The organism is Citrobacter sp. HN-141 (assembly GCF_033341895.1).
Lineage (GTDB): Bacteria > Pseudomonadota > Gammaproteobacteria > Enterobacterales > Enterobacteriaceae > Citrobacter.
In genome coordinates, this window is the sequence record NZ_JAWPBF010000009.1 from 1 (window position 1) to 225,989 (window position 225,989).

Below are 225,989 nucleotides of genomic sequence, written 5' to 3' on the forward strand. Positions count from 1 at the left end.
AATCGGTGGAGCTGCATGACAAAGTCATCGGGCATTATCTGAACATAAAACACTACCAATAAGTTGGAGTCATTACCGGCTGATGCCCTCACATCAAATCACTGAGCTCCCCGCTGACACCAGTACGCTGGTCTGGAACGGTGAATACCTCTTCCAGGCGGGGCGATTCTCCACAGAAATGCAGTACCAGCACCTCGTTTTCGAGGAGTTTGCTCGCACCGTACAACCTGCCGTCGATCCGTTTGTCTTTTCAAACACGGCTGATATCAACCCGCAGATCTTTGCTGAATTTGCGCACGTGGTTTATCGCTTCGGGCATTCAATGCTCACAGAAACCGTAGCGCGTACCGACATTGACATGCAAAACGGTGATATCGGTCTGATTGCCGCATTTCTCAATCCAGTGGCATTTAATGAAATTAACGGTGCCACCGTGTCCGATGAACAGGCCATCGGCGCGATTGTTCGGGGTATGACGCGACAAGTCGGTAACGAGATTGATGAGTTTATTACTGACGCCTTGCGTAATAACCTGATTGGCCTGCCGCTTGATTTGGGGGCGCTTAACATTGCCCGTGGACGTGATACGGCTATGCCGTCGCTGAACCAGGCCCGTGAACAGTTCTTTGCATTAAGCGGCGATAGCCAGCTACGGCCGTATACCAGTTGGGCCGATTTCACCACATACCTGAAAAACCCGGCCTCCATAATCAACTTTATGGCCGCCTATGGTCAGCACGAACTGATCCTCAATGCCACCAGCCTGGAGGGTAAACGCGCAGCGGTTAATTTCCTGTTATTTGGTGATGCCAACAACGCTCCACCAGCAGACGCAATGGATTTCTTCAACAGTACCGGCGCATGGGCCAGCAAAGAAACGGGTCTGAATAAGGTCGATTTCTGGATTGGAGGGCTTGCTGAACGCAAAAATGAATTTGGCGGCATGCTCGGATCAACCTTCAATTTTGTCTTCGAAACACAGATGGAAATGTTGCAGGACGGCGACCGTTTCTACTATTTGAGTCGGGTACAAGGATTGAATTTACTGAACGAACTGGAAGCCAACTCGTTTTCTGCCCTGGTTATGCGCAACAGCGATCTCGGTGAAGAGGGTTCCTCTCACCTGCCTGCTAACCTGTTTCAGACCCCAGACCATATATTCGAAGTAAACCACGTGCTGCAAACGGAAATCGACCCTAAATGGGGAAATCCGCTGAAAGATCTGCTCTCGCCGTTGCTGGTACGACGCGATCCTGGGGCGGATGTGGACGGTGACGGTTTCGCCGATGGTGGTTATCTGAAATATACCGGCGATGGTCATGTGGTGCTTGGCGGTACCGCAGGGAACGATACGCTCATCGGAGGGAAAGGTATCGACAGCTTGTGGGGAGATGGTGGTGATGACCGTCTGGACGGCGGCGATGAAGCGGATGTGGTCCACGGTGGTGATGGCGATGACATCATTACGGACACCGGTACACCCGTAGGCGATGCTGACTTCCTCCATGGTGATGCCGGGCACGATGTGATCTTCTCCGGTAACGGAAACGATCTGGTCTTTGGCGGCACGGGCAGTGACTTCGTCGTGGTCGGTGAAGATGCCCAGGAGGTTTTCGCTGGGCAGGACAACGACTTTGCACTTGGGGGATCGGGTGGTGATTTCCTGATGGGTAATGAGGGCGATGACTGGCTGGAAGGTGGTGATGGGTTTGACACACTCGCGGGTGATAACTCTGAGCTGTTCTTCAACAGCACCATTATTGGTCACGATGTCCTGAACGGTCAGGGTAACGATACGGACTACGATGGCGAAGCCGGTGATGACATCATGGTTCAGGGCGCGGGTATCCAGCGTAATAATGGTATGGCCGGTTTCGACTGGGCGATCCATAAAGGCGATCCTAATGGCGCTAACTCTGACCTGGGTATCCCGATTTTCGTCAACCAGCAGGAGTTTATTCTGCGCGACCGTTTTGACCTGGTCGAAGGTCTGTCTGGCTGGAAACACAATGATATCCTGACCGGGACGGAACAACCGATCGGTACTGCACCGGTTCAGGGTGTCCCCCTCTCTAATAATCTGACCCAGGAAGGTGCCGACAGAATTGACGGTCTGCAGGCTATTCTCGGTGTCGCGCGTTCAGCCAATCCGGATGCGGTGTTACTCAATCCGGACGATGGCAGTGACATTTTACTCGGCGGCGGCGGTAGCGACCGCATTATGGGTAAAGCCGGCAATGACATCATTGATGGCGACGCCTGGCTGAACGTGCGTATTGCTGTTTCAGGTATGCCAGGGCTCACCAGCACCGAAAGCATGGCTGAGCTGAAATCGTACATGCTGGCAGGTACGCTGAAACCGAACCAGTTGTCGATTGTGCGCGAAATCCTGCATGAGGGCGATGGCACGGAAACTGACGTGGCAGTGTATCGCGATGTCAGTAGCAACTACGCCTTTACCCGAATGGCAGATGGTAGCCTCAGAGTCGATCACGCCACCCCCAATGCTGCATTGAACCTGAATGATGGTGTTGACCGTCTGCTGAATATCGAAAAACTGGAGTTTGGCGATGGTCAACAGCTGTGGGTCACGGCGCAACACGCGACGGGCGACCTGGCAATCAGTCGTGCAAACCCATCTGTTGGTGACCTGTTACGGGTTAACGTAGCAAATCTGCTCGATGGCAACGGTCTTGCGCCAGGTGTCGCAATCACCATGACATGGCAGGCTTTAATTAACGGACAATGGCAGGATCAGGCAACCGGCGTGGAGTTCAGCGTTCCCGGCGCTATCCAGGGCGCTCCGCTGCGTGTTGTCGCCAGTTTCAATGACCGAATGGGCGATGCCGAGACCTTAGTGTCAGCACAAACTCAGGCCGTCCTGCCACGAAATCAGGCAACAACAGGTGCGCCGGTGATTAATGACCTCACGCCAACGGAAAGTCTGACGCTGACGGCGGTGGTTTCGGGTATCGCCGACGCGGATGGCCTGAGCGGCGGAAATTTCAGCTACCAATGGAGAATGAGTTCACCGACCGGATTCGTCAACATCAACGGCGCAACATCAGCCACCTTCACGCCAGGCCAGGCTATGGTCGGCCGCACGTTGCAGGTGGTCGTCACTGTCGTAGATGATGAAGGTAACCCCCCGGTTATCCTGACGTCGACAACCACGCAGCCTGTGGGCGATCTGAACGTAGGTAATAATGGTGCCAATACGCTCATCGGTACCGCATGGAGTGACATCCTGCGCGGTGAAAACGGCAATGACACCTTACTGGGTGGCGCGGGTGATGACCTGTTAGTCGGCGGTGCGGGTAATGACTCTCTCTCCGGCCAGGCGGGACAAGATACGCTGCAAGGTGACGCGGGTAACGATACCCTGGACGGTGGTCTTGGCGCTGACAGTATGACCGGCGGCACAGGGAATGATACCTACATCGTTGATGATTTTGGTGATGTTGTGATCGAAGATCTTAACGGCGGGACGGATATTGTCCGCACGACTCTCAGCAGTTATGACCTGACCGATAACGTGGAAGAGTTGGTCTTTACCGGGAACGGTAGTTTTATCGGTACTGGTAATTCAATCGCCAACATCATCACGGGCGGTAGCGGTAATGACTATCTGTTCGGTATGGGCGGCAATGACCAGTTGTTTGGCGGTATCGGAAATGACTTCCTGGATGGCGGCGATGGCGCCGATAACCTGCAGGGTGGGAACGGTAACGACGTTATGATTGGCGGCGCGGGTGCCGATACCCTCTCTGGCGGTAATGGCGACGATATTCTCAATGGTCAGGAAGGAAACGATATCCTGGATGGCGGAACCGGAAGTGATATTTTCGCCTTCGGAGCCAACTTCGGCCAGGACCGTATCACGGGTTTCGACAGTAATCCCAATGGCGGACAGGACTTCCTTGACCTCGTTTTGCTAGGCATTAACGCGGAGAACTTTGCCAGCAGCGTCTCTATCACCGGAAATAACGGCAACACTATCGTGACCATCGGCACTGACACTATCACGTTAGTTGGCGTCAATTCGACCACCGTTAATATGGGTGATTTTTATCTGGAAATGCCGACTACCCTTGCCAGCAACAATGGCAATAGTTCATTGATCGTATAAGGAGAAGACTATGTCGCGCCAGCATACGCCAACAGAACTGAATGATGCATTAAAAGGAACGAAACCTACTTTTCTGATGCTGCTGTTTTTTAGTTGTGTGATTAATATGCTTATGCTGGCGCCGGCAATCTATATGTTGCAGGTTTACGATCGCGTACTGGTGAGTAAAAACACCACGACGCTGCTAATGCTCACCTTATTAATTGTCGGTTTGTACATTATTATTGCCATGATTGAATCCGCTCGTGCACAGGTTATGGTAAGACTGGGAAATAGGCTGGATATAAAGCTCAGCCAATTAGTTTTTAATGCGGCTTTTAGAAGAAAAATGTCCACCGGTGATAACAACCCGGCACAATCTTTAGCCGAGCTCGATCAGATCCGCCAGTTTCTCTCCGGGAACAGCTTGTTTTCATTGCTGGATATTCCGTGGACGCCGATTTATCTGTTTATTGCCTTTCTGGTACATCCCCTGTTGGGATACCTGTCTCTGGGCGGAATCACTCTATTATTCATTCTGACACTGGTTTCAGAGTTCTCCACTAAGCGCCCGATTCAACAAGCCCATGCCTTAACCATCAATAATGCCAGCAGGCTGAATAAACAGCTGCAAAACTCAGATGCTATCGAGGCGATGGGTATGCTTTCCACCCTAAAAGCAAACTGGCAGGAACAGCATAATAAAGTGCTGGCATTGCAAACACAGATCGCCGATAAAACGGCGGGGTTAAGCAGCCTGAGCCGATTTGTTCGCGTGTTGCTACAATCTGTCGCGTTGGGCGCCGGGGCGTTGCTGGTAATTGGTGGGCATATTACCCCAGGCCTGATGATCGCCGCCTCGATTATTCTTGGACGCGTCCTGAACCCGGTAGAACAAGTCATTGGCAGTTGGAAGCAGTTTGTCCAGTTTCGTAGCGCGTGGCATCAGTTATCGGAACTGCTAAAGGAGTATCCGGCCCCGCAAGATGTGCTGACCCTGCCGCGTCCGCAAGGCAACATCAGCGTTGAAGGCGTGTTTGCGACAGCTCCCGGACAACACGCCCCGTTGCTGCGTAATATCTCCTTTCAACTCGAACAAGGTGAAGTGCTGGGGATTATCGGTCCTTCTGCATCCGGAAAAACATCGCTGGCGAAAGTACTGGTCGGTGTCTGGAAGACGTTATCAGGAAAAGTCAGGTTGGACGGTGCAGATATTTGCCAGTGGGATAAAGCCCTGCTGGGGCCCTCGATAGGCTATCTGCCACAGGATGTTGAACTGTTTGACGGCACTATCGCACAGAACATTGCGCGTTTTACGAAAAATGACAGCGAACTGATCGTGGCGGCCGCACTTCTGGCGGGTGTACACGAGATGATCCTGCGCCTGCCGCAGGGGTACGATACACCGCTCGGCGCAGGTGGATACCAGTTGTCCGGCGGGCAGCGCCAGCGTATTGGGCTGGCGCGTGCTGTCTACAACAACCCCGCATTTATCGTCCTTGATGAACCGAATGCCAATCTTGATGATGCCGGGGAGTTTGCTCTCATTAAAGCCATCAACACGCTGCGAACACAGGGACAAACGACCGTGATTATATCGCACCGTCCTACTCTGCTCGGTGTGGTCAATAAAGTTTTACTGCTCAATGACGGCGCTATTCAGGAGTTCGGCACACGCGATCAGGTCTTCGCCCATCTGCGCCAGGCTAACGTGCTGAAACCAGTGGCAACACCCTCTTCATCCATCAACGAACAGCAGCGCGAGGCATGAAGATGAAAAAGAATCCCAATAACGCGGACGTCACCGGTGTGGATACCAACATCTGGTCCCCTATTGTTCGCGGTGTCGTTGTCATTGTGCTGGGGGTGGGTGGTTTCTTATTTTGGGCAGTGCAAGCCCCTTTAGATGCGGGTGTCGTTGCGGACGGTACGGTAACCGTATCCAGTAATCGAAAAACTATTCAGCATCTTAGCGGCGGTAGAGTGACGGATATTTTTATTAAAGAGGGTGACCTGGTTAAGCGAAATCAGGTGCTTGTCCGCCTGGATAAGATGCAACTCGACATGCGCTACAGCGCGTTAAACGCACAGTATATTTCCGCCAAAAGCATTGAAGATCGTTTGTTAGCAGAAAGAGATGGCCTGGAGGCAATCGTATTTAATTCCATGCTGACGCAGCAGTTTTCCGGTAATAAACGGCTGGCAGAAGTCAGGAATCTACAGGCCAAACTGTTCGATACGCGACGCAAAACGATTCAGGATGAATTGTCCATGATTCAGGAGACGCTCGAAGGCCTAGTCGGGCAAACGGATAATCTTAATAAAATAAAAGGATACCGCGATCACCAGTTCAACCTGATTAATCGTGAGTTGGGCGCGATTCGGGCGCTGAGTGAAAAAAACTATTATCCCAAGGCGCAATTACTGGTGCTGGAGCGCGAGGCGGCCGAAATATCCGGCAGTGTGTCCGAAGATATTTTGAACATTGCTAAACTCAAATCCCAGCAAAACGAATTAAAAATCAAAGCGTATCAGGTACGGCATCAGTATTTACGCGAAGTTGAGTCCGAACTAACTGAAAACCAAAAAGAAGTGGCGATGCTGGAGGATGAACTGGTTTCTACCCGCCATGAACTGGATAACACGGAGATTCGCTCCCCAATCAACGGTGTCGTTCTGGATGTCAAAGTCAGTACCGTCGGCGGTGTGATTCAGCCCGGTGAGCATCTCATGGATATCGTTGCCGCCGGACAACCGATGCAAATCGATGCCAAAATACCCGTACATGCCATTGATAAACTGGCCCCAGGTTTAACCGTTGACGTGCTGTTTCCTGCCCTGAACCATGCGCTGTTACCTTCCGTGCCTGCCCGAGTTCTGACCATCTCAGCCGATCGTTTAATTGATGAAGCGACGCAACAGCCCTATTATCTCGCCGAAGTGCAAGTTTCCGCAGAAGGAGCGCGTTTGCTGGGCGATTACAAGATTAAAGCGGGTATGCCCGCGAGCGTGACCATCAAGACCGGCGAGCGAACTTTTTTAAGCTACCTGTTTAAACCGTTGATTGCCCGTCTGGAACTGGCTTTTAAAGAGTATTGATCCATCCATTGCCGGTATGGCGTACGGCTTGTCGCGCCATACCGCTTTCTGCCGTTGCTGGCAGCTTTGCTTTCTTGTAACCTTCTTCCCGTCTCACTACTGACAAAATCTGGAACCACTGAACTGGACTTCATATGAATGCTCATATTTCTAAAGACCCCTTACATGGCGTGACGCTCGAAATGCAGGTCAATGCCTTGGTTGATCGTTATGGTTGGGCTGAACTTGGCCAACAGATAAACATCAACTGTTTTAAAAATGAACCGAGCGTTAAATCCAGTTTGAAGTTTCTGCGTCGTACGCCGTGGGCGCGGGCAGAAGTTGAAGCACTGTATCTTGATTCTCTGCATGACGTTGCATCAGAACCCACCGCTCCTGCTATTGATCCCTGGGCTAACAGCCGCAACAAGAAAAAATAAGAGCAAAATCCGATGTCAGCATCCGGTTTTTTTTCAGGTTTTTATCAGAAAAAACTGGCGACTCTCCTCGCCCGTTCCCGCAACACGCTACCGCTAACCAATGTGAAATGGTTTGCTGTACTGGTTGGCAGTATGCTGTTACTTGGCAGTTGCTCTTCACAACCGCCAGGGCCGAAGGTTACCCCTCCCCCCCCGGTCACAACCCCACAACAGAGCAAAGAGCCGGTTCGTGGTATCTGGCTGGCAACGGTTTCCCGTCTGGACTGGCCGCCGATCTCATCCGTAAACATCAGTTCGCCCGCCATCCGCATCAGCCAGCAGCAAAAAGCGCTGACGGATAAGCTGGATAATCTGCAACGTCTAGGGATCAATACCGTCTTTTTCCAGGTAAAACCGGACGGCACTGCGCTGTGGCAATCCAAAATTCTTCCCTGGTCAGACACCCTGACTGGTACCATCGGCCAGCATCCTGGTTACGATCCGTTGCAATTTATGCTCGATGAGGCGCACAAACGCGGGATGAAAGTTCATGCCTGGTTTAACCCCTACCGCGTCTCCGTCAATACGAAACCTTCAACGGTTGCAGAATTAAATCGCACGTTGTCGCAGAATCCGTCCAGTGTTTATGTCCTGCATCGCGACTGGATCCGGACATCGGGTGAACGTTTTGTACTGGACCCGGGTATTCCTGATGTGCGCGACTGGATAACCAGCATCGTGGCGGAAGTTGTTGAGAATTACCCGGTGGATGGCGTGCAGTTTGACGACTACTTCTATACCGAATCGCCGGGTTCGACGCTAAACGACAGCCAGACTTTCAGAAAGTATGGTCAGGGTTTTGATTCAAAAGCAGACTGGCGACGTCATAACACGCAACGGCTGATCGAACAGGTTTCACAGACCATCAAAAAGCTTAAGCCTGACGTGGAGTTTGGCGTCAGTCCTGCAGGCGTGTGGCGTAATCGCTCCCACGATCCGGCAGGCTCCGACACCCGAGGGGCGGCCGCGTATGATGAATCGTATGCCGATACCCGGCGCTGGGTGCAATTAGGTCTGCTGGATTACATTGCACCACAACTGTACTGGCCTTTCGCCCGTGATGCGGCGCGTTATGATGTACTGGCAAAATGGTGGGCTGGCGTGGTGAAATCCACCCATACCCGCCTGTATATAGGCGTTGCGCTGTATAAAGTGGGTGAGCCGTCACGAAAAGAACCAGACTGGACGGTACAAGGCGGTGTGCCGGAGTTGAAAAAGCAACTCGATCTGAACGAGTCCGAACCGCATATTAATGGCACTATCTTGTTTCGGGAGGACTATCTTAACCAACCGCAAACCCAGGAAGCCGTGACCTATATTCGTGAACGTTGGGGACGCTAAGTGCTGCCGGGGGCTGGTGAGCGGAGATAAACGCTGACGTAACGGATAAACTTCCCGATAAACACCCCGGCAAACACGCCACCGGTAATGATTGCCAACGCGCTCATTACCGGCTGGCGTAGAATATCGGGAGCGATAGCATTCAATACACCTTGTATATATTTGATGCCAAAGGCCAACATCATGAACGGTAATGCAGAGTAATCTGCCGGGCGATGAATGCTGCGTGGTGCGGTACTGCGTGCCAGACGGCTGGGGTTTATCAACATATAGCCCACAATCACGCCGCTAATAATACCAACCATCCACTGTAGATACGTGCTGATGGACCGATCGCGGTAAGTGACCAGATCGTAAATATCCCAAAAAAGAAAGAGCGCTGGGATCAGCGCCAGCTTTTCCAGCGTAACCGTTGCGGGTATCCTGGCTTTAATCCCCCGAAATAACAGGAAGACCAACAAGACATATACCCACACCGGTGTGTGCACCAGCATCGCTACGACAAACTCAGCCATATTCTGGCTCCTGACGTGTTAATCACGTTAAGTGTAGCCTGGTGTTGTCCGGGCGCAGACGATGCACCCGGATACTTTACGTGGGGATTAGGCCGCTGAAGGCTCCGGCAATTTGAATGAGGAAACCAGTAACGCTAATTGTTCCGCCTCTTCTTTCAGCACCTGGGTTCGTGTGGCGGCATCATCAATCAACGATGCGTTTTGCTGCACGGTGCTGTCCATTTCGGTGACGGCGAGGGTGACTTCGGAAACGCCCTTGCGCTGCTCGTCACCCGCGACACGGATTTCACCCATCAGTTGGCTAACCTGACGCACGTTGTTGACCAGCTCTTCCAGGCGCTCACCTGCATTGTGGATTTGCTGGCTGCTGCTGCCAACATGTGAAACGGACTCATCAATCAACGCTTTGATTTCCTGGGCAGCAGTGGCACTGCGCTGTGCCAGGGTACGAACTTCTGATGCGACAACCGCAAATCCTCTGCCTGCATCCCCCGCTCTGGCGGCTTCAACGGCGGCATTCAGCGCCAGAATATTGGTCTGGAATGCAATACTGTCGATGACGGCGACAATTTCCACCATTCTACCGGACGAGGCACTGACGTTATCCATTGTCGAAATCACACCCTGCATCACGTCGCCACAGCGATTCGCCGTTTGCGCAGTGTTGTCGGACAGTTCATCTGCCAGTTGCGTGTTGCTCGCATTTTGATGAACGGTCGCATTTAACTGTTCCATCGCCGCCGAGCTCTCTTCCAGCGCGGCCGCCTGCTGAGTAACCCGTGAAGACAGCTCCATGTTACTGTCGGCCAGACTGACGGCGTTATTAGCTACCACTACGCTACTGCTTCTGACGGTGATCAGAATGGCGGAAATTTTATCGACGAACAGGTTAAAGGCTTCCGCAATATCCGAAATCTCATCTTTACCGTGAACATCCAGACGTCGGGTAAGATCGCCTTCACCCTGTGCGATATCATCGAGCGCGCGACGAGTATCATCGAGACGAGAGATCAAGCGACGCACCACCAGCCATGATCCTACCAGCAACACGGTCATAATCGGGATCAGCACTTCCAGCACATCCTGCATCATGACTTTGGCGAGGCCAACGATGCGCGTTTCCGGTGTCACCAGCCCCACGACCCAGCCAGTATCCGCCATCGGGAACAACATGACGCGTGACGGGGCATTCAGTACGTTGTCGCTTTCCAGCGTGATGGTTTTTACGCCATCAGTCGCGCGAAGCGATTTCAGCCCGGCTTCTACCGGGGCCAGCCAGTGTGCGCTTTGCGCCAGATCGCTAAAGGTTTTGTATTTTGTCTGATCGGTCTGGGGGAAATAGAGGATCTGCCCCTGTTTATCAACCACAAATGCGTAGCCGCCGGTGCTGTTGCCCTGCTGCTGCATAAAGGTCGCAACGTTATCCAGACGAATATCGGTGGTGGCCACACCGGCAAACTTACCGGCTAATTGATACGGAATACTGCATGTCACCATGTTCACGCCGGAACTGACATCCTGGTAAACATCAGACCACAGGCAACTGTTTTGTGAGTGACCCTTCGCATGCTGATACCAACTTTCATTGTGATAACCGGCAGATCCTTCGGCATTATAATCATTCGAAAAATCAAGCTTGCCCTCAGCATTGCGCGCCCAAAAAAAGCTACGTTTCTCGACTCCCGGGGTAAACGCGTTTGGCTCCGGCCAGATCCCGCCGCCGGTAATAATTGAGTGGCTGTCTTCGCCAATCAGGTGTGGAACCACGCTTTGATACAAAGACTCATCATTAGGCAGTACTTCGGCCAGTCGTGACAGACTGACGGTTTCGCCCTCGATACGAGAAAGCACCGTACTCAGTTGACGGGTTAAACCTTGCCCTGTCTCTTCTATCAGGGCGGTATTGATTTCAACGACCCGTGGCTGACCACGCCAGAGCATAATTGCAACAATAACAAGGGTGGTCACCGCAAGCAGCAGGATGCCGCCAATGGTTAACCGCGTTGAAATACGAGTAGGATACCAGGCCATACAAACTCCTTCTGCAAAAGGCTAACTTTTACCCAGTATCGGCACAGGAGTTTATATCTTTATAACGTTTTCTTAAGTATTACGAAATAAATAAGTGACATTGTCACGAATAGCAAAACCCAGCACTCTGGCTGGGTTTTAATACATAGTTAATCTTATTTAGATAATTCTTTTTTGATTTCTTCTTTTATTTTGCTTAATTCACTTTGCGGATGTTTTTTGCAAAGTTCAACGGTCAGAGGCACAGCTGTAGTGATGGTTTCGTTATAGTCAACGAAGTCGCCGCCTTTGAAGTCTTCATCTTCATTCAGCACCCAGAAAGCAACCGGAGCCATAGTTTGCGGGTTCAAATCAATAAACTCCTGGCAGCTCATGCCTTTCGGAGTGACTTCAGTTTTAGCGTTATCAGTTGCTGCATTGACGCTTACACTGGTTAACAGCGCTGCGACCAGGATGCCTGCTGTAGAAAGGGAGAATTTATTCATTGTAGTACTCCATTTAAAATCCAGATAATATCTACACTTGCGCTTTAAACCGTTAATGTAGTTCGCAAAAAATAATACTCCCACCATCGAAAGAATAAAGATTACGGCCATCGATATGGCTGAAATTTATATTTCACATTACTGATTCTGATGTCTGATAAGAAATGTTGCACACAATGTGATCGTTACGACGAAATCAGCAGATTCATCCCTCACTTCCCCTACCGTTGCACCAAAACTGAACTACGCTGCACAAATGTTGATCATTAGTTAATGGAAATTTATGTTTTTTAACAAAGAACGCCGACGCAGCGCTGTCGCCGACCTGGCACGCGTCCTGCATTGTTAATCCGGTAACAGTGAAGCGGTATCTGACAAACAACTAACAGCGAGATGGTAATGACATCAAAACCTGAGTTATTTACCCGCATAGAACAGACCTTTAGCCAGTTAACGCCCAGCGAAAAGCGCGTTGCCGGTTGGTTGTTAGCGCACGCTGCACAGATCCCTTTTGAAACGGCAGACGGCATCGCAAAAGCAGCAGGAACCAGCGGCATTACCGTCGGGCGCTACCTGCGTAAACTCGGGTTTCGTAACCTGGAAGATGCGAAAGCCAGCCTGCGTGAAATCCCTGCAATCCCCTATCAGCCCTGGGGAATGAACGAGCGCCTGGACTCCTGGCACCAGCAGCAAAATCTTCCTGATCGCGTGCAACAGTCGCTGCTGCTGGAAATTGACGCCATCACCCACGTCTACCAACTGGCGCAAAGCGAGACATTTTTACGTATTGCGCAGCAATTAGCGCAGGCAGAAGCCGTTTATATTCTCGGGATCCAGTCCACCCGCGGGATCGCCAACGCCTTTTTTAGCCATCTGGAATATCTGCGCCCGAAAGTGAGTTACTCCGAAGGGCTTTCCGGTAGCTGGGTTGAGTCGCTGAACTCGGGATTTAATCAACCTTATGTGGTGATCACCGATACGCGCGCTTACTCGGCGACATCCCGACAATATTGCCGCGTTGCCGGTGAGCGCGGCATTCCTCTCGCGTTAATCACGGATGTCTGGTGCCCCTGGGCCAGAGACTATGCCATTGATTTACTTCAGGTGAAAACGGACACCGGGCACTTCTGGGATTCGCTTGCGCCGGTAAGTTGCCTGTTCAACCTATTACTCTCCGCGGTGGTCGCGCAGCTGGGCGACTCCCTCGCGGGACGCCTGCAAACTAATCGCCAGTTACAACAACAATTTGGTCAATTCGAACAATAAACAGGAAACGTGCTATGTCAGATACCCCACAACTGGTCGATTTGTCGGTGATATTCCCGTCACTGCATATCGATCTGAAATACGCTACAGCCGATAACATTACCGGCGCGCCTATCTACCAGGAAGCGCGCTGCCTGCTGCATTCCGAGGCCGTCACTGCGCTGGCCAAAAGCATCAGCATCGCGCAGCTGGCGGGTTTGTCATTGGTGGTGTATGACGCGTACCGCCCACAGCAGGCGCAGGCGATACTGTGGAATGCCTGTCCGGATCCGCAGTATGTGGTGGATGTGGCGATCGGCTCAAATCACAGCCGGGGTACGGCCATTGACGTCACGCTGATGGACGCTCGCGGTAATGTGCTCGATATGGGGGCCGGTTTTGATGAAATGCATGACCGTTCCCATGCCTGGCACCCTTCAGTTCCTCCGGCTGCGCAGCGTAATCGACTGCTGCTCAATGCCATCATGTTCGGCGGCGGTTTTGTCGGCATCAACAGCGAGTGGTGGCATTTCGAACTGCCGAATGCCGCGCGTTACCCACTGCTTGACGATCAAATAGCTTGTTACACTGTCACGTCTATAACAACACAACATCCCCTTTAATTCTGGAGCCTGGTTATGAAGACTACACCTGCGTTAACCGCGTTTTTTCGCCCCGCTCTGTTAGCCGTTGCGCTGGCGGTCGCCTTGCCTGCCGCGCAGGCCGCCGTCCCTAAAGACATGCTGGTTATCGGTAAAGCCGCCGATCCACAAACGCTCGACCCTGCGGTCACAATTGATAACAACGACTGGACGGTGACTTATCCCTCATATCAACGTTTGGTTCAGTACAAAACAGAGGGCGGCAAAGGCTCCACGGAAGTTGAAGGTGATTTGGCCAGCGGCTGGAAAGCGTCTGATGACCAAAAAGAATGGACCTTTACCCTGAAAAGCGATGCTAAATTCGCTGACGGCACGCCAGTGACCGCTGATGCAGTAAAACAATCTTTTGAGCGCCTGCTCAAGATCGGTCAAGGGCCGGCTGAGGCATTCCCGAAAGATCTGAAGGTTGATGCCATCGACAACAACACGGTGAAATTTACCCTTAGTCAGCCATTCGCGCCGTTCTTATATACGCTGGCCAATGACGGTGCCTCAATTATCAACCCGGCTATCTTAAAAGAGCATGCTGCGGATGATGCCCGTGGATTCCTGGCACAAAATACGGCCGGGTCTGGTCCCTTTATGTTGAAGAGCTGGCAAAAAGGACAACAACTGGTGCTGGTGCCCAACCCACATTATTCCGGCCCTAAACCCACGTTTAAACGCGTATCGGTCAAAATCATCGGAGAAAGCGCTTCCCGTCGTTTGCAACTGTCCCGGGGCGATATTGATATCGCCGATGCACTCCCTGTTGACCAGCTTGCTGCCCTCAAACAGGAAGGTAAAGTCAACGTGGCGGATTACCCATCCTTGCGTGTGACCTATTTATACCTGAACAACAGCAAAGCGCCGCTCAATCAGGTGGATTTGCGCCGCGCCATCTCATGGGCCACGGATTATAAGGGGATGGTGAAAGGGATACTGAGCGGTAACGGCAAGCAAATGCGTGGTCCTATTCCTGAGGGAATGTGGGGTTTTGATGACAAGGCCATGCAGTACAGCTTTGATGAAGCGAAAGCAAAAGAAGCATTAGGTAACGTTGCCAACAAACCCGAAACCCTGAGCTTCCTGTATTCCGATAACGATCCGAACTGGGAGCCGATTGCTCTCTCCACTCAGGCCAGCCTCGGCAAGTTAGGTATTAAGGTGAAACTGGAAAAACTGGCGAATGCCACCATGCGCGATCGCGTCGGTAAAGGTGACTATGACATTGCCATCGGTAACTGGAGCCCGGACTTTGCTGACCCGTACATGTTCATGAACTACTGGTTCGAGTCGGATAAGAAAGGCTTACCAGGTAACCGTTCATTCTATGAAAACAGTGAGGTCGATAAGTTGCTGCGCAGCGCGCTGGCCACCACCGACCAGGTTGCCAGAACCAATGATTACCAGCAGGCGCAAACCATCGTCATTGATGAAGCGGCCTACGTCTATTTATTCCAGAAAAACTACCAGCTGGCGATGAATAAAGACGTCAAAGGTTTTGTCTTCAACCCCATGCTGGAACAGGTCTTCAACATCGCCACCATGAGTAAATAAGCCACGTTAATGCGGAGCCGATTTGGCTCCGCAAGGGGAAGCCAATGACGTTCTGGAGCATTTTACGCCAGCGATGCTGGGGACTTATCCTGGTGGTTGCCGGTGTCTGTGTAATCACTTTTATTATTTCGCACCTGATCCCGGGCGACCCCGCACGGCTGCTGGCCGGCGATCGCGCCAGCGATGAAATTGTCGAAAATATTCGCCAACAGCTGGGATTGAATCAGCCGCTGTATATTCAGTTTTTCCGTTACGTCAGCGATATTTTTCAGGGTGATTTAGGCACCTCCATTCGCACCGGACGTCCGGTGCTGGATGAACTGCGCGTATTCTTCCCTGCCACGCTTGAATTGGCCTTCTGCTCTCTGCTGCTGGCGCTGATCATCGGTATCCCGCTGGGTATTCTGTCTGCTGTCTGGCGCAACCGTTGGCTCGACCACCTTGTCCGCCTGATGGCTATTACCGGTATTTCGACCCCGGCATTCTGGTTGGGCCTCGGCGTTATCGTGCTGTTTTATGGCCATTTGCAGATTTTACCCGGCGGCGGACGGCTTGATGACTGGCTCGATCCCCCCACGCACGTCACCGGTTTCTATCTGGTTGATGCGCTGCTGGAAGGCAACGCCGAGGTCTTTTTCAATGCCCTGCAGCACCTGATCCTGCCGTCGCTGACGCTGGCCTTTGTGCACTTAGGGATCGTTGCCCGACAGATTCGCTCCGCCATGCTGGAACAACTGAGCGAAGATTACATCCGCACCGCACGGGCCAGTGGTTTACCGGGTTGGTACATCATTTTGTGTTACGCGCTGCCGAATGCGTTGATTCCGTCAATAACCGTGCTGGGTCTGGCCCTGGGCGATCTGCTCTATGGCGCGGTACTGACCGAAACGGTCTTTGCCTGGCCAGGCATGGGCGCCTGGGTCGTGACCTCCATTCAGGCGCTCGATTTCCCGGCAGTCATGGGATTTGCCGTGGTGGTCTCTTTTGCGTATGTGCTGGTCAACCTGGTGGTGGATCTCCTTTACCTGTGGATTGACCCGCGAATCGGACGTGGAGGTGCACAGTGATGCTCACACAAGAAACACCCGCCCCATCACCAGCGACCCGCCGCCGTGTTGACTGGGCAAAGCTATTCTGGATGATGAAGAGCAGTCCGCTGACGCTGATTGGCGGCGTCATTATTGTACTGATGCTACTGTTAATGGTGCTCTCTCCGTGGATCACCCCTTACGATCCTAACGCTATCGATCTGACCGCACGCCTGTTGCCTCCGTCAGCCACCCACTGGTTTGGCACCGATGAAGTGGGTCGTGATCTGTTCAGTCGCGTCCTGGTCGGAAGTCAGCAGTCAATTGTCGCCGGTCTGGTGGTGGTTGGTATCGCTGGCGGGCTGGGCTCGCTGTTGGGATGCCTGTCTGGCGTGATGGGCGGACGTGCCGATGCGATCATCATGCGTTTGATGGATGTTATGCTGTCCATTCCTTCGCTGGTACTGACAATGGCACTGGCCGCCGCATTAGGGCCAAGCCTGTTCAACGCCATGCTGGCGATTGCGATTGTGCGTATTCCTTTCTATGTACGTCTCGCGCGCGGTCAAACGTTGGTCGTTCGTCAGTTTACTTATGTACAGGCCGCACGAACCTATGGCGCATCACGCTGGCATCTGATCAGCTGGCATATTTTACGCAATTCACTTCCCCCGCTGATTGTGCAGGCATCACTGGATATTGGCAGTGCGATCCTGATGGCCGCCACGCTCGGATTTATTGGGCTCGGCGCCCAACAACCCAGCGCTGAATGGGGCGCGATGGTGGCGATTGGTAGAAACTACGTGCTTGACCAGTGGTGGTATTGCGCATTTCCTGGTGCCGCCATTCTGATTACCGCCGTGGGCTTTAATCTCTTTGGTGATGGTATTCGCGATCTGCTGGATCCGAAAACCGGAGGAAAACAGTCATGACACAACCTGTCCTGGAGATCGAGAATTTACACCTGAGCTTCCCCGGTTATAAAGCGGATGTGCATGCGCTGAATCATGTGTCGCTACATATCAAACGGGGTGAAATTGTCGGCGTGGTCGGTGAGTCTGGCTCAGGGAAATCCGTCACGGCCATGCTCGCCATGCGTCTGTTACCCGAAGGAAGCTATCGTATCCATCAGGGGCGCCTTACGCTGTTGGGTGAAGATGTTTTAACTGCCAGCGAAAAACAAATGCGCCAGTGGCGCGGCCAGCGCGTGGCGATGATTTTCCAGGAGCCGATGACGGCGTTGAATCCAACACGACGAATCGGCCAACAAATGGTGGAGGTCATTCGTCATCATCAGGCATTGAGCCGCACGGATGCCCGACAGAAAGCCATCGCGTTACTGGAAGAAATGCAAATCCCGGATGCCCCGGAAGTGATGTCCCGCTTCCCGTTTGAGCTTTCTGGGGGGATGCGTCAGCGCGTGATGATTGCGCTCGCGTTTTCCTGCGAGCCAGACCTGATCATTGCCGATGAACCCACTACCGCGCTGGATGTCACGGTACAGCTTCAGGTACTGCGATTACTGAAGCTTAAAGCACGGGCCAGCGGTACCGCCGTGTTGTTTATCAGCCATGATATGGCCGTTGTCTCGCAATTATGTGACCGGTTATACGTTATGTATGCCGGGAGCGTGATTGAAAGCGGCCCGACGCAAACCGTTATTCAGCACCCCACGCATCCCTACTCTATTGGCCTCCTGAAATGTGCGCCTGAGCACGGTGAACCGCGTGCTTTGCTCCCCGCGATTCCGGGTACCGTACCGAATTTAACCTGTTTACCTGTCGGATGCGCATTCCGCGAGCGCTGCTTTGCCGCGGGGCCTCGCTGTGAAGAAACACCTGATTTATGCAGCCAGGGCGGTGCGGATCAACAATCCGCCTGCTGGTATCCACAACTGGAGACAACACATGTCTGATATTTTACTGGACCTGCAGGATGTTCATATCAACTTCCCCGCGCGGAAAAACTGGCTCGGCAAAGTAACAGAGCGGGTGCATGCACTCAACGGTCTGGATTTACAAATCCGCCAGGGGGAAACGCTGGGGATTGTTGGCGAATCTGGCTGCGGTAAAAGTACGCTGGCACAACTGCTGATGGGGATGCTCAAACCGAGCCAGGGGCGCTATTCTTGCGGCGGTGGCAAACAGCATAACGGTATGCAGATGGTCTTTCAGGACCCGCTTTCGTCCCTGGACCCGCGTTTGCCGGTATGGCGAATAATCACTGAGCCGGTATGGATCCAAAAGCATAGCCCTGAACGCGAACGCCGCGCCCTGGCCGAGGGTTTGGCTCGACAGGTAGGGATTCGTCCGGAATACCTCGATCGCCTGCCGCATGCCTTTTCCGGCGGGCAGCGCCAGCGTATTGCCATCGCCCGCGCGCTGTCATCGGAGCCGGATGTGATTGTCCTTGATGAGCCGACGTCGGCACTGGATATTTCGGTACAGGCGCAAATTCTCAATCTGCTGGTTGCATTGCAGGCTCGGCGGAATCTGACGTTTGTGCTGATATCGCATAACGTATCGGTCGTCCGGCATATGAGCGACCGTGTGGCGGTGATGTATCTTGGGCAAATTGTCGAGCTGGGCGATGCGCAGCAGGTTCTCTCGCATCCGGCGCATCCTTACACCCGTCTGTTGCTGGATTCGGTGCCTAAAACGGGTACGCCACTGGCTGAAGATTTAGTCCTGCGTAAAACCGAACTCCCTGGCAACAGAACACTACCGCAAGGCTGTTTTTTCCGCGACAGATGCCCGCTGGCAACCCACGGATGTGAAAAAAAACAGACATTATTGAAAAATGAAGCCGGACGGGAAGTTCGCTGTTGGCGCGCCATTGATATCTGTTGACTGCGCATTTTCAGGCGAGATACGCCTTTTTCAGCGCATCCACCAGCATTCCTGACGCGGTTGATAATTTATGGTGTGCCGAACGCAGCACCCCGATCCGCCGCTGGATCACGGGACCGTCAAGCTCTATACAGGTTGCGCCAAGTTCCGTCATTTGTGTTCGACACAGTGCGGGAACTGCGCTGCCGCCCAATCCGTTTGCCACCATACGGCCAACGGTCACCAGTTGATGGCTTTCCAGCGCTACGTCCAGCGTATGTCCGCTTTGCACCAGTTGTTCTTCCAGCATCAGCCGCACGGCAGATGGACGTTGCAGCGTAATAAAATCCAGCGTCAGCAATTCGCGCCATGCAATACGCTCTCGCCCCGCCAGCCTGGACGTTGGCGGGACGATCGCCACAAAACGATCGACACCGAGCGGCGTGAAGTGCAGTTGTCCTGAATAATCAGGCTCGAAGGCGATCCCCATCTCCACCCGTCCTTCACTCACCATTTCAATGACCTGTTCGTTTATGACATCGTGAACCGTCACGTTAATACCAGAATAGCAATCCCGAAAGGTTTTCAGTACCTGTGGCAAGACGTTTGCCGCAAACGAAGGCATGGCAGCAATGGAGATTTTACCGCGTTGCAACGTAAAGCGCTGACGCATCGCTTCTTCAGTATTCTCCCAGTCAGCAAGCAGTTGCCTCCCCATATTCAGCAGCGTTTCGCCCTCCTGTGTCAGGGTGACTTTGCGCGTCGTGCGCAGCAGTAAGGCTCCGCCCAACGAGTCCTCAAGCCCTTTAATCGCCAGACTTAACGCAGGTTGCGACATATTCAGTCGTTCACTGGCATGAGCAAAATTCAGAGTGTGAGCTACCGCTAAAAACGCGCGTAACTGTTTGATGCTCATTCCCATTTCTCATTCCTTTAACCTATTGAATACCTTTAATTAACATTAAATTGATAAAAAAACCCAATGAGTGAGTCACAAATTTAAAATTAACAAATCATTTTTCACCCCCAATGATGTCGGCAAGGACAACTGGAGGGACAAGTGTATGGCTGGACTGGATAAACGTGTCGCCACGTACCAAGAGGCGCTGGCTGGGCTGACCGACAACATGACGCTACTGGCGGGCGGTTTTGGCTTATGCGGCATTCCTGAAAACCTGATTGCCGAAGTACGCCGTCGGGAGGTTCAGGGACTGACCGTCGTTTCAAACAACTGCGGCGTGGATGGTTTTGGCCTCGGTGTGCTGCTCGAAACACGTCAGGTACGTAAAGTGGTGGCGTCCTATGTTGGCGAAAATGCGCTGTTTGAAAAGCAGGTATTGAGCGGCGAACTGGAAGCCATTCTGACCCCGCAGGGCACGCTGGCTGAGCAGTTACGTGCCGGCGGTGCGGGGATCCCGGCGTTTTTCACCGCCACGGGATACGGTACACCCGTCGCTGAAGGCAAAGAGGTACGTGAATTTGACGGCCGGCCTTACATCATGGAACAGGCTATTACGGGTGATTTTGCGCTGGTCAAAGGCTGGAAAGCCGACTGGTACGGCAACGTTATCTACCGCCACACTGCCCAGAACTTTAATCCGCTGATGGCCGCCGCCGGGCGCATTACTGTCGTGGAAGTTGAAGAAATTGTTCCTCCCGGTGAACTGGACCCTGCGGCGATTCATACCCCAGGAATTTTCGTAAACCGCATCATTCAGGGACAGTTTGAAAAACGCATTGAACAACGCACCCTGCGCCAGAAAGGAGCCTGACCATGTTAACACGTGAACAAATGGCGATGCGTGTCGCCAGGGAACTGCGCGACGGTTATTACGTCAACCTCGGGATCGGTATTCCAACCTTAGTGGCCAACTATATCCCCGAGGGTATGGACGTGATGCTGCAGTCGGAGAACGGTCTGTTGGGGATGGGCCCGTTTCCGACCGAAGACGAACTGGATGCCGACATGATCAACGCCGGGAAACAGACCGTGACGGCACGTAAAGGCGCGGCAATTTTCGATTCAGCCCAGTCTTTCGCCATGATCCGTGGAGGTCACGTTGACCTGACGGTGCTTGGCGCATTTGAGGTGGACACCAATGGCAACATTGCGTCGTGGATGATCCCCGGAAAAATGGTGAAAGGCATGGGCGGCGCAATGGACCTGGTGGCCGGGGCTGAAAACATCATTGTGGTGATGACGCATGCGTCCAAAAGCGGTGAGTCCAAGCTGCTCCCCGCCTGCACCCTGCCATTAACCGGCGTGGCCTGCATTAAACGCGTGCTTACCGACCTGGCGCTACTGGAGATCGCCAACGGCGCATTCATCCTGCGCGAACGTGCGCCGGGCATCAGCGTTGAGGAGATTGTTGCCAGGACCGCTGGAAAACTGATCGTTCCCGACACTGTGCCCGAAATGCAATTCAACTGAGGAGCTGACCATGCAGGATGTTGTTATTGTCGCGGCAACGCGCACACCCATTGGCAGTTTCCACGGGGCGCTGGCACCGCTCAGTGCCGTGGAACTGGGGGCGGTGGTGATCCGCTCTCTGTTGGAAAAAACCGCCGTCGCACCGGAGCACATTGACGAGGTGATCCTGGGACAGGTTCTGACGGCGGGCAGCGGCCAGAATCCGGCCAGACAGACAGCATTACGGGCAGGCTTGCCGGTGACGGTCCCTGCGCTAACCATCAATCTGGTATGTGGTTCAGGTCTGAAAGCGGTGCAACAGGCGGTGCAGGCTATCCGCTGTGGTGATGCGGACATCGTCATTGCCGGAGGTCAGGAAAGCATGAGCAATGCGCCCTATTTTCTCGACGGCGCACGTTCGGGCCTGCGTTTGGGGCATGCCAGTCTGAAAGACAGCGTGGTACACGACGGACTGTGGGATGCGTTTAACGACTACCACATGGGCATTACTGCTGAAAATCTGGCAGATAAGTTTGTGATCAGCCGCGAACAACAGGATGCCTTTGCGCTGCAGTCTCAGCAGAAAGCCGCAGCGGCAATTGAATCCGGTCGATTCAATGCGGAAATCACGCCGGTCAGCGTTCCACAAGGGAAAAAACCACCACGTTTGGTTGAGCGTGATGAACAGCCACGCCCGGATACTCAGGCTGAGAAACTGGCACAACTGAAACCGGCATTTCGCCCTGGTAATGGCACGGTCACCGCAGGGAATGCCTCATCAATCAACGATGGCGCGGCGGCGGTGATGCTGATGAGCGCCACCAAAGCCGCAACGCTCAACCTGCCGGTACTGGCCCGCGTCGCGGGTTACGCCGTTTCCGGTGTCGACCCGGCTTTCATGGGGATTGGCCCGGTAGAAGCCTCGCTCCAGTGTCTGAAACGCGCCGGGTGGACACTCAATGACGTTGATCTTATCGAAGCTAACGAAGCATTTGCCGCACAGGCGCTGGCGGTGGGTGAAGCCCTGAACTGGGACAGCAACAACGTTAACGTCAACGGCGGTGCGATTGCGCTGGGTCATCCTATTGGTGCCTCTGGCTGCCGCATTCTGGTGACCCTGTTACATGAAATGGCGCGCCGCAACGTCACCAAAGGGCTGGCCACATTGTGCGTCGGGGGTGGTCAGGGTGTAGCACTGGCGGTTGAGCGTTCAACAGGAGAACAGCATGCAAAATAATCACTTTAGCGTCCTCGGCGCGGGTTTAATGGGCGTCGGCATTGCCACCCATTTTGCCCGTTTTGGCCACAATATCTGGCTATTTGATACCGATAGCGACCGGATAGCTGAAATTACCGCCGTTGCCGGGAGCATTCTCGATGAGCTGATCGCGACGGACCAGTTTCATGCAGAGGAAAAAGCATCGGTTCTCGCGCGACTACACGGCACAACCTCGCTGGCGGATATCGCCGCATCGGGATTACTGATTGAAGCGATCCCGGAACGACTCGAGCTTAAGCACGCACTGTATGCACAACTGGAAGAATTAATCGCCCCAGACGCGGTGATTGCCAGTAATACCAGCGGTCTGCCGCCGGATGCGCTGGCAGAAAAACTCACCCACCCCGAACGGTTGCTGATCGCCCATTTCTGGCATCCACCCCACTTTATTCCGCTGGTCGAAATTGTGCCGGGCACGGCAACCAAACCTGAATATCTCAGCGAATTGCAGCAATTGCTGGTCGCGATGCAACTGGAAGCGGTGGTGCTCGATCGCGCCGCTCCCGGGTTTGTCGGCAACCGCCTGCAGTTCGCCCTGCTGCGTGAGGCGCTGCATATTGTCAAAAGCGGGATCGCCAGCGCGGAAGTGGTGGATCAGGTGATGCGCGCCTCCCTCGGGCGTCGCTATGCCATGCTCGGCCCGCTGGAAGCGGCAGATATGACCGGACTGTCCACCGTGCAGGACATTTGCCGCCATCTGCTCCCAACACTCGCCACCGGCAGCGACATGATGTCGCTTGTTACTGACAAGGTTGCCAACGGCGACACCGGCTTGCGCAGTGGTCAGGGCTTTTATCGCTGGGATGATTCGCGCAAGGAATACATTCAGCAACGCCGTGAACATCAACTGCGCTTTGCCCTGAAGCCATAACGTCTCTTTCTGTACCCCATTATAATAATAAGGAGTCATGATGAGTGTATTAATCGCCCTGGCCGCGCTGGGCTTGCTGATGCTGGCAGCCTATCGCGGATACAGCGTTATCCTGTTTGCCCCCATCGCGGCATTAGGTGCTGTTCTGCTTACGGAACCGAGCGCCGTCGGCCCCGCCTTCACCGGCCTGTTTATGGAAAAAATGGTCGGTTTTGTAAAGCTTTACTTCCCGGTGTTCTTGCTGGGAGCGGTGTTTGGCAAGTTAATCGAGTTATCCGGTTTTTCCCGTTCAATCGTAGCGGCTGCCATTAATATTCTCGGGCGACGCCATGCAATCCCGGTCATTGTGCTGGTATGTGCGCTCCTGACCTACGGCGGCGTGTCATTGTTCGTGGTCGCCTTTGCGGTGTATCCGTTCGCGGCTGAACTGTTCCGCCAAAGTAATATTCCCAAACGTTTGATCCCGGCAACCGTCGCGCTGGGGGCATTCTCTTTCACGATGGATGCCCTGCCGGGGACGCCGCAGATCCAGAACATCATTCCAACCAGTTTCTTTGGGACTAACGCCTGGGCCGCGCCGTGGCTGGGGCTAATTGGTTCGCTATTTATTATCTTTGTTGGCCTGGTGTATCTCGAGCGCCAGCGTCGGAAAGCGCAGGCTAAGAATGAGGGCTATGGCACTGAACTGTTAAATGAGCCGGAAACGCCGGATAACATTAACCTGCCAAACCCGATTATCGCTATTTCTCCGTTGATCCTGGTGGGGGTGTTTAACTTGCTGTTTACCCGCTGGATCCCGCAGTGGTATGGCGCGACGCACCAATTGGAGCTCCCGGGACTTGCCAAACCGATTACCACTGAAGTGGGGAAAATTACGGCTATTTGGGCCGTAGAAGCAGCATTGATATCGGGGATCCTGCTGGTGGTGCTATTCGGCTACCGCAACATCAAAGGTCGCCTGGCTGAAGGCAGCAGAACGGCGGTTGGCGGCGCTATCCTCGCGGCGATGAATACCGCATCAGAATATGGTTTTGGCGCGGTAATCGCCGCCCTGCCGGGATTCCTGGTGTTATCAAAAGCACTGGCGGCCATTCCCGATCCGTTGCTCAATGAAGCGATCAGCATTACCACCCTGGCCGGGATAACCGGCTCGGCATCCGGCGGGATGAGTATTGCGCTTGCGGCAATGTCCGATACGTTTATTGCTGCCGCACATGCCGCCAATATTCCGCTTGAAGTCTTCCACCGCGTCGCATCGATGGCGAGCGGCGGCATGGACACCCTGCCACATAACGGCGCGGTCATTACCCTGCTGGCGATTACCGGCCTCAGCCACCGTCAGGCGTACGGCGGAATTTTTGCCATCACCGTAATCAAAAGCCTGGCCGTGCTGTTTGTTATCGGCGTCTTCTACACCACCGGAATCGTTTAAGGAGAATTATCATGAATTTAACGGGTAAAACCGCTCTGGTTACTGGATCGACCAGCGGTATCGGTTTAGGTATCGCCCAGGTACTGGCACAAGCAGGAGCCACCCTGATTCTCAACGGTTTCGGTGATGTGGAGGCCGCGAAAGACGCGGTTGCGCAGTACGGCAAAACGCCAGGTTTCCATGGGGCGGATCTGAGCGATGAAGCGCAAATCGCCGATATGATGCGTTACGCTGAAAATGAGTTTGGCGGTGTGGATATTCTGGTTAACAACGCCGGGATCCAGCATGTTTCACCGGTAGAAACATTTCCGGTAGCCAAATGGAACGCGATTATCGCCATCAACCTGTCTTCCGTTTTTCACACTACGCGCCTGGCCCTGCCCGGGATGCGCAAGCGTAACTGGGGACGCATTATTAATATCGCTTCGGTGCACGGGCTGGTCGCGTCAAAAGACAAATCGGCGTATGTCGCAGCCAAGCATGGCGTGGTGGGTTTAACCAAGACGATTGCGTTGGAAACCGCACAGACCGGTGTCACCTGTAATGCACTGTGTCCCGGCTGGGTGTTGACCCCGCTGGTCCAGCAGCAGATCGACAAACGTATTGCTGAGGGTGCTGAGCCTACTGCGGCACGCGATGCCTTACTGGCAGAAAAGCAGCCGTCGCGCGAATTTGTCACGCCGGAACAGTTGGGTGAGCTGGCGCTATTTCTGTGCTCAGACGGCGCGGCGCAGGTGCGCGGCGTTGCGTGGAATATGGATGGCGGCTGGGTGGCGCAGTAATACCCACGGGTGCCGGATAAGACGCGGTCGCATCCGGCACGCCAGCACTAAGATTTCAGCTGATAATCCAGCGTAATTTCCGCTTTCAGAACCTGCGATACCGGGCATCCGGCTTTCGCTTTCTGAATAATCCCGTCAAACGTAGCGGCGTCTATCCCCGGCACGCTCACCTGGCTGTGTAACGCCACTTTGGTGATCGCAAAACCGGCATCCACCTTATCCAGAGAAACATCGGCAGTCGTATCAATAGCATCGGGTGTAAAACCGGCTTCGCCCAACATCAACGACAGTGCCATCGAGAAGCAGGCAGCATGTGCTGCGCCAATCAACTCTTCAGGGTTAGTGCCTTTGACGCCTTCAAAACGTGTATTAAATCCATACGGTTGCTGGTTAAGTACGCCACTTTCTGTCGACACGGTCCCTTTGCCGCGTTTAATGTCGCCTTCCCAGTGGGCCTGACCTTTCTTATGGATAGTCATTACCGCTCTCCTGTGTTGTCATCGGAGTAACAAGTATAGGCCTCATGGGAAAATGCATGACTCATAATGGAAAGTTCTGCATTTCCTGCTTAAGCATTGACCTTTCAGATAAAATGACCGACCATCCAAAGAGCCGTTGATTCACTCATCGGCTTTTTGTCAGGTTGTATTTCGTCCGTTCTTACGCGGGCTCGCCCTTGAAACCAGTAACAGGATTAAGGAGTTAGAATGAAATCGAACCGTCAGGCCCGTCATATTCTTGGACTGGACCACAAAATCTCCAATCAACGTAAAGTCGTGACCGAAGGCGACAAATCCAGCGTGGTCAACAATCCTACCGGAAGAAAACGCCGCGCTGACAGCAAGTAGTTTCCCGCACGACATACTGATTAACGAGATAAACACCATTGCAACCGCAGTGGTGTTTTTGCTTATAAAACCCCTTAACCCATTCACAATGCTTTATACTTCGCCCGTTTCCCTGGCAGACAGGCCACATACGATCATAAAGAGTGCCAGGGACGGTTATTCAAAAAAGAGTGAGTGACATGGAAAACGAAACTAAAAAACTGCGTTCCCTTTACATCCCTTACGCTGGCCCGGTACTGCTTGAGTTTCCCCTACTGAACAAAGGGAGTGCCTTCAGCATCGAAGAACGCCGTAACTTCAACCTGCTGGGGTTACTGCCGGAAGTTGTCGAGTCGATTGAAGAACAGGCTGAACGTGCCTGGATCCAATATCAGGGATTCAAAACAGAAATCGACAAACATATCTACCTGCGCAACATCCAGGACACCAACGAAACCCTGTTCTATCGACTGGTACATAATCATCTTGATGAGATGATGCCGGTCATCTACACCCCAACGGTGGGTGCGGCCTGTGAGCGTTTCTCCGAGATCTACCGTCGTGCACGCGGTGTGTTTATCTCGTATCAGAACCGTCACAACATGGACGATATTCTGCAAAACGTCCCGAACCACAATATCAAAGTCATCGTTGTCACCGACGGTGAACGCATCCTTGGTCTTGGCGATCAGGGTATCGGCGGCATGGGTATTCCAATCGGTAAGCTGTCTCTGTACACCGCCTGCGGTGGAATTAGTCCGGCTTACACGCTGCCCGTGGTGCTGGATGTGGGGACCAACAACCAGCAATTGCTCAACGACCCTCTGTATATGGGTTGGCGTAACCCGCGCATTACTGATGATGAGTACTACCAATTCGTCGATGAGTTCATCCAGGCCGTGAAGCATCGCTGGCCGGACGTACTGCTGCAATTCGAAGACTTCGCGCAGAAAAATGCGATGCCGCTGCTCAACCGCTATCGCGACGAAATTTGCTCTTTCAACGATGATATTCAGGGCACCGCGGCGGTCACTGTGGGAACGCTGATTGCAGCCAGCCGTGCGGCCGGCAGCCAGTTAAGCGAGCAGAACATTGTTTTCCTTGGAGCCGGTTCCGCAGGTTGCGGGATCGCCGAGCAGATCATCGCGCAAATCCAGCGTGAAGGATTGAGCGAAGAAGCCGCGCGTCAACGCGTGTTTATGGTCGATCGCTTCGGCCTGTTAACCGATAAAATGCCAAACCTGCTCTCCTTCCAGACTAAGCTGGTGCAAAAGCGCGAGAACCTGCAACACTGGGATACACAGGAAGATGTGCTGTCACTGCTCGATGTCGTTCGCAACGTCAAGCCAGACATCCTGATCGGCGTTTCCGGCCAGACGGGGTTGTTTACCGAAGAAATTATTCGTGAGATGCACAAGCACTGTCCGCGTCCGATCGTCATGCCGTTGTCTAACCCGACCTCGCGCGTTGAAGCCACGCCGCAGGATATCATTGCCTGGACCGAAGGTAATGCGCTGGTTGCCACCGGTAGCCCGTTCGCCCCGGTCGCCTGGAAAGATAAAATCTACCCGATTGCGCAGTGTAATAATGCCTATATCTTCCCGGGTATCGGCCTTGGCGTCATTGCCTCAGGCGCCAAACGCATCACCGATGAAATGCTGATGTCGGCCAGCGAAACGCTGGCACAGTATTCACCGCTGGTACTCAACGGCGAAGGGTTGGTGTTACCGGAGCTGAAAGATATTCAGACCGTCTCTCGCGCTATTGCCTTTGCCGTCGGTAAAATGGCCCAGCAGCAAGGTGTGGCGGTGAAAACCTCCGCCGAAGCCCTGCAACAGGCAATCGACGAGAATTTCTGGCAGGCGGAATACCGCGACTACCGTCGTACTTCTATCTGACGGTTTGCCCGGCGGCGATCCTGTCGCCGGGCGCTCAACGCTTGCGCTACGGTGTAAGTTGCGTTTACACTTTCACCATCGATTAACATTCGGAAAAAATAAAAGGAGGATACTTATGCTGTACTGTGAACGTTTTATCGTTTCACATGCTTTTGGCGATCGCCAGTGCTCAAGCGTTATCGGTATCGTGCTGCGATAACTTCTGCTTGAGCGAAGCTAACTTCTCAATCCCCTTCTCTCGGGCTTACCGGGTTATCGTCAGCGATGTTTGACGAGGCGTTTTCACGCCTGTAACTCTTGAGTAAGCAACAATGAGCACATTACTAACCGCACAATCCTTACACGTTGATACGGCATTCGGCACCCTGTTCGACTCTCTCTCTTTTACCCTGAAAAAAGGCGACCGTATTGGGCTAATCGGCTACAACGGCTGCGGAAAAAGCACGCTGTTAAAACTGCTTGATGGCACAATCGCCCCCACCAGTGGAACCATTGCGCAAGCGAATCACTGCCACCTCGCCCGCGTGGAGCAGCACTTGCCGGACGATATACTGCCACTTACGTTGCAGGAGGCTGTACTTGCTCAGCTTCCTGAACATGAGCGCGCCAGCCAGCAGTGGCGTGTTGAAGCGTTGCTCGCCGAAATGGGCTTTACGCCGGAAAATTTGCATCTCACGGCGCAAACGCTGAGCGGTGGACAGCACACACGCCTGCTGCTGGCGCGTGCGCTAATGCGAAACCCTGACCTGATGCTACTGGACGAGCCAGGCAACCACCTGGATTTGCCGACATTGCTGTGGCTGGAGCAGTTCTTACAGAACTGGTCTGGCAGCTTCGTGGTGGTGTCCCATGATCCACAACTGCTTGATGCCGTTACGCAGGGAACATGGATCCTGCGCGATCGCACGCTGCACGCTTTTGATCTTCCCTGCAGCGCCGCTCGTCAGGCTCTGGTTGAGAGAGATGCCAGCGATGCACTGCGCTATAAGGCGGAACAAAAGGAAATTGACCGCGTTACCGCCAGCGCCAAACGACTGGCAACCTGGGGGCGTGTCTACGACAACGAAGATTTGTCCCGCAAAGCGAAGCAGATGGAAAAGCAGGTGCAGCGCCTGAAGGATGTGCAGACGGAAGTGACTGCAGGAAGTCAGTGGACACTAACATTGCAGGGTGATGCCCTGCGTGCCGACCGTCTGCTGGAAATGACAAACCTGTCTGTCGCGCCAGCCCCTGACGCAGCGACGTTATTTTCCATCGCCGGGATCAGGATAAAAAGTGGTGACCGGGTGGCAATTGTTGGGCGTAACGGCTGCGGGAAATCATCGCTGCTACGGCTTATCTGGCAGCAGTATCAGTCGCAAATGGCATCGCGTTCACTGGTGTTGCACCCTCGCGTCACGCTGGGGTATTACGATCAGACGCTACACCAGCTCGCCGATGACGACACGTTGTTTGATGCCCTCGAACCGTTTGCTCCGCAGCCTGATGTTCGCAAGATGGCGCTGATTAGCGCGGGCTTCCCGTGGGTCCGCCATCAGCAGCGGGTCAATACCTTAAGCGGTGGAGAGCGCTCGAGGCTACTGTTTGTCGGGCTTACGCTGGCGCGTTATAGCCTGCTAATGCTCGATGAACCCACCAACCATCTGGATATGGAAGGTAAAGAAGCGCTGGCGCAGACGCTACAAAGTTTCAGCGGCGGCGTGCTGCTGGTGAGCCATGACCGTCAGCTTATCAGCCAAAGCTGTAATCGGTTCTGGTTTATCGATAATGGCGAACTTAGCGAATGGCACGATCTGGACGCGATCAACGATCGTATTCGGGAAACGTCGGAGGAGATGAGCGTTCCCAAAACGGTGGTCGAAGCAAGAGCCGAAATACGCGGTGACAGCGATGAATTACTGGCACAGCTTCTCGAGCTGGAGCAACGTCTGGCCGACGATCTCGCCCGCAAGCCGAAACATCAAAAGCCGCTGTTGCAGGCGCAATGGCGTAAGGAGATTGAGCGTCTGAACTCACAACTGGAGTAATCTCTATTGCCGGATGGCGCAAGCCTGTCCGGCCTACATCAGGCAAATGCGCGTGTAGGCCTGCCATCCGGCGATTCTTGCGTGGCGCTTTCCAGATATGCCCCTTCTCCCTTTTCCTTTTTGTGCATTCGCCGCACAATTTTAAATATCGCAATCCTAGTGTTGCGCTTAAAGGAACATTAATGGTAGTGTTCCTCTTGAAGGAACAAGGATGTTACGGATGATCATGAACTTCAGGCACAAGGGATTGCGCGATTTGTTTCTTCATGGACGAACATCAGGCGTTATGGCGAAACATGTCCGACGATTACGACACAGACTTGCCGTTATTGATGCGGCAAGCAAGGTTACAGATATCAATATGCCCGGTTATAAGCTACATCCTCTGGTGGGTGATCGTGACGGCATTTGGGCAATTGCTGTTTCAGGTAACTGGCGTATTACGTTTGAATTCGTCAATGGCGACGCGTACATACTGGACTACGAGGACTATCATTGATGAAGATGGCAAATCATCCCCGTCCTGGGGATATCATTCAGGAAGCGCTGGAAGAACTCAATGTCAGCCTGCGCGAGTTTGCCAGAGCTATGGAGATTGCGCCCTCAACGGCAAGTCGACTATTAACCGGGAAAGCAGCCCTAACGCCTGAGATGGCGATTAAACTCTCTGTAGTGATTGGCAGTTCACCCGAAATGTGGTTAAACCTGCAAAATACCTGGAGTCTGGCAGAGGCCCAAAAAAGCGTGGATATTTCACGCCTGCGTAAGCTGGCAGTACAGTGATAAAAGTAAATGCCGGATAAACTTTTGCCATCCGGCATACCATTTATTGCTGCGGTTTTTTCTCTTTCCAGGCATCCCACGCCTGTTTGATCTCTTGCTTTGCCGTAGCGGCGTCGTTGAAACCGTTTAATTCGACCTTCTTGCGCCCTTCCGGCAGATCTTTGTACACGCGGAAGAAAGATTCCAGACGTTGAACTTCAATCTTGGGCAGATCGCTCAACTCTTTGATGCCGTCATAAGTGGGGTCAATTTTGCTGGCCGGAACGGCGACAATTTTGTCGTCCTTTTCACCGCCGTCGATCATCTTCAGTACGCCAATAGCGCGCAGCTTAATCAACGTTCCCGGAGCCAGCGGTGCACGGGTATAAAAAATGACGTCCAGCGGGTCACCGTCGCCTGCCAGGGACTGGGTCAATGAGCCGTAGTTTGCCGGATAGGCAACCGGCATCGACTGGAAACGATCGGCCACGATAAAACCGGTTTTCGCATCGGTTTCATATTTGATGATCCCGCCGGCTGGGATTTCGGTCACGGCATAAAATTCTTCCGGGTTATTCTCCGGCTGCGGAAATTCGAGGATATTCTGCGCCTGTGCGGACGCACAGAGAAATACGCTGACTGCGAGTAATTTTTTCACCAGATGCATTGTCTTTTAACTCTTCTCTTATTGGAAAGACAACACCTTACGTATGCCAGATGACAGAAACATGACGTTTTTTTGGCAAAAAAATGGCGCTACATCCGCAGCGCCATTGTTGTCAGAAAGCGTCAGGTTTACTTAACCCCTTCTTCACTCTCTTTCTTTGCTTCCAGCTTTTCAACATCGCGATACCAGCGTGGGTGGTGTTTCTTCGCCCAGCGACGGCTCACTTTCCCTTCAACCATGCCTTTAATTGATCCTTTCACCCAAAATGCCATATACATATGGATAAGGATAGCGTGCATCAGAATAATGCCCGCCGCAGCGTGGATCAGCAGGCTGTAACGCACGACCTGCATCGGGAAATACTGCGCAAAGTATGGACGCCAGATAATAACGCCCGTGACCAGCAGCACAAAAATCATGCTCATGATCGACCAGAACATCATTTTCTGTCCGGCGTTGTATTTGCCCACATCCGCCACTTTGTGTTCATTGCCCTTCAGCACTTCCACAATGTTTTTCAGCCACGGAATATCTTTCTTATCCGGGATGTTGTGGTGAACAAAGCGCACAAACATGAACATCAGCGCAACGAAGATCAGCAGACCAAAGAAGGGGTGCAGAATACGCCCCATCTGCGGCGTGCCGAAGGTTTGCGTCAGCCATTGTAGGGTCGGGAAGAAAAACGAAATCCCCGACAGCGCCACCAGGAAAAAGCAGATCACCACCGTCCAGTGACAGGCGCGATCGATAAATTTCGTGCGCACAATCATTTTCGACTTACTCATGATGATCCTCCTCGTCGTCGTCCACTTCCTTATTCGGGCCGATGCCAATGTAGTGGTAAATCAGTCCGGCGAAGGTGGCGATAAATCCGGCGGCGGCCAACGGTTTCAGTGCCCCTTTCCACAGGTTGATAGAGGTATCTATCTGCGGATCTTTCGGCAAACCGTGGTACAGCTCCGGCTGGTTGGCATGATGCAGAACGTACATGACGTGCGTCCCCCCCACCCCCTCTGGGTTGTAGAGTCCGGCATGCTCGAAACCGCGTGCTTTTAGTTTCGCCACACGCTGTTCGCCCATTTCCAGCATCTCTTGTTTAGTGCCGAAATGTATCGCCCCGGTCGGACAGGTCTTCACGCAGGCAGGTTCTTGCCCAACGCTGACGCGATCCACACACAGCGTACATTTATACACGCGGTTATCCTCTTTATTGAGGCGCGGAATATTAAATGGACACCCGGCAATACAGTACCCGCAACCAATGCAATGCTCTGACTGGAAATCAACAATCCCGTTCGCGTACTGGATGATGGCTCCGGCAGACGGGCATGCCTTCAGGCAGCCCGGATCTTCACAGTGCATACAGCCGTCTTTACGAATCAGCCATTCCAGCTTGCCGTTCTGTTCGGTTTCGGTAAACCGCATGACCGTCCAGGACTTGGCGCTGAGATCGGCCGGGTTGTCATACACCCCGACGCAATGACCCACTTCATCGCGGATATCGTTCCACTCTGAGCAGGCCACCTGACAGGCTTTACAGCCTATACAGGTGGAAACGTCGATCAGTTTCGCGACTTCGGCTTTGTAATCACGGGCCTGAGGTGGCGGCGTGATGGAGTTTGTTGCGGACCTTTTGATGATGTCCTGCGTTTCCATAGACATATATTCGCCCCCTTACGCCTTCTCGATGTTAACTAAAAACGCTTTGTATTCCGGCGTTTGCGAGTTTGCATCACCGACGTTCGGCGTCAGGGTGTTGGCGATAAAGCCTTTACGCGCGACTCCTTCAAAGCCCCAGTGGATCGGGATCCCTACGGTTTCGACCTTCTGACCGTTGACGTTCAGGGTTTGCAGACGACGGGTGACCACGGCAACTGCGCGAATAAATCCGCGTTTGCTGCTGACTTTCACGTAGTCGCCGTTGCCGATACCTTTTGCTGACGCCAGCGTTTCGCTGATTTCCACAAACTGCTCTGGCTGGGCAATCGCATTCAACAATGCATGTTTGGTCCAGGTGTGGAAATGTTCGGTCAGACGATAGGTGGTCCCGACGTATGGGAAGTCCTGCTTCGTCCCCATGCGCAATGCATCCGCCTCGTACAGACGCGCTGCCGGGTTGGAGATCACGTTCGGGTGCAGCGGGTTAGTACCCAGCGGCGTTTCCATCGGCTCGTAGTGTTCCGGGAACGGCCCTTCCGCCAGCTTATCGATGGCAAACAGACGCCCCAGCCCTTCCGGCTGCATGATAAACGGATTGGTGCCACTGCCCGGCGCAGCGTTGTTGAAGTCAGGGATATCGTTCCCCGTCCACTTCGTACCGTTCCACTGGATAAGCATGCGTTTTGGATCCCACGGCTTACCCTGCGGATCCGCCGAAGCGCGGTTATACAGCACGCGACGGTTCAGCGGCCATGCCCAGGCCCAGCCCAGCGTATTACCAAGACCTGATGGGTCGGCGTTATCGCGGTTGGCCATCTGGTTGCCCTGCTCGGTCCAGCTACCGGTATAAATCCAGCAGGAGGATGACGTTGTACCGTCATCACGCAGGAGCGCAAAGCTGTTGAGCAACTGACCTTTTTTCGCCACCAGCACGCCATTGGCATCATAGAGATCTTCCAGCGCATAGCCGTTGTTCTCTTTGGCCACTTCCTCGGAATGCGGTTCGTCCGGTAGCTTATAGTTCCAGCTCATTTTCAGCACGGGCTCTACTGCTTTACCGCCTTCGGTGCGATACATTTCGCGCAGACGATGGTAAATACCGGCCAGAATTTCGCCGTCATTACGCGCTTCACCTGGTGCATCCTGACCTTTCCAGTGCCACTGCAGCCAACGGCCAGAGTTAGCAATCGAGCCGTCTTCTTCTGCAAAGCAGGTGGATGGCAGACGGAAAACTTCAGTCTGAATCGACGCCGGATCGACATCGTTGGATTCGCCGTGGTTTTGCCAGAATGTGGACGTTTCTGTGACCAGCGGATCGATAACCACCAGATACTTCAGTTTGCTGAGGCTCTGTACTACTTTGTTTTTGTCCGGGAAGGACGCCACCGGGTTAAAGCCCTGACAGATGTAACCGGTGACTTTCCCGCTATCCATCATGTTGAAGTATTTGATGACGTCGTATGACTGATCCCACTTCGGCAGCCACTCAAAGCCCCAGTCGTTTTCTTTCTGTGCCGCATCGCCGTAGAAAGATTTCATCAAACTGACGAAGAACTTCGGATAGTTGCCCCAATAGTTAACCTGGGAGGCCAGCGTCGCTTTGGGGGTATTGGCGGCCAGATAGGTTTGCAGATCAGCCTGCTTTTCTGACGGCAGCGTCAGATAACCGGGCAGGCTGGTCGATAACAGACCCAAGTCGGTTAAGCCCTGAATGTTGGAGTGACCGCGTAATGCGTTTACGCCGCCACCGGCCATCCCCATGTTGCCGAGCAGCAACTGGATCATCGCCATGGTGCGAATGTTCTGCGCCCCAACGGTATGCTGCGTCCAGCCCAGCGCGTACAGGAAGGTGGTGGTACGGTCGGCCGCACTGGTAGAGGCCAGCACTTCACACACTTTCAGGAAGTCGGCTTTTGGCGTACCGCAGATGTTTTCCACCACATCCGGCGTATAACGGGAAACGTGCTGTTTGAGCAGGTTCCACACGCAGCGGGGATGACTTAATGTTTCATCGCGTTTTGCGTAGCCATTTTCATCGAACTGGTAGTTCCAGGACGACTTATCGTACTGACGTTTTTCTGCGTCGTAGCCGCTGAACAGACCGTCTTCAAAAGCAAAATCATCCCGCACCAGCAGGCTGGCGTTGGTGTAGTGCTTAACGTATTCAGCGTTAATTTTGTTGTTTTCAATCAGGTACAGCAGCACACCGGAAAGGAACGTAATGTCCGTACCGGAACGAATCGGCGCATAGATATCCGCAACCGACGCTGTACGTGTAAAACGGGGATCGACAACAATCAGCGTAGCATCATTGTTGTTTTTAGCTTCCATCGCCCAGCGGAATCCGACTGGATGTGCTTCAGCGGCGTTACCGCCCATCACCATCACGACGTTAGCGTTTTTGATATCAACCCAGTGGTTGGTCATCGCACCGCGACCAAATGTTGGAGCAAGACTTGCTACCGTTGGTCCGTGTCAGACGCGTGCCTGGTTGTCTACCGCCAGCATGCCGAGTGAGCGCACGAATTTTTGCGTCAGCATGCCGGTTTCATTACTCGCCGCAGATGCACACAGCATCCCGGTTGAAAGCCAGCGGTTGACCGTAACGCCCTGCTCATTCTTCTCAATAAAGTTAGCGTCACGGTCTGCTTTCATCAGTTTTGCGATGCGGGAGAACGCTTCGTCCCAACTGATGCGTTGCCATTTGTCGGAGCCAGGAGCGCGATATTCCGGGTAACGTAAACGGCTTTCGCTGTGCACGTAATCCAGTAATCCTGCGCCCTTAGGACAAAGTGCCCCACGGCTCACCGGATGATCAGGATCCCCTTCGATATGATAAATCGACTCTTTGGCGTTTTTTGCTCCATCACCCAGGCTATACATTAATAGCCCGCAACCTACGGAACAGTATGTGCAGGTGTTTCGGATCTCTTTTGCGCGTAACAGCTTATAGTTTCGCGCCTGAGCCAGTGCCATTTTGGGTGCAAAACCCAGTGCGGCTACTGTAGTCCCCGCCATACCGCCCGCGCAGATTTTAAAGAATTGTCTGCGGCTGACGTCCATTGCTTTCCTCTTTTTTACAGGGGTTCGTACAAGACATCTTTCACCTTGCGCCAGCGCGGCAGTCTGAAAGATGACATGTACAACTTCGCGACGAAACTAACAGCTATATCCATATTTTTTTTGCGTCAAATCAATAACGAAACGGTTCCGCTACTAAATAGTGCAGTTTGTGTAACCTGTGTACCCACAAGGAGTTAGCTAAAAGCTAATTAGTTAGCCCGCACTGAGGTAAAAGTGCTATAAATTTCAGCTTCATTTTTGCCAGGACGACGGACAGACAAACAGCATGACAAAACAAAAAGCAACGTTAATCGGACTCATCGCCATCGTGCTGTGGAGCACGATGGTGGGGTTGATGCGTGGAGTGAGTGAAGGACTGGGGCCGGCGGGCGGCGCAGCGATGATTTTCTCATTAAGCGGAATTCTGCTGATATTTACCGTCGGATTTCCGAATATCAAAAAAATTCCGCCTCGCTATTTAATCGCGGGTAGCGTGCTTTTTGTCAGCTATGAAATGTGCCTGGCTCTGGCATTAGGTTATGCCGCTACCCGACACCAGGCAATAGAAGTAGGAATGGTCAATTATCTCTGGCCAAGTCTGACGATTTTGTTTGCTATATTATTTAATGGTCAAAAAACAAACTGGATGATAATTCCAGGATTAATTCTCGCATTGACCGGAGTCTGCTGGGTTTTAGGTGGCGAGAACGGTCTAAATCCAGGTGAAATTATCAGCAACATTGCCAGTAGCCCGCTGAGTTATTTCCTCGCATTTTTGGGTGCTTTTATCTGGGCAACGTATTGCACTGTCACTAATAAATTTGCGAAAGGGTTTAACGGTATCACCGTTTTTGTTTTACTGACGGCGACCAGTTTGTGGGTCTACTATTTTATGACGCCCCAACCAGAAATGGTTTTCAGCACACCGGTGACCATTAAGATGTTCACGGCTGCATTAACGCTAGGATTTGCCTATGCGGCCTGGAATATCGGAATTTTACACGGTAATGTCACTGTCATGGCGGTAGGGTCTTATTTCACTCCAGTGCTTTCCTCTGCACTGGCTGCCGTATTGCTCAGCGCCCCGCTGTCGTTCTCGTTCTGGCAAGGCGCAGTGATGGTCTGTGCTGGCTCGCTACTGTGCTGGCTGGCAACACGTCGGGCATAGAAATCAGGCCGGGTTTCTGGCATAGAGATAGAACCCGGTTACACTCTGGTCAGTTAACGGATAATAATTATACATTCCGCTTGCGTTTTATGTTTTTATTTGTTTAATTAAATGTTAAATAACTGGTAATTAATCAACACCCGAAAATATTTCATATTTACCTATAACCCTCCGATTGTATATATTTTACATAGGTTACTAACGATTAGTAAACCATAATCAGCACAATAGTCCCCGTTGAAAATATATCCCAACAAAAGATTACATATTAATATTAATATAATCAGCTGTATTATGTAGATCTGGATCACACAAATTCAAATATTCCGCAATATTATGAAACTTATTATTGAACTAATACCACATCGTCATTTAAAAATAGTTCGTCATTGATGAACGGCCTCGTTTAGCAATGGTTTAGGAAACACACCAAGAAAAAATTATAAGGATTATTTAGAATGAAACTTAAATTAGTTGCAGTGGCAGTGACTACCCTGTTGGCAGCAGGTGCGGTAAACGCAGCTGAGATTTATAACAAAGACGGTAACAAACTGGATCTGTACGGTAAAGTTCACGCTCAGCATTACTTCTCTGACGATACCAGCAGCGATGGTGACAAAACTTACGCGCGTCTGGGCTTCAAAGGCGAAACTCAGATCAACGACCAGCTGGTTGGTTTCGGCCAGTGGGAATATGAATTCAAAGGCAACCGTTCTGAAGATCAAGGTTCCGAAGCAGACAAAACCCGTCTGGCATTCGCTGGCCTGAAATTCGCTGAATACGGTTCTTTCGACTACGGTCGTAACTACGGCGTAGCTTACGACATCGGCGCATGGACTGACGTCCTGCCAGAATTCGGCGGTGATACCTGGACCCAGACTGACGTCTTCATGACTCAGCGTGCTACCGGCGTTGCAACTTACCGTAACACTGACTTCTTCGGTCTGGTTGAAGGTCTGAACTTTGCTGCTCAGTATCAGGGCAAAAACGACCGTAACAGCGACGTTGAAGCGAACGGCGACGGTTTCGGTCTGTCTTCTACTTATGAATACGAAGGCTTCGGCATCGGTGCGACCTATGCGAAATCTGACCGTACTGATGACCAGATGCGTAATGGCAACAACGAATTCTACGCTTCCGGTAAAAACGCAGAAGTATGGGCTGCTGGCCTGAAATATGATGCGAACAACATCTACCTGGCAACCACCTACTCTGAAACCCGCAACATGACCACCTTCGGTAAAGTTGACGGTATCGCTAACAAAGCGCAGAACTTTGAAGTTGTTGCTCAGTACCAGTTCGACTTCGGTCTGCGTCCGTCCATCGCTTACCTGAAATCCAAAGGTAAAGATCTGGGTGTTTACGGCGACCAGGATCTGGTTGAATACGTAGATCTGGGTGCGACCTACTACTTCAACAAAAACATGTCTACCTTCGTTGATTACAAAATCAACCTGCTGGACGACAACAAATTCACTTCTGACGCCCGTGTTAGCACTGACAACATCGTGGCAGTTGGTCTGAACTACCAGTTCTAATTTTGTTGTAAGTTGAATACAAAGCCAGTCCATCCAGGGCTGGCTTTTTCTCTTGATGTAGACTCGGTCATAAGGAGTATGCCGTGCAGACGTTCACTGGTCGTTGTCTTTGCGGACAGAGTCATTTTACCGTAAACGTCGAAATGCTTGATGTCTATGCCTGCCACTGCACGCTGTGCCAGAAATGGTCCGGTGGTGTCGCCATGTATCTGGAAGCCAGCGGTCATCCACTACTGTCTCCTGATTCAGCAGAACCTTCGCACTTTCCCTCATCAACGCGCGGAGAACGTTTCTTCTGTTCCGGCTGTGGATGCCCCCTGTGGTTTACGCTGACCGATAGCGATCGCTACTTTATTCCGTGGACATTGCTGGAGCTGAATGAGGTGGATCGCCGCCGTCTGATTCTGGCGGCTGAAATCTATACCGAAACACAGCCTGCGTTCTGGAGGTTGACGGGGCAATACGCTCGCCTGAGTGGAAAAGAGGTCGAAGCGATGGATTACCCCTGTCATTTAGCTCACTAGTTATTGACGGTTCACTTTTGCCAGGCTGAACCACATCCCTACCGCTAATACGATAAGCATGCTGCCAGCGCTGCTCAATGCCACGCTGTGCGACCAGGTAAATGCTTCTCTGGCAGCTGCAAGCAACGCGTCGCTAAGAGACGGCGAAAGCGAATGAGCTAATTGCACCGCCTCGCCCATTGACGATGAAGCACGTTCCAGCTCCTGCGCATTGAGGCCGGCAGGCGGTAGAATCGACGCGGAAAAACTACGGCTTAGCAAGAGACCAAAAATCGCGATCCCAAGACCGGCCCCCAGTTCATAGGCCATAGTTTCGATAGCCCCCGCAGCAGCGGCTTTTTCAGCCGGGGCTGCCGCCATAATGGCTGCCGTTGAGGCCAGTAGCGCGCTGGCGGCACTGAACCCCAGTAACGCCATTAATATCCAGGCCTGGATCTGCTGAGTGCTGAAATCCGTCATTGCCAGACCGTAGAAACTGACTGCACTCAACGCCATACCTGCCGTTGCCACGCAGCGTAATCCCAGCCGTGAAACCAACATACCGGCAATTGGGCCGCTGAAGCCACTCGCCAGCATGACCGGTAGCATAAACAGCCCCGCCTGATACGGCGTTAAACCGTGAACAAACTGTAATTCCTGGGCCATCAGCAGCTCAAACCCCACCAGGGTGATCATCGCCGTCATCGCCATGACCACGCCGCTTAAGATAATGCGATGGGTGAACAATCGCATATCAATCATCGGACGTGAGGCCGCGAGCTGAATACGCACAAATTTCCACAACAGCACTGCTCCGGTTAGCAGCGTCAATACGATAACCCCGGTCGCCATATGCCCTTTTAGCGCCGTTTTAGCACTGTAAACCAGCAGTAAAATCGCCACGATCAACATAATCGCATGGCCAAAATTTAACGACTGATCCCGGCGCCCGGTCTGGCGTGGCACGTAACGTGCGGTCAATGTCATCACCACCAGTACAATGGGCACATTGATTAAGAACACTGAGCTCCAGTAGAAATGCTCCAGCAACATACCACCGACTAAGGGACCAAATGCCGCACCGCCGGAACCGACAGCAGCCCAGACGCCAAGCGCCATATTGCGATGACGTTGTTCGGCAAAGGTGGCACGAATACCTGCCAGCGTCGCCGGAACGATCATCGCCGCACCAATGGCCAGCACGGCCCGGGTCGCGATTAGCCAACCAGCACTGTGAGCAAACGCGGCAGCCAGCGATGCCAGACCAAATAGCCCACCACCCAGCATCAGCAAACGTTTAAAGCCGATGCGATCGCCCAACGCCCCCATCGGTAACACCATACCGGCCATCACCAGAGAATAGATATCAATGATCCACAGCAGCTCGTTACCACTGGCACCCAGCGTCATACTCAGCGTGGGCGCGGCAACGTGCAGCACCGTTGCATCAATCGCAACAGGGATGTAGACCAGCACAATAATCACTAACGTTAACCACTGACGAAACATAAAACTCCCTACAAAACTGAAACTGGACACATGTCCAGCTTTAGCGATCCTACGGAAAATTGAACGCATGTCCAACTTTTTGTTAAACTGCCAATAATGTGAATATAGGGAGGTAGTATGAGCTATATGAATCGGGATGAACGTCGGGAATTGATCCTGCAGGCGGCAATGCGCGTGGCGCTTGAAGAAGGATTTTCCGCCATGACCGTTAGACGTATTGCCGCAGAGGCTCAGGTAGCGACCGGGCAACTGCATCATCATTTTACCTCTGCCGGTGAGCTCAAATCCCAGGCCTTTGTCCGCCTGATCCGCACCCTTCTTGATGCCGAACTGGTCAGTGAAAACGCATCTTACCGCGAACGACTTCATGCCATGTTGGGAAGTGAAGACGGTGGGTTCGAGCCGTATATCAAGCTGTGGCGCGAAGCGCAGATCCTCGCCGATAAGGACCCGGAAATCAAAAGCGCTTACCTGCTCACAATGCGTATGTGGCATGAAGAAACCGCCGCGATCATCACCCACGGGCAGAAAGCCGGCGAGTTCTCCTCCGCGCCTGATGCTGCCGACGTCGCCTGGCGTTTAATTGCGCTGGTTTGCGGACTGGATGGGATGTATATGCTGGGCTTTGCAGAAATGGCCGATCCGGCTTTCGATCGCCACCTGGATCGCATGATAACGCTAGAGTTATTTATTTGATGTTATACATGAATTAACAATACATCTTTTAAATTTACAATTAGTAACACTTAAGCAACGTGTTATTCCTCTGACACGCCGCGTTATTGCGCTTTTTTATCTATCCTTTCAGTCAATATTCCTAAAACTTTTCAATAATTTCTAATTAGCACCAGTGCGGAACCCCAGGCGTTTATTTATTGAACGACGTGCGCATGTGAGGAAAATATGTCATCACCAAATGAGAAGAATAATCGTTATCTTTTGACTGACTGGAAACCAGAAAACCCCGCTTTTTGGGAAAATAAAGGCAAACACATTGCGCGAAGAAACCTCTGGATATCAGTGAGTTGCTTGCTACTCGCGTTCTGCGTCTGGATGTTATTTAGTGCGGTTGCGGTAAATTTAAATAAAATTGGTTTTAATTTCACCACCGATCAGCTCTTTTTATTAACGGCATTACCCTCTCTGTCTGGCGCAATATTACGCGTCCCCTACTCCTTTATGGTACCTATATTTGGCGGCCGCCGTTGGACCGTTTTTAGTACGATAATCCTGGTTATTCCCTGCGTATGGCTCGGTTTCGCTGTGCAAAATACCGCTACCCCTTTCGGTGTATTTATCATCATTGCGCTGATGTGTGGTTTTGCCGGTGCCAATTTTGCCTCCAGTATGGGGAATATCAGTTTCTTCTTCCCGAAAGCGAAGCAAGGCAGTGCGCTGGGCGTGAATGGCGGTCTCGGTAACCTTGGCGTCAGCGTGATGCAGTTAATCGCGCCGTTAGTCATTTTCCTGCCCCTATTTACCTTTTTAGGGGTACAAGGCGTACCGCAGCCTGACGGTTCTTTATTGTCACTGGCAAACGCCGCATGGATTTGGGTTCCGCTGCTGCTGCTCTCAACGCTGGCTGCGGGCGTGGGAATGAATGACATCGCCAGTTCGAAGGCCTCAATCGCCTCTCAGCTACCGGTCCTCAAACGCTTTCATCTGTGGCTGCTAAGCCTGTTGTACCTTGCCACTTTCGGTTCGTTTATCGGCTTTTCAGCCGGTTTTGCCATGCTAGCGAAAACCCAGTTCCCCGACGTTAATATTCTGCAACTGGCGTTCTTTGGGCCGTTTATCGGCGCCCTGGCACGCTCGGCGGGCGGCGTTATCTCTGACAAGTTCGGCGGAGTACGGGTCACGTTAATCAACTTCATCTTTATGGCGCTGTTTAGTGCGCTGCTGTTTCTTACCCTCCCCGGCTCAGGAGAAGGAAATTTTGTTGCCTTCTATCTGGTGTTCATGGGCTTGTTCCTGACCGCGGGACTGGGCAGCGGGTCAACCTTCCAGATGATTGCGGTGATCTTTCGCAAAATCACCATCTACCGCGTGAAGCTGCAGGGTGGAACGGAAGAACAGGCCCAGCGTGAAGCGGTGACCGATACCGCAGCGGCACTGGGTTTTATCTCCGCCATCGGTGCCGTGGGTGGTTTCTTCATTCCAAAAGCCTTTGGTTCCTCTCTGGCGCTGACCGGTTCACCGGTTGGGGCAATGAAAATCTTTTTAGTGTTTTACATCGTCTGCGTGCTGGTGACCTGGTTGGTCTATGGCCGCAAATCGCAAAAAAAATAACAACTATTTGGCCTGCAGATCGTAGGCAGCGTCCATTAGGAGCAGGAGAAATGTCATGAGTAAACTGTTGGATCGCTTTCGCTACTTTAAACAAAAGGGCGAGACGTTTGCCGAGGGGCATGGGCAAGTAATGCACACCAACCGGGACTGGGAAGACAGCTATCGTCAACGCTGGCAGTTCGACAAAATTGTGCGGTCTACCCACGGCGTGAACTGTACCGGCTCATGCAGCTGGAAAATCTACGTTAAAAACGGACTTGTGACCTGGGAAACACAACAAACTGACTACCCGCGAACCCGCCCCGACCTGCCCAACCATGAGCCACGCGGCTGCCCGCGCGGTGCCAGCTATTCCTGGTATCTCTACAGCGCTAACCGCCTGAAATACCCGCTGGTACGTAAACGTCTGATCGAACTGTGGCGCGACGCCCTGTCCCGCCAGCCCGACCCGGTGCTGGCCTGGGAATCGATCATGAACGACCCGCAAAAATGCCAGAGCTACAAACAGGTGCGCGGGCGCGGCGGGTTTATTCGTTCCAACTGGAAAGAGCTAAACCAACTGATTGCCGCCGCCAACGTCTGGACGGTAAAAACCTATGGCCCGGACCGGGTGGCCGGATTCTCACCCATTCCCGCCATGTCGATGGTTTCGTACGCGGCGGGTACGCGTTACCTCTCGCTGCTAGGTGGAACCTGCCTGAGCTTCTATGACTGGTACTGCGATTTACCGCCGGCGTCACCCATGACCTGGGGTGAGCAGACCGACGTTCCGGAGTCAGCCGACTGGTATAACTCCAGCTATATCATTGCCTGGGGCTCAAACGTCCCACAAACCCGTACGCCAGACGCCCACTTCTTTACGGAAGTGCGTTACAAAGGCACCAAGACAATTGCCATTACGCCGGACTACTCAGAGGTCGCCAAGTTATGCGACCAGTGGCTGGCACCGAAACAAGGGACCGACAGCGCACTGGCCATGGCCATGGGGCACGTGATCCTCAAAGAATTCCACCTCGACAAACCCAGCGATTACTTCCTCAATTACTGCCGCCGCTACACCGATATGCCCATGCTGGTCCTGCTGGATGGCCGCGAAGATGGTAGTTTTGTCCCTGGTCGAATGATGCGCGCTTCAGACCTGGTTGATGGTCTGGGTGAAACCAACAACCCGGAGTGGAAAACCGTAGCGTTTAACAGCAACGGTGAACTGGTCGTGCCAAACGGTTCGATTGGCTTTCGTTGGGGTGAAAAAGGGAAATGGAACCTGGAGCCGCTGGCGGCTGGCGCGGAAACAGAACTGTCGTTGTCATTGCTCGGACAGCACGATGACGTGGCCGGTGTCGCCTTCCCTTACTTTGGCGGCAATGAAAACCCACATTTTCGCAGCGTGAAGCAGGAACCGGTGCTGATTCGACAATTGCCGGTAAAACGTCTCACCCTCGCGGATGGCAGCGTTTGCCCGGTGGTCAGCGTCTATGACCTGGTGCTGGCGAATTACGGCCTCGACCGTGGTCTGGATGACGTTCATAGCGCACAAGATTACAGCGAAGTTAAAGCCTACACCCCGGCCTGGGGCGAACAAATTACGGGTGTTCCGAGCCGTCATATCGAACAAATCGCCCGTGAGTTTGCCGATACCGCACACAAAACCCACGGTCGCTCGATGATCATCCTCGGTGCGGGTGTAAACCACTGGTACCACATGGACATGAACTACCGAGGGATGATCAACATTCTGGTGTTCTGCGGCTGTGTCGGACAAAGCGGCGGCGGCTGGGCCCACTATGTGGGTCAGGAGAAACTGCGTCCGCAAACCGGCTGGCTGCCACTGGCCTTTGCGCTGGACTGGAACCGTCCACCGCGCCAGATGAACAGCACCTCGTTTTTCTACAACCACTCCAGCCAGTGGCGTTATGAGAAAGTCACCGCGCAGGAGCTGCTCTCTCCGTTGGCCGATGCCTCGAAGTTCACCGGGCATCTGATCGACTTCAACGTCCGCGCCGAGCGGATGGGCTGGTTACCGTCTGCCCCGCAGCTCAACCTTAACCCACTCACGGTGAAAGCAAAGGCACAACAAGCGGGATTATCCCCTGCTGAATACACCGCGCAGGCGCTGAAGTCCGGAGATATCCGCTTTGCCTGCGAACAACCTGACAGCGGTAAAAACCATCCACGCAACCTCTTCGTCTGGCGTTCTAATCTGTTGGGCTCTTCCGGTAAAGGGCATGAATACATGCTCAAATATCTGCTGGGTACTGAAAGCGGGATTCAGGGTGAAGCGCTTGGCGAAACCGATGGCATTAAACCGGAAGAAGTGGAATGGCAGTCGGCGGCGATTGAAGGCAAGCTCGACCTGCTGGTGACGCTCGATTTCCGTATGTCCAGCACCTGTCTGTTCTCCGATATCGTGCTACCTACCGCCACCTGGTATGAAAAAGACGATATGAATACCTCGGATATGCATCCGTTTATTCACCCGCTGTCGGCTGCAGTCGATCCTGCCTGGGAGTCAAAAAGCGACTGGGAAATTTATAAAGGCATCGCCAAAGTGTTCTCGGAGGTGTGCGTCGGCCATCTGGGACAAGAAACCGATGTGGTACTGCAACCGCTGCAGCATGATTCCCCGGCAGAACTGGCGCAGCCGTTTGATATCCTGGACTGGCGTAAAGGCGAATGCGACCTTATTCCGGGTAAGACCGCACCCAATATCGCCGTTGTGGAGCGTGATTATCCCGCCACTTACGAACGCTTCACCTCGCTCGGGCCATTGATGGACAAGCTCGGCAACGGTGGGAAAGGCATCTCGTGGAATACCCAGGCGGAGGTCGATTTCCTCGCCAAGTTGAATTACACCAAGCGCGAAGGTCCGGCGAAAGGCCGCCCGCTGATCGACACCGCGCTGGATGCCTCGGAAGTGATCCTCGCGCTGGCGCCGGAAACCAACGGCCAGGTGGCGGTGAAGGCGTGGGAAGCGCTGGGCGCGATGACCGGTCGGGACCATACACATCTGGCGTTGAACAAAGAAGACGAAAAGATTCGTTTTCGCGACATTCAGGCGCAGCCGCGCAAAATCATCTCCAGCCCGACCTGGTCGGGTCTTGAAAGTGAGCATGTCTCCTACAACGCAGGCTACACCAACGTGCATGAGCTGATCCCATGGCGCACCCTGTCGGGTCGTCAGCAACTGTATCAGGATCACGCGTGGATGCGCGCCTTTGGCGAAAGCCTGGTGGCGTATCGTCCACCCATTGATACCCGTAGCGTCAGCGAAATGCGTGAGATACCGCCAAACGGCTTCCCGGAGAAAGCACTCAACTTCCTGACGCCGCACCAGAAATGGGGCATCCACTCTACCTACAGTGAAAACCTGCTGATGCTGACGCTGTCGCGTGGCGGGCCGATTGTCTGGATCAGTGAAACTGATGCTAAGGAGTTAGGTATTGAAGACAACGACTGGATCGAAGCTTTCAATGCAAACGGGGCACTGACCGCACGCGCGGTGGTCAGCCAGCGTGTACCGCCAGGCATGACCATGATGTACCACGCACAGGAACGAATCATGAATATACCCGGTTCCGAAGTCACCGGAATGCGCGGTGGTATTCATAACTCCGTCACCCGTGTGTGTCCGAAACCGACCCACATGATTGGCGGCTATGCGCAGTTGGCATACAGCTTCAACTATTACGGAACGGTCGGCTCTAACCGCGATGAGTTCATCATGATTAGGAAAATGAAAAATATTAACTGGCTGGATGATGAAGGTCGCGATCAGGTACAGGAGGCGAAAAAATGAAAATACGCTCACAGGTAGGCATGGTTCTGAATCTGGATAAGTGCATCGGCTGCCACACCTGCTCCGTCACCTGTAAAAACGTCTGGACCGGGCGTGAAGGGATGGAATATGCGTGGTTTAACAACGTCGAAACCAAACCCGGCATTGGTTACCCGAAAAACTGGGAGGACCAGGAAGAGTGGCAAGGCGGCTGGGTGCGCGATGTTAACGGTAAAATCAGACCGCGCCTGGGCGGCAAGATGGGGGTGATCACCAAAATTTTCGCCAACCCGGTGATCCCGCAAATCGACGATTACTACGAGCCGTTTACCTACGATTACCAGCATCTGCACAGTGCGCCGGAAGGCAAAAATCAGCCCACCGCCCGCCCGCGTTCGCTGATTGATGGTAAACGGATGGACAAAATTATCTGGGGCCCCAACTGGGAAGAATTACTTGGCGGTGAATTCTCTAAACGTGCCCGTGACCGTAACTTCGAGAAGATGCAAAAGGAGATGTACGGTCAGTTTGAAAACACCTTCATGATGTATTTGCCACGCCTGTGCGAACACTGCCTGAACCCAAGCTGTGTCGCCACCTGCCCGAGCGGCGCCATCTACAAACGTGAAGAAGATGGCATCGTGCTGATCGACCAGGATAAGTGCCGCGGCTGGCGCTTGTGCATCAGCGGTTGTCCGTATAAGAAAATCTACTTTAACTGGAAGAGCGGCAAGTCGGAAAAATGCATCTTCTGCTATCCACGTATTGAATCCGGCCAACCTACCGTGTGTTCCGAAACCTGCGTCGGGCGTATTCGCTATCTTGGCGTGCTGCTGTACGACGCCGATCGCATCGAGGAAGCGGCCAGCACCGAACATGAAACCGACCTTTATGAGCGTCAGTGCGATGTGTTCCTTAACCCGCACGATCCGGCCGTCATTGAAGAAGCGCTGAAACAGGGGATTCCGCACAACGTAATTGAAGCGGCCCAGCGTTCACCGGTTTACAAAATGGCGATGGACTGGAAACTGGCACTGCCGCTGCACCCGGAGTATCGCACCCTGCCGATGGTCTGGTATGTGCCGCCGTTGTCACCGATTCAGTCTTACGCTGATGCCGGTGGTCTGCCGCACAATGGCAACATTCTGCCCGCGGTTGAGTCACTGCGAATCCCGGTCCAGTACCTCGCCAACATGCTCAGTGCAGGTGATACCGGTCCGGTACTGCGCGCCCTGAAACGCATGATGGCGATGCGTCACTACATGCGCTCGCAAACCGTGGAAGGTGTAACCGATACCCGTGCAGTTGAGGAAGTGGGCTTAACCGTTGAACAGGTTGAGGAGATGTACCGCTATTTGGCCATTGCCAACTACGAAGACCGCTTCGTGATCCCAACCAGCCATCGTGAAATGGCGCGTGACGCTTTCCCGGAGAAAAACGGGTGCGGCTTCACCTTCGGCGACGGCTGTCACGGCTCGGACACCAAGTTCAATCTGTTTAACAGTAGTCGCATTGACGCTATCGATATCACCGAAGTACGCGATAAAGCGGAGGGTCAATAATGCAAATCCTCAAGGTTATCGGTCTGCTGATGGAATACCCGGACGCGCTGCTCTGGGAGTGCAAAGATGACGCCTTCGCGCTGGTCGCCAGCGATGCGCCCATGCTAAGCGGCTTTACCCACGAGCTGCTCAATGCCCCGTTACTGGATAAGCAAGCTGAATGGTGTGAAGTATTTGACCGTGGACGCGCCACTTCACTGCTGTTGTTCGAGCATGTGCATGCCGAATCCCGCGACCGCGGTCAGGCGATGGTCGACCTGCTGGCCCAGTACGAAAAAGTCGGGCTACAGCTCAACTGTCGCGAACTGCCGGATCACCTGCCGCTGTATCTGGAATATTTAAGCGTGCTGCCTGAAGCAGAAGCCAAAGAGGGATTGCAGAACGTTGCCCCGATACTGGCGCTGCTCGGCGGGCGGTTAAAACAGCGCGATACCCCCTGGTATCAACTGTTTGACGCCCTGCTGCTGCTTGCCGGAAGTCCGCTATCAAGTGACAGTGTCACAAAACAGGTTGGCGCTGAAACCCGCGATGATACCCGTCAGGCGCTGGATGCCGTCTGGGAAGAGGAACAGGTGAAGTTTATTGAGGATAATACGACTGCCTGTGACAGTTCACCGTTACAAAACTATCAACGACGCTTTAGCCAGGACGTGGCACCACAATATGTCGACGTCAGCGCGGGAGGCCCGAAATGATACAGTATCTGAACGTCTTTTTTTACGACATCTACCCGTATCTGTGCGGCACGGTGTTTATCCTCGGGAGTTGGTTACGCTACGACTACGGACAGTACACCTGGCGCGCCTCCTCCAGTCAGATGCTGGATAAACGCGGTATGGTGCTATGGTCAAACTTGTTCCATATCGGCATTTTGGGGATCTTCTTTGGACACCTGTTTGGCATGTTAACCCCACACTGGATGTATGCCTGGTTCCTGCCAATCGCGGTGAAACAACAGATGGCGATGATTGCCGGCGGTCTGTGTGGCGTATTGACGCTGGTAGGCGGCGCGGGTCTGCTGGTGCGCCGTCTGACGAACTCGCGTATTCGCGCAACATCCTCAACCGCAGATATTCTGATCCTGTGTATCCTGTTGATTCAGTGTATCCTCGGCCTGACCACTATCCCGTTTTCGGCACAACATCCGGACGGCAGTGAAATGCTGAAACTGGTGGGCTGGGCGCAGTCGGTCGTCACCTTCCAGGGCGGTGCGTCTGCACATCTGGATGGCGTGGCGTTGATCTTCCGGGTACACCTGGTACTGGGGATGACGATTTTCCTGCTGTTCCCGTTCACCCGTCTGGTTCACGTCTGGAGCGCGCCGGTTGAGTATTTCACTCGCCGTTACCAGATAGTACGTTCTCGCCGATAATTTTCTCTGCTGTCCGGTAGCGCGTGCGCTTACCGGGCAGCATCGCTATCCCACTTTTTGTACGTTATGATGCTTCTCCATTCCAGGAGAACGCCAATGAAACCACAGGTTTACCACGTTGATGCCTTTACCTCAGAACCCTTTCGCGGCAATTCAGCGGGAGTTGTGCTGCATGCGGATGGGTTGAGTGACGCCCAGATGCAGCTGATTGCACGTGAGCTGCGCCATTCGGAAACGGCTTTTCTACTGACCAGTGACGACAGCGATGTGCGTATTCGCTACTTCACGCCAACGGTCGAAGTGCCCATCTGTGGGCATGCTACCGTCGCCGCGCATTATGTTCGCGCCAACGTGCTGGGGCTGGGTGATACAACCGTCTGGCAAACGTCACTCGCCGGTCGCCACCGGGTTGACGTACGCACGCACGGCGCTGACTACCGCATCAGCCTGGAGCAAGGGAAACCTGTTTTTGAGGCGCCGCTGGATGGGGCAATTCGCCGTGCGATTATTAACGCGCTGCACCTAACTGAAGACGATATGCTGCCTGGGTTGCCGATTCAGGTGGCATCTACCGGGCATTCAAAAGTGATGATCCCACTGAAGCCCGAGGTGAATATTGACGCCCTTTCCCCTGACCTGCCCGCGCTGACGGCAATTAGCAAAGAGATTGGCTGTAACGGCTTCTTCCCGTTTCAACTCCGTCCGGGCGAAAACGCAACCGATGGCCGCATGTTTTCACCGGCTATCGGAATTGTGGAAGATCCGGTCACCGGCAACGCGAATGGTCCAATGGGCGCCTGGCTGGTACACCATAACCTGATGGCTCATGATGGCGAAACGTTGCATGTTCAGGGGCACCAGGGGCGTGCGCTGGGACGCGACGGCATTGTTGATGTGACGGTGACTATCCGTGATAACCAGCCAGAAAAAGTGACGATTTGCGGCTCGGCAGTGATCTTGTTTCACGCCGAATGGGCGATCGATTTTTAAATCTTCATATAGGCCGGATAAGGCGATTACGCCGCATCCGGCATTAATTCTGATGCCCCTATTTCCCCGCCTCCGGATGCGTATCAAACGCCGCCATGACCGTCGCCAGTTCCTCCTCGCTAAAGCCGTGTTTGACATCGTCAACGCCCAGTCCAAAGCGCTCCTGCAACAGCGTATACAGGCTGGCGACGTCAGGCAGATTAATCTGCTCTACCGCATGACCATCCTGATAATGAGTAAAGTGGAAATTGGTCAACGTCAGCTTGCCGCCGTCGGGTAAATGGCGACACATCAGCAGATGGTGGCGGAAATGCGACTGCGGCCAGTGTGCAGACCAGAAGTTCCCCATCAGATAATCGCTGTGATGTTGCACCACCAGATCGAATCGGTACATTGACTGCCAGTGATCATGATGGCGGAACTGCAATATCCAGTCTTCCCCCTCCTGAATCAGGCGATATTCGCCGTGTGGCGTCTTCTGCTCAATGTTAGCCTGCAGACGAATCGGCGCTGTCAGCGTTTGCCCGCCGAAGCCAACGTCAGCGATCCACTGTTCACCCTGCAATTCAACCAGTAACAGGCGATGTGTCCGCGGCGGCAGGCTGGATGGATTCGCCAATACCACGCGTCCCAGCAAACTGCGTACGGTAAAGCCGATGTCGCGTAGCGCCCGTTCAAATACACCATTTTGTTCAAAACAATAGCCCCCTCGGCGGGCCGTGACCAACTTCTCTTCAAGGGACAAATCGTCAAGCTGCATTTCACGCGGCAGCAGCACATCAAGATTTTCAAAGGGTATGGCACCGTTATGCAGTAAGTGCAGCGCTCTCAACGTTTCAATGTCGACGTTGGGTACGTCAGACCAGCCAATACGGGCAAAATAAGCGTTTAAAAAAGGCGTCATACGGGATTCCTGTTTGTTGAATGTTGTACTTATAACGCATTTTTTATTTTACGCTGTCGCTTTTGTGCGCTGTTCACCCCAATGAGGCGACAAAATCGCTAATCCCGTTACTATCTATGTTTATTGTGATGTCATTTTTATTCTGCCGAGGAGTCGCTATGAGTCATTTTCGTCCGGTTGAATTACAACACGCCAGCCGACTGCTTAATCACGGCCCCACCATTTTGATAACCAGTCGTGACGCGAATACAGAACGGCGTAATGTGATGGCGGCCGCGTGGTCAATGCCCGTGGAATTTTATCCGCCGCGGGTAGCCATTGTTGTCGACAAGACTGCCTGGTCGCGCGAACTGATCGAGCGTAGCGGTCAATTTGGTATTGTTATTCCAGGGGTTGCCGCGACGAACTGGACCTATGCCGTGGGGAGTGTTTCCGGTCGAATAGAAGATAAGTTCAACTGCTACGGCATTCCGGTGGTCAACGGCCCGGTATTGGGACTACCGCTAATAGAAGCCAAATGTCTCGCCTGGATGGAATGCCGCCTGCTTCCTGCCACAGCGGCTCAGGACAAATATGACACCCTGTTTGGCGAAGTGGTCTCGGCTGCCGCTGATGAGCGGGTATTTGTGCAAGGACGCTGGCAGTTTGATGATAGCAAACTCAATACCTTGCACCACCTTGGCGCCGGAACGTTTGTCACCAGCGGGAAACGTATAACAGCGGCTGAATAAATATCCTCCGGCATAGCCGGAGGTTTTTCTGATGTGCCTATAAGGCTCTGATACCAGCAGCGCCCTAACAGGCGCATACGATCTGACATTTGCATCAGACTTCTCTACTTACAGTCCGTAAACGGGGTCAGTTTGGATATCGAAAATTATTGTACGTTAAGGCTATTTTTTATACTCTTTGAATTTATATCCTACAGGGGCGGCAACGAAACGGGAAGGAAATAGCTAAATGGCTACACATGACTGTACTTTACTTTTTTTACATCCTTTCAGGATAAGGGATTCAGTAGCAGGGCGATGCTCTGTTGAACATTAACGATAATTTTTGATCATTCATAAATATATCACTATTATGAATAATAGTGCAGGGAATAAATTATAAAATATATAAAGGAGTAATTATGATACCGTCTTCATTAATTAAATTTACACAAAACAATCACCTTGATAATTTAAATCACCCAAAGAGCGATGTAACTCCTTTTTCAGATTACCCTGACAATCATCTTATCGATTGTTCTCCAGAAGAAGCTGCAAATTTTGCATCTCAGTATGTGTCATCTCATATAAAATGGAGCTCTGTTATTGAGAAAATGGACGAAAAAATGCCAGCATCACAAGTTATCGATATCGATAGTAGGATAAAAAAAGCTCGTGGTAATATAACAGGCTATGATGGTGAAGATTTCACGCTTGAGAAGCTATACGAAATTACTAATAACTCAGTCCGTTGTGAAGCTGGCAACTGTGGGGAGCTTTGTGCTATCGGGGCTCGTGCTTTAATGGATTTTGGTTATAAAGAAAAAGTGGAAGTCATTATAATTACCGGAAATACGAATGACGGTGCTAAGGCAAATCATGCATTCATGCTCATTCATGGTTCAGATGGAAATGATTCTTGGGTGGCAGATCCATTGACAGCACTGATGAAACCTGAGCAACGTGAGAAATTCTTAGGCGATAAATACATAGCTAGCTCAGTAAAACAAAGAGAATCTATTGATATTCTCCATCTCTACCTTGACAAAGATGGTATTATGACTTGCCCTGAATTAAATATTGCGGAGGAAGAACCCGGTATAAAACTCTTTAGTTGTTACACGCTTGAAAAAATTAACGGGGTAATTAATCTGACTCGTGTATACAAATAAGAATAACTTCAATGTAAATCCGGTGTTCTTCTTGGAATATTAGTCAAAAAGAACGCTGAGGCTATATAGATATTGTTTATATGAATCAATTGTTTTTGTCATTGGATTACTGTAGCTAAGCCGGGTGGAGTAACTGGTCTCTGGTTTTTATAGAGTTGTGCCAGCATTAATACGGGCGCAATAATCGCCCGTTCTCGTTCACATGCTGTAGCCTGGTTTTTTAATCAACGTGTCCATCTGCGGCACGATTTCCGCATCCCATACCGCTTGCCACGCGTCAGGCTCAATCTCATTGAGCGCCACGCTGACCGAGCTGTCTTTGCTTTGCAAATGACGAATAATGACATCTGTAATATCCGCCGCCAGCGCGGTTTTTTGTTCGTTAGTAAGGGCGCGAGGAAAACATTTAATATCGATGTGCGGCATTGCAGGTTCCTTATTGTTTTGGGCAAAAAAGCTATCACCTAATATGCGCCAGTTAGCAAAATTCCTCCAGACGTCTTTGGTCTACAATGATGCTCAGATGCACAACGTTACCGGCCTGGTAAACGTTGAAAGCCGATTTCGACGATCGGCTTTTTCAAAACTACCCGCGTTAATTCTTACAAACAAACCGCTCACCAAACGCAATATCTTTACGCAGTTCGCTTTGCATTGCCTCGAGTGCATCCTGCTCAATGCGGCTCAGGTCAGTTAGCGCAATAACGCGAGATACACCGTTGACGCCCAATTCAACGGGCTGGGCAAAAAAACGGGCGTATGGGCTGCCGCTTTCTACATATGCGCATTCCACAATGCCTTGTTCCCCACTCAGAGCACGGAGTAACGACAAACAAAAACGTGCGGCTGCCTGCCCCATTGATAATGTGGCCGACCCGGCTCCCGCTTTAGCTTCGACAACCCGAGTCCCGGCATTTTGGACCTGGTCTGTCAGCACACGGATCTCGTCATCGGATAATTTTATCTCCGTAAGCTGCGAGAACAACGGCAGGATCGTGGCGCCCGAATGTCCACCGATGACCGGAACCTCAACGTCCCGCACGCTGCAGCCTTTCATTTGTGCAACAAACGTATTTGCGCGAATAACATCCAACGTGGTGATGCCAAAGAGCTTGCTTTTATCGTAGACGCCAGCCTTTTGCAGGACATTAGCGGCAATCGCCACTGTGGTATTAACCGGGTTAGTAATAATACCAATACAGGCATCCGGGCATATTTTTGCGACATCACCAATAAGCTGATGAATAATATTGGCATTAATACTGAAGAGGTCAGAACGATCCATTCCCGGTTTACGGGCAATACCGGCACAGACAATAACAATATTTGCACCTTCTAACGCATGTTGAATCTGCGCGCCACAATATCCGTGAATATGCACATCGGTTGGAATATGGCTTAAATCAACAGCAATCCCTGGTGTTGCTGTTGATATATCGTAGAGTGCGAGTTCAGACCCCTCTGGCATGTGTAATTTAAGGAGTAACGACAACGCCTGCCCTATTCCTCCGGCAGCGCCAAGAAGCGTAACTTTCATATAATATCCTTTACAAGATTATCGACAGATATAATCAACCACGCGATGCTTCAGACAAACACCACGGTAAAATAATCGCTAACAACAAATAAGTAATTATTCCTGAAAATTAAAACACGCCAAGCATTGGCCAATAATACAATGCGCATAATGCATAAATCAGACAAGCAATCGCACACAGTACAATACCGACGCGCGGATAATCATTGATAGCAACCTTCCCGGTACCAAAGACCAACACACCCGGAATGGTGTTATAAAACATCAATAATGGATAAGCGCCAATAATCATCCCACCCGGTAACGCCAGCATTGCCGGTGGCAGACCTGCCGCATGGGCAATACCAATCAATACAGGCAACATTGCTGCCGCCATCGCCGTAGTGCCCACAAAGAAAATATGCATGTATTGCACGACGATAAGCACGACAATCAGCAAGGCGATGGTACTCAGCGTGGATAAACCCAGATGGTTAAAGATTAACATCGATATCCATTCTGCCGCACCGGTTTTCATCAAAATAGCCCCCATACTGACACCGCCGCCGCAAATGAACAGCACTTGCCACGACACGCCTTTATTGGCTTCCGACCAATTAATCACGCCAATTTTAGGGAAGAAGAGCAGACAAGCCCCCAGCATACAGGCCGTGGTAGAATCGACACCTATCCAATCACCGGTGACCCACAGGAAGACCACGCCGAGGAAAATCCACAACGTTTTCCACTCGGCCGCAGACATTTTTCCCATCCCGTCCAGACTGTCTTTAATCAACTGCTCTCCACCGGGGATGTGCGATTGCTCAGGCGGATAAGCAAACTGTAGGTAGATCCAGGTAATAAACGTCATCAGTAATGCTGGCGGGAATCCGACTATCAAAAAATCCAGATAGGAGATCATTGGCCCACCGGCATTATGAATAAATTCAACGGTAATGGGGTTCGGTAAATTGGCTGTCAAAATACCGCCGCTGATCGTGGAATTGGTAAACGACATGGTGAGCAGCAAATTCACTGCAAATTTTGTTCGCCCTTCTTCTTTAAATAAGGCAATTAAATTCAGACAAATGGGTAGCAGGATCGCGACCCTTGGGGTTGACGACGGAATAAAGAATGCCAGCACAATATTCGCAATGGTCACCCCCAGTGTTAAATTACGCACGCTACTGCCGGTAACTTTAAGAATTAAAAAAGTAATCCGTTCTGCTAAGCGTGTTTTGGTTAGCGCCACAGCCATAATAAATGCGCCAACCAGAAGATAAGAGGAAGATGAAGAAAATCCCGACAGTGCCATTTTTAAGCTGCATACTTTTAATAATACAGCAGCAGGAACAATCAGTAAGCTTGAAACAACAATGGGGATAGGTTCGGATAAGAACAGGATAAAAACACCCGCAAACAATACCAGCGCATGCTTCCCCTCCATGGAAAGTCCTGCCATGGGAAAGGTATAGGTAATCGCCATCGCCAGGATCGCTAACGGAATTCCCCACCGTTTCTTAAACGACAACGTTTTTATATTTTCTGCCATTATTATTAGCCTATTTGAGCAAGCCAGCCACAAACGTGGCTGGCATCTGTAGAGTTAACCCGGATAAACAGCGTCAATCGTTTCGCAGCCTTTCGCCGCGAGCGCTTTATCCACCCAACTGCGATCGGCTTTTCCGGTCTGCGCCGCAACCAGTTTTGCATGGTCGTTGGCAGAAAACTTGCGAGCTTCTTCCAGCAATTTTGCCGCATCATGTTTAGGGATCACAATGACGCCATCACTGTCTCCGACGATAATATCGCCCGGCGTAACGTGAATATTGCCGCAAGCGACAGGAACATTGACTTCGCCTGGACCTTCTTTGAATGGGCCGCCTGGGGTATGACCTGTCGCATAAACTGGAACCCCCATTGCATAGATGGTATCAAGATCACGCATTGGTCCGTCCAGCACGATGCCCGCAATGCCTTGAGATTTGGCATAGGCGACCATGATCTCGCCCATCAGCGACTGGCTGCTATCCCCTTCATTGGAGACGATCAGAATGTCGCCAGGTTTAATCATGTTCAGCGCTTTGTGCATCATCAGGTTGTCGCCAGGACGCGCTTTTACCGTCAGCGCGACACCAACCATATTTTGTTCCGCAGGTGCCGTCATGCGTCGGATGCGGCAATTCATCGCGCTCAGGCGCCCCATACAGTCGGCAATATTTGCTGCTGGTATGGTTTTGAAACCTTCGATAACATCAGCTGTAGGCAGTTCACGTTGAGTAAAGACTCTGAATCCAATAGACATTTTATTCTCCAGTACGTCGTAAATATTATTTAATCAGGTGGTTAACACACAGACTCGGGGATAACGGTTTTCCGTTAAGGAAATTAATCACGTTGTCAGCGGCATGCGCAGCCATCGCGTCTAACGCATCAGGCGTGGACCCGCCAACATGCGGGGTCATAACAACGCTGGGTTGTGAGGCAATAGCATCGCTGAGGGGCAGTGGTTCATTAACGAAAGTGTCCAGACCTGCGCCTGCAAGTTTTCCACTCTGCAAAGCAGCTACCAGCGCATTTTCATTAATCAGCGGCCCTCTGGCGGTATTAACCAGAATTGCACCATCAGGCAGTAGTGAAAGCGCCTCTTCGTTAATCAGATTTCGGGTAGCGGGAACCAGAGGACAATGTAGGCTGAGCACCTGGCTTTGGCGAAGCAACGCCGGTAAATCGTTGATAAGTGTGACCTGTTCGATTGGGCTGGCCTTGAGCATGGGATCGTAAGCGACGACCTTCATGCCCAGCGCTATACAGAATTGCGCCAGCGTTTGTCCTATTTGGCCAAAACCCACCAATCCCAAAGTGCGTCCACTTAATTGTTGGCCGTTTCCGGCGCGGCTCCAGTTCCCTGTGCGTAAATCCCGGTCATAGGATGCAATGCGCCTGGCGGCCGCCAGCATAAGCCCTAATGCCAGTTCGGCAACCGATTGTGAGTTTGTTCCCGGCGTCACGAGGACGGGAATATTACGTTCCGTCGCCGCATCGACATCAATGTTACTTACGCCTACGCCATGTTTGGTGATGACTTTTAGCGTTGGGCAAGCACGGATAGCTTCGCCCGTTAGCGTCATCGTGCGTGAAATGACGGCATCAACAGGCTCAGTGGATAAAATCGACAGGATCGCCTGCGGATCTGTTGAATCATTTACATAGATTATTTTACAGTCAGCATCTATTAGTTTTTTAACACCCTTCGGCGCCAGTTTTGGTGCCGTCATTAATACGGTAAAACGCATCCTCTTCTCCTTGCCATAGTCGGGATGGGAGATTTTTACCCCAGGACAAGGCGACGCAACAGGCAATAATATTGATAGCGGCAATAACTTTTCGTTAAATAGCGTAAAAACAAAATGCGCTTATAAACATAATAAAATACAGTTGGTTGCATTAATTCATTAGGATGTCATTACGTAATAATTCGGAACTGACAGGCGGCATGGTTCACACATTTCGCCGTATTTTCTTACTTTTTATGCAAGAGAAAACGTCATCTTTTTGCTGTCAGGTCAAAAAATAATGGCGCGTCATTCTCTACCATGCTGTGACGCTAATACCGGGCGGATGGGAAAAGGTGCTGTAGAGTCATGAATCTCAATATTCGCGATTTGACGTTTTTTTATGTTATTGCAGAAGTGGGTAGCCTCGCTCAAGCCTCAGAACGCCTTGGGCGCTCGCAACCTGCGCTGTCAAAATGCATCCAGCGTCTGGAAGAGGAAGTGGGTACACAATTATTGACCCGCAGCGGGCACGGTATAACGCTTACCGCCGCGGGCGAGTTAATGCGCGAACGGGCCAGAAAGCTCTGTTTTTTTATGGAGCAAACGGAACAGGACCTCGAAAACTATGTTCGCGGGGTGTCAGGGAAAATACGTATAGGCTGTGTACCGACTGTTGCTGAATATCTCATACCTAAACTGTGTCAGGCTTTTCTGACAGAAAACCCCCTCGCTATGCTCGAAATTGTTCCCGGAGTGAATAATTATCTTTGGGATAATCTGCAGAATTATCAGTTAGATATCATTATTGTTACTAAAACAATCAGCTATGAAAACGCCATTATCTACCCGATAATGGAGGATGCTGTGGTTTTAGTCGGCAGCTGCGAGCATCCTATTTTTACAAAAGAGTTGAAGTCAATTACGCCTCAAGATCTTGTCGAATACAAATGGTTGTTATCGGGGAAAAATACGGCCTCCCGACGCTGGATCGATCAGTTTTTTATTAGCCGGGGGCTTCCGCCACCGCGAGCCCAGATAGAAACATCATCGTTTCATCTTATGCCCAAAATCCTTGCGGCAAATAAAGAATTACTGGGCTTCATACCCCGGCGTAATTTGACCAAGGGCGGCGTGGTATATAAACAATTGAAGGAAATCCCGCTGGAAGGAACAGCAAATTCCCGTCATTTTATTCTTGGTCGACTCAAGGATCGCAGCCCCTCTCCCATCACAGAACGACTTATCAGGATGATCCGCGAACAGGGGCAAGACATGTTTTAAGCGTTCATCGCGTCAAATAATTCTGTTATTTTTCAGTACAGTACGCAGCCGCGGGATTTGACAAACCGCGTCCGCGATGGCGCTGATATTGGGCGTATTGTCCTGGAACCAGTCATGTCCAGGCCCCCAGGTGCGCAGAACGGCAATATAAACATCCAGCAACGTGAGCTGATCGCCAAACGCGTACGGTTCGGCGCTTAGCTGGTCATTCAGCCACATATAAAGCGATTTACGGTACTCAATACAGCCCTTTTTCAACTGCGCCGGGGTATCAGGAGTCCAGCGTTCGGGATAGTCAGCATACGTGAACGTGGGATAGACATTTGCCACCAGCCATATCAGCAGGCGCTGAAATTGCTGACGTTCTACATGTCCGACAGGCGGCGCCAGTTCGGGCCTGCTGTCCAGAATCATCAGCGCAATAGCCGCCGTTTCCGTCATCACATTGCCATTTTCCAGTATCAGTGTGGGCACCTGACACAGCGGATTCATTGTTTTTAGCAACGCCCGCGACGGCCCGTCGCTGTCAAAGCCGTCCACATTAATAAACGTGTAAGGGATCTCCGCCAGTGTAAGCATCACTTCACTGATGGCCGATCCCCAGCCCGGTACCCCATAGACTTTAATCATGCTGCAACCCTCAATGTTAAAACCCTAAGTGTAGAGCAGCATTCGACAATCTATGCAGCCTGGATTATTACTCTCATAATAACAATGTCGGAGACCACAACCGTCATAACGGATACGGGAGAGAATAAGAGATGCGTTCGAGTATGTTTGAATATATGAGCATTTTTGTGCAGGTTGTCGAACAAGGTGGTTTTGCCAAAGCCGCTGATGTGTTGCACCTGCACCGCCCCGCGGTGACGAAAGCAATTCAGCATCTTGAGGACGATCTGGGGACGAAACTCCTAAACCGCACGACGCGGAAGGTTACCCTGACCGAAGAAGGTGACGTATTTTACCGACGGACCAAAGCACTGCTGGGTGACGTGGATGACATCATGGCCTCTTTCTCACCAACACGGCCTCCGCGTGGAAAGCTCAGGATCAACGCGCCACTGTCGTTGGCTCACTCGATTATAGTCCCCGCGCTAAGCGACTTTCAGTCTCGCTATCCGGACGTTGAGATTGTTCTCACCTCCACTGACCGCAAAATTGATCTGCTTGCGGAGGGGATCGACTGCATGATCCGCATTGGCGAATTGCAGGACTCCTCGCTAATATCCCGACGACTTGGCGAGGTAAAAATGGTGACCTGTGCGTCCGCAGATTATCTGGCTACACGGGGCATCCCACAGACACCGGATGATTTAGCTCAGCATCAGGCACTCAACTTCTTTAGCGAACGTCATCGTGACGCGCTGGAGTGGTCCTTCATCAACGATGGGAAAACGGTATCTGTCGTGCCAGCAAGCAGAATGTGCGTAGACAACTCCGACATTCTGCTAACCGGTTGTTTATCTGGACTGGGGATCATACACGGCGTTCACGCCGTACTGGCACCCTACCTCCAGTCGGGACAACTGATTGAGGTGCTGCGTGACTATGCGGGAGAAGCTAAACCGGTGTCTGTTCTCTACCCGGACAGGCGCTATTTGGCCCCGCGCGTGCGGGTTTTTATTGACTGGCTGAGTCAGCTTTTCGTACAGCAAAAACCACGACTTCAGGGATTATTACAATTTGAGTAATAGTGAAGTTCCGTAATGGCGGTTTTTTACCCCCACCAGAACCGATACATTGTGCGGACTCAAGTCAGAACAATTTACCGAGGTCCGTTATGTCTAAAGTTGTGGTTTTCAATCAAATAGGTGGCGCTGATGTGCTGAATATTCAGGATATTCAGACCCCGGCACCGCTTGCAAACGATGTTCAGATCCGCGTTCGTGCAATAGGTATTAATCGGGCGGAAATTATGTACCGTACCGGTCAGTATATTTACCAACCCAATTTTCCTGCTCGCCTGGGCTATGAAGCCTCCGGCATTGTTGAAGCCGTCGGTGACAATGTGCACGAATTCGCACCAGGCGATCGCGTGAGCGTCATTCCGGCATTCAGCTTTCATCAGTACGGTATGTATGGCGAAATCGTCAATGCGCCTGCTCATGCGGTCGTCAAACATCCGGAAAACCTGAGCTTTGCCGAGGCCGCCGCCAGCTGGATGATGTATGTGACTGCTTTTGGCGCGCTGGTGGAGTATGCCAATATCGGGCCAGGCGATAACGTGCTGATCAATGCCGCGTCCAGCAGTGTTGGTCTGGCCGCAATTCAGATCGCCAACATGGTAGGTGCAACACCTATTGCGATGACGCGAACCCATGAGAAACGCGACGCCCTGTTGCAACTGGGTGCCGCTGAGGTCATTGCCAGTCAGGAGCAGGACCTGGTCGCAGAAATTAACCGTATAACCGATGGTAAAGGTACCCGCGTGGTCTTCGATCCGGTCGGCGGCCCCGGTGTGGCGAAAATAGCTCAGGTAATGCCTGCCGGAGGGTTATTTTTCCAGTACGGTTCGCTGGATGGTCGCGATTTGTCGATCCCGGTGATTGAGATCCTTGGCCGCCATTTGACCTTCCGCGGCTATGAGCTTTTTGAAATCACCACCGATGCTGAAAAACTGGCACGAGCTAAACATTTCATCCTTGAAGGATTGCAATCGGGGCAACTCAAGCCACTGATTGATAAAACCTTTGCGTTTGATGACATCGTTGAGGCACACCAGTACATGGAAGCCAACGGTCAGGTAGGCAAAATCGTCGTTACCCTGTAATCGCTGTGCGGCACAATCCTGTGCCGCAACGCAATTCCACGTATTTACAGAACTTTCGACAAAAACTGCTGCGTGCGCGTGTGGCGCGGATGATTTAGCACCTAATATTGTACGTTAATGCTATTTTTAACCATCAAGAAATGAGAAAACTTCTCTCTGAGCGGGTTCTCGTATCTTGATGGGCTATGCTGAGAGCGCCTCTCAAACGATCTTAAGAAGATCCTTCTGAATCTTTGACCGTAATAGTATAGGTTTTATCGAATTCACTAGATTTTTGAAACATTGCCACATTGAAAAATCCAGATACTTTAACTTTAATCACTCCTTTTTTTGTCGGTACTCCTCTGATTTGTATGCAATTATTATCATATTTGTCATTGTTGCAATGGGCTAAGTATAGCCCTGTATCACTAGGTGATATATTCCCAACAAATTCCCTATCGCCATGAGAATTTGTCAGTGTGGCAACATTCCCACCCAAAATATTTATCTGAGCATAGTAAGGTGCACCAACTAATGCATCATAAAGCTCATTTTTTTCTGGAGCAAATTCGGCGCGTAACGTGCACCCTGATAAAATGAATATGGAAAAAACACCCAATGACAATCTCATGTTATTTCAATGGCTTAAAAACCATTCCTCCAAAAAACCTAGAAACAAAAAACGAAGCATCTTTTTTATGTTTTATTTGATCGTAAACGTTACCCCATGAAAATAAATCCAAATGCATATATCCGCTGGAATCCTGTGTAGCAGGCCCATCCCAAACAATCCAGTGTGTTGGTACCGTTAAATTCGAATCGCTTCGTTTTAAAAGCCCATCATTAATCAATGTGACAACTCTATAACCCTTTTGGGCATATTCATTTAGATCTCGGATTCCCTGGATACCTGCCTGAACAGGGCCAACATTGCTAAATACTTTTTCATAACCAGCCTTTTCGAACCACTCTGTCAGCGTTTGCCACATAGTGATCCCTGCCACTGGAGAATCGAGAGTATCAAAACTCAACACAGTGTTCTCTGAATCGCTAAGCCCAGCCAATGTCATCCAGTCAAGCCCTAATATCCTGGGTTTCCCGTCACTTGTATAAAATGTACCGGAAGGATGTTTACATCCTTCCCCTGGAGAAATAGTCAGCGTACCTATTTTAGTCTTTCCATATCCCCACAATTCCCTGGCGGCCTGTGCATATACATCAGGACGGTCCATTTGAATACAATAAAAAAAAGCGGCTGGCCCGCAAGTACTTGCGGAATTTTGATCTGGAAAAGCATCTGGATAATGAATATACCTTTTGTTTATTTGTTGCTCGATTATATTTCTTTCAAAAGGATCTATGGGATTACCAACAGGATATTTTCTCGCAATAAATGGGCGTTCCGGGATAGTGATCTTAATATGTTTTGTTTCTCCCCCCTGACTCTCAGGCTTCATTGTCCCTTTTGACTCAAAATAACAGGGGTTCTCCCGCTTCACCGGAGACCATGCTTTGCCTGACGCAAATTCTTCCAGTGTATACATTTTAGTGAACGGGACAGACGTTACACAGTGCGTATGCAACATGGTTTTTCGGTAAAGTTTCATTTCCATAATATAAATTGTCGAGAGTGACTCATTTATATTTCCGGTCATGTGACTCTGTGTTTCGTAGTTACCCAGAAACCCCTGTTGCTTCACATCCACCAAGGAGTATTTCCTCCTGCTGGAGTCCATGCGATAAATGCACAGGTCATACAGTAAAGAATCAACCGGAACATTAGAGTTAATACGGGTACTGAGATGGTAAACAGCCATAATTAATCCATTATTATGTGCAGGTTAATATTTTCAGCGGATTCAGCATAATGCCACTCTGTCATCCCTTGGCTATCTGTATTCCCCGTTTCTGTATGGCCGTCCGGGAGTATGAGAACATACCGGCAATCCACCATCAGTCTGCCGTCATCATCTCTACACTTAAAACGAATACAGTTTCTGCTGCTGACATCCTGTGAGTTTTGCATCATTATCGATAATTGACTAGTGTCGCGGGTGGTTAAAGTACCCGCTCCACTGCTAGTATATTGTGTGGCTGAACCAAAAACATAGTGATTGGAGCAGCCACACAACACCCTGTCGCCAGTAGCTACATATGCTTTACCATTTTCCATCCAGTCCACTGCAGAAGCGAAAATTGGAAAATGTCCATTACATTTTCGACAAATTGCCCTGTCACCGGTTTGGGCAATAGCTCTATCACCTTCATACCAGGATGCAGAAGCAGTAATAATTTCTCCAAAACTTGTTTTATCGCCGAGACAGGCCAATGCTCTTACCATTTTCAATTCCTTAGTTAAAAAGTGTCCATACTCAATGGCATGATACATAACACATAATTTAAGCAAAGTTTTACTATGCTTTCTCACAACTTCACTAAGGGTGATATATTCCAGGCCCAAGTCATTATTCACCTGATAATAAAGTAATTTTTTGATAATTAGTCACTAAGCGTGTTACTCAAAAGGAAGACTAATTTAGGATTAACGAACGTTCATATTTTCTTTATAATTTCACTCTTTGGACGCAGTCTCAAAGAACTTTCGACAAAAACTGCTGCGTGCGCGTGTGGCGTGGATGATTTAGCACCTGTTCGCTGCTACCCTGCTCGACAATTTTGCCGTCAACCATAAACACCACCTGATCGGCCACTTCCCGGGCAAACCCGATTTCATGCGTCACCACAACCAGCGTGGTTCCCGACTGTGCCAGCGACTTAATCACGTCCAGCACTTCGCCCACCAGTTCAGGATCGAGTGCGGACGTCGGCTCATCAAATAGCATCACGCGCGGATTTAACGCCAGCGCGCGGGCAATGGCGATACGTTGCTGCTGGCCCCCGGATAAATGCCGCGACCAGGCATCGGCTTTTTGCCGCAGTCCGACAGCATCCAGCAAGGTAAATGCTCGCTCAATAGCCTCTTTGCGCGAAGCCAGTCCGTGTGCAACAGGCGCTTCAATCAGGTTTTCCAGCACCGTTAAATGCGGGAACAGGTTAAAGTTCTGAAATACGTAGCCCACATTGATGCGCTGGCGCAGGATTTCCGCCTCTTTCAGCTCATACAACCGGTCTCCCTGAAGGCGATAACCAATATAATCACCGTCAATCTGAATAAACCCCTCATCGACACGCTCCAGATGATTAATCGCCCGCAGTAGGGTTGATTTACCTGAACCGGAAGGCCCGAGAATAACCGTGACCGTACCGGGTGGGATCTCCAGCGATACGTTATCCAGCGCCTTATGGCGACCAAAATATTTGCTGACGCCGGTAATGGAAATATGACCTTCAGGCGAGTGGGACATGGATAGCCTCCTGCTGTGGAACCTGGCGGCGACGTTTAGCCGTGCGACTCACCCTGGCGGTGTTAATAGCGGATCGTCTTTCACTGCGTGCCAGCGCGCGTTCAACCAGATGCTGAATTAATGACAAAACGCTGGTGATCACCAGATACCATACGGCGCCAACCATCAGCAGCGGAATCACTTCCTGGGTGCGGTTGTAGATCATCTGGATGGTGTAGAACAGTTCCGGCATGGCCAGCACATAAACCATCGCCGTTCCTTTTGCCAGGCTGATAATTTCGTTGAATCCGGCGGGCAAAATAGTGCGCAACGCCTGTGGCAGGATAATACGCAGCGTGCGGCGCCAGGCAGGTAATCCCAGGGCGGCGGCTGCCTCATACTGACCATGATCAACCCCAAGAAACCCGCCGCGAATAATCTCAGCGGTATAAGCACTTTGCACCAGCGTCAGGCCAACAACCGCAGTGGAAAACTGTCCGAGGACATTGATAGTCTCAAAGCTGCCCCACTGGAGAGCAGTGAACGGTATGCCGATCGCCAGCGTGTCGTACAAATAGGAGAAGTTGTACAAAATGATCATCACCACAATCAGCGGGAGTGAGCGAAACAACCAGATGTATCCCCACGCCAGGCTGTTTAGTAGCCAGGATGATGAGAGTCTGGCCAGCGCCAGCAACCCGCCAAATACCACGCTCAGTAATGTCCCAATGAGCGTCAACAACAGCGTTTGCCCAAGTCCAGACAAGATAACCGGGTCGAAGAACCAGCGAGCAAACACGCCCCATTCCCAGCGCGGATTAAACGCGACAGACTGAATAATCGCCGCCAGCACAAACAGGGCAATAATCGCCCCTACGGTACGCATCGGGTAACGTGCCGGGACGACTTTGATGGTTGCAGTCGTTTTCATCTTCTCTCCTCAGGCAATTTTGGCCTGACCTGCGATAGTCAACAGTTTGGTGAAGCGTAGCCGTCCATCAAAGGGCAGCTGGCTGTACTCTTCTGGATTACGTGTGGTATCAAACTGAGGATCGTATCCCTGACTCAAATAAAGCCGGACGGCCTCTGGCTGGCGAAAGCCCGTGGTCAGATAGATACGGCTATAGCCCGCCAGTAATGCCCGGCGCTCCAGCTCCTGCACCACATGCGCTGCCAGCCCCTGCTTACGCAGGCTGCTTTTAGTCCAGATACGCTTAATTTCAGCGGTGTCTTTGTCATAGGGTTTGTAAGCCCCGGTGGCGATAATTTCACCGTCGCGCTCCAGCACCACAAAGATCCCCTGTGGGGCCAGATACCATTCGGTTAGCTCTACTTCAGCATCACGAGAAAAATAATCGCCATAGCGGGCGGCATATTCACCAAACAGGCCGTTGAGGATCGGCTGTAGCTCAATGGCTTCGGGCGAGACAACGCGGAATTGATCGCTCACATTGACCTCCTTAGTCGCCTAAACCGGCCGGATTAACTTCAGATTGCGGGATACGTTCCACCCCTTCCCCCCAGCGGTTCAGCACTTTGTCATAGTCGCCATTGCCGATCACACCGTTGAGGGCAGTTTGCACCGGCAGCACCAGGCCACTGTCTTTTTTCAGCGTAACGGCAATATGTGCGGCTTTCGGCCATCCGCCATCGACGCTGCCCACCAATTGCGTTTTACCATTGAGCGCCGCTTTCCAGGCCCCAATGACATTCGGACCAAAGTAAGCATCCGCACGACCTGACTGTAGAGCCAGCGTCTGAGCAGCATCATCTTTGGTATACACTGGCGTAAACGGTTTTAATCCTTTCTTCAAATTCTCTTCGTTCCACGCCAACAGAATGGCTTCCTGGTTCGTCCCTGAGCCGACGATAATGCGCAGCCCGGCAATATCTTCCGCCTGTTCAATTTTCGTCAGCGTGCTGCCGGTTTTGACATAAAAACCCAGGGAGTCCTTACGATAGGTGGCGAAGTCGAACTTCTCTTTGCGCGCTTTGGTCACGGTAATATTGCTGATCGCAGCATCGTATTTCCCGGACGCCACGCCCAGTGGCCAGTCTTCCCATGACGTGGGGACGACATTCAGCTCCAGCCCCAGACTATCGGCAACCAGGCGGGCAATATCGGCCTCACTGCCGATAAGTGTTTTATTATCATCGGCAAATACAGTCAGCGGCGGCTGGCTCAGTCCGGCGATAGCGACCGTAAATTTACCCGGCACAGCCAGGCGCAGATTAGCGGGTAACTGCGCAATCGCCTGTGGGTTTTTAACCGTGTGAATCGGTATTTTATTGGCTTCCAGGCTCACGCCGGTACCGTTGATGGTGACGTCATTTGCCCAGACAGTCGCGCTGAAAGCCAGTGACAGCGCAAGAAGTCGTGATTTTTTCTGCATAGCGTTTTTCTCTTATTGTGTGAATTGATTTGCAGGTGTTGCCAGCCCCAGGCTTGCGCGCAGCGTCGTGCTGGGATAGTCGTGGCGAAATAAACCGCGCGCCTGAAGCACGGGAATAACCTGGTCGACAAACCGTGGGAAGGTATCTGGCGTTCCCCCCTGAATGATGAAACCGTCGGCGGCTTTCTCCTCGAACCACTGCTGCAGCCCATCAGCCACCTGCGCCGGCGTTCCGCTAAAACGTGGACGTGGACTGGCAGCTTCCAGCGCCACCTGACGCAGGGTTAATCCCCGCTCCCGCGCATTGCGCTTGATCTCGTCAGTGGTACTACGAAAACTGTTTTCCCCGAGGGTGCCAAGATCCGGGAACGGTGCGTCCAGCGGGTACTGGCTAAAATCGTGATGTTCAAAATAGCGTCCCAGGTAATTCAGCGCGTCGGTGATCGACACCAGTGCTGCGGTCGCCTGATACTGTTGCTCTACGTCAGCGTCACTGTCGCCAACAATAATGCTGACACCCTGGAAAATATGCAGTTCATCGGCATGACGTCCGACAGCTTCAAGCTGACTTTTTACATCCTGATAAAATGCTTTGGCTTCAGACAGCGATTCCTGATGGGTGAAAACAGCGTCCGCATGCTGCGCCGCCAATTTTTTCCCATCGTCTGACGCGCCTGCCTGAAATATAATCGGACGGCCTTGTGGGGTCCGGCCAATATTTAGTGGTCCTGCTACCTGGAAATAATCACCATGGTGATTCAGGGTGTGTAATTTATGCGGATGAAAGAACTCGCCACTTGTTTTATTGCGGACAAACGCATCGTCTTCCCAGGAATCCCACAGACCTTTTACTACCTGTATATATTCAGCGGCAATGCGATAACGTTGAGCATGCTCAGGATGCTGGGCACGGGAATAGTTTTTAGCCGAACCTTCCAGTGGGGATGTCACCACATTCCATCCGGCCCTGCCCTGGCTAAGATGGTCCAGGCTGGCAAACTGTCGCGCGGTAGTAAACGGCTCGCTATAGGAGGTAGAAACCGTGCCCACCAGGCCAAGATGACGGGTGACGCTTGCCAGCGCAGATAATACCGTCAGCGGCTCAAAACGATTTAAAAAATGTGGAATAGATTTTTCATTAATATACAGTCCGTCAGCGACAAAAATAAAATCCAGCTTCCCTTTCTCCGCAATATGCGCAATCTCTTTTACAAAATCAAAATTAATACTGGCATCAGCACGCGCTGCCGGATGACGCCATGCTGACATATTCCCGGAGGCACCATGCAAAATAGTGCCCAGGCGTAGTTGCCGATTTTCAGCCATAGTAACCCCTACCCAACAGATAAATTAAAGGTGTGCGAATGCCGTTTTTGCTAAATGTGCAAAGTAGTGTGCGGCAGGTTCAATTAACCGTTCATCCGGATTAAACCCCGGATGATGTAATCCGTATTCACTGGCACTACCGATGCTAACAAACGCCCCAGGCGTATTTTGCAAATAAACGGCAAAATCCTCCCCGCCCATATGCAGGTCGGCATGATGCGTCGTGTAACCGGATTGTCTGGCTACGTTGGTCGCAATATCGGCCCAGTGCGCGTCATTGACCAGGGCCGTGGGCCCCGCGTGCCAGATAACATCAATCTGTGCGCCAAAGGCGTGGGCAAACCCAGCGGCAATATCACTGACCCGTGATTTGACCTGTTGTTGCACCTCTGCTCGATGTGTCCGGAGCGTCCCTTCCAGCTCAACGGATTCCGGTAGTACGTTCCATGTATTTCCCCCCTGAATTCGGGTGACGCTAAGCACCACCGAATCCAGCGTATTGACCTCACGGCTGGCGACGCTTTGTAATACCGTCACCAGTTGACTGGCGAGCAGGATGGCATCTTTTCCCTCGTGTGGACGCGCCGCATGCGCGCCTTTTCCGGTAATACGCAGCACAAAGCGATCCACATTGGCGTAAAACGCCCCTCCTCGGGTGGCAAAATCGCCTACCGCCAACCCGGGCTCGTTGTGCATGCCAAAGATCGCGGCCACATTTTGCAGGGCTCCGGCACGGATCAGCGTTTTAGCGCCACCAAAACTTTCTTCTGCCGGCTGAAACAAAATACGCACGCGTCCCGGTAGTGTGTTTTCCTCCTGCTTAAGCAACAGTGCAGCACCGAGCATCACGCTGGTGTGAATATCATGTCCGCAGGCATGCATCACCCCCGGCGTGACGGAGCGAAACGGCACATCGGTATTTTCTTCGATCGGTAAAGCATCGATATCCGCCCGCAGAGCGATGACATCGTCTCCCTGACCAATTTCGGCAACGACACCCGTTTTCAGATTGAACGGCAATAGCGTGACATCTGCAGCATGCAACCAGTCACGAATACGCGCGGTTGTCGCCACTTCCTGGAGGGACAGCTCCGGGTGCTGATGTAGCTCGCGACGCCAGTCGATAAGCTGTGAGGCTAATGACATCAGACAACCTCCATCGTGCTGTGGGCCTGTGCCAACAGGCGTAACGATGTCAGGCGCGCCTGACCTTCGGCCACCGGCGTATCGATAATGAATTCATCAATACCGTATTGCACCTGCCATGAACGCAGTGTGGCCACCACCTCCTGAGCGCTCCCCTGCAGTAACGCCTGCTCACGCCGGGCAATTGTTCGTGGTGCGCTGCCCGCCTGCGCGGCGAAAGCCAGCGCCTGCTCTTCGCTGGCGACGGTGACGCGTTGTCCATCCTCCAACTCGACGCCCCAGATTTGTACATCTTTCGCCAGTTGCGCTGCCATATCGCTGCTGTCAGCCACAATAACCTGCACGGCGACAATCGTTGGCCGTGAACTGTTGGCCTGCCAGAAGCTCAGCACCTCATGCAGTAACGCTTTATCGCCGTTCAGGTGCGCCGCGAAAATAAAGTTCCAGTCGGACTGTGCCGCCAGGCGTGCACTTTCTACGCTCGCGCCCAGCACAAATCTTTGCGGCGGCGCTGGCGGGAGCGGTGTCGGGAATACTGTCTGCCCGCTTTCTGTCCCGGTCAGCGTCAGCCAGGCGTTCAGTTGAGTAAGCTGGTCGGCAAAACTGCCTTTTTCTTCCTGATGCAGACCCACCTGCAGTGCCTGCGTTGACAGCGGTAAACCGCCGGGCGCTTTCCCAACCCCAAGATCGACACGTCCCGGCGCCAGTGAGGCCAGAAGATTAAAGTTTTCCGCTACCTTGTAGGGACTATAGTGTTGCAGCATGACGCCACCGGAACCCACGCGAATGCGCTGGGTTTGTCCCAGTATCCAGGCGATCACCAGTTCCGGTGAGGGGCTGGCAAGTTGCGGCGTATTGTGATGCTCAGCTATCCAAAAGCGATGATATCCCCACTCTTCTGCACGTTGTGCCAGGCGCAGCGTGCGGGCCAGCGCGGTTGCGGCAGTTTCACCTTCCCCGATGGGGCTTTTATCCAGAATACTCAGGCGGTATGACATGTTGCAGGCCTATATTTGTTAACATGTCAGTATTATTAAATTATCAAATAACCATATGGAAACATTTAATTCACATTTACTCAGCTAAAAAACAGATAACCAACCACGCAGCGATCAGGGATAACGTTCATCCCAACAGGAGTCAAACTTCCGGTTTTGAACGCGCCACTATGCAGAAAAAATGGCTTGTATTTGCATACTACAAAATATAATAGGTTTTTTATTGATACTGGAAAGGCGGCAACATCCTTTTTCGTTTGATTTATTTTTACATGCGTGTTCAGTGTTGAATTTAATTTAAGTCAGACTAAACACCTGTTTGTGTTATGCGCTTGTATTGATTGTTTCATTTTTATGAAAGAGACATGGGTTCCGCGCATTAATTTTTTTATTTTAAATACTTTCACAGAACTGATGATTAGTAGAGAATGCAGCGTTTCTTATTAAAATGGTTTAAAACAGCTTTTTAATATCCCCTGGAATTATTACGGGGATCTTTGTATGAATTATACATACCATCATGGGGCCTTTATGAAAAGTAACATGCCCGTTACACAAATTGAGCACACACTTAACGGTAAAGCGACGCTGCTATCGACGACAGATAAGGAGAGTCATATTACCTATGCAAACTCCGCGTTTATCGATGCCAGTGGTTTTAACGAAAGTCAATTAATGGGTGAACCGCATAATATTATTCGCCATCCAGATATGCCGCCAGCCGCGTTTGCTGACATGTGGTACACGTTGCAGCAGGGTGACAGCTGGACGGGAATGGTGAAAAACCGGCGTCAAAACGGTGACCACTACTGGGTACGCGCCAACGTCACGCCCGTTTGGCACAATGAAAAGTTAACGGGTTACATCTCAGTGCGTACTGTTCCTTCGCGAGACGAAATATCTCAGAGTGCGCAGCTGTATGAAAAAATAAATAATCAACAACTTAGCGGGTTCCGTCTTTTTAAGGGTATTATCATTCGCCGTGGCATATTGGCATGGACTTCAATGTTTAAATGGTTGAGCATTAGTCAACGCGTCAATTATGCCTTGGGAGTCGTTGCCCTGCTCTCTTTGTTATTAATCTTCGCTCCTGTAAATCACTTTATTCAATCCGGCGGGTTACTGGCGTTATTTCTGTTATTTGCTATTTACCTTAAGTGTCAAATTTGTCAGCCAGTTAATACACTATTGACTCAAATGAAGAAAGTCGTATCCGGACGAAAACCCGATAACTGCCATTTAAATCGCGTAGATGAAATCGGCATGTTAATGCGACTGGTTAATCAATCCGGACTTAATCTAAATTCACTGGTTGATGACGTCAGTACGCAAATATCCGGAATCCGGGCCATCAGCCAACGCGTCTCTAAAGAAGGTATCGCGCTGCATACACGTTCTGAAGAAACATCCGCAGACCTTCAGCAAACCGCTGCCGCCATTGAAGAAATTGGTAGCGCAGTGCAGCAAACTGCAGAAACGGCGGCTCACACCATGACGATGGCCGATCAAACCAGCACCAATGCCGCTGAAGGCGGCGATATTATGAAACAAACTATCGCCATGATGCAGGCGATCTCTCGTGATAATGGTCAGATTGTCGACATCATTGGCGTAATTGATAGCATCGCCTTCCAGACAAATATTCTGGCGCTCAACGCGGCTGTTGAAGCGGCGCGAGCCGGAGAGTCCGGGCGCGGTTTTGCCGTCGTGGCCGCGGAGGTGCGCAATCTTGCGCAACACTCTGCATCAGCGGCAAAAGAGATCAAACAGCTTATCGAGAAGAACGTCGCTAACGTCAATACCGGCGTAAAAATGGTTGAACAGACAGAAACGCATCTCACCGGGATGATCAGCGATGTGTTACAGATGTCGATGATGATTAAAGACATTAGTCTGGCAACGCGGGAGCAAACCCAGGCGCTGGATCTGATTAATGATTCCATTTCGCGTGTTGGGACCATGACGCACAATAATGCCGAGATGGTGGAGCGTGTCACTGACGCGACTGCCGATTTAACGCAACGCTCATCGCGATTGCAGCAGGCCGTACAGGTCTTTGGCGTGTCGGCGTAAAGCAAACAGCGCTCATTCTGCTGACGATCAGGATGAGCGCATTCCTTCACATTGCCCACCTCATCTATTTTTTACTGAATCGAGTCCACATCCCGTCAATTCAGGCTACAGAAAAAAACCACTTCCCCGTGTCCAGGCTTTGCTTCACTTATCAATTGAATGTAGGATGCTCGGCCGACACTTTTCCCGCGGTAACACAATGAAGGGTAACGCTGTTTTCGCCGCAACTACTGCGGCAAAAAGGATTTTGTAAATTAGTCAGGTTAACAGGAAACGTAATGAACACACACAACACGCAAGCCGCGGAACAACACGCGGCGAAACGACGCTGGTTGAATGCTCACGAAGAGGGGTATCACAAAGCGATGGGGAACCGGCAGGTACAAATGATCGCCATTGGCGGTGCTATTGGTACCGGGTTATTTTTAGGGGCTGGCGCACGTTTACAAATGGCCGGACCCGCTTTAGCACTGGTCTATCTGGTCTGCGGTATTTTTTCATTCTTCATTCTGCGGGCACTCGGTGAACTGGTTTTACACCGCCCTTCCAGCGGCAGCTTTGTCTCTTATGCCCGCGAATTTTTAGGTGAGAAAGCGGCCTATGTGGCTGGCTGGATGTACTTCATCAACTGGGCGATGACCGGAATCGTGGATATCACGGCCGTGGCCTTGTATATGCACTACTGGGACGCATTTGGTGATGTACCGCAATGGGTGTTTGCCCTCGGCGCATTGGCCATTGTCGGCACCATGAACATGATCGGCGTAAAGTGGTTTGCGGAGATGGAGTTCTGGTTTGCCCTGGTCAAAGTGCTGGCTATCGTTATCTTCCTGGTCGTCGGAACTGTTTTTTTGGGCACGGGAAAACCGCTGGATGGTAACGCCACGGGCTTTCATTTGATCACCGATAACGGTGGTTTTTTCCCGCATGGCCTGCTGCCAGCGCTGGTACTGGTCCAGGGTGTCGTCTTTGCATTTGCCTCTATTGAACTGGTAGGCACTGCGGCTGGCGAGTGCAAAGATCCACAAACGATGGTGCCAAAAGCGATTAACAGCGTTATCTGGCGAATTGGCCTGTTCTATGTAGGTTCAGTGGTGTTGCTGGTCATGCTGTTGCCGTGGAATGCCTATCAGGCAGGTCAAAGCCCGTTTGTTACCTTCTTTTCCAAACTCGGCGTTCACTATATTGGCAGTATTATGAATATCGTGGTGCTTACCGCCGCGCTTTCCAGCCTCAACTCGGGGTTGTACTGCACCGGTCGTATTTTGCGCTCAATGTCGATGGGCGGTTCCGCGCCAAGATTTATGGCCAAGATGAGCCGTCAACACGTACCTTATGCCGGGATACTGGCCACGCTTGTCGTGTACGTCGTCGGAGTTTTTCTCAACTATCTGGTGCCTTCGCAGGTGTTCGAGATCGTGCTTAACTTTGCCTCGCTGGGCATCATTGCATCGTGGGCATTCATTATGGTGTGCCAGATGCGTCTGCGTCGGGCCATTAAAGATGGCAAAGCAGCAGACGTTCACTTCAAACTGCCTGGTGCGCCGTTTACGTCCTGGTTAACACTGTTGTTTTTACTGGCGGTGCTGGTGTTAATGGCGTTTGACTATCCGAATGGGACCTACACTATCGCCTCATTACCGCTGATTGCCATTCTGCTGGTCGCTGGCTGGTTTGGGGTACGTAAACGCGTTGCGGAAATCCATCGTACCGCGCCGTAACGCTTTAAGGTAGGTCAGATTTCTGACCTACCCATTTGAGCGACTTAGTTTGCTTCAATTAGCTGAGCAACATCATTGCTGTTAATTTCCCGCGCATTCCCATCCTGATCGGTATAGCTGGTCATTCCCGTGTCTTTATCCAGTTTTGGTTTGCCCTGGGTGGTAATAGTTTGTCCGCTTTTCGTCGTCATGACGTAATCGGTGGTACAGCCAGCCAGCGTAAACAGCATTACGCCCGCACAAAGACAGATTAATGGCTTTTTCATGGTATTCCCGTGTTATTCAGTTAGCCGTTGAGGGCGTAGTGTAAGTCGCTGAAGTTTGTCAGGCTACCGATGGGGTGTAACGAGGCGTATCGTGGCGTATAGAGAAATGACTGGAGGGGTTGCCCCCTCCGAAGAATTACAGGGTGATACGAATAACATCGTCCGGTTGAGTCGCTTCCTGCTCGCGTGTGGATTTCTGTTTCACACTCACGTACAGGGTTTTGCCATCGGCAGAGAGCGCCAGGCTGTTTGGGAACGTCGGGGTATCGAAGGTTTTAACCACTTTATAGCTTTTCGCATCGATCACGCTGACTTTACCGGCCTGACGGTGGGTTACATAGGCTTCATTGCGTGTCGGGTTGAACAGTACGGCCAGAGATTCCGGTGCGGCAACTTTTGCCAGCACGTTACCGTTACGGGTGTCGATAACCAGCACTTCCGCCGCTTTGGAGTCAGTGACAAACGCACGATGACCGGCCGTATCCAGGCTCAGGTTAATGAAGAAGTGCTCTTTGCCATCGTCCAGCAGTTTTTTACGGCTGAGAATTTTGTTGGTGGCGGTATCGATGGTAATGAATTCGCCATCGGCATTGGCGGTATACAGGCGTTTAGCCTTGCTGTCGACAGCCAGTGCGGTGCTCATTTTACCGGTATTTTGAATCGTGTCCTGAAGTTTGACCGTCTCACCGTCCACGACCCAAATCACGCTCTCCTTACCAATTCCGCTGATGTATACCTTGTTGGTGGCGTCATCGGCGACCAGTTCACGAGGCTGCAGCGGACGGACGTCTTCAGAACGTTTACGCGCATCCAGTACCAGGCGCCCTTTCACCTCACCGGTTTTCGCATCAATCGCCGTCACCGCGCTATTCACGGTATTACCAAACCACAGCGTTTGCGTCGCGTTATTGATGGTCGCGCCAAACGGTTTGAGATCGTTATGAATAACCTGAGTTACTTCAAGCGTCACCGGATCAAGACGGTAAACTATCCCACCTTTATCCAGCTTACGACTCTGCGAGGTGGCCAGCCACAGTGCGTTTTCCTGCTGGCTGTACGCCATTTCGTAGGCGCCTTTACCTACGCCTTTGCGCAGCAGTTCTTCCGCAGCCTGCGTGCTAAATGATGATGCAACGAGCAGTGAACCTAACAGTAAAGAACCACGCAGACGCGGTGAAAACAGATGACGTAAAGACATGACGACTCCCTTTGATAAATTCAGTTGTTACTGCTTCACATAGCTTCAATGAGCAAAATCATGGTTTTGCCTTTTTAAGAATGAGAATAGTAATCATTATTTATCGCAAAGTGGAGTGTTTATTCACTTTCGGTGAAAACCTTCTTATTTTCTCCATGAATACTCGCTTGTAGCGAAATCAATATTCAAACAGATTGGCTCTACAACGCTTGCCGGATGGCGGCGTAGGCGCCATCCGGCTGTTAGCGCCTTTAGCCTCTTCGTATCACTCTTCAGCAAGACGAATTACGACCTTGCCAAAGTTTTTACCGGTCAGCAGACCGATAAAGGTCTCCGGGGCATTTTCCAGACCCTCAGTGACCTGCTCGCGATAGTGGATCTTGCCTTCCTGAACCCAACGCCCCATTTCTCGCTGAAATTCATGAATGCGGTGACCATAATCCTGACCAATGATAAAGCCCTGCAAGCGGATACGTTTTTTCAGTAACGTGGCCATAAGCAGCGGTAAACGGTCTGGGCCCGCCGGCAGTGATGTGGCGTTATAACCGCTCACCAGACCACACAGCGGAATACGGGCGGAAGTGTTGAGTAACGGCAAAACGGCGTCAAAAACTTTACCGCCGACGTTTTCATAATAGATATCGATACCCTGCGGACAGGCTTGTGCCAGTTGGCGTGCGAAATCGGGGGCATGATGATCGAGGCAGATATCAAAGCCCAACACGTCGGTAGCATGGCGACATTTCTCTGCCCCACCTGCCACACCAACAACCCGACAGCCCTTCAGCTTGCCGATCTGACCCACGGTTGCGCCAACAGGTCCGGTTGCCGCAGCAACAACCAGTGTCTCACCGGCTTTGGGCTGGCCAATATCCAGCAGCCCCATATACGCCGTAAAACCCGGCATCCCCAGCAGACCAAGCGCCCAGGAAGGATGTTCAGGGTGATCGCCTAACTTTACCAAATCAGCACCATTAGAGATGGCGAAGTCCTGCCAGCCGCTATAGCTCAGCACCCATTCACCGGGTTTAAAATCCGAATGATTCGATGCCACGACCCGACTGACCGTGCCACCCACCATCACGGCACCAATCTCAACCGGGGGCGAATAAGACGGCTCGTCGCTCATACGTCCACGCATATAGGGATCGAGCGAGAGGTAGACGTTACGCAGTAGCACCTCTCCGTCACCGGGCGTCGCGATGGCCTCTTCTTCAAGACGGAAGTTACCGGGCACCGGTGCGCCATGCGGGCGTGACGCCAGAACCCAGCGACGATTGCGTTGCATTTGTTGACCCATTGATGTTCTCCTCAGCTTTTGGCATGAATCCATCAATAGTAGACGCGCTATCTCTGTGATGCTTTCACATTAATTGCCAGCGTGGTTTAACCGCACAACCAGATAAACGCAGGACTGCGCGGTTTCATTGATAAACCGACAGTCGTTTGGCGGCCCCAACTCCAGGCAGTCCCCGGCTTTCATTTCGTGGCGTGTATCACCTTCCACAAACACCAATTCCCCCTGCTGCAACCAGATAAGCTGTCGGGCCTGCACATAAGAAGAGGCGGGCATCGGAATATCACTGCCAGCCGGTAATTCGATTTGCACCAGATCGATAGGCAGATCGCTGCGCGGAGAAACGTGGCGGCGCAAATAGTGGCTTTGCGGATCGTGCCAGACCGGCTGGTCGGCGAAACGCAGCAGTTTACCCTCCTGCATTTCGGCCCGGGCAATCAGCGTTGACATGCTGATACCAAACGCACCGGAAAGCCGTCCCAGTAGCGTCGCCGTTGGACTGCTCTCTCCGCGTTCTATTTTATGGATCATCGCCCGCGACACCCCTGCACGTTCGGCAAGTTCCGTCAGCGACCAGCCGCGAGATTCCCGCTCAATGCGAATTCTTGCACTGATCCGTTGATTTATGCTGTCTTCAATAGTATTCATATTGTAATACTATAGTGAACAACCCCTGAGGTTCAACATGTCAATTCGATTTGCCAGCAAAGACGACTGCGCCGCCATCGCAGAAATCTACAATCACGCCGTACTGCATACGGCCGCTATCTGGAACGATCAAACGGTCGATGCCGAAAACCGCATCTCCTGGTATGAAGCTCGCCAACTGATGGGGTATCCGGTGCTGGTAAGTGAAGAGAATGGCGTCGTCACGGGGTACGCCTCTTTTGGCGACTGGCGCAACTTTGACGGTTTCCGTCATACCGTCGAACATTCAGTGTACGTGCACCCGGAACATCAGGGAAAAGGACTGGGTCGCAGGCTGCTCAGCAGACTCATTGAAGAAGCGCGCGCGTGTGGCAAGCATGTCATGGTGGCAGGAATTGAGTCGCAAAATCAGGCATCGCTCCACCTGCATAGCACGCTGGGCTTCAATATTACCGCGCAGATGCCCCAGGTCGGGACTAAATTTGGTCGTTGGCTGGATCTGACTTTTATGCAGCTGCAGTTAGATGATCGCAGCGAACCGGATGCGCGTGGATGAACCAGACGCTGACCCTCTCCTTTCTGATTGCCGCAGGTATTGGTCTGGTGGTGCAAAACACGTTGATGGTGCGCATTACCCAGACGTCTTCGACAATCCTTATTGCTATGCTGCTTAACTCACTGGTCGGGATCGTCCTGTTTGTCAGCATACTGTGGTTTAAACAAGGTGCGGCGGGGTTTGGCGAACTGGTTTCCAGCGTGCGCTGGTGGACATTGATCCCGGGTTTACTGGGATCGTTCTTTGTTTTCGCCAGTATCAGCGGATACCAAAACGTAGGCGCCACCACCACCATCGCGGTGCTGGTCGCCAGCCAGCTTATTGGCGGTCTGGTGCTGGATATTCTGCGTAGCCAGGGTGTACCGCTTCGCGCGCTGGTAGGTCCGGTATGCGGTGCGATATTGCTGGTAGTGGGTGCCTGGCTGGTGGCAAGACGTTCGTTTTAAGCCTGATGGCGCTTCGCTTATCAGGCCTACGGAACGCCGGATGAGGTGTGAACACCGCCATCCGGCACGGAAATATCAAAGAATAGAGCCGCCTTTGGTCAACTGCTCACGACGCGCTTCCATATCTTCTTTATGCTGACGCCCATGATGTGCAATTGCCGTACGCAAACGTTGTTGCTGGGTGTAACGATCTTCCCGGCTCAGCGCAACATCATCGCTCAGTTCAATCAGCAATTCATTCATATGCGTAATGACGCTTTCTTCAATGGCGGCATCAACACGTGCGCTGACTTCATCCAGATGCGACATACTCCCTCCTTAACGTATTAATTTAATTTCGCTTTTGAAAAATCACTGCCCATCAGGCTAACGCTGTATCCGCTGACGTTGCTGCGTGTGGCATAGAAGGTTTTACCATTCGCCAGCGCAATCCACGGAGCCTGCTGATAGAAAATTTCCTGCGACTGCTGGTAAAGCGCGGCGCGCTCTTGCGGTTTGCTCACCAGTTTCGCCTTTTGAACCAGCGAATTATACTCTTTATCACACCAGCGCGCGGCGTTTGATCCGGTTTTAATGCTGTCGCAACCCAGCAGTACATCGGCAAAGTTATCCGGGTCACCGTTATCTGACATCCAGCCAAACAACGCAGTATCGTGCTCGCCTTTACGCATACCGGAGAGATACTCCCCCCATTCCCAGGAGACGATTTTCGCTTTCACACCAACTTTTGCCCAGTCGCTTTGAATCATCTCCGCAATACGACGAGAGTTCGGGTTATACGGACGCTGCACCGGCATTGACCACAGTGTCGCTTCAAAACCGTTTTCCAGCCCCGCTTTCTTCAGCAGTTCTTTCGCTTTCTGCGGGTCGTAATCGTAATCTTTCAGGTTTTTATTGAAGCCCAGCATATTCGGCGGGATTGGCGATTTCGCCACCGTGCCGGAACCTAAAAAGACCGCGTTAATAATGGCTTTTTTATCTGTCGCATAGTTCAGCGCCTGGCGCACCAGTACGTTATCAAACGGCTTTTTCTCCGTATTAAACGCCAGATAACCGACGTTCAGCGCTTCGACCGAATGCAACGTCAGATCCTTGTTCTTTTTGATTTCATCAAACTGCACCGGTGCTGGCGCGGGAATAATCTGGCATTCGTTGGTTTGCAGTTTCGCCAGTCGCGTCTGTACGTTTGGTGTGATGGAGAAAATCAGATGTTTCGTTGGCACTGCACCATCCCAGTAGTTCGGGTTTGCCAGATAGCGGATTTGTGAATCCTGCTTGTACTGTTGCAAGACATAAGGCCCGGTACCAATCGGCCAGTTATCGACGTTTTCCGGCGTGCCTTTTTTCAGCATCTCATCGGCATATTCTGCCGAAAGAATAGAGGCAAAATCCATCCCCCAGTCAGCAAGAAATGCAGCGTTGGGCTCGTTCAGGACAAATTGAACGTGATAATCATCAACCTTCTTAACCTCTTTGATCAGTTTGTCCAGGCCAACATCGTTGAAATATTCATAGCTACCCTGTGAAACCTTATGGTACGGATGATCGGCATCTTTCTGGCGTAATACCGAGAAAACGACGTCATCGGCATTGAAATCACGGGTAGGTTTAAAGAACTTATTACTATTGAACTTCACGCCCTGGCGCAGGGTAAATGTGTAGGTCTTGCCGTCGGGGGAAATTGTCCACTCCGTTGCCAGAGACGGGACCGGGGTATTTTTGACCGGATCGAAGTTGATCAATCGGTTGTACAACACCTGTGAACTGGCGACAAACGACGGACCTGAACTGGCAATTTGGGGGTTAAATGATTCCGGCGATGCTTCAGAGCAGTAAACAATGGTATCAGTACTGGCGGCACAGGCAGCACCTGTTGGTAAGACGGCGCTGAGTGCCAGCGCGAGCAGCGTTTTCCTTGCAATCATGGTTATAAGCCTTCTTCTTTTATTATTTACTCGTCTATCAGAGCATAGCTGGCAAAGACGCACTAATAACAAATCTCTATCAGGTTATTCTAATCGGGTGGTTTTCGCTGATTAATTCATCATCGCAGGCGAAGTAATTTACCTTAAGTCTTTTTCAAAACGTCAAGATTTTTCCCAATACTCTATGCCATGAAAATTCGCCCATTTTGGCATCTCTTCTGGCATTTGCTTGTTTTGAGAATCCGTATAATGGCTGTGTGAAGAAGTCTAAGGGGCAATTACGTGGCAAAAACTCTCTTGCGCAGCGGCAATTTGGATGACTATCAGGCCGTGGGTGGCGGTGGTCAGGCCGTGTTTGATTCAGCACTACAAATTCGTGAAACGCTTCGTCTGCGTAAACAACAGGCGATGGCGGATTGTCTGGCAATCCCACAAGTTAACGACAGTGGCGATCGGGTGGACTGGTATTCCCCGCTTGAAGGAAAGGCTGTCGCGTGGAAAGCCGCTGATGAAGATGCGCGTTTTCGGGCTCTGCGCTATCTGTCCAGTACGCTGGAGAATGCCGCGGCCCTGAGTCGGAAAAGCCTGCAATCGGGTAAAACTTCTCTGCAACTGTTTGGTTCACTACTCGACAAAGCCATCCAGTTTCCAGGTGAGAACCACGTGTTCCTGGTTGATGGCAAACCCGTCATTACGTTCTGGGGCTTCGTCAATCTGAATGAAAACACCCGTGACGATGTACTCGATTGCCTGCGTCATACCGACGTTCCCCAGGTTGTAGTGGCACCTGAACCGGAGCCGGAACCGGAAGTCGAAGAAATCCCGACGGAAATCACTTTCGCCGAGGCCGATACCCCGCTGCTGACAACGGCCATTGAGCTAGCGAAACCCGCTGAACCCGAACCACAACCCCCGGTCATCGTGAGTGAGCCAGAGATCGCGCCACCGCCAGTACAGCGTAAGCCCACGCGTCGCCTGCCGCTGTGGAGCCTGCCCGTTGCTGCGGCAGTCATTGCCGCCATTGCAGGGCCGCTATTATGGAAACAACACACGGATTCTCCCGCACCTGCAGTCGCCCTCATTGACGTGGCAAAGATAGACAGTAAACCCCTGCCAGAGCTGACACCTTCGCTGCCGCTGCATCGGGCTGAAGTTATTCCACCGGTGAAAAAAGAGAAGCCCGTAGAAGGACCGGTGGTAATTGCCGCTATCCCGAAAGATGCGTTGGTAATGGATGCCAACCAGATGAAGGCTGGTACAACACGTTTTCTTAACGGCAACTGGCGTGTTCTGGTCGATATAAAAGATCCGGTCAGTGGTAAAGCCCCGTCGCTGCGTTATCAAATTCAGGCCAATAAGGGCACTGCGCGTGTCGTGCATGGCGACAATATCGTTTGCCGCGCCGAAATTTTCTCTGGTCTGCATCAATCGGGCGAATTAATGATTAAGAGTCGTGGGAATGCCCGTTGCACGGACGGTTCGCGATACCCCATGCCCGAAATCACCTGTAAAGCAGGAACAAACGACGTCGCAGCTTGTACCGCACGTTATGACGAACACGCGGAAATCCCTTTGACGATCAAAAAGATAGGTGCCTGATTTTATGTTGGTGAATCTGTGTGATTACAAACAGAGCGTAACGCTCATCGCCAATAGCGGTGTGCAATTTCTGGATTTTGGGCTGACACCACAGGAATCTGCGCACCACGGTCGTTTTGTGCGTAAAACGGCAAACGGTCCCCTTCTGCGTCTGGATTTTGATCTGGCGTCGGGACGCTATACCCTGCCGGGCAATACCGGTGGCCAACCCGAAGTCGTGAAACCGGAAAGCACGCAGACGCTGCATTATTCTCTGGACGTTCTTGACGGTGTCTGGTTGCCGCTGCCGTTCCTGCGTTTTAACCCGCCCCGCACATTTGTTGAAGGCCCGGATAACTGGGCGCGCGTGCAGGTGCGAAAACTCGCACAACCGGACAGTGCCGGCAATACTCACCGTGTCACGGTGGCGCTGGACAGTCAGTTGACTGAAGCCCCGGCAGCATTGACGCCCAATGAGAACGATCTGCTGAATGGCACGCGATTTGCGCTGGCCTGGCACGATAATGAGATCGCAGATTTCCTCGACCAGACGTGGATTGATGGCTGGTTACGCGAGTCCTTTTTGCAGCACGTCACGCAGCAAGAAAACCGTTCAGAGCAGGAGATCCAACAAGCGCTACGCAACTTTGAATATCAGGCGCACTGGCTGAATGTGTTGACCCTGTTAGGCGAACAACTTTCCGTCCCGGAAGTGAAGCTGGTGACCCATACGCTCAGCACGCCCGCGATTCCTGTCGATCTGATTCTGGATATTGGTAATACCCATACCTGCGGCGTGTTGATTGAAGATCATGGCGATGCCAATGACGGTTTGCGTCAGACGGCTGAATTGCAGGTGCGTTCATTAAGCGAACCACAGTTCCTCAACGATCCCCTGTTCACCAGCCGACTGGAGTTTTCCGAGGCGCGCTTTGGTAAGCAACATTTCTCCGTTGAGAGCGGTCGCGATGATGCCTTTATCTGGCCGTCGATTGTCCGCGTTGGGGATGAAGCCCGTAAGCTGGCGATGCAGCGTATGGGAACGGAAGGCAGCAGTGGGATCTCCAGCCCACGTCGGTACTTATGGGATGAAACCCCCGTTTTACACGACTGGCGCTTTAGCCAGATGAACAGCAAAACGCAGCGCGAGCCGCTGGCTACCGCCTTCCCGCTGATGAATTTGATGAACGATGACGGTCAGCCGCTGTTCAGCCTGCCGCAAGATGACCGGCTGCCGGTGTTCTCACCACAATACAGCCGCAGCACGCTGATGACGCATATGTTGTGCGAGATTCTGGCCCAGGCGCTGGGACAAATTAACAGCGTAGCGACACGCCTGCGTCTCGGGTTCCCGGCCTCTCCACGCCAGTTGCGCACGCTGATCCTCACGCTGCCGTCAGCCATGCCAAAACAGGAGCGCGAGATCTTCCGTCTGCGTATGTTTGAAGCCATTGCGCTGGTCTGGAAAGCAATGGGCTGGCACCCGCAGGACGAAGATTTCACCACCCGCAAACAGCAAGAAAAAAGCGTCGTTCCCGTACCTGAGATCCAGATGGAATGGGATGAAGCCAGCTGCGGGCAGTTGGTTTGGCTGTACAACGAAGCGATTTCACACTACGACGGGCATACAGAATCGTTCTTTAACGCCCTCGCCCGTCCGGACCGCCAGCCAGAACCCGGTGAAGTTAAAGGTCGTGCACTGCGCGTCGCCTCCATCGATATTGGCGGTGGCACGACGGATATGGCCGTGGTCCATTATCAACTGGATGACGGCGTTGGGGCGAATGTCAAAATCACCCCGCATCTGCTGTTTCGTGAAGGCTTCAAGGTCGCCGGGGATGACATGTTATTGGATGTCATACAACGCTGCATACTGCCCGCCCTGCAAACCCGCTTACAACAGGCTGGCGTGACCGATGCCGCCGCCCTGCTGGCCACACTGTTTGGTGATTCCGGGAGAATCGATACGCAGGCTATTTTGCGACAACAAACCGCGTTGCAACTCTTTATGCCACTGGGTCATGCGGTGCTCAGTGCCTGGGAACAAAGCGATATTAACGATCCCGTAGCGGGCTTGCACGCCACCTTTGGCGAACTGCTTTCACAGCGCCCAACACGCAATGTGATGAACTATATCCAACAGGCTATCGATCATGCGTTACCGTCAGGTTCACCGGCTTTTGATGTGCTGAGCGTTCCGTTGCAGGTGCAGTTCAGACAGTTGCAAGAAGCGCTGCTGGCCGGGAAATTTACCCTGACATCCCCTCTGCACGCCGTTTGTGAAGCGATTTCCCACTATCGTTGCGATATTTTGTTAGTCACTGGCAGACCCGCCTGTTTGCCGGGGGTTCAGGCGCTAATCCGCCATCTGCAACCCGTTCCGGTCAACCGCATGATCTGGATGGACAGCTATCGCGTACATGAGTGGTATCCGTTCAGCCAGCAAGGGCGCATCGGCAATCCCAAATCTACCGCAGCCGTTGGCGCGATGCTGTGTAGCCTGGCGCTGGATTTACGTCTGCCGCGCTTTAACTTTAAAGCTGCGGATATCGGCGCGTACTCGACGGTCCGCTACCTCGGTGTACTGGATAATACGGTCAATACGTTACGCGATGAAAATATCTGGTATCACGACATCGATCTGGATAAACCTGGAGCAAAACTGGATACCCGTCTGCACTTCCCGCTGCGCGGCAACGTGACGCTGGGCTTTCGCCAGTTAGCAAACAGCCGCTGGCCAGCCACCCCGCTGTATACGCTGAGCATCAATTCTGCTGAGCTGGCAAAAACGATTGCCGGTGACGGTGTATTAAATGTACGGCTGCAACTGCGCGGTGGCAGCAAAGAAACGGGACCGGAATTTTTCGTTCTCAGTGATGCCTGGCTACAGGATGGCACGCCCGTTGCCGCCAATGCCTTAACGTTAAAACTGAATACACTGGCAGATCGTCGCCATAGCGGCAGCCATTACTGGATTGATAGCGGGAGTGTGTACCTGAAATGAGTAAGATGTTTAACACAGCACAAGCCGCCATCGAATGGGTGAATGACACACGCCAGCGCGCAGCACGGCTTGATGATGAGGCGGATTCCCTGCTCGCTCAGCTCACCATCGCCGCGGTTACTGAGTCTGCGCTGAACACGGCGTTTTCAGCGCGTGGCTGTGTGGGTCTGTACGGTCATTCACAGCCAGCAAAGGCCCATCTGTTGTCCGCACTGTGCAGCAACACCAGTGGGAAATTGAATATTGCTACACCGGATCGCAGCTTTGACTACTTTTCGCATATCAATCCGGGCCATGCGCCGACCAACATGGCGATCCGCTTTACGCGTGAAGACAATCCCGTTGATAGCGAGTGGCCTCTGCGTCTGCGCCTACTGAGTGAAGCAGAACTGGTACAGCTGTTTATCACACAGTTTTGCGCAATGCCTGACAGCCGCCAGGTTGAAAAATCGATTATTGAAGCCCGGTTAGAAAAATGGCAAACGCTGCGTCAGCGTCATCCGGTTCAGGGCATCACGGCACATGACGTAGCCGCTATTGGCCGTTTCTGGCGCTCTTGTGTTCCTGCGAACCAGCAGCAAATTGATGATGCGCTATGGCATCAATTTGCTACGTTGCTGCCGGCGCTGGATCTGACCACCCGCGCTCACGCCTGGGCGCTGTTGTGGGGAGAACAACCAGAGCTAACGCAGCAATGGCTGGCATTAGCGCACACTTTGCAACAAACCGGACAGGCGCACGAGCTAGCCGCGCCGCTGAGTTTGCTGGTCGATCATTTTGGCTTGCCTGCCGAAAGCTTCCTGACTCAGGTCGCATTAACCGGGAACGACGCGCAAAGCGATGTGGTGGTTCATCCTGTTGCAAACCATCAGTTGCTTAACGCGGTCAGTCTGTCGCTGGAATCGCTGGCGCTGCTGACGCGTGAACTGGTGCTGACTGTCGAAGACTCGGTGTTGGAAAACGTCGACCTGCTCGATATTCCCCTCGCACCGGATGCCCACCCCAACCCGCTGTGGCGGGCCAAATTAGGCTGGATGTTGGAATATTACCGCCAGCATCTGCAACCCGATGTTCTGCTGATCTGCAACGCGGTGTCTTCACGTTCGCAGACACCGGCCATCACGCGTAAACTGATGAGCTGGGCCAACGATACCCAACCCGTGCATGATGCGGCATTACCGGGGGTTGTGTGGGCCATTACGCCACAAGACGCTCGTTTTAGCACACAGCAAAACCTCGATGAGGCCGTGCAGCAACTAATGGGCAAGCCCGGGTTGCGCTGGGGGACATTGCAGGCACTGGATAAACACAGCCTGTTGCGCCTTGCTGAATGGCTGTCGCAAGCGACATCCGCGCAACAACGCCAGTCACGGTTAACGTCCCTGCATGAACAGCATCAACAGCGTGTTCGTGAAGCGCTGATGAGCTGGCTTAACGACAGCGAAAGCGCACCAGACGCCAGCGAGACAGTGATCCGCCAGCTTCAGGCCCAGGCAGCGAAGCATGGTGAACTCCTGGAGGGGTTACTACCACCGATGCGCTGCTTTGAGTCGTTGCTGCGCGTCCAGCAACCACGCGAAGAACAAGTCAGTGGACTCTTTAATGAAGAGATTGACCTGTTTGCCGATGTCCGGGAGCCATTGCACTCATCCGAAAGCAAAGAGACCGGGTATCAGGCGCACAAAATGTGGATCAACCATGTGCGTCAGTGGTGTCGTGATGACAATAATGCGCGCCGATTACGGCTTGAGCCGCGAACGCTGCGACAGGTAGCCGACATTCTTATCACTACCAGCTATCGGCTCGAGATGCCTCAACGGCTTCAGCAGATTATGCAGCGAGAGAATGTCTGCGGGGCGCAGTTACACGCCGATATCGGTGATTTTATTACCTGGCTCGGCTACGCCAACGTTGCAGAGGATCAGCGCCCTGCCAGCAGGGTCTTCAAGGGCGCGGCTATTTTCAGTGCGCCAGTACAACAACCGATGTCGCGCCTGACGCAACTGGATGAGCAGCCGCAGCACGGTGCAAGCCGGCACGTTTACGACTGGCTGGTTGCGTTGTACACCCGTGCGAATGAAAACGTGGGATACCAGCATCCTCTGGATGTAACCAAAGACGACAGACTGAGATTAGTCGCTCTGCTGACCCCCTGATACAGCATTGACAGAGCCATCAGAAAAGAGAAAACAGGAGTGCGACGGGAAAGCTCATCGGCCATGTCGCCCCGACTAATACCGCGCTCAGAAAGCGAATACGTTTTTTATCACGCGACAGAAACCAGGTGATAATGGCCGCAATAGCGGCCATTACCGCATAAAAAATCAACATTTTTTGGTACAGAGACATTTAGGGCATCCAGGCCAGAAGGGAAAATCGCGCGCAATATGCTCTCTTTTATGACCCACATCAAGTTTTATTCATTTATTTAAGAAAACCGCCTAAATAACAGCCCACTTTCAACATGTTCAGATTTCGTACTATTGCGGATAGCTATAAGCCGTACTATACCCAAAGGGGTTAAAACGAAAGGTGGCAAAAATGAATGTTTCCAGTAAGACTGTGGTGCTGATAAATATATTTGCTGCTGTAGGACTTTTCAGCCTGATCTCCGTAAGGTTCGGCTGGTTTGCTTGATGTGACTCTTTTTGATGAATTGCAGCGCCTGCTGGCAGAGAGAAAATCTTCTCTCTGCCATTAGTAAACGATCTTCCCACTCCGCCACAGCCCGGTAAATTATCCTTAATATGTAATACCCCTAATCCTTCTGCGGCATTATTCCCCCGTGATAACGGGTCGGTGTTGTACCTGTTAGCTGCCGAAAAAACACGATGAAAGCACTGTCGCTAACAAATTCCAGCTGTTGCGCCACCTGGCTGACTGAGTCCCCCTCCGCCAACATCTCCATCGCTTTTAACAACCTGAATTGCTGCCGCCAGGTCTGATAGTTCATCCCTGTATCTCTGATAAAAATGCGGCTGATTGTGCGTTCGCAAGCACCGACCTGGCGGGATAACTGATTCAGTCGGGGTGGTAACGCCCCCATTCGAACCCCTTCCAGCCACCGATCCAGGCGAACATCAGAGGGAAACTGCAACGTCCAGTTTTCACGACGTGCAGCCCTGATTTCTTCACAAAAAACAGTGATGAGGCTGGCCTGCTGCGTTTCTGCCATCTGCCAGGGCCAGAATGCCATCCGTTCTATGACTTCAAAAAAAAGCGGGTTCACTTCGACAACCTGTAGTGGCAAGGCGGATAACGTCGGCAGAATGGTTGAAAAATATAATGACCGATAAGCCATCACCCCTCGCATGATGGCCCGGTGAACCGTACCCGCGGGGATCCAGACCGCACGGCGAGGCGGAAGAAGACACAGGGTATTTTCCAGTTCAATGGTGATGCACCCCGCCGCCGAAAAGAGTAACTGATGGCGAAGATGACTGTGCCGACCTGAATCATGTACGCCCATATCAGAGGCAATACCGACGACTGTTTCCTTAAAACCATCCGGGTCGAAGACATCATCAGGCGCAATTTTCATCATCTGTCCGATATTTGATATATAAAGTCCTGATAATGGTAATTAGACATTTTCTATTCAGCAATAATCCCCCCAAGTTTTTTGTTTCTCTGGATATTGCTATGAATATGACTCATAGACCGCCCTTATGGCTTCTCACATTACTGATTATGTTTCCACAACTGGTGGAAACCATTTACAGCCCGGCATTGCCAAATATCGCCACGTTTTTTCAAATAAGCAGTGAACGTGCTGCTCAAACACTTTCCGTGTATTTTGTCGCCTTTGCCGTGGGGGTTGCACTGTGGGGCTGGCTTAGCGACTGCATTGGACGACGCTGGGCAATGATGGCTGGACTCCTCTGTTACGGGACGGGTTCCGTAATGGCGGTTATTGCCATTGATTTCAGCATCTTGCTGTTGGCCCGTATGGTATCAGCCATTGGCGCGGCCGCCGGGTCTGTGGTGGTGCAGACGATGTTGAGGGACAGTTATGAATCAACAACACTGTCGCGCATTTTTTCCATTATGGGCGCAGCACTGGCAATCAGCCCGGTTTTTGGTCTGGTGAGCGGAGGTTGGTTAGTCAGTCTATACGGTCATACGGGCGTTTTTACTGTGCTGGTATTGCTGGCGATACTGTTGCTAATGCTAACCGCAGCCTTATTGCCGGAAACACGACCGGAGACGACGCGCAGACCACAATTAACAGGACTGGTCTCCCGCATGGTAAGGGACAGTACACTGTGGAAAAATGCCATGCTGGTTGCACTGTTGAATACCATGCTATTCAGCTATTACAGCCTGGCCCCGTTTCTTTTCGGACAGTTAGGATGGAGTTCCAGGGCATTTGGCTGGACGGGATCCTTGCTTGCCCTCGCGTCACTGTCAGGCAGCCTGCTGAATCGCAAGCTGTTAATGATCGGTTTGTCATCGGAATATCTGGTGCGCCATGCCTGTGCTTTAGCGCTGCTGTCTGGTCTCGCAGCATGGTGGCTACAGCATTCAGTCTGGATTCTGCTGCCTGTGGTTGGGGTTGTTGTTGCCTATGGCATCGCGATCCCCAATGTGCTGAGTCAGGCTCTGCATCACTATCGTGAACAGGCCGGGGCCGCGGGGGCTCTGTTCGGATTATGCTACTACCTGTTATTGGGAATGATGTTAGGGTTAGCGGGTATCGTGCAGCAACTGGGACTGGTTCTGACTGTCTGTGCGTTCATCGCCTGGCTATGTAGCCTGTGCCGTCGTTAGAACACTCACCTAAATATTCAGGCCCCGACATTGTGCCGGGGCCTGATGGTGTACAAGTTAGCCTGACCTCGCGGATATTTCCAACTTACCGCCGTCCGATGGCGACGAGGCCAGTGCCGCGCATAGTATAGAGACACGTTGGCCGATATTTAGCTATCAGTGCCCCTTTTACCGTTCGCGGTTTATGATATTACTCATGCTTGATCATGACATGGCGAATCACCGTGTAATCCTCCAGTCCGTAGACCGACATATCCTTGCCATAGCCTGATTGTTTTTGTCCCCCATGCGGCATTTCACTCACCAGCGTGAAGTGGGTGTTGACCCAGGTACAGCCATACTGCAGGCGGGCGCTCAGTCGGTGCGCGCGACCAACATCCCGCGTCCAGACTGACGATGCCAGTCCATACTTCGAATCATTAGCCCACGCCAGGACCTGATCTTCATCATCAAAGACGGTAACACTGACCACCGGACCAAAGACTTCACGCTGCACGATAGCATCTTCCTGTTTCGCGCCCGCCAGCAACGTTGGCGCAAAATAGTAGCCTGAACCCTCCACTTTTTTGCCGCCGGTGATGACCTTGATGTGTCCGAGCGCTTTCGCGTCATCGACCGCTTTAGCCACCCTGTCAAGATGCGCCTGTGAGCTTAACGGTCCCAGTTCTGTCGTTTCATCATTCGGTGCGCCAATTTTCAGGCTGGCAACGGCGGCGCCGAGTTTTTCGACCAACGCATCATAGATGCCTTTTTGTGCGTAGATTCGACACGCCGCAGTGCAATCCTGTCCGGCGTTGTAATACCCAAAAGTCCGCACACCACTGACCACCGCATCAAGGTCGGCATCATCAAAAATAATCACCGGGGCTTTTCCGCCCAGTTCCATATGCGTGCGTTTAATCGAAGGCGCAGTATGCTGAATAATGTGTTCGCCGGTTGCAATGGAGCCGGTCAGCGAAACCATACGCACTTTTTCATGGCCGGTCAGCGGATCGCCCACCGTTTTACCCCGGCCAAACAGGACGTTAATCACGCCTGCCGGGTAAATATCTTTCGCATATTCCGCCAGTTTAAGCGCCGTCAGCGGGGTAATTTCTGAAGGTTTAATCACCACACAGTTGCCGGCGGCCAGCGCAGGAGCCAGCTTCCATGCCGCCATCATTAGCGGATAGTTCCAGGGCGCGATGGAAGCCACCACACCCAGCGGATCGCGGCGAATCATGGAAGTATGCCCTTCCAGATACTCTCCGGCGGCCTGTCCTTGCAGGGTGCGCGCAGCCCCCGCGAAGAAACGGAAAACATCCACGATGGCCGGAATTTCATCATTAAGCACACAATGTAGCGGTTTACCGCAGTTGAGCGATTCCAGCTCCGCGAAGGTCTGTGCGTTATCGGCAATGGTATCCGCCAGCTTTAACAACAGCTCCGAACGCACTTTCGGCGTGGTTTGGCCCCAGGCGGCAAACGCGTTGTCTGCCGCACGCACTGCGGCATCAACCTGCATGGCTGACGCCTCAGCAATCTCCAGAATAAGTTCACCAGTGGCAGGGTTATAAACTGGTTGCTTTTCACCTTCACCGCTGACCAGCTCACCGTTAATCAGTAATTGATGTTGCATAGCAATTTCCCATATCGTCGTTTATTTACCGTTTCCGGCGACGGTGTCGCCTTCACGCGTTAGCCACCAGGCCCCTAAAATTGGCAGTGTTGTTACCAGCATTACCAGCAATGCCACAACGTTGGTAACAGGCACATCTCGTGGACGGCCCAGTTGATTGAGCAGCCACAGAGGAAGTGTTCTTTCATGTCCGGCGGTGAACGTTGTCACGATGATTTCATCAAACGACAAGGCAAACGCCAGCATCCCCCCCGCCAGCAGTGCTGATGCCAGATTGGGCAGCACGACATAACGAAAGGTTTGCCAGCCGTTGGCGCCAAGATCCATAGACGCTTCAACCAGACTCCATGAGGTGCGGCGAAAACGCGCCACGACGTTGTTAAAGACAACCACCACGCAAAACGTCGCATGGCCCACCACGATCGTGAGAAAACCCGGCTCCAGGTTGATGGTCTTAAATGCCGTCAGCAGTGCCAGGCCGGTAATAATGCCCGGCAGCGCAATCGGCAACAGCAGCAACAGCGATATTGCGCTTTTACCGAAAAAATCCCTGCGCCACAGCGCAGCCGCCGCCAGCGTACCCAGTACCAGAGCGATTGCTGTCGACAACGCAGCGATTTTAAGTGACAACGTCACTGATTCAAGGATATCGCTACGCTGCGCCGCCACGCTAAACCAACGCAGTGTCAGCCCCTGCGGCGGAAAACTAAAAGCAGCCTCCTCTGTATTAAAAGCATAGGTGCCGATGATGAGGATGGGAAAGTGCAGAAAGAGAACCCCTCCCCATGCGGCCAGTTTGAGTAACCAGGGCGCGCGTTCAGAGTGCATCGAAAGCTCCCAGACGCTTCACGAACGCCAGGTACAGTGCAATTAAGACAATGGGCACCAGAGTGAATGCCGCCGCCATTGGCATATTGCCGATAGCCCCTTGTTGCGAATACACCATGTTGCCGATGAAATATCCCGGCGGTCCCACCAGCTGCGGCACAATAAAGTCACCCAGCGTCAGTGAGAACGTAAAGATAGAACCAGCGGCTATGCCGGGTATTGCCAGTGGGAAAACCACATAGCGGAAGGTTTGACGAGGGCGCGCGCCCAAATCAGCCGATGCCTGCAAAAGCGAGGGAGGAAGCCGTTCCAGAGCAGCCTGAACCGGCAGGATCATAAAGGGAAGCCAGATGTAGACAAAAACCAAAAAGCGCCCTAATCCCGATGTTGACAGCGTATTACCGCCGACAGCTGGCAAAGTGAGGAAAGCGGTCAACAGTGGCTCCAGCCCGAGATGGGTTAAAAACCACTGCGCCACGCCGTCTTTCGCTAACAGCAGCGTCCACGCATAGGCTTTGACGATATAGCTCGCCCACATTGGCAGCATGACGGCAATGTAAAAAAAGGCTTTCATTTTGCCACTGGTATAGCGCGCCATATACCATGCCATCGGGAACGCCAGAATGGCGCTGGCAATCGTCACCGCCACTGCCATTGTCAACGTTCGTACAATGATGTCGTAATTGGCCGGATTAAACAGCGCCTGCAGATTCGCCAGCGTCAGGTCTGGCGTCACCGACATGGTGAAATCGTCGAAGGTGTAAAAACCTTGCCACAACAGCGTCAGCAACGATCCAAAGTAGACGATACCAAACCACATCAACGGCCCGAGCAGCAGCAAAAACAGCCCAAGCCCTGGATTACGCCAGAAGAACCCCGAGATACGGTTCAGCTTTGTCGGCTGTGCGGGCGAATGTATGACGTTCATAGCCATTCACCTCTCCTCTATCAGCGGAACCATGACATCGCGTGACCACGATGCCATCACCTGCTGACCCGGCGACAGCGTCGACGGCAGCATTTCTCCCGTCAGGTTCGCCTGGCTCACCAGCAACTTTTCACCGCCAGCAAGTTTCAGCTCAAAATGCGTCGCCGCCCCCTGGTACTGCACCGCCTGAATGACACCCCGAGCCTGAACCTCGCCCGCCATATCATTTAAGCGAATGTGTTCCGGGCGCAGCGAGAACATCCCCTGTAACCCACAGACGTTTGCCGACATCGCTTCGTCAAAGACGTTTGACGTCCCCACAAAACTCGCCACAAACGGCGTGCGCGGACGCATGTAGAGTTCGCGGGGTGAATCCACCTGCTCGATACGACCATTGTTAAATACCGCCACACGATCGGACATCGACAGCGCCTCACCCTGATCGTGGGTGACAAAGATAAAGGTGATGCCGAGAGACTGCTGGAGTTTTTTCAGCTCCAGCTGCATCTGTTCACGTAGCTTGAGATCCAACGCACCGAGTGGTTCATCCAACAGTAAAACGCGAGGCTCATTGACCAACGCACGGGCAATCGCTACACGCTGACGCTGTCCACCCGAGAGTTGTGATGGCTTGCGTTCATGGACAAAGCCGAGTGCAACCTTGTCTAACGCTTCTCGCGCCCTGGCATGACGCTGCTTTTTATCAATGCCTTTCACCATCAGCCCATAAGCCACGTTATCGAGAATCGACATATGCGGGAAGAGTGCGTAATCCTGAAATACCGTGTTGACGTCCCGTTCCCAGGGCGGTAATTCACTGGCTTGCTTACCAAAAATTTTAATTGAACCGCCCGAAAGCTGCTCAAACCCTGCAATCATGCGCAAGCAGGTCGTTTTGCCGGAGCCGGATGGCCCCAGCATAGAGAAAAACTCGCCATCATTAATTGCAATACTTACCCCATCAACTGCACGAACATCCCCGTACAGACGCGAGACATTATGAAACTCCACTGCGTACGTCATAAAACCCCCAGCGGAATTAACGACCGCCCATAATGGCGATGTAATCCTGCGTCCAGCGACTGTAAGGAACGAATTTTCCACCTTCTGCGATTGGCGTTTTCCAGAAAGCAATTTTGTCGAAATAGCTATAACCGTTGGTTTCACAGCCTTTTTCACCCAGCAACGGGCTGGCTTTACAACCTTCAGGAACTACCGGCAGAGATCCAAACCAGGCAGCGACATCGCCCTGAACTTTCGGGGTTAAGGACCAGTTCATCCATTTGTAAGCACAAACAGGATGTTTCGCTTCGCTATGCAGCATGGTGGTGTCAGCCCAACCGGTGACGCCCTCTTTCGGGAAAACCGTGGCGATTGGCTGGCCTTCTGCTTTCAGGGCGTTAGCCTGATAAGGCCAGGCGCTTGATGCCACCACACCTTCGTTTTTGAAGTCACTCATTTGTACAGTGGTGTCATGCCAGTAGCGATGGATCAGTGCGTGCTGATCGCTCAGGACTTTGATGACCGCCTGATACTGTTTCTCGGTGAGCTGATAGGGATCGGTGATACCCAACTGCGGTTGAGTGGCTTTGACGAACAGCGCCGCATCGGCGATATAGATCGGGCCATCGTACGCCTGGACTCGCCCTTTGTTGCTTTTTCCGTCCTCAAGTTTTTGCTCGACGAACACCACGTTCCAGCTATCTGGCGGCGTTGGGAAAATTTTGGTGTTATACATCAGCAAGTTGGGACCCCATTGATACGGAGTACCGTAAACTTTTCCCCCGACGTTAAACCATTCCCCTTTGACTACTCGCGGATCGATAGTTTTCCAGTTTGGAATAAGCGCAGGATTTATAGGCTGGACACGTTTGCCCATAATCAGGCGCAGTGAAGCATCGCCAGACGCCGTCACCAGGTCATAGCCGCCTTTCGCCATCAGGCTGACCATTTCATCTGATGTGGCCGCTGTTTTAACATTGACGGCACAACCGGTTTCCTTCTCAAACTGCGAAACCCAGTCATATTGTTTATCGGTTTGTCCGCGTTCGATATAACCCGGCCAGGCAATAATATCCAGCCGCCCTTCCGGTTTATCTAATGATGTTGGGGGTTCGGCTGCCTGGGCTGTCATCAGCGTCATACTGAGTGCACACAAGCTACTGAGGGCAAATTGCTTGCTCATAACGTCTTACTCCTGTCGAAAAAATATTGAGCGGCAGCCTTGCCGTAAATATATGTCCTTTCCTAAAAATAGTCGGGGTGTTGAAAGCGTTCCTGCTGGCGCAAGGAAATTTAATCAGGTTGTGAGCTAACGCTCATTACGCCACGGGTTATAGCAAGGTGATTTAATCTTCTGGAGTATAGACAAGGAGTTAGGTGCCAGGGTGGCACCTGGAAGAACTATTGATATTTCGTATGGTGGCACCTGATATAAATAACATCAGGGTTTAACATTCACTATTTCTAAAATAAGAATGCGCTATTCTTTTATATTGAATAGCACATTCCGTTTTATTTCATCATCTCGCGAATTAATTTTCCAAGCTGCTTAACCGCCTGTTCTTCGCGTTCACCCCAGTGCCATGCGGTATTAAAACGAAAGAAACGTGACCATGTCCCTGAGGTTGAAAACATCTTACCTGGGGCAATGCTGATGTGGTGTGCCAGTGCCTGGGTGCTGATCTCTCCCGCATCCAGCGGTTCTGGCAGTTCGAGCCACAGAAAATAACCGCTGTCGTTATGGTGTATTTTGACCTCTGCCGGAAGATGACGCAGCAACGTTTGCCAGGCCTGCTGTTTGCGTTCCGCCAGCTGACGACGCAGCCGTCGCAAATGCGCGTCATATCGCCGGGTCGACAGGTAGTCCACCAGCGCAAGCTGCATGGGGGAACTGGTGGATAAGGTGCTCATCAACTGCAGTCGCTGAATACGACGGGCATGTTTCCCGGCTGCAACCCAACCGATGCGAAAGCCGGGGACCAGACATTTCGAGAACGATGAACAGTGCAACACCCTGTCCCCTCGATCCCAGGCTTTAGCCGGCAGCGGTTTCTCCCGGCCAAAATAGAGTTCGCTGTAAACATCATCCTCAATCAGCATCACATTGTATTTTTCCAGTAATGCGACCAGATGGGCTTTTTTCTGTGCGCTGAGCGTAAAACCCAGCGGATTTTGGCTGTTGGTCATCAGCCAGCAGGCTTTGACCGGGTACTCCTGTAGCGTCTGCTCCAGTGCGACAAGGTCGATTCCTTCCTTCACGTCGGTGGCAACGGACAACGCCTTCAGGCGCAATCGCTCCAGAGCCTGCAATGCGCCGTAAAAACACGGGTTTTCGACAATCACCCAGTCCCCCGGCTCAGTGACCGCCTGCAGGCTCAGGTTAAGCGCTTCAAGTGCGCCGGTGGTGATCACAATTTCATCCGGCGAAAGGGTCATTCCCTGTTGCGCATATCGACGAGCAATAGCATGACGCAGTTCATCATTTCCAGGCGGCAGGTTCTCGATAACACTCATGGCGGTAGCCGTTTTACTCACCTGAGCCAACGAACGATTAAGCTGCTGAAGCGGAAATAAGCGCGGATCGGGGAAAGCGGATGCAAACGGCATCACGGAAGCATCACGACTGGCCTGCAGCATGTCAAAGATGTAGGTGTTGATATCCACGGCTTCATCGCGCATGACCTGTACCTGCGGCACGGCGGCTTCGCGTTCGGGGCGCGCGGCAACATAATAGCCCGACTGCGGCCGGGCGATGATCCGCCCCTGACTCTCCAGCAGTTGGTAGGCATGCCCCACGGTCATAAAACTCATCCCGCTGCTTGCCACCTGCTCACGCAAAGAGGGCAACCGATCGCCTAGTTGCCATACGCCAGACGCGATTTGATCGCGAATTTGCTCCGCCAGTCGCTGGTACTTCTTCATTTTTCGTCCTGATATTCGGTATCGGTGACAACCTCTGTATATATCAGTCTACATAAATAACGATATTTTAAGAACTGTTATAGTTAACATTTTTACAACATCGTTAGCGAAAGCTCTTTGCCTAAGGCCCGGGCAGCTATCTGTACAGCATCAATTTTCGGGGTGTGCTTTAAGGCGAATAGACAGGTGGTGTTCACAGAGTCATCAGCACCGTCAACCACCGCAGGCCACGTATCGTCGAAGAAAAATTCAAATGCGGCGACCAGATTGCATATCAGATCGTGCGACCTATAACAGCAGCACAACTGTTATGGTTAAAAAGAACTGTTCTGTTTCTGCCCCACATTTCGCCAGAGGCTTAGAATTGCGCCAAATCAATTTTGCCTGCGGAGTTAAGCATGTTCGGTCTTGACGCGTTTCACCTGGCGAGGATCCAGTTCGCGTTTACGGTGTCCTTTCACATCATTTTTCCGGCCATTACCATCGGTCTTGCCAGCTATCTGGCGGTACTGGAAGGTCTCTGGCTGAAAACCAAAAATCCGACCTGGCGCTCGCTGTATCATTTCTGGTCGAAAATCTTCGCCGTAAACTTTGGTATGGGCGTAGTGTCCGGGCTGGTGATGGCTTATCAGTTCGGCACTAACTGGAGCGGTTTTTCCGAGTTTGCCGGGAGCATCACCGGGCCACTGCTAACCTATGAAGTGTTAACCGCCTTCTTCCTCGAAGCAGGCTTCCTCGGCGTAATGCTGTTTGGCTGGAACCGTGTGGGGCCGGGCCTGCACTTTTTCGCAACGTGCATGGTTGCGCTGGGGACAATTATTTCTACCTTCTGGATACTGGCCTCCAACAGCTGGATGCAGACGCCACAGGGCTATGAAATCGTCAATGGGCAGGTCGTTCCTGTGGACTGGTTTGCCGTTATTTTCAACCCATCATTCCCTTATCGCCTGCTGCATATGTCGGTCGCCGCCTTCCTGAGCAGTGCGCTGTTTGTCGCAGCGTCAGGGGCATGGCATTTATTACGCGGGAATAACACCCCGGCTATTCGCGCCATGTTTTCTATGGCGCTGTGGATGACGTTAATCGTCGCCCCGTTGCAGGCGTTGATTGGCGATATGCACGGGTTGAATACGCTTGAGCATCAGCCTGCCAAAATTGCCGCCATCGAGGGGCACTGGGAAAACCCACCCGGCGAACCCACTCCGTTGCTACTGTTTGGTTGGCCAGATATGGAGCAAGAGCGTACCCGCTATGGACTGGAAATTCCGGCGCTGGGAAGCCTAATCCTGACCCACAGTCTGGATAAACAGGTCCCTGCGCTAAAAGAGTTCCCTAAAGAAGACCGTCCCAATTCCACCATGGTGTTTTGGTCGTTCCGCATCATGGCGGGGCTTGGCATGCTGATGATCCTGTTGGGCACATTCGCCTTGTGGTTACGTTACAAGCAACGCCTGTATACCTCACGTCCCTTCCTGCGTTTCGCGCTGTGGATGGGGCCGTCTGGTCTGATCGCTATTCTGGCCGGTTGGGTCACCACCGAAGTTGGTCGTCAGCCGTGGGTGGTGTACGGTTTGCAGCGCACAGCGGATGCGGTTTCCGCCCATGGTGATTTGCATATGAGCATCAGCCTGCTGGCCTTCTTTGTGGTTTACAGTTCGGTCTTCGGTGTCGGCTATAGCTACATGATTCGCCTGATCCGTAAAGGGCCACAGGAAGATGATCCGACCCTTCCGCCAACCGGCACACCTGCACGGCCGCTTTCCGCTGCGGTCCTCGATTCTCAAGCTGAGGCTCATCGCTAATGGGTATTGATTTATCAGTTATCTGGTTCGTTATTATCGTGTTCGCCACGCTGATGTATATCGTGATGGACGGCTTTGATCTCGGGATCGGCATCTTATTCCCCGCCATTCAGGATGCTGATGACCGCGACGTGATGGTCAACAGCGTCGCACCGGTATGGGATGGGAATGAAACCTGGCTGGTACTGGGCGGCGCAGGATTGTTTGGCGCATTTCCTCTGGCCTATGCGGTGATTGTCGATGCGCTGACGATCCCGTTGACCCTGATGCTGATTGGCCTGATTTTTCGCGGCGTTGCCTTTGAGTTTCGTTTCAAAGCCACGCCTGCACACCGACCGTTCTGGGATAAAGCCTTTCTGGGCGGTTCAATTCTTGCCACGTTTACCCAGGGAGTGGTCGTGGGTGCGGTCCTCAATGGATTTTCCGTTACTGGCCGCAGCTACAGCGGTGGACCGTTTGACTGGCTAACGCCTTTCACGCTGTTTTGCGGGCTGGGGCTGGTCGTGGCCTACGCGCTGCTTGGCGCAACATGGCTGGTAATGAAAAGCGAAAACCCGCTACAGGATAAAATGCGCAATGTGGCAAAAAAACTGCTGCTGGCGCTGCTGGTCGTCATTTCCATTATCAGTTTGTGGACACCACTGGCACACAGTGCGATTGCCGATCGTTGGTTTAGCCTGCCAAATCTGTGGTTCCTGATGCCGGTTCCGCTGCTGGTCGCACTCATCAGCCTGTGGCTGTGGCGTTCTCTGGGCCAGCAGCATAGCCATGCCCCGCCATTTATATTGACGCTGGGTTTAATTTTCCTTGGTTTCAGCGGGCTGGGGATCAGTATCTGGCCACATATTATTCCGCCGTCGATTACCCTTTGGCAGGCCGCGGCGCCGACGCAAAGCCAGGGCTTTATGTTGGTGGGAGCGTTGCTGATTATCCCAATCATTCTGGTGTACACCTTCTGGAGCTACTACGTCTTTCGCGGCAAAGTTCAACATGGTGAGGGGTATCATTGATGGAACAATCAATCTGGAAACGTCTGATGTGGCTGGTGATCCTGTGGGGGGGAAGCGTCTTGGCTCTGGCCGCCGTCGGTATGTTCTTTCGCCTGTTGATGACTGCGGCAGGCTTTAAGTCCTGATAAACATGAATAAACGCCGGGCGGCGCCTGCACTTCCCGGCGAACTCACCGCCCTCACTTATTAAACAAACGCGCAATAGCTCTCGATTTTATGCAACAGGCGATTGCCTTTACGGCGATTAAATTATTGAATAGTCACCCGGCGAAATTATCGCCACGTCCACAGCTAACGTGCCAGAGGGTGCATGATGTTTAAGAAAGGGTTAACGGTGTTATTGCTGGCCAGCGCGCTTTTCTCCGGCCAGCTTTTCGCTACTCATCAGGGACATGAATATCTTCAGGTACAGGATGCCGATCATTTGTTACGCCACACGGCAGACAGCGATGAGCTGAGGGTGACGGCGGAAGAATCCGCCGCCGATCTACGCGAACACCATCACTGGCAAAAATCACGCAAGCCAGATACACATCTGAGTTAGCCTTTCCGCTTCGGCAGTGTTTTCATCAGCTCATCAGGGCTGACAGAAGCCACTACGCTGCCCGGCAACGGCATTTTCAGAATGTGGTGTTTCATCTTGCCGATAACGTGCATTTCGCACGGTCGGCAATCAAATTTCAGCGTCAGCACTTCATCACCATTCACCAATTGCATCGGAGTGGCTTTCCAGCTTTTGATATTCCCTTTTGCCTGTTTTGGACACAGATTGAATGCAAAACGCAGGCAGTGCTTGGTGATCATCACCGGTACATCGCCCTTTTCTTCATGCGCTTCATATGCAGCATCAATCAACTGGACGCCATAACGGTGGTAAAACTCACGCGCTTTATGGTTATAGACGTTGGACAGAAAACTCAAATGCGTCTGCGGATAGACCGGCGCCGGTTGGGCAACGGGTTTACGACTGCCCCGCTGGTAGTTTTCCAGCCGTGCGGTATCCAGCATGTCGATGGCTTCGCGGCGTAGTTGGTTGAGTTGACCATTCGGCACAAACAGCGCCCCCGGCAGATTCACCTGAATATCGCGGGCGTAGTACAGCGTCTGTCCAAGTTTTGCCAGGCCATCCTGCAAGTTACTCAACGCTTTTTCGGCGTTGTTCGCTTCTTCAAACTGGCCGTCCAGCGTATGGGTGATACTCACGCCGTCTTCACTGGTCAACGTCAGGATCAACTGTTCCTGCCAGCCGCCCAATTCAATATCAACCGCGACACGGCGTTCGCTGGATGTCTTGGTTAACGCTTGCTGCCAGTTATGATCGAGATTGCGATTGAGCGGATGGTGCGGCCGAACTTTGTGCAGGTCCGTTGGCATTTCATTCGGCCATACCCGATAACGATTATTCCCCGTTTTTTCTACCGTATTGGCACGGAATCCAACCACATCACGCTTAATCAATACGTTCAGGCCATCCCCGTTTGCCAGGGGTTCCGTCACCTCGACATCAAGATAATCCTTCGCCACCTTCAGGACTTCACCCACCGGCAAGCCAATGAATTTAGGCGAGTCGAATGCGCCGATGTCGCCCTTACGGGCATTGACAAAATAGTCAGTGCTGCCGCGGTGGAAAGTTTTCTCTGTAGATGGAGTGAAGAAATGCTTAGTGCGACCTGCAGATGAACGTGCCAGATCGCCACGTTCTTCGATGATGGCATCCAGCCTCTGCCGATAATGTGCAGTGATGTTCTTCACATAGCTCATGTCTTTGTAGCGCCCTTCAATTTTGAAGGAACGTACTCCGGCATCAATCAATGCACCGAGGTTGGCGGTCTGATCGTTATCTTTCATCGACAGCAGGTGTTTTTCATACGACACCACCCGGCCCTGATCGTCTTTCAGGGTATACGGTAGTCGGCAGGCTTGTGAACAGTCGCCGCGGTTAGCGCTGCGCCCGGTTTGCGCATGAGAGATATAGCACTGGCCTGAATAAGCAACGCATAACGCGCCGTGGATGAAAAACTCGATCGTCGCATCCGTCGCCTGATGAATCGCGTGAATCTGCTCAAGACTCAGTTCACGCGCCAGTACAATCTGCGAGAATCCGACGTCAGAAAGAAACTTCGCCTTCTCGACGCTGCGAATATCACACTGGGTGCTGGCATGCAGTTCAATCGGCGGGATATCCAGTTCCATAATCCCCATATCCTGCACAATCAGCGCATCAACGCCAGTCTGATACAAATCGGTAATTAACCGCTGAGCAGGTTCCAGCTCATCATCATGCAAAATCGTGTTCAGCGTCACAAAGATTTTCGCCCCATATCGATGAGCGAATGGCACCAGTTCAGCAATGTCTTTCAGGCTGTTACTGGCGTTGTGACGCGCACCAAAACCGGGACCGCCAATGTATACGGCATCCGCGCCGTGCAAAATGGCTTCGCGCGCAATGGCGGTATCACGAGCCGGGCTTAACAATTCAAGGTGATGAGGTTGCTGGCGCATACAGTTGTTACCATCCACAAGCGGTAAAAATGGCGGCTATTGTAGTCAGAAGCGCGGCATTTCGGAATAGTTTTCCCGATTAACCGCGTGGGTAATGGATCAGGGAATGAAAGTGAACCGTCTGTTCGCTGCTGTTACGGTAACTATGTGCAGTATCACCCGCAAAGCGGACACCCTCACCCGATTTGATGGTTCGCCACTGCCCATCAATGCACATATCCAGCAGGCCATTAATCACCACTACGTGCTCAATCACACCGGTTTCATGCGGGGTAGATTCACTCAACGCCCCCGGTGCCAGCAATATTGAAAAATGGTCAAAGCAGAGTTGTGGGTCCCATGGAAACAGCGGTGTCACTATCATTGCCTGCTGTTGGGGATCAAACGTCGCTGCGCCTGCTGACTCGGGTGGTGAAATAAACGTCGAAAACGGCACGTTCAGTCCGGTGGCAATTTTCCATAACGTCGCCACTGTTGGACTGGATTCGTTGCGTTCTATCTGCCCCAACATGGCTTTGGATACACCGGTTTCTTCTGCCAGACGCGACAGACTCCATTCCCGCTGGTGACGTAATGTCCGGAGCGTGGTAGCCAGATAGTGGGTTAAATTGTCCATTGTCGCCTTCCTCTATCTCCTGTTTCTGTCCAGCAGCTTATCACTTGTACGCTATAACGCACAGTGCTACAGTCAATGACCGTTATAACGCACGCGGAGTCGCTATGCGCACATTATCAATCCCTTTGCCCACCGTTTTATCCGGTTTTGTTGCCGTGCTGGTCGGCTATGCAAGCTCGGCAGCCATCATCTGGCAAGCGGCGATAGCCGCAGGCGCAACGACCGGACAGATTGCGGGCTGGATGACCGCACTGGGAATCGCGATGGGCGTGAGTACGCTGGCATTGTCAGTGTGGTATCGTGCCCCCATTCTGACCGCCTGGTCTACGCCCGGGGCTGCGCTGCTGGTTACGGGTCTACAAGGCGTGACCATTCAGGATGCAATCGGCGTTTTTATTGTTGCTAACGCGCTGATAGTCCTGTGTGGTGTGACGGGGTTGTTTGCACGTCTGATGCAGATAATCCCACACTCACTGGCGTCGGCAATGCTGGCCGGGATCCTGCTGCGTTTTGGTTTGCAGGCATTCAATAGCCTTAATAATGAGCTTCTCCTGTGCGGCAGCATGCTGCTGGCGTGGCTGGTGCTAAAAGTTGTCGCGCCCAGGTACGCCGTCATTGCTGCCATGCTGGTGGGTATCGCTATCGCACTGCTAAAAGGTGACATTGTCACTAATAACATTGATTTATCTCCGGTGATACCTGAATTCATTGCCCCCCACTTTTCTCTTGCACACAGTATCAGCATCGCATTGCCGTTCTTCCTGGTCACCATGGCGTCACAAAATGCCCCCGGCATTGCCACCATGAAAGCGTCAGGTTATTCCTTGCCCGTTTCACCGCTGATTATTTTCACGGGGCTGCTGGCGTTACTGTTTTCACCCTTTGGCGTCTACTCCATCTGTATTGCCGCCATCACCGCCGCAATTTGCCAAAGCCCGGATGCGCATCCTGATGCCCAGCGACGCTGGTTAGCCGCTGCCGCTGCCGGGGTGTTCTACCTTCTGGCCGGAGTGTTTGGTGGGTCGGTAACCGGATTGATGGCCGCTCTGCCGGCAAGCTGGGTCCAGATGCTGGCTGGCCTCGCCTTGCTCGGTACGATTAGCGGTAGTCTGTATCAGGCATTGCTCCATGAAGCGGAGCGAGATGCTGCCATCGTCACCTTTCTGGTTACAGCCAGCGGTTTGACCTTATTGGGGGTTGGCTCTGCGTTCTGGGGATTAATCGCCGGAGGGATATGCTATGCCGTGCTGAGATTATCGCGACGCACGTAATTGCGTTGGCGTCTTGCCCGTCACCTGCTTAAACCGGTTGCTAAAATGGCTTGCTGAACTGAATCCGCAAGCCATCGCGATATCCGACAAGCTACGTGAAGAATAACGGACCAGTTGCTGCGCCAGCGCCATACGACGCTGCATAACATACTGATGCGGGGCCATATTCATTGACTGGCGAAACATTCTGGCAAAGTGGAAATCGCTCAATGCCGCTTCGCCAGCCAAATCGCTGAGGGTCATTGGGTAGGCCAGATGCGCGTCAATATAGGCCAGCACGTTGCGCAATGTGGCTGGCGCAAGCCCACCGGTTACCGCCGGCGGCCGCCATTGAACATTGCTGTAATGTTGAATCAGATGCGTCAGCAACAGCGAAGATGCCGCGCTGAGCGTCAGGTGATTAGCCGGTTGTTGCCAGTCATTACCCAGTAAAAACTGGCGATAAACCGCCGTGATCCCCGGATCGCTGCCGAACGTATGTTCGTCCAGCGTGAAGCTGTAAGGGCTTTTGTCCCACACTTTCTCACCCACTTCCCGTAGATGCGCGTCGGTACAATAAAGATGTACAAAGGAGAGATCGTCACGAATATCCCAACTGGATTCGCTGTCTTTCGGCATCAGGCAGAAGCGATCCGGGCCGCCGCCGTTTTTCCAGCCCCCAGCCGTCTTGTGATAGCTCTCGTAGCCATCCGCGACATATAAGCTGAGTGTGTGGTGATCGCAATATTGGGTAATGGTGTCGCGTTTGTTTGACCACGCCGCCAGTTGGATACCTGAATGTAACGCAACCGATTCATGCAGCACGGCATTATGTTTGCGTAAGTTTTCAAAGGCGCCATAGGGCTGAGACATACCATCACATTCAGAATAAGTTAGCAGGCTTTCAGTCTATAACAGCCACATGTTGTTAACAGCCTCCTTTTCATGTTTGCGAGAAAAAAAGCGCAAGATTTTGCAAGTCGCCCGCAATCAGATGAAAGCCAACCCTGGCCAGTCATGACACTGTGTGCAATCAAATACAAAAATGAGAGAGATGTATGAACGCATTGTTGTACTGCCTGGTGGTCGTGATATGGGGAACGACATGGATTGCCATTTACCTGCAGCAAGGGCCGGTTGCTGCCCCGGTCTCTATCTTTTGGCGCTTTGCGGTCGCCAGCTCAGTGATGATCCTTCTCCTGCTGTTCAGCGGCAAATTGCGTAAGCTCTCCGGGCGCGACCATCTGTTTTGTCTGTTACAGGGCGGATGTGTTTTTTGCTTCAATTTCTGGTGTTTTTACACGGCAGCGGCCTGGATTAACACCGGTCTGGAATCAGTAATTTTCTCGATGGCCGTGCTGTTTAATGCGGTGAATAGTTTTGTATTTTTTGGTCAAAAACCACCGCTACGCTTTTATTTCGCCGCGGCGCTGGGGTTGACGGGTATCATCACCCTGTTCTGGCAGGATTTGGTCAATAGCGGCCTGAATCACTCGCTTCTGCTGGGTATTGGTTTAAGCGCTCTGGGAACGTTTGGTTTTTCCCTTGGCAATATGATCAGCCTGCGTCATCAGAAAAAAGGGCTGGAGGTGATGACCACCAACAGCTGGGCCATGCTGTACGGTACCTTGCTGATTGCCACCATTGCACTGGTTCGCGGTGATGACTTCACACCGCAGTGGACGTTTAGCTACCTTAGCGCACTGTTGTATCTGGCTATTTTTGGCTCTGTGATTGCCTTCGGCGCTTATTTCACACTGGTAGGACGCATCGGTCCAAGTAAGGCCGCTTACAGTACGTTGCTTTTCCCTCTGGTGGCGCTCACGCTGTCAACGCTGTATGAAGGGTATGTCTGGCAGGCTAACGCAATTGCCGGTTTAGTGCTGATTTTACTGGGAAATCTGGTGATGTTTGCACGGCCGGAAGCCTTGATGGGAAAACTGTTGTACCGTCGGCGAGTGGCATAAAAAGAACGCACCATCCGCAGATGGTGCGTTCTTCATTATTATTTTTTGTTCACATCAAACATGGAGGCATCTGTCGCCATGTCATCAACAACTTTCTTCAACGTTTCGAACGCCATTGGCGTGCTTTCGTTGTTCAGGTCTTTACCTTCACCCTGACGCACAACTTTAATCACAGGTTTATTGGTTGCCGGATCGATCAGCTCACCCTCGAAATAAAGGTGGGTATCCATGGTACGGTGACCCGTCGCCATTTGTGTTCCTGCAACGAGCAACGCAACCGGGATCACTTCATAGAATTGCAGACCTTCTTTGCTGGTCGCAACACCGGTGATCGCCCCGCGGAAAATCAGACTGCGTGGCCCTGGCGTTGCCACCAGAGGTTTACGCTTGCTGATGGCCGTTTTCATCTGCGTGTTGGTATAGTTCAACAGTTGATCAAGAACCTTCTGTCCTACCTGCGTAGTAGGTTTAGGAACCGGGTAATACGTTATCGGGTTATACACGATACTGTCATATTTGGATTCATTATAGTTCGGGTCAACCCAACGAAGTACCGGTTGTCCCGTTGCTGATTTTGTTTCCTTCAGGTCAGAATAATTTTTTAAAAACCCAGAATATTTATCCGGCTGCGTCACTTTTGACGCACAGCCCGATAATGCCAACAGACCAGTAAGCACTGCAACTTTAAATAAAGTTTGAGTACGCATGAAACGATCCCTTTAGTTTTCGCAATGATGCATAAAAAGGATAGCAAAACAGTTTCATTTTGGATGTACTAAAAATGGTAACGACCGCACAATTTTTTCTCTGCGCTCAGCACAAAAAAATGCTGAACACAGAAAGAGTTAAGCCAGACGGGATGTTCAGGCAGTTTTACGCGCCAGCATGGTGGCAAAGCGCAGTTTAATGCGGTTGCCATTTTCATCTGTACGATGAAGTTCACCCACGTCTTCATTGTATTTCAGCAGATCCCATCCACTGTAATAGTGACGTAATTCACCTGCTTTAAATGCAAACGGGAAACCGACGGTGCACGGGAAATCATCGGTATCCATTGCCGCTACGATTAAATTATATCCACCCGGTTTCGTGCAACGTTGCATATTTTCGATAAGCCCCGGGATCGTTTTCGCTTCCAGGAACATCAGCACCACGGTAGAAAGAATAAAGTCATATTCGCCATCAAAGCTGAGTGCATTCAGGTCTGCGACGTTCGAGTGCAAATTGGTCAGCCCTTCAGCCGCTTTGATGCGCTCAAGATTAGCGATGCTCATGGGGTTTTTATCCCACGCGGTGACATCATAGCCGTTTGCCGCCAGATACAGACTGTTCCGGCCATTGCCACAGCCCAGATCCAGTGTTTTACCTGGCGGGACAATGTTGGCCGCTTCAACAACCTCGGAATGGGTCCGGGTGAGATCGTATTTTTCAGTAAAGTAGTTTTCGTCGCAAAGGGTCATTATTTATCCTCAGATTTCAGTAATGCAGCACGCTCCGTGCGGATGAGCAGTTTCCCCTGCATCAGCAATGCAAACGTACGTACCAGTAATAACGCAATGATAAAATTGGTAAAAATAAACAGTGGAATCGACAGCGTATGGAAAAATCCCGATTCACTGGCATGTCCCAAATGTAGCCCTGTGGTTGCCAGTGCCGACACGCCGAACGAGAAGCTCCAGAAAGACGCATTAAACGGCTGGGACAGATACCACGGCATCAGCCTAAGCATAAACAGCAGCTGCAGCAGACCATAGCCAAACAGCATTTTCGCCAGCGTATCGCCCTCTCCGCCGTTGACGCTAAGCCATGCGCTACAGGCCACTAACGCGGGAGCCAATTGAATACCCAGCGACGTACGTAATACCGCGGGCAACTCACCAGAACTGCGTAAGCGCTGCAGGATCACCGGTTCAAGGCTAAGCCAGGAGAACACCCCTGCCCCTAAAAATACCAGTCCGGCATCGTTATAGCCGAGTGCACCGCAGGCCATCGCGCTGATAAAGTTATTGGCGACGGTTGGCAGATACAACCCCGGTGTGGTTGCTTCCTCGGGATGCGAACCTCGCCACAGGCCTGCCGTTTGCCAGGCTGCGTACGATAGCTGTATCACCACGCCAATGCTAAATAACCCGACGGCTAACGGGCGATACCAGGGAACAAAACCAATCGCGACCAGCATGGTTGTTGCCGGAAAAAGGCTGACAAAACTGCTCATCACCGGATGGCGGATTTCTGCCAGCACACTCTGGGGAAAACGCACTAAACGGGTCAGAAAAGCCAACGTTAACAGACCCCAAATAACCATCGCCAGGATGACTACCCCATCGCCAATCCAGTGGCTCACCGGCCATACCTGACTGGCGTATCGCCAGGCGAATCCCATGCCGATGGTGCCCAGTACCATGCCAAAATAACCGGCCGGAAGATTAAGGACCCGATCACTATGCTTGTTATTACTCATTTTGTTTATTTTTTAAAGTATATTTGAAATGCATTTTATGGAAATTATGGCGATTTAGCCAGTACGGAAAACTTTGCTACGTTTAACTAAGGTGTGCAACACGGAAATGAGCTATGACCAAATACCGTCTGAGCGACGAACCTCGCTCCTTCAGTTATCAGGATAATGGCAACAAAAGAAGCGTATTACTACGCCAGATAATTGCACTGATTGATTTTAATGATGTTCCGGCTGGCACGCCTGGTGGCTGGATTGATGATGAAGCCGTACTGGCGCAATGTGGTGATTGCTGGATTTACGATGAGAATGCGATGGCATTTGCGGGGGCAACCATTTCAGGAAATGCCCGTATTACGCAGGCCAGCGTGGTCAGAGAAGGCGCACAGATTGGCGGTGCCGTATGGATAGATCGGGCTGAAATTAGCCATGGCGCACAAATACGTGACAACGTCACCATTCAGGATTCTGTTGTACGTGGTGAGTGTCTTCTGTCGGGTGATGCGCGTGTTCTGGGAGGCTCCGAAGTCATCGCCGCCAAAGGGTTAACCCGTGAAAGTGACCAGCCCCTGCAAATATACGATCGCGCAACCGTAAACCATTCACGCATTGTGCATCAGGTAAAGATCTATGGCGATGCAACCATTGACTACGCCTTTATTGAACACCGCGCCGAGGTTTTTGATTATGCTCGCATCGAGGGTAATGAGGAAAATAACGTTTGGATCTGCGATTGTGCGAAGGTATACGGTAACGCCCGCATCATCGCTGGCACCGATGAAGATGCGATACCGACCCTGCGCTATAGCTCACAGGTGGCTGAGCATGCGGTGGTTGAAGGTAACTGTATTCTGAAACACCATGTGCTGGTCGGGGGGCATGCAACATTACGCGGCGGCCCGATCCTGCTGGACGGTCACATCCTGATTGAAGGCCACGCCTGTATTCTGGGGGAAGTGCTGATCGAGCATCATATTGAGATAACCGGTCAGGCCCACGTGGAAGCTTTTGATGGCGATGCAATCCATCTGCGCGGGCCAAAAGTGATCAACGGCGAACAGCGTATTACGCGCACCCCACTCGCCGGTTTATTCTGAAACGCTATCAATGATACGGGCATAGAGGTTCACATCATGATAACCATCATTGAGAAACTCCGCCTGCTTTAAACACCCTTCCAGTTGAAAACCGTTGCGCAGCGCCACCTGGTTACTTTCGAGGTTGTCCACGCGGCATTTAATAATGAACCGACGGATCTCGCCACGCTGAGCATAATGATGAATCAATGCCTGTAGCGACCGGGACATAATACCCTGCCCCTGATGACCTTCATCCAACCAGTAGCCGATGTAAGCCGCTTTATTCAGCGGTTCTATTTGGTTAAACGAGATAACGCCAACCACTTCACCTTGTTTGAAGATAAGGAACATTTTGGCGTAGCCACGCTGGTGCAACATCATATTCCCCTGCACATTCTTACGCGTATCGTCCTCAGATTCGACAAGCTGCGGCCAGTTCAGCGACCGCTGGAGCCAAACTTTATTTTTGAGCACCAGTTGGTGCAAAGGCGTGACGTGTTGTTCTTCTACTGCCCGCAGTTCCAGCGTGTCACTGACGGTAATAATTTCTGACATGTTTATCTCCTTTGCGATTGTAAACGGGGAATTTCTGACTGGCAGTAGCCGATATTAATCTGTTTATCGCCGGGGATGTCATATTTTTATGCTGTAACAGCAATCACTTAGAAACAATCTCTGGCGCGGAAGCCGTTACTCTGGATGTCCGGTTATCCCATGCATGGATAGGCCGTAATGATGACAACAACACTTTAATTCTATTGCTAAGGAGCAAGCATGGCAGCACCTTTGGGTCGTTTAGCACTTATTCCGCTTTTACTGATTACCGCCTGTCACCAACCCGCTCCCACCACGCAAGCGGGTCCAGTTCCCTTTGCCGTTAACAAACAACAGGTTGTAGATAATACCACGTTGGAAATTTCCCGTAGCGCGCTGGAATATAACATTCATAAAGTTCAACAACTGCTGGGAGACAAAACCCGGATGTGCGCCATTCTTAAAGGCGATGCGTATGGCCACGATCTCTCTCTGGTTACGCCGGTGATGATGCAAAACGGTGTGCAGTGTATTGGCATCGCCAGCAACGAGGAGATTAGCATTGTTCGCCAGTCAGGTTATACATCGCAACTAATGCGCGTTCGCAACGCGACGGAAAAAGAGATGCGCCAGGCGGCGGATTTTGATACCGAAGAGCTGATTGGTAATCTGGATATGGCTAAACGTCTGAGTGTCATTGCCCAGGAGAAAGGAAAAACGATTCGTATCCATCTGGCACTGAACTCTGGCGGTATGTCACGAAACGGTCTGGAAGTCAGCACCGCGGCAGGTCTGGAAGAGGCCCGCGCTATTTCCGCGTTACCCGGTCTGAAAATTGTTGGCATCATGTCGCATTTCCCGGAAGAAGATGCGGCGGTGGTTAAACGCGATCTGGCCCGTTTCAATACGCAATCGGCCCAGGTACTCAATATTACCGGGCTTAAGCGCGAAGATGTCACTCTGCATGTCGCGAATACTTTCGCCACCCTGACCGTTCCTGAATCCTGGCTCGACATGGTGCGTGTTGGCGGCATTTTTTACGGCGATACCATTGCCAGCACCGAATACAAACGCGTCATGACGTTTAAATCCGCAATCGCGTCGGTAAACCATTACCCCAAAGGAAATACCGTCGGGTATGACAGAACCTATACCCTTAAACGAAATTCCGTTCTTGCCAATATTCCGACGGGTTATGCAGATGGATATCGTCGTGTGTTCAGTAACGTGGGGCACGTATTGATCCACGGCCAGCGGGTTCCTGTGCTGGGTAAAACATCCATGAATACCGTGATTGTTGATGTAACCGATCTACCGCAGGTTGCCTCCGGCGATGAAGTGGTGTTATTCGGTAAACAGGGAAATGCGCAGGTGAGCGCAGAAGAAGTCGAAGAAATTAGCGGCGCGCTGTTCACTGAAATGTCGATCCTCTGGGGGGCGACAAACAAACGTGTGATGGTCGATTAACGCCTGAAACAGGAAGGGCTTCCGTTTCTCGCGGGAAGCCCTTTTACACAGTGAGCACAGTACTATTTAGCTCTCACTGACACTCTCTCTTTGCAAAATTTTGAGCAAATCTTCCTTCAGGTGGAGTTTCTGTTTCTTAAGACGAACAATGTCCAAACTGTATCCCCGACCATCCGAACCTTCCAGTCTGGAAATCTCATGATCAAGGCTGTTGTGTTTTTCGAATAAGGACAGAAAACGAGGATTCTCGGATTTCAGTCGGGAAATAAGGTCTCTGTATTCTGGAAACATACTTTCTCCCTGTTAGTGGTAAAGAATGTGTACAAGAAATACACACGATCAGCTTACCCGGTTAGGTCAGGGAAAAATGCGAACAGGATCGAGTAAATAGTGTACAGATTGTTACGGAAGAGGTTTCAGCAATGGCTCCCCGGAAGGAGAGCCATCAGAAGAGCAATTAACGCATTTCACGGTCGTCAACGTACTGACGTTTATCCGGTGCAGGCGGGAAGTACTGATACAGCCAGGTTTCACTGATAGCATCGCCCTGGCAGCGCAGGAACATGCGCATATCGACCGGGTCGGTTGAATCGGAGGTTGGATACCAGTCAAACTGGATACGATAGCCGTCGATAGGCTCCACGTAGAGAATTTCAATCTGATTCGCTTCGCCGCTGGAGAGCGTAATGACCGGTTCAATTCCCTTCGGCGCTGCCGCTTTCAGGTCTCCCCCCACGAAATCAACGGCAAAACGACGTGCCCATTTTTCTGGATAATGTTCGCCCGGAGCCCATCCTTCCGGGAAGCCACCCATACCGGTGCGGGTTGCCATCACACGGGCCAGCGGCGAACGTACCGGTGGTTGTGCGCTCCAGTACAGGCGATATTTGAATTCCAGATCGTCACCGGCTTTGATGGCTTTATCCGGCTGCCAGAAGCAGACGACGTTATCCAGCGTTTCACCCGTCGTCGGGATCTCCATCAGGCCGATGGTCCCCTTGCCCCACTGGTTTCGTGGTTCAACCCACAGGCTTGGCCGCTTGTTGTACCAACCCATGATGTCCTGGTAATGAGAGAAGTCACGATCGAGCTGCAGTAAGCCAAACCCTCTCGGGTTGTTATCGGTATAGGCATTGAACTGCAGTTTTTGCGGGTTATTCAGCGGACGGCAGATCCACTCACCATTGCCTCGCCACATAGCCAGACGGTCGGAGTCATGAATTTGCGGGTGAATGGTGTCACACATCCGGCGTTCATTGTTACCACAGCTGAACATGCTGGTCATCGGCGCAATGCCGAGTTGCTTGATGTCTTTACGCGCATAGACATGATTCTGCACATCCATGATCACCTGCGTTTTCTCACAGTGGATCACAAACTTAAACGCGCCAGTCACGCTTGGGCTATCGAGCAGTGCATAAACAGTAAATGAAGTGGCGCCCGGTTTAACCGTTTCGAACCAGAATGCGGTGAAGTCAGGAAACTCTTCTTTGCTGTCGGTATACGTATCGACCGCCAGACCACGCGCCGACAAACCGTACTGATAGGTGTCATCTACGGCGCGAAAATAGCTGGCTCCCAGGAAGGACACTACATCACGACGGGCCAGTTCAGGCGCTTTGAACACGCGGAAACCGGCAAAACCGAGGTCAGTTTGCCCTTCCAGCTGTTTGGTATCGACACCGGCATCGTTGTACTTGAAAAGCTCCGGACGGAAGTGGATCTCACGCGCCATATGCGTACTGTCATCAACCGAGAACATGCGTACGCGGCGACGGAAGCCCATTCCTACATGGAAGAACTGCGCGTCAAGCTGACGATTTTCAACGTTGTTCCACAGTGACTGTTCTGCGTCGTACTGAATACTGTTGTAAGCCTGCGGCGTCAGTTTCGCCAGCGTATCCGGCAATGCGCGCGGCGCACCGCCCCACGGCTTCTGTGCTAAATCATGGGCCATCGACTGCAGAACGGAAAAATCAAAACGTACGGTTTTTCCGTCTGCAATGTCAGACTCTGCCGCATAGGCGGCGCGGGAAAAGAGTGATGCAATACCACTGGTTCCGCACACGGCGGCCACTGCCATTGAACCTTTAATAAATCGTCTGCGATTCATGCCTGAAAGTGAGTCCTTCTGGTCGTGTAAATGGTCCCGCGCCGGTCAAAATCTGCGGCAAGAGAGTGCACATTTCTGACCGCTCACTCTAGACAAAATTCATTAATAATCCAATTGTTGGTCGCCGATTATCTGTACAAAATCGAAAATATTTTATGTCGATGAGAACAGGCCGAATCCCGTGTAAATTCCGTTAAAGCAAACCACACCGCCGTTTACTGCGCTCTTCTGCCTCCTGATACAACACAAACTCATCATATACCGCGCAGCCCAGCGCCTGTTCAAAGGCATCGCGGCTGGAATTACCGTGGCTGCGCGCCTGTGTTTCATTACCCAGATTAGACTGGAAAATCCCTGCAGCGCTCACCGGCAAGAAATCTTCGTAGGTGATGGGCTGAGCAACCAGCCAGCCCCGCTCGATGAGCGGTTGAGGATCGTCATCCGGGCGAATAGCCTGGCGATGCGCTTCGCCCGACGGCGTCAGACGATAACGGAACCAGGCCAGTCCCTGTTGGCGCAGCAGAAACTCGCTGTCCGGGAACGCCTTAAACACGTCCTGAAGATGCAGCTGGTGCGTCAGGTTATCTTTCCCGGTCCCCGCTTTACTCAACAGTTCGTCGTACAACACCCGGCCCTTTGGCGTCAGCGCCACACCACGTTGCTCAATTTCGCCAAAACGTGCTGTGTGCGTTCCACGCATTTCGCCGGCAAACAACACCGGCTCTTCCAGCGCCTTAAAGCTGGTCTGGCGCAGCAAGATGGGCACCTCGCGCCGTGGTGGGCCTTCAATGAGAATTTTCGGTGTAATACCGCACTCCGGCATCATCGACTGTACCCGATCGATATCCAGCGTGCGCGGCGTCAGGTGGTTGATATGGCAACCGGGAAAACAGACCACATCTGCAATCAGTCGATGCTCGTTATGCAAGGCATGATACGTTTGCTCGTCTACGGTGGCGTGTTGATGCCAACGGAACGTTTCCAGTGCCTCATGCACAAATTCCTGGGCTTGTGCAGGTGTGAAACTGCCCTGTGCATCAAACTCATCCAGCAATTCGTGACAACGACGTGTGAAAATATCACGCTTTGCGAGGATCTCCGCTGCCTGCTGGCGCAACACCACGTTCTCGATTAATTCGAGGCGTAATAGTGACGTAAATACCCGAAACGGGTTGCGCGAAAGCGAGGCATCGTCGATGGGGCGAAACGCCGTGGAATGGACGGGGACGCCCGCCTGGGAGAGATCGTAATAGCTGACCGGATAAATGCCCATAATGGCAAACATCCGCCGCAGTGTAGACAACTCCTGCGCCGTACCGACCCGGATAGCCCCATGTCGTTCAACATTGAGCCGCGCCAGTTCATCCGCATTGGCCAGTTTTTCATGCAGCGTCGGGTTATTTTCCAGTACCGCCAGATTCACATCAGCGACAAGTTCCAGCAACGTGCCATACTGCGGGACTTCCTGCTGGTACATTGCTGACATTGCCTGCGAAAATTGTTCCCGAATCTCATCTGCCGTGATGGTGTTCGCCATAATGTCATGCCTCCAGTGAATATTACCTGGAGTGTAGAAAACACCGCTGAGTCCGGTGGGAAGAATTTACAAACTGTGATCCCGCATAAATTCCCCCCTCCCACCAGGACAGTGAACTGCAGCTTACTGACGTGCTTTTAAATGACTTTCCAGCCATGGCAGCATCTGTTTTTTACGACTGAGCATACCTTCGACCTTGCAGGGTTGCGGTAATTCTGACAACTCAGATCCAGCAAACCACAGGCTGGTATCGCCAAGATTGATGTCCGTCAGCATCAGTACCACCAGCGCAGCCTGATTTTCCTCAGCATAGTGGGTCATCTCCTCGCGGAGATCGTCCAGCACACCGTCAACCTGGCACAGTGCATACAGCTCGAGTTGCGCCACGCAGACTTTATGCCCATGAATGGTGAACGTTTTAATGTCTTTATGCAGCAGCTCACGGGCACTCATGCCTTCGACGCTGGTTTTGGCCGACAGCAGATCACGGCTAAACGCGTCCAGATCCACACCCGTTTTTTGGGCCAGCGCCCCTACCGCCTGGCTGTCATCCGGCGTGGTAGTGGGCGAGCGAAGCGTGACAGTGTCACTTAGAATAGCCCCCAGTAGCAAAACAGCCTCAGCAGACGACAGCTGGCTGCGCTCGTCATCCGTCATCAGTTGCCACAACAGCGTCGCACTGCTGCCAACAGGCTTAACCCAAACCTCTGGAGGAAGACGAGTCACTAATCCGCCAAGTCGATGATGGTCGATGATACCGACGACATTGCTCTCAGACAGCGATTCCGGTCCTTGCGTCGGTTCGGTGAAATCGACCACCCACACATCCAGATCGGTCAGCGGAAACGTGAGTCGTTCGGGCATGTCCAGTCCTGCATGCGCAAAGATAAATTGCGTTTCGCGGTTAGGTTCCCCCGCACGCCATGCCGTCGCCTGCTGGCCGCGTAACGTAAGCCAGCGAGCTGTCATTGCCGCGGTGCAAATGGCATCGCTATCGGGGTTAAGGTGCCCTATTACATGGATCATTGGTGAGTGCCTTGTGATGATTGATGATGAAAAAGCGAACCATTGTCCGAGTATAACGACTGGCTACCTTCCCTTCCATGATCCCACCACGCGGTCACGCTGTACAAAACATAAGCAAAATAAATCAGTTGTAAGTAAAACGCGTTAAATGTTAATAATATTTTGCTATCAAGTTATCAAAAACAAACAACTTCACTTGTCACCGATACGGCTCTGTTTTTAACATCGCTTATGGAAAAAAATGTTCTGTTCAATCAGCGCATTCGCTTGCGCCATCTTCATACTTTTGTCGCCGTTGCCCAACAGGGAACGTTGGGGCGTGCGGCCGAAACCCTTAACCTGAGTCAACCAGCCCTCTCCAAAACGCTGAACGAACTGGAGCAACTGACCGGAACCCGACTCTTTGAACGCGGTCGCCTTGGCGCGCAGTTAACGTTGCCCGGCGAACAGTTTCTTACCCACGCGGTAAGAGTGCTGGATGCGCTCAATACTGCCGGACAGGCGTTAAACCAGCGAGAGGAGTCGCAGACGGATGTCGTACGAATTGGAGCCTTACCCACCGCTGCGTTGGGTATTCTTCCGGCGGTAATTGGTCCGTTCCATAAGCAGCAAATGGAGACTACGCTGCAAGTTGCCACCATGAGTAATCCCATGATTCTGGCTGGCTTAAAATCCGGGGAGATCGACCTCGGTATCGGTCGGATGGCCGATCCGGAATTAATGGTTGGTCTGAATTACGAGCTGTTGTTTCTTGAGTCGCTCAAACTGGTTGTGCGGCCGAATCATCCATTGTTGCAAGAGACCATCACGCTGAGTCGGGTAATGGAATGGCCCGTTGTGGTGTCACCCAAAGGAACTGCTCCTCGTCAGCACGCGGAGACGCTGCTGCAAAGCCAGGGTTGCAAAATGCCGCCAGGCTGCATCGAAACGCTATCTGCATCGCTTTCCCGCCAACTCACGGTTGACTACGACTATGTGTGGTTTGTGCCTTCAGGCGCAGTACGGGAAGATTTACGCCAGGCGACGCTGGTATCATTGCCGATTCCCGCCCACGGGGCGGGTGAACCTATTGGCATTCTTACCCGTGTAGACGTTCAGCTCTCCTCTGCCGCGCAAATCCTCATTGGCGCAATACGCAAAACCGTACCGTTTTGATTATTTAGGCAGACCTGTCGTTACCGACAAGTCCTGCCTACGTAAAAGTGCAGAAAAACATTCGCGGAATATATCTAATAAGCCGCACCTTTTCTTACAAGTAAATTAAGCAATACTTACTTTAGGTGGTGTTTTCAGCGAACAATATCTGTTGAAATCCCCCACCATAATCCGCAGCTCTGAAAATTTCCTTTTAAAATTCATAAAGAAATAGGAAATATTAATTTAATATATTGTACAGCACACATACACTAATCTGTTACTAACTCTCCCTAAATAAATCCTCAAAAAAGAATCACTCTTCCTCATCTACTGTTCAACTATAAACCGGAGCCATATAATCCTTACGTCATTTAACCTGTTATTAAGGAAAATAACATGAAATCTCTTACTTATTTAAGTGTAGCAGCGGCTCTGGTCGCAGGTGTGACTTTTCAGGTGCAGGCGGCTGATTCTGACGCAGCAAACATCGATTTTGTGGGAAACATTACAGCATCAACCTGTGATGTCAGCATTGATGGTGTTTCCGCATCAAAAGAAGTTCAGCTTCGTGATGTCACTGTTCAAGTAATGCAAGCAGCCGTCACTAATCCAGTGATGAAGACCAACTTCCAGATTACCGTTAAAAACTGCGCAACGGCACCGACTGGCGGTAAAGTAAAAGGGCAATTCTCAACAACAGGCAATTTTAATAGCACAACTAACGCGTTGTTAAACACTGTTGCTGCAGGTGATAAAGATGCTGGCTTCCAGGTAGAAGACACCAATACGAATACTATCATCGATTTCAACTCTGCAACGCCGCAGTCTGAAGCCAATTATGATGCCGATAACGGGGCAGTATTTGACTATACCGTTGGCTATATCTATTCAGGTTCCGGCACCCCGCAAGTTGGACAAGTTAAAGCAAATACCACCTTTACAACGACCTATCCTTAATAATTTTTAAAAGCTTAACAACCCTACTGCAATCTTATCAATTTGGGGTTGCAGTCATTAACATTAGAAACGAATAATATGATTTCAAAAAAAGCATTCATGATGATTATGTTTTCATCAGCCATTTCGTTCAGTTATTCGGCTACCGCCAGCCTGGTAATTAATGCAACTCGTGTTATTTATCTTTCTAATGCCAAAGAAGCATTAGTTAAAATGGTTAACCAGGGCCAGCAACCGTTATTAATACAGTCATGGTTAGATGATGGCCATGAAGATGGCGATCCACAAACCTTAGATATCCCTTTTATCGCTTCGCCACCAGTAAGCCGCGTCGACCCCAAACAAGGACTAACCGTACGCTTAAACTGGGATGGTCAGCCTTTGCCCTCCGACCGTGAAAGTGTTTATTGGTTTAACGCGCTTGAAATCCCCGGAAAAAACAAAGATGCAGCCAAATCAAATCAACTGCAAATTGCGCTTAAAACGCGTATCAAAGTGTTTTACCGCCCGGCCACCCTCCCCGGTTCACCTGACGAGGCCATTCAACATCTGAAATGGAGTCTGGCAAACAAGGGCAAACAAATCTGGGCGACGGCAAAAAATGACTCCCCTTACTTTGTCTCGCTGGTCGGTGCGAAGATTATCTCTGGGGGTAAAAAATACAGTATTGAACCCGATATGGTCGCCCCCTTTTCCAGCGCAAGCTATGAAGTGAAATCACTCACTACCCCGCGTTTTGAATCCGTGTCATGGACTGCTGTCAATGATTACGGTGGCAACGTTGACGCAACAGGAAAATAATAAAATTCGCGCAAGGATTGCCCTAATGTTGATGTCAAAACGCCGCCTGGCCACTTCTGTATGGGTATTGCTGGTTGTTTGTCAGACAGGATTTGCTGACGATAACTACATTGAATTCAACGATGACTTTATCTTCAGCAACGCAGGTAAAAAATCGACAATCGACGTATCACAATATGCGCGCGGCAACCCGGTGAAACCGGGTGTTTATACCGTCTCTATATGGATTAACGGTGAGCAACAACAGACTACAAAGATCCAGTTTATTGATAATCACACCCCAAACGCGTCTCCCTGTCTGACGCGTGAAGTGCTCGATGAAGCGAACGTCGATGTAAGCAAACTCCCCACGGAAAATGCAGACGAAGGTGAGTCACAATGCTACATGCTGGCAGACTATTACCCCTCATCCAGCGTGAGTTACGATCCCAACTCGCAGATTCTGATGCTCACCATTCCACAGCTGTTTCTCGTCAGCCACCCCGCGGGTTATGTTAATCCTGCACGTTGGGATGCCGGTATACCTGCTGCAATACTGAACTGGAACTTCAGCGGCTATCACAGTGAAAATGAGGGCAGCACCTCTGACAGTGGCTATCTGGGACTTGGCTATGGTCTCAATTTGGGGGCATGGCGGTTACGCTCCAGCGGCGCGCTGAACTGGACAAAAGACGATAGCGCAACCTGGGACAACTACGACCTCTATCTGGCACGCGACTTACCGTCCATCCGGGCGCAAATGGAACTGGGTCAGGTGACCTCTCGTAGCGAAGTGCTGGATAGTATCGGCATTAAAGGCGTACACCTTTATAACGACAAACGAATGGACCCCCATGATGGACGATACGTCCCGGTCATCAACGGCGTAGCGAACAGTAATGCTAAAATTACCGTACGACAGCAGTCGCGCATCATCTATGAGACCACCGTTCCCCCTGGTCCTTTTGCCCTGAAGGATTATTATTTGGCCATCAACGGTGCTGACCTCGACGTTACTGTAGAAGAGGCTGATGGCTCAAAACGCATGTTTACCGTGCCGTATGCTTCGGTCGCGCAATTGATGACTAAAGGTGAAGTCGACTGGGATTTTGCCGTTGGGACATTAGATGATGACAGCGACGATGATTCCCCGTGGGTGCTCACCACCAACGGTAATTATGGATTGAGCGATATTTTCACGCTATATGGCGGCATCCAGTCAATGGAAGAAGACTACCTGGCTGGGATGCTGGGTCTTGCTATGAACACCCGTCTTGGTGCCATCGCAGTCGATGTTATCCACTCTCGTGCGTCACTTGATGATATTGGAGTCCTGCAAGGGCAGAGTTACCGTTTAAGCTACAGTAACGTACTGGAGGCAACACGGACTAACTTCAGCTTTAGCGCCTATCGTTACAGTACCAAAGACTATCTCTCCCTTAATGACGCCATCTCTTTGCAAAATAGTATCGATAGCTATAGCGACGATCACGATACTAACCCTAACGATGCGTATCGCAACAACTACAGCCATTCTAAAAATGAGCTACAGGCTAACATCAATCAGCCCATTACCCTTAACGGCGAAGATTACGGCGCATTTTATCTCAGCGGCACCTGGACGAGTTATTGGGGTAACTCAGACAAAACGTCTCAATATTCGCTGGGCTACAGCAATACTTTCCGCTCCATTTCATGGAGTATCTCGCTGCAGCGCAGTTATAACGAATGGGGCGATGAAGATGACAGCCTGTACGTTGGGTTGAGTATTCCTTTTGGTAGCAATGCTCAGAACGATCAGCCGGCCTTCTCCAGTCTGAGCCTCAACGCCAATAGCGACTTTGGCGGCAATAACGGTTTCACCAGTACAGCCAGCGGCAACAGTAGCAATAGTAGATGGAACTACAGCCTCAGTACCACCGCTAACCAGAACAGCCAGGGAGAGGATACCTATTCCGTAAGTGGGTATTCCACCTATAACGGCGCGCATGGGGCAACCAGCGTTTCCGCTACGGTCGATAAAAAACATAATCAGCAATATTCCTTAAACAATAACGGCGGGGTGCTGTTACACAGCGGTGGATTGACGCTCTTACCGGGCAATGTCAACACACAAAGCGCCATCGCGCTTATTGAAGCGAAAGGCGCAGATGGCGCTACCACCAGCAATGGTTATGGCGAGATTGACAGCGCAGGATATGCCGTCGCTACCAGCCTGACCCCTTACGCTGAGAATACCGTCGGACTGGATCTCAGCACCATCAAGGCGGACGTTGAAGTAAAAAACACCTCGGCCGCCGTGGTGCCGCGCGATGGCGCTGTGGTGAAGGTCACCTTCGCCACCCAGCAAGGGCAATCGGTATTTGTCACTCTGAAGCGCAGCGATAACAGCTTTATTCCTCTGGGGGCCAATATTCTTAACGAACAGGGTGAATCCGTTGGCGCAATGGGTCAGGCAGGCCGCGCTTTTTTGCGCGGTATCGAACAACGAGGCAGTTTGAAGGTTATTTGGGGAAGCGATGCGGCAAGTTATTGCGATGTAACCTATCAACTCCCCGATGCACCCGCAATGATAGGTAAATCAATCCGTCTGGATACCTTAGTGTGTCAGATGCCAGAAGCTGGGAAATAGTTTATGCGCCGTGTAATGCTTATCTCTTTATTGTTATGTAGCTCATCGCTTTTCGCCGCGGATGTGACGGTGAATTTCAAAGCCAACTTACTCGCCACAACCTGTACCATTAATATTGTGGTCGGAAGTAGTAAAGCAGTGAACCAGACCATCGACTTTGGCGTATTAACATGGGCCGAAATAGAAGCACAGGGTAGCAATATTCGGAAAGATTTTTCTCTGGAATACAGTGATTGCTATATCACGAAGTCCGGAACGAAAACCGCGCAGACGTTGAACTGGATGCAAACCTTACCAAAGGCCAGCTCTTCATGGAATGGATATCCGACAGAAATGAAAGGTGGACATGTGGGCGTTGCAGGCGTGCTGTATCGTACCAGTAATCTCAATACGCCGTTGCCGCTCGGCGTAAACAATACTGAAAAAATAATCTGGAGCAGCACAGAGCGCAGCAACGGTAAGTTGCCGTTATCCCTATTTCTACGCCCAACATCTTATCCTGGCACCCCTACGACTTCGGGGATGTACAGTGCGACATTAACATTCACCACGACCTATCAGTAGGAGCCACCGTGAAATATATACCCGGAGTCTTATTATTGATATCCACGCCGTTATGGGCAGCGGTCACGACCAACACCAATGTACTCACGATAAGCGCGGAGGTGGTTAGCGGTAGCTGTAATATCAGTGCATCCGATGTTGATTTAGGCGATCTGGAGGCAAGTGCTTTCGCCAGCGGTGGCGCGTGGGCGAATCTATCCGCCACTGCGGTGGGCAATGTGGCTACAAAGTCGCTGAAGATAAGCGCACGCTGCGACTCCGGTTCCGTCGCCAAAACGCTAGTGTTGAGCTTTAAGCCGCAAAAAGCACAACTCAACGGCAACCAGATATTCCCTAATGAATATATCGGCCCTACGGGGCAGGTAACGGCGTCAACGGCGGCAGACAATGTCGGGGTGGTGGTTTTTAGCAGCGCAAATATTAATGTCCTCAATAGTGACAACACCTCGGCCGTCAACTTCACCAATTATATTGGTTCTGCCACTACCGATACCGATTATACCTTTAAAGTTCGATATCAAAGGGTGAATGCCGCAAAACCAGTTACACCAGGTGGTGTATTAAGCCAGGTACAAATTAGCGTGAGCTATAAATAATAAATACAGGGTTAGCTGATATGAAAACAGCGATTATTCGTAGAGTTTTGTCACTGTTCTTTTTGTTGCAAGTGATTATTGCATTTCCCACCTGGGCACTGGAATGCCCTCTGGATCAGAATTATGATATAAGCCTGAATGCAGGCACCATTAATATCGATAATTCAATTTTCTCACCCAATAGCAATATTGATGTAAAGCTGGCTGATATTACTGTGGGGGGGCAAGCTAAGGTGACTTGTAGTACGGGTAATGATGGTTCCGACTGGTGGGGTTGGGCAAATAATACTGCGGGGGTCCAATCTGATTCCTGGACAACCCAAGGTTTCAATTCGAGCACAACTTATACCTATAACAGAGGGTTTTGGCCTACGACGATTCCCGGCATTTACTATACCGTCTATGTGCCAGGGGGGAGTGACGGCGTATATTTACCCTCTTCTACATCCGCGACTCGAATGATGGATGTAAATATGAGCCTTAAAGAGTATATGTTCATGAACATACACGTTCAAATATGGCAGCGAGGTATAGTAACAGCGGTGGGTGATGCGAAGCCAACACAGAGTGGGTTGTTAGGAACAATTCGAGCTGGTGATGATGGTAACCCCCTGCTTAAGATCAACGTGAGTAGCAGCTCTTTTACTGTAAAATTCCAGACACCAACCTGCAATTTATCCGTCTCCCCCACCACCATCGACTTTGGCGATGTGGGTAATATAAACTACAGAAAAGGCTTCACGTTGAAAAACAGCGGTTGTGTTAATGCCTCAGGCGTTACCCTTAAACTAACCTCAACCAAAGTCATTTCGGATAATAACGGATTGGGTATTTTGGCCAATACCACGACTGGCACCTCAGCGGCGGGAGGACGGGGGGTGGCGGTTTCTTACGAGGATGGTTCACCTCGGAAATATTTGTCAGCAAATGACGCCAACTCTTCCGTCACCATCGATTTTGGCAGCATCGTAACGGCGAAAGATATTCCGATGGCGGGGCTATTCACCTGTGCTTCGGCTACCCAAGGTACCTGCGATGATTATACCCCCGGTGCGTTCACGGCCTCAGGGGTCATCAGCGCAACCTATAAGTAAGCGGGTCACCCGGTAATTCAGAGAACCGAATTACCGGATTGCTGACCTATCAGAAAGTTTCCCAATTATCCGTATTTATCGCACTTGACCGTGGTGATGAAGGTACTGGATTAACAACGGCTGCAACGCGTTTTATCGCACTTGTGCCCTGCAGGCGAAACGTGCCGACGGCTTCAGTTAAACGTGCCGCCTGCTCTTCCAGCGATGCCGCTGCAGCCGACGCTTCTTCAACCAGAGAGGCGTTTTGCTGCGTCACTTTATCCATCTCTGAAATCGCCTGACTTACCTGCACGATACCCCGGCTCTGTTCATCAGAGGCCGCTGCAATCTCCAGCATAATATCGGTGACACGTTTTACCGCATCAACGATATCCGTCATGGTATTACCCGCAGCCACAACTTCACCGGACCCTTGATCAATCAGGCGCACTGACTCACTGATCAATCCTTCAATCTCTTTCGCTGCCTGGGCGCTACGGCTTGCCAGCGTGCGAACTTCGCTGGCGACGACGGCAAATCCACGCCCTTGCTCTCCTGCCCGTGCCGCTTCCACCGCCGCATTCAGCGCCAGAATATTGGTCTGGAAGGCAATGCTGTTGATGACAGCGGTAATTTCAGAGATTTTTTTCGAGCTGGTCGAGATATTGCCCATGGTTTTCACTACGCCAGAAACCATCTGCCCACCGCGACTGGCCTTGCCGGAAGCATCTTCCGCCAGCTTGCTCGCATGGTGCGCGTTGTCCGCGTTTTGTTTCACCGTCGCAGTCAGTTCTTCCATGCTGGCTGCCGTTTGTTCAATCGCCGCGGCCTGTTCTTCAGTACGTGATGACAGATCAGTATTGCCCGCCGAGATTTCACTGGTGCCGCGATAAATTTCTTCCGCCCCCTGACGCACCGTGCCCACGGTTTTCACCAGCGAATGCTGCATCGTCTGAAGATGACGACTCAGGCGACCAATCTCACTGCGCCCGGTGGGTTCATCCCGCATGGTCAGATCGCCTGCTGAAATTTGCTCAATACGCTGGGCCGCACGCAACAGTGGATGAATCACGGTACGACGCAGGACAACAAACGTTATCACGGTTAACACCAGTGCCAGAATGAATGCGCCCAGCATAAAGGCCATGCCGATTTGGGTACGATAGTGGGCCTGCTCACTGAGGTTATTAGCCCTGGCAGTACGAATTTCTATGGCCTTCAGCAACACCTTGTTATAAGCCGTATCCAGCGGCCTGGCGTGTTCATTTTCATGGTTGATAATTGCTTCAAACATGCCGTTTCTGGCATATTTCAGCATCGGCTGCAGACCGTCGATATAAGCTTTGAAACTGGCGCTCAGTTCAGCGTCTAAGGCTTCGTCCTCCGACGTTTTCACGACGCGAGACAGATAGGCAGAAAAACCATCCTGCGATTGCTTAATGCGTTTTTCCGCCTCGGCGATATTGGCCTTCATATCATCCATTTCGGCAATGCGACTCGCTGCACCGGCGTGGATCATATTGATACGGGCTGTGCGTAGGTGATTGGAACTGTTAGATAACCCCATCCTGACCTGAATCTCATCGGTCACATCGCGCTGATCGCGATCGGCCTGCATAAGAAAATAGCTTGCCAGCCCGGAACTCAAAGCAAACAGCAGAAGGATGCCACCGAGAATGGAGGAAAACAGCGGAACCAGTCTGATTTGATGCAGAAAGCCCAGTTTATTCTGGGCTTGCATCGATATTGTATTGTCCATGACCGTCGACTCTCTTGTAGGGTTTATGCGTGAAAACACGCCCATTAGATAGTCATCGGCAATTCATAAAGTTTACTTACCGTGAAAAGCGCAAGATTCGTCACACTTTCACAACATCATTCAAAGAAATTCAGGAAAGTGCCAGCGGTGAATTCCGCTGGCCAATGAATCAGTTATCGCCAAAGTGGATAACGGTACGAATGGACTTACCCTGATGCATTAAATCAAACGCTTCGTTGATCTGCTCCAGCGGTAAGCGATGGGTAATAAACGGGTCCAACTGGATTTTCCCGCTCATCGCATCTTCAACCATTCCAGGCAGCTGTGTACGCCCTTTCACGCCGCCAAACGCCGACCCGCGCCACACACGCCCGGTCACCAACTGGAACGGACGCGTTTTGATCTCTTGCCCTGCTCCCGCCACGCCGATGATGATGCTTTCACCCCATCCTTTATGGCAGCATTCCAGCGCCGCACGCATGACATTTACGTTACCAATACATTCAAAGCTGAAGTCCACACCGCCGTCGGTAAGCTCGACAATCACATCCTGAATCGGTTTATCATAATCGGTTGGGTTGATGAAGTCGGTCGCGCCCATTTCACCCGCCAGCTTGAATTTTTCCGGGTTAGTATCAACCGCCAAAATACGTCCGGCTTTCGCCTGTGCCGCGCCCTGAATCACCGCCAGACCAATGCCGCCAAGACCAAATACGGCCATGGTATCGCCTTCTTTCACTTTCGCCGTGTTATGTACTGCCCCGATCCCGGTGGTTACGCCACAGCCCAGCAGACACACTTTATCCAGCGGCGCTTGCGGGTTAACCTTCGCCAGAGAGATCTCTGCGCAAACGGTGTATTCACTGAAGGTACTGGTCCCCATATAGTGATAGATGGGTTCGCCGTTATAAGAAAAACGCGTAGTGCCATCCGGCATCAGGCCTTTACCCTGGGTAGCACGTACGGCCTGACACAAGTTAGTTTTGCCAGACTTACAGAACTTACACTCACCACATTCTGCCGTGTACAGCGGGATCACATGGTCGCCCGCTTTCAGAGTGGTGACACCCTCACCCACTTCAACCACGATACCGCCGCCTTCATGGCCGAGTACTGCCGGAAACACACCTTCCGGATCGTCGCCAGAGAGCGTAAAAGCGTCAGTATGGCACACGCCTGTGTGGGTAATTTTAACCAGCACTTCACCTTTCTTTGGTGGTGCGACGTCGATTTCGACAATTTTTAACGGCTGGCCGGGGCCGAATGCAACTGCTGCACGTGATTTCATTTGTCTCTTCCCATTATTGCGAGGTGATGGTGTTATTTTAGATAAGCGCGCAGAAGATGGCCGATTTCAGCCATGCGCACAGCACGCTGGTCTGGGGTTGTATCCCCGCTGACCAGTTCATCTTTCAGGTGGATCTCAACCATTTCGCCCATCAGGCCATTGGATGCGCCGCGCACGGCGGCAATTTGTTGCAGGATCGCCAGACACGGCTCGCCGGACTCCAGCGCACGCTCAAGCGCATCGACCTGGCCGCGAATACGCCGCACACGGGTGAGAATGCGTTTTTTATCTTCAGGTGAATGCGGCATACGCCCTCCTAATACTATAGGGGGGTATACTATCAGAGTTTTTATATAATTGTAAAATATAAGATTTATTGAATATCAGTCGTTTAGATTAAGTTGCTCATCGCTTGCCACTCCGCCATCAACAGCACATTGCAGCGCGAAAGCCTCCAGCGACCACGCCTGCACCGTTTTACGTGTGATCTGCTAATCCCATAGACCGGACTTAACAACAAGTACGACGTGAATGCGGTTAGCGATGGGGTTTACGGAAATGAATATTTAAATATATTGCCATACATGTTAATTATTTATTCTAAATCAATATTAACAAAAATTATGTTGGTTAATTAAGTCTGACTATAAAATACAATTTTTTCAATTAATTGCTGACGTAATATTCTCTTGCCATTCGTTCTATTATTGAGGGAAGCTTATGTCATGGAATAAACACGAAGCGGTCTCGTATGCGCGAAGTCACGTACAAAAAAAAGCCAAGTCTATGTGCTCGAGCCGTTGCGGTGATTGATGCTTTACCAGGGCAAAATCCGTACGGGCACGCCTGTATTTACGATGGGTTGGGGACCAATGCACCAATAACTTAATTAACCAATCACCAAATCTAGGACTATTCTTAATTTTCTAAACAAGTAGAATTTTGGACATTTTTCAATATTGATTCTATCTGGCGTAGTGGTAATTTTCGTTCAATGAAATACTAACGAATAAGCAACGCATGACAATAATAACCAGCAAAACATTTAACCATCTAATCACTATCAATGGACTGCCGGGTTTCAAGGTACCCATCGCCCTTACCCACATCACGTCACAGGAAGCATAACTAACTGATACAAAAGAAAAGTAAACGGTAAGGTCGAGATAAAAAACCGTTTTCACTACACAGACTCTAATTCAGCACATCAGCTTTAATAATAAAAACATTGTATATGGTCTCTGTTGAAAATGCCGCTTCACGCACAGGACAAGAGAACATCAAAAAACGCCAGATAGTATTCTATCTAATTTTATTTACGTTGAAGTTCAAACAGCGCTCAACGCAATCTTAAACACTTATATATTAATGATGACATGTATGAAAACCAACTTAATTACTGCTATTACTCTCTCTTCTTTGCTATTGTCTGGAATTGCAGAAGCGGCTATCGGCACGACAACAAATGGTGTCACTACCTTTACCAAAACGCCTAATCCTGTCGGCACCATTACTATCACGGGTATTGATGGCGCAACGTACGATTTAGAAAACCTCCACGGGGCGATTGCGGGTCTTTCAGCAAATAAAGCCGATGTCACTCAGGCAAACAATATAGCTACCTTAGCAATTGCCAACCAACAGGCCATCACGCAACTCCAGCAGTCACAAGGTAATTTTGTCGATAAGCCAACCTATACTGCGGATAAAAACACCCAGGCAGCACTTGACCAACAACAGAATAACGATATCACACAAGCCATGCGGGACGCGGGGAATGCACAGAAAACCGCTGACAACAACACTAATGCCCTCAAAAACAAGGTTGATAGCAGCACGTTCAGCACCGATCAGCAGCGTCAGGATGGTGAATTACAGAAAGAAATCACCGATCGTACAGATGCTGATAACCAGCTCAGAACGGCAATCGGCACCAAAGCTGACGCAGCCCAGGTTGCCACTAACAAACAGGCCATCACAGATGAAGTGAAGACAGAAGCAACGCATTACCAGACGCTGACAGCGGGCCTGTCCCAAAAAGTTGCAGCTTCGTCGTTCGCTCAACGCTCGGCATCCGTCGATAAGTATCTGGCTGATGCCGCCGCTGAACGTGCAGCGACCAACGCGACGGTTGCGAAACACACCGACGAACTGGCCAATCATGAGCAACGCATCGAAACACTGGAGCAGAACACCAACGCTAACTTCGGTAAGCTGAAAAATGAAGTGGATCAAAACCGTAAACGCGCGTCCGCTGGCATCGCTGGTGTCGCAGCAATGGCGAATATCCCCCAGGTTATTGAGTCTCAGAGCGTCAACGTCGGCGCGGGTGTCGGTACGACGGATGGCGAAACAGCTTTGGCTGTCGGTTTCTCAGCCCGGGCATCAGAGCACGTTGTCGTTAAAGCGTCCGTTTCCAACGATACACAGCATAACTTTGTGGTTGGCGGCGGCATGTCTTATGGCTGGTAAGGAATAGGCCGTGGTCTGAACGCGTACTTATAGCGGCCACTTTTGATATCAACCACCACAGTATTTGCAGGAATTATCAGGTAAATAACGGGCCATAGCATGAAAAAGGCGGGATCTGTATCTTGCTTTTTCATGCTCCCGAAATGTCAGAGACACGCAATCGTAGATGTGGCATTACACCGTTGGAGATCCCCCACCCGCAGTAAATCACTGTATCTCGTCGTATAGCGAGGTGAGAGCATGTCTCGCTTCATTGCCCATGGTTGCTGTATCCCTTGTCCGGCAAACCAGAGCGTCCCTTTACCATTTTTAGCATTAAGCGTATCCAGAACCGTCATAAGTTTGTCGCTATTATGCCGCGGGACGTTTTCATCAAAAAGATTGAGCTGCGCCACACCGGAGCTGAAAAAATCCCCTAACATCACGCCTGCTTTTTGATAATGCCGCCCCTCTCGCCAGATGGCATCAAGGCAACGCGTCGCCGCACCAATAATATCCCGGCTGTCCTGGGTTGGCGTCAGTAGTTTTACCGACGCGTTGTTACCATAGTAAGGTTCGTTATGGGCAAATGGACTGGTTTTAATAAACGCAGAAATGAAGCGACAGAACTGGTGCTCTCCGCGCAACTTCTCCGCCGCACGTGAAGCATAGGTGCAAATAGCCTCCCGCATGGCATTATAATCCGTGAGCCGTACACCAAACGACCTTGAGCAGATGATTTCCTGCTTAACCGGCGCAAACTCATCCAGCGCCAGGCACGATTCGCCGCGCAATTCCCGTACGGTTCTTTCCAGCACCACGCTGAAATGTTTGCGGATAAAGCGAATATCGGTTTCAGCCAGGTCGCAAACCGTTTTAATGCCCATTGCATCCAGTTTCTTACCGATACGGCGACCAATGCCCCAGACTTCATCTACCGGAACGGCTGCCATCAGCTTGCGTTGGCGCTCGCTATTCGATAGATCGACCACGCTGCCCGTCTGATCCTGCCACTTTTTAGCCGCATAATTTGCCAGCTTAGCCAGTGTTTTGGTCTGAGCAATACCGACGCCCACCTTAAGATGCGTTTTCTGCAAAATAGCGTCCCTCATCTCGCAACCAAAATCAGTAAGATCTCTGCAGTTCCTCACCCCCGTCAAGTCACAGAACGCTTCATCAATACTATACCTTTCCACGCGCGGAGAGAGTTCCTCAAGGATGGACATGACTCTACTGCTCATATCCGCATACAGCTCGTAATTTGAGCTAAAACACGTCACACCGTAACGTCGGAACAACTCTTTTTGTTTGAAGTACGGCGCCCCCATTTGGATACCCAGTTTTTTGGCCTCCGCGCTGCAGGCAATAACACAGCCATCGTTATTTGAGAGAACCACCACCGGTTTATCACAGAGATCGGGCCGGAAAACGGTCTCACAGCTGGCGTAAAACGAATTTACATCGCAGAGCGCAAACATCAGCGCAGAGCCTTCACGGCATAGGTAACGACACCGAATACATTCAGTGATTCTTCACGACCGATAACGATCGGTGCATAAGCGCTGTTCATTGGAACGAGCTGTACCGTTGGACGAAGCTGCAGCCGCTTAACCGTGAACTCACCATCAACGGCAGCGATAATAATATCGCCATGTACCGCCGTCAGCGAACTGTCAACAACCAGCAAATCGCCATCATCGATCCCCCCCTCAATCATTGAATCCCCCGCGGCTTTCACGAAGTACGTGGCACTGGGATGCTGAATTAGCAATTCATTCAAATCGATGCCCCGCTCGACATAATCCGCAGCCGGGCTGGGAAACCCGCACTGAACAAGGTCACTAAACAAGGGAGCTGTATTGATTTCGCGGAGATCCGCTGGCTTGAGAAACAACATAATGACTCATCCAATATTAACTGTATTTATATACAGTAGTTTTATCTGAGCAGTTGTTCAAGCAGCTTTTTGTGGCGCTATGGCTATTCGCCTGAATTATAACGACTCGTGTCTGCACAAAAGTATCGTGACATGAAACCGGGTATAGTAGCGCCATAACATCATCAAAACGGACACACTATGACTACCGCAGGGAAAAGCAATCCGCTGGCCATTGGCGGCCTGATCGCGCTAACGCTCATCTGGAGCTATAGCTGGATTGCTATGAAACAGGTCACGCACTACATTGGTTCATTCGATTTCACCGCACTACGTTGTTCTTTTGGGGCATTGCTATTATTTATTGTCCTGATGCTACGTGGACGCGGAATGCGCCCGACCCCGTTCAGGTATACGTTGGCGATAGCCTTGTTACAAACGTGCGGCATGGTGGGATTATCACAGTGGGCGCTGGTCAGCGGCGGTGCGGGAAAAGTCGCTATTCTGAGTTATACCATGCCCTTCTGGGTGGTCATTATGGCCGCCCTTTTTCTCGGTGAACGCATGCGTCGTTTGCAGTACGTCGCTATTGCAGTGGCGGCGTTTGGCCTGGTACTGGTATTACAGCCGTGGCAACTGGACTTTTCGTCAATGAAGAGCGCGCTGCTGGCAATCCTCTCGGGCATCAGTTGGGGAGCCAGTGCAGTTGTTGCCAAACGTATGTACGCTCGTCATCCCAATATCGACCTGTTAGCACTCACCTCGTGGCAGATGCTGTATGCCGCGCTGGTGATGAGCCTGGTCGCCTGGCTGGTCCCACAGCGAACGCCTGACTGGCAGCCTGTCGTGTTCTGGGCATTAGGATACAGCGCCGTACTGGCAACAGCGCTGGCCTGGAGCTTATGGCTGTTTGTGCTGCGTAACCTGCCAGCCAGTATCGCCAGCTTAAGCACGCTGGCGGTACCGGTTTGCGGAGTACTCTTTTCCTGGTGGTTGCTCGGCGAAGAACCTGGCGTTGTCGAAGGTAGCGGGATTGTGCTGATTGTTCTGGCGCTAGCCATCATCAGCCTGAAGAAACGCGCCACGCAGGTGCAACGCGTTGAAAAAGAGATCTCTTGCGAAAAATAATCACGGAGAATAAAACACCCCGCATTACGCGGGGCGTTTGATCAGGAACGCTTACGCGGCATCATGCGCAGGAGCGTATTATCCTTCCAGAAATAGTGATGTAACAGAGCCGCAGCGGCATGCAGGCCAATGACAAAATAACCCAGGTTTGCCAGCGTTTCGTGCCATGATTTCAGCATATCGGCCAGTTCAAAATTGGCTTCTACTGCATGTGGCATAACAATGCCGAATGCAACCCACGGATTTCCCCGGTTATACATCATCACCAGGCCAATAATCGGCAGCGCAATAAACAGCAAATAGATAACCAGGTGCCCCAGATGCGCCATGCCAATCATCATCGGCTTCGGTTTTGGCTCAATCGGCGGTGCCGGATACTTAAGTCTGACCAGCAGACGCGCCACCATCAACGCTAAGATCGTGATACCACAGGAAACATGCACCATGTTGAACCCGGGACGATAGCTGCGCGGGAAAAATCCGCGAAACTCCATGGCACTGTAGGCCACAATGACCAACAAAAAGACCAGCCAGTGAATGCCAATTTGCAGGCCAGAATACTTATTCCCCATAACACTTCTCGAATAAAAACAATAATGCGTCAACATAACGGGCTTTTGTTAAAAATTCATTAAGTTTTGTTCACTCATTTTCAGTCAGTTATGTTTAACCGCAAAAACAGCTATTGCCGCGGATGCCTGACTGGACTATGCCTGGTAGGGAAAATATGTCGTACCGTCTCATCCTGACAGGAGAAAACCATGAGTAAAATTGGCATTAACGGTTTTGGTCGTATCGGTCGTCTGGTATTGCGTCGGCTACTGGAAGTCAAAAGCAGTGTGGAGGTCGTCGCTATCAATGACCTTACCTCACCGAAAATTCTCGCCTATCTGTTAAAACACGATTCAAACTACGGACCATTCCCCTGGAGCGTCGACTTTACCGAGGACGCACTGATTGTCGATGGTAAAAAAATTGCTGTTTACGCCGAAAAAGAGGCCAAAAATATTCCGTGGAAAACTACAGGTGCGGAAATTATTATCGAGTGCACCGGTTTTTATACCTCAACAGAAAAATCGCAGGCCCACCTGGATGCTGGTGCCCAAAAAGTGCTGATATCCGCCCCGGCGGGAGAGATGAAGACGATCGTCTTTAACGTGAATGACAACACGATGGATGCAAACGATCGGATTATTTCTGTCGCATCGTGCACCACTAACTGCCTGGCACCGATGGCAAAAGCGCTACACGATAATTTCGGTATTCAGCTTGGTACCATGACCACCATCCATGCCTATACCGGGACACAGTCACTGGTTGATGGGCCACGTGGTAAGGATCTGCGAGCTTCACGCGCGGCAGCAGAAAATATCATTCCTCATACCACCGGTGCGGCGAAGGCGATTGGTCTGGTGATCCCGGCCCTGAGCGGGAAATTAAAAGGCCACGCCCAGCGTGTTCCGGTAAAAACAGGCTCTGTCACTGAACTGGTGTCGATTCTGGGTAAAAAAGTCACTGCGGAAGAAGTTAACAACGCGCTGAAAAAGGCAACGCTGAACAATGCGTCATTCGGCTATACCGACGAAGAAATTGTCTCGTCAGATGTTATTGGCTCACATTTCGGTTCAGTATTTGATGCGACACAAACCGAAATCACCGAAGTGGGCGATCTGCAACTGGTAAAAACCGTGGCCTGGTACGATAACGAGTACGGTTTTGTCACCCAACTTATCCGTACGTTGGATAAATTTATCACGCTTTAGTGTTATGGCGGAGGATCGCCTCCGCCTCGTTTCATTTCCCGCTAATTCAATACGTTGTGAGTCTCTCCCCGTTTTCAATTCATTAAGTGTGCTATAGCTAACCTTTGCCACAGAGGGAGCACAGTAATGGAAGCACTGAGTCGTGAAACGTTAGAAACTATGATAGCGCAAGCCGTTGCCCACGCCGCCACCGTCTCAGTCTGGCCAATGGGTGAAGCCCCCGGAGCAAAAAACAGCGATGCGGTATTTACCCCCGAACCCAGACATACGGGAACCTCTCATTACGATCGTGCGGTAACCGGTATTCGTGCCCCAGAAATCACCGTCTACGCCCCCGCAAAACCGAATGGTGTGGGAATACTTGTCACCCCCGGCGGCTCTTATCGACGCGTGGTGCTGGACAAAGAAGGCAGCGCGCTGGCGCCCTTTTTTAATGCCCGCGGTTATACCCTGTTTGTCATGACCTATCGCATGCCGGGGGATAGTCACGAGGAAGCGTCAAACGCCCCGTTGGCCGATGCCCAACGTGCGATGCGCTACATTCGGGCTAACGCTCATGAGTGGAAAATCGATCCTGATCGTATCGGTGTCCTGGGCTTTTCCTCCGGCGGTCATGTGGCAGCCAGCCTGGGAACACGTTTTGCTGAATCAGTTTATACGCCCATCGATTGCGTAGACGAACAACCCGCCCGCCCCGCGTTCATGGCGCTGGTTTATCCGGTGATTAGCCTGCGTGAGAATATTGCTCATCCTGGCTCTCGCCTTGAATTAGTTGGTACGACCCCCGAAGAGCAGGATCTGCACCGCTATTCACTTGAAGAACGGGTTGAGAACACGACGCCACCAACATTCCTGCTGCATGCCATTGACGATCCGGCGGTGAAAGTCGAAAACAGTCTGGCATTTTTTAATGCGCTTCGCGCACAGGGGATTCCTGTTGAAATGCATCTGTTTGAACGCGGCAAACACGGCTTCGGTATTCGGGATACTCAAGGGTTACCGCTGGCCGTGTGGCCGGAAATGATGATGAACTGGATAGCCACAAAAGTGTGATGATTGTGCCGGGTGGCACACAGGATCACCCGGCTTATACTCGGCGTATCAGTATCAGGACTGCAGATAAACCACCTGCGTTTGCAGATATTCATGCAAGCCATGCTTACCGTCTGCGCCGCCAATCCCTGACTTACGCCATCCCGCATGGAACCCCTGCATTGCCTCGAAATTTTCGCGATTAATATAGGTTTCGCCAAACTTCAGCCCTTTAATCGCCTTCATCGCCGTATTCAGATTCTGCGTATAGATCGACGAAGTCAGCCCATAGTCGCTGTCATTGGCCATCGTCAGCGCCTCTTCCAGCGTATCAAACGCTACCACCGGCAGCACCGGACCAAACGTCTCCTCGTGCATAATCGCCATCTCCTGGCGCACGTCTAACAGCAACGTCGGCGGGTAGTAATAACCTTTACCGGCAACGGCCTTACCGCCTAGCACCACCCTGGCCCCCTCCTGCACTGCACGCGCCACTTTCCGTTCCACACGTTCCAGCGCAGCGGCGTTAATCAGCGGCCCCATCGCGATATCGTTACGCTCGGCCGGGTTACCAAACTGGACGGCTTTCATTGCCTCTCCCAGGCGATTCACAAACTGGTCATAGATACCTTTCTGGACATACACGCGTTCGGCACAGTTGCACACCTGACCGGTGTTAATCACCCGCGAGTCAACAATTGCCTTCACGGCCAGCTCAAGATCGGCATCATCCATGACGATTGCCGGCGCTTTACCACCCAACTCCAGACATACCTTAGTGATATTTTTCGCTGCTGCAGCCATGATTTTCTCGCCCGCCACAACGCTACCGGTCATGCTCACCATCGCTACTTTGGGGTTCCCGGCAAGTTCCTGACCGACCGTTTCACCACGTCCAAGCACCAGGTTAAATACCCCGCGCGGCAGACCAATATCATCAACAATCTTGGCAAAGGCGATCGCATTATTCGGCGTGAATTCGCTGGGTTTAATCACAATGCTATTACCCGTCAGCAAAGCTGGCGCCAGTTTGCGGGCAATCAGGAAAAACGGAAAGTTCCACGGCAGAATACCGGTTGTTACACCTAACGCACGCTTAAACAGCAGGATATTCTCACCCGGACGATCGCTTTGCAGGATCTCTCCTTCGTAACGCCGTGCCCACTCCGCCATATAATCGATGTAATCGGCGGTAAACGAGACTTCGACCTCGGCCAGCTGTTGGATCTTCCCGCCCTCTGCCACAATCAGCGCACTGATTTCACTGGCGCGTTGACGTATGCCCGCAGAAATTTTGCGTAGCCAGCTTGCACGTTCAATCGCGGGTAGCGCCTCCCATGCCGGCTGGGCCCGCTCCGCGGCATCAATCGCTTTACGTGCATCTTCAGCGCGTCCATCGGGAATACGCGAGATCAGCTCTTCAGTCGCTGGATTGACGACATCAATCCAGGCATCGTCGTGCCAGGTCACAAACTGCCCATCAATATACATAGGATGTTGTACGGGTACTGACATGCGCTTCTCCTGTGATTGATTTGTTTTTAACAAGTAAAACTATTGTTAATTAATACCAATCATGCATGGCGCATTACTGCTGGAATTGTCGTTCTGTGAGCCGCTTCATAAAAGCGTCTGGTAATGTCATGGCGAAGGGAAAAAACAGGCAGGATTTATGCCCGTTTGCGACAAAACATGCACAAACGGGCGGCAGAGATTACAGCGATCGGCTCGCCAGCAGGTCAGTCAGCGCCGTATCGTTTTGCAGATGCAGCCATGCTTCTTCAACATTCTGCGGAATATCAACATGGGCAATAAAATCACGACCGCGAGGGCCATAGCCGCTTGCATCATCGCGCAGTCTCGGCAATTCGCCGGTAATCAGTGAAAGATAGCGATCCACAGACCACAGTCCCTCCGCAGTCGGCGCGAAATCCACACCGCCGTTCTGTAGAGTCAACTCAGGGATAAAACCGGGAAAACTCAACCAGCGCGGCGCCTGCAGATCATCACGGGTTACACGCTGGAATGTCGCCATCGTGCGGCGTTGCATTGTAGGGTCCTGCACCACAATGACCGTGCGAATATTTTCTGTCGCCTGGTTCAGCAAGGCACAGCTAAAGCGTGCATTCTCACCGCAGTTTGTTGACTGGTCTTCCACCCAAATCGTCTCACCCGGAATTTGCCAGAACTGGTGCGCAATATCAGCCAGGATCGCCGCTTCTGCTCGTCCGCTGGTGCGGATGATGTTATAGCGCGGATGTTGAGCAATCGCGCTATACAGAAACGTTGTGGAATAGCCTATTCCCCCGCTAATCAGCAAGGGAATCTGGTGCTCTTTTGCTATCTGGCAGGCCGCATCGATAGTCGGGATCACCGCATTCCCCGCCAGAACCACACAGTCTGCCTGAATAGCGGCGTGGTCCACAAAATCGCTCTGCGCTAACCATTGTCCTACGGTATTTATCGCCGCAAGGGTAGGCGCGGAAAGTGTTGGAAACTGTCTCATGTTCGTGACTCCTGGTCTTTGTTCTGTAGACCGGTGTAGGCCTGAAAAGCGCCGCACCAGCAGGCACCGCTCCTTATCCGGTCTACGGCACCACCACGCGTTAGCCTGAAATCTGCTCCATCGCCTGCAGAATACGTTTATCCGAGATGGGATACGGCGTGCCAAGCTGCTGGGCAAAGTAGCTGACTCGCAGCTCTTCTATCATCCAGCGGATCTCTTTGACATCATCATCTTCACGCCGCGCAGGCGGCAGTTTATTGAACCACTGCTGCCAGGCCTGCTGCACGTTATCCACTTTCAACATCTGCGCCCGATCGCGGTGCGGATCAATCGCCAGTTTCTCCAGACGTTTTTCAATAGCCTGCAAATAACGCAACGTATCGCCCAGACGTTTGAAGCCGTTGCCGGTGACAAATCCACGGTACACCAGCCCGCCCATTTGCGATTTGATATCCGAAAGCCCCAGCGCCATGGTCATATCCACACGCCCTTTCAGACGTTTGTTGATGTTAAATACTGCCGTCAGGATCTGTTCGACCTGCTTCGCAATATCGACCACCGTGTCATTCAGCTCAGCCCGCACTTTTTCGTGCAACGCCGCAAAGCCCTCTTCCGTCCACACCGGGCCGCCGTTAGCGTCGATAAGTCTATCCACACCGCAGGAAATACAGTCGTCAATCAAATCCAGCACTTTGCCATACGGGTTAAAATACAGCCCCAGCTTCGCTTTGTTGGGCAGCTTCTCGTGTAAATATTTGATTGGTGATGGAATATTCAGCAGCAACAGACGGCGTAAACCGCACCACATCGCCTGCTGTTGCTCCAGCGGATTATCAAACAGTTTGATGGCAACGCTGTCTCGTTCATCCACCAGCGCTGGCCACGCTTTCACTTTATAGTTGCCGCGTTTTTGCTCGTAACTTTCCGGCAGTTGACCAAAGCTCCAGATGTGCAGACCGCTCTGTTCGATACCATCATCGGCCACCGCAGACAGCGTTTCCTGGACTTTACCCTTCAACGCATCTTTCAGATCCTGCAGTGAGCGTCCTTCCTGCAGCTTTTTGTTCTTATCGTCGACCACCCGGAACGTTATTTTCAGATGATCGGGCACCTGATCCCAGTGCCAGTCTTCACGGCCAACGGTGACGCCAGTCATCCGGCGCAGTTCACGCTCCAGCGAATCCAGCAGCGGCAGTTCCAGCGGCGTCACACGACCTAAAAATGCTTCCGCATAGTTCGGTGCCGGCACAAAGTTACGTCGTACCGGTTTTGGCAGTGATTTAATCAGCGCGATCACCAGTTCACGACGCAGCCCCGGGATTTGCCATTCAAAACCGCTCTCTTCAACCTGGTTTAGTAACGGCAGCGGAATATGCACGGTCACGCCATCCGCATCAGCGCCGGGTTCAAACTGGTAGCTTAACCGCAGTTTGATATTGCCCTGATGCCAGAAGTTCGGGTAATCCAGCTTGCTGATTTTCTCCGCGCCCTCTTTGATAAGCATGCTCTTTTCAAAGTTGAGCAGATCCGGTGTTTCACGGCTGACCTTCTTCCACCAGCTATCAAAATGGCGGGCGGAAACCACATCATGGCTGATGCGCTGGTCGTAAAACTCAAACAGCGTCTCATCATCGACCAAAATATCGCGACGACGTGATTTATGCTCCAGCTCTTCCACTTCCGCACGCAGCTTGAGGTTGTCACGGAAAAACGCATGCCGCGTCTGCCAGTCACCTTCCACCAATGCATGGCGAATAAACAGTTCACGCGATAGTGCAGGATCGATCTGGCTGTAGTTCACCTTACGGGCGGCAACAATCGGTAAGCCGTAAACAGTGACTTTTTCTGTCGCCATCACCGCCCCCTGGGCACGCTCCCAATGCGGTTCACTGTACGAACGTTTCATCAGATGCTGGGCAACCGGCTCCACCCACTCGGGATCGATTCGCGCGGCAATGCGCCCCCACAAACGGCTGGTTTCCACCAACTCTGCAACCATTGTCCACTTCGGCGGTTTTTTGAATAAACCGGAACCTGGGAAGATCGAGAAACGGGCATTACGCGCACCGGTAAATTCCTGTTTATCCGCATCTTTCATCCCGATATGCGACAGTAATCCGGTCAGCAACGCAACGTGGATTTCCCGATACTCAGCAGGTTCGCTATTGACCGGAATACCTAACTCTTTCACAACCTGACGCAGCTGCGTGTAGATATCCTGCCATTCGCGCACGCGCAGATAGTTAAGGAAATCAACCTTACACTGACGGCGGAACTGGTTCGACGACAGCGCCTTTTGTTGCTCGCCGAGGTAATTCCACAAATTTACAAATGCAAGGAAATCAGACTCTTTGTCGTGAAAGCGGCGGTGTTTCTCGTCGGAAGCCTGTTGCTTATCCATAGGACGTTCACGCGGGTCCTGAATGGACAGCGCCGAGGTAATGATCATCGCCTCACGGACGCAGCCATGTTTCTGCGCTTCCAGCACCATACGCGCCAGACGTGGGTCCACTGGCAATTGCGACAACTGACGGCCCAACGGCGTCAGTTTGTAAGCGGTTTGCTGCTCGTCGGTGGTAATCGCCCCCAGCTCTTCGAGCAAGCGTACACCATCCTGAATATTGCGTTTATCCGGGGCTTCAACAAACGGGAATGCCGCAATATCCCCCAGACCCAGCGCCGTCATTTGTAGAATAACCGACGCCAGATTGGTACGTAGAATTTCCGGATCGGTAAACTCCGGGCGCGACAGGAAATCATCTTCTGAATAGAGACGAATACAGATCCCTTCCGATACACGACCACAGCGACCTTTACGCTGGTTCGCAGAAGCCTGCGACACCGGTTCAATCGGCAAGCGCTGCACTTTGGTACGGTAGCTGTAGCGGCTGATACGTGCCGTTCCCGGGTCAATCACATACTTGATGCCAGGTACGGTCAGCGACGTTTCCGCCACGTTGGTCGCCAGCACGATACGGCGACCGCTGTGCGACTGGAACACGCAGTTCTGCTCGCTGTTGGAGAGTCGGGCATACAGCGGCAATACTTCGGTATGACGTAAATCCAGTTTGTTCAGTGCATCAGCGGTATCGCGAATTTCACGTTCACCACTCATGAAGATCAGAATGTCACCCTGGCTTTCGCGTCCCAGTTCATCAACGGCATCGAAAATTGCCTGCAACTGGTCGCGTTCGGTGTCATCCGCGTCTTCGACAATCGGGCGATAGCGTACTTCTACTGGATACGTTCGACCGGAGACTTCGATAATCGGCGCATTATTGAAATGCTTTGAAAAACGCTCCGGGTCGATGGTCGCCGAGGTGATAATGATTTTTAGATCCGGACGGCGCGGCAGAAGCTCTTTCAGATAGCCGAGCAGAAAGTCGATATTCAGACTGCGTTCGTGCGCTTCATCGATGATGATGGTGTCGTACTGCATCAGCATCCGATCCTGCTGGATTTCCGCCAGCAGAATACCGTCCGTCATCAGCTTAACCATGGTGTTATCGCTGACATGATCGCTAAAGCGGACTTTATAGCCGATACAGCCACCCGGCTCAGTGTGTAGCTCTTCAGCAATACGGTTGGCGACGGTACGCGCCGCCAGACGACGCGGCTGGGTATGACCGATCAGCCCCTTCACCCCTCGCCCCAGCTCCATACAAATTTTTGGTAGCTGGGTGGTTTTACCTGAACCGGTTTCCCCGGCAACAATCACCACCTGATGGTCGCGAATGGCTTCCAGAATATCCTGTTTTTTCTGGCTGACAGGCAGGTTTTCCGGGTAGGTAATTGTCGGTCGAGCGGCTTCACGCAGCACAACCTTACCGGCTGCCTGGTCAATCTCTTTTGCCATCTCCTGGTAAATGGCCTGTTGTGCATCAGGATTTTTAACCTTCTTCACGCCATGCAGGCGACGAGAAAAACGCTGTCTGTCGCGCAGCATCAGCGATTCCAGCTGTTGCTGCAGGATGTTGAAGGTTAATTTTTGTTGTTCTGTCATAGCGTTAGAGGGCAGTGCTCTGCCGGGTTAAATCTCTTGTAGATGATGGGTATAGAGTACCACATTGGCGCTTTTCATGTGTTGTTCAATAATTTCGAACATAGGATTCGATATATTGCGCTATCACTGCGGCAGGATTGTGAATAAAGTGTCAACAAGCAACGGGGCACATCCCCTTCAAACACATAAAAGGAAACACCCATGAGCAAGGTATTAGTTCTTAAATCCAGTATTCTGGCAGGGTACTCTCAGTCTGGTCAGTTGTCTGATTATTTTGTTGAACAGTGGCGTGAAAAGCACTCTGCTGACGAAATCACCGTCCGTGACCTGGCTGCAAATCCTGTTCCGGTACTGGATGGCGAACTGGTGGGTGCGATGCGCCCGAGCGATGCCCCGCTGACACCACGTCAACAAGAAGCACTGGCGCTGTCTGATGAGCTGATCGCTGAGCTGAAAGCGCATGATGTGATTGTTATCGCCGCGCCGATGTATAACTTCAACATCCCAACGCAGCTGAAAAACTACTTCGACCTGATTGCCCGTGCTGGCGTAACCTTCCGTTACACCGAGAAAGGCCCGGAAGGTCTGGTAACCGGAAAACGTGCTATCGTGCTGACCAGCCGTGGTGGTATCCATAAAGATACACCGACCGATCTGATCACCCCGTATCTGAATGTGTTCCTGGGCTTTATCGGTATCACCGACGTGAACGTCGTCTTCGCGGAAGGTATTGCTTACGGTCCGGAAGTGGCATCTAAAGCACAGTCCGATGCGAAAGCAGCAATCGACAGCGTCGTCGCTGCCTGATGATTGACCCTCTCACCATCCGGTGGGAGGGTACTTACTTCTTTGCCTGCTTCCCGTGGATGCGATTAATATCACGCCAAATGGTTGCATAATCCCTGCACTTCGCCAGATTTTCTTCCCAGCAATGCTGTAAAAATTGTTCCGGCTCCGCGACATCCCGGCTTAACAGCTTGAATACCCAACGATTCCAGACATACCACTTGAAAAGCCACATGATTTCACTCCAGGACGCTACCGGAGGGGGACTATATCAACATCGATATCATGCCGTGTGGCAACTATTGCGATGTCGATGAATAATTCAAGTGAATGCAATAATTGTCAGTTCCGGCTCAGAAATGAATTATTCTTTCCTTAACCATTTGCCATTTATGCCCTGTACATACTCGCCGGGTTTGGCGCGAGCAACCAGTTTTTGCCCGGCCATTTTTGCCACTTCATCTGGCGGAATATTATTGCTTTCAGCCAGTTGTTGATAACTGGCGTTGCGCGCTTTATTAATCTCATTCACCAGCGCCTGCGTTTCAGCATCCGTTTTCAGCGCGACAAGATAGCCGTTGAGCGTTTCACCTACCCGCCCCTGGGTTCTGGCTTCATTCAGCGTCAATGCCCACACGTTGCCGCTCAAAAAACTTAACGCCACCAGGATCGCTACAAGCTGTTTTTTCATCGTGACCTCAGAACAGATCGCTGCGCGATTTCAGTAAACTCTCGACGTCTTTATCCACTTTGATATGGATCTCGTGCTCGATTTTGACGTTCATATTGATAGTGATGGGCTCTTTAGGCGCAGCCACTTCGATTCTGGGGGTACACCCCGCCAGCAGAGATGACGCAAACAGGCCCAGCATGGCAGCTATCATTTTCATTGTTGTTCCTCACATTCCTTGCCTTCCGGGCAATGGGTTTCTGGCAGCGCCGCATTTTGCTCAAGCCATGCCTGTAAATTGTCACCAAAACGCAAACTGCGCCATAACGTAAATACGTTTTCCTCATGGGTGTAATTCAAATTAACGGTACCCACTTTGCCATCCACCCGGCTATTACCCGTGACGCTTGACTGCATAGTTAAAACACCCAGGTTATCCAGATTTATTTTCGTCCAGGAATGCGTTATTTCCATATAGCGTAACCAGTTGATCGCCGCACCGGCTGCCATGTTGTCTTTGACAACGGCATCCGCGGTGTCTTTATCAATACGTAACGTCATTGGTCCAGGGTTGGTCAACCATCCGTCGTTGATAATCCACTTTTCATTATTCAGCCATAACGGCAACGCACCGCTGACCGGACCCGACATCGCAAACTGCTTCGGATTTACCGCACTGATGAGTTCGCTGGAGGAGATATTCTGCACCCGTAACAATGCCGGATCGTGCTGCGGCATACGCAGTTGTTGCATAACCACTTTGCCACCCAGCAGTTCGGCGCTGACATCGCTTAACAGTAGCGGATTGTCCTCACTCCAGGGATATCCGCCCTGCAGATCGGCGGTGATGTTTGTCGCAGCAACCTGATTCACAACTTCTGCAATACGTAATGACACCGGCCCCCGCGTACCCAGTTGCCATGCGCCTTCACTAAAACGAAACGGCAGCACAAAATCGACACCGTTAATTTGGTTATCAGGCATCCAGGCACTGCCCCCTTTCAGTACGCCGTGCCCCCCCGCCTCAAAGCCCTGCTCCGGCGCGGCAGAGAATGCCACCTGCGCATACAGTTCACCTTCGCGCAGATTCATTTTCCAGTCCGGTGGTACCAATGGCTGGAAAACGCTGAGTGATTGTTTTGGCCACCAGGCCTGGCCACGCAGGCGGACCCCATCCCAGCGTCCATTCAACTGTACCGGACCCATTGCCCCGGCATGAAGTTGACCTTTAAACTGGAAAATCGTCGGATCGGTCCCTTCGACGCTGAACTTCAGCGTTGAAGGGGGTAAGACGCTGCCCCCACTAAAGAGCGTATTTCCGGCATCGAGCGAAAGCGCACCGCTAAACGTCGGTTTTTCGGCATCTCGGACCCACACGATCGGCGCATCCATCACCAGACGCGGGTTTTCCACCTTCATGGTGCCGTATTGCAGATGATCAAATCCGGTCGAGAGGTCGAAAAGTCTCAGGGTGTTGTCATGCCACTCCCCTTTGCCCGCGACATCCCAACGCGCATGCATCGGTGTAAAACTGCCTTTGCCCCAATACCGCCACTGCCAACGACCGGCATCAGGAAGAAAATCATTTGCCAGACCATCAAGGTGTAACTCAAAGCCCCCCATCTGGTTCTCATGCGCGCGTAAAATGGCCTGTAGCCGCCCATCCACACCGCGCTGTGTCACTTTAACGCCAGCCAATGGCCAGCGAATTTCGTCAATATCAAGTGAGTCGATGACTCGGCCACGCGAACGCAGCAATGCTCCAGGTTCAAACGCCAATTGCGGATCGTTCAGGCTGCCGGTGAGCCTTGCAGGTAACATGGCGTAGAAAATCAGATCGCCTTGTTTGGCTTCACCGGTCAACTGCAGCGGCATTTCGCTGTTATCCATGTTGAGCTTGCCGGGCCCCAGGGTTAACACCGCATTCCCTTTGCCGGCTTCACCTTGCGTCAGAATATTCAGACGCCCACTCACCACGGCATTTTCCAGGCCGGCCTGCCAGTTTTCGACTTTCACCCCCAGACGCCCGCTTAACGGGAACCCCTGATAAGGCCAGTTCCAGCGACCGTCACTGATAGTCAGTTGCTGACGCGTTATTTCCCATGGCAGATCGAGAAGCGGATCGGCCGCATCCCGTGCCATCACGATCAGTTGTCCGCTATTTTCTTGCCATTCCAGCTCCGCATCCACCAGCGTGGGTTCCTGCGGTAAACTGAGCGTTGCAACCGCATGCCCGCTCACAGGCAGTCCGTCAGGAACCAGCGGCATCGTAAATTCCCCAACCAGTTTTACCGGCGGTTGCCCTTCAAATGCCGCAACGTCCAGTTCATTTACCGTCAGATTTTGTCCATGCAGGCGCCCCTGGAATTTAACCTTTTCCCCCTGGTAGCGAAGCTGCTGAATAGACGATGTTAACGAAAGTGACAGTTTGCCCTGCCACTCCTGCCATGGAGAGAGAATAACGTTATCGATGTTAATCCAGGTATTGGGCAGCATCGATTGCCATTCCGCCAACGTTTTAGGCGCGACGGGTGAGGGTTGCGTCTGAGGCAGTTTGGCCAGGCAAGCAGAATCCACTTCAATCGTCTTGACGTTCAACAACCAACGACTCGGGTGCGACAGTTCGGCCTGAGTAATACGTGCTAACGGGCAATCATCGACCAGATAACGAAGTTCCGGGATATACAGTCCGTGTCGGGTCAGCCGTGGGCTCTCATCAAGCGCGATACGCGTGCCTACCGGTAACCAGACACCCACCAGCGTAGGCACCCACAAACCGAGTGTCATCAGCAGCGTCAGCGGCATGAGAATCAATAATAAGAGGAGTGCCAGAACGGCTTTATATTTACCCTTCATGGGTAGTTAATATCCTGATTTAGCGAAAATTTAAGCCGGTTTAGGCCTGTATTGTGGCATGTTTAACTAAACATGCCCACATTAAGAATAGATGCTCCCGCAAGATATGTCGTTTTTACAGAACGCAGAGTAATCGCAAAGATACTGATAAATCAATAGGATGGATATTAATTACATCCGTTCAGGACTGTTATGACAGCGATGCGTCAATCAATACCTTACATTGCAAAATGATGGGTTTACAGTGAGTGCGATTAGAATGCTCTGCTGTGCGTCTGTTGCCAAACAAAGGGGTTGTATGAATCATTCGCAAAGAGAAACGCTATGCGCCAGTCTGCCGTTAAACCCACTGCTGGACGCTGAGCTGACAGGTTATCAATGGGCGCGGAATCATGTTGGTCTGTCCGGAGCGGCAATTTATCACTTATATGGCAAGGCTGACGCGCCAGAGTTATTTCTGAAGCATGGCAAAGGCACCGTTGCTAATGATATCACCGATGAAATGGTCAGACTCAACTGGCTGCAGGCCTATATGCCTCTGCCCACCATCAATCATTTTAGCCGTACGGCTGATGAAGCGTGGCTTCTGACAACAGCAATCAGTGGAAAAACTGCTTTTCAGATGCTGGAAGACTATCCTGATGACCGTGGCGATATTGTTGATGCGCTGGCAGTATTCCTGCGTCGATTACATGCCATTCCAGTCAGCCACTGCCCTTTTAACAGCGACTATCCGTTTCGTCTCTCATTAGCCCATACACGAATGGTCAACGGTCTGGTAGATACCGATGATTTTGATGATGAACGTCATGACTGGTCTGCTGGACAAGTCTGGGATGCAATGCATACCCTTTTGCCATTTCCACCCGATCCCGTTGTGACGCATGGCGACTTCTCGCTTGATAACCTTATTTTTGCTGACGGCCGCGTGATGGGTTGTATTGACGTTGGTCGGGTTGGCATTGCCGATCGTTACCAGGACCTTGCGATCCTCTGGAGTTGTCTCGGGGAATTTTCACGGTCTTTACAGCAACGACTTTTTCAAACGTATGGCATTTCCCACCCAGACAGTAACAAAGTGCAGTTTCATTTGATGCTCGATGAGTTTTTTTAAACGCTACGTCTGCAATGTGGGGACGTACCGTATGTCCGTACCTGACTCCGCCTGCATGGGCAAAAAAACAACCAAAAGCCGCATGCAGTCTGACATGAGTGAAATCAGTTGTTGAAATTAAAGAACCTGCCCACACTAACAACAGATGCGTTGGAATTTTTCATTACGTCTTTGACTATCAATAATTTTTTTATATTTTGTAAAATAATTTGAATTGGATTAATGTGACGTCAAAATCACTGGAGAAAGTCTTATGAAACTCGCCATCTATAGTACAAAACAGTACGACAAGAAGTATCTGCAGCAGGTTAACGAGGCTTTTGGTTTTGAACTTGAATTTTTTGACTTTCTGTTGACGGAAAAGACGGCAAAAACAGCCCACGGTTGCGAAGCCGTGTGTATCTTCGTGAATGACGATGGCAGCCGCCCTGTTCTGGAAGAGCTGAAAAAGCACGGTGTGAAATACATTGCGCTGCGCTGCGCCGGGTTCAATAACGTCGATCTGGACGCCGCGAAAGAGTTGGGCTTGCAGGTTGTACGTGTTCCTGCCTATTCACCTGAAGCCGTCGCCGAACATGCAATCGGTATGATGATGACGCTGAACCGCCGTATCCATCGTGCTTATCAGCGTACTCGCGACGCCAATTTCTCACTTGAAGGTCTGACGGGTTTCACCATGTACGGCAAAACTGCCGGGGTGATTGGTACAGGTAAAATCGGTATTGCTGCACTGCGGATCCTGAAAGGGTTTGGTATGCGCCTGCTGGCGTTTGATCCGTATCCCAGCGCCGCTGCCCTTGAGTTAGGGGTTGAATATGTCGATCTTAAAACACTGTTTGCGGAGTCGGATGTTATTTCCCTGCACTGCCCGTTAACACCGGAAAATTATCATCTGCTCAATCACGAAGCCTTTGAGCAAATGAAAAATGGCGTGATGGTCATCAACACCAGCCGTGGTGCACTGATTGATTCTCAGGCAGCAATCGACGCGCTGAAAAACCAGAAGATCGGTTCCCTGGGTATGGACGTGTATGAAAATGAACGCGACCTGTTCTTTGAAGATAAGTCCAATGACGTGATTCAGGATGATGTGTTCCGTCGTTTGTCAGCCTGCCATAACGTCCTGTTCACCGGGCATCAGGCATTCCTGACTGCCGAAGCGTTGACCAGCATTTCTGAAACAACCTTGCAGAATCTGGCTCAAATCGCCAAAGGCGAAACCTGCCCGAACGCCCTCTTCTAATCATTCCGCTCCCCTGCCCTCAGGGGAGCACTTTCAGATAATCCCCGATGATAAATCTGGCGATATCATTATTATCATGAATGTGATCCCGTCACGAACGTAGAGAAAGTTAATGAAGAAAATTGTCACGCTGATTGCGCTCAGCATGCTTATGGCTGGCTGTGTGAGCAATGGAAAAATTTCCGTCAATCGCGAACAGTTACAGCACCACCGTTTTGTTTTACAGAGCGTCAATGGCAAGCCGGTAACCGTCGCCAATAACCCACCTGAATTAAGTTTCGGTGAAAATATGACGGTGTCGGGAAAAATGTGTAATCAGTTCCACGGTCAGGGCAAGCTGTCCGACGGTGAATTAAAAGTGAAAGACATGGCAATGACGCGCATGATGTGCGCCGATCCACAGCTTAACGCGCTCGACGGCATCGTCAGCGAGATGTTTAAGCAAGGCGCACAGGTCGATCTGACTGCTGACCAGTTAACACTGGCTACGGCAGAACAAACGTTGACGTTTAAACTGGCGGATTTAATGTAGTAAAAGCAGTGGCTCAATAATTCCCACAGCTTCCGGCGGCAAGCGACTGCTCGCTACAGCGTTTGCCGTTGGGTAATGCACACATCCCGATGGCAGAACCATCCAGTTGACGAGCAACGGATAGCGAACCGCCAATCATGGCACAGTTGGCTTCTCCGGAACTGGACATTGCAGCCTTCATGCCCGGTGCAACGTGTGCGGCCGTTGCCTGCTGAACAGGTTCACTACTGCAAGCCGATAATAATAACGCGGCACACCCTACCCAAAACGCTGCGCGCATCTTACTCCCCTCTGAATATTAACCAAACGACACAGCCATAAATAATAGGCAGCGGAAACACTGCCGTCGAGAGGCAAAATGCGCATTTATGCGTGCTGTTTACATTTTCTGGCAATTTTTTGGCTACTCCTTTGATCAAACCATTCATTCTGTTTATTCCAGGGACACAAAAGCGAAAATGTGCCTGAAAGCCTTTTGCTAAAATAAAAGAATAATTACAGGACTCGCTACTGTTACGCGTGTCCCTCTTTTTGCGCAATGTAAGGGTGTCAGTATGCAAACAATTGACGGTAATGGTGCGGTTGCTTCGGTTGCCTTTCGTACCAGCGAGGTTATCGCCATCTACCCGATTACGCCGAGCTCGACGATGGCGGAACAGGCAGACGCCTGGGCCGGGAACGGGCTTAAAAACGTCTGGGGAGATACCCCTCGCGTCGTAGAAATGCAGTCAGAAGGCGGCGCAATCGCGACCGTTCACGGCGCATTGCAGACCGGTGCGCTCTCAACGTCGTTTACCTCATCGCAGGGTCTGCTGTTGATGATCCCAACGCTGTACAAGCTGGCCGGTCAGTTGACGCCATTTGTGCTGCACGTTGCCGCGCGTACCATTGCTACTCATGCGCTGTCTATCTTCGGCGACCATTCCGACGTAATGGCCGTGCGCCAGACAGGCTGCGCCATGCTCTGCGCCAGCAGCGTCCAGGAAGCACAGGATTTCGCGCTGATTTCACAAATCGCCACGCTGAAAAGCCGCGTCCCTTTTATTCATTTCTTTGATGGTTTCCGCACATCGCATGAAATCAATAAAATTGTGCCGCTGGCCGATGACACGATCCTCAGCCTGATGCCGCAAGCTGAAATTGATGCACATCGGGCTCGTGCGCTTAATCCAGAGCATCCGGTTATTCGCGGGACGTCTGCCAACCCGGACACTTACTTCCAGTCACGCGAAGCGACGAACCCATGGTACAACGCGGTTTACGATCACGTAGAACAGGCGATGAACGATTTCGCCACGGCGACGGGTCGTCAGTACCAGCCATTTGAGTATTACGGTCATCCACAGGCAGAGCGTGTCATTATCTTGATGGGTTCCGCGATTGGTACCTGCGAAGAAGTCGTCGAAGAGTTACTTGCTCGTGGAGAGAAAGTTGGCGTCCTGAAAGTTCGGCTGTTCCGCCCCTTCTCCGCCAGACATTTACTGCAGGCATTACCAGAAACGGCGCGTAGCGTTGCCGTTCTGGATCGCACCAAAGAGCCTGGCGCCCAGGCTGAACCGTTGTATCTGGATGTAATGACCGCGTTGGCAGAAGCCTTTAACTGCGGCGAGCGGGAAACATTACCGCGCGTCATTGGCGGGCGTTACGGGCTTTCTTCTAAAGAGTTTGGCCCGGACTGCGTGATGGCGGTATTTAATGAACTGAGCAGCGCTAAGCCCAAATCGCGTTTTACGGTCGGTATTTATGACGACGTCACCAATTTGTCGCTGCCTCTGCCAGAAAACACCCTGCCCGGTACCGCCAAGCTCGAAGCGCTGTTCTATGGTCTGGGCAGCGACGGCAGCGTATCGGCCACCAAAAATAATATCAAGATTATCGGTAACTCCACGCCGTGGTACGCGCAGGGCTATTTCGTCTATGATTCGAAAAAAGCAGGCGGTCTGACCGTTTCTCATCTGCGCGTCAGTGAGAAGCCTATCCGTTCGGCGTATCTGGTATCGCAGGCTGATTTTGTCGGCTGCCATCAGTTGCAGTTTATCGATAAATATCAAATGGCCGAGCGTCTGAAGCCTGGCGGTATTTTCCTGCTCAATACGCCGTATAGCGTGGATGAAGTCTGGACTCGCCTGCCGCAGGAAGTTCAGGCGGTTCTGAATCAGAAGAAAGCCCGTTTCTATGTGATTAATGCGGCCAAAATCGCACGTGAGTGCGGTCTGGCCGCACGTATTAACACCGTCATGCAAATGGCGTTCTTCCATCTGACGCAAATCTTACCCGGTGACAGCGCCCTGGCTGAATTGCAGGGCGCCATAGCCAAAAGCTATAGCAGCAAAGGTCAGGATCTGGTTGAACGTAACTGGCAGGCGCTGGCGCTGGCACGTGAATCCGTCGCCGAGGTGGCACTGCAACCGGTCGATCCGCACAGCGCCAACCGTCCGCCGGTCGTTTCTGATGCCGCGCCTGATTTTGTAAAAACCGTGACAGCAGCGATGCTCGCCGGTCTGGGTGATGCCCTTCCCGTTTCAGCGTTACCACCAGACGGTACCTGGCCGATGGGAACCACGCGTTGGGAAAAACGCAATATCGCCGAAGAGATCCCCATCTGGAAGGAAGAGCTGTGTACCCAGTGTAACCACTGCGTTGCCGCTTGCCCGCACTCGGCAATCCGCGCCAAAGTGGTTTCACCTGAAGCGATGGAAAACGCTCCTGCCAGCCTGCATTCTCTGGATGTGAAATCTCGCGATATGCGCGGTCAGAAGTACGTACTGCAGGTTGCACCTGAAGATTGCACCGGCTGTAATCTGTGCGTCGAAGTTTGCCCGGCGAAAGATCGCCAGAATCCTGAGATCAAGGCCATCAATATGATGTCGCGCCTTGAACACGTTGAAGAAGAAAAAGTGAATTATGACTTCTTCCTCAATCTGCCGGAGATCGACCGCAGCAAGCTGGAACGCATTGATATCCGTACCTCGCAGTTAATCACTCCGCTGTTTGAATATTCCGGAGCCTGTTCCGGTTGCGGTGAAACGCCGTATATCAAACTCCTTACGCAGTTGTACGGCGATCGTATGTTGATCGCCAACGCCACTGGCTGTTCATCAATTTATGGCGGTAACCTGCCCTCAACGCCGTATACCACCGATGCTAATGGCCGTGGGCCGGCGTGGGCGAACTCACTGTTTGAAGATAACGCCGAGTTTGGTTTGGGCTTCCGTCTGACGGTAGATCAGCATCGTGTGCGCGTCATGCGTTTACTGGAACAGTTTGCCGATAAAATCCCGGCTGAGCTGAATGACGCCCTGCACGCGGAGGCAACACCAGAAGTCCGTCGTGAGCAAGTTGCAGCGTTGCGCCAGCATCTGCAGGGTGTCGAAGACGCACAGCAGTTGCTGACCGACGCCGATGCGCTGGTGGAGAAATCCATTTGGCTGATTGGTGGTGATGGCTGGGCCTATGACATAGGCTTTGGTGGTCTGGACCATGTCTTAAGCCTGACCGAGAACGTTAACATTCTGGTACTGGATACCCAGTGTTACTCCAACACTGGCGGACAAGCGTCAAAAGCCACACCGCTCGGTGCCGTGACTAAATTCGGCGAGCATGGTAAACGCAAGGCCCGTAAAGATCTTGGTGTCAGTATGATGATGTACGGCCATGTATACGTGGCGCAGATCTCGTTGGGCGCACAGCTAAACCAGACGGTGAAAGCAATTCAGGAAGCGGAGTCTTATCCGGGCCCGTCGCTGATTATTGCGTACAGCCCTTGCGAAGAACATGGCTACGATCTCGCGTTGAGTCACGATCAGATGCGTCAACTCACCGCAACCGGGTTCTGGCCATTGTATCGCTTTGATCCGCGTCGTGCAGATGAAGGCAAATTACCGCTGGCATTGGATTCTCGTCCACCGTCAGACGCGCTGGCTGAAACATTGCTTAATGAGCAACGATTCCGTCGTCTGAATGCGCAACAACCCGAGGTTGCGGAGCAACTGTGGAAAGACGCAACGGCTGACTTGCAAAAACGCTACGATTTCCTGGCGCAATTGGCAGGAAAAGCAGAAAAGAGCAGTACTGATTAATACGCTCAGTTAGGTATTAACCTGGAGTCAAAAAAAAGCCCGAACAATTGTTCGGGCTTGTCAATTTATTCGCTGGGTAGTGAGCATTCCTACTAACATACCAACGAAAATAAATTAAATCGTGACAATAAAGGCATATAACCTGCGCAGAGTAACGCAATAAAATCCCCTTGTATAATTTTTATTTTATATATGTTCACAACAAAACATTCATGATAATTATCACCATTTCAGCGGAATTATTTATTTAAGGTTTTACTTAAGACGTAACAATTCATATTTATCTCTTTACGGAACTTCTCCTTTAGCATGCTTTTACTCCCTACACGGGTAGTCACAGGTTAATAAAAAAACTAAAGGATTATTTCAATGAACAGAAAAGTATTGGCACTCGTAATTCCTGCACTGTTAGCTGCTGGCGCTGCTCACGCTGCTGAAGTTTATAATAAAGACGGCAACAAATTAGATCTCTATGGCAAAGTAGACGGCCTGCATTACTTCTCCGACGACGCCAACAGCGATGGCGATCAGACTTATATGCGTATGGGCTTCAAAGGTGAAACTCAGGTTAACGATATGATCACCGGTTATGGCCAGTGGGAATATCAGGTTCAGGCTAACGGTACTGAAAGCGGCGATAAAGGTGATTCCTGGACTCGTCTGGCCTTCGCCGGTATTAAAGTTGGCGACTACGGTTCATTCGACTACGGTCGTAACTACGGTGTACTGTACGACGTAGAAGGCTGGACCGATATGCTGCCAGAATTCGGTGGAGACTCCTATACCAAGGCTGATAACTTCATGACCGGTCGTGCTAACGGCGTAGCGACCTACCGTAACACTGACTTCTTCGGTCTGGTTGACGGTCTGAACGTTGCGCTGCAGTATCAGGGCGCGAACGAAAGTCAAAACGGGCAGGAAGGCACCAATAATAGTGGTGACCGTAATGTGAAGAACTCCAACGGTGACGGCTTCGGTATCTCCTCTACCTACGATCTGGGTATGGGCGTAAGCTTCGGTGCAGCATATACCTCTTCCGATCGTACCAACGAACAGGTAAATCAATCCACTGCTGGCGGCGACAAAGCGGATGCGTGGACTGCCGGTCTGAAATACGACGCGAACAACATCTATCTGGCAACCATGTATTCTGAAACCCGTAATATGACACCATATGGCGGCTCAAAAGGTAGCAAATATACTGTTGCCAACAAAACTCAGAACTTCGAAGTCACTGCACAGTACCAGTTCGACTTCGGCCTGCGTCCGGAAGTGTCTTTCCTGATGTCTAAAGGTAAAGATCTGGGCGTAAATGGATCTGACGGCGACCAGGATCTGGTGAAATATGCATCCGTAGGCGCTACTTACTACTTCAACAAAAACTTCTCTACCTATGTTGATTACAAAATCAACCTGCTGGATGAAGATAAAAGCTTCTACACCCAGAACGACATCTCTACCGATGACGTTGTAGCACTGGGTATGGTTTACCAGTTCTAATCTGTCTCTGTCAGCCCGCTGGCCACAGCGGGCTGACCTTTCATTAATAGCAATTTTGTTTTATCCAGATCAAAACGTTATATCTGTTGCGTTAAAACACACCTTTGATAGATGATATCTTGCATTAACACCTGTAGTAGAGGATACCTGCAATGAATCATCACCCCGTTAAATCATCCCGTATTGCATCCGTCGGCTATGACGAATCCTCTCGCACACTTGAAATTCGCTTTCATCAATTGTCTACGCTGCAATATCAACATGTCCCGGCGCGTATTTTTCGAGATTTCCTGAGCGTAGTCTCTAAAGGTCGATTTTATGATGGGGTTATAAAAGGGAAATTTCCTGAAATCAAAATAAAGTGATGCCAAAATGTGATCTTTGTCATTGTACATAAAGTGCCATTACGCGGTAAGCTTTACGTGGATACTTAAACAGGAGGTTTTATGAACAGAACGATTCTTGTACCCATCGATATTTCAGACTCAGAATTAACTCAACGCGTTATTGCCCATGTTGAAGCAGAGGCAAAAATTGACGATGCGCAGGTGCATTTTCTGACCGTTATTCCGTCACTGCCCTATTACGCTTCTTTGGGACTGGCCTACTCGGCAGAGTTACCGGCCATGGACGATCTGAAAGCCGAAGCGAAATCTCAACTGGAAGAGATTATCAAGAAGTTCAATATCCCAACGGACAGAGTGCATGTTCACGTTGCTGAAGGTGCGCCAAAAGATAAAATCCTGGAGATCGCGAAAAAATTACCGGCAGATATGGTCATTATTGCGTCACACCGACCGGACATCACCACTTATCTGCTGGGCTCTAACGCCGCAGCCGTGGTGCGTCACGCGGAGTGTTCAGTTCTGGTGGTTCGCTAAGCTGTCTGGCCCGCATACCGTTGCGGGCTTTTTGTTTCTCCCTCTTTTACCCCGCGATTCCTGACCTGGAGGGAAAAATAGCTGATGGTTCCATGTCGGCAGATAAAGCTATCTGGTTGCTGTAACGCATAGCGTGCGGAAGGTAAAAAATCAGTGCTCTGATTTAGTAGCACCGAGATGATTAATCCACAAATGAACACAGATAAGAGTAAAGACTTTCGCTGCCATCTTTATGGTATACAACCAGTCCGCTATCAAGTTGATCGTTTGAGTTCGAGTACAGTTGCGCAGTGTTACCCTTATCGTCTTTCCAGTTTTCAAGATAAACCCTTCCTTTTTGGCTATCTCTTATCCATTGCCCCGTATCAGAAGGCGTAAAAGCATCTCCTCTAACAGTCAACCCCCGCTCTCCCTGCGCTTCACTTCGTTCTGCGACTAACTCACGCCCAGAGCCATTTACATCAAAACTACATGCAATTCTTTGAACATTAGCTTCCGTTGCAGCAGAAGAAAGGAGTAAAACAATCATCATCAACTTTTTCATTGCCAGCCTTTATCATCGAATTTTTTCGAACAGATGATATATGGTGCAATTGATAAATCAATAAACCCAGCGTATCTGATACCCTACAGATATGATTACATTGACGAACTGCCATCAAACATGACCGTTCCCGCATTATTGATACCACTTCGAACACTGGATACACAAAGTTGTTCCTCTGTCCATCTGTTAGATTTGCAGTAAGTAACGCAATACATAATCAGCATCAATACCCAATACCTTACTTCAATTATTCTTGAGCTCGACAATCCTGTTCCGGATGTCAACTTTTGATGGCCACCTGTGTGGCGCTTTAATTGATGAGATACTCGCGGAAAACGTGTCTTGCGTTGCGTCGAGTGCCATTAATTTACCTTTGGAAATGCCGACAGGCAATGAAGAGAGACGATAAGTGAAATTACTAATAGTGTTCATGGGAGTATGCCTTCTTGCTGCATGTTCTACATCCCAGGAAATTAAACGCCCAGATGGTTCAAGTGAGTACGATATCCAATGTGGGGCTGCTACCGGATGGAATATTTGCTATTCAAAAGCCAATGAAGTTTGCCCCAACGGTTATCAAGATTTATCGAAAGAAGGTGGTTTCAACCGCAAAGAGTTACGCATCCTTTGTAAGAAGTGATCTTTTAGCCATTTCCATAGGTCTGCCCATGGCGATGGCATAAAAAAACCTGCGGTGCCGATGGCTTGCAAGGACGAGCTCAACGTTGTCAAATTGTGGCCCAATGCCTGGGGTGTAGGCGAGCAGAAACCTTACTACTCTGTGAGTAGTATCGGAATCAAATAAATCGCAGCGGTAAAACGTGCTGGTATTCGTCGCCGTAATCCGTACCATACGCGGCATACTTTTGCCTGCTGGCTGTTATCGGCTGGAGCGAACCCATCATTTATAGCTAATCAGATGGGGCATGAAAACGCGCAAATGGTGTACGAAGTCTACAGTACATGGATTGAAGTAATGAGTGGCGATCAGGTTGCCATGTTGAATAACAAACTCGCCCTGTGATGGCAGTTTGCCCCTTATATGCCCCTTTTGGTTTTTGAGAATGGTAAGAATGCAAGATAATCAACAAGTTACAAAGAAAGAACAATACAACCTGAACAAATTACAGAAACGCCTGCGTCGTAACGTGGGTGAAGCTATTGCCGATTTCAATATGATCGAAGACGGCGATCGCATTATGGTGTGTCTTTCCGGTGGGAAAGATAGCTACACCATGCTGGAAATCCTGCGGAATTTGCAGCAAAGCGCCCCGATCAGTTTCTCTTTGGTCGCCGTAAATCTGGATCAAAAACAACCGGGCTTCCCGGAGCACATCCTGCCTGAGTATCTGGAACAACTGGGTGTTGAGTATAAAATTGTCGAAGAAAACACCTACGGGATCGTCAAAGATAAAATCCCTGAAGGCAAAACGACCTGCTCTCTGTGTTCCCGTCTGCGCCGCGGCATTTTGTACCGTACGGCAACCAAATTAGGCGCCACCAAAATTGCGCTGGGACACCATCGCGACGACATCCTGCAAACGCTGTTTTTAAACATGTTCTACGGCGGAAAAATGAAAGGTATGCCGCCGAAGCTGATGAGCGATGATGGTAAGCATATTGTGATCCGTCCGCTGGCCTATTGCCGCGAAAAAGATATCGAGCGTTTCTCTGAAGCGAAAGGCTTCCCGATTATTCCGTGCAACCTGTGTGGTTCACAGCCTAACCTGCAGCGTCAGGTGATCGCGGATATGCTGCGTGACTGGGACAAGCGCTATCCAGGTCGTATTGAAACGATGTTCAGTGCGATGCAGAATGTGGTGCCTTCTCACCTGAGCGATATTAATCTGTTCGATTTTAAAGGCATCAAGCACGGTTCAGAAGTGGTAGATGGCGGTGATCTGGCATTCGATCGTGAAGAGATCCCACTGCAACCAGCAGGCTGGCAGCCGGAAGAAGATGAAAACCAGTTAGATGAGTTGCGTCTGAACGTGGTGGAAGTGAAGTAAACCTCTGTCAGGCCTACAACGTGCACAAGCGCTGTAGGCCTGATAAGCGGAGCGCCATCAGGCACGCCTACGGGCATTTATTTTAATAAACGAACCCGGCAGTTCTTGCCTTTGATCTTACCATTCTGCAGCTGCTTCCACGCTTTATGTGCCACCGACTGGCGAACGGCCACGTAGACATGCGCCGGATGCACGGCAATCTTGCCGATATCTGCCCCGTCCAGACCAATATCTCCGGTCAATGCCCCTAATACATCACCAGGCCGCATTTTCGCTTTTTTACCGCCATCGATGCACAGCGTCGCCATCTCAGCCTCCAGCGGCAGAATTGAGCCATTACCCGGTGCGGGTAGCCAGTTCAGCTTCAGTTGCAGCATCTCGGACAGAATATTGGCACGTTGCGCTTCTTCCGGCGCACAGAAGCTAATTGCCAGACCACTGTTACCCGCACGGGCAGTACGTCCAATACGGTGTACATGAACTTCCGCATCCCATGCCAGTTCAAAGTTAACCACCAGCTCGAGCGATTTAATATCCAGGCCACGCGCCGCCACATCGGTGGCAACCAGCACACGAGCACTGCCGTTGGCAAAACGTACCAGCGTCTGGTCCCGATCGCGTTGCTCAAGATCGCCGTGAAGCGATAATGCGCTTTGCCCTGCTGCGTTCAGTGCATCACAAACGGCCTGACAATCTTTTTTGGTGTTACAGAAAACCACACATGATGCCGGCTGATGCTGACTAAGCAATTTTTGCAACAGCGGAATTTTGCCGTGTGAGGAGATTTCAAAGAATTGTTGTTCAATCGCTGGCAACGCATCGACTGTATCAATCTCAATCGTTATCGGATTATTCTGTACGCGACCACTGATCGCAGCAATCGCTTCCGGCCAGGTTGCGGAAAACAGCAATGTCTGACGTGACGCTGGCGCAAAACGGATCACGTCATCAATGGCATCACTAAATCCCATATCCAGCATCCGGTCGGCTTCATCCATCACCAGCGTATTCAACGCATCAAGGGAGACGGTGCCTTTTTGCAGGTGGTCGAGTAAACGTCCCGGCGTGGCAACAATAATATGTGGGGCATGTTGCAGAGAATCACGCTGAGCGCCAAAGGGCTGGCCACCGCACAGCGTTAAAATTTTGGTATTTGGCAGAAAACGCGCCAGACGACGCAATTCCCCGGCGACCTGGTCAGCCAGTTCGCGTGTTGGGCACAGTACCAGCGACTGAGTCTGAAACAGTGCAGCATCTATGTGCTGTAACAGGCCAAGACCAAACGCGGCCGTTTTGCCACTGCCGGTTTTTGCCTGCACGCGAACATCTTTTCCTGCCAGGATTGCCGGCAACGCAGCGGCCTGAACAGGCGTCATTTCAAGATAACCCAGCTCATTAAGATTCTCGAGTTGGGCGGCAGGCAAAACATTCAGGGTCGAAAAAGCGGTCACAATTTAATCTCGCGGTAAAAACTCACATTCAGCAGGCGCGTATCCTCGCAGATCTGCGCCCGTGATGCGACAATTTAATCGGCTCTTCATCCGGCGACGGGTCCGGCATAGGTTGCGGACGAGGTATTGGATCGGGAATCGGAACCGGGTCGGTGGGGACAGTATCGAAATGGGGTCGTTGCAACGGCAACGGGGCGAATAAGCAGGTCATATTACCCTCCAGTGAGTCAGACTGACCCTTTTAGGGTAGACGCTGGTTTCCTGCAGGCAAAAAAAAGCCGACTAATCTAAGTCGGCGTCGTACGAATCAATTGTGCTATGCAGTAATTCAAAAAAGGAAGTAAGACAATATGGAGCGCAACGCCCATCGCTTGACGTTGCATTCACCTGCGAGAGAGATATTGCCCCGAATAGGTAGATGGTTTATTGACCTCGCTCAAAAACTTCGCCGTTTTCACTCACGAAAGTCGCTAAAAAACGTAGTTGTTACAACCATTTACTACGATGCAACCATAAAGTAACACCACCAATCAGGACAACTAACAGAATACAGAATAGTGAAAAACCAAACTGCCAGCCGCCACCGGGAATCCCCCCGAGATTGACGCCAAACAGTCCGGTTAAAAATGTGCTGGGCAGAAAAACCATTGCCATCAACGACATGGTATAGGTTCTTCGCGCCAGAGATTCCTGCATAACCTGAGCAATTTCATCCGCCATAATGCCCGTTCGGGCGATGCACGCATCGATCTCATCCAGCCCTCTTCCCAACCTGTCGGCGATATCCTGCATCCGACGTCGGTGATCGTCAGTCATCCACGGTAAACGTTCACTCGCCAGGCGCGCATAAGCATCGCGCTGAGGGGCCATATAACGCCGCATGACTATCAGTTGTTTGCGCAGTAATGCCAGAAAACCGCGAGGCGGGATCTGCTGGTCCAGCAGGTTGTCTTCGAGATCGATAATTTTGTCATGCAATTGTTCGATAAACTCACTGGCATGATCGGTTAAGGCATCACAAACATCCACAAGCCAGCTACCACAGTCAGACGGTCCCGTCCCTTCCTGCAAGTCACTCACCACATCATCCAGTGCCAGCACTTTACGCTGACGCGTTGAGACAATCAGGCGTTCGTCCATATATAAGCGCATGGCGACAAGTTGGTCAGGGCGTTCGTCGGTGCTGCCATTAATACAGCGTAACGTAATCAGCGTCCCTTCCCCGACCCGGCTTACGCGTGGGCGAGTACTTTCACCCGCCAACGCATCACGCACATTATTAGGAAGCAGAGGCGTTGTCGCCAGCCATTGCGCGCTATCAGAATGGGTGTAATTAAGATGCAGCCAGCACGGATGCGCACTGTCGATAACATCGTTGTCTTCCAGCGGTTTCACGCCACCGCGACCATCCAGCAGCCAGGCAAACACGGCATCCGGCACATTAACTTCGGTTCCCTTAATGGCTTCCACAGCGCCTCCATAAACATTCAAACTTTTCGTTAGTCTAGTCTTCAGTATATGTTAAGCAATATCGCATTGTCCCATTATGCTGAAATGATTCATAAAAGTGTTCAAGAAAATAAAAAGCGCCGACGGGTTCGGCGCTGTGACGAGCAGATGTTGAATCTTAAAATGAAGAACCGTATTTAACCCGTTGACGTAGTCCGGAAACAGGGGGATCCCGATGCAAGATCGTGGTTGTTTCGACAGACATATTTTTACTTAAGCGAAATTTATGTGTACGTGACAGAAGATCATTCACCTGACTTTTCAGGATGCCGGACGAATCAGATAACTCATCGACCATGATGACATTACTTTGCGTCACGTTTTCCAGTTCGGTCAGAACCTGGGTAATTCTGGTGATCCCGTTTTCCTGTTCCCGTGTGGTTGTTAATATCTCCGCCATCAGTTGATTTAGCTGCCCTGCACCACCCACAATATCCTGCATGTTCTTTTCGGCTTCACGTACAACCGCCGCACCCTGCTGGACATTGTAATGCGTTTCATCGATAAGCCGTTTAATGCTTTTTGCCGCTTCTGCGCTACGGTGTGCCAATATTCTCACTTCACCTGCAACGACAGAAAAACCTTTGCCATGTTCGCCGCCTCAACCGCCGCATTCAATGCCAGAATATTCGTCTGGAATGCAATACCATCTATTAACGCGATAATTTCAGTCATCTGCTGAGCGCAGTCGGTGATCGAGCGCATATTGGTTGCGACCTGCACCATTAAATCGCCCCCCTGGCGAGCCGATTGTGTCGCAATATTTGCCTGGGTGCTCGCCATTTGCGTATTATCGGCATTATTGCGCGTACTAACCGCTATCTCATCCATATTTGCAGCTGTTTGCATTAACGCGCCAGACTGCTGTTCCGTTTTTACTGACAATTCGGCGCTACGCTCTGCGAGCTGTTCGGAAAGCGTCATCACGGTCCGCGAAGAGGTTCTGATCTCACTGACTAACGTAGAAATATTACTCGCCAGACTGTTAATTCCCGGAATAAGTCTGCCTGCACAGTTATTACCGAACTCAGGAATACTCATCGCCAGATTCCCTGCGGTCACCTCTTCAATGCTTTCTTTTACCGTATTAATCGGCACGACGAGATATTTTGTCATATACCACCATAAATATAATAGTGAAATAGTACAAACTACATCAGTGCCAATAATGACATCAAATCCTGCAGATAATATTACCTCTACGACATTGAGGGCCACTACGGTACATACCAGAAATAAAATAATAAACGTTCTGACGCTTATGTTATTTAACATTTTAATCCCACCAGCCAAAGAATAACGCGGAGTATTATTTTTTATAGCACCTGCAATGCAGATTGCCATTCCGCGATACCGAAAGTTCCATTTTCAATGAGAGCATGTCACCTTTTCACTTAAAGCACACTATCACACTACCAGTTTACATTAGTCTGGTTGTTTATCCTGCATAAGCTGGTGTTCACGCCAGTTGCCAGACTATTGTCACCCAGTGCACAATACGAACAAAAATACACCAAACCATAAATATGGTGAATGTTTTCATAAGCGAACATCACATATTCCACCGTTATAGCGGCTCAGACTAATACTGCTGACAGGAAAATAAGAACGCGCCGGGTTTTACCAGGTTAACTGGACAGAATCTGCTAGATTTATCATCACGGTTTTTTATCGATGGGTAGTAAGATGTTGCACGTGTCATGGGACCCTGTACTGATTGGGATTTCCTTTGTTGTCGCATTCATTGCTTCGTTTATTGCCCTCGATAGCGCAGGGAAAGTGGCGATCTCCAGTCGTCGGGAATCGACTTTCTGGCGTTTATCTGGCGGTGCAACGCTGGGGATGGGGATCTGGTCGATGCATTTTATTGGCATGCTGGCCATGAAAATGAGTATGCCGATTAATTATCACTTTTCGCTCACGGCATTTTCTTTTTTGATCGCACTCATTTCCGCGACGCTTGCCATCAATATTGCAATATCAGGTCAAACGCTTTCGACCAGGCGGCTTATTGTTGCAACAAGCCTATTAAGCACCGGTGTTGTGGCCATGCACTACGTTGGCATGGTCGCTATCGTTGAACATGTTGCTATCCGCTGGCAGTTCTCACTCATTTTACTTTCCGTGGTCATTGCCATTATTGCGTCAGGGATCGGCCTGTGGTTAGCTTTTCATTTGCGGCAAAATACCCGACGCGCATTAATAAACCGACTTATTGCCGCTCTGGTAATGGCACTGGCGATTGCCTCAATGCATTACACCGGGATGGGAGCGGCCACCTTCACTCATTTCGGGCACACTGCGCATGATGGACTGAGCACGCTGGAACTCTCTATCTGGGTCTGCGCCATCACGCTGGTGATTCTGGGTATTATGCTGGTTATTTCGATGGTGGATTCTCAGCTACGCACCTCAAGACTGGCCGATAACCTGCATCAACTGAACTGCCAGCTTGAGCATCAGGTCCACTTCGATGCGCTGACCGGCCTTGCCAATCGAACGCAAATAGACGCCTGCTTACAGACCTGCCTGCGTCATTCCAAACTGCATCAACAACACTTCTCCCTGGTCTTTATCGACCTTGATCGATTCAAAATCGTAAACGACACCTGGGGCCATCACATTGGCGATCAGTTGCTTATCGCCAGCACACAACGCGTATACAGCTGTCTTGATGACACCATGACGCTGGCGAGGCTGGGCGGCGATGAATTTATCCTGCTGGTGCCAAACAGCAACCGGGAAGCAATTTCGGTACTGATGACCCGCATTGCCAGCGCCGTCAAAGAACCTTTTACACTGTTTGGACATACCATTCGTGTTTCGTTAAGCGCGGGAAGCAGTCTTTATCCCGAACACGGCTCAACGTTACATGAGCTAAAAGTAAAAGCCGATACTGCGATGTATCATGTCAAACAGGCGGGCAGAAACGGCTGGGCGATTTACACCCCTGAGATGGAGGCCATCGCCGATACGCCGCCAACGTTCTTGCAGGAACTGTCACAAGCGCTTGAGCGGAATCAATTCGAATTATGGTATCAACCTAAATACACCGCCGGGGATCACTCTCTGACAGGTTTTGAGGCGTTGTTACGCTGGCATCATCCTGAACGCGGCGTTCTGCTGCCGGCTGAATTCCTGCCCGCACTTGAAGAAACGGGGTTGATTATTCCTGTCGGCACCTGGATTCTCCAGCAGGCATGCCGCCAGTTATATCAATGGAAGTCACAAGGCCACACGGAGTGGACCCTTGCCGTTAATCTGTCGCCCGCCCAGTTTGAACAACCTGATATTGTCGATATAGTCTGCAACGCCCTGGCGCAGTATCAGCTTTCACCAGCACATCTCACGCTGGAACTGACTGAAAGTACGGCACTTAAAAATTTAAAACGCAGCGTGGAAGTCCTGAACGCGTTTGCCGATTTGGGGATCACCGTTTCTATTGATGATTTTGGCACCGGTTATTCAAATATATTGATGCTGAAATCACTTCCGGCGCGAGAATTAAAAATAGACAGAATATTTGTCAAAGATATTAGTGAGAACAGCAAAAATACAAAAATCGTGTCTACTATTATTGACATAGCGCACTCTATGAATATGTGCGTTGTGGCGGAGGGGATAGAGACCCAGGAGCAGGAAACGCTGTTAACCCAGATGGGCTGCGGTGTGCTGCAAGGCTTCCTGTATGCGAAACCGCTGCCGGCACATAAAATCTATGAATTGATACAAACTGAAAACGCCACAAAAGTAAAACCAACGGTACAACCCTTGTCTCACCGACAATCAATAACATTGTGAGATTGCATAATTAAAAAAATTCGCCAATAAACCGGCAACACAGCATATGAAGATAACGGGATTATCGATGAGCATAAACGAGCTGCATTCACTGGATTTATTAACCATTCCGGTCTGGATCGTTTCGCCACATACCGAAGAACTGGTGTTCGCCAATACCGTTGCACGGGAACTGATGCAGGCCCCGTGTTTCCCCCCTCTCAGAAAAGGCACATTCTCCACGCACGCACAAAATGATTTACCTATGTATCTCAGTGATTTGCGCAATCATCATGACATTGTGGAGATTCTCACGGTTTACCGCGAAAACGAGGAAATCGCGCTGGCCTGTCGCTTGTCCATCAGGACGCTTCAGGATATAGGTGATGTTATCCTCTATGAAGGCATTGAAACACCGACAGCGCAAGGTCTGAAAGCCAGCCGATCTGCCACCTATCAGCGGAAAAAACAAGGATTCTATGCCCGTTTTTTCCAGACTAACTCAGCACCAATGTTGCTTATCGATCCGTCACGCGACGGATTGATTGTGGATGCAAACCTCAGTGCCCTGAATTTCTATGGCTATGATCATGACGTGATGTGTCAGAAGCATACCTGGGAAATCAATATGCTGGGGCGCCATATATTGCCGGTAATGCATAAAATTGCGCATCTGCCTGGCGGTCATAAGCCCTTACATTTTGTCCACAGACTTGCCGATGGAAGCACCCGTCACGTACAAACCTATGCCGGCCCTATCGAAATCTACGGCAATAAGCTGATGCTGTGTATTGTTCACGATATTACCGAGCAAAAACGTCTGGAACTGGAACTGGAACGCGCCGCCTTGCATGACGCGTTAACCGGGTTACTCAACCGGCGGCATTTTTATCAGATAACTGAGTCAGAACAGACACACGCAACATCGTTAACGCAGGATTACAGTTTACTGCTAATCGATACCGATCGGTTTAAAAGCATTAACGATCTTTTCGGGCATTTAAAAGGCGATGATGTACTTTGCGCGCTGGCACGCACCCTGGAATCCTGTGCAAGAAAAGACGATCTGGTTTTTCGTTGGGGGGGAGAAGAGTTTGTGCTGCTTTTACCACGAACGTCTTTAGATGCAGCCCTTAATCTCGCTGAAGTCATACGCGCGACGGTAGCCAAGGTGAGTCTCCCAGGCCTTCTCCGCTTTACCGTCAGTATTGGTGTGGCGCGACACGAAACCAATGAAAGTATTGATGAGTTATTTAAGCGCGTGGACGACGCATTGTATAAAGCCAAAAATGAAGGCAGAAACAGAGTGCTGGCTGCCTGATGACTGCCGTGGTTAGCGACTACGTTTAGCGTGGCGTTCCCAGTTCTCCTGTTTCGCCTGCGCCGTTTTACGTAACGCCACATAACATGCCCCGCTGCCGCCATGATGCGGCAGTGCGGTGCAGAAAGCCTGCACATCATCAAACTCCGTTAACCAACGCGCGACGTAGCTACGAATGATATTGGCATGGGAGTTATCATCACGCCCCTTGCCGTGAATCACCAGGACATTGCGCAGCCCATCCTGCTGCGCCTGTAAAATAAAGCTAAATAGCATCTGGCGGCAGGTTTCAACGGACTGCCGCACAAGATTAAGGCTTGCTTGTTGCGGATATTTCCCGGTTCGCAGCTTGTCAGTCACGCCATGCTGTAACCCTTCGCGACGAAATTCCAGCGGAACGCTCAGCAGGACGATATCCAGAAAACCTGTCGAGAGAAAGTTATCCAGCTGCAGCGTATCAATACGTGCCGGGGCGCGAAGATTACGCGTTGGCTGCCAGTGAACATCGGCGCATCCCTTCAGTGGTTGAACATCCCCCATGGCGTCAAGAAACAGCGATGCATCATCAAGGTTCATGTTTCATCCTCCAGCGATTATGCGACGGTCATTATCATAACCGCGCACTATTATACCGACAACGGTTTACGGTTATTTCCAATAACGCACCATGCGACATTCCTTTACCTCCACAAGTTAAGATCCGTTTTTGGGGGTATAGCTGCAACTATCACTGACATGATAATGTGTAACCCCGCCTGTAATGAGAGAAACGGATGCTGAACTTACTTGAAGACACCATTGCAACGCCCCTTGGCCCGTTGTGGGTAATTTGTGATGAGCAATTTCGCCTGCGTGCGGTTGAATGGGATCAACATCGCGATCGTATGGAGCAATTGCTGGATATTCATTATCGTTCTGAGGGTTATCAGCGTATTGCTGCCAAAAACCCCGGAGGGCTAAGCGATAAGCTGGCAGAGTATTTTGCGGGAAATCTCAGCATTATAGACACGCTTGAAACCGCAACCGCGGGAACCCCTTTCCAACGCGAGGTCTGGAAAGCGTTGCGTACTATCCCCTGCGGGCAGGTCATGCATTATGGACAACTGGCTGAACAGCTGGGGCGCCCCGGTGCCGCCAGAGCCGTTGGCGCGGCTAATGGTTCCAATCCTGTCAGCATCGTCGTCCCATGCCACCGCGTGATTGGACGGAATGGCACAATGACTGGATATGCGGGTGGCGTGCAGCGAAAAGAGTGGTTATTGCGCCATGAAGGCTATCTACTACTCTAGAATCCAGGCAATTAATGCCTTATTCATCACACTTCCACACAATACAGCCACAAATAAAATGCGGTTAATCAGATAGATACAAACATTCAACTCGCTTATGCCTGAATTATTCTCTATTGGGAGTAGCTCAGGCTTACGTGCTCACCAAAAAGATGTTAAAATTGACAAATATCAATTACGGCTTGAGCAGACCTATGATCCCGGAAAAGCGAATTATACGGCGCATTCAGTCTGGCGGTTGTGCTATCCATTGCCAGGATTGCAGCATCAGCCAGCTTTGCATCCCGTTCACACTTAACGAGCATGAGCTTGACCAGCTCGATAACATCATCGAGCGCAAAAAGCCTATCCAAAAGGGGCAAACGCTCTTTAAAGCAGGTGACGAGCTTAAGTCACTCTATGCTATCCGTTCCGGAACGATAAAAAGCTATACCATTACCGAACAAGGCGATGAGCAAATCACCGGTTTCCACTTAGCGGGTGACCTGGTTGGTTTTGACGCAATTGGCAGCGGTCATCACCCAAGCTTTGCCCAGGCGCTGGAAACGTCAATGGTATGCGAAATTCCTTTCGAAACCCTGGATGACCTGTCCGGTAAAATGCCGAACCTGCGTCAGCAGATGATGCGTCTGATGAGTGGCGAAATCAAAGGCGACCAGGACATGATCCTGCTGTTATCGAAGAAGAATGCTGAAGAGCGCCTGGCGGCCTTTATCTACAATTTGTCCCGCCGTTTTGCCCAGCGAGGCTTTTCTCCGCGCGAATTCCGTCTGACGATGACCCGTGGCGATATCGGGAATTACCTCGGCCTGACGGTTGAAACCATCAGCCGCCTGCTGGGTCGCTTCCAGAAAAGCGGTATGCTGGCGGTGAAAGGTAAATATATCACGATTGAGAATAGCGATGCGCTGGCCGTCCTGGCTGGACACACGCGTAACGTTGCGTAACCTTCTCAGCTAACCTTCTGTCAAATCTATAAATTTTCCGATTTAACGATCTGGCAGGAGGTTCCGCTTTCCTCCTCTTCCAGCAAAGTCGCATGCCCACCAGCCTATTTTCCTGAGCGCATAAACGTCTCGCTTTTTACTCTGGCTTCCTGGCAAGATAAATAACGGTAACGAAATTGCGCTTAACCGTGCCACCGAAATCGTTATTGATGATTCTCTCTATCTCACAGAGAAATGTTGCGCGATCCGTTTCATTCAGGCGAGCCACCGGGGAGAATGTCGATACGAGTTGAATTGTTCGTCTGACATCCATTTGAGACGCCCATCTGATCTCCTCGCTGAGGATCTCGGTAAATCCGGATTTAGTCAGATCGTTAATCCTTTCGTCTTTTTGTAATGGATAGGGGTGACGGTAGCCGGCCTTGTGCGAAGGGCTGGTGCTCAGGGGGGCAAATAAGTGATTTGTTTTCTGCATAAAAGCGTCCATGTTGGTTGGATCACCAAAAACAGTCCACCACATAGCAAACCATCCTCCAGACCGCAAAAGTTGGAAAACCTTTTCGAGTCCCTTTGCAGGATCAACCCAGTGAAAAGACGTTGCGGCAATGCCTAAATCAAAGTAACTCGTTGGCAATTTAGCATCTTCAAAGGTGGAATGGACTAGCGTAAATGAATTCTGCGGATAACCTTCCAGCCGTTTGTTTAACTTCATCGCCAAATTCGGGTCGGGTTCAATTGCAGTAACCTGATAGCCCATATTCAGCAGTTTTTCCGTTGCCTGCGCCGTTCCTGGCCCAATCTCGAAAGCCTGAAAATGGTTTTCAGAACCGCAATGTTTTTTCAATAAATCATATACCCGTTCAGGATAATCAGGCCTGCCCTCCTGGTAGATCTCAGTGTTCCGGCCAAACAAGGCGCGCCCTTCTTCAAGAGGAATAGGATTTTGCATTTTTGTTCCTTATAAATATCTAACCATTCCAGTCTTCATTATTCATAGCCTGTTGCTAAATCAGGAATAACCCTACTCTTCACCTGTGTAAATAACGGCAACCAGGAGAAACAAATGATGTGCTGAAAGCAATGTTGCTCCCGGCGGAAGTCATATCCTGAGAAAAAGTGGTTTACATTGAGTTGGATGTAGGCTGAAACCACAGATTCCCTCCATTTATTGATCTGACTGAAGGTTCTCCCCTGTTTCAATCCACATTATTGGGTTACTCTTTTAAATACAAACTGCGGTGACAGTTGTAAGGAGACCCTGTATGGCTATGTATCAAAACATGCTGGTAGTCATCGATCCAAACCAGGACGATCAACCAGCATTACGGCGAGCAGTTTATTTGCATCAACGGATTGGTGGCAAAATTAAAGCCTTTTTGCCGATCTATGACTTTTCCTACGAAATGACCACCCTGCTGTCGCCGGACGAGCGTACGGCAATGCGTCAGGGGGTCATCAGCCAGCGAACAGCATGGATACGTGAACAAGCGAAATACTATATCGAAGCAGGGATCCCGCTTGATATTAAAGTGGTCTGGCACAACCGTCCCTTCGAAGCCATCATCCAGGAAGTGATCAGCGCTAAGCATGACCTGGTGCTCAAAATGGCACACCAGCACGACCGCCTTGAAGCCGTGATTTTCACACCAACCGACTGGCATTTATTGCGTAAATGTCCAAGCCCGGTGTGGATGGTCAAAGACCAGCCGTGGCCGGAAGGTGGTAAAGCGCTGGTGGCGGTGAATCTCGCCAGTGAAGAGGCGTATCACAATGCACTCAACGAAAAACTGGTCAAAGAAACGTTGCAGCTTGCAGAACAGGTTAACCATACCGAAGTACACCTGGTGGGCGCCTATCCTGTAACGCCTATCAACATTGCGATTGAGCTACCTGAATTTGATCCCAGCGTGTACAACGACGCCATCCGTGGACAACATCTGCTGGCCATGAAGGCGTTACGCCAAAAATTCAGTATTGATGAAAAAGTTACACACGTTGAAAAAGGATTGCCTGAAGAGGTCATCCCGGATTTAGCTGAGCATTTACAGGCGGGTATCGTGGTTCTCGGCACCGTTGGGCGCACCGGCATATCAGCCGCGTTTTTGGGGAATACCGCAGAACAGGTTATCGACCATCTGCGTTGCGACCTGCTGGTTATCAAACCGGATCAGTACCAGACCCCGGTTGAACTGGACGACGACGAAGACGATTAATCCTGCAGCACAATGCCGGATGGCGATGTCATCCGGCATGACATGTATTTAGTGCTTCTCCTCGCCTCCGAGGAAATAGATACCGAGCGGAATAGCCAGCAAAATAGTAAAAACCATACTGTAGACGCAAATCATTGCGGATTGAATGGCATACATCGAAGCAGTCCAGTCAGAAAGCGGAATGTCATACTGTTCAATGACGCCACCAATCGTCGCGCGCGTCACAACCGATGCCGCAATAATAAATACCCCAAGCAGACATAACAGAAACTTCCGTCCCTTCGCTGTCTTCAGCTTAGCCATGATCATAATATCGTCCTTTTGCAGATGAAAACCGCGTTACTTTGTAGCAACAATACCATGACATCAACTCACTGTCTGCTACATACGCCACACTCAGACTTGACATGCGCACTATTCGCCTGAAAATAACGCTGATTGTATTATTTCTCTCACCTTTTGATGAATGATCTGACAGCCTGAACTGGGTAAAATATCCGCTGATGAAGGATGTCAGATGATATTTAGCTAACACGGAGTAACCTGGGAGAATCATGATCGCTGAACTGTTTATAAATAATGCGTTTAATTTAACGGTAATTCTCTGCAGCTGTGCAGCGTTAGTCCTGATGAGCGTCTGGTTTCATCGTAGTGAAAAACACTGCAAAGGATTCATATTCCATGCAGCACAGTTTTTTGTTTATGCCATTATCATTGGTACGTTTGGCACTATTGCCAATAACGTCATCGATAGCTATAAGCTGAAATTTATTTCCCCAAGCGTGGTCGACTTTATCTGTACCTCGTTGATTGCGTTGATCCTGACGATAAAACTCTTTCTGGTCATCAACCAGTTTGAAAAAACGCAGATTACCAAGGGCAGAGATATCACCAGTGCGCGGATCATGTCGCGCATCATTAAGATTACCATCGTCGTCGCTATCATCTTGCTGTACGGTGAGCATTTTGGCATGAGCCTGTCAGGGCTGTTAACGTTCGGCGGCATCGGCGGTATCGCTGTCGGTATGGCAGGTAAAGATATCCTGAGTAATTTTTTCTCTGGCATTATGCTCTACTTCGACAGACCGTTTAGCATCGGTGACTGGATCCGCTCTCCGGACCGAAATATCGAAGGTACAGTGACGGAAATCGGCTGGAGAATGACCAAAATAAACACCTTCGACCACCGTCCGTTATATGTGCCGAACTCAATTTTCTCTTCCATCAGTGTAGAAAACCCGGGGCGGATGAGTAATCGACGAATCAAAACGGTGATCGGGTTACGTTATGAAGATGCAGATAAAATTAGCGCAGTTGTCGAGTCGGTCAGAAAAATGCTGCAAAGTCATCCCGGAATAGATCAAAAACAAACCCTGCTGGTCTATTTTAATGAGTTTGCCGATTCATCGCTGAATATCATGGTGTATTGCTTCACGAAAACCACCGTGTGGCAGGAATGGCTTGCTGTACAACAAGATGTGTACTTGAAAATAATTACAATAGTTCAGGAAAACGGTGCTGACTTTGCATTCCCCAGTCAGACGTTGTATATGGATAACGCCGAGGCACAACCTTCTGCCCACTAACCAAAACCAAGACGCGGATATCCGCGTCTTTTTTGCCTTTATTTCAGTGACGCGATATCAATGACAAAGCGGTATTTCACGTCGCTTTTCAACATCCGTTGCCACGCGGTATTAATATCCTGAATATTGATAACCTCAACATCGGCCGTAATGCCATGCTGACCGCAGAAATCCATCATCTCCTGAGTTTCCGCAATCCCCCCAATCACCGAACCCGCAACGGCTCTTCTACCGAGGATCAGCGGAACCGTGTTCAGGAACGGATCCAACGGCCCCAGATACCCCACCAGCACCAACGTTCCGCTAAGCGCCAGCGTTGGAATATATGGGTTCAGATCATGCACGTATGGAACGGTATCAATAATCAGGTCAAACTGATTCGCCGCGGCTTTCATCTGCTCGCTGTCTGTTGAAAGCACAACATGACTGGCTCCCAAACGTCTGGCATCAGCTTCTTTGCCTGGCGACCGCGTGAACAACGTAACATCAGCCCCCAATGCTTTAGCAAGCTTGATCGCCATGTGACCCAGTCCACCCAACCCAACAACAGCGACTTTACTCCCCTGCCCAACCTGCCAGTGACGCAACGGCGACCATGTGGTGATACCGGCGCACAACAACGGTGCAGCACCACGTAAGTCGATTCCTTCCGGCACCTTCACGACGAACTTCTCGGTCACGACAATCTTGTCAGAATAGCCGCCGAAAGTAGGCAGTCCATCATGACGGTCAGTATCGTTATACGTAAGGGTGTTTCCCTCTTCGCAATATTGCTCAAGACCCTGCTCGCAGGCGCTACAGTGCTGGCATGAATCAACCATACACCCCACGCCGGCAAGATCGCCGACCGCGAATTTTGTTACCGATTTCCCGACATGGACTACTCGCCCTATTATTTCGTGGCCGGGAACCATCGGATACGTAGCGCCGCCCCAGTCATTGTAGGCACTGTGGATGTCGGAATGACACACCCCACTGAATAATATTTCAATAACGACATCATCTTCACGCGGATCCCGACGAACAAAACTGTGCGGGACCAGATCTTCTTTCACCGCCAACGCGGCATAACCCTTCACGTTCATGACCATTTAGATCTCCTCAGGGATAACGTGCACCTCAACCAGCATAGCTCAGGGCAACAGGTTGTACTCGGCGTCAGCGACCGGCTCCAGCCATTCATTCGATGCGCCTGCAGCCGGGATTTCCACCGCAATATGAGCAAACCAGCTATCACGCGCAGCACCGTGCCAGTGTTTCATTCCCGCCGGAATATGAACCACATCACCCGTTTTCAGTTCTCGCGCGGGTTGATTCCACGCCTGATACCAGCCTCTGCCGCCAGTCACCAGCAGAATTTGACCGCCCTGATGATGAATGTGCCAAAAATTACGGCAGCCAGGTTCAAATGCCACGTTACCAATCACCACACCTTCCATTGAAAGCATGGTCAGATAGCTGGTTCCAGTGAAGTACTTCGCATAGGCTTCATTTTTCTCTCCCCGGGGAAAGACGCTGTTGCCATCAAATTGTTCGTTCATCATGACTCCCGTAGGGGTTTTAGCTGACTGTGTTCCTGAAATACATTCATCAAGAACTGCACGGGCATTTTCCGCAATCTCAGCACCACAGTCCTGCTCAAGTAGCGTAATAAACTCGATAAGTTGCTCAGGGCGGAACCCAACATTCAGGCTGATAGCAAAGTGACTTTTCAGTTGGCTGTTCACGCCGCCCAGTACGGCTAACGCAGAGACGGTTGCCAGTTCACGGGTCGGCCAGTCCAGCACATCACGCTGAAAAATATCGCCAAACAGATGTGCTTTAAGCCAGGTATCAATGGCAGGGGCAAAATCAAATAACGGGCCGCTAACCGGCTGTCCAACCAGTTGGGTTTGCGTTTGGCTTCCCGCCAGCAGGCTGTTCCAGTCAGCAGGTTGCGGCGTAGCGGATTTCCCTTCTGGACCCACAATCCCTTTTTCTTTACGGCCATTCACTACCGACATCAGGCACGACAGGCCATTCAGACTGCGGGGAAAACCACAGTACGCGTAAAGCTGCTGTAAAATCTCTTTCACTTCATTCAGGGTTAGCCCTGCATCTAACCCTGCATTAAGCGCTGCCTCCAGCTTATCTGGCTGTCCTGTGGCAGTGAATGCTGCAATGGGGACGACTGCCAGCTGTCTGGCATTCAAATGATTTGACATGTTCGATTCTCCGGGGAGGCGACAGTCTCTGCCGCCGAATGCTGAAAACGCTAAAATTATAGAGGCTCAGCGTATCGACGATTAGAGGGTAAAATAAGGACAAACTTATGAAGAAAAGTCATGAATAGCGCTGCGGCAGGCGCTACTCACCGGCAGGGAAATCCGTTGATGCCGCAAGCGCATGCTGGGTCTCAAAGTCAGCGACACGTTGGCGCAGCACCGAGAGCGTACTTTGCAGCGCCTGCGAACCGAGCACCATACGCAATGGCGCAGGAACGAGGTCGGCGCTGGCAATGATTTGCGCGGCCATACGCGCCGGATCGCCAGGCGCAAGCCCATTGACAGGATCAAGCATTTTCAGAAAACTGTGCGCCGGTGTCGCGTCATATTCCGGCATCAGTGTGGCAATCTGGGCGCTACCATAACGGAATTCAGTCCGTGCACCGCCGGGTTCAACAATCGTCATTCCGATATCAAACGCAGCAACTTCCTGGGCAACCGACTCGACAAATCCTTCAATACCCCATTTAGTCGCGTGATACAGGGAGTTTCCGGCAAATGCGACCTGTCCGCCATAAGAGGAGATCTGGATGATACGTCCACCGCCTTGTTTTCGCATATGTGGCAACGCGCAGCGGATTAACTGAATGGATCCCAACAAATTTGTCTCAAGCATCTGGCGAACTTGCTCGTCACTCAACTCTTCCGCAGCACCAAACAGGCCGTATCCCGCATTACTGATGACCACATCAACTCGCCCATAGCGCTGCCAGGCACTATCCACTGTGTGACGCAGTGCAGCGCTATCCGTCACATCCACTTGCGGTGCATCAAATGTCACGGGCCAGCGACTCAGGAGATCGCTAACTTTAGCGCGATCGCGTACGGTCCCCACCACGCGTTCACCGCGTTCAAGAAGTTGCTGCGCCATCTCGCGACCAAACCCACTGCTGACACCGGTGATTAGCCATGTACGTGGCACCATACGCCCTCCTGTTCATTGTTTTAAGTGTTACGCATCCGGGGTATTACGCCACCCGAATCTCAATGAGCATGATTATTACGCCATAATTATCACTCGTATATGAATCGTTTATGCTTTCAGAATTCCAGATATTGATATAATGAAGGAATAATCTTCCCGTAAAAGTGCACCCGGTATGCTGGATAAACTCGACGCATTAAAGATATTTTGTACGGCAGCCGAAACGCTGAAGTTCAGAGAGGCTGCCGCAACACTCGGCCTGGCCCCCCAACAAATCACCCGAGGGATTGCTGAACTGGAACAAAGCCTTGGCGAAATGTTGTTTCTGCGCAATACACGACAGATGAAGTTGACGCCTTTTGGTCAGCAGTTCTGGCCAAAAGCAGAGCGTCTGCTGGCTGAAAGCGAAGCGCTATTCTCAGAAGGTAAACGTCACAACCCGCAGGAGATAGCAGGGAAAGTACGCATTACCCTGCCCCCGCTATTTGAAAACCGTGAGATTATTCGCCAGTTGCTGCACGGCCTTGCCGGCTATCCGGAAATCAGCATCGAGTGGCACAACACCGGCAGACATCTGAATATTATTGACGAGCAGATCGACATGGGTATTCGTATTGGCACCGTCCCGGATAACCGATATATCGTAAAAACAATCTGCCCGGTAGGTGTCAATATCGTTGCATCTCCCCACTTAGTCGAAAAAATGGGCAAGCCGAAGAACCGCCTGGATTTGCAACATAACTACCCGCTCAGTGCCCTGACCAACAGTAATTCAGGGCGCGTCTGGCCATGGCAGTTTGCCGATGGCAACAGTTTCTTTCCGGCAAACCCGGTATTTATCGCCTCCGATATTGAGAGCGAACTGACCGCCGCCCTCGCGGGAAGAACGGTTGGGCAGCTGGCAGATATCTCTGTTCGGCCTTATTTGCAAAATGGCGAACTGGTTAACCTGCTGCCAGAACTTAACTATCAGCCCTGGCAACTCTATATTTTTCGTCCACATCTCCCGCTGCTACCGGCCAGAGTGAGGCTGGTATTTGAACAACTAACACAGATCCTGCGCGGACAATTTTGCAATCCAGCCTGATTTACGTATTACGCGACAATCTCGATTAAATTACCGTCGGGGTCCTGAATGACGGCCTCGTAATACCCGTCACCAGTGGTTCGTGGCCCGGAGACCAGGATGCCCTGTTCGTTTGCGCGTATTGCCAGAGCATCAACATGCTCCGCGCCACCAACAGAGAGAGCAAGATGTACCCACCCTGAAGTGTTATTGTCAGGTACAGGGTGAGTCAGTCCCGGTTTGGTCATTAACTCAATCGCAATGTCCTCACCAATGTTGACGAAATAAGATTCAAACCCGGGATTGGTTTTGCTGCAGTATTTTTCGTTTATCACACCATCAAAAAACAACACCCAGAACCGGGCTTGTCGCTCAAGATCCCGGGTCCATAAAGCCATGTGTGCAATTTTCATCGCGATCCTCTTATCGTTTTATTCTGAACGGTACACCCCCGCTAAGGGATATTGACATCCTGCACCATAATGCACGATCATGCACGTTATTGCTCGATGTTTATTTTTATGGAGTTCTCATGCTCGATTACGCTGCATTCCCGGATCAACGCCAGGCGCTTATCTATCAGATCCTGCAGGAAAACGGCAGAGTGATCTGTACTGAACTGGCCGCCCGTTTGGGAGTATCAGAACATACGATCCGCCGTGATTTACATGAGTTGTGCAAAGAAGGTGTTTGCAAGAAAGTCTATGGCGGGGCTGTCTTTTCACTACCGGAGTCAGCGGACATCGCAGTACGCAAGAATATGAATACCGCTAAAAAGAGCAGCATCGCGCAAAGATGCGCCCGGCTAGTGAAATCCGGGAGCTGCATTTTTATCGACACAGGAACAACCAACCTGGCAATGGCTGAAGCCCTTCCCGCTGAGCTGGCATTAACCGTCGTGACAAATTCACCTGATATTGCCGCCGTACTGCTGAAAAAACCGCTATTCGAGGTCATCATGTTAGGTGGGCCAGTGCAGCGATCGTCCGGTGGCTGCGTAGGTCCGACAGCCATTGCCCAGGTACAGGATATTTTATTTGATCAAGGTTTTATTGGTGGTTGCGCGATGGCTCCGGAATCCGGATTAACCGGGTTCGATTACGCCGATTGTGAGTTTAAAAAAGCGGTAATTAAGCAGTGTAACGAAACTATCGTCGCACTGACGGCGGATAAGATCCCTGCCGTCGCACGTTATGTTGTCACCGCCAGCAGTAACATCGATGTCATTGTCGTGGAGGAAAACATCAGCAAACAGTACGGCACCGCTTTTCAGGCGCATGACATCCGCATTTACACCGTGTAACGGTAGCGCATCTTTTTACGTACAGATTCAACGGAATATCACGGTGCTAAACGTGGCGCCAGCCGTCAATGGGGTAATGGCTGACAGAGAGTCCAGGCGAATTCTATGATGGCGTTTATGGTACTCCACAAGCAAGAATTCCTCTTTGTCTGCTGTGGTACATGTCGTCACGGCCCTGGCATCAAAGTGTTCCCCAGTAGTCAGTTCAATGCGCAGCAAATAGTGATAAAGACAGGCAATCTCCAGATAGTCATGCAGATCGCAATCGACAGGATGGTACTTTTCTGCAGCACACATAAATGTCCCCTTCCCCATGTCAACGCCGTTCGGGAAATAGCTCACGCGACTTCCCGAACATGCGACGCTATTTCAACGCTTCAATAGGTGCGCCAAAGTTGATATGCAGCACATTGCCGTCGATCACCAGTGCAGGAACAGACTTCACTCCGATTCGCTCCGCCTCTGCAACGTGATCGGGTTGTTCTCCCAAATGAATAACCTCGATTTCCACATCGGGGGACAGATGCTGTAGCAGTGTTTCTTCAGCGGAAACGCAAACCGGGCAACCAGCATGATAAAAACGGGCTTTGGTCATGATACCTCTCCTTTGAATTATAGTATCGATTCGATACTATAATTCATGCTACGCCAGTTTTATGCTTTGTCAACATAGTTTTTAGTCGATACTATATGTCGAGGAGGATTTTGTTATGCATGACATGTCGCTTTTTGACGTACTGGACCGGCTGTCTGGTCTGACGCGGATGTGGTTTCGCCAGCATCCTTTACTGGCGGATCTTCAGCCAGTACAGCTCAGTGCGTTGATGTATCTCGCACGCTGTAATCGCTATTCCAATACGCCTCTCGCCGTGACGGACTACCTCGGCCTCACCAAAGGAACGGTGTCACAATCGCTAAAGTTGTTGGAGTCAAAGGGGCTGGTAGTACGCACGCAGGATGCCAGAGATAAGCGTAGCGTTCATCTGCAGCTCACCGAGTCGGCCAAAAATCTGCTGGATGCCCTGCTTCCCCCCTCATTTTTGGTGACGGGCGAATCTGCAATGGGTGAGCGCGCAGGTTTACTCAAGGAGCTACTTTTCGAACTCCTGCGAGGCATTCAGCGCACCAGTAATGTACCGGGATTTGGTCTGTGCCAGAGCTGTCGGTTTCACCAAAAAGTGAATGGTCAGGGATTTTGTAATTTAACGAAAGAACCGTTGAGCGAGGATGATTCGATGTTAATTTGTCGGGAGCATCAGCCCCCGGACGTATGATCTTCTCTGGTTTAGTGTCTTCAATGTGGTCGGGTTGCCGCTTTCCAGGATAACCACTCGCTCCTGGCATTTGGCGCGTCGATATTACGGCTTAAATATGCAGAGTAGAGTCATCAAATAAAAAAGCCAGCGAGAATCAGTCGCTGGCTAATCATTGCGTTCAACGGCATTCAGAACGCGTAACGAAGCTTCAAACTAATGCTCTGACTGGTGAATTTAGTTCGCTGATTGGCATCGTATTGTACCGTGCCGTCAAGCGCATCGCTGAACTTTGCCGTTACCCCAGCACCCGCCATAGCAATCCAGGGGCTTTCACTCATTCCGTGATAGGTAAATGGCGAGTCGGCGGCTCCGATAAATGCTATCGTGGTTTTGCTGCGATCGTTCTTTGTATCGTAACCAGCCCCAACATAACCGTGCACATCAACAATCTCCGATAGCTTAATGCCCGCTTTCAACTTACCAGAAACCACCAGCGCTTCGGTGGTGGTCCCACCTACTTTCAGCCCAACATCCTCTGCGCCACTCTCCTGATAACCTTTATCCTTCACGCGATAGTAATCTGTACGCAGCTCAGGAGTGAGCATCACATTGTCCTGCGGGTGGAAGGTGCTCTGGAATCCAAGCCCGGCCTGGAAGGTATCACTATCGTAGTCAGAATGCGCCACACCATTGTAAGCAGTGCTGCCATCGTTAGGGTTTTCAATATTCAGGTAACGGTTACCCGTTGTATTATTTCGCCCGAAGCCAGTCTGCCAGGTCATCCCCGTATCTGGGGTAAAGTCATATCCGCCATATGCAAGAAGGTTCCAGCTGTCCACACGTGCGTCATGTCTGATATCGTCAGAATTATCGTTAACATCTGTGCGACTCATGCCCAAGGCCAGACCCAGTCGGGTTCTCTCTAAAATGAGACCATCGGCACCAATGGCGAACCCACGTGTATCTGCGTTATACCCAGCGTAATCTCCACGGCTGGACTGGTTATCCCAGCGCCCAACGGGGCGTATCCACAGATATTTCTCCGGATTAAACTCGTTGGTATAACCCTGACCGCGTACGGACTCCTGACGACCACTGACGATGTCGCCAAACGCACGCAGATTATTCATTTCAATGTACGGCATGCTGCCATCCATCAACGGGGCAAGTTGAACCACATTTTTGTGAACCTGACTGGCATTAAATGACGAGGTGATCGCGCATACGGTACTCGCCAGCGCACCGGTACAGTTCTGAGGCGCGGTATAACTATTATTAATGAGGTTATCCAGCACGGTCCCGACGCCGACTAATGATGGATTATCACTGGTGGTAGTAATGGCATTACCGACGGTAGTCAGATTCGTCTCGGCAATTTTCAGCGAGTAGCTGGTGCCGGTTTGCACCGAAATAAACTGATAACGAAGCGAATCATCCAGTACCGCCGAGGGTGTGCCTGTGATCTTACTGGCCGTAACGACATCAACCAACTCATCGCCATCAGCGAAGCTAGTGCTACCTTGGGTTATCACCAGCGTCCGTCCATTCAGTGCAGCGTTACCGGCAACATTCAGCTGACCATAGCTGCTGGTGCTGTCTGCCTGCAACGCCAGGACACCGTTGCTATTTTGTACGTAAGTATTTACGGTTGAGGGTTGCTGGCTGCTGAGTAACTCGAAAATACCGCTGTTACTCATCGCGCTGTTCGGGGCATTAACACGCCCAATAATAATCCCTTCGTTATTGATACCGCCCACTATTGTGCTTGTACTGGCCACTTGAATAGCATCACCGGTTAACGCGCCAATCAATCCTTTATTTTCGAACTGATTTACCACGGAAGAATTCTCTAACACGACCGCGTTGCCACTGTCGCCGCCAATAATCGTCCCCATATTGACTAGCGTACCGGTCTGAGACGTTCCGCCAAGATATACGCCGGCAACGCCGCCATCAATGATACCCGTATTGAGCAACGTACTAATCGCCGCTGAATCGTCAACGGTAATACCATTCCCATTTGGCGCGTAAATAGCACCGCCATCAAGGTTTTGAATGGTCGTATCCTTGACCTTACTCCCGACATAAATACCGTTGCTGCCAGTTCCATTAACGGTGATATTACCCTGGTTGGCGATTTGGCTGCTTCCAGTGGAGTTCGCGTGAATGCCATCCCCGCCAGCACCTGATGTGGTGATACTCCCCGAGTTCTTAACGGACATCCGAGAGACAGCATTCAGCAAGATCCCATTACCAGCGGCGCCGGTCGTGGTCAGCGTCCCCTTATTCTCCAGCGCGCTATCGGATACCTCTGCCACGTTTATGGCATTTTTGTTGTTAGCTGGGGTACTAATTGTACCGCTATTAATGACCTGCGACTGATTTGTGGAAAAGAACTGGATACCGTCGTCGTCTGAAGAAATGCTGCCGTTATTCTGTAGATTTGCTTCATGACTGGAAAAGTGGACAGCTGCACTCCCTCCCGTCGTTTTAAACTGCGTGCCTGACTCAATAATCACGCGTTGCTGATAAGTTTGAAACTGTTGTGGTACCGTCACGTTGTTATTACACGTTACCGTCGCACCAGTGGGGTCTGTACAGTCAGCCCAAACCGCTGGCGAAGTCAACATTCCCGCACTACCCAGGATACTGCTAATAACTAAACAACTAGTTTTCTTTTTCAAACTGGTTCCTTAATATAAAGATAACATTTATAATTAATTTAATTACATCACCTGATAGTTTGGGGATGTTAATATTATTTAATAATACATTAGACCTAATACTCCGTCAGCTTAGTAATCATAAAAACAATCATAGTTTATAAATTCTCCCCCCTGCCGCTTTCATACATGTCGAATTTTCACGCTGCGCCAGTGCGGTGGGTTGTTGAGCTTTGTATCGGTAAGCATTGACGGTATCCCGTATCAATAAATACCGTTATTGATGATGGACTATGACGGTAATTCGTTTAATACGTCATTTATACCGTCAAAAAAATGGGGTTTCCTGAAGCGGTTAATAAAGGTTAACGAGAGGTGATGGCGCTGAAATCAGCGCCAGTTCTGGTTTTTGGCGAGGTTAACAAAGGTTAACAGGAGAATGTACGCAACTAGTGCTTAACAATATACATTGTGCGGCTATAGGCCACATCTTCCGGGTTGGTAATCGGATACCCTTTCAGCCACGGTTTAATTAAACGCCCGTTGGTGTACTGATAAATCGGCGCAATAGGCGCTTGTTCCATTAGGATTTTTTCTGCTGCGTTATAATCGGCGTTCCGTGCTTTCTCTGTATTTTCCAGCGTCGCCTGAGTCAACACTTTATCGTATGCCGGATTGTTAAAGCGAGAAATATTGCCCGTATGGGTCGAGGTTAATAACGACAGGAATGTGGATGGCTCGTTGTAATCGCCCACCCAGGATGCACGGATCACATCAAAATTACCGGTATTACGGCTATCGATATACGTTTTCCATTCCTGGTTCTGTAGTTTCACATCCACGCCAAGATTTTTCTTCCACATGGAAGCCACAGCAATAGCAATCTTCTGATGATTTTCAGAGGTGTTATACAACAGCGTCAATTTCAGCGGTTTCTGCGGACCATAACCCGCCGCACGCAGCAGCGTTTTCGCCTGAGCGTTAAGCTCTTCCTGACTCATTTGTTCAAACGGAGAAGGTTCCGGGATAAATCCTGCCGTCACATCCGGCGTGAAATGCCATGCGGGTTTTTCTCCAGTCCCTAATACTTTCTCCGCCATCAGACGCCGATCGATAGTCATACTGAGAGCCAGACGCACGCGTGAATCGGCGGTCGGCCCTTTTTGCGTATTAAACGCATAGTAATAAGTACCAAGCTGCGGCGGGGTATAAACCTGGCCTGGAATATCCTTCAGTAGCTTCTGATACATATTTTTCGGGAAGGACTCTGTAATATCAATATCGCCAGCAAGATAGCGTTTGGTCGCAGCAGACTCCTGGTTAATCGGCAGGAAAGTCACTTTTTGCAGCACCGTTTTGGCGTTGTCCCAATAATGTGTGTTCGGCACAACTTCCAGTTTCTCATTAACCACACGGTCTTTCAGCACATAGGCACCATTACCGATAAGGTTGCCGGGTTTCGTCCACTCTTTACCACTTTCAACATTCGCTTTTTGGACGGGATAAAACGCAAAGCTCGCTGTCAGGTTGGCAAACCAGGGTAGTGGTTTGTCCAACTGCACTTTGAAGGTATGCGCATCCACCGCGCTGACGCCTAACGTATCGGGTGTGGCTTTGCCATCAATGATCGCCTGGGCATTGTTGATCCCTGCAAGCGCGGCAAACCAGGCAAACGGCGACAGTGTTTTCGGGTCCACCAGACGCTGCCAACTGTAGACAAAGTCCTGTGCCGTTACCGGCGTACCATCGGACCATTGTGCATTATCGCGCAACGTAAACGTCCAGATGCGGTTATCATTACTCTTCCACTGTGTGGCTACACCGGGAACAATCTCACCCTTGTCATTCTGGTTTACCAGCCCTTCGAATAAATCGCGAATAACCTGAATTTCTGGAAGCCCAACGGCTTTTGCCGGATCGAGTGACGCTGGCTCATCTTTTATATGACGCACCAGTTCTTGCTTTTCTGCCAGTACCGTTCCGCTGGGAACATCCGCAGCATAGGATAAAGAAATGCTGCTAACCAACAGCGCACAACAGGTTACTGAAACAGAATGCCTCATAAAATACCCTCAAATCTGGCCACTAAGTGAATGAGTAATTATTTGTATCGCCAGCAGGAAATGCAATTAACTTCCGACAGGAAAGTGATATTACACCTGAAAAGATAAGTGTGTGAAAACGATTTGATTATCCATACATTTTGCACAACACTGCGAGTAACCATTCAGCATTCAGAGATGACTATGACCGTTACCCGTCCCCGTGCCGAGCGCGGCGCATTTCCGCCAGGAACTGAACATTACGGACGTTCACTATTGGGCGCACCGCTAATCTGGTTCCCGGCGCCGGCAGCCGATCGTGAAAGCGGTTTGATACTGGCTGGTACTCACGGTGATGAAAACTCATCAGTCGTCACCCTGTCCTGTGCCTTACGTACGCTCAACCCTTCCCTGCGTCGTCATCATGTCGTGCTGGCCGTTAACCCTGACGGTTGCCAGTTGGGCCTGCGCGCAAATGCAAACGGCGTAGATCTTAACCGTAACTTTCCGGCGGCAAACTGGAAATCCGGTGAAACGGTATATCGTTGGAACAGCAGCGCAGAAGAGCGTGATGTGGTGTTATTAACCGGCGATCATCCGGGATCAGAGCCCGAGACCCAGGCACTATGCCAACTTATTCACCACATTCATCCTGCATGGGTAGTTTCTTTCCACGATCCGCTGGCTTGTATTGAAGATCCCAGACACAGCGAATTAGGCGCGTGGCTGGCGCAGTCGTTCGAATTGCCGCTGGTAACCAGCGTCGGTTATGAAACGCCAGGCTCTTTTGGTAGCTGGTGCGCCGATCTAAACCTACATTGCATTACTGCAGAATTTCCGCCCATTTCATCGGATGAAGCGAGCGAAAAATACCTGCTGGCAATGTCTAATCTTTTGCGCTGGCATCCTTGAGATGAAGCTGTCCGGTGGTAAAATGTAAGGCAGGCTCCGCGTCCCGGGCCAGCCAGGTTGGGCCATCCAGATCGGCAAAGCTGACCTGTGGCGTAAGCGGCAATGCAGCGCCGATCGCCCTTGATGTACACAACATGCAGCCGAGCATCAACGCAAATCCCTGCTCTCGAGCTTCGGTCGCCAGCGCCAGCGCCTCCGTCAGTCCGCCTGTCTTATCCAGTTTAATATTCACCATTTCATAGCGGCCATGCAGCGCTTTCAGACTGCTGCGGGTATGGCAGCTTTCATCGGCACAGACAGGCAGCGGATGCACGAAATTCTCCAGCGCGGCATCATCATTAGCCGGCAGAGGCTGCTCCAGCATCGCAACGCCTAAATCCGCCATTAACTGGCAGCGTGCGGCCAGCCCTTCAGCACGCCAGGACTCATTAGCATCGACAATGATTGTCGCCTCAGGCACAGCCGCCCGGATTGCAACCATCCTTTCGCTGATTAAGTGTGCATCCAGTTTTACTTTCAGCAATCGGGCGCCGTTATCCCATAGCGCAGTCGCGCTCGCCGCCATCTGCTCTGGCGTGCCGATCACGACGGTTTGCGCGGTCGTTACTGTTGCATCCAGTTCAGTGCCAACATAGTCGGCCAGAGACTGTTGTTGCTGACGCGCATTGAGATCCCAAAGCGCACAGTCAACGGCATTACGCGCCCCCCCCGCGGGCAGTAATGCCTGCAGCGCTTCACGCGTCAAACCGTGCTCCAGTTGCGGCACAACACTCATGATTTGAGCCAGTACCGACGCATCGCTTTCGCCATAGCGAGGATAAGGCGTACATTCTCCAATCCCTTTTACACCATTCTCTTCCAGTTCAACCACCACCACATGCGCTTCGGTCCTGCTCCCGCGGGCAATCACAAAGGGAGTGTGTAACGGCCAGGCTTCCTCATACACCTTAACTGATCTCATTTGTTTTCCTTATTGCAGCCCCTGAAGCGGATATCCGCAAATAGCGTTTGCCGTGTTAACTGCTGATGGCATAAACTAGCCTTGACGTTAACTATATGTAAACAGGAAGATAACCATGTCACAAACCGTTCATTTCCAGGGCAACCCGGTTGCCGTCGCCGGCTCTATTCCTCAGGCTGGAAGCAAAGCTCAGGCTTTTACCCTTGTGGCTAAAGACCTGTCTGACGTTACGCTGGGCCAGTTCGCAGGCAAGCGCAAAGTGCTGAATATTTTCCCAAGCATCGATACCGGCGTGTGCGCGGCATCAGTACGTAAGTTTAACCAACTGGCGACAGAAATCGACAACACCGTCGTACTGTGCATTTCAGCCGATCTGCCATTCGCCCACTCTCGTTTTTGCGGCGCAGAAGGTCTGAGCAACGTTATCACGCTGTCCACCCTGCGTAACGCTGAATTCCTGAAAAACTACGGCGTTGAAATTGCCGAAGGTCCGCTGAAAGGTCTGGCTGCTCGTGCCGTTGTCGTTATCGACGAAAATGACAACATCGTGTTCAGCCAACTGGTAAATGAAATTACCAACGAGCCTGACTATGATGCAGCGTTGGCCGTGCTGAAAGCCTAAGTTGCCCTGAATACAAAAATGCCTCCGGATGGAGGCATTTTTATTTGCATCATGACTCTTCGCTTTTTTTCTGCTGACTCAGACCATACTCGCGTAACTTATTGGCGATCGCGGTATGTGAAACCCCCAGGCGTTTGGCCAGTTTACGCGTGCTGGGATAATTCATATAAAGCTGCGTCAACACGGAACGTTCAAAACGGCTGGTGATTTCATCCAGCGACCCTTCCATCACCTCTTCTCCGACGGCAACTGTCGCTGCATCATAATCCGGCAATAAGATATCCTGCGGACGCAGTTCATAGCCTTCAAGCTGAGTTAACGCCCGATAGATAGCATTTTTAAGCTGACGCACATTACCCGGCCAGCCGTAGCGGGTGAGCACCGTGCTGAGATCGGCAGACAACTTCGGACGCGGTACGCCCTGCTCGTCGGCAAAACGTGCCACAAACAGCTCGGTGAGCGGCATAATATCTTGTGGGCAATCGCGTAGCGGCGGCAGATTAAGCGTCAGGACATTCAGGCGATAATAGAGGTCCTCACGGAAAAGACCTTTCTGCACCAGTTCCACCAGGTTCTTTTGCGTCGCGCAGATTACACGAACATCAACATGAACTTCATGATCTTCGCCCACGCGACGGAACGTCCCGTCATTAAGGAAGCGCAGCAATTTCGTCTGCATGCGCGGCGACATTTCGCCAATCTCATCCAACAGCACTGAACCGCCATTCGCCTGCTCAAAGAACCCTTTTTTACCTTCCGGGGCGTGGCCAAACAGTTCGCTTTCTACCGCATCTTCAGGAATAGACGCGCAGTTCAGCGCCAGATAGGGTTTTGACGCACGTGGACTCGCCAGATGGCAGGCATGTGCAAAGAGATCTTTGCCGGTGCCAGTATTTCCGGTGATCAGCAGCGGTGCACTCAGCGTCGCCAGCTTGCGAGCCTGTTCAACAACGTGTTTCATTTTGGCGCTAACGGCAATAATCTGGCTGAATGCGCTCAGATCCTGGGTGGTCATGTTTTGCAATTGACGGCCCATGCGGAGGGTGGAACGCAACATGACAACGGCTCCCGTCAGCATCTGCTCCTGGTTTTCACCCTGCAAATGGACTGGCGTAATCTCCATCAGGAAGTTTTGCCCGTTAATCACAACATGTTCACTATGGGAATCCTGCGGATTACTTTCCAGCCAGCGCTGGAAGTTAAACCCATTAATGAGCTGTGCCGCCGTGTGGTTGCGCATCCGCTCCTGGGGATGGGCAAAAAGCTGGCAACTTGCCGGGTTTGCCATCTCCACTTTGCTTTTCATATCCAGAGAAAGAACGGGTTCAGGCAGTGCTTCAAGCAACGCGCTAAGCGCCAGATGCTCGCGTTCGGAAGGCATCCAGGGCACGGTACGGACGTCCGTTACCCCTGCGATGCGGCGGATTTCAGCCATCAGGCTGCTGAAGTTAGTGAACTCCAGTTCCGCAAAATTAAGGTAAATTCGCCCGATGGGGTCAATCTCGATACCGCGTAAATCAATGCTTCTCAGCACCAGTAAATCGAGCAATTCGCGGGTCAGACCAAGACGGTCTTCACAAAAGACTTCCAAACGCATAGGAACCTTCACCTGGACAAGGGATCATGTGTTAGATGATAAGCCAGTATTGGGTTAGCAGGAAGGATTCTGTCAACAAATATTGACAGCACGCTGGAAAATTGGGCACCGGGGCGTAAAGTTATACGATCGGCACCCGTTTTTACTCAACTTTCACGCGGGGATTTGTTCTTTTGTAAGGTCTCTTTCACCTGACCGATCAACTGACGGCGGAAATCCCCCAGTCGCGGTTTATCATCATCAATCCACGGTAATGGACGGCACAGCTCCATCGCTTTAATCCCCAGACGCGCGGTTAACAAGCCCGCGCCAATACCCTGCGCGGCACGCGTGGATAACCGGGCCGCTAAATCCTGCGACATCCAGTCCATCCCCACTTCCCGCACCAGCTCGCTGGCCCCGGCAAAAGCGATATTTAACAGTACCAGACGAAACAGACGCAGGCGGCTGTAATAGCCGAGTTCGATGCCATAAAGCGTCGCTATACGGTTAATCAACCGCAGATTTCGCCAGGCAATAAACGCCATATCCACCAACGCTAACGGGCTGACCGCAATCATCAGCGTGGATTCTGCCGCAGAACGACTGATCTCACGTCGTGCTTGCGCATCCAGCACTGGCTGCACCAGGTGGGCATACAGGCTCACAACTTCCCGATCATTTTGCGTTTCATGGATAGAGGCATACCAGCGTTGTAGCGCAGGGTGAGACTGATCGATACCCGCCTGTTGCGCCAACCTCTCACAAAATGCGCGGCCTTTTCCGGTTCCGTGACTGTGTAACAGATCACGCGCTTCATCACGCTCGTGCGCGCGTTGACGTAAACGCCACAGCCGACGCCACTCGGTTGCCACCGACCCCACGCCTGCGCCAATAATCAGCGCGCCCGCAGCACAGCCCCCCAACGCGACCCAGTCCTGAGTCTGCCAGGCGTTCATCGTCCACTGCACGCCCTGAGCAACCACACTGATACCAAACAGTGCCAGCCCGCCCATCACCATTTTGCGCCACAGGCTGCGTTTAGGACGTAACGCGGCATCAATAACAGCTTCAGCCTGACCTTCGTCTTCCAGCGGCTCATCCACTGTCGCCGGAGAAAATGTCTGCGCTTCGGTATCGTTGAACATTTGCTGTGCTTTAAATGCCGTGTTTGGTTCCACTTCCAGTGGACCTGAGAAATCGATACGCGGTTTTAACGGCTCGCTCATCGCAATTTATCTCCTATTAAAAACTCCAGCGCGGCATCCAGGCGAATATGCGGTAAGGCTTTATCCACATCCATGACCTGTGGGCGAAAGGCTTCAAACTGGAAACCCTGGCGATCCCAAAAAGCCTGGCCCGGTAAACGCGCAGGGACTTCTCCCGGATAGACGGTCAACGGCTCGCCATCGCTCAGACGATTGCCGCGCAGCGCGGGGATCTTCTCGCCCTTCACATCAATCAGGCCGCTGGTGGTTGCTTGCACCGATGCCAGTCCCAGACAGTCCATACTGATGCCTTCAAACGCAGCATTTTGCCAGGCATCCTGAATCAATTGCTGCAACAACGACACCATATTGGCATGCTGATCGATCGTAACGTGGTCGGCCTTGGTGGCAGCGAACAGCAACTTATCGATTACTGGCGAGAACAACCGGCGGAACAACGTGCGCTGCCCATAATGAAAGCTTTGCATCAGTTGTGTCAGCGCGAGTCGCATATCGTTAAACGCCTGTGGTCCGCTGTTAAGCGGTTGCAGGCAATCGACCAACACAATTTGGCGATCAAAGCGCAGGAAGTGATTCTTGTAGAACCCTTTCACGACCTTTTCGCAGTAGTAATTAAACCTGTCGCGCAGCATGCCTGCGTTGGTATGTTTATCCGCCTGTGCCAGTTTTGACTCACCAAAGGCATCAACATCCGGCCACGGGAAAAATTGCAGCGCAGGTGCGCCAGCCATGTCCCCCGGCAGCACAAAGCGCCCGGGCTGAATAAAATGCAATCCCTGCTGTTTGCACTGATGCAGATAATCTGTCCACGCCGCGGCGATTTCCGCCAGACGGTTTTCGTCAGCAGGCGCCAGTGGATCAAGCCCCTCGCATAGCTGCCGCCATCTGGCCGACCATTCACCTCGCTGCCCCTGCAATAATCCGGTCATTTGCCGTGACCAGCCAAGGTAATCCTGGGCCAGCATTGGTAAGTCAAGCAGCCATTCCCCCGGATAATCGACGATCTCCAGGTACAACGTGGACGTATCTTTAAAGTGACGCAGCAAAGAATCGTTGGATTTGTAGCGCAACGCCAGGCGAATTTCACTGACGCCACGCGTCGGCGTCGGCCAGGTTGGAGGAGAGCCATAAAGCTGGGCCAGTCCCTCGTCATAGGTAAAGCGCGGAATACCAAAATCGCGCTGCGGAACCCGCTTTACGCCAAGCAGACGCTCTTCACGCACACAACTGAGCAGCGGCAGACGAGCACCGGCATGAATATTGAGTAACTGGTTTACCATAGCGGTAATAAACGCCGTTTTACCGCTGCGGCTAAGTCCGGTGACAGCCAGGCGCAGATGCCGATCTACGCCGCGATTAACCAGCGAGTTGAGTTCATTTTTAAGTCGCTTCATCGCCATCCCGTTATGCTGAAGGAACCGAAGAAATTATAACAAACAGGGAGTAAACATAAGGTTTAATACTGAGTTATCAACTCCCTGAAAGAAATCAGGCGACATCGTTCATGTCGCCTTTAGCTAAGAGAAAGCATGCGGATTATTTATTCTCTACTTTAGGAAGATTAATCCCGCTGATACCGCCTTCGTTGGTTACCTGTGTATAGCCCATCCCGGTCAGCATATCTTTTGCCATCCCGGATTGACGACCTGAGTTGCAATACAACTTCACGGTGTCGGTCTTATCAGGGACTTCTGCCGCAATTCGTGCCTGCAAATCCTTTAAAGGGATGTTGATGGCACCCTGAACGTGTTCCTGCTGATATTGTTCAGGAACACGAACATCAATCCAGTGCTCCGCCGCAAACACCGGCATGCCGATGACCAGCGCCAGCGCGAATACGCCTTTTTTCAACATAGTATCGTTCCGTTAAATGATGGAAAGTCACCTAACACTATATACTTGATCTTAAGGAAATATTGCGAGCGTACTATCACTGGCCATAGCGTTGGGAAATTTTCCTGGCAACCTTGCTCAATAACGGCTCCAGTACCAACACCAGCAACATTTTTAACGGACGGCGGGCCACGGATTTCACCGCCCACCCCGCAACGCCCGCAGGGCCGTAGCGAAGTGCAGTAAGAAGCACCAGCTTGCCTGCTATTTTAAAGCCCGGCTTAACCCTTTGCCCGGCACGTTGCCAGCGATTATTCATTTCAATCCTCACAATTGACGGAAACGACTGCGTAATGTGAAGGTATCCGATGTCACATAACGCTCCATTTCACGCAAACGCTTTTCACTCGCGGCCAGTTCACGATCGACGGAATCTAGCAGTTCTCCGCTCGATGGCTGTTGTTCGCCGGATGCGACGTTGTCCGGCATAGGGTCCAGCACAAACGTCAACACGATGTAGGCAACTACGGTGAAAAAGGCCAGACCAAAAAAGACTGACAGTACCACCAGGAGCCTTACCAGCTTCACGGGGACATCAAGATAGTGCGCAATACCGGCACAGACCCCTTTAACCATGCCCTGCTGCGGGATACGCCACAGTTTTTTGTTCAGGTTAACTCCCCCCATTAGCGGTCCCTCCAGTTTGGATGTTCGGCATCAAGGATATCTTCCAGCGCCTGAATACGTTCACGCATACGCTGTGCATCATTGTTGAGCTCTACCAGACGTTGCTGATCGCTTTGCGACAGTTCACCACGGCTGGAACGGTTGCTGTAATGCAGCCACAGCCAGATCGGCAAAACGAACAGCACAAAGATAGTTAACGGAATGGCCAGAAATAGCGCGCTCATGAGTACTCCTTACAGGTGATGAGCGGCGGCGCGTTCGGGCGCCGCCAGTAGTTATTATTGCTTGTCTTGCTGCATTTTGGCTTTAAGCTGCGCCAGCTGCTCGCTGATTTCATCATCTGCTTTCAGGTCAGCAAATTGCTGATCCAGAGATTTTTGCTTACCGAAGTTATGGCTTTCGGCTTCCGCTTCCATCTGATCAATGCGGCGCTCAAAAGATTCAAAGCGGGCCATTGCTTCATCCAGTTTGCCGCTATCCAACTGACGACGGACATCGCGGGAAGAACTCGCCGCCTGATGACGCAACATCAATGCCTGCTGACGAGCCCGGGTTTCACTGAGTTTATTTTCCAGCTCACCAATCTCTTTTTTCATCCGCGCCAGCGTATCGTCAACCAGCGTCACTTCATGCTCCAGAGAAGCAATTAAATCGGTCAGTTTCTGCTTTTCAATTAATGCAGAACGCGCCAGATCTTCTTTCTCTTTACGCAGCGCCAGCTCCGCTTTTTCCTGCCACTCCGCCTGCTGCGCACTGGCCTGTTCAATCCGGCGGGACAGCTGTTTCTTTTCTGCCAGTGCACGCGCTGAGTTAGATCGAACCTCAACCAGCGTGTCTTCCATTTCCTGAATCATCAACCGCACCAGTTTCTGCGGATCTTCGGCCTTTTCCAGCAACGCATTAATATTGGCGTTCACGATGTCGGCAAAACGAGAAAAAATACCCATAATGTAATCCTCACTTACTGTTCTGATATCGGGCAATGCCCTGCTGCTTCCATAATGCACTTGTCGTGCCAACTTTTTATCTTATTGATTTTAAATATAATATCTAATTTTACCTGACGAGAGAATTAGGGTAAATTGGTGAATAACACTAACAAATGGTGAATTTCATCATGGCAGGATATAAAGATACTCTTCTGGGAGAAGCAAACAGCTTCATTGAAGTGCTGGAACAAGTCTCCCATCTGGCCCCTCTGGAAAAACCCGTGTTGGTTATCGGTGAGCGTGGCACAGGAAAAGAGTTAATCGCCAACCGTCTGCACTACCTTTCCACGCGCTGGCAAGGACCGTTTATTTCACTTAACTGTGCGGCGCTGAACGAAAATTTACTCGATTCAGAACTCTTCGGTCACGAAGCTGGCGCTTTTACCGGGGCGCAAAAACGCCATCCAGGTCGCTTCGAGCGCGCCGACGGTGGCACACTTTTTCTTGATGAACTGGCAACTGCGCCGATGCTGGTACAGGAGAAATTACTGCGCGTTATTGAGTATGGAGAACTCGAGCGCGTAGGCGGTAGCCAGCCGCTGCAGGTTAACGTGCGCCTGGTCTGCGCCACCAATGCCGACTTACCGAGAATGGTCAGTGAAGGTACTTTCCGCGCAGACCTGTTGGATAGACTGGCCTTTGATGTCGTGCAACTTCCGCCTTTACGGGAGCGAAAAAGCGACATCATGTTGATGGCCGAACATTTTGCGATTCAAATGTGCCGCGAGATTGGATTACCGCTGTTTCCCGGTTTTAGCGCACAAGCCAGAGAAACACTTCTCCACTATCGTTGGCCGGGCAATATCCGTGAATTGAAAAACGTTGTTGAACGCTCAGTATACCGCCATGGTACCAGCGAATATCCGCTGGACGAGGTAGTGATAGATCCGTTTAAGCGCCACACCACAGACGTTCAGCAGCAGGAAACCCACCCTACAGCGGCAACGTTACCGCTGGATCTCCGCGCATTCCAGCAGCAGCAAGAAAAGACGTTTCTGCAAACCAGCCTACAACAGGCAAAATTCAACCAGAAAAAGGCCGCCGAACTGCTGGGGCTGACGTACCATCAGCTACGTGCGTTGCTTAAAAAACACCAGATTTAGCGATGCATTACCGACCGTTAAGCGCCTTCATGTGCAAAATCCTCCACAACGCACATTGAAATAGTACCGTTTAACGGTTCCCGCATATCACCATTCTTGCATAAGTTTCATACTGCCCTTGCAATGAATGAACGCTCATTCATGTAATCATCACAAGGCGACCAACACGGATACGCCTTGACGCTCCTCTTTAGAAACTGACGGCAGGTAAATTATGGCCAAAAAAACGCTTCGACTTTCATTCCCCCAGTGGCAGGGAGGCAACAATCCCCCCTATCATCTCGGATCACTTCTGTTGTCCTTTCTCTCGCCTGAAGCAAAAGGCCCCGTCGAGGATGTTCCCGTTGCTTTACCAGAAAGTGAACCGCTGGGTGTAATCGATGGCATTACTGGTAAACCACAGATCCTTAAACAGTTGAACGATGCCGCGACGCGTATTGAAAAACACGATCCCGACGCGATTGTCGTATTGGGCGGTGACTGCCTGGTTTCTTTGGTGCCCTTCGCGCATCTGCTGCATAAGTACGGTGATAAGCTGGGCGTGCTGTGGATCGACTCTCACCCCGACGTGCAGACAGCTGAACAGTATCCAAATGCGCATGCCCATGTTCTTGGCGCGCTGATCGGCACGGGCGATAAAGATTTAGTGGACCACGTCACACACAAGGTTTCTCCGTCAAAAATTATGATTGCCGGTATTCACGATCCGCTTAAATACGAAAGCGACTATCTGGCGCATCAGCGGATTGCGACGGCTGGCCCTGATGATGTCAAAACTGGTGCTAACGAGGTTATGGCGTGGATTGCCCGCGAGCACATTGAATATCTGGCGATTCATATTGATCTGGATGTTCTGGACCCGTCACTTTTCCGTTCTGTTTTGTTCGCCAAACCAGGCCGAGGGGAACATGATTTTGGCGATGTGGCCGAGGGTAAACTGACTATTGAAGAGGTGCTTAAACTGGTTAATCTTGCCACGGCAAACGCCGAGGCGGTCGGGCTTACCATTGCTGAACATCTGCCGTGGGATATGGTGAATCTCAAGAATATGCTCAGCGCATTACCTCTCATGAAGTAACGCAAGATATCGATAAATCTCATCGCTGGTTCCAGGCCTCAAAGCACGGTAAAGTTTCGCCATAGATTCAAAGATAAAGGTCGATATGCTAAAGAATACTGAAACCTACCATAAGCTGATTACCGCTGCGGCTGCCTGTTTTGCTGAGAAAGGATTCAGTGCTACCAGCGTGCGCGAAATTTCCACGCGTGCAGGTATCAGCCAGGGAGCCATGTACACTTACTTCAAAAGTAAGGATGAGCTTATACGGGCAATCGTTCTGGAAGAGCAAAACACTGCGCTGGCTGCCCATAATGAGCCCTGTAGCGGATCGTTTTTTGATCGCCTTTGCAAGCAGGTCGTTTCTTGCATTAGCGATGTCGGTTACCCTGTCACGCACCACCTTTGGGTAGAAATCATGGCCGAATCGGCACGCAACCCGGAGCTCAGGGAAGCGTTTATCGCCAGTGATAACATCATGCGGCAAAGCATTGCGGGAATAATTGCGCAAGGTATCGCCGCAGGAGAGTTTCGTCGGGATATTGACCCGGAAGCGATCACCATCATTCTGTTTGCATTTATTGACGGGCTGATTGCCCGTAAGGCTATTAACCCTGCGTTTTCATTGGCCACAGATGTACCTGCATTCCCTGATTTAATGTCAAAGTTGCTCAAATAAAATACTTCCCTCGCCTGCTTTCTGATCTTTTCCCTGCCCACTTCGCGCCAGAAGTGGGCATTACGGGCATCGAAAATACCAATACATTATGTATCAACTTATACATTTAACGGTGAATTGCATCTGAGCTCCCGACCACGAGTAACAGCAAAAAATCATTTCTGCGATCTCATCATTCCTACCCGACCTTACAGCCAAAAATCCTAACGTTATACAAGTATTTCAGCGGATATGCCGAGCGTTTTACGTCGCTCACAGGGCCGTGTCGCTGAAAAAAGAGACTGGATACCTGGATGACGATGGTGTATAGAATAATACAAACAGTATTGTTTTATACTAAATGAATCATTACTACTTACGCCGGAGACTGAACCATGCCCACCAATATTACCCTGAACACAACGACGGATAGCTTCCCGCCAGCAGGCCATTATTCACATAGTGTGACTGCCGGAGGATTCGTTTTCATTTCCGGACAGCTACCTGTCACGGCTAATGGCGAAAGAAAAGCGGATGCGTCTTTTGAAGAACAGACCAGACTGGCTCTCCAGAATGTTGATGCTTGCCTGGCAGGAGCCGGCGTTGCTCGTCATCAACTGGTATCGGTACGCGTCTATGTCACGGACATTAAGCAGTGGCCGACGTTTAATCGGATCTACGGCGAATGGATTGGTGATTCCCGTCCAGCCCGTGCTGTCGCTGGCGTTGCAGAGCTTCATTATGGCTTTGCCGTAGAAATTGAAGCCATCGCATTAGCACAACAAGTGTGACTTTTAACTGCTACAGGTGAAAAACAATGACTGAAATGACACTACCTGATTACCACGATGTTGCCGCGGCCGCTGAGCGCATCTTAGGTTATGCTAACAAGACACCGGTTATGACATCACGAACGGTGAATGAAGAGTTTGGCGCTGACGTTTTCTTTAAATGCGAAAACTTCCAGCGGATGGGGGCATTTAAGTTTCGCGGCGCGATGAATGCTTTGCGCCAGTTTACGCCACAGCAGCGAGCCGCCGGCGTCGTGGCTTTTTCATCCGGAAACCATGCTCAGGCAATTGCCCTGTCCGCAAAATTGCTGGGTATTCCGGCGACAATTATCATGCCGCACGACGCGCCAGCCGCTAAAGTTGCTGCCACGAAAGGATATGGCGGACATGTCGTGATGTACGACCGTTACACTGAAGATCGTGAAAAAATTGGCCGGGATCTGGCAGAAAAACAGGGACTGACGCTGATCCCACCTTACGATCACCCACACGTTATTGCAGGCCAGGGTACCGCCACGAAAGAATTGATTGAAGAAGTTGGTGCTCTGGATGCCCTTTTTGTTTGTCTGGGCGGTGGCGGTCTGCTATCGGGTTCCGCACTGGCCGCACGACACTTGTCCCCTGACTGTCTTATCTATGGTGTAGAGCCTGAGGCAGGCAACGACGGTCAACAGTCGTTTCGCAGTGGCAAAATTGTGCATATCGATACGCCGAAAACCATTGCTGATGGCGCGCAAACCCAACATCTTGGACAGCATACTTTTCCACTGATCCAGAAACATGTTAACGATATTCTGACGGTTTCAGATGATGAATTAATTGCCGCAATGAAATTTATCGCGGAACGAATGAAAATGGTCGTGGAGCCAACGGGCTGTCTTGGTTTTGCCGCCGCAAGAGCGCGAAAAGCGGACCTTAGAGGAAAGAAAATCGGCATTATCATCAGTGGTGGCAATGTTGATATCAGCCGCTACAGTGAATTTCTTGCCGGGTAATCTCATTAAGGTATCTGCGGTGCGGATACCTTATCGCTATGCGCCTGTTCCAGTCTGGAAAAGAAGCCCCAGGACGCTGTAAACTGGCCGCCATAATGGCAACAGGCATCACTGCAGGAGACTGGCATGCCAAAAACCGACGATAACTCGCTACTCAATCAAATTGATATTATCGCCAAAGGACTGAGCGACACCTTCTCTCCGTTTTGCGAGGTTGTGGTTCATGACCTCAAGAACCCTGAGCATGCGATCTTGTCCATACACAATAATCTGTCCGGCCGCAAAGCTGGCCAGCCCGCAACGGAGCTTGGGCTGGCGCGGATCGCATCAGCTGATTTTCCCAACATCGTTGCCAACTACAGCAATCAGTTTGCGGATGGTCGCCCGGTAAAAAGCACCTCTATTGGTATCAAAGACGAACAAGGCAAATACGTCGCAGCGCTATGCCTGAATGTTGATATGACGCTATTTCGCGGGATGCAGAGTATGCTGGCACGGTTTACTGAAACCGAGTGCTCGCCTGTCAGCGAACACCTCGACCCTGGCAGTAATGAAGTGATTCGCCAGCGTATTGATGACTTTGCCGCTAAACGTGCAACAACGGCGCGAGCGTTAAAAACAGAAGACAGAAAGGTACTGATTCAACAATTGCGTAAAGAAGGTTTACTGAACGTACGAAAATCCATGGATACGGTGGCGCAGCATCTGGGCGTGTCCAGAGCAACCGCCTACCTGTACGCCCGTCAGTCTAACGCTACCGGCGAATAAGTTGGTCGTTTGACGCGAGGACGGGAATCAGTTTACCATGATGCAAATACTGTATAAAAAAACAGGATTAGCATTATGACTCTAGCGTTAGTGGGCGAAAAAATTGACAGGAACCGCTTTACCGGGGCGAAAATTGAAAACAGCACGTTTTTTAACTGCGACTTTTCTGGCACCGACCTTAGTGGCACTGAATTTATCGGTTGTCAATTTTACGACCGTGAGAGCCAAAAAGGGTGTCATTTCAGCCGGGCCATCCTGAAGGATGCCATCTTTAAAAGCTGTGATTTATCAATGGCAGACTTCAGGAATGTCAGCGCATTGGGTGTTGAAATCCGTGGATGCCGCGCTCAAGGTGCGGATTTTCGCGGCGCAAGTTTTATGAATATGATAACCACGCGCACCTGGTTCTGCAGCGCATATATCACCAACACTAACCTGAGCTACGCCAATTTTTCAAAAGTCGTGTTAGAAAAGTGTGAGCTATGGGAAAACCGCTGGATTGGCACGCAGATACTCGGCGCAACATTTAGCGGCTCCGATCTCTCTGGTGGTGAGTTTACGTCGTTCGACTGGCGAGCTGCGAACTTCACGCATTGCGATCTGACCAATTCTGAATTGGGTGATTTAGATGTTCGGGGCGTCGATTTACAAGGCGTTAAGATAGATAGCTACCAGGCTTCTTTGATCATGGAACGGCTTGGGATTGCCATTATCGGTTAGCCCAGGCTAAGCAAGCCCGCAATACACCAGGGAGCGGTGAATCCCCGCCCCTGTGTATCTGTTCTGTTACCCCTCAGGCATTGCTGAAGAATGGTGGGTGGAAATTTTCCACGCCTTCCCATCCCACGCGTAAGTAAACGTATAACGGGCCGAAACGGTCGATTTATCTGCGAAGGTGAAGGTATAAGTACCAGCATCAATCGCCTTATTACAGCCAAGGCGAATAGTTCGACTGTCAATTTTCCCGGTCGGTTTCTTCGCCAGGAAATGTTCAAAATAATCCTCACGTTCAGCATCTGTTAACCGGGCTTTATTCGATACCGTGGGAAGTAATACGGCATCACTAAGATAATTTTCGGATACCGTCTTCGCGTTACCCGTTTTCAGTGATTCATTCCACTTGTCGAATAGCGCTTCGATTTGTGCTTTGTCCACCTTCACACATTCTGGAGCCGGAGTCGCAAAAACGGGGCCCGATAAAAGGATCAGTGAAACAGCAAAACTAAGTAATTTCTTCATAGTAATCATTCCATTAATGGTTAGATGGCCACAAGAAGGTCATTGATAACCGGATAGTCAAATCACCTGTAATAACCAATAGAAACCATTAACATACGCCGGGAGTAGAAAATAAAGACGTCAGAAAAAAATGGATAAGTAATACGATGAAATAATTAGATATTTTGGCATTATTGCTCTGTAATTAACATAAACCACTACCTGAATGATTATAGTTCAGCATGCATATGATTTCTGTCCCCTTCCAGATTCTCTTTAACGCTATCCCTTCCTTAAGTTTCGGCACTTGCGACACTCCAGAGCACAAATTTGGCATAGCTGTACCCTCACGAGGCTCGCGCTTTGTTTATTACGGGTCAGATGAGGCATGAAAATGCTAAGATAGTTTATGAGTTATATTCAAAGTGGAGCGCTGGTATGAATATTGACCAGGCCGCAACGTTGAATTTGCAACTAACTGTATGGTTGCCCCCAAACTCAAACGGTAATGGCGAATGTCATTAAATATTAGTAAGATAGCTTCTTTATTCATAGTCCCTTAAAATTATGCGCCTGGTTTTATCAACTCTGATCGTGATGGCTGGACTTCTGAGTGGTCAGGCTGTTGCCGCGCCTCTGCAGACCACGCACGCTGATATTCGTGACAGCGGCTTCGTCTATTGCGTCAGCGGGCAAGTCAATACATTCAACCCACAGAAAGCGAGCAGCGGCCTGATTGTCGACACCCTGGCTGCCCAACTCTATGACCGGCTGCTTGATGTGGACCCGTACACCTACCGACTGGTGCCAGAACTGGCTGAGAGCTGGGAAGTGCTGGACAACGGCGCAACCTACCGTTTCCACTTGCGCCGCGACGTCTCGTTTCAAAAGACGGCCTGGTTTACGCCTACCCGTAAGCTAAATGCAGACGATGTGGTGTTTACCTTCGAGCGCATTTTTGACCGCCACCACCCGTGGCACAACGTCAATGGCAGCAGCTTTCCCTACTTCGATAGCCTGCAATTCGCTGACAACGTGCAAAGCGTGCGTAAGCTGGATAACAACACGGTTGAATTTCGTCTGACTCAGCCAGATGCCTCCTTCCTGTGGCATCTGGCGACACACTATGCCTCCGTAATGTCGGCTGAATATGCCACACAACTGGCCAAACAGGATCGCCAGGAATTACTCGACAGGCAGCCCGTCGGCACCGGACCGTTCCTGCTTTCAGAAAACCGCGCGGGACAATATATTCGGCTACAACGCCACGAAAAATTCTGGCGCGGCACGCCCCTGATGCCACAGGTCGTTGTGGATCTCGGTTCAGGCGGAACCGGACGGTTATCAAAGCTCCTGACCGGGGAGTGCGACGTTCTGGCCTGGCCCGCGGCCAGTCAGCTCACCATATTACGTGATGACCCACGTCTGCGCCTGACGCTGCGCCCTGGAATGAACATTGCCTATCTGGCATTCAACACCAATAAACCGCCGCTGGATAACCCTGCCGTGCGGCATGCGCTGGCGCTAGCCATTAACAACCAGCGTCTGATGCAGTCTATCTACTACGGTACGGCAGAAACTGCAGCATCTATTTTGCCCCGCGCCTCGTGGGCTTATGACAACGAAGCTAAGATTACTGAATACAACCCGGCTAAATCCCGTGAGCAGTTAAAAGCACTGGGACTGGAGAACCTGACGTTGCAACTGTGGGTCCCGACCAGCTCTCAGGCCTGGAACCCGAGTCCGCTGAAAACAGCGGAACTGATCCAGGCAGATATGGCGCAGGTGGGTGTGAAAGTGAAGATCATCCCGGTTGAAGGTCGTTTTCAGGAGGCGCGATTAATGGATATGAACCATGATCTGACGTTATCCGGTTGGGCGACGGACAGTAACGATCCTGACAGCTTTTTCCGACCGCTGCTCAGTTGTGCCGCCATCAACTCACAGACCAACTTCGCGCACTGGTGTAATCCGCAGTTCGACAGCATACTGCGCAAGGCATTGTCTTCGCAGCAGCTCTCCTCACGTATTGACGCCTATGACGAAGCACAAAATATCCTGGCGCAAGAGTTGCCGATCCTGCCGTTGGCCTCATCATTGCGTCTACAGGCTTACCGCTATGACATCAAAGGTCTGGTGCTAAGTCCGTTCGGGAATGCCTCCTTTGCCGGGGTTTCCAGGGAAAAGACTGATGAGGTGAAAAAACCATGATTATCTTCACCCTGCGCCGCTTCTTATTGCTACTGGTCACCCTGTTCTTCCTGACATTCATTGGGTTCAGCCTGAGCTACTTCACCCCCCATGCGCCGTTACAAGGCGCATCGCTGTGGAACGCCTGGATATTCTGGTTCAACGGTCTGATTCACTGGGATTTTGGCGTTTCCAGTATTAACGGTCAGTTAATCTCAGAACAGCTGAAAGAGGTTTTCCCAGCCACGATGGAGCTGTGTATTCTGGCCTTTGGGTTTGCGCTGATGGTCGGGATCCCCGTTGGAATGCTGGCCGGCATCACACGTAATAAATGGCAGGATCGCTGCATCAGCGCATTGGCTCTGATGGGGTTTTCCATTCCCGTTTTTTGGCTGGCGCTGCTGCTGACGCTCCTCTTCTCACTGACTCTCGGCTGGTTACCCGTTTCGGGACGTTTCGATTTGCTTTACGAAGTAAAACCGGTGACCGGTTTCGCCATTATTGATGCTTGGATCTCTGACTCCCCCTGGCGCGATGAAATGTTGGTCAGCGCAATCCGTCATATGGTGCTTCCGGTATTGACGCTTTCCGTCGCGCCCACGACGGAGGTCATCCGTCTGATGCGTATCAGCACCATTGAGGTCTTCGATCAGAACTATGTTAAAGCGGCAGCCACGCGCGGTTTGTCACGCTTCACCATTCTGCGTCGCCACGTATTGCACAACGCCCTTCCGCCGGTCATTCCTCGTCTTGGATTACAGTTTTCCACCATGCTGACGCTGGCGATGATCACCGAGATGGTCTTTAGCTGGCCAGGGCTGGGGCGTTGGTTGATTAACGCGATTCGCCAGCAAGACTACGCCGCTATTTCGGCGGGTGTGATGGTGATTGGCTCCCTGGTTATTATCGTTAACGTCATCTCTGATATTTTGGGTGCTATGGCTAACCCTCTGAAACATAAGGAATGGTATGCCCTACGATAGCACTTACAAACAATGAAAATAAAATCATAAAAATCAGTAAATTAGAAAATTGTATTTCGTGAATTTACTGATTTTAATACACAAAAATGTACACATAATTTTTTCCTTTCCGGCAGTTACCATCAATTAATTAACTGCCGGATATTTCCTCCCCTATCCAATCAGCGGTACCCAAGCTTCAATTCACTACGCTTACAGGAAACTTCTTGTACAATGTCGATAATCCAACATCGTATATGATCGCTACCTGTTTTCTGTCCATGCCACCTTTTATCAATCTCCCCATCTGGGCCCACTCATCATCACTAAACTTTGGCCGCCTTCCACCTATCCGCCCTTCTGCGCGTGCGGCTGCTAAACCGGCGCGGGTGCGTTCGACAATAAGCTCCCTTTCCATTTCGGCCAGTGCACCCATAACATGAAAGAAGAATCTGCCCATAGGTGTGCTGGTATCGATGCTATCTGTCAGGCTCCGGAAGTTAACTCCTTTCTCCCTCAATTCCTCCACTAACCCAACAAGATGCCGCATGCTTCGCCCGAGCCGATCCAGTTTCCATACCACCAGCGTATCGCCTTCTGATAGCGTCCGTAGCACCTTTTTTAACCCTGGTCTGTCGGACACCTTACCGCTGATCTTATCTTCAAAAATCAGCTCACATCCTGCACTCTCGAGCGCGTTTCGCTGGAGTGCAGTGTTCTGGTCATTTGTTGACACGCGTACATAGCCAATCAGCATGAGTTTCCTTCCTGCAAAAGGCCGGAATCATGCCACCTGATCGATAAATGATCATTATTAAAAACGTTGGTTTGGGAGCAGGCGCTCCCCCTATTGGAATCCCGTTTTACTGGCCATTGGCTGCAATGCCAAATACGGTCATGCCGGAATGGTCGGATATGGTATTTCTGAAAACCAATAATACGTCGTTCTCTGCCGCCGAATATCCAAAACTGGCGCTGATGTGGCCGGGTCTGTTTATTCCTGATATGCGGGGGGAGTTTATTCGTATTTTTGACGATGGGCGCGGCGTGAACCCGATACAGCCACTACTGGGGTGGGCGGACTCACGCCTCAAGGAGCATACGCATGTGTTACCAACAGGCAGGATGGCCGTTGGCGTGGACGATGTGTCTTCAACCTGGGTCGCGGTAGAAAACGATGTGGCCACCCCAAAAATATCTACAAAAACGCAGAGCGGTGGCGCCGGTGAAACCGCACCACGCTCAATAGCATTTAACTGTCTGGTGAGGGCAAAATAATGAAACCTGTTTTTGATGAAAATGGACTGGCTATTGAGCCGGGAAATGTCGTCTGCTTTTACTATGATGCAGCCACGGGAGAATACTGCGGGTTCTCTGATGAATTTATTCATCCTGGTGTCAGCATGCCGGGGTATTCAACGGATATCGTTCCAGGAGAGAAACGGTCGGGATTTGTAGCTGTATTCAACGGCACTGGCTGGGAGTACCAGCCAGACCATCGCGGCATTACCGTCTATTCGACTATGGACAGAACCCCGGAATTCGTTGATTACATAGGGGAGATTCGTTCAGGTTACACAACCGTTGCGCCATCCACTCAGTATGATAAATGGGATGGCAGCAAGTGGGTTACAGATGCCGACGCGCAGCGAAATGCGGCGATAGCCAACGCTGAAAAACTGCGTAGTCAGTTGCTGGCCCATGCCGATAAAGTAATGCTCGACTGGCGAACAGAGCTGATGCTGGGTGAAATAAGCGACGCCAACAAAGCTAAACTGTCGGCGTGGATGGCTTATAAAAACGAGGTTAAGGCGGTCGATGTGACAACCGACCCTGGGCATGTTAACTGGCCCGTTCCCCCGGAGGTGTAGGCCAGACAGGTTTTGACGTATCAACCCGCATCAAATCAAGCCGGTAGTCCTGCCAGTTTATCAGGTCGGCGGCCTCTTCAGCCGTCGCTTTGCCTGCATCAACCGCGTACTGTAGAGGTCCAATTCGATTGGTTGCCTCTGACAACAGTGACTGTTTTTTGGATTCAGCAAACCACCGCTGCTCTTCTTCAGTTAATTCCGGGACATAATCTGCGGATGGGATGATCACTGGCATCCCATCACTTCCCGGCCTAATTACACCACCTATGTTCTGGGCGGTAATTAACTCAGTTCGGAGCGACTCAGCAATTTCGACCGCATCTGCGGGAAGAGCCTGGTTATCATCATAAAAACCGTTCTGGCTGGCACTGTAAAAAACTTTCATATTTATCTTCCTTCTGCTTTCCAGTGAAATCCAATAGCAGCGGCGACAGGTGTTGAGCCTGCGTTTGCCCCCGTCAGATATAAACGCACCCCGGTTGTTGTAACGGACCCTACCGTCACGATGTAGTTTGCGGGTTGTTGAGATGTTGCCGTCGCCGTTACGTTGAGATTGTTAGTCGTGGTAAATGCTTTCGTGAATACGATATCGGCTATTCCGGAACTGTTAGATCCACCTGTACCGTGCTGAAAAATATGCTGGCCATCACCTAAAGTCTGGTATTGAGGAAAACTTCCAAAACCAAGGTTTGAGAGACCGTTTTTTGAAGTTAAGACAGGAGTCCATTTTGCTGATGGCGGCTGGCTACCAACATTTGCATTTTGTAGGGACTGATAAGATTCACCGTTATACGTGCACATCGAGCCGATATGGTATTCCTGCTCTGAATGCCATTCTGGGACCCCCATCTGATGCTGATATGCAATGAACTGGCTCATTGCGTACATCGCTGCATTGAAGTCCTCAAGCGAGGGGTGCTCGGAAGCGCCAACAATGCCCCATCCGCGCAGGAAAGATGCCGTGATCTGCGAGGTCAGATCATCTGCCTGATTTGTTCCACCAAACACGGTTCTTTCCAGCCCCTGTGCATCAGAGGCAAAAGCCCGAACATTTCCCTGGTATCGTGCAATCTTAGACATGGATTTTCCTCGAAAAAAAACCGCCCTGGTAGGCGGTATTGAATTTGCTGGCGAAGCCTCTGGCCGAAGGGTTTCGCGAGAAACCGAATGTCAGACCAGGAGTCACCTGATAAAAATAATCGTATCGAACGCCTGCAGGTTTTGGCAGCAAGCCAAGCTTCACAATAAGGCGTAATTCATCAACTGATACCTGCGGTGAAACATTTAGGGCTAGTGTCATGTCCTTTCTGTCAGTGACGTAAGCTTCACCATTGAATGCTGTCTGTATCACATCCTGCAGACTGACCCGATCGTCTGACGCTATCGTTGCACCTGCGGCGTTTCGCGCAATTTTGACTCGGAGAAACCTGCGATACTCATTGTCAGCCAGCTGGTAGTCACCATATGCCGGGGAAAACTTGCTATAGAAAGGCGCTCCGACATACGTCGCATTAGATTTACTGTCGAAGCCTTCGGTATTCAGATGCCCGTCAAACCCGAAAAATACACGGGCAATAGCAGCAGGAACGCTGCGGGGAAGCCCAACTATCCGGCCAATCACATCGAGCCGGTATCCGGCAACCCGGTCGAGATCAAAATTATCTGGGTTACGAATAAAATCAGCGATGATTTGCCAGTGCCTGAGCATGGCCTGTATTTCTGACTTTGCTTTTTTCTTTTCCCAGTACTGCTTAATGAGCATTAGCGTGTAGCGGTTAATGATGTCGTCATTCACTGGAGCACCTCATTAACGTCTATATTTTCCACACTCAACGTGAACTTCCCCTGAAAGCCCGGTGATAACTCAGCATCGGTGTAATCGACTCCATTGCTGCTAATTTGCAAGTTAGTCAGTACAAAATTCACCCGTCCAACACCATAGCCATTCTCATAAAATTCATTGGCATCTACAGACTCACCGATATGCATAGTGCGTGATACAAGTGATTTTTTGAGAGTATCGATATCTATCGGTTCGTTTTGAATTTTCCGGCGGGCAGTGAGCCTGATATGAAGCGGCTTATAGATAGGCCGATCAAGTTGAAGTTCATGGGCTATCAGAAATGAGGTGCCGTCAGGACGAATCAGGGTTTCGGTGTAGCGACCGGTTATACTGCCTTTCGTTCCCGTGCCACCACCTTTCTGTTTAACCATGATCTCCACAATTTCTGAGATCGCTCCCCCTTCCACGACAAGCCATATAGAATTTGCTGGAATACCCGTTGTTTGATCATCGATTTTCGTATCGTTCTCACCGATATTCAGATCGATTACGCCTGCCAGTTGAGCTACTTTAGCGAAAACTGCACCAGTGCTGCCTGTTGCCGGGTTCTCAAGTGAACGATTTCGGCGTTGCCTGAATTCTTCAGGCGTTTCCTCATCCCGACCGACCACAACCGCGGAATCAGAGATAATGCTCACAATCCCTGGTTCTGGTGTGAGTTGAGTGAAGGTATCGTTCACAAGCCCAGTAACTTTCCCAAAGTTTTGAGCAAAAAAGGTAGCTGTTGTGACGCCCGCCGGAACAGTCACGTCCTGTCGGATAGCCCAGACCTGATTTGCCTGGTCCCGTATCTTATACCCGCTATAGAGAAGTGTCGCCCTGTCTGTTGTGACTTTAAGGTCACGTTGCGAACGTGAACCCGGGCGCATGAAAAGACCGTGAAGTTTGGCAATAATCTGCTGCATATCACCAGTATTAAAATCGGGGTCCATTTGGGAATAAAGCCATTGCAGCGCGGCTTCAATATCTGCCCGAGCCTGAGCTTCGATTGCCACGCGTTGACCGTCGGGAGATTCCTGGTCCAAATCGATATCCTGACCATAAATTCCCTTATATCCGTCGCTCAGTTCCTGAAATAACTCCCGGAGAGTGTTTGTCTCAAGGCCGTTGTCGCTAAACTGTAGTGCCATTCTTCAACGCTCCGTTGACCGGGAAGGTGATCGTCTGCTGGTCATAGACGGTCTCAATGCTGAGTTCGATTTTTTGTGACCGGGTGGCCTTATTGACCTCCATCGCCAGGGCGGTAATGCGCATAACCCCATCCGTCGCCAGCGTCACACGCTCTATCTCCCGCAAAATCTCCTGCTCGGTGTTTTTCTCTGATAACAGGTAAAGCCAGTCGATGTTGTCATCCATGTTGAGAGGATTATCGTTTTTGAACGAGCGGATCCGGCATTTGGCTTTCTGCGCGATAGCAGCGCCGCCGGTTATATAGTTTGCCTTCCCGCGCCCAAATCCCCAGTCGTCATTTTTATCAAGTGCTGAAACAATCATGAGATCTCCGTGACAATACCGTTGGTAACTGTGATTGTTTTCCCGTCATCGCTTCGAAATGAACCAGACACCCCAGACTTACCGCCTGTCTTTACCTGTGAATATTGGAGTACATTTAGAACATCGCATTCTTCCAGAGTCGTCTTACCCTCTTTCTGGGTAATTTTTCCTGTGAGGTTTAAATCACCCTCGTGGTCAGAATCCCCCTTCATCATCCTGTTCTTCTTAGGGATATTGATCGCGGTAGCCTGTGGGTTAACCCCACACAGAGCGAAGCCATCTGAATAATCGTGCATACGCATTTCAAGTGGTGAAACAAAGTCGCTACCCGCATACCAGGCGTCATAACAACGCTCAGAGATAAGGACGAGGCAATAGTCACCAGCCGCAATTGGTTCGGCGATATAACTATCACCGCCTTGCAAAATTACCGGGGGGACTTCAATGAACTCTGGGAGTTGCTTGCTGCTCCCTTTCACAACCCGATTGATAACGGGGACGCAACTGATTGTTTTGTCATTTACAGACGTTATTTTTGCGACAACAATGGTGTGAACATCGGCCAGAGCAAATTCAACACCCAGGCCGATAGTGTCGTGAAGTTCTTCGATCATAAATTAAGCCCATAAAAAACCGCCAGAGTGGGTTCAATGGATGGCTAGATAAATACTCATACTAATCGCCGTAGAGCGAACCTGCGCCAGCGTTTAATACTAAGGAGAGTCACTCATGGGATTCAAATTCAGACAGCGCATCAAAATTGCACCAGGCATTCATATAAACATAGGTAAAACAGGCATAACTAGCGCATCAATTGGTAAGGCTGGTGCTACCCTGAACGTTGGTAAAAAAGGGGTAAAGGCAACCGCAGGCATTCCCGGTACCGGTTTGTCTTACACGAGTGGAAACTTGCTCGCGGGTCAAAAGAACTCCACCGGTAAACACGCTGAGAACGTAGAGGAACAAGCACCTGAGCGGCTTGGTTTCTTTTCGGACTCAACGTTGTTAGAGGATGGTCAGGAAGATATTCAACCACCTCGCCCATTGGTCATGGTATTAACCCATAAGCAATTTAGAAAACTATCAACCGAGGAGAAAACGGCATTTAAAAATGCAGGTGGTAAGGTGAAGTTTTCAATAGGCGAGAAAATTTTTATTCTCACAGTCATTATTTTTGCTCTTGGCTGGCTTTCAGATCGTCACCCACCAGAAAAAACCAATTCCAGCGTAACGCAAGAAGTAAAATCTTCAGTTAACAACTGAGTAATTTCCGGCAGGCTGGCATACCACCTTCTGATACCAGGCTGCCCCGTTGTTCTGCCCGCTGGTTTCAATCTGGTATATCTTATAAACCCCGTTTAACGCGGGGTTCGTCACGCTTTCAACAGCGCAAAGCCCACCGATCACCAGCATAGGATTCAGTTTCGTATCGAATACGATCTGCCCTTTCGAGGATTTGGCTAAGGTACTCGAGTCAGTATCTTTTTTGCCTGCCGGATCGGTGTCAGGCTCATTGGTTGGCGTTTTAGCCTTCTTCCCGCCGTCATCCTGTGCGCTAATCTTCGTTGCCTGAGGTGTGTTTAGGAGGCCGCTACGCGCGTTCACGACCGGGATATTCCCCGAAGTCACTTCATTCTCTTTCAGAATATGAACGCGTTCATCTTTGATGAAAAATGACTCGTCAGGCGCAAGGGTATCGGTAAGAATTTTACTGGAGCTACCTACCAGAACCTTCGGCCTGATAAGCGCCTGTTGCTTCGTCACAGAGCCTTTTTTCGTGTTTGGCATGTCCTGCAAAACGGAATCGACGACCTGATCCTTACCGCGCACCGTGCGCGATGTGAAGGAATTGATATAGTCGTGACCGCCGTCTTCGCATTCAAGGCTGACGATGTGGATCGCACCTTCACGTTTTACCGCCCCGCTTTTAACCGAACCCTGAAATACCTGGCGCAGCTTGCCGTCGTAACCCACCTCGAGGCGAACGGGGATATACTTCTCTTCATCTTCGGACTTGAGCAATTGCAGGCGCGTGGAGGGCTTTAAACCGTTGAGGGACACACTCAACTTGCCGAGTGACTTCTTGTCCACGGTTTCCAGCGCCTTGAATGACATGGTGATCGGTGGCTCGATAATCACTGCTTGATTGCCGATCCCCACCGTCAGCCGGTAATCACGGTAAAAAGTATCCATCACGGCACGTCTCCCCCGCGAATATCAATCATCTCTTCCGGCGTGACCAGATACATTTCGATGCGACCACTGGCGAAGTCGTCAGCCCGATATGGGTCAATGCCGGAGCTGTCGGTACAAAGTAACGCGATATCGAAAGGCCAGTTCTTATGACGAAAATGAAGCGTTCCCAGCGACAACTTTACGCCATCGATGTAGTCATCGTTGTATTCCACGCGCATTTTCCACATTTCAACCGTGGGCAGATAACGAATAGTGACCACAGCCTCACCACGGTCAAAAATCAGAATATGCCGCTGGATAGGTTCGTCAGTGATGTTGGTTATCGGATCCATACGTTGATCTCATTAGAATAAAGATTTCGCCGCCCCTTTTAACGAGGTCATGACTGATTTTGACTGGCTGGTCCCGTTACTTTTTTTAGAATTATCAGCGGGCGTCTGCGCCCCCTTATTAGCAACGCCTGCCGTTTTTGATTTAGCAGCTGCCGAGGGGGATTTGAAATGCTGCTCAATCGCGGTGGTAGTCAGTTGCGTGAAGGTGATTTTTGTAAAACTGGCTTCAAACTTAGTTTCCATCGTTTGATTGTCGGTACTGATGATAAGGCCGCTTAATGCCATATTTTCATGAGTGCGATAATCCACCTCCACGGAAATAAGCTGCTTGCCGTAGTACACCCCCTCAATGAAGTCGAGAAATTGCTCACGTATACCTTTAGCGCCACCAGTAGACGGGTTGCCCACCAGCCCAAACAGGTCGGCTCCTTTATCAGCCAGGCGTTTTGCCTTTAAGATGGCCTGCTCTGCGCGATCGGCAATCTCATTCATTTTCTGCAACTGCTGCTGCGTCTTTGTGGGGATGTACTCCAGCACCTCGCCATACTTCGAATAATCTGGCATCAGGCTAAAAGAAGAGTTTGGTTTCGCATCGACATAGATATCGGCAACAACACCGCTGATTTTTATCGTCAGCGGGCCATTGATAATATCGTCTGACGCGTTACTACCGTCTTCCAGCACGTCTACCGGAACCTGAGATGGGTATTCAGTAGCGTCGCTAACTCGCGCAAACATTGAGAACCCGCCGATCCCTACCTTTTTAACAGTATCTTTGCCCGAAGATTGCGCCTGCATGAGGCCGTCTAGAATTCCCATCAACGCCCCCCTCTGCCGCTCAACCGGTTGGCATCTTTCATGTTTTGTTGCAGGTTATCTGCCGCGGTATTCCCGGCCACAACCGGATCGGATGTGTTGATGTGAATCGTGTTCTGCTGGCTGACATTTGAATTGCTTGTCATACCTCCACCAGCGAGACCCACCGCCGCATTCATGCCGTAAGGAATACCATCAGGACTCATGCCACCGTTACCGCCGCCGGTTACCCCCTGCTGCTGTTCATCCTCACCGAACCCTAAGAAAGATTTTGTCGCATTCCAGGCATTTGAAGCAGCATTGCTGATCGTGTTTTTAATGGTCTCACCGAGGTTTGCGAACAATCCCATCACCCACTGCATAAATTCATCAAACGGCTTTCTGAGCAGAGCGACACTTTCAGTGAAAGATTTCACGACATCATCCCATGCCCCCTGAAAATCACCTGTGACCAGCTTACTCAGCGCGCTAAAGAGCAGTTTGATATTCTCAATACCCTGTTTGAATACCTCGATGATGTAATCGACCACCACCATGACCGCGTCTTTAATCGCCAGCAAACCGGGGACGATATCGATCCCCCATGTGTCTTTAAAGAAATCAGCAATAACGCTTTGGCCGCCTTCCATAGCCGTTAACAGGTCATCGATAACGAGGATAACGCCCAGGATTGCTGCAGTGAGAAGGACTACTGGGGACATCAGCACACCCATTACCGTTGCAAGCCCGCCAGTGACAAGCCACCAGGCAGAGAAAGCGATAGTGATAGCAGCGACAATTGGTAGGAAGCGGCGGATCATACCCATAACGGAAAAGATAATTTCCCCAAGATGGGCCAGCCCGTTTTTGATGAGATCCTTATTAGCAATGAGAAAGTCCGTAAACCCATCCACCAGGTCTTTCAGTACCGGCACAAATCCGACGGCAACCTGAAATTTGATACCATCAAATCCTTTCCCTAGCGTGGTGAGAGAATCGTTATAGGCAGCGAACTGATCTGCCTGGTCTTGCGTGACAACACCGAGCGCCTCAGCCTTGTTCTGCAACGAAGATATTTCTTCGCCAGTCATGGATAACAACTGAACCATGGAACGGTCGATACCCATCTTATCCAGTACGGAAAACTTCTCTGCCTGGCTCATGCCGTGCAGCTTGTCGGCCAGTTCACGAAATATCGCATCGGAGTTTTTTACCTGCCCGTTCATATCCTTGAACTGAAGTCCCAGTCTTTCCGCAACGTCTTTAGCTTCCCCCTCTCCGGTAGAAACAAACTCCCCCACTCGTTTTGTCATCTCACCAAGCGAAGCCTGCAACGCATCAACACTTGAACCATTTACGGACGCCGCATAGCCCAGTGTCTGAATGGTCTCGATTGCTACGCCCGTTTCCCGGGAGAACTGGACCAGGGGATCAATAGACTGACTGATAGACGTCACCCAGCCAGCAACCCCTGCTGCCGAACCAGCGATAGCAGCCCCAAGACCGGTAAGCAGACCAATAGACGCTTTCAGATTCGCATTGAAGGTTTCCTGCGGCGCCAGATCACCGATAAAGCCGAATTTGGTAATAAGCTCGTTAACTATCGCCATTCCGGGCTTTCTCCATCTCGTAGTGTTGAATGTCTGCGCTGATATTCTCGAACTCAAGCATGTCAAACAGCTCAGGTGTGTCTAATTTAACAAGTTCGTGATAGGGGCCGTATCCGGCCTTTGATAGCGCCAGATACATGCTCATGTCGTCGCTTATGTTCGAGGATTTAACGTAAATTTCTGAACGTCTGGAGCTTCTGAACGTGAGTTCATATTGCTCCCGCCCATAAAAGGCAGGCTGATAACCTGAAGCGCTGTTGTGATTAGCATGACGTAATCACCCGGGAAGGATTCGAAGTGTTCCTGCTGCTTGGACAATTGCACACCATCAAACAGAACGTAATCGAACATCAGGCGCTCAATTTCCTCGAATCGTTCTGAGTCAAGAAACTCCAGAGACTGTCGCGATAACTCAGAGGCAATGCCTGTGAAGAAGGCAAAAACCTTGCGACGTTTTTTGTGTGTCATCGCTGCAAAGTCGTAGCGGTTGCCGTTAATCTCCGCAAAGCCGTCCTTGTAGACGGCTTTAATCATCTCAAGCGCTTTCCGCTGCTTTTCTTTCAGTTCTTTGTCATTAACCATGGGATACCTTATACATTGCGCACGACGTTACGGAACTCGATGGTGTACTCCATCAGTGCATTAACGTCCTGGTTGTTTTTTGTTTGCGTCGGTTGCGTGGTGATAGAACCAGCCTGTAGATCGTAGGTTTCCTTCAGTGCCGCACCGTCGCGCACGAACGACTCTTTGACTGAGCCGTTAAGGACAACGGGGATCGCCGAGTTACGCTGCTGGTTGAGCCAGATATCATCGTTAGAAAACTTCTGGACGCGTATCACCATCACATGCACCCCGGCATCGACACGCCCGGAGATTGTGACGCCGTTATTCGCACTATTAGCACGACTCGTAAGCGGATTAGATGGCGTTAACGTGACGTAGTCCCCCACAGCGATATCCGTGATGATTCGCCCATTCAGAACGATGGTCGCGGTATCTGCACTGATAACAATCTGAGACATTTACCGCTCCTTATTTATTGAAATTGATGATGATATCGGCACTGTGAACAGCACCAGCATTCTTCACTGCAACCTGAACAACCGGGGATTTGCGTTCCTGCCTGTCTGCGGTTGACTGGTCTTTCAGATCACCGGCCAGCACGTAATACCCGTTTTGCTCGATATTTCGCAGAAACATTTCCCGATCCCCAAAGAAGTCAGGCAGCGTCCAGGCTCCCGGATTGAACACACCAGCACGAACAAATCCGACCGTGGTCTTTTCAACACAATCCTCTAACTGATCGACACCGTAGTAGGTTTGCGGGACTTTAGTCGGCGTGGTTTTAAGGAGGTTGAAGGAATCCGTCTGCACTGCGTCAACGTAGGCCATCAGGTTATAGACGTTGTCGACAAAATCATTGGCACCGCTCGACAGCACGCAGGGAACGTCTTTAATCGTGGTGTAGATGTCGAGACCTACGCGCTTCGCTTTGTCGATCTCCGTCTGCTCATAACTTTCGGCCGGCACATTCATCGTTTTGAGGTGCAAAGTGATTGCAGTGCGCTCTCCGTTGAAATTAACGGTATGCGTGCGCGCCATATAGCTGACACCAAATTTCCGGTTGCCTGCTTTGCTGTAGAGCATGCGGAAATTACTCTGGCTGGCGAGTGTGACCGCCCATGCCGGATTAGACGGATCAACTTCCAGAGCAGCGGAGCCGGTAAACGTCTCATACACGATTACCGCGTTCGCTTTAGCCCATGAAGCGATCAACGGCACCTGCGCATCGAGAATTTTGTCGATGAAGGCCGCGCCTTTTACGTTGACCTGCGCTTTGAGTTTGCTGAGAGATTCCAGTTGGGTTTCCGGAGAAACCTCTGTTGATGCACTGCCGTTAGTCTGTGATGCGCCAGAACCCTCAGCAATCGCCAGCAGATCACCAATAAAAGAACCACCGGCGATCGCTTTCGAAAAACCAACCACAGAGTTAGCCCCTGTTGATTTGCTGGTGATTACAATACGGCTGCCATCAAAAACAACCGATGCGACCGCTGACGTGATTTTCGTCTGGATTTGGGCGATAACATCTGCCAGTGTCGCCGCCGTCATGCCATTAATTACAGTCACATCGTGCTTCGTGCCGTCAATCTCAATACTGAATGACCAGTCAGACTTCTCACGTAACGCTGGCAGTACGACTGCCTGAGAAATCTCACCGCCACGCAGTACACCGCTGGTCGCGGGCAGAGTTTCCCCGGCAGCATTCCAGTAACCGACGATCAGCGTGCCGCCTGCGGATACCGGGTTAGGACTGGTCCCGAAAAACACATTCGCAAAAGCCGCGGTGACCGAAGAAGCCCCCCAGTCCTGTTCGACAGCAGGTGCGCTTTTGTATGAACGCCAGCGTTCAGCGGTGCTCAATACCCCCGTCTGGCTGGTCAGAATTGCGCAAACGTTGATGTTATCTCGCGCCGCCGCCCGTCCCTCTTCGAGAAGCGTCACATTAATGACGTTATTAATTGATGCCGACATTTACTTGTCCTCTAAAAATTGAAACTGCGGCGTATCGATGCGCAGTGTCTGCACGTCCCGCGCAGGGGCATACTGAACATTGAAACTCAGGTGAACACGGTTGCCGTGGGACTGTCCCAGAAGTTGCCCCACATCGATGATGTTTGAGACGGCCATGATGGTAAGTGAATGCGTGCGGCGCAGTTCGTTCGCGTGCTGGCTTTCACTCAGCATCAGGAAGCTTTCAGCGTTGACGTAAGCCTTATCCCCGTAAAACTCCAGGACAATCGCGTGGCTCACTGAGGCGCTATAAGTCATTATTTCAGCGTCACCATTAAAGCGCTGGCCCCGGGCCAGCACTGATTGCGGTAGTGAGCCGTTTACCACGATATAACTGGTGGAAAAGTCGGACGCCTGTACGTTACGACGGTCGAACTTGATCAGTTGCTCGTCGTAGCCCAGAAGGTCACGCACGAAACGCGCGACCGCTTTCAGGTGGGGTTGTGTCATGGCGTTGGCACCAGTAGCGGGAGCCGGGTTTCCTCGGCGATGACAGCGCAGAATCCGTAATCCATAAAATCGGCCGGGGACACGACTTTGTAATCCTTGCCTCCCTTCTCAATAAACTGACCGGTTTCAATTTTCAGCCGTGCATGAATCAGCAGATATTCTTTCGACCAGTCCAGGCTATCCAGCGTCAGATTCTCTTTGTTCGCACTTTGCACCACCGCCAGAATGTCCTGGCTGCTAACAGTCACGGACGGTTCAAAATCGATGGTGGTTTCAGTACGGGTTTTGAGTTTTACAGGCTGTTCCCAGCCGATTAACGCGTCGCTCATATCAAGGTCTGATAAGTCGCTCACTTACGAACCTCCCACGTTATGGCACCACGCAGGGCGCCTGTATCAATTAACGGCGCAGACGATCCTTTAGCCTTTTTAGTTGCAGCAGTGATATCTGGCCACGTGCCATACCCGGCAGTCTCAAAGGCCTTCACGCTGATATTTCGCGCCGTCGCGCCTATCAAATTTAATGCGGTGTCAGCATCCATACGCCCGGAGCCTACGGCTTCACAGGCCTTTTCGATTGCCCGGTTAATTTCCGACTTTTTGAGGGTGAAAGGAGCACGAAGAAAGGAGCGTTCGGGAACGGTTATCTTGTGGGCTGCCGTAAAGCCGCTAACCGGTCCCATGAAGGTCTTGCGGGTGAAAGTAGCTTTTCCACCGGTTGCCATATACCCCGTCCCGCCAGGGTGATCAATTTCAGCACCGAACTCGTGAACCGCACCAATTTCAATAATCGATGTTCCGTCATCGTGAGTTTTATTACCCACCTTGCCTGCTGGCAAACCTACTGCAACGTAATGCGTTTTCATCGCCTGCAGGTTCTTCAGGTATTCGGTGGTAAGTTTTAGCGTTTCTTCCGGAGTCATAAGCCTCCTTATCAGCTATCGTATTGCCAGTACATGCACACCTACCAGCTTACGAAGCCTCAGGTACTCCTGTCCGAATGAGCTTGAGCCGTACCCGTCATGGCTGGTCCCAAACCCGGCATCGGGCGCAGAGTAACCCAGAGACACGCCTGCAACGGATCGGCTGGTGATTGTCTGAACAGGCTTGCCATTGCTACTGCCCGATGGAGTGAGCGCGCCAGCCGCATACAACAGATGCGCCGCTAAAGCATGAAGTCCTTGCTCGTAGAGCTTGTTCCATACCTTGCGACTCATCTGGTTAGCTGCATCCTGTAGCGCCCCCTCTATGCGAGCAGGGGCAACACTGGCGAACTCGGGGTAACGAACGGTGAATTCCATGCTACCCCCTGTGATTACTCTGCCGGTGAGGATTTGTAATCGACATACACGGCAGACTGCGGCTGTTTCCACATCGCACCACCGAAGGCAGAACGATAACCACACTCGTAGGTCAGCAGATCACGCTGTCGTGCTGCCAGCAGTTCCGGCATATGCACTTCCATTTCCACGTAGTCCTCGTCGTAGGTATAAATCGCCAGGCGAGTTTTACCGGACTTGATGCCGACCGCGTAGTTGCTCGGGACTTTAACAAACGTGATGTTGAAGGATTCATTGCCTGAAGCCTTGCGCAGCGCCGCCATAATGCGATCCATTGCCGCAACTGGCAGCAGGTCAGCACCTACAATCTTCGCGTTCGGGTCGAACTTCTGCATGGCGAGCATAAAGTCGCTGGCATCCATTGCGATATGCGTTGGCTGGATACGATAGCCGGATTTGCGCCATGCCGCGTTGTAAGCATCCAGCACCAGTTTCACGAACTCATCAGAGGTCATTTCGGCAATGGTTTTCCCTGACGTGTCGGTGAGAAGTTGAACCTTCACCCCTGTCAGCAACCCTTCCTGGCCTTTAACGCCGCGATGACCGACATAACCAGCATACTGAATGGTGGCAAGGGCGTTGGCATACAGATCATCCTGCTTTTTGGTCTGCAGGTTGATGTTCAGACGTGCGATCTTCTCCAGTTCCTGCTGAGTCCAGGTTGCAGCTTTAGCCCACTGGCCAACAGGCGCTTTCAGCCATTCGATATCACTATCAATGGTTTTCAGGCTGTTTGTTTTGTTACCAATGATGCCGTCTTTAACCGACCCGACCACCTCTGACACGCCAAAATCCACGTATTCCAGAGAAAAATCCAGGCCGTCTTTAACCGGAAGGGCTTCACCGATGTTGATCTCCGGCAGTTCTTTTTCCTGCAACTGCGTGTCACGCTCGGTGAGCGCCTCCTGCAGCACTTCTTCGAAATCTGCTGATTCCATAGGCATTGGTTATGCTCCTTCCGTCTGCTGAACTGCCTGTTGTACGTAGCCCAGGGTGATAGCCACGCAGTTATTACCCGCGCTCACATCTTCCACCCAGTAGCCCAAATCAATGTTGCCGGCTGCTTCTGTTGTCACCTTCCCGGCATCGGCACCCGTCGCCACGATGTAGGCCGCCGCGCCACGAGTAAAATCAGCGTCATCGACTGTCAGCGCGCCAACACAATCGCCGTGGGAAAAATGCCCAACGTTGACCTGTTTGTTGTGCGGTGCACCGTCGCCGTAGATATCACGCACCACAATCCCGTGAATGCGTTTGCCAGCAGCGAGAGGCATCACGCCGCCGTCCGGGTTGACAGCTACGAACGTGCCGTAGGGCAACTTCGTTTCTGTCAGATTCTCTTCACCCCAGACTTTGTCGTTTGAGCTGGAGGCACGTTTAATTGAACCCGGTTTAATAGTGCCGTTGGCACCATCCCAGTCAGTAAAAGACATAGTTATTTACCCCCAAGGCGTTGAGTTGCGGTTTTAGTGCTTTTGTTCGCTGAGTCGTTAAACAGATGAGCGCCGATTTCACTGCGTGGCTTCGAGGTGGCCTGAATAGCTGCATAAGCTGCACGGACTTCGCTGTCAGTCATTGCTTTAACCTCAGCATCGTTAAATGCTTTAGTGCTCACCAGTACGGCGGCGCGCACGTCACGCGCTGATTTGGCATCATTGAAGCTGACTTTAGGGAAACGGGCTTTCGCATCAGCCAGGGTGGCGCTGGTTTCATTGCCAGATTTCAGCTGCTCCAGCTCATCTTCCAGCGTTTTAACTTTCGCTTTCAGGTCCGCGTTTTCGGTTTCCAGCGCGGTGATTTTCGCGTCCTTGTCGTCACCACCAGCGGCAGGATCTTCATCGTTCGGCGATGGTGCCCCCGTCATGCCTTCCAGTTGAGTTTTAAGGTCAGCGAGTTGCGCCAGCACTTCCTGAGCCTTTGCCGTCGCCTCGTCAGTCCCTTGCCCCTGGAGTTCTGCCAGTGCTTTTTCCAGCGCGGCGATCATGCCGACCAGTTCGTCAGGAGTTAGCGCTGCACCGTCCGCATCCTTCAGTTTTTTGCCCTTCAGGAAACTCAGGGCGTCAGTTAATGTTTTGAACATCGGCTTACCTTTTTTGTCGTTTAACTTACACTGAGGCCCGTAGCGCCCCTCTGCCACGCCCGCGACATGATTGCCGCGAATGTTGATGTGGTAATACTTACCGCCCCTTTCCTCGAGTTCAGCAGGCTCATATCCAACGGATACTTCACGAATCCCCGTTTCTTCCAGCGTCTTAATTGCAACGGCATCCGTCAGAAAAACGTCGCAGACCACCTCACCGCCCTCGATACGGGTATTGGCGATATGACCGGATGCTTTGTCTTTGTGGTCTGCTGCGGTGACTTCCCCGTCGTCGGGGTGCGTTATGGTGAACGGGAGGCCATTGAATGAAGCGAGTGTTTCAGGTTTTGATAATTCGTCGAGGGTGCGGACAACGGTGATTTTTTTGTTGGCATCGCTGCCAGTTAATCCCAGTTCGTGACCGTAATATTCAATCGGCCCTGCGCGGGTGATCGTCGCAGTGGTAATCACATACCCCTGCGGTGTTCGTTTCCACTTCATTGATTAATCCCATGAGACGTAAGGGAGGGCCAGGCATCGGCACTGGTAATCTTCACCAGGTTTGCCGATAAATGCCCCGATGGTTGATCGCTTCTTCCAGGTCTTGCCGCCGTCGTCTGAATAGACTGTCGGGTCGGAGTATTTACAAAGCATGCCGTTCAGCACTAAATGGCTGTCCCGTTCACGCTCATCCCCTGTGCCGCTCCACTCGTAAATATCAAGGCCCAGCGCAGCGTTCCGGGCTTCCGTGAAGTCAGCGTTAAGTTTTGATGTCTGGTCGCGCGCGATGAATTTCGCGCGGCTTCGGGTAACTCCTCCGCGCTCTTTGATAATGTCGATCAGGTTTTCATGGCGGCCGCCGTCCTTCATATTGGCGAAAACCGCTTCGCCGATATCGTGGATAAAATCGGTATGGATGGATGTGATCAGATCAACGTTGTCACTTACCGCCTTTTCCATTTCCGGCTTTATCGCGCCATCGCCGAGCAAGCCGGTAAGGTCAATTCCAAAAGCCTGGAAGAAAGTGCGCTGCGTCTGTTCTTTGTTCTGAAAGTTCGCACGCGCGACGAACCCGGCAGAGAGCCTGGCGGCGACTTCCTTGATGGAAATGCTCGCCAGGCGCTGCATGACAGCGGCAAGTCGCGCCGTAACAGACAGCGGAGTGGTATCAGGTGCATCAGTAAGGGTAGGCTTGTCCAGCTCTTCAATGTAGGCCTGAACCATTCCGTCAATGAACTCTGTAAGCCGATCCCGGTACCAAACCTCAGCGCGCTTACTCGGTGTTGGTGGGCGCATCCTCCGGCGGCGAGGCTTACGCCGCCCCTGCTGGCGCTCCAGCAGCAGTTTTAGTTCCATAACCACCCCATGAACCAGAATTACCGCCAGTGCTGACGATCCCCTTAATTTCTTCTTCGGTGACCGTCTTCAGCACACCGCGGGCGATCATCTCGCGGATGGCTACCTCTTCGGTCAAAATCGATGAGGTCACCAGCGTGTTGAAGCCCGTCGCATACTGACCAAAGCGTGTCGCCTCTTCGGTTTCGTTGATGCTGTCGATTGACGGATATTCATACGAGAGCGAGTCAGCAACTGAAAGCCTGTCCAGAATGAACTTATCCGCGAAGTCCTGCATCGGCCGCAAGCGTGATTCCTGCATGCCGTTAATGGTTTCGTAATAGGCTTTGTTATCTTCTTCTCCGCTGCTGAACCCACTGGCAGACTGACCGAATAGCACGGTTATAGGCCTGTCGAGGGCGCCGGCCAGAACGGTAGCCATCTTGGTGATGACGTCAGACAGACCGGTGAACTGAGCGTTCTTCTGCTCATATCGCCCCTGACTTTCTGATGTTCCGGCATCAATAAGAAGCAATCCAGTAGATGATTTAGTCTCCTTCATCACGCGCGCATATTCGCGAACCTGACTTTCCTGCCCGGCAGCAATCTGGTTATTCATACCAGGCACAAACAGCACGTCAACGTTGGCTTCCTGAATGGTGTCACCCGTGCTCAGAATAGCGGTGTCGAACGTCTTGATGTGCTCGTATGGGGCTTGCAGATCTGATGTACCGAACTTGGCGCGGTCTTTAATGCTGTGACGACCAAGCTTTGTGCGCAGGCAGCGAGAGTGATGGAATTTAAGCTGTTTACTGCCTACATCGATCTGATATGTGAGTGGCTCTCCGAAGTGATCCGATTTAACGTCAGTGATGATGTTGCTATCTGGCGTGTACTCCCCTTTGCGGAACACCAGAAACTTAATGATTCCCTCACCCTGCAAATCCACTTCACTGGCTATCTGCTCATCAGCACAGTCTGTAACCGCCACGATGAGCGAGTCGCCCATCAGTGATGCCCAGCTCAGCGCGTTGTTGAACACCTGGCTAAGCCCTAGCTCAGTTTCTGTGTCTCTGATGCGCTGCTCAATGGTACTGTCAAAATCACCGGAGAACTCGCGCGGCAGCTTAAGCATGTCAGCAGCTGTCTTATCGATGTATTTCTTCACCACCCACGACTTTTTGTACATCGCGAGCAGCTCTTTATCCGGCACGTCTGGTCTGGTGCTGCTGTAACGCACCGCACCGATTTTCTCACCGAGTGAAGTCATTAAACTGACCAGGCCATCATTCAGACGACCAACAATATTTTTTTTCGCCATTACATGATGTCCAGTGGGCTGAGTGTTTTTCTCTGATACAAATCGCGTAGCCCCTGCGTCATTGCATCGACAACGTCATCGTTCGCGCCGACAGGGAACGTGGTAATTTCCTCGACCGTCTCGGTGATCCACGGTGCGATGTCTTTATGGGGAAGGAAAACGTTACCCGCTTCCCATACAGCGGTGATCGCATGCGCACGGGCAACTTTGCTGCCGTCCGGTTCAACAGGAACAAGCCCCGCAACGGTGCTTTTCAGCGAATCAATAACCGCCGGTCCGTTGGCTTTGTCCTCCACCAGCTTGCGCAGGCCTTTGGGGTATTCGTCGGCCATGCGTTTAACGGCTTTGAGTGTTGCGGTAAAGCTCATGCGCGCGCGCACCTGGTGAAGCAGATAAGCATTGGCGCCTTTTTTCCCCCATACCTGCCCGACAACGTAGTCGGTGCCCTCGCTGTCTTTGAAGGTCATATCCCAGCTATGGACGACAATATCGAAGTTGGTCGGCAAGTCTTTCGGGAGGTAATACTTGATCCACTCGTCTTTGAAGATTGAGCCACCAGCCTGTTTCGGTGACTGCTGGTACATTGCAGACCAGAAGTAATCCCCAAGAATGGTTTTGGTTTCGAGCAACTTTTCTTTCGGGTGAAGCTCAGGAACTAGCGCCTCACCTGATTCATTGATCGCAGGGAAAGCCAGCACTTTAGCGCGAGGTGTAATCTCTACCACTCGCCCAGACAGGTCGTCTGTAGCCCAGCGCGTCGCCATGATTATTTCGCCGCTGTTTTTCGACAGGCGGGTCTTAAACGTGGATACGTACCAGTTCCAGATGGATTTCTTTGTCGTCGGGCTAAGTGCTTCTTTGGCGTTTTTTATCGGGTCATCAATTATTCCGAGGTCAATCTTCTTGCCTGTCAGTGGGCCGCCAACACCAGCACAGACGTATGACCCTTTGTGGTTGGCGATGCTGAACTCGTTGGTGTTACGCTTTACAGCTACGCCGTCATTTGGCTTATTACCTAGCCATGCATCAGGAAACAGTTTGCGGTATTCAGGCGTAGACATAATCCGCTGCACATCGGCGTTCATATCTCCAGCCAGGTCAGCAGAGTATGACAGCGCACCTACACGCATTTCAGGGTACTTACCGAAGAAATACGCGGGGAGGTAACGCGAGACAATATCCGATTTGCCATGCTGCGGCGGTGCGCCAAGAATCAGTATGGGTCTGATGCCGCTCATCATATCCAGCAGGAAGCGATCGAGAGCGTCACAAACCGTCTGCGAGAATTTGCTCGTTATGTACTCTGGGTTGATGTACTGAATGAAGCTTTGAAGGCTGCTGCGCGCCCCCCTGCGTCTTAGCAACTCCTGCGCGGCCTGCTGCTTACTTACCACCTGCAATTGCGGCAAGCTGTTCATCGGTCAAATCCTCTGCGCTGACCTTGTGCTCATGCTGAATTGGGGATCCGTCTGGACCACTTAGCTCGGTCTTTTTAGGGGCGTCCCAACCCTCCATGTCACCAAGTTGCTTGATCGCTCCGCGAGCGTCATGGAGTTTTAGTTTGATGCCATCTTTCCCGGCAGTCAGTTCGGCGATGGCGTCGAGCATTTCTGGGCTATTTTTGACAGAATCTTTAAAGCGCCATGCAGCCTGAATAACTTCTCTACCATCCTCATCAAGCCCCATGTCGTGCTCTGCGAACTCAACAAGGTCAGTGATTCGAGCACGAGCCATAGATGTGAGACGCCTCAAGGCTTCCTCACGAGTCATGATGGCTTCGCTCACCAATTCAGATTGAACAGACTTAAGGAATGCCTGCACACCAAGATTTGTAAAGATTTGGCTAGCTGAGTTGCGTATAGCCTCAGGGCTTTTTGCCTTACCCTTAGCCGCCTTGTATGCATCTGTCTGATTCTTACCCTTAAGTATGGCTAGGGCGAAATTTTGTTGCAGCGGAGTCAGCGCATCGAAAAATTGCTGCTGCTCTACTGTGAGCTTTTTCGATGCCATGAGTTAATCCTGCTTTATGTGTTTTACGATGTCGCGGTGATAGCGATTTGCTAGGGAAGGTGCGAATAAGCAGGTCATTTCTTCCCAAGCTGACTCGCTGATTAAAATTTCGCGGATCTGGGCCGATT

Annotated in this window: 211 protein-coding genes and 7 pseudogenes; 100 read left to right on the forward strand and 118 right to left on the reverse strand. The window is 51.2% G+C overall.

Annotated elements, in window-relative coordinates; genetic code table 11:
• The 6 genes and pseudogenes from RYZ59_RS24775 to RYZ59_RS12375 all read left to right on the forward strand — a co-directional run.
• On the forward strand, positions 1–62 hold a 62-nt coding region (locus RYZ59_RS24775; protein ID WP_071528444.1), incomplete at its 5' end, for an IS1 family transposase.
• Between the two features lie 17 nt (positions 63–79).
• Positions 80–4,129: pseudogene (locus RYZ59_RS12355) on the forward strand (peroxidase family protein); the annotation flags it as partial.
• 10 nt (positions 4,130–4,139) lie between these two features.
• Positions 4,140–5,879, forward strand: a complete 1,740-nt coding sequence (locus RYZ59_RS12360) for a type I secretion system permease/ATPase (RefSeq protein ID WP_318048104.1) — start codon at positions 4,140–4,142, stop codon at positions 5,877–5,879.
• A gap of 2 nt (positions 5,880–5,881) precedes the next feature.
• Complete coding sequence (locus RYZ59_RS12365; protein WP_318048107.1) at positions 5,882–7,207, forward strand: HlyD family type I secretion periplasmic adaptor subunit; 1,326 nt, start codon at positions 5,882–5,884, stop codon at positions 7,205–7,207.
• Positions 7,208–7,341: 134 nt separating this feature from the next.
• Positions 7,342–7,626, forward strand: a complete 285-nt coding sequence (locus RYZ59_RS12370; protein WP_318048110.1) for a VF530 family protein — start codon at positions 7,342–7,344, stop codon at positions 7,624–7,626.
• A gap of 12 nt (positions 7,627–7,638) precedes the next feature.
• Complete coding sequence (locus RYZ59_RS12375; RefSeq protein ID WP_318048111.1) at positions 7,639–9,006, forward strand: glycoside hydrolase family 10 protein; 1,368 nt, start codon at positions 7,639–7,641, stop codon at positions 9,004–9,006.
• On the opposite strand, the gene RYZ59_RS12380 is transcribed toward RYZ59_RS12375, so the two are convergent.
• From RYZ59_RS12380 to hdeB, 3 genes are all read right to left on the reverse strand, one after another.
• The gene (locus RYZ59_RS12380; protein ID WP_318048113.1) at positions 9,003–9,521 is read right to left on the reverse strand and encodes a hypothetical protein; all 519 of its coding nucleotides are present in this window, start codon (positions 9,519–9,521) and stop codon (positions 9,003–9,005) included. The two genes, RYZ59_RS12375 and RYZ59_RS12380, sit on opposite strands and share 4 nt — an antisense overlap.
• An 87-nt stretch (positions 9,522–9,608) precedes the next feature.
• Positions 9,609–11,552: a methyl-accepting chemotaxis protein gene (locus RYZ59_RS12385; RefSeq protein WP_318048115.1), complete on the reverse strand. Its 1,944-nt coding sequence runs from the start codon at positions 11,550–11,552 to the stop codon at positions 9,609–9,611.
• Positions 11,553–11,707: 155 nt separating this feature from the next.
• The gene (hdeB, locus tag RYZ59_RS12390) at positions 11,708–12,037 is read right to left on the reverse strand and encodes an acid-activated periplasmic chaperone HdeB (RefSeq protein ID WP_005122660.1); all 330 of its coding nucleotides are present in this window, start codon (positions 12,035–12,037) and stop codon (positions 11,708–11,710) included.
• A gap of 399 nt (positions 12,038–12,436) precedes the next feature.
• Between hdeB and RYZ59_RS12395 the strand changes: the two genes are divergently transcribed.
• The 7 genes from RYZ59_RS12395 to RYZ59_RS12425 are packed head-to-tail and all read left to right on the forward strand — an operon-like array spanning position 12,437 to position 19,360.
• Complete coding sequence (locus tag RYZ59_RS12395; protein ID WP_137383063.1) at positions 12,437–13,303, forward strand: MurR/RpiR family transcriptional regulator; 867 nt, start codon at positions 12,437–12,439, stop codon at positions 13,301–13,303.
• Between the two features lie 14 nt (positions 13,304–13,317).
• Positions 13,318–13,905, forward strand: a complete 588-nt coding sequence (gene ddpX / locus RYZ59_RS12400) for a D-alanyl-D-alanine dipeptidase (protein ID WP_137383062.1) — start codon at positions 13,318–13,320, stop codon at positions 13,903–13,905.
• Positions 13,906–13,920: 15 nt separating this feature from the next.
• Entirely contained in the window at positions 13,921–15,483 is a 1,563-nt protein-coding gene (locus RYZ59_RS12405; protein ID WP_318048120.1) for an ABC transporter substrate-binding protein, read from the forward strand.
• Between the two features lie 44 nt (positions 15,484–15,527).
• The gene (locus RYZ59_RS12410) at positions 15,528–16,550 is read left to right on the forward strand and encodes an ABC transporter permease (protein ID WP_137383060.1); all 1,023 of its coding nucleotides are present in this window, start codon (positions 15,528–15,530) and stop codon (positions 16,548–16,550) included.
• On the forward strand, positions 16,547–17,443 hold the full coding sequence (gene ddpC / locus RYZ59_RS12415) for a D,D-dipeptide ABC transporter permease (protein ID WP_318048123.1): 897 nt from the start codon (positions 16,547–16,549) through the stop codon (positions 17,441–17,443). The genes RYZ59_RS12410 and ddpC overlap by 4 nt, the downstream gene beginning before the upstream one ends.
• Positions 17,440–18,426 (forward strand): ABC transporter ATP-binding protein, encoded by a 987-nt coding sequence (locus tag RYZ59_RS12420; protein ID WP_318048126.1) that lies wholly within the window; start codon positions 17,440–17,442, stop codon positions 18,424–18,426. The genes ddpC and RYZ59_RS12420 overlap by 4 nt, the downstream gene beginning before the upstream one ends.
• A complete protein-coding gene (locus RYZ59_RS12425; RefSeq protein WP_318048128.1) occupies positions 18,419–19,360 on the forward strand; it encodes an ABC transporter ATP-binding protein in 942 nt (313 codons plus the stop codon). Before RYZ59_RS12420 ends, RYZ59_RS12425 begins: the two co-directional genes overlap by 8 nt.
• 10 nt (positions 19,361–19,370) lie before the next feature.
• Here the strand turns inward: RYZ59_RS12425 and RYZ59_RS12430 are convergent, their stop codons facing one another.
• Complete coding sequence (locus tag RYZ59_RS12430) at positions 19,371–20,261, reverse strand: LysR family transcriptional regulator (protein WP_061067901.1); 891 nt, start codon at positions 20,259–20,261, stop codon at positions 19,371–19,373.
• A gap of 142 nt (positions 20,262–20,403) precedes the next feature.
• Here RYZ59_RS12430 and RYZ59_RS12435 point away from each other — a divergent pair, with 142 nt between their 5' ends.
• From RYZ59_RS12435 to RYZ59_RS12460, 6 genes are read left to right on the forward strand one after another with little or no spacing between them, the layout of a single operon-like run.
• Positions 20,404–21,111 (forward strand): CoA transferase subunit A, encoded by a 708-nt coding sequence (locus RYZ59_RS12435; RefSeq protein ID WP_048211658.1) that lies wholly within the window; start codon positions 20,404–20,406, stop codon positions 21,109–21,111.
• 2 nt (positions 21,112–21,113) lie between these two features.
• Entirely contained in the window at positions 21,114–21,770 is a 657-nt protein-coding gene (locus tag RYZ59_RS12440) for a CoA transferase subunit B (protein ID WP_318048134.1), read from the forward strand.
• 10 nt (positions 21,771–21,780) lie between these two features.
• Complete coding sequence (locus tag RYZ59_RS12445; RefSeq protein WP_318048136.1) at positions 21,781–22,986, forward strand: acetyl-CoA C-acetyltransferase; 1,206 nt, start codon at positions 21,781–21,783, stop codon at positions 22,984–22,986.
• The gene (locus tag RYZ59_RS12450) at positions 22,976–23,899 is read left to right on the forward strand and encodes a 3-hydroxyacyl-CoA dehydrogenase family protein (RefSeq protein ID WP_318048139.1); all 924 of its coding nucleotides are present in this window, start codon (positions 22,976–22,978) and stop codon (positions 23,897–23,899) included. The genes RYZ59_RS12445 and RYZ59_RS12450 overlap by 11 nt, the downstream gene beginning before the upstream one ends.
• A 37-nt stretch (positions 23,900–23,936) precedes the next feature.
• A complete protein-coding gene (locus tag RYZ59_RS12455) occupies positions 23,937–25,331 on the forward strand; it encodes a GntP family permease (protein ID WP_199951110.1) in 1,395 nt (464 codons plus the stop codon).
• A gap of 11 nt (positions 25,332–25,342) precedes the next feature.
• Positions 25,343–26,113, forward strand: a complete 771-nt coding sequence (locus RYZ59_RS12460) for a 3-hydroxybutyrate dehydrogenase (RefSeq protein ID WP_318048142.1) — start codon at positions 25,343–25,345, stop codon at positions 26,111–26,113.
• Positions 26,114–26,160: 47 nt separating this feature from the next.
• On the opposite strand, the gene osmC is transcribed toward RYZ59_RS12460, so the two are convergent.
• Positions 26,161–26,592 (reverse strand): peroxiredoxin OsmC, encoded by a 432-nt coding sequence (osmC, locus tag RYZ59_RS12465; protein WP_048211652.1) that lies wholly within the window; start codon positions 26,590–26,592, stop codon positions 26,161–26,163.
• A 228-nt stretch (positions 26,593–26,820) separates the two neighbouring features.
• Between osmC and sra the strand changes: the two genes are divergently transcribed.
• The 5 genes from sra (at position 26,821) to RYZ59_RS12490 (ending at position 31,648) form a co-directional block, all read left to right on the forward strand.
• The gene (sra, locus tag RYZ59_RS12470) at positions 26,821–26,961 is read left to right on the forward strand and encodes a stationary-phase-induced ribosome-associated protein (RefSeq protein WP_005126806.1); all 141 of its coding nucleotides are present in this window, start codon (positions 26,821–26,823) and stop codon (positions 26,959–26,961) included.
• A 179-nt stretch (positions 26,962–27,140) separates the two neighbouring features.
• Positions 27,141–28,838, forward strand: a complete 1,698-nt coding sequence (gene maeA / locus RYZ59_RS12475) for a malate dehydrogenase (protein ID WP_137383051.1) — start codon at positions 27,141–27,143, stop codon at positions 28,836–28,838.
• A 311-nt stretch (positions 28,839–29,149) separates the two neighbouring features.
• The gene (locus RYZ59_RS12480) at positions 29,150–30,865 is read left to right on the forward strand and encodes an ABC-F family ATP-binding cassette domain-containing protein (protein WP_318048147.1); all 1,716 of its coding nucleotides are present in this window, start codon (positions 29,150–29,152) and stop codon (positions 30,863–30,865) included.
• Positions 30,866–31,085: 220 nt separating this feature from the next.
• Positions 31,086–31,364, forward strand: coding sequence for a type II toxin-antitoxin system RelE/ParE family toxin (locus RYZ59_RS12485; protein WP_003836234.1), 279 nt, complete (start codon positions 31,086–31,088; stop codon positions 31,362–31,364).
• Positions 31,364–31,648 carry a HigA family addiction module antitoxin gene (locus RYZ59_RS12490; RefSeq protein WP_003833018.1) on the forward strand — a complete coding sequence of 95 codons (285 nt, stop codon included), beginning with the start codon at positions 31,364–31,366 and terminating at the stop codon, positions 31,646–31,648. Before RYZ59_RS12485 ends, RYZ59_RS12490 begins: the two co-directional genes overlap by 1 nt.
• Positions 31,649–31,691: 43 nt before the next feature.
• Here RYZ59_RS12490 and RYZ59_RS12495 read toward each other — a convergent pair whose 3' ends face one another.
• From RYZ59_RS12495 to fdnG, 4 genes are all read right to left on the reverse strand, one after another.
• Entirely contained in the window at positions 31,692–32,294 is a 603-nt protein-coding gene (locus RYZ59_RS12495; RefSeq protein ID WP_318048151.1) for an inorganic diphosphatase, read from the reverse strand.
• Positions 32,295–32,422: 128 nt separating this feature from the next.
• The gene (fdnI, locus tag RYZ59_RS12500) at positions 32,423–33,079 is read right to left on the reverse strand and encodes a formate dehydrogenase-N subunit gamma (protein WP_048211647.1); all 657 of its coding nucleotides are present in this window, start codon (positions 33,077–33,079) and stop codon (positions 32,423–32,425) included.
• Positions 33,072–33,956, reverse strand: coding sequence for a formate dehydrogenase N subunit beta (gene fdnH, locus RYZ59_RS12505; protein WP_003833024.1), 885 nt, complete (start codon positions 33,954–33,956; stop codon positions 33,072–33,074). Before fdnH ends, fdnI begins: the two co-directional genes overlap by 8 nt.
• A 12-nt stretch (positions 33,957–33,968) precedes the next feature.
• Positions 33,969–37,016, reverse strand: a complete 3,048-nt coding sequence (fdnG, locus tag RYZ59_RS12510; RefSeq protein WP_318048154.1) for a formate dehydrogenase-N subunit alpha — start codon at positions 37,014–37,016, stop codon at positions 33,969–33,971.
• 286 nt (positions 37,017–37,302) lie between these two features.
• On the opposite strand from fdnG, the gene yddG reads away from it, so the two are divergent.
• The 3 genes from yddG (at position 37,303) to RYZ59_RS12525 (ending at position 40,246) form a co-directional block, all read left to right on the forward strand.
• The gene (gene yddG, locus RYZ59_RS12515; RefSeq protein WP_318048155.1) at positions 37,303–38,184 is read left to right on the forward strand and encodes an aromatic amino acid efflux DMT transporter YddG; all 882 of its coding nucleotides are present in this window, start codon (positions 37,303–37,305) and stop codon (positions 38,182–38,184) included.
• Between the two features lie 458 nt (positions 38,185–38,642).
• A complete protein-coding gene (gene ompD, locus RYZ59_RS12520) occupies positions 38,643–39,722 on the forward strand; it encodes a porin OmpD (protein WP_318048158.1) in 1,080 nt (359 codons plus the stop codon).
• Positions 39,723–39,865: 143 nt separating this feature from the next.
• Positions 39,866–40,246, forward strand: coding sequence for a GFA family protein (locus RYZ59_RS12525; RefSeq protein WP_086523677.1), 381 nt, complete (start codon positions 39,866–39,868; stop codon positions 40,244–40,246).
• Here RYZ59_RS12525 and RYZ59_RS12530 read toward each other — a convergent pair whose 3' ends face one another.
• Entirely contained in the window at positions 40,247–41,734 is a 1,488-nt protein-coding gene (locus RYZ59_RS12530) for an MFS transporter (RefSeq protein ID WP_318048161.1), read from the reverse strand. It abuts the gene before it with no gap.
• A gap of 117 nt (positions 41,735–41,851) precedes the next feature.
• Here RYZ59_RS12530 and RYZ59_RS12535 point away from each other — a divergent pair, with 117 nt between their 5' ends.
• From RYZ59_RS12535 to RYZ59_RS12565, 7 genes are all read left to right on the forward strand, one after another.
• Positions 41,852–42,430 (forward strand): TetR family transcriptional regulator, encoded by a 579-nt coding sequence (locus tag RYZ59_RS12535; protein ID WP_318048164.1) that lies wholly within the window; start codon positions 41,852–41,854, stop codon positions 42,428–42,430.
• Between the two features lie 207 nt (positions 42,431–42,637).
• The gene (locus RYZ59_RS12540; protein WP_202038624.1) at positions 42,638–44,023 is read left to right on the forward strand and encodes a NarK family nitrate/nitrite MFS transporter; all 1,386 of its coding nucleotides are present in this window, start codon (positions 42,638–42,640) and stop codon (positions 44,021–44,023) included.
• Between the two features lie 55 nt (positions 44,024–44,078).
• Positions 44,079–47,819, forward strand: a complete 3,741-nt coding sequence (locus tag RYZ59_RS12545) for a nitrate reductase subunit alpha (protein ID WP_318048169.1) — start codon at positions 44,079–44,081, stop codon at positions 47,817–47,819.
• Positions 47,816–49,360 carry a nitrate reductase subunit beta gene (gene narH / locus RYZ59_RS12550; protein ID WP_137381847.1) on the forward strand — a complete coding sequence of 515 codons (1,545 nt, stop codon included), beginning with the start codon at positions 47,816–47,818 and terminating at the stop codon, positions 49,358–49,360. The genes RYZ59_RS12545 and narH overlap by 4 nt, the downstream gene beginning before the upstream one ends.
• Complete coding sequence (narW, locus tag RYZ59_RS12555) at positions 49,360–50,055, forward strand: nitrate reductase molybdenum cofactor assembly chaperone (RefSeq protein WP_318048173.1); 696 nt, start codon at positions 49,360–49,362, stop codon at positions 50,053–50,055. The genes narH and narW overlap by 1 nt, the downstream gene beginning before the upstream one ends.
• Complete coding sequence (gene narI, locus RYZ59_RS12560; RefSeq protein WP_137381846.1) at positions 50,052–50,732, forward strand: respiratory nitrate reductase subunit gamma; 681 nt, start codon at positions 50,052–50,054, stop codon at positions 50,730–50,732. The genes narW and narI overlap by 4 nt, the downstream gene beginning before the upstream one ends.
• Before the next feature lie 96 nt (positions 50,733–50,828).
• Entirely contained in the window at positions 50,829–51,722 is an 894-nt protein-coding gene (locus tag RYZ59_RS12565) for a PhzF family isomerase (RefSeq protein WP_318048177.1), read from the forward strand.
• A 58-nt stretch (positions 51,723–51,780) separates the two neighbouring features.
• Here RYZ59_RS12565 and nhoA read toward each other — a convergent pair whose 3' ends face one another.
• The gene (gene nhoA / locus RYZ59_RS12570; protein WP_318048180.1) at positions 51,781–52,626 is read right to left on the reverse strand and encodes an N-hydroxyarylamine O-acetyltransferase; all 846 of its coding nucleotides are present in this window, start codon (positions 52,624–52,626) and stop codon (positions 51,781–51,783) included.
• 158 nt (positions 52,627–52,784) lie between these two features.
• On the opposite strand from nhoA, the gene RYZ59_RS12575 reads away from it, so the two are divergent.
• Together RYZ59_RS12575 and RYZ59_RS12580 are read left to right on the forward strand one after the other, a co-directional pair.
• On the forward strand, positions 52,785–53,357 hold the full coding sequence (locus tag RYZ59_RS12575; protein ID WP_318048182.1) for a flavin reductase family protein: 573 nt from the start codon (positions 52,785–52,787) through the stop codon (positions 53,355–53,357).
• Between the two features lie 401 nt (positions 53,358–53,758).
• Positions 53,759–54,508, forward strand: coding sequence for a hypothetical protein (locus RYZ59_RS12580; RefSeq protein ID WP_318048184.1), 750 nt, complete (start codon positions 53,759–53,761; stop codon positions 54,506–54,508).
• Between the two features lie 198 nt (positions 54,509–54,706).
• Here the strand turns inward: RYZ59_RS12580 and pptA are convergent, their stop codons facing one another.
• The 5 genes from pptA to RYZ59_RS12605 all read right to left on the reverse strand — a co-directional run bounded on the left by pptA (position 54,707) and on the right by RYZ59_RS12605 (position 59,320).
• Positions 54,707–54,934: a tautomerase PptA gene (gene pptA, locus RYZ59_RS12585; protein WP_137381841.1), complete on the reverse strand. Its 228-nt coding sequence runs from the start codon at positions 54,932–54,934 to the stop codon at positions 54,707–54,709.
• 169 nt (positions 54,935–55,103) lie between these two features.
• Positions 55,104–56,045, reverse strand: a complete 942-nt coding sequence (gene mdh, locus RYZ59_RS12590) for a malate dehydrogenase (RefSeq protein WP_318048188.1) — start codon at positions 56,043–56,045, stop codon at positions 55,104–55,106.
• A gap of 109 nt (positions 56,046–56,154) precedes the next feature.
• Entirely contained in the window at positions 56,155–57,576 is a 1,422-nt protein-coding gene (locus tag RYZ59_RS12595) for an SLC13 family permease (protein ID WP_137381839.1), read from the reverse strand.
• 54 nt (positions 57,577–57,630) lie between these two features.
• Entirely contained in the window at positions 57,631–58,329 is a 699-nt protein-coding gene (locus RYZ59_RS12600) for an RraA family protein (protein WP_137381838.1), read from the reverse strand.
• 25 nt (positions 58,330–58,354) lie between these two features.
• Positions 58,355–59,320, reverse strand: coding sequence for a hydroxyacid dehydrogenase (locus tag RYZ59_RS12605; protein WP_318048191.1), 966 nt, complete (start codon positions 59,318–59,320; stop codon positions 58,355–58,357).
• A 348-nt stretch (positions 59,321–59,668) separates the two neighbouring features.
• Between RYZ59_RS12605 and RYZ59_RS12610 the strand changes: the two genes are divergently transcribed.
• Positions 59,669–60,583, forward strand: coding sequence for a LysR family transcriptional regulator (locus RYZ59_RS12610; protein ID WP_137381836.1), 915 nt, complete (start codon positions 59,669–59,671; stop codon positions 60,581–60,583).
• A gap of 12 nt (positions 60,584–60,595) precedes the next feature.
• Here RYZ59_RS12610 and RYZ59_RS12615 read toward each other — a convergent pair whose 3' ends face one another.
• The gene (locus RYZ59_RS12615; protein WP_318048194.1) at positions 60,596–61,213 is read right to left on the reverse strand and encodes a glutathione S-transferase family protein; all 618 of its coding nucleotides are present in this window, start codon (positions 61,211–61,213) and stop codon (positions 60,596–60,598) included.
• Between the two features lie 131 nt (positions 61,214–61,344).
• On the opposite strand from RYZ59_RS12615, the gene RYZ59_RS12620 reads away from it, so the two are divergent.
• A complete protein-coding gene (locus tag RYZ59_RS12620) occupies positions 61,345–62,274 on the forward strand; it encodes a LysR family transcriptional regulator (protein ID WP_318048195.1) in 930 nt (309 codons plus the stop codon).
• An 89-nt stretch (positions 62,275–62,363) separates the two neighbouring features.
• On the forward strand, positions 62,364–63,353 hold the full coding sequence (locus RYZ59_RS12625) for a zinc-dependent alcohol dehydrogenase family protein (protein ID WP_318048197.1): 990 nt from the start codon (positions 62,364–62,366) through the stop codon (positions 63,351–63,353).
• A 211-nt stretch (positions 63,354–63,564) separates the two neighbouring features.
• Here the strand turns inward: RYZ59_RS12625 and RYZ59_RS12630 are convergent, their stop codons facing one another.
• The 9 genes and pseudogenes from RYZ59_RS12630 to RYZ59_RS12670 form a co-directional block, all read right to left on the reverse strand.
• The gene (locus tag RYZ59_RS12630; RefSeq protein WP_137381832.1) at positions 63,565–63,966 is read right to left on the reverse strand and encodes a hypothetical protein; all 402 of its coding nucleotides are present in this window, start codon (positions 63,964–63,966) and stop codon (positions 63,565–63,567) included.
• A 1-nt stretch (position 63,967) separates the two neighbouring features.
• Positions 63,968–65,152 carry a hypothetical protein gene (locus RYZ59_RS12635; RefSeq protein ID WP_318048201.1) on the reverse strand — a complete coding sequence of 395 codons (1,185 nt, stop codon included), beginning with the start codon at positions 65,150–65,152 and terminating at the stop codon, positions 63,968–63,970.
• Positions 65,153–65,154: 2 nt separating this feature from the next.
• Complete coding sequence (locus RYZ59_RS12640) at positions 65,155–65,796, reverse strand: PAAR domain-containing protein (RefSeq protein ID WP_318048202.1); 642 nt, start codon at positions 65,794–65,796, stop codon at positions 65,155–65,157.
• A 130-nt stretch (positions 65,797–65,926) separates the two neighbouring features.
• Complete coding sequence (locus tag RYZ59_RS12645; protein WP_318048204.1) at positions 65,927–66,700, reverse strand: amino acid ABC transporter ATP-binding protein; 774 nt, start codon at positions 66,698–66,700, stop codon at positions 65,927–65,929.
• Positions 66,684–67,610 carry an amino acid ABC transporter permease gene (locus RYZ59_RS12650; RefSeq protein ID WP_318048206.1) on the reverse strand — a complete coding sequence of 309 codons (927 nt, stop codon included), beginning with the start codon at positions 67,608–67,610 and terminating at the stop codon, positions 66,684–66,686. Before RYZ59_RS12650 ends, RYZ59_RS12645 begins: the two co-directional genes overlap by 17 nt.
• Before the next feature lie 9 nt (positions 67,611–67,619).
• Complete coding sequence (locus tag RYZ59_RS12655) at positions 67,620–68,129, reverse strand: GNAT family N-acetyltransferase (RefSeq protein WP_318048208.1); 510 nt, start codon at positions 68,127–68,129, stop codon at positions 67,620–67,622.
• 10 nt (positions 68,130–68,139) lie between these two features.
• Positions 68,140–70,398, reverse strand: a pseudogene (locus RYZ59_RS12660) (NtaA/DmoA family FMN-dependent monooxygenase).
• Between the two features lie 24 nt (positions 70,399–70,422).
• Positions 70,423–71,544: an amidohydrolase gene (locus RYZ59_RS12665; protein WP_318048210.1), complete on the reverse strand. Its 1,122-nt coding sequence runs from the start codon at positions 71,542–71,544 to the stop codon at positions 70,423–70,425.
• Entirely contained in the window at positions 71,544–72,542 is a 999-nt protein-coding gene (locus RYZ59_RS12670) for an MsnO8 family LLM class oxidoreductase (RefSeq protein WP_318048213.1), read from the reverse strand. Before RYZ59_RS12670 ends, RYZ59_RS12665 begins: the two co-directional genes overlap by 1 nt.
• Before the next feature lie 531 nt (positions 72,543–73,073).
• Here RYZ59_RS12670 and RYZ59_RS12675 point away from each other — a divergent pair.
• Together RYZ59_RS12675 and ansP are read left to right on the forward strand one after the other, a co-directional pair.
• On the forward strand, positions 73,074–74,615 hold the full coding sequence (locus tag RYZ59_RS12675) for a PAS domain-containing methyl-accepting chemotaxis protein (protein ID WP_318048214.1): 1,542 nt from the start codon (positions 73,074–73,076) through the stop codon (positions 74,613–74,615).
• Between the two features lie 278 nt (positions 74,616–74,893).
• The gene (gene ansP, locus RYZ59_RS12680) at positions 74,894–76,336 is read left to right on the forward strand and encodes an L-asparagine permease (RefSeq protein ID WP_318048216.1); all 1,443 of its coding nucleotides are present in this window, start codon (positions 74,894–74,896) and stop codon (positions 76,334–76,336) included.
• Positions 76,337–76,380: 44 nt separating this feature from the next.
• Here the strand turns inward: ansP and RYZ59_RS12685 are convergent, their stop codons facing one another.
• The 4 genes from RYZ59_RS12685 to RYZ59_RS12700 all read right to left on the reverse strand — a co-directional run bounded on the left by RYZ59_RS12685 (position 76,381) and on the right by RYZ59_RS12700 (position 79,745).
• Complete coding sequence (locus RYZ59_RS12685; protein WP_043016274.1) at positions 76,381–76,602, reverse strand: YgdI/YgdR family lipoprotein; 222 nt, start codon at positions 76,600–76,602, stop codon at positions 76,381–76,383.
• Between the two features lie 136 nt (positions 76,603–76,738).
• A complete protein-coding gene (locus RYZ59_RS12690; protein ID WP_318048221.1) occupies positions 76,739–77,800 on the reverse strand; it encodes a YncE family protein in 1,062 nt (353 codons plus the stop codon).
• A gap of 265 nt (positions 77,801–78,065) precedes the next feature.
• Complete coding sequence (locus RYZ59_RS12695) at positions 78,066–79,100, reverse strand: NADP-dependent oxidoreductase (protein ID WP_318048223.1); 1,035 nt, start codon at positions 79,098–79,100, stop codon at positions 78,066–78,068.
• A 69-nt stretch (positions 79,101–79,169) separates the two neighbouring features.
• Positions 79,170–79,745 carry an XRE family transcriptional regulator gene (locus tag RYZ59_RS12700; protein ID WP_318048224.1) on the reverse strand — a complete coding sequence of 192 codons (576 nt, stop codon included), beginning with the start codon at positions 79,743–79,745 and terminating at the stop codon, positions 79,170–79,172.
• A gap of 37 nt (positions 79,746–79,782) precedes the next feature.
• Here RYZ59_RS12700 and RYZ59_RS12705 point away from each other — a divergent pair, with 37 nt between their 5' ends.
• Together RYZ59_RS12705 and RYZ59_RS12710 are read left to right on the forward strand one after the other, a co-directional pair.
• Positions 79,783–80,301 (forward strand): GNAT family N-acetyltransferase, encoded by a 519-nt coding sequence (locus RYZ59_RS12705; RefSeq protein WP_318048227.1) that lies wholly within the window; start codon positions 79,783–79,785, stop codon positions 80,299–80,301.
• Positions 80,298–80,747, forward strand: coding sequence for a DMT family transporter (locus RYZ59_RS12710; protein ID WP_318048229.1), 450 nt, complete (start codon positions 80,298–80,300; stop codon positions 80,745–80,747). Before RYZ59_RS12705 ends, RYZ59_RS12710 begins: the two co-directional genes overlap by 4 nt.
• A gap of 75 nt (positions 80,748–80,822) precedes the next feature.
• Here RYZ59_RS12710 and RYZ59_RS12715 read toward each other — a convergent pair whose 3' ends face one another.
• A complete protein-coding gene (locus RYZ59_RS12715; RefSeq protein WP_048211611.1) occupies positions 80,823–81,056 on the reverse strand; it encodes a YdcY family protein in 234 nt (77 codons plus the stop codon).
• 17 nt (positions 81,057–81,073) lie between these two features.
• Entirely contained in the window at positions 81,074–82,672 is a 1,599-nt protein-coding gene (locus tag RYZ59_RS12720) for an ABC transporter substrate-binding protein (RefSeq protein WP_318048234.1), read from the reverse strand.
• A gap of 282 nt (positions 82,673–82,954) precedes the next feature.
• Between RYZ59_RS12720 and RYZ59_RS12725 the strand changes: the two genes are divergently transcribed.
• From RYZ59_RS12725 to RYZ59_RS12735, 3 genes are read left to right on the forward strand one after another with little or no spacing between them, the layout of a single operon-like run.
• A complete protein-coding gene (locus tag RYZ59_RS12725; protein ID WP_137381816.1) occupies positions 82,955–84,271 on the forward strand; it encodes an SrfA family protein in 1,317 nt (438 codons plus the stop codon).
• 4 nt (positions 84,272–84,275) lie between these two features.
• Complete coding sequence (locus RYZ59_RS12730; protein ID WP_318048237.1) at positions 84,276–87,254, forward strand: virulence factor SrfB; 2,979 nt, start codon at positions 84,276–84,278, stop codon at positions 87,252–87,254.
• Positions 87,251–89,410 carry a virulence factor SrfC family protein gene (locus RYZ59_RS12735; RefSeq protein WP_318048238.1) on the forward strand — a complete coding sequence of 720 codons (2,160 nt, stop codon included), beginning with the start codon at positions 87,251–87,253 and terminating at the stop codon, positions 89,408–89,410. Before RYZ59_RS12730 ends, RYZ59_RS12735 begins: the two co-directional genes overlap by 4 nt.
• 19 nt (positions 89,411–89,429) lie before the next feature.
• Here RYZ59_RS12735 and RYZ59_RS12740 read toward each other — a convergent pair whose 3' ends face one another.
• Complete coding sequence (locus RYZ59_RS12740) at positions 89,430–89,603, reverse strand: GhoT/OrtT family toxin (protein ID WP_137381813.1); 174 nt, start codon at positions 89,601–89,603, stop codon at positions 89,430–89,432.
• Between the two features lie 192 nt (positions 89,604–89,795).
• Between RYZ59_RS12740 and yncL the strand changes: the two genes are divergently transcribed.
• On the forward strand, positions 89,796–89,891 hold the full coding sequence (gene yncL / locus RYZ59_RS12745) for a stress response membrane protein YncL (protein ID WP_071828932.1): 96 nt from the start codon (positions 89,796–89,798) through the stop codon (positions 89,889–89,891).
• Between the two features lie 121 nt (positions 89,892–90,012).
• On the opposite strand, the gene RYZ59_RS12750 is transcribed toward yncL, so the two are convergent.
• Positions 90,013–90,795 carry a helix-turn-helix transcriptional regulator gene (locus tag RYZ59_RS12750; protein ID WP_318048501.1) on the reverse strand — a complete coding sequence of 261 codons (783 nt, stop codon included), beginning with the start codon at positions 90,793–90,795 and terminating at the stop codon, positions 90,013–90,015.
• A 101-nt stretch (positions 90,796–90,896) separates the two neighbouring features.
• On the opposite strand from RYZ59_RS12750, the gene RYZ59_RS12755 reads away from it, so the two are divergent.
• Positions 90,897–92,024, forward strand: coding sequence for a multidrug effflux MFS transporter (locus RYZ59_RS12755; RefSeq protein WP_318048244.1), 1,128 nt, complete (start codon positions 90,897–90,899; stop codon positions 92,022–92,024).
• Between the two features lie 190 nt (positions 92,025–92,214).
• Here RYZ59_RS12755 and patD read toward each other — a convergent pair whose 3' ends face one another.
• From patD to RYZ59_RS12790, 7 genes and pseudogenes are all read right to left on the reverse strand, one after another.
• Positions 92,215–93,642, reverse strand: coding sequence for an aminobutyraldehyde dehydrogenase (patD, locus tag RYZ59_RS12760; RefSeq protein WP_318048246.1), 1,428 nt, complete (start codon positions 93,640–93,642; stop codon positions 92,215–92,217).
• Positions 93,643–93,663: 21 nt separating this feature from the next.
• Positions 93,664–94,470 (reverse strand): ABC transporter permease, encoded by an 807-nt coding sequence (locus tag RYZ59_RS12765; RefSeq protein WP_005126751.1) that lies wholly within the window; start codon positions 94,468–94,470, stop codon positions 93,664–93,666.
• Complete coding sequence (locus RYZ59_RS12770; protein WP_005126750.1) at positions 94,460–95,404, reverse strand: ABC transporter permease; 945 nt, start codon at positions 95,402–95,404, stop codon at positions 94,460–94,462. The genes RYZ59_RS12765 and RYZ59_RS12770 overlap by 11 nt, the downstream gene beginning before the upstream one ends.
• Positions 95,405–96,421 (reverse strand): ABC transporter ATP-binding protein, encoded by a 1,017-nt coding sequence (locus tag RYZ59_RS12775; protein ID WP_318048252.1) that lies wholly within the window; start codon positions 96,419–96,421, stop codon positions 95,405–95,407.
• Positions 96,422–96,437: 16 nt separating this feature from the next.
• Positions 96,438–97,583: a putative ABC transporter substrate-binding protein YdcS gene (gene ydcS / locus RYZ59_RS12780; RefSeq protein WP_137381809.1), complete on the reverse strand. Its 1,146-nt coding sequence runs from the start codon at positions 97,581–97,583 to the stop codon at positions 96,438–96,440.
• Between the two features lie 329 nt (positions 97,584–97,912).
• Positions 97,913–99,322, reverse strand: a complete 1,410-nt coding sequence (locus RYZ59_RS12785; RefSeq protein WP_318048255.1) for a PLP-dependent aminotransferase family protein — start codon at positions 99,320–99,322, stop codon at positions 97,913–97,915.
• Between the two features lie 92 nt (positions 99,323–99,414).
• Positions 99,415–99,510 (reverse strand): annotated as a pseudogene (locus RYZ59_RS12790) (type II toxin-antitoxin system HicB family antitoxin); the annotation flags it as partial.
• Positions 99,511–99,720: 210 nt separating this feature from the next.
• Here RYZ59_RS12790 and RYZ59_RS12795 point away from each other — a divergent pair.
• From RYZ59_RS12795 to RYZ59_RS12810, 4 genes are all read left to right on the forward strand, one after another.
• Positions 99,721–101,124, forward strand: coding sequence for a cytochrome ubiquinol oxidase subunit I (locus RYZ59_RS12795; protein ID WP_137381807.1), 1,404 nt, complete (start codon positions 99,721–99,723; stop codon positions 101,122–101,124).
• Complete coding sequence (gene cydB, locus RYZ59_RS12800) at positions 101,124–102,134, forward strand: cytochrome d ubiquinol oxidase subunit II (protein ID WP_137381806.1); 1,011 nt, start codon at positions 101,124–101,126, stop codon at positions 102,132–102,134. The genes RYZ59_RS12795 and cydB overlap by 1 nt, the downstream gene beginning before the upstream one ends.
• Positions 102,134–102,259: a DUF2474 domain-containing protein gene (locus RYZ59_RS12805; protein WP_124021191.1), complete on the forward strand. Its 126-nt coding sequence runs from the start codon at positions 102,134–102,136 to the stop codon at positions 102,257–102,259. Before cydB ends, RYZ59_RS12805 begins: the two co-directional genes overlap by 1 nt.
• Before the next feature lie 188 nt (positions 102,260–102,447).
• On the forward strand, positions 102,448–102,678 hold the full coding sequence (locus RYZ59_RS12810; RefSeq protein WP_005126741.1) for a DUF2554 family protein: 231 nt from the start codon (positions 102,448–102,450) through the stop codon (positions 102,676–102,678).
• On the opposite strand, the gene RYZ59_RS12815 is transcribed toward RYZ59_RS12810, so the two are convergent.
• A complete protein-coding gene (locus tag RYZ59_RS12815) occupies positions 102,675–104,636 on the reverse strand; it encodes a U32 family peptidase (protein ID WP_318048262.1) in 1,962 nt (653 codons plus the stop codon). The two genes, RYZ59_RS12810 and RYZ59_RS12815, sit on opposite strands and share 4 nt — an antisense overlap.
• Positions 104,637–104,715: 79 nt before the next feature.
• A complete protein-coding gene (locus RYZ59_RS12820; protein WP_318048264.1) occupies positions 104,716–105,252 on the reverse strand; it encodes an XRE family transcriptional regulator in 537 nt (178 codons plus the stop codon).
• A 104-nt stretch (positions 105,253–105,356) separates the two neighbouring features.
• Between RYZ59_RS12820 and RYZ59_RS12825 the strand changes: the two genes are divergently transcribed.
• Positions 105,357–106,523, forward strand: coding sequence for a benzoate/H(+) symporter BenE family transporter (locus RYZ59_RS12825; protein ID WP_318048267.1), 1,167 nt, complete (start codon positions 105,357–105,359; stop codon positions 106,521–106,523).
• Here RYZ59_RS12825 and RYZ59_RS12830 read toward each other — a convergent pair.
• Positions 106,506–107,375 (reverse strand): AraC family transcriptional regulator, encoded by an 870-nt coding sequence (locus RYZ59_RS12830; RefSeq protein WP_318048270.1) that lies wholly within the window; start codon positions 107,373–107,375, stop codon positions 106,506–106,508. The genes RYZ59_RS12825 and RYZ59_RS12830 overlap by 18 nt on opposite strands.
• Positions 107,376–107,560: 185 nt before the next feature.
• On the opposite strand from RYZ59_RS12830, the gene RYZ59_RS12835 reads away from it, so the two are divergent.
• Positions 107,561–108,469 (forward strand): DMT family transporter, encoded by a 909-nt coding sequence (locus RYZ59_RS12835; protein ID WP_137381801.1) that lies wholly within the window; start codon positions 107,561–107,563, stop codon positions 108,467–108,469.
• 38 nt (positions 108,470–108,507) lie between these two features.
• Here RYZ59_RS12835 and RYZ59_RS12840 read toward each other — a convergent pair whose 3' ends face one another.
• The 3 genes from RYZ59_RS12840 to tehA all read right to left on the reverse strand — a co-directional run bounded on the left by RYZ59_RS12840 (position 108,508) and on the right by tehA (position 110,930).
• Positions 108,508–109,176: a DUF3313 domain-containing protein gene (locus RYZ59_RS12840; protein ID WP_137381800.1), complete on the reverse strand. Its 669-nt coding sequence runs from the start codon at positions 109,174–109,176 to the stop codon at positions 108,508–108,510.
• Positions 109,177–109,332: 156 nt separating this feature from the next.
• Complete coding sequence (gene tehB / locus RYZ59_RS12845) at positions 109,333–109,929, reverse strand: tellurite resistance methyltransferase TehB (RefSeq protein WP_202038585.1); 597 nt, start codon at positions 109,927–109,929, stop codon at positions 109,333–109,335.
• A complete protein-coding gene (gene tehA, locus RYZ59_RS12850) occupies positions 109,929–110,930 on the reverse strand; it encodes a dicarboxylate transporter/tellurite-resistance protein TehA (protein WP_318048276.1) in 1,002 nt (333 codons plus the stop codon). Before tehA ends, tehB begins: the two co-directional genes overlap by 1 nt.
• Before the next feature lie 113 nt (positions 110,931–111,043).
• Here tehA and ydcK point away from each other — a divergent pair, with 113 nt between their 5' ends.
• Positions 111,044–112,024, forward strand: coding sequence for a YdcK family protein (gene ydcK, locus RYZ59_RS12855; RefSeq protein WP_318048278.1), 981 nt, complete (start codon positions 111,044–111,046; stop codon positions 112,022–112,024).
• Here the strand turns inward: ydcK and rimL are convergent.
• The gene (gene rimL / locus RYZ59_RS12860; protein WP_318048280.1) at positions 112,016–112,561 is read right to left on the reverse strand and encodes a 50S ribosomal protein L7/L12-serine acetyltransferase; all 546 of its coding nucleotides are present in this window, start codon (positions 112,559–112,561) and stop codon (positions 112,016–112,018) included. The two genes, ydcK and rimL, sit on opposite strands and share 9 nt — an antisense overlap.
• Positions 112,562–112,780: 219 nt before the next feature.
• On the opposite strand from rimL, the gene alr reads away from it, so the two are divergent.
• Positions 112,781–114,007 (forward strand): alanine racemase, encoded by a 1,227-nt coding sequence (alr, locus tag RYZ59_RS12865; protein WP_318048282.1) that lies wholly within the window; start codon positions 112,781–112,783, stop codon positions 114,005–114,007.
• A gap of 66 nt (positions 114,008–114,073) precedes the next feature.
• Here alr and RYZ59_RS12870 read toward each other — a convergent pair whose 3' ends face one another.
• The 4 genes from RYZ59_RS12870 to RYZ59_RS12885 form a co-directional block, all read right to left on the reverse strand.
• Positions 114,074–114,298, reverse strand: coding sequence for a YdcH family protein (locus RYZ59_RS12870; RefSeq protein WP_003020276.1), 225 nt, complete (start codon positions 114,296–114,298; stop codon positions 114,074–114,076).
• Positions 114,299–114,464: 166 nt separating this feature from the next.
• Positions 114,465–116,120 (reverse strand): glucan biosynthesis protein, encoded by a 1,656-nt coding sequence (locus RYZ59_RS12875; protein ID WP_318048285.1) that lies wholly within the window; start codon positions 116,118–116,120, stop codon positions 114,465–114,467.
• 193 nt (positions 116,121–116,313) lie between these two features.
• Positions 116,314–117,657, reverse strand: a complete 1,344-nt coding sequence (locus RYZ59_RS12880) for a VOC family protein (RefSeq protein WP_318048288.1) — start codon at positions 117,655–117,657, stop codon at positions 116,314–116,316.
• Between the two features lie 123 nt (positions 117,658–117,780).
• Positions 117,781–118,683 (reverse strand): manganese-dependent inorganic pyrophosphatase, encoded by a 903-nt coding sequence (locus RYZ59_RS12885; RefSeq protein ID WP_318048290.1) that lies wholly within the window; start codon positions 118,681–118,683, stop codon positions 117,781–117,783.
• A gap of 231 nt (positions 118,684–118,914) precedes the next feature.
• Here RYZ59_RS12885 and RYZ59_RS12890 point away from each other — a divergent pair, with 231 nt between their 5' ends.
• From RYZ59_RS12890 to RYZ59_RS12920, 7 genes are all read left to right on the forward strand, one after another.
• Positions 118,915–119,838: a LysR substrate-binding domain-containing protein gene (locus RYZ59_RS12890; protein ID WP_318048292.1), complete on the forward strand. Its 924-nt coding sequence runs from the start codon at positions 118,915–118,917 to the stop codon at positions 119,836–119,838.
• 378 nt (positions 119,839–120,216) lie between these two features.
• Positions 120,217–120,777, forward strand: a complete 561-nt coding sequence (locus tag RYZ59_RS12895; protein WP_318048295.1) for a fimbrial protein — start codon at positions 120,217–120,219, stop codon at positions 120,775–120,777.
• Positions 120,778–120,855: 78 nt separating this feature from the next.
• Complete coding sequence (locus RYZ59_RS12900) at positions 120,856–121,578, forward strand: fimbria/pilus periplasmic chaperone (protein WP_318048297.1); 723 nt, start codon at positions 120,856–120,858, stop codon at positions 121,576–121,578.
• A gap of 25 nt (positions 121,579–121,603) precedes the next feature.
• On the forward strand, positions 121,604–124,189 hold the full coding sequence (locus tag RYZ59_RS12905; RefSeq protein ID WP_318048298.1) for an outer membrane usher protein: 2,586 nt from the start codon (positions 121,604–121,606) through the stop codon (positions 124,187–124,189).
• A 3-nt stretch (positions 124,190–124,192) separates the two neighbouring features.
• Positions 124,193–124,753, forward strand: a complete 561-nt coding sequence (locus RYZ59_RS12910) for a fimbrial protein (RefSeq protein ID WP_318048300.1) — start codon at positions 124,193–124,195, stop codon at positions 124,751–124,753.
• 8 nt (positions 124,754–124,761) lie between these two features.
• A complete protein-coding gene (locus RYZ59_RS12915; protein ID WP_137381787.1) occupies positions 124,762–125,349 on the forward strand; it encodes a fimbrial protein in 588 nt (195 codons plus the stop codon).
• A 20-nt stretch (positions 125,350–125,369) separates the two neighbouring features.
• On the forward strand, positions 125,370–126,443 hold the full coding sequence (locus RYZ59_RS12920; RefSeq protein WP_137381786.1) for a pilus assembly protein FimA: 1,074 nt from the start codon (positions 125,370–125,372) through the stop codon (positions 126,441–126,443).
• A gap of 49 nt (positions 126,444–126,492) precedes the next feature.
• Here RYZ59_RS12920 and RYZ59_RS12925 read toward each other — a convergent pair whose 3' ends face one another.
• From RYZ59_RS12925 to RYZ59_RS12935, 3 genes are all read right to left on the reverse strand, one after another.
• Positions 126,493–128,181 (reverse strand): methyl-accepting chemotaxis protein, encoded by a 1,689-nt coding sequence (locus RYZ59_RS12925; RefSeq protein WP_318048303.1) that lies wholly within the window; start codon positions 128,179–128,181, stop codon positions 126,493–126,495.
• Positions 128,182–128,350: 169 nt separating this feature from the next.
• Complete coding sequence (locus tag RYZ59_RS12930; protein ID WP_318048305.1) at positions 128,351–129,469, reverse strand: S-(hydroxymethyl)glutathione dehydrogenase/class III alcohol dehydrogenase; 1,119 nt, start codon at positions 129,467–129,469, stop codon at positions 128,351–128,353.
• A 32-nt stretch (positions 129,470–129,501) separates the two neighbouring features.
• Complete coding sequence (locus RYZ59_RS12935; RefSeq protein ID WP_012132328.1) at positions 129,502–129,777, reverse strand: metal/formaldehyde-sensitive transcriptional repressor; 276 nt, start codon at positions 129,775–129,777, stop codon at positions 129,502–129,504.
• Between the two features lie 1,072 nt (positions 129,778–130,849).
• On the opposite strand from RYZ59_RS12935, the gene RYZ59_RS12940 reads away from it, so the two are divergent.
• Positions 130,850–131,941, forward strand: coding sequence for a YadA C-terminal domain-containing protein (locus tag RYZ59_RS12940; protein ID WP_202038573.1), 1,092 nt, complete (start codon positions 130,850–130,852; stop codon positions 131,939–131,941).
• Positions 131,942–132,087: 146 nt separating this feature from the next.
• Here RYZ59_RS12940 and RYZ59_RS12945 read toward each other — a convergent pair whose 3' ends face one another.
• Together RYZ59_RS12945 and RYZ59_RS12950 are read right to left on the reverse strand one after the other, a co-directional pair.
• The gene (locus RYZ59_RS12945; RefSeq protein WP_318048310.1) at positions 132,088–133,398 is read right to left on the reverse strand and encodes a Y-family DNA polymerase; all 1,311 of its coding nucleotides are present in this window, start codon (positions 133,396–133,398) and stop codon (positions 132,088–132,090) included.
• Positions 133,398–133,817: a translesion error-prone DNA polymerase V autoproteolytic subunit gene (locus RYZ59_RS12950; RefSeq protein WP_318048313.1), complete on the reverse strand. Its 420-nt coding sequence runs from the start codon at positions 133,815–133,817 to the stop codon at positions 133,398–133,400. Before RYZ59_RS12950 ends, RYZ59_RS12945 begins: the two co-directional genes overlap by 1 nt.
• Before the next feature lie 180 nt (positions 133,818–133,997).
• Between RYZ59_RS12950 and RYZ59_RS12955 the strand changes: the two genes are divergently transcribed.
• Positions 133,998–134,924, forward strand: coding sequence for a DMT family transporter (locus RYZ59_RS12955; protein ID WP_202038571.1), 927 nt, complete (start codon positions 133,998–134,000; stop codon positions 134,922–134,924).
• Positions 134,925–134,965: 41 nt separating this feature from the next.
• Here RYZ59_RS12955 and cybB read toward each other — a convergent pair whose 3' ends face one another.
• Entirely contained in the window at positions 134,966–135,496 is a 531-nt protein-coding gene (cybB, locus tag RYZ59_RS12960; RefSeq protein WP_318048316.1) for a cytochrome b561, read from the reverse strand.
• Between the two features lie 189 nt (positions 135,497–135,685).
• Here cybB and gap point away from each other — a divergent pair, with 189 nt between their 5' ends.
• Positions 135,686–136,687 carry a type I glyceraldehyde-3-phosphate dehydrogenase gene (gene gap / locus RYZ59_RS12965; protein WP_318048318.1) on the forward strand — a complete coding sequence of 334 codons (1,002 nt, stop codon included), beginning with the start codon at positions 135,686–135,688 and terminating at the stop codon, positions 136,685–136,687.
• A 126-nt stretch (positions 136,688–136,813) separates the two neighbouring features.
• Complete coding sequence (locus tag RYZ59_RS12970; protein WP_318048320.1) at positions 136,814–137,740, forward strand: alpha/beta hydrolase; 927 nt, start codon at positions 136,814–136,816, stop codon at positions 137,738–137,740.
• 54 nt (positions 137,741–137,794) lie between these two features.
• Here the strand turns inward: RYZ59_RS12970 and aldA are convergent, their stop codons facing one another.
• The 3 genes from aldA to hrpA form a co-directional block, all read right to left on the reverse strand.
• Positions 137,795–139,234, reverse strand: coding sequence for an aldehyde dehydrogenase (gene aldA, locus RYZ59_RS12975; RefSeq protein ID WP_318048323.1), 1,440 nt, complete (start codon positions 139,232–139,234; stop codon positions 137,795–137,797).
• A gap of 199 nt (positions 139,235–139,433) precedes the next feature.
• A complete protein-coding gene (locus RYZ59_RS12980; protein WP_318048325.1) occupies positions 139,434–140,225 on the reverse strand; it encodes a YdcF family protein in 792 nt (263 codons plus the stop codon).
• A gap of 100 nt (positions 140,226–140,325) precedes the next feature.
• Positions 140,326–144,228, reverse strand: a complete 3,903-nt coding sequence (gene hrpA / locus RYZ59_RS12985; RefSeq protein WP_318048328.1) for an ATP-dependent RNA helicase HrpA — start codon at positions 144,226–144,228, stop codon at positions 140,326–140,328.
• Between the two features lie 201 nt (positions 144,229–144,429).
• Between hrpA and azoR the strand changes: the two genes are divergently transcribed.
• Positions 144,430–145,035, forward strand: coding sequence for an FMN-dependent NADH-azoreductase (gene azoR / locus RYZ59_RS12990; RefSeq protein WP_202038565.1), 606 nt, complete (start codon positions 144,430–144,432; stop codon positions 145,033–145,035).
• 34 nt (positions 145,036–145,069) lie between these two features.
• On the opposite strand, the gene RYZ59_RS12995 is transcribed toward azoR, so the two are convergent.
• From RYZ59_RS12995 to RYZ59_RS13010, 4 genes are all read right to left on the reverse strand, one after another.
• The gene (locus RYZ59_RS12995; RefSeq protein WP_048211566.1) at positions 145,070–145,249 is read right to left on the reverse strand and encodes a hypothetical protein; all 180 of its coding nucleotides are present in this window, start codon (positions 145,247–145,249) and stop codon (positions 145,070–145,072) included.
• Between the two features lie 129 nt (positions 145,250–145,378).
• Positions 145,379–145,705 (reverse strand): YdbL family protein, encoded by a 327-nt coding sequence (locus RYZ59_RS13000; protein WP_137381773.1) that lies wholly within the window; start codon positions 145,703–145,705, stop codon positions 145,379–145,381.
• Between the two features lie 7 nt (positions 145,706–145,712).
• Positions 145,713–145,904 (reverse strand): YnbE family lipoprotein, encoded by a 192-nt coding sequence (locus RYZ59_RS13005; RefSeq protein WP_318048333.1) that lies wholly within the window; start codon positions 145,902–145,904, stop codon positions 145,713–145,715.
• Positions 145,901–148,540, reverse strand: coding sequence for a YdbH family protein (locus RYZ59_RS13010; protein WP_318048335.1), 2,640 nt, complete (start codon positions 148,538–148,540; stop codon positions 145,901–145,903). Before RYZ59_RS13010 ends, RYZ59_RS13005 begins: the two co-directional genes overlap by 4 nt.
• 298 nt (positions 148,541–148,838) lie before the next feature.
• Between RYZ59_RS13010 and RYZ59_RS13015 the strand changes: the two genes are divergently transcribed.
• The 3 genes from RYZ59_RS13015 (at position 148,839) to hslJ (ending at position 151,429) form a co-directional block, all read left to right on the forward strand.
• A complete protein-coding gene (locus RYZ59_RS13015; RefSeq protein WP_318048337.1) occupies positions 148,839–149,654 on the forward strand; it encodes an APH(3')-I family aminoglycoside O-phosphotransferase in 816 nt (271 codons plus the stop codon).
• Between the two features lie 253 nt (positions 149,655–149,907).
• Positions 149,908–150,897 carry a 2-hydroxyacid dehydrogenase gene (locus RYZ59_RS13020; protein ID WP_137381769.1) on the forward strand — a complete coding sequence of 330 codons (990 nt, stop codon included), beginning with the start codon at positions 149,908–149,910 and terminating at the stop codon, positions 150,895–150,897.
• A gap of 112 nt (positions 150,898–151,009) precedes the next feature.
• The gene (gene hslJ, locus RYZ59_RS13025; protein WP_048211553.1) at positions 151,010–151,429 is read left to right on the forward strand and encodes a heat shock protein HslJ; all 420 of its coding nucleotides are present in this window, start codon (positions 151,010–151,012) and stop codon (positions 151,427–151,429) included.
• A gap of 13 nt (positions 151,430–151,442) precedes the next feature.
• On the opposite strand, the gene RYZ59_RS13030 is transcribed toward hslJ, so the two are convergent.
• Positions 151,443–151,709, reverse strand: coding sequence for a DUF333 domain-containing protein (locus RYZ59_RS13030; RefSeq protein ID WP_003020360.1), 267 nt, complete (start codon positions 151,707–151,709; stop codon positions 151,443–151,445).
• A gap of 274 nt (positions 151,710–151,983) precedes the next feature.
• On the opposite strand from RYZ59_RS13030, the gene nifJ reads away from it, so the two are divergent.
• The 4 genes from nifJ to uspF all read left to right on the forward strand — a co-directional run bounded on the left by nifJ (position 151,984) and on the right by uspF (position 157,889).
• Complete coding sequence (gene nifJ, locus RYZ59_RS13035) at positions 151,984–155,508, forward strand: pyruvate:ferredoxin (flavodoxin) oxidoreductase (RefSeq protein WP_318048343.1); 3,525 nt, start codon at positions 151,984–151,986, stop codon at positions 155,506–155,508.
• Positions 155,509–155,877: 369 nt separating this feature from the next.
• On the forward strand, positions 155,878–157,008 hold the full coding sequence (ompC, locus tag RYZ59_RS13040; protein WP_137363851.1) for a porin OmpC: 1,131 nt from the start codon (positions 155,878–155,880) through the stop codon (positions 157,006–157,008).
• 152 nt (positions 157,009–157,160) lie between these two features.
• Complete coding sequence (locus tag RYZ59_RS13045; protein ID WP_016153189.1) at positions 157,161–157,373, forward strand: KTSC domain-containing protein; 213 nt, start codon at positions 157,161–157,163, stop codon at positions 157,371–157,373.
• 81 nt (positions 157,374–157,454) lie between these two features.
• Positions 157,455–157,889: a universal stress protein UspF gene (gene uspF, locus RYZ59_RS13050; RefSeq protein ID WP_003833207.1), complete on the forward strand. Its 435-nt coding sequence runs from the start codon at positions 157,455–157,457 to the stop codon at positions 157,887–157,889.
• Between the two features lie 181 nt (positions 157,890–158,070).
• On the opposite strand, the gene RYZ59_RS13055 is transcribed toward uspF, so the two are convergent.
• Positions 158,071–158,433, reverse strand: a complete 363-nt coding sequence (locus tag RYZ59_RS13055; protein WP_318048349.1) for a hypothetical protein — start codon at positions 158,431–158,433, stop codon at positions 158,071–158,073.
• A 760-nt stretch (positions 158,434–159,193) separates the two neighbouring features.
• Here RYZ59_RS13055 and RYZ59_RS13060 point away from each other — a divergent pair.
• Together RYZ59_RS13060 and ttcA are read left to right on the forward strand one after the other, a co-directional pair.
• Positions 159,194–159,460: pseudogene (locus RYZ59_RS13060) on the forward strand (tyrosine-type recombinase/integrase); the annotation flags it as partial.
• Positions 159,461–159,509: 49 nt separating this feature from the next.
• Positions 159,510–160,445 (forward strand): tRNA 2-thiocytidine(32) synthetase TtcA, encoded by a 936-nt coding sequence (gene ttcA, locus RYZ59_RS13065; protein ID WP_318048352.1) that lies wholly within the window; start codon positions 159,510–159,512, stop codon positions 160,443–160,445.
• A 77-nt stretch (positions 160,446–160,522) separates the two neighbouring features.
• On the opposite strand, the gene dbpA is transcribed toward ttcA, so the two are convergent.
• From dbpA to RYZ59_RS13085, 4 genes and pseudogenes are all read right to left on the reverse strand, one after another.
• A complete protein-coding gene (dbpA, locus tag RYZ59_RS13070) occupies positions 160,523–161,896 on the reverse strand; it encodes an ATP-dependent RNA helicase DbpA (RefSeq protein WP_318048355.1) in 1,374 nt (457 codons plus the stop codon).
• Between the two features lie 28 nt (positions 161,897–161,924).
• A pseudogene (locus RYZ59_RS13075) lies at positions 161,925–162,053 on the reverse strand (hypothetical protein); the annotation flags it as partial.
• Between the two features lie 329 nt (positions 162,054–162,382).
• Positions 162,383–163,366: a zinc transporter ZntB gene (zntB, locus tag RYZ59_RS13080; protein ID WP_005126644.1), complete on the reverse strand. Its 984-nt coding sequence runs from the start codon at positions 163,364–163,366 to the stop codon at positions 162,383–162,385.
• Between the two features lie 157 nt (positions 163,367–163,523).
• Positions 163,524–164,680, reverse strand: a pseudogene (locus RYZ59_RS13085) (methyl-accepting chemotaxis protein).
• A 411-nt stretch (positions 164,681–165,091) separates the two neighbouring features.
• Here RYZ59_RS13085 and RYZ59_RS13090 point away from each other — a divergent pair.
• Together RYZ59_RS13090 and RYZ59_RS13095 are read left to right on the forward strand one after the other, a co-directional pair.
• Positions 165,092–167,206, forward strand: a complete 2,115-nt coding sequence (locus tag RYZ59_RS13090) for a putative bifunctional diguanylate cyclase/phosphodiesterase (RefSeq protein WP_318048361.1) — start codon at positions 165,092–165,094, stop codon at positions 167,204–167,206.
• A 67-nt stretch (positions 167,207–167,273) separates the two neighbouring features.
• A complete protein-coding gene (locus RYZ59_RS13095; RefSeq protein ID WP_318048364.1) occupies positions 167,274–168,506 on the forward strand; it encodes a sensor domain-containing diguanylate cyclase in 1,233 nt (410 codons plus the stop codon).
• A gap of 12 nt (positions 168,507–168,518) precedes the next feature.
• Here RYZ59_RS13095 and smrA read toward each other — a convergent pair whose 3' ends face one another.
• Positions 168,519–169,082 carry a DNA endonuclease SmrA gene (gene smrA / locus RYZ59_RS13100; RefSeq protein WP_318048365.1) on the reverse strand — a complete coding sequence of 188 codons (564 nt, stop codon included), beginning with the start codon at positions 169,080–169,082 and terminating at the stop codon, positions 168,519–168,521.
• A 197-nt stretch (positions 169,083–169,279) separates the two neighbouring features.
• On the opposite strand from smrA, the gene ogt reads away from it, so the two are divergent.
• Both ogt and fnr read left to right on the forward strand, forming a co-directional pair.
• Positions 169,280–169,795, forward strand: a complete 516-nt coding sequence (gene ogt / locus RYZ59_RS13105; RefSeq protein WP_121584698.1) for a methylated-DNA--[protein]-cysteine S-methyltransferase — start codon at positions 169,280–169,282, stop codon at positions 169,793–169,795.
• Between the two features lie 194 nt (positions 169,796–169,989).
• Positions 169,990–170,742, forward strand: coding sequence for a fumarate/nitrate reduction transcriptional regulator Fnr (gene fnr, locus RYZ59_RS13110; protein ID WP_003020397.1), 753 nt, complete (start codon positions 169,990–169,992; stop codon positions 170,740–170,742).
• Positions 170,743–170,878: 136 nt separating this feature from the next.
• On the opposite strand, the gene RYZ59_RS13115 is transcribed toward fnr, so the two are convergent.
• The gene (locus tag RYZ59_RS13115; RefSeq protein ID WP_318048369.1) at positions 170,879–171,691 is read right to left on the reverse strand and encodes a class I SAM-dependent methyltransferase; all 813 of its coding nucleotides are present in this window, start codon (positions 171,689–171,691) and stop codon (positions 170,879–170,881) included.
• Positions 171,692–172,004: 313 nt separating this feature from the next.
• On the opposite strand from RYZ59_RS13115, the gene uspE reads away from it, so the two are divergent.
• Entirely contained in the window at positions 172,005–172,955 is a 951-nt protein-coding gene (gene uspE, locus RYZ59_RS13120; protein WP_271441974.1) for a universal stress protein UspE, read from the forward strand.
• A 48-nt stretch (positions 172,956–173,003) separates the two neighbouring features.
• Here uspE and RYZ59_RS13125 read toward each other — a convergent pair whose 3' ends face one another.
• Complete coding sequence (locus RYZ59_RS13125) at positions 173,004–173,264, reverse strand: DUF2534 family protein (protein WP_048211538.1); 261 nt, start codon at positions 173,262–173,264, stop codon at positions 173,004–173,006.
• A 245-nt stretch (positions 173,265–173,509) separates the two neighbouring features.
• Between RYZ59_RS13125 and RYZ59_RS13130 the strand changes: the two genes are divergently transcribed.
• Entirely contained in the window at positions 173,510–174,541 is a 1,032-nt protein-coding gene (locus RYZ59_RS13130; protein WP_318048375.1) for a mechanosensitive ion channel family protein, read from the forward strand.
• A 38-nt stretch (positions 174,542–174,579) separates the two neighbouring features.
• Here RYZ59_RS13130 and RYZ59_RS13135 read toward each other — a convergent pair whose 3' ends face one another.
• The 4 genes and pseudogenes from RYZ59_RS13135 to RYZ59_RS13150 form a co-directional block, all read right to left on the reverse strand.
• Positions 174,580–175,632 carry an NAD(P)-dependent alcohol dehydrogenase gene (locus RYZ59_RS13135; protein WP_137381758.1) on the reverse strand — a complete coding sequence of 351 codons (1,053 nt, stop codon included), beginning with the start codon at positions 175,630–175,632 and terminating at the stop codon, positions 174,580–174,582.
• Positions 175,633–175,674: 42 nt separating this feature from the next.
• Entirely contained in the window at positions 175,675–176,082 is a 408-nt protein-coding gene (locus tag RYZ59_RS13140; RefSeq protein ID WP_249357525.1) for a cupin domain-containing protein, read from the reverse strand.
• Positions 176,083–176,139: 57 nt separating this feature from the next.
• Positions 176,140–176,745 (reverse strand): annotated as a pseudogene (locus RYZ59_RS13145) (carboxymuconolactone decarboxylase family protein); the annotation flags it as partial.
• 142 nt (positions 176,746–176,887) lie between these two features.
• Positions 176,888–177,730: an SDR family oxidoreductase gene (locus RYZ59_RS13150; RefSeq protein WP_318048380.1), complete on the reverse strand. Its 843-nt coding sequence runs from the start codon at positions 177,728–177,730 to the stop codon at positions 176,888–176,890.
• A 175-nt stretch (positions 177,731–177,905) separates the two neighbouring features.
• Between RYZ59_RS13150 and RYZ59_RS13155 the strand changes: the two genes are divergently transcribed.
• Entirely contained in the window at positions 177,906–178,817 is a 912-nt protein-coding gene (locus RYZ59_RS13155) for a LysR family transcriptional regulator (protein WP_318048382.1), read from the forward strand.
• Between the two features lie 8 nt (positions 178,818–178,825).
• Here RYZ59_RS13155 and RYZ59_RS13160 read toward each other — a convergent pair whose 3' ends face one another.
• Positions 178,826–179,209: a VOC family protein gene (locus tag RYZ59_RS13160; RefSeq protein ID WP_318048384.1), complete on the reverse strand. Its 384-nt coding sequence runs from the start codon at positions 179,207–179,209 to the stop codon at positions 178,826–178,828.
• Between the two features lie 119 nt (positions 179,210–179,328).
• On the opposite strand from RYZ59_RS13160, the gene RYZ59_RS13165 reads away from it, so the two are divergent.
• The gene (locus tag RYZ59_RS13165) at positions 179,329–180,099 is read left to right on the forward strand and encodes a DeoR/GlpR family DNA-binding transcription regulator (protein WP_318048387.1); all 771 of its coding nucleotides are present in this window, start codon (positions 179,329–179,331) and stop codon (positions 180,097–180,099) included.
• A 27-nt stretch (positions 180,100–180,126) separates the two neighbouring features.
• On the opposite strand, the gene RYZ59_RS13170 is transcribed toward RYZ59_RS13165, so the two are convergent.
• Entirely contained in the window at positions 180,127–180,441 is a 315-nt protein-coding gene (locus RYZ59_RS13170; protein WP_318048389.1) for a Rho-binding antiterminator, read from the reverse strand.
• A gap of 22 nt (positions 180,442–180,463) precedes the next feature.
• Positions 180,464–180,694 (reverse strand): glutaredoxin family protein, encoded by a 231-nt coding sequence (locus tag RYZ59_RS13175; RefSeq protein ID WP_005126617.1) that lies wholly within the window; start codon positions 180,692–180,694, stop codon positions 180,464–180,466.
• 115 nt (positions 180,695–180,809) lie between these two features.
• Here RYZ59_RS13175 and RYZ59_RS13180 point away from each other — a divergent pair, with 115 nt between their 5' ends.
• Positions 180,810–181,373 (forward strand): MarR family winged helix-turn-helix transcriptional regulator, encoded by a 564-nt coding sequence (locus RYZ59_RS13180; RefSeq protein ID WP_318048391.1) that lies wholly within the window; start codon positions 180,810–180,812, stop codon positions 181,371–181,373.
• Positions 181,374–181,543: 170 nt separating this feature from the next.
• Here RYZ59_RS13180 and RYZ59_RS13185 read toward each other — a convergent pair whose 3' ends face one another.
• Positions 181,544–184,039 (reverse strand): autotransporter domain-containing protein, encoded by a 2,496-nt coding sequence (locus RYZ59_RS13185; protein ID WP_318048393.1) that lies wholly within the window; start codon positions 184,037–184,039, stop codon positions 181,544–181,546.
• Positions 184,040–184,467: 428 nt separating this feature from the next.
• Complete coding sequence (gene mppA / locus RYZ59_RS13190) at positions 184,468–186,081, reverse strand: murein tripeptide ABC transporter substrate-binding protein MppA (RefSeq protein WP_318048397.1); 1,614 nt, start codon at positions 186,079–186,081, stop codon at positions 184,468–184,470.
• Between the two features lie 183 nt (positions 186,082–186,264).
• Between mppA and mpaA the strand changes: the two genes are divergently transcribed.
• On the forward strand, positions 186,265–186,972 hold the full coding sequence (gene mpaA, locus RYZ59_RS13195; RefSeq protein WP_048211525.1) for a murein tripeptide amidase MpaA: 708 nt from the start codon (positions 186,265–186,267) through the stop codon (positions 186,970–186,972).
• On the opposite strand, the gene ycjG is transcribed toward mpaA, so the two are convergent.
• Positions 186,947–187,933: an L-Ala-D/L-Glu epimerase gene (ycjG, locus tag RYZ59_RS13200; RefSeq protein ID WP_318048403.1), complete on the reverse strand. Its 987-nt coding sequence runs from the start codon at positions 187,931–187,933 to the stop codon at positions 186,947–186,949. The two genes, mpaA and ycjG, sit on opposite strands and share 26 nt — an antisense overlap.
• Positions 187,934–188,048: 115 nt before the next feature.
• On the opposite strand from ycjG, the gene tpx reads away from it, so the two are divergent.
• On the forward strand, positions 188,049–188,555 hold the full coding sequence (tpx, locus tag RYZ59_RS13205; RefSeq protein ID WP_040230898.1) for a thiol peroxidase: 507 nt from the start codon (positions 188,049–188,051) through the stop codon (positions 188,553–188,555).
• Between the two features lie 49 nt (positions 188,556–188,604).
• Here tpx and tyrR read toward each other — a convergent pair whose 3' ends face one another.
• The 8 genes from tyrR to pspA all read right to left on the reverse strand — a co-directional run bounded on the left by tyrR (position 188,605) and on the right by pspA (position 194,827).
• Positions 188,605–190,152: a transcriptional regulator TyrR gene (gene tyrR, locus RYZ59_RS13210; protein ID WP_137381747.1), complete on the reverse strand. Its 1,548-nt coding sequence runs from the start codon at positions 190,150–190,152 to the stop codon at positions 188,605–188,607.
• A gap of 146 nt (positions 190,153–190,298) precedes the next feature.
• Positions 190,299–191,360: a YcjF family protein gene (locus tag RYZ59_RS13215; protein WP_318048408.1), complete on the reverse strand. Its 1,062-nt coding sequence runs from the start codon at positions 191,358–191,360 to the stop codon at positions 190,299–190,301.
• Positions 191,357–192,754: a YcjX family protein gene (locus tag RYZ59_RS13220; protein ID WP_318048411.1), complete on the reverse strand. Its 1,398-nt coding sequence runs from the start codon at positions 192,752–192,754 to the stop codon at positions 191,357–191,359. The genes RYZ59_RS13215 and RYZ59_RS13220 overlap by 4 nt, the downstream gene beginning before the upstream one ends.
• A 142-nt stretch (positions 192,755–192,896) precedes the next feature.
• Entirely contained in the window at positions 192,897–193,214 is a 318-nt protein-coding gene (gene pspE, locus RYZ59_RS13225) for a thiosulfate sulfurtransferase PspE (protein ID WP_271441959.1), read from the reverse strand.
• A 76-nt stretch (positions 193,215–193,290) separates the two neighbouring features.
• Positions 193,291–193,512, reverse strand: coding sequence for a phage shock protein PspD (gene pspD, locus RYZ59_RS13230; RefSeq protein WP_040230893.1), 222 nt, complete (start codon positions 193,510–193,512; stop codon positions 193,291–193,293).
• An 8-nt stretch (positions 193,513–193,520) separates the two neighbouring features.
• Complete coding sequence (gene pspC / locus RYZ59_RS13235) at positions 193,521–193,880, reverse strand: envelope stress response membrane protein PspC (protein ID WP_318048415.1); 360 nt, start codon at positions 193,878–193,880, stop codon at positions 193,521–193,523.
• The gene (gene pspB / locus RYZ59_RS13240) at positions 193,880–194,104 is read right to left on the reverse strand and encodes an envelope stress response membrane protein PspB (RefSeq protein ID WP_048211519.1); all 225 of its coding nucleotides are present in this window, start codon (positions 194,102–194,104) and stop codon (positions 193,880–193,882) included. Before pspB ends, pspC begins: the two co-directional genes overlap by 1 nt.
• Positions 194,105–194,158: 54 nt before the next feature.
• Complete coding sequence (gene pspA / locus RYZ59_RS13245; RefSeq protein WP_003020532.1) at positions 194,159–194,827, reverse strand: phage shock protein PspA; 669 nt, start codon at positions 194,825–194,827, stop codon at positions 194,159–194,161.
• Positions 194,828–194,982: 155 nt separating this feature from the next.
• On the opposite strand from pspA, the gene pspF reads away from it, so the two are divergent.
• From pspF to RYZ59_RS13280, 7 genes are all read left to right on the forward strand, one after another.
• Positions 194,983–195,972, forward strand: a complete 990-nt coding sequence (gene pspF / locus RYZ59_RS13250) for a phage shock protein operon transcriptional activator (RefSeq protein WP_318048420.1) — start codon at positions 194,983–194,985, stop codon at positions 195,970–195,972.
• A gap of 214 nt (positions 195,973–196,186) precedes the next feature.
• Positions 196,187–197,050, forward strand: a complete 864-nt coding sequence (locus RYZ59_RS13255; RefSeq protein ID WP_318048422.1) for an arginase family protein — start codon at positions 196,187–196,189, stop codon at positions 197,048–197,050.
• Positions 197,051–197,135: 85 nt separating this feature from the next.
• Positions 197,136–197,708 carry a TetR/AcrR family transcriptional regulator gene (locus RYZ59_RS13260; RefSeq protein WP_137381739.1) on the forward strand — a complete coding sequence of 191 codons (573 nt, stop codon included), beginning with the start codon at positions 197,136–197,138 and terminating at the stop codon, positions 197,706–197,708.
• A 374-nt stretch (positions 197,709–198,082) separates the two neighbouring features.
• Complete coding sequence (locus RYZ59_RS13265) at positions 198,083–198,478, forward strand: RidA family protein (protein WP_318048428.1); 396 nt, start codon at positions 198,083–198,085, stop codon at positions 198,476–198,478.
• 26 nt (positions 198,479–198,504) lie between these two features.
• Entirely contained in the window at positions 198,505–199,473 is a 969-nt protein-coding gene (locus RYZ59_RS13270; RefSeq protein WP_318048431.1) for a threo-3-hydroxy-L-aspartate ammonia-lyase, read from the forward strand.
• 126 nt (positions 199,474–199,599) lie between these two features.
• The gene (locus RYZ59_RS13275; protein WP_318048432.1) at positions 199,600–200,241 is read left to right on the forward strand and encodes a transcriptional regulator; all 642 of its coding nucleotides are present in this window, start codon (positions 199,600–199,602) and stop codon (positions 200,239–200,241) included.
• 75 nt (positions 200,242–200,316) lie between these two features.
• Positions 200,317–200,961 (forward strand): quinolone resistance pentapeptide repeat protein QnrB98, encoded by a 645-nt coding sequence (locus tag RYZ59_RS13280; RefSeq protein ID WP_149691965.1) that lies wholly within the window; start codon positions 200,317–200,319, stop codon positions 200,959–200,961.
• 66 nt (positions 200,962–201,027) lie between these two features.
• On the opposite strand, the gene RYZ59_RS13285 is transcribed toward RYZ59_RS13280, so the two are convergent.
• A complete protein-coding gene (locus tag RYZ59_RS13285; protein WP_318048434.1) occupies positions 201,028–201,480 on the reverse strand; it encodes an SgcJ/EcaC family oxidoreductase in 453 nt (150 codons plus the stop codon).
• 546 nt (positions 201,481–202,026) lie between these two features.
• Between RYZ59_RS13285 and sapA the strand changes: the two genes are divergently transcribed.
• Together sapA and sapB are read left to right on the forward strand one after the other, a co-directional pair.
• Positions 202,027–203,670: an ABC transporter substrate-binding protein SapA gene (sapA, locus tag RYZ59_RS13290; protein ID WP_202038530.1), complete on the forward strand. Its 1,644-nt coding sequence runs from the start codon at positions 202,027–202,029 to the stop codon at positions 203,668–203,670.
• Positions 203,667–204,632, forward strand: coding sequence for a peptide ABC transporter permease SapB (gene sapB, locus RYZ59_RS13295; protein ID WP_202038529.1), 966 nt, complete (start codon positions 203,667–203,669; stop codon positions 204,630–204,632). The genes sapA and sapB overlap by 4 nt, the downstream gene beginning before the upstream one ends.
• Positions 204,633–204,810: 178 nt before the next feature.
• Here sapB and RYZ59_RS13300 read toward each other — a convergent pair whose 3' ends face one another.
• Positions 204,811–205,368 (reverse strand): recombinase family protein, encoded by a 558-nt coding sequence (locus tag RYZ59_RS13300; RefSeq protein WP_096756885.1) that lies wholly within the window; start codon positions 205,366–205,368, stop codon positions 204,811–204,813.
• 47 nt (positions 205,369–205,415) lie between these two features.
• Here RYZ59_RS13300 and RYZ59_RS13305 point away from each other — a divergent pair, with 47 nt between their 5' ends.
• Together RYZ59_RS13305 and RYZ59_RS13310 are read left to right on the forward strand one after the other, a co-directional pair.
• Positions 205,416–205,889 carry a hypothetical protein gene (locus RYZ59_RS13305; RefSeq protein WP_318048441.1) on the forward strand — a complete coding sequence of 158 codons (474 nt, stop codon included), beginning with the start codon at positions 205,416–205,418 and terminating at the stop codon, positions 205,887–205,889.
• The gene (locus RYZ59_RS13310) at positions 205,889–206,482 is read left to right on the forward strand and encodes a tail fiber assembly protein (protein WP_318048444.1); all 594 of its coding nucleotides are present in this window, start codon (positions 205,889–205,891) and stop codon (positions 206,480–206,482) included. The genes RYZ59_RS13305 and RYZ59_RS13310 overlap by 1 nt, the downstream gene beginning before the upstream one ends.
• On the opposite strand, the gene RYZ59_RS13315 is transcribed toward RYZ59_RS13310, so the two are convergent.
• The 6 genes from RYZ59_RS13315 to RYZ59_RS13340 are packed head-to-tail and all read right to left on the reverse strand — an operon-like array spanning position 206,454 to position 210,433.
• Positions 206,454–206,867: a tail fiber assembly protein gene (locus tag RYZ59_RS13315; protein WP_216144064.1), complete on the reverse strand. Its 414-nt coding sequence runs from the start codon at positions 206,865–206,867 to the stop codon at positions 206,454–206,456. The genes RYZ59_RS13310 and RYZ59_RS13315 overlap by 29 nt on opposite strands.
• A 2-nt stretch (positions 206,868–206,869) precedes the next feature.
• Complete coding sequence (locus tag RYZ59_RS13320; protein WP_318048450.1) at positions 206,870–207,562, reverse strand: hypothetical protein; 693 nt, start codon at positions 207,560–207,562, stop codon at positions 206,870–206,872.
• Positions 207,555–208,277: a DUF2612 domain-containing protein gene (locus tag RYZ59_RS13325; RefSeq protein ID WP_318048452.1), complete on the reverse strand. Its 723-nt coding sequence runs from the start codon at positions 208,275–208,277 to the stop codon at positions 207,555–207,557. Before RYZ59_RS13325 ends, RYZ59_RS13320 begins: the two co-directional genes overlap by 8 nt.
• The gene (locus tag RYZ59_RS13330) at positions 208,274–209,455 is read right to left on the reverse strand and encodes a baseplate J/gp47 family protein (protein ID WP_318048454.1); all 1,182 of its coding nucleotides are present in this window, start codon (positions 209,453–209,455) and stop codon (positions 208,274–208,276) included. Before RYZ59_RS13330 ends, RYZ59_RS13325 begins: the two co-directional genes overlap by 4 nt.
• Positions 209,439–209,819, reverse strand: a complete 381-nt coding sequence (locus tag RYZ59_RS13335) for a hypothetical protein (protein WP_000637185.1) — start codon at positions 209,817–209,819, stop codon at positions 209,439–209,441. Before RYZ59_RS13335 ends, RYZ59_RS13330 begins: the two co-directional genes overlap by 17 nt.
• Positions 209,816–210,433 (reverse strand): Gp138 family membrane-puncturing spike protein, encoded by a 618-nt coding sequence (locus RYZ59_RS13340; protein WP_318048463.1) that lies wholly within the window; start codon positions 210,431–210,433, stop codon positions 209,816–209,818. The genes RYZ59_RS13335 and RYZ59_RS13340 overlap by 4 nt, the downstream gene beginning before the upstream one ends.
• A gap of 115 nt (positions 210,434–210,548) precedes the next feature.
• On the opposite strand from RYZ59_RS13340, the gene RYZ59_RS13345 reads away from it, so the two are divergent.
• Positions 210,549–211,082 carry a DUF4236 domain-containing protein gene (locus RYZ59_RS13345; RefSeq protein WP_000505900.1) on the forward strand — a complete coding sequence of 178 codons (534 nt, stop codon included), beginning with the start codon at positions 210,549–210,551 and terminating at the stop codon, positions 211,080–211,082.
• Here RYZ59_RS13345 and RYZ59_RS13350 read toward each other — a convergent pair.
• The 18 genes from RYZ59_RS13350 to RYZ59_RS13435 all read right to left on the reverse strand — a co-directional run bounded on the left by RYZ59_RS13350 (position 211,068) and on the right by RYZ59_RS13435 (position 225,861).
• Positions 211,068–212,012, reverse strand: coding sequence for a hypothetical protein (locus RYZ59_RS13350; protein ID WP_318048506.1), 945 nt, complete (start codon positions 212,010–212,012; stop codon positions 211,068–211,070). The two genes, RYZ59_RS13345 and RYZ59_RS13350, sit on opposite strands and share 15 nt — an antisense overlap.
• Positions 212,012–212,347: a hypothetical protein gene (locus tag RYZ59_RS13355; RefSeq protein WP_163449128.1), complete on the reverse strand. Its 336-nt coding sequence runs from the start codon at positions 212,345–212,347 to the stop codon at positions 212,012–212,014. Before RYZ59_RS13355 ends, RYZ59_RS13350 begins: the two co-directional genes overlap by 1 nt.
• Before the next feature lie 12 nt (positions 212,348–212,359).
• Positions 212,360–213,166 carry a phage baseplate protein gene (locus RYZ59_RS13360; RefSeq protein ID WP_163449129.1) on the reverse strand — a complete coding sequence of 269 codons (807 nt, stop codon included), beginning with the start codon at positions 213,164–213,166 and terminating at the stop codon, positions 212,360–212,362.
• Positions 213,166–214,752 (reverse strand): hypothetical protein, encoded by a 1,587-nt coding sequence (locus RYZ59_RS13365; protein ID WP_318048473.1) that lies wholly within the window; start codon positions 214,750–214,752, stop codon positions 213,166–213,168. Before RYZ59_RS13365 ends, RYZ59_RS13360 begins: the two co-directional genes overlap by 1 nt.
• A 153-nt stretch (positions 214,753–214,905) precedes the next feature.
• Entirely contained in the window at positions 214,906–215,334 is a 429-nt protein-coding gene (locus tag RYZ59_RS13370; protein WP_032935527.1) for a hypothetical protein, read from the reverse strand.
• 8 nt (positions 215,335–215,342) lie between these two features.
• On the reverse strand, positions 215,343–215,774 hold the full coding sequence (locus tag RYZ59_RS13375; protein WP_116360024.1) for a hypothetical protein: 432 nt from the start codon (positions 215,772–215,774) through the stop codon (positions 215,343–215,345).
• Positions 215,775–215,784: 10 nt separating this feature from the next.
• Positions 215,785–217,287: a DUF3383 family protein gene (locus RYZ59_RS13380; RefSeq protein WP_318048479.1), complete on the reverse strand. Its 1,503-nt coding sequence runs from the start codon at positions 217,285–217,287 to the stop codon at positions 215,785–215,787.
• Complete coding sequence (locus RYZ59_RS13385) at positions 217,288–217,776, reverse strand: hypothetical protein (protein WP_099530769.1); 489 nt, start codon at positions 217,774–217,776, stop codon at positions 217,288–217,290.
• On the reverse strand, positions 217,773–218,129 hold the full coding sequence (locus tag RYZ59_RS13390) for a hypothetical protein (RefSeq protein WP_085348082.1): 357 nt from the start codon (positions 218,127–218,129) through the stop codon (positions 217,773–217,775). Before RYZ59_RS13390 ends, RYZ59_RS13385 begins: the two co-directional genes overlap by 4 nt.
• A complete protein-coding gene (locus RYZ59_RS13395; RefSeq protein WP_318048487.1) occupies positions 218,126–218,698 on the reverse strand; it encodes a hypothetical protein in 573 nt (190 codons plus the stop codon). The genes RYZ59_RS13390 and RYZ59_RS13395 overlap by 4 nt, the downstream gene beginning before the upstream one ends.
• Positions 218,699–218,713: 15 nt before the next feature.
• Complete coding sequence (locus RYZ59_RS13400; RefSeq protein WP_181498258.1) at positions 218,714–219,076, reverse strand: DUF4054 domain-containing protein; 363 nt, start codon at positions 219,074–219,076, stop codon at positions 218,714–218,716.
• Positions 219,077–219,090: 14 nt separating this feature from the next.
• Positions 219,091–220,059, reverse strand: a complete 969-nt coding sequence (locus RYZ59_RS13405; protein ID WP_115601954.1) for a DUF2184 domain-containing protein — start codon at positions 220,057–220,059, stop codon at positions 219,091–219,093.
• Positions 220,060–220,062: 3 nt separating this feature from the next.
• Positions 220,063–220,554, reverse strand: coding sequence for a hypothetical protein (locus RYZ59_RS13410; RefSeq protein WP_115601953.1), 492 nt, complete (start codon positions 220,552–220,554; stop codon positions 220,063–220,065).
• Positions 220,551–221,696, reverse strand: coding sequence for a DUF2213 domain-containing protein (locus RYZ59_RS13415; RefSeq protein WP_318048491.1), 1,146 nt, complete (start codon positions 221,694–221,696; stop codon positions 220,551–220,553). The genes RYZ59_RS13410 and RYZ59_RS13415 overlap by 4 nt, the downstream gene beginning before the upstream one ends.
• A 3-nt stretch (positions 221,697–221,699) precedes the next feature.
• Positions 221,700–222,551 carry a phage minor head protein gene (locus RYZ59_RS13420; RefSeq protein WP_318048493.1) on the reverse strand — a complete coding sequence of 284 codons (852 nt, stop codon included), beginning with the start codon at positions 222,549–222,551 and terminating at the stop codon, positions 221,700–221,702.
• The gene (locus tag RYZ59_RS13425) at positions 222,508–223,851 is read right to left on the reverse strand and encodes a DUF1073 domain-containing protein (RefSeq protein WP_318048496.1); all 1,344 of its coding nucleotides are present in this window, start codon (positions 223,849–223,851) and stop codon (positions 222,508–222,510) included. Before RYZ59_RS13425 ends, RYZ59_RS13420 begins: the two co-directional genes overlap by 44 nt.
• A complete protein-coding gene (gene terL / locus RYZ59_RS13430; protein ID WP_142879117.1) occupies positions 223,851–225,269 on the reverse strand; it encodes a phage terminase large subunit in 1,419 nt (472 codons plus the stop codon). Before terL ends, RYZ59_RS13425 begins: the two co-directional genes overlap by 1 nt.
• Positions 225,235–225,861 carry a terminase small subunit gene (locus tag RYZ59_RS13435; protein ID WP_142879118.1) on the reverse strand — a complete coding sequence of 209 codons (627 nt, stop codon included), beginning with the start codon at positions 225,859–225,861 and terminating at the stop codon, positions 225,235–225,237. Before RYZ59_RS13435 ends, terL begins: the two co-directional genes overlap by 35 nt.
• Positions 225,862–225,989: the final 128 nt, after the last annotated feature.

What these genes read in the sequence shown, in the direction of transcription:
- RYZ59_RS12360 (WP_318048104.1), top strand. Translation starts at nt 4,140, where the DNA reads ATGTCGCGCCAGCATACGCCAACAGAACTGAATGATGCATTAAAAGGA.
- RYZ59_RS12365 (WP_318048107.1), top strand. Translation starts at nt 5,882, where the DNA reads ATGAAAAAGAATCCCAATAACGCGGACGTCACCGGTGTGGATACCAAC.
- RYZ59_RS12370 (WP_318048110.1), top strand. Translation starts at nt 7,342, where the DNA reads ATGAATGCTCATATTTCTAAAGACCCCTTACATGGCGTGACGCTCGAA.
- RYZ59_RS12375 (WP_318048111.1), top strand. Translation starts at nt 7,639, where the DNA reads ATGTCAGCATCCGGTTTTTTTTCAGGTTTTTATCAGAAAAAACTGGCG.
- RYZ59_RS12380 (WP_318048113.1), bottom strand. Translation starts at nt 9,521, where the DNA reads ATGGCTGAGTTTGTCGTAGCGATGCTGGTGCACACACCGGTGTGGGTA.
- RYZ59_RS12385 (WP_318048115.1), bottom strand. Translation starts at nt 11,552, where the DNA reads ATGGCCTGGTATCCTACTCGTATTTCAACGCGGTTAACCATTGGCGGC.
- hdeB (WP_005122660.1), bottom strand. Translation starts at nt 12,037, where the DNA reads ATGAATAAATTCTCCCTTTCTACAGCAGGCATCCTGGTCGCAGCGCTG.
- RYZ59_RS12395 (WP_137383063.1), top strand. Translation starts at nt 12,437, where the DNA reads ATGACATCAAAACCTGAGTTATTTACCCGCATAGAACAGACCTTTAGC.
- ddpX (WP_137383062.1), top strand. Translation starts at nt 13,318, where the DNA reads ATGTCAGATACCCCACAACTGGTCGATTTGTCGGTGATATTCCCGTCA.
- RYZ59_RS12405 (WP_318048120.1), top strand. Translation starts at nt 13,921, where the DNA reads ATGAAGACTACACCTGCGTTAACCGCGTTTTTTCGCCCCGCTCTGTTA.
- RYZ59_RS12410 (WP_137383060.1), top strand. Translation starts at nt 15,528, where the DNA reads ATGACGTTCTGGAGCATTTTACGCCAGCGATGCTGGGGACTTATCCTG.
- RYZ59_RS12420 (WP_318048126.1), top strand. Translation starts at nt 17,440, where the DNA reads ATGACACAACCTGTCCTGGAGATCGAGAATTTACACCTGAGCTTCCCC.
- RYZ59_RS12425 (WP_318048128.1), top strand. Translation starts at nt 18,419, where the DNA reads ATGTCTGATATTTTACTGGACCTGCAGGATGTTCATATCAACTTCCCC.
- RYZ59_RS12430 (WP_061067901.1), bottom strand. Translation starts at nt 20,261, where the DNA reads ATGGGAATGAGCATCAAACAGTTACGCGCGTTTTTAGCGGTAGCTCAC.
- RYZ59_RS12435 (WP_048211658.1), top strand. Translation starts at nt 20,404, where the DNA reads ATGGCTGGACTGGATAAACGTGTCGCCACGTACCAAGAGGCGCTGGCT.
- RYZ59_RS12440 (WP_318048134.1), top strand. Translation starts at nt 21,114, where the DNA reads ATGTTAACACGTGAACAAATGGCGATGCGTGTCGCCAGGGAACTGCGC.
- RYZ59_RS12445 (WP_318048136.1), top strand. Translation starts at nt 21,781, where the DNA reads ATGCAGGATGTTGTTATTGTCGCGGCAACGCGCACACCCATTGGCAGT.
- RYZ59_RS12450 (WP_318048139.1), top strand. Translation starts at nt 22,976, where the DNA reads ATGCAAAATAATCACTTTAGCGTCCTCGGCGCGGGTTTAATGGGCGTC.
- RYZ59_RS12455 (WP_199951110.1), top strand. Translation starts at nt 23,937, where the DNA reads ATGATGAGTGTATTAATCGCCCTGGCCGCGCTGGGCTTGCTGATGCTG.
- RYZ59_RS12460 (WP_318048142.1), top strand. Translation starts at nt 25,343, where the DNA reads ATGAATTTAACGGGTAAAACCGCTCTGGTTACTGGATCGACCAGCGGT.
- osmC (WP_048211652.1), bottom strand. Translation starts at nt 26,592, where the DNA reads ATGACTATCCATAAGAAAGGTCAGGCCCACTGGGAAGGCGACATTAAA.
- sra (WP_005126806.1), top strand. Translation starts at nt 26,821, where the DNA reads ATGAAATCGAACCGTCAGGCCCGTCATATTCTTGGACTGGACCACAAA.
- maeA (WP_137383051.1), top strand. Translation starts at nt 27,141, where the DNA reads ATGGAAAACGAAACTAAAAAACTGCGTTCCCTTTACATCCCTTACGCT.
- RYZ59_RS12480 (WP_318048147.1), top strand. Translation starts at nt 29,150, where the DNA reads ATGAGCACATTACTAACCGCACAATCCTTACACGTTGATACGGCATTC.
- RYZ59_RS12485 (WP_003836234.1), top strand. Translation starts at nt 31,086, where the DNA reads ATGATCATGAACTTCAGGCACAAGGGATTGCGCGATTTGTTTCTTCAT.
- RYZ59_RS12490 (WP_003833018.1), top strand. Translation starts at nt 31,364, where the DNA reads ATGAAGATGGCAAATCATCCCCGTCCTGGGGATATCATTCAGGAAGCG.
- RYZ59_RS12495 (WP_318048151.1), bottom strand. Translation starts at nt 32,294, where the DNA reads ATGCATCTGGTGAAAAAATTACTCGCAGTCAGCGTATTTCTCTGTGCG.
- fdnI (WP_048211647.1), bottom strand. Translation starts at nt 33,079, where the DNA reads ATGAGTAAGTCGAAAATGATTGTGCGCACGAAATTTATCGATCGCGCC.
- fdnH (WP_003833024.1), bottom strand. Translation starts at nt 33,956, where the DNA reads ATGTCTATGGAAACGCAGGACATCATCAAAAGGTCCGCAACAAACTCC.
- yddG (WP_318048155.1), top strand. Translation starts at nt 37,303, where the DNA reads ATGACAAAACAAAAAGCAACGTTAATCGGACTCATCGCCATCGTGCTG.
- ompD (WP_318048158.1), top strand. Translation starts at nt 38,643, where the DNA reads ATGAAACTTAAATTAGTTGCAGTGGCAGTGACTACCCTGTTGGCAGCA.
- RYZ59_RS12525 (WP_086523677.1), top strand. Translation starts at nt 39,866, where the DNA reads ATGCTTGATGTCTATGCCTGCCACTGCACGCTGTGCCAGAAATGGTCC.
- RYZ59_RS12530 (WP_318048161.1), bottom strand. Translation starts at nt 41,734, where the DNA reads ATGTTTCGTCAGTGGTTAACGTTAGTGATTATTGTGCTGGTCTACATC.
- RYZ59_RS12535 (WP_318048164.1), top strand. Translation starts at nt 41,852, where the DNA reads ATGAGCTATATGAATCGGGATGAACGTCGGGAATTGATCCTGCAGGCG.
- RYZ59_RS12540 (WP_202038624.1), top strand. Translation starts at nt 42,638, where the DNA reads ATGTCATCACCAAATGAGAAGAATAATCGTTATCTTTTGACTGACTGG.
- RYZ59_RS12545 (WP_318048169.1), top strand. Translation starts at nt 44,079, where the DNA reads ATGAGTAAACTGTTGGATCGCTTTCGCTACTTTAAACAAAAGGGCGAG.
- narH (WP_137381847.1), top strand. Translation starts at nt 47,816, where the DNA reads ATGAAAATACGCTCACAGGTAGGCATGGTTCTGAATCTGGATAAGTGC.
- narW (WP_318048173.1), top strand. Translation starts at nt 49,360, where the DNA reads ATGCAAATCCTCAAGGTTATCGGTCTGCTGATGGAATACCCGGACGCG.
- narI (WP_137381846.1), top strand. Translation starts at nt 50,052, where the DNA reads ATGATACAGTATCTGAACGTCTTTTTTTACGACATCTACCCGTATCTG.
- RYZ59_RS12565 (WP_318048177.1), top strand. Translation starts at nt 50,829, where the DNA reads ATGAAACCACAGGTTTACCACGTTGATGCCTTTACCTCAGAACCCTTT.
- nhoA (WP_318048180.1), bottom strand. Translation starts at nt 52,626, where the DNA reads ATGACGCCTTTTTTAAACGCTTATTTTGCCCGTATTGGCTGGTCTGAC.
- RYZ59_RS12575 (WP_318048182.1), top strand. Translation starts at nt 52,785, where the DNA reads ATGAGTCATTTTCGTCCGGTTGAATTACAACACGCCAGCCGACTGCTT.
- RYZ59_RS12580 (WP_318048184.1), top strand. Translation starts at nt 53,759, where the DNA reads ATGATACCGTCTTCATTAATTAAATTTACACAAAACAATCACCTTGAT.
- pptA (WP_137381841.1), bottom strand. Translation starts at nt 54,934, where the DNA reads ATGCCGCACATCGATATTAAATGTTTTCCTCGCGCCCTTACTAACGAA.
- mdh (WP_318048188.1), bottom strand. Translation starts at nt 56,045, where the DNA reads ATGAAAGTTACGCTTCTTGGCGCTGCCGGAGGAATAGGGCAGGCGTTG.
- RYZ59_RS12595 (WP_137381839.1), bottom strand. Translation starts at nt 57,576, where the DNA reads ATGGCAGAAAATATAAAAACGTTGTCGTTTAAGAAACGGTGGGGAATT.
- RYZ59_RS12600 (WP_137381838.1), bottom strand. Translation starts at nt 58,329, where the DNA reads ATGTCTATTGGATTCAGAGTCTTTACTCAACGTGAACTGCCTACAGCT.
- RYZ59_RS12605 (WP_318048191.1), bottom strand. Translation starts at nt 59,320, where the DNA reads ATGCGTTTTACCGTATTAATGACGGCACCAAAACTGGCGCCGAAGGGT.
- RYZ59_RS12610 (WP_137381836.1), top strand. Translation starts at nt 59,669, where the DNA reads ATGAATCTCAATATTCGCGATTTGACGTTTTTTTATGTTATTGCAGAA.
- RYZ59_RS12615 (WP_318048194.1), bottom strand. Translation starts at nt 61,213, where the DNA reads ATGATTAAAGTCTATGGGGTACCGGGCTGGGGATCGGCCATCAGTGAA.
- RYZ59_RS12620 (WP_318048195.1), top strand. Translation starts at nt 61,345, where the DNA reads ATGCGTTCGAGTATGTTTGAATATATGAGCATTTTTGTGCAGGTTGTC.
- RYZ59_RS12625 (WP_318048197.1), top strand. Translation starts at nt 62,364, where the DNA reads ATGTCTAAAGTTGTGGTTTTCAATCAAATAGGTGGCGCTGATGTGCTG.
- RYZ59_RS12630 (WP_137381832.1), bottom strand. Translation starts at nt 63,966, where the DNA reads ATGAGATTGTCATTGGGTGTTTTTTCCATATTCATTTTATCAGGGTGC.
- RYZ59_RS12635 (WP_318048201.1), bottom strand. Translation starts at nt 65,152, where the DNA reads ATGGCTGTTTACCATCTCAGTACCCGTATTAACTCTAATGTTCCGGTT.
- RYZ59_RS12645 (WP_318048204.1), bottom strand. Translation starts at nt 66,700, where the DNA reads ATGTCCCACTCGCCTGAAGGTCATATTTCCATTACCGGCGTCAGCAAA.
- RYZ59_RS12650 (WP_318048206.1), bottom strand. Translation starts at nt 67,610, where the DNA reads ATGAAAACGACTGCAACCATCAAAGTCGTCCCGGCACGTTACCCGATG.
- RYZ59_RS12665 (WP_318048210.1), bottom strand. Translation starts at nt 71,544, where the DNA reads ATGTCATTAGCCTCACAGCTTATCGACTGGCGTCGCGAGCTACATCAG.
- RYZ59_RS12670 (WP_318048213.1), bottom strand. Translation starts at nt 72,542, where the DNA reads ATGTCATACCGCCTGAGTATTCTGGATAAAAGCCCCATCGGGGAAGGT.
- RYZ59_RS12675 (WP_318048214.1), top strand. Translation starts at nt 73,074, where the DNA reads ATGAAAAGTAACATGCCCGTTACACAAATTGAGCACACACTTAACGGT.
- ansP (WP_318048216.1), top strand. Translation starts at nt 74,894, where the DNA reads ATGAACACACACAACACGCAAGCCGCGGAACAACACGCGGCGAAACGA.
- RYZ59_RS12685 (WP_043016274.1), bottom strand. Translation starts at nt 76,602, where the DNA reads ATGAAAAAGCCATTAATCTGTCTTTGTGCGGGCGTAATGCTGTTTACG.
- RYZ59_RS12690 (WP_318048221.1), bottom strand. Translation starts at nt 77,800, where the DNA reads ATGTCTTTACGTCATCTGTTTTCACCGCGTCTGCGTGGTTCTTTACTG.
- RYZ59_RS12695 (WP_318048223.1), bottom strand. Translation starts at nt 79,100, where the DNA reads ATGGGTCAACAAATGCAACGCAATCGTCGCTGGGTTCTGGCGTCACGC.
- RYZ59_RS12700 (WP_318048224.1), bottom strand. Translation starts at nt 79,745, where the DNA reads ATGAATACTATTGAAGACAGCATAAATCAACGGATCAGTGCAAGAATT.
- RYZ59_RS12705 (WP_318048227.1), top strand. Translation starts at nt 79,783, where the DNA reads ATGTCAATTCGATTTGCCAGCAAAGACGACTGCGCCGCCATCGCAGAA.
- RYZ59_RS12710 (WP_318048229.1), top strand. Translation starts at nt 80,298, where the DNA reads ATGAACCAGACGCTGACCCTCTCCTTTCTGATTGCCGCAGGTATTGGT.
- RYZ59_RS12715 (WP_048211611.1), bottom strand. Translation starts at nt 81,056, where the DNA reads ATGTCGCATCTGGATGAAGTCAGCGCACGTGTTGATGCCGCCATTGAA.
- RYZ59_RS12720 (WP_318048234.1), bottom strand. Translation starts at nt 82,672, where the DNA reads ATGATTGCAAGGAAAACGCTGCTCGCGCTGGCACTCAGCGCCGTCTTA.
- RYZ59_RS12730 (WP_318048237.1), top strand. Translation starts at nt 84,276, where the DNA reads ATGTTGGTGAATCTGTGTGATTACAAACAGAGCGTAACGCTCATCGCC.
- RYZ59_RS12735 (WP_318048238.1), top strand. Translation starts at nt 87,251, where the DNA reads ATGAGTAAGATGTTTAACACAGCACAAGCCGCCATCGAATGGGTGAAT.
- RYZ59_RS12740 (WP_137381813.1), bottom strand. Translation starts at nt 89,603, where the DNA reads ATGTCTCTGTACCAAAAAATGTTGATTTTTTATGCGGTAATGGCCGCT.
- yncL (WP_071828932.1), top strand. Translation starts at nt 89,796, where the DNA reads ATGAATGTTTCCAGTAAGACTGTGGTGCTGATAAATATATTTGCTGCT.
- RYZ59_RS12750 (WP_318048501.1), bottom strand. Translation starts at nt 90,795, where the DNA reads ATGAAAATTGCGCCTGATGATGTCTTCGACCCGGATGGTTTTAAGGAA.
- RYZ59_RS12755 (WP_318048244.1), top strand. Translation starts at nt 90,897, where the DNA reads ATGAATATGACTCATAGACCGCCCTTATGGCTTCTCACATTACTGATT.
- patD (WP_318048246.1), bottom strand. Translation starts at nt 93,642, where the DNA reads ATGCAACATCAATTACTGATTAACGGTGAGCTGGTCAGCGGTGAAGGT.
- RYZ59_RS12765 (WP_005126751.1), bottom strand. Translation starts at nt 94,470, where the DNA reads ATGCACTCTGAACGCGCGCCCTGGTTACTCAAACTGGCCGCATGGGGA.
- RYZ59_RS12770 (WP_005126750.1), bottom strand. Translation starts at nt 95,404, where the DNA reads ATGGCTATGAACGTCATACATTCGCCCGCACAGCCGACAAAGCTGAAC.
- RYZ59_RS12775 (WP_318048252.1), bottom strand. Translation starts at nt 96,421, where the DNA reads ATGACGTACGCAGTGGAGTTTCATAATGTCTCGCGTCTGTACGGGGAT.
- ydcS (WP_137381809.1), bottom strand. Translation starts at nt 97,583, where the DNA reads ATGAGCAAGCAATTTGCCCTCAGTAGCTTGTGTGCACTCAGTATGACG.
- RYZ59_RS12785 (WP_318048255.1), bottom strand. Translation starts at nt 99,322, where the DNA reads ATGAAGAAGTACCAGCGACTGGCGGAGCAAATTCGCGATCAAATCGCG.
- RYZ59_RS12795 (WP_137381807.1), top strand. Translation starts at nt 99,721, where the DNA reads ATGTTCGGTCTTGACGCGTTTCACCTGGCGAGGATCCAGTTCGCGTTT.
- cydB (WP_137381806.1), top strand. Translation starts at nt 101,124, where the DNA reads ATGGGTATTGATTTATCAGTTATCTGGTTCGTTATTATCGTGTTCGCC.
- RYZ59_RS12805 (WP_124021191.1), top strand. Translation starts at nt 102,134, where the DNA reads ATGGAACAATCAATCTGGAAACGTCTGATGTGGCTGGTGATCCTGTGG.
- RYZ59_RS12810 (WP_005126741.1), top strand. Translation starts at nt 102,448, where the DNA reads ATGTTTAAGAAAGGGTTAACGGTGTTATTGCTGGCCAGCGCGCTTTTC.
- RYZ59_RS12815 (WP_318048262.1), bottom strand. Translation starts at nt 104,636, where the DNA reads ATGCGCCAGCAACCTCATCACCTTGAATTGTTAAGCCCGGCTCGTGAT.
- RYZ59_RS12820 (WP_318048264.1), bottom strand. Translation starts at nt 105,252, where the DNA reads ATGGACAATTTAACCCACTATCTGGCTACCACGCTCCGGACATTACGT.
- RYZ59_RS12825 (WP_318048267.1), top strand. Translation starts at nt 105,357, where the DNA reads ATGCGCACATTATCAATCCCTTTGCCCACCGTTTTATCCGGTTTTGTT.
- RYZ59_RS12830 (WP_318048270.1), bottom strand. Translation starts at nt 107,375, where the DNA reads ATGTCTCAGCCCTATGGCGCCTTTGAAAACTTACGCAAACATAATGCC.
- RYZ59_RS12835 (WP_137381801.1), top strand. Translation starts at nt 107,561, where the DNA reads ATGAACGCATTGTTGTACTGCCTGGTGGTCGTGATATGGGGAACGACA.
- RYZ59_RS12840 (WP_137381800.1), bottom strand. Translation starts at nt 109,176, where the DNA reads ATGCGTACTCAAACTTTATTTAAAGTTGCAGTGCTTACTGGTCTGTTG.
- tehB (WP_202038585.1), bottom strand. Translation starts at nt 109,929, where the DNA reads ATGACCCTTTGCGACGAAAACTACTTTACTGAAAAATACGATCTCACC.
- tehA (WP_318048276.1), bottom strand. Translation starts at nt 110,930, where the DNA reads ATGAGTAATAACAAGCATAGTGATCGGGTCCTTAATCTTCCGGCCGGT.
- ydcK (WP_318048278.1), top strand. Translation starts at nt 111,044, where the DNA reads ATGACCAAATACCGTCTGAGCGACGAACCTCGCTCCTTCAGTTATCAG.
- rimL (WP_318048280.1), bottom strand. Translation starts at nt 112,561, where the DNA reads ATGTCAGAAATTATTACCGTCAGTGACACGCTGGAACTGCGGGCAGTA.
- alr (WP_318048282.1), top strand. Translation starts at nt 112,781, where the DNA reads ATGGCAGCACCTTTGGGTCGTTTAGCACTTATTCCGCTTTTACTGATT.
- RYZ59_RS12870 (WP_003020276.1), bottom strand. Translation starts at nt 114,298, where the DNA reads ATGTTTCCAGAATACAGAGACCTTATTTCCCGACTGAAATCCGAGAAT.
- RYZ59_RS12875 (WP_318048285.1), bottom strand. Translation starts at nt 116,120, where the DNA reads ATGAATCGCAGACGATTTATTAAAGGTTCAATGGCAGTGGCCGCCGTG.
- RYZ59_RS12880 (WP_318048288.1), bottom strand. Translation starts at nt 117,657, where the DNA reads ATGGCGAACACCATCACGGCAGATGAGATTCGGGAACAATTTTCGCAG.
- RYZ59_RS12885 (WP_318048290.1), bottom strand. Translation starts at nt 118,683, where the DNA reads ATGATCCATGTAATAGGGCACCTTAACCCCGATAGCGATGCCATTTGC.
- RYZ59_RS12890 (WP_318048292.1), top strand. Translation starts at nt 118,915, where the DNA reads ATGGAAAAAAATGTTCTGTTCAATCAGCGCATTCGCTTGCGCCATCTT.
- RYZ59_RS12895 (WP_318048295.1), top strand. Translation starts at nt 120,217, where the DNA reads ATGAAATCTCTTACTTATTTAAGTGTAGCAGCGGCTCTGGTCGCAGGT.
- RYZ59_RS12900 (WP_318048297.1), top strand. Translation starts at nt 120,856, where the DNA reads ATGATTTCAAAAAAAGCATTCATGATGATTATGTTTTCATCAGCCATT.
- RYZ59_RS12905 (WP_318048298.1), top strand. Translation starts at nt 121,604, where the DNA reads ATGTTGATGTCAAAACGCCGCCTGGCCACTTCTGTATGGGTATTGCTG.
- RYZ59_RS12910 (WP_318048300.1), top strand. Translation starts at nt 124,193, where the DNA reads ATGCGCCGTGTAATGCTTATCTCTTTATTGTTATGTAGCTCATCGCTT.
- RYZ59_RS12920 (WP_137381786.1), top strand. Translation starts at nt 125,370, where the DNA reads ATGAAAACAGCGATTATTCGTAGAGTTTTGTCACTGTTCTTTTTGTTG.
- RYZ59_RS12925 (WP_318048303.1), bottom strand. Translation starts at nt 128,181, where the DNA reads ATGGACAATACAATATCGATGCAAGCCCAGAATAAACTGGGCTTTCTG.
- RYZ59_RS12930 (WP_318048305.1), bottom strand. Translation starts at nt 129,469, where the DNA reads ATGAAATCACGTGCAGCAGTTGCATTCGGCCCCGGCCAGCCGTTAAAA.
- RYZ59_RS12935 (WP_012132328.1), bottom strand. Translation starts at nt 129,777, where the DNA reads ATGCCGCATTCACCTGAAGATAAAAAACGCATTCTCACCCGTGTGCGG.
- RYZ59_RS12940 (WP_202038573.1), top strand. Translation starts at nt 130,850, where the DNA reads ATGAAAACCAACTTAATTACTGCTATTACTCTCTCTTCTTTGCTATTG.
- RYZ59_RS12945 (WP_318048310.1), bottom strand. Translation starts at nt 133,398, where the DNA reads ATGTTTGCGCTCTGCGATGTAAATTCGTTTTACGCCAGCTGTGAGACC.
- RYZ59_RS12950 (WP_318048313.1), bottom strand. Translation starts at nt 133,817, where the DNA reads ATGTTGTTTCTCAAGCCAGCGGATCTCCGCGAAATCAATACAGCTCCC.
- RYZ59_RS12955 (WP_202038571.1), top strand. Translation starts at nt 133,998, where the DNA reads ATGACTACCGCAGGGAAAAGCAATCCGCTGGCCATTGGCGGCCTGATC.
- cybB (WP_318048316.1), bottom strand. Translation starts at nt 135,496, where the DNA reads ATGGGGAATAAGTATTCTGGCCTGCAAATTGGCATTCACTGGCTGGTC.
- gap (WP_318048318.1), top strand. Translation starts at nt 135,686, where the DNA reads ATGAGTAAAATTGGCATTAACGGTTTTGGTCGTATCGGTCGTCTGGTA.
- RYZ59_RS12970 (WP_318048320.1), top strand. Translation starts at nt 136,814, where the DNA reads ATGGAAGCACTGAGTCGTGAAACGTTAGAAACTATGATAGCGCAAGCC.
- aldA (WP_318048323.1), bottom strand. Translation starts at nt 139,234, where the DNA reads ATGTCAGTACCCGTACAACATCCTATGTATATTGATGGGCAGTTTGTG.
- RYZ59_RS12980 (WP_318048325.1), bottom strand. Translation starts at nt 140,225, where the DNA reads ATGAGACAGTTTCCAACACTTTCCGCGCCTACCCTTGCGGCGATAAAT.
- hrpA (WP_318048328.1), bottom strand. Translation starts at nt 144,228, where the DNA reads ATGACAGAACAACAAAAATTAACCTTCAACATCCTGCAGCAACAGCTG.
- azoR (WP_202038565.1), top strand. Translation starts at nt 144,430, where the DNA reads ATGAGCAAGGTATTAGTTCTTAAATCCAGTATTCTGGCAGGGTACTCT.
- RYZ59_RS12995 (WP_048211566.1), bottom strand. Translation starts at nt 145,249, where the DNA reads ATGTGGCTTTTCAAGTGGTATGTCTGGAATCGTTGGGTATTCAAGCTG.
- RYZ59_RS13000 (WP_137381773.1), bottom strand. Translation starts at nt 145,705, where the DNA reads ATGAAAAAACAGCTTGTAGCGATCCTGGTGGCGTTAAGTTTTTTGAGC.
- RYZ59_RS13005 (WP_318048333.1), bottom strand. Translation starts at nt 145,904, where the DNA reads ATGAAAATGATAGCTGCCATGCTGGGCCTGTTTGCGTCATCTCTGCTG.
- RYZ59_RS13010 (WP_318048335.1), bottom strand. Translation starts at nt 148,540, where the DNA reads ATGAAGGGTAAATATAAAGCCGTTCTGGCACTCCTCTTATTATTGATT.
- RYZ59_RS13015 (WP_318048337.1), top strand. Translation starts at nt 148,839, where the DNA reads ATGAATCATTCGCAAAGAGAAACGCTATGCGCCAGTCTGCCGTTAAAC.
- RYZ59_RS13020 (WP_137381769.1), top strand. Translation starts at nt 149,908, where the DNA reads ATGAAACTCGCCATCTATAGTACAAAACAGTACGACAAGAAGTATCTG.
- hslJ (WP_048211553.1), top strand. Translation starts at nt 151,010, where the DNA reads ATGAAGAAAATTGTCACGCTGATTGCGCTCAGCATGCTTATGGCTGGC.
- RYZ59_RS13030 (WP_003020360.1), bottom strand. Translation starts at nt 151,709, where the DNA reads ATGCGCGCAGCGTTTTGGGTAGGGTGTGCCGCGTTATTATTATCGGCT.
- nifJ (WP_318048343.1), top strand. Translation starts at nt 151,984, where the DNA reads ATGCAAACAATTGACGGTAATGGTGCGGTTGCTTCGGTTGCCTTTCGT.
- ompC (WP_137363851.1), top strand. Translation starts at nt 155,878, where the DNA reads ATGAACAGAAAAGTATTGGCACTCGTAATTCCTGCACTGTTAGCTGCT.
- RYZ59_RS13045 (WP_016153189.1), top strand. Translation starts at nt 157,161, where the DNA reads ATGAATCATCACCCCGTTAAATCATCCCGTATTGCATCCGTCGGCTAT.
- uspF (WP_003833207.1), top strand. Translation starts at nt 157,455, where the DNA reads ATGAACAGAACGATTCTTGTACCCATCGATATTTCAGACTCAGAATTA.
- RYZ59_RS13055 (WP_318048349.1), bottom strand. Translation starts at nt 158,433, where the DNA reads ATGAAAAAGTTGATGATGATTGTTTTACTCCTTTCTTCTGCTGCAACG.
- ttcA (WP_318048352.1), top strand. Translation starts at nt 159,510, where the DNA reads ATGCAAGATAATCAACAAGTTACAAAGAAAGAACAATACAACCTGAAC.
- RYZ59_RS13090 (WP_318048361.1), top strand. Translation starts at nt 165,092, where the DNA reads ATGTTGCACGTGTCATGGGACCCTGTACTGATTGGGATTTCCTTTGTT.
- RYZ59_RS13095 (WP_318048364.1), top strand. Translation starts at nt 167,274, where the DNA reads ATGAGCATAAACGAGCTGCATTCACTGGATTTATTAACCATTCCGGTC.
- smrA (WP_318048365.1), bottom strand. Translation starts at nt 169,082, where the DNA reads ATGAACCTTGATGATGCATCGCTGTTTCTTGACGCCATGGGGGATGTT.
- ogt (WP_121584698.1), top strand. Translation starts at nt 169,280, where the DNA reads ATGCTGAACTTACTTGAAGACACCATTGCAACGCCCCTTGGCCCGTTG.
- fnr (WP_003020397.1), top strand. Translation starts at nt 169,990, where the DNA reads ATGATCCCGGAAAAGCGAATTATACGGCGCATTCAGTCTGGCGGTTGT.
- RYZ59_RS13115 (WP_318048369.1), bottom strand. Translation starts at nt 171,691, where the DNA reads ATGCAAAATCCTATTCCTCTTGAAGAAGGGCGCGCCTTGTTTGGCCGG.
- uspE (WP_271441974.1), top strand. Translation starts at nt 172,005, where the DNA reads ATGGCTATGTATCAAAACATGCTGGTAGTCATCGATCCAAACCAGGAC.
- RYZ59_RS13125 (WP_048211538.1), bottom strand. Translation starts at nt 173,264, where the DNA reads ATGATCATGGCTAAGCTGAAGACAGCGAAGGGACGGAAGTTTCTGTTA.
- RYZ59_RS13130 (WP_318048375.1), top strand. Translation starts at nt 173,510, where the DNA reads ATGATCGCTGAACTGTTTATAAATAATGCGTTTAATTTAACGGTAATT.
- RYZ59_RS13135 (WP_137381758.1), bottom strand. Translation starts at nt 175,632, where the DNA reads ATGGTCATGAACGTGAAGGGTTATGCCGCGTTGGCGGTGAAAGAAGAT.
- RYZ59_RS13140 (WP_249357525.1), bottom strand. Translation starts at nt 176,082, where the DNA reads ATGAACGAACAATTTGATGGCAACAGCGTCTTTCCCCGGGGAGAGAAA.
- RYZ59_RS13150 (WP_318048380.1), bottom strand. Translation starts at nt 177,730, where the DNA reads ATGGTGCCACGTACATGGCTAATCACCGGTGTCAGCAGTGGGTTTGGT.
- RYZ59_RS13155 (WP_318048382.1), top strand. Translation starts at nt 177,906, where the DNA reads ATGCTGGATAAACTCGACGCATTAAAGATATTTTGTACGGCAGCCGAA.
- RYZ59_RS13160 (WP_318048384.1), bottom strand. Translation starts at nt 179,209, where the DNA reads ATGAAAATTGCACACATGGCTTTATGGACCCGGGATCTTGAGCGACAA.
- RYZ59_RS13165 (WP_318048387.1), top strand. Translation starts at nt 179,329, where the DNA reads ATGCTCGATTACGCTGCATTCCCGGATCAACGCCAGGCGCTTATCTAT.
- RYZ59_RS13175 (WP_005126617.1), bottom strand. Translation starts at nt 180,694, where the DNA reads ATGACCAAAGCCCGTTTTTATCATGCTGGTTGCCCGGTTTGCGTTTCC.
- RYZ59_RS13180 (WP_318048391.1), top strand. Translation starts at nt 180,810, where the DNA reads ATGCATGACATGTCGCTTTTTGACGTACTGGACCGGCTGTCTGGTCTG.
- mppA (WP_318048397.1), bottom strand. Translation starts at nt 186,081, where the DNA reads ATGAGGCATTCTGTTTCAGTAACCTGTTGTGCGCTGTTGGTTAGCAGC.
- mpaA (WP_048211525.1), top strand. Translation starts at nt 186,265, where the DNA reads ATGACCGTTACCCGTCCCCGTGCCGAGCGCGGCGCATTTCCGCCAGGA.
- ycjG (WP_318048403.1), bottom strand. Translation starts at nt 187,933, where the DNA reads ATGAGATCAGTTAAGGTGTATGAGGAAGCCTGGCCGTTACACACTCCC.
- tpx (WP_040230898.1), top strand. Translation starts at nt 188,049, where the DNA reads ATGTCACAAACCGTTCATTTCCAGGGCAACCCGGTTGCCGTCGCCGGC.
- tyrR (WP_137381747.1), bottom strand. Translation starts at nt 190,152, where the DNA reads ATGCGTTTGGAAGTCTTTTGTGAAGACCGTCTTGGTCTGACCCGCGAA.
- RYZ59_RS13215 (WP_318048408.1), bottom strand. Translation starts at nt 191,360, where the DNA reads ATGAGCGAGCCGTTAAAACCGCGTATCGATTTCTCAGGTCCACTGGAA.
- RYZ59_RS13220 (WP_318048411.1), bottom strand. Translation starts at nt 192,754, where the DNA reads ATGAAGCGACTTAAAAATGAACTCAACTCGCTGGTTAATCGCGGCGTA.
- pspE (WP_271441959.1), bottom strand. Translation starts at nt 193,214, where the DNA reads ATGTTGAAAAAAGGCGTATTCGCGCTGGCGCTGGTCATCGGCATGCCG.
- pspD (WP_040230893.1), bottom strand. Translation starts at nt 193,512, where the DNA reads ATGAATAATCGCTGGCAACGTGCCGGGCAAAGGGTTAAGCCGGGCTTT.
- pspC (WP_318048415.1), bottom strand. Translation starts at nt 193,880, where the DNA reads ATGGGGGGAGTTAACCTGAACAAAAAACTGTGGCGTATCCCGCAGCAG.
- pspB (WP_048211519.1), bottom strand. Translation starts at nt 194,104, where the DNA reads ATGAGCGCGCTATTTCTGGCCATTCCGTTAACTATCTTTGTGCTGTTC.
- pspA (WP_003020532.1), bottom strand. Translation starts at nt 194,827, where the DNA reads ATGGGTATTTTTTCTCGTTTTGCCGACATCGTGAACGCCAATATTAAT.
- pspF (WP_318048420.1), top strand. Translation starts at nt 194,983, where the DNA reads ATGGTGAATTTCATCATGGCAGGATATAAAGATACTCTTCTGGGAGAA.
- RYZ59_RS13255 (WP_318048422.1), top strand. Translation starts at nt 196,187, where the DNA reads ATGGCCAAAAAAACGCTTCGACTTTCATTCCCCCAGTGGCAGGGAGGC.
- RYZ59_RS13260 (WP_137381739.1), top strand. Translation starts at nt 197,136, where the DNA reads ATGCTAAAGAATACTGAAACCTACCATAAGCTGATTACCGCTGCGGCT.
- RYZ59_RS13265 (WP_318048428.1), top strand. Translation starts at nt 198,083, where the DNA reads ATGCCCACCAATATTACCCTGAACACAACGACGGATAGCTTCCCGCCA.
- RYZ59_RS13270 (WP_318048431.1), top strand. Translation starts at nt 198,505, where the DNA reads ATGACTGAAATGACACTACCTGATTACCACGATGTTGCCGCGGCCGCT.
- RYZ59_RS13275 (WP_318048432.1), top strand. Translation starts at nt 199,600, where the DNA reads ATGCCAAAAACCGACGATAACTCGCTACTCAATCAAATTGATATTATC.
- RYZ59_RS13280 (WP_149691965.1), top strand. Translation starts at nt 200,317, where the DNA reads ATGACTCTAGCGTTAGTGGGCGAAAAAATTGACAGGAACCGCTTTACC.
- RYZ59_RS13285 (WP_318048434.1), bottom strand. Translation starts at nt 201,480, where the DNA reads ATGAAGAAATTACTTAGTTTTGCTGTTTCACTGATCCTTTTATCGGGC.
- sapA (WP_202038530.1), top strand. Translation starts at nt 202,027, where the DNA reads ATGCGCCTGGTTTTATCAACTCTGATCGTGATGGCTGGACTTCTGAGT.
- sapB (WP_202038529.1), top strand. Translation starts at nt 203,667, where the DNA reads ATGATTATCTTCACCCTGCGCCGCTTCTTATTGCTACTGGTCACCCTG.
- RYZ59_RS13300 (WP_096756885.1), bottom strand. Translation starts at nt 205,368, where the DNA reads ATGCTGATTGGCTATGTACGCGTGTCAACAAATGACCAGAACACTGCA.
- RYZ59_RS13305 (WP_318048441.1), top strand. Translation starts at nt 205,416, where the DNA reads ATGATCATTATTAAAAACGTTGGTTTGGGAGCAGGCGCTCCCCCTATT.
- RYZ59_RS13310 (WP_318048444.1), top strand. Translation starts at nt 205,889, where the DNA reads ATGAAACCTGTTTTTGATGAAAATGGACTGGCTATTGAGCCGGGAAAT.
- RYZ59_RS13315 (WP_216144064.1), bottom strand. Translation starts at nt 206,867, where the DNA reads ATGAAAGTTTTTTACAGTGCCAGCCAGAACGGTTTTTATGATGATAAC.
- RYZ59_RS13320 (WP_318048450.1), bottom strand. Translation starts at nt 207,562, where the DNA reads ATGTCTAAGATTGCACGATACCAGGGAAATGTTCGGGCTTTTGCCTCT.
- RYZ59_RS13330 (WP_318048454.1), bottom strand. Translation starts at nt 209,455, where the DNA reads ATGGCACTACAGTTTAGCGACAACGGCCTTGAGACAAACACTCTCCGG.
- RYZ59_RS13335 (WP_000637185.1), bottom strand. Translation starts at nt 209,819, where the DNA reads ATGATTGTTTCAGCACTTGATAAAAATGACGACTGGGGATTTGGGCGC.
- RYZ59_RS13340 (WP_318048463.1), bottom strand. Translation starts at nt 210,433, where the DNA reads ATGATCGAAGAACTTCACGACACTATCGGCCTGGGTGTTGAATTTGCT.
- RYZ59_RS13345 (WP_000505900.1), top strand. Translation starts at nt 210,549, where the DNA reads ATGGGATTCAAATTCAGACAGCGCATCAAAATTGCACCAGGCATTCAT.
- RYZ59_RS13350 (WP_318048506.1), bottom strand. Translation starts at nt 212,012, where the DNA reads ATGGATACTTTTTACCGTGATTACCGGCTGACGGTGGGGATCGGCAAT.
- RYZ59_RS13355 (WP_163449128.1), bottom strand. Translation starts at nt 212,347, where the DNA reads ATGGATCCGATAACCAACATCACTGACGAACCTATCCAGCGGCATATT.
- RYZ59_RS13360 (WP_163449129.1), bottom strand. Translation starts at nt 213,166, where the DNA reads ATGGGAATTCTAGACGGCCTCATGCAGGCGCAATCTTCGGGCAAAGAT.
- RYZ59_RS13365 (WP_318048473.1), bottom strand. Translation starts at nt 214,752, where the DNA reads ATGGCGATAGTTAACGAGCTTATTACCAAATTCGGCTTTATCGGTGAT.
- RYZ59_RS13370 (WP_032935527.1), bottom strand. Translation starts at nt 215,334, where the DNA reads ATGGTTAATGACAAAGAACTGAAAGAAAAGCAGCGGAAAGCGCTTGAG.
- RYZ59_RS13375 (WP_116360024.1), bottom strand. Translation starts at nt 215,774, where the DNA reads ATGTCTCAGATTGTTATCAGTGCAGATACCGCGACCATCGTTCTGAAT.
- RYZ59_RS13380 (WP_318048479.1), bottom strand. Translation starts at nt 217,287, where the DNA reads ATGTCGGCATCAATTAATAACGTCATTAATGTGACGCTTCTCGAAGAG.
- RYZ59_RS13385 (WP_099530769.1), bottom strand. Translation starts at nt 217,776, where the DNA reads ATGACACAACCCCACCTGAAAGCGGTCGCGCGTTTCGTGCGTGACCTT.
- RYZ59_RS13395 (WP_318048487.1), bottom strand. Translation starts at nt 218,698, where the DNA reads ATGACTCCGGAAGAAACGCTAAAACTTACCACCGAATACCTGAAGAAC.
- RYZ59_RS13400 (WP_181498258.1), bottom strand. Translation starts at nt 219,076, where the DNA reads ATGGAATTCACCGTTCGTTACCCCGAGTTCGCCAGTGTTGCCCCTGCT.
- RYZ59_RS13405 (WP_115601954.1), bottom strand. Translation starts at nt 220,059, where the DNA reads ATGCCTATGGAATCAGCAGATTTCGAAGAAGTGCTGCAGGAGGCGCTC.
- RYZ59_RS13415 (WP_318048491.1), bottom strand. Translation starts at nt 221,696, where the DNA reads ATGAAGTGGAAACGAACACCGCAGGGGTATGTGATTACCACTGCGACG.
- RYZ59_RS13420 (WP_318048493.1), bottom strand. Translation starts at nt 222,551, where the DNA reads ATGGAACTAAAACTGCTGCTGGAGCGCCAGCAGGGGCGGCGTAAGCCT.
- RYZ59_RS13425 (WP_318048496.1), bottom strand. Translation starts at nt 223,851, where the DNA reads ATGGCGAAAAAAAATATTGTTGGTCGTCTGAATGATGGCCTGGTCAGT.
- terL (WP_142879117.1), bottom strand. Translation starts at nt 225,269, where the DNA reads ATGAACAGCTTGCCGCAATTGCAGGTGGTAAGTAAGCAGCAGGCCGCG.
- RYZ59_RS13435 (WP_142879118.1), bottom strand. Translation starts at nt 225,861, where the DNA reads ATGGCATCGAAAAAGCTCACAGTAGAGCAGCAGCAATTTTTCGATGCG.